This is a genomic window from Pectobacterium carotovorum (genome assembly GCA_016415585.1).
In the GTDB taxonomy this organism is placed as follows: Bacteria; Pseudomonadota; Gammaproteobacteria; order Enterobacterales; family Enterobacteriaceae; genus Pectobacterium; species Pectobacterium carotovorum_K.
The window spans coordinates 3,517,953-3,748,638 of sequence record CP066552.1 but is presented as its reverse complement, the minus strand read 5'-3'; the positions used below and the strand labels follow the sequence as shown (position 1 = coordinate 3,748,638).

Sequence of the window (230,686 nt, the reverse complement as noted above, 5' to 3'; positions counted from 1 at the left end):
TTCAGGCCGACGTATTTGAACCAGTAGTCCGCAATACCCGCTTCAATCGCTACGCGTGCCGCTACCGCTTTTGGCAGCACCGCTTCACGGTAGGCTGCATCCTGCTTGTCGAACGCATCTGTAGACGGCATGGACACCACGCGCACCTTACGGCCTGCTGCGGTCAGTTTGTCATACGCGCCGACAGCCAGTTCAACTTCAGAACCGGTGGCAATCAGGATCAGCTCAGGTTGGCCATCGCTGTCTTTCAGCACGTAACCGCCTTTCGCCACGTTCGCCAGCTGTTCAGCGGTACGGGGCTGCTGTGCCAGGTTCTGACGAGACAGGATCAGCGACGTCGGGCCGTCCTGACGCTCAATGGCATATTTCCACGCCACCGCCGTTTCCACCTGATCCGCCGGACGCCAGTTGCTCATATTCGGCGTCACACGCAGGCTTGCCAGTTGTTCAACCGGCTGGTGTGTCGGGCCGTCTTCGCCCAGACCGATGGAGTCGTGGGTGTAAACGTAGATGCTGCGGATTTTCATCAGCGCAGCCATACGCACGGCGTTACGCGCGTATTCCACAAACATCAGGAAGGTTGCGGTGTACGGTACAAAGCCCCCGTGCAGCGCAATCCCGTTGGCAATCGCCGTCATGCCGAATTCGCGCACGCCGTAGTGGATGTAGTTACCCGCGTGGTCTTTATCCAGTGAAACCGAGCCGGACCAGATGGTCAGGTTGCTCGGTGCCAGGTCAGCAGAGCCGCCCAGGAATTCCGGCAGCAGTTTGCCGTAGGCTTCCAGCGCGTTCTGTGAGGCTTTACGACTGGCGATTTTCGCCGGATTCGCCTGCAAATCGTCGATAAATTTCTGTGCGTCTGCCTGCCAGTTGGTCGGCAATTCACCGCCGGTGCGGCGTGTGAATTCGGCAGCCAGCTCAGGGTACGCGCTGGCGTAGGCGGCAAACGCCTCATCCCAGGCCGCTTCCTTACGCTGACCGGCCGGTTTCGCGTCCCAGGCCGCATAAATGTCAGCCGGGATATCAAATGGCACGTGCGTCCAGCCCAGCTGTTCGCGGGAAGCAGCCACTTCCGCCTCACCCAGCGGTGCACCGTGGGAATCGTGCGTACCGGCCTTGTTCGGAGAACCGAAACCAATCACGGTTTTGCACATCAGCAGCGATGGCTTGTCAGTGACAAGCTGGGCTTCGCCGATGGCGCGTTTGATGGCGTCCGCATCGTGACCGTCTACGCCACGCACCACGTGCCAGCCGTAGGCTTCAAAACGGGCAGCGGTATCGTCGGTAAACCAGCCTTCAACGTGACCGTCGATAGAGATGCCGTTGTCATCATAAAACGCAGTCAGTTTGCCGAGCTTCATGGTGCCTGCCAGCGAGCAGACTTCGTGAGAAATCCCTTCCATCATGCAGCCGTCACCGAGGAAGGTATAGGTGTGATGGTTAACAATCTCGTGGCCCGGACGGTTGAACTGCGCCGCCAGCGTGCGCTCGGCAATCGCCATACCCACGGCGTTGGCAACACCCTGACCCAGCGGGCCGGTGGTGGTTTCAACGCCGGCGGTGTAGCCGTATTCAGGGTGACCCGGAGTTTTGGAATGCAGCTGACGGAAGTTTTTCAGTTCTTCAATCGGCAGGTCGTAGCCGGAGAGATGCAGCAGGCTGTAAATCAGCATGGACGCGTGGCCGTTGGACAGCACGAAGCGGTCACGGTTGGCCCAGTTAGGGTTGGCCGGATTATGGTTAAGATAATCGCGCCACAGCACTTCGGCGATATCGGCCATGCCCATCGGTGCGCCCGGGTGACCGGATTTGGCTTTCTGCACCCCATCCATGCTCAGCGCACGGATAGCATTGGCAAGTTCTTTACGAGAGGACATGCTTGACTCCAGACGTTACAGCTTGGCTGCCAACAGCGCTTCCAGCTTTTGTTGATCGGCAGCGAACAGGCGAATGCCTTCCGCCAGTTTATCGACGGCCATCGCATCCTGATAGTGTTCCCAGCGGAACTCGGCTTCAGACAGCGGCGAAGGTGGATTGAACGCTTCGGTCGACGGCGTCAGCTGGCGTTCGACCGGGGCATTGCTGTTTTTCAGTTGCTCCAGCAGCGCGGGGGAAATCGTCAGGCGATCGCATCCCGCCAGCGCCAGAATCTGTTCCACTTTGCGGAAACTGGCCCCCATGATCACGGTTTGGTAGCGGTGGCGTTTGTAATAGTCATAAATATGACGCACGGAGATCACGCCAGGATCGCTTTCAGCCTGATAGTCGCGGGTGGGCTGCTTTTCCTGATACCAGTCATAAATCCGACCAACAAACGGCGAGATCAGAAAGACGCCCGCTTCGGCGCAGGCGCGCGCCTGAGCAAACGAGAACAGCAGCGTCAGGTTGCAGTTGATCCCTTCTTTTTCCAGCTCTTCAGCCGCGCGAATCCCTTCCCAGGTGGCGGCAAGCTTGATCAGAATGCGTGAACGCGGGATGTCTTTTTCCTGATACATCCCAATGAGCTTGCGCGCTTTCGCTACGCACATACCGCGATCGAACGAGAGGCGGGCATCCACTTCGGTGGAGATGCGCCCCGGAATGCTTTTCAGCACTTCTGCACCGATATTCACGGCCAGTCGGTCGCTGGCGTTGATGAGCCGCGTTTCCGGGCTACCGCCTTGCTGGTTTGCATAGGCGATCGCGTCATCAAACAGCGGTTGATACTGGGGCAGGGTGGCGGCTTTCAGAATCAGGGACGGATTTGTGGTGGCATCTTGTGGCGAAAATTGACGAATAGAGTCGATATCGCCGCTATCGGCGACCACCACGGTAAATTGCTTAAGGGCTTCTAATTGATTCATGATTGAGCTCCTTGATGTAAAAGAGAAATGGCCTGCGCAAAACAGAGCCAACACACTGCACCATGAGGACGTGGAATAACATGCGCTTTTTCCGATTGCTGCGGTTGGGCTCTCTCGACGGAACACTATTTTGCTGCACGGAAAGTCGGCTGAACGAACAGTAAGACTGACGGCCAGCCAGTCTGGGGATGACTGCGGGCCGTCAGACAGGGTTACCGATGATTTTCTTGATGTTCGTAGTAGCTGATTTTCTCGACTTTCGGTGCCGATCCGCCACCTTCAAACTCGGCATCCAGCCAGGCACCGACAATCTCTTTTGCCAGTTCAGGGCCGATAACCCGAGCGCCTAGTGCGATCACCTGCGCATCGTTACTTTTTCTGGCCCGCTGAGCGGAATAGGTGTCATGGCACTGAGCGGCACGAATGCCATTGACCTTGTTAGCCACGATACTCATGCCGATCCCGGTGCCGCACAGCAGGATCCCACGCTGGTGCTTACCGTCTTTAATTGCGTGCGCCAGCGTGTAGGCAACATCGGGGTAGATCGGATTTTCCCCGGTGGGATCGTAGCTGTAGTCGGTCACCGTCAGCCCCTTCTGCTGTAAATAATCAGTAATCGTGTTTTTCAGATCAATCGCGGCGCTGTCTGCACCAATTGCAATCGAGAGCATATCTATCTCCTGCCTGGCTGAGGGTCAAAGTGAGCCTGATATGTCGCTTTCGTTAGATTGTTTGTAAAAACATGAATAAACAGACACTAACGAGAATCTCTCTGCATGATTCCGTACATTTCCGGCCTTTTCATGGCTAAACATATACCGCTTTTTTCAAATGTTCAACGTGTGATTATTTGTTTTTTGTTTTATCAGAGAGGAAAAGGCGATTAAAAGAGTGATCTTGGTCACTTTTACGGCTTTTAAGGCGGTATTTTACCTTTTTGATACATATTTAGATCATGCTCACAATTTTTAAACAGAGAGATAGGCAAAAGATTGGGGCAAATATATCGTTCATATGTTCACAATGTGTGTTAATGATCTAAATCTTTAGAGGGCATAACAATGTGTCAGACCTGTATGCAAACGATAAAAAAGACAACAAACAACAAAGGTCACACCGGGTACCAAATGACGAAAGAGGATGAAATGCAGGAACAGCCTGGCGTAGAGGCGATGTCATGGAAGGGATTGACTATCGGTAGTAAGGGGGCTGTATGAGTAAAGTATCGGCTGCGGCAACGGCGGGGCAATCTGCCTCAAAACCGTCCACCACCACACCATCTGCTGTAGAACAATCGGCCATTCGCAAGATCTCCTGGCGTCTCGTGCCTTTCGTCGGCCTGATGTTCTTTATTAACTTCCTCGATCGTACGGCCATTTCGTTCGCGGGACCGAATGGCATGAATACCGATCTTGCGCTAACCGTCGCGCAGTTCGGGCTCGCCTCTGGGATTTTCTTTATTGGCTATATTCTGCTGGAAGTGCCGAGCAATCTGGCATTGCACCGCTTCGGCGCGCGCAAATGGCTGTCACGCATTATGGTGTCGTGGGGCATCGTGTCATTGCTGTTTACCTGGGTAAGCAGTATTGAAGGGTTGTATATCCTACGTTTCCTGTTGGGGATAGCAGAGGCGGGGTTCTTCCCCGGCGCGATCTTGTTCCTCAGCATGTGGGTGCCTGCCCGCTACCGTAGCAGAATCCTGTCACTGTTCTATCTGGCACAGCCGCTGACCGTGGTGTTAGGCGCGCCGCTGGCCGCCTGGCTGATTGAGCAGCATGGCCTGTTCGGATTGTCTGGTTGGCGGGTGATGTTCCTCGGCGTATCTGTTCCCGCCATCATCGTCGGTATCATTACCTGGTTCTATCTGGTGGATCGTCCGGCCGATGCCAAATGGCTGAATGCCGATGAAAAACGCTGGCTGGTCAGTGAACTGGAAAGCGAGCATGCCACCAAAAATCACAGCAAACACCCTAGCGTGATGACCGTGATGTTCAACAAACGCGTCTGGGTACTGTGCCTGATTTACTTCGGTTTTATTTACGGCCTCTATGCACTGGCGTTCTTCCTGCCCACGATTATCGCGGGTTTCCAACAGCAGTTCGGCACGACTTTCAATGTCATGGATAAAGGGCTGATTACCGCCATCCCTTACTTGCCTGCGGCCATCGTGATGTATTTCTGGTCACGTGATGCGACGCGTCGCGGCTGCCGTTCATGGCACATCGCCATCCCTGCGCTGACGGGGGCGATCAGCATTCCGCTGGCGCTGTTTATGGAATCTCCTACGGCGACCATTGCGGTGATCACCGTAACGGCCTGCTCCATCTTCGCCGCGCTGCCTAACTTCTGGACATTACCGACCCAGTTCCTGACGGGGGCGTCAGCGGCAGCGGCCATCGCGCTCATCAATACCATTGGCAACGTTGCCGGATTTTCAGCGGGATACATCACCGGTGCGGTGCGGGGGGTGACGGGAACCTACGTGCTGCCCATGATGATTGTCGGCGGGCTAATGCTGCTTTCCGCCGTGTTGATTGTCCTGCTCAGCCGTTCGGACCGGTTATCGAAATCCGCATCAGCAACACAGGAGCATTAATATGACGTATTTGTTCAACCAACCTTCTGCTTTCGCTCGGGAACTGACCGAAGGCTTTGTGGCGGCGCATGCTGACAAAGTACGTCAGGTGCCTGGCGGCGTGGTCAGAAGCACTCGCAGTCGTGAAGGTGGGGTCGCCATTGTGGTCGGGGGGGGCTCCGGCCACTACCCGGCGTTTGCTGGTCTGGTCGGGCAAGGGCTGGCGCACGGCGCGGCGATGGGCAACCTGTTTGCTTCGCCCTCTGCCCAGCAGATCTGCTCCGTCGCCCGAGCGGCGCACAATGGCGGTGGTGTGCTGCTGACGTTTGGTAACTATGCGGGCGATGTGCTTCATTTCGGACAAGCCAGGGCGCGTCTGAATGCGGAGGGCATTCCGTGTGAACTGCTGGCGGTTACCGATGACATTTCCAGTGCGCCACTGAACGAATCGCAAAAACGTCGTGGAGTGGCGGGCGATCTGATGGTCTTCAAAGCGGCCTCTGCGGCAGCGGAAGCGGGCTACGATTTGGCCGCTGTGCTTGAGGTTGCCGAGCGTGCCAACCAGCGCACCCGTTCACTCGGCGTAGCCTTCTCAGGCTGTACGTTGCCGGGCGCGGAACACCCGCTGTTCACCGTCCCCGAAGGAATGATGGCGGTGGGCATGGGGATCCACGGTGAACCGGGCATTCGCGATGTGCCTATTTCAACCGCCGATGAGCTGGCTGAGCTTTTGGTCAGTTCACTGCTGGAAGAGGTGCCGCAAGGTATTGCGACGCTCTCCGGGCAGCGGATCAGCGTGGTGCTCAACGGCCTCGGCGGCGTGAAATACGAAGAGCTGTTTGTGGTTTATCGCCGGGTTTCGCAACTGCTGGTCGAGCAGGGGCTGACGGTGGTCGAGCCGGAAGTGGGGGAACTTGTGACCAGCTTCGATATGGCTGGTCTGTCGCTCACGCTGTTCTGGCTGGATGAGGAACTAGAGCGTTTTTGGCGAGCGCCTGCGGATGCACCGGCATTTCGTAAAGGCAGCATGTCTCCCGCCGAACCGCTGGCTGAGCGGACATTCACCACCGAACTGGATGTGATCCCAACCGCGACGGCGGCATCGAAAGCGGCGGCACACTGTGTTGCGGCAGCGCTGAATGCCGTGCGTGACGTTGTGTTGGCGAACGTCACAGAGTTGGGCCGTATTGATGCGATTGCCGGAGATGGCGATCACGGCATTGGCATGGAGCGCGGGGTGATTGCCGCCGCGGAAAAAGCGGCTGAAATGCTGGAACAGCAGGCGGGTGCCGGTACGTTATTGCAACGTGCGGCAGATGCCTGGGCCGATCGGGCTGGGGGAACCTCTGGCGCAATCTGGGGCGTCGCGTTGAATGCGCTGGGAACTGTATTGGGTGATGAACAACGCCCTGACGGTCGCCGTGTGGCAGATGGCGTGCGTCAGGCTAAAGAAAGCGTGATGCATTTTGGCAAAGCGAAACTGGGGGATAAAACGCTGGTGGATGCTCTGATCCCCTTTAGTCTCGCGCTCACACAGCGGGTGGAAGCGGGAATGAGCTTGCCAGAAGCCTGGCAGCAGGCCGCGCAGTGCGCGCAGCAGGCGGCTGACGACACGGCACAACTGTTACCCAAAATTGGTCGCGCCCGTCCACTGGCAGAAAAAAGCCTGGGAACACCCGATGCGGGGGCGATATCGCTAGCCATGATTCTTGATGCTGTCTCGGCGGTATTGAACAGCGAGACGACGGCGCAAGCGGAGAGTGAGCGATGAGTTCTCGCAAATTAACGCTGGGCGTCAGCCTGAAAATGTATTTCGGCTACCAGCAGACGCTCGACTGGTGCCAGCACATTCAGGTGATGGTGGCACAGCATCCGTTGGCGTCACTGCCCTCAGTCAGGCTATTTGTTCTGCCCGCTTTTCCGACCTTAGCCCCCGTTATGCAACGGTTTGCCGAGTCACCCGTTCATGTCGGTGCACAAGATCTGCACTGGGCGGATAACGGTGCTTTCACCGGGGAAGTGAGCGGTACCATGCTGCATGAAATGGGGTGTCGCTATGTCGAAATCGGACACGCCGAGCGCCGCCGCTATTTTGGTGAAACGGATGAGCATTTCGCGCTGAAAACAGCGGCGGCCTGGCGTAATGGCTTGACTCCGGTGCTGTGCGTTGGCGAAGAGAAACGCGGTTCGACGCAACAGGCAATCGACACCTGTCAGGCTCAACTGGCGGCGGCGCTGGATCTGGCCCAGAAGCAACAGCTGACGGGCGAGCTGGTACTGGCCTACGAACCACAGTGGGCGATTGGCAGCACGGAACCTGCCCCGACGGCCTACATCCGCGAAGTTTGTCAGGCATTAAAACAGCACGTTCCAACACAGGCAGGCGTGCGTGAAGGGCGTGTCATTTATGGCGGTAGCGCGGGGCCGGGATTGCTTAGTCAGCTTGGCGATTCGGCTGATGGCCTGTTTCTGGGGCGTTTTGCCCACGATCCGGCGGCGTTTAACGCCATTATGGATGAAGCCTTCGCGCTCGGCTCGCAGGCGTAAGAGAGAGAGGAAATAAACATGGCAATCGGATTAAGTACTTATGCGTTCTTCTGGCGAGCTTCTTCTCGCGTGCCAAAGCCGCTGGGATTGCAAGCCATGCTGGAGCAAACGGCGGAGTCTGGTGCGGGCGTTTTCCAGATTTGTGATTACGCCGCGGTCGAAACACTCTCACCTGCCGAATTGGAAAAACTGCGGCAGCACGCCGCCGATTTAGGCATTCAGCTGGAGTTGGGGACGCGGGGATTAGACACGGTGCACCTGACGCGCTATCTCACCATGGCGCGTGCGCTGGATGTCCGTTTTATCCGCACGATGTTCAACACGGCAACACATAAGCCAACGCAAGACGAGGCGCTTACGTTACTGCGTCAGGTGCTGCCTGAGTTTGAGCGGCATGACATCCAACTGGGACTGGAAACCTACGAACAGGTAAAAACGCGCGACGTCCTGGCCGTGGTCGACGCCATCGACAGCCCGGCACTAGGGATTTGTCTCGATCCCGGCAACTGTGTTGCTGCGCTGGAGTATCCGCGCGAGGTGATTGAGCTGACGGCTCCACGTGTGGTTAACCTACATATCAAAGATTTTGCCTTTGCCCGTCAGGAAGGGTGGGTGGGCTTTACCTATTCCGGCTGTCTGCTGGGAACCGGCCTGCTGGATTACGACGTGCTTCACCAGAAAGTCCGTCCGAACGAACGAAACATTAACCAGATCGTCGAGCATTGGCTGCCGTGGCAGGCCAACGCGGAAGAAACCTGCCGTCTGGAAGACGCCTGGACGCGCCATAGCCTGAGCTACCTGTATACCCGAAACCCGTACGCAGGCCGTTCATCACCGACAACGCATTCTATTTAATCGCTTTTTACTATTGCAAACCCGAGGAGTAACAATCATGGCTGCTGAATTGAAAACCATTACCGTACTGGGCGCTGGCGGCAAAATGGGCATGCGCATCTCTGCCAATTTCCAGAAAAGTGACTATCAGGTGTTTTACTGCGAGAACTCGCCGCGCGCGCAGGAGCAAGTCGTGGCCGCAGGCAGGGAGCTCTCCGTTGCCGAGCAGGTTATTCCTGAAAGCGATGTCGTGATTTTGGCTGTGCCAGATATTGCGCTGAAGGTGGTCTCCGGGCTGGTTGTTCCGCAGATGAAAAGTAACGCCGTGCTGCTGACGCTGGACCCGGCTGCGGCCTATGCCAATCTTATCGCCAAACGTGATGATATCGATTACGCCGTCGCACACCCGTGTCATCCCTCCGTATTTCTGGATCGCTTCACGCCGGAAGAACATGCTGATGCATTTGGTGGCGTAGCTGCGCCACAGCACGTTGCGGCATCTTATGAAACGGGCAGCGACGAGCAGAAAGCGGAACTGGCTCGTGTAGTGAAAGTGATGTATGGCCCAGTACTTGATGTGCACTGGGTGACGGTAAAACAGCTGGCCTATCTGGAACCAACGCTGGTTGAAACCGTCGCCTGTATGGTTGGCACCTTGATGAAAGAAGCGTTGGATGAAACCATCAACACGATTGGCGTGCCGGAAGCCGCGGCGAAAGCCATGCTGTATGGACACATTCAGATCGCGCTGGCGGTGGCTTTCCGCAGCACCAATCCGTTCTCAGATGCGTGCATGATCGCGATTGAATACGGTAAAGAGAACATCATCAAACCGGATTGGAAGAAGATTTTCGACGAGAAAGAGCTCGATCTGGTGATTGCCAAAATGCTGAAGATTGATGCGATTCAACGGTAATGTCCTGCCGCTGTCGGAGCCAGCCTTTTGGGCTGGCTTATGGCACGGATGCTTTTGTTCGTTTGCGTCACCGTCAGGGATCATCGCGCCGGGCTTGAGCCGCTCTTCCCGGCATGCAACAATTATTCATCGCGACTGTTTTCATCTGTAGACACAGCGTCTGTATAAACCGATCCCCTTGCGTAAGGAAAATGTGACCAGATGGAAAAACAATCAGGATCTCAGGAAAGCGAACTTCTGACTGAAATCGCCGTCGCTTATTATCAGGACGAAATTACTCAGGAAGAGATCGCCAAGAAATTTGGTATTTCGCGCATCAAGGTCGGACGTTTACTGAAGCGGGCGAAGGAAGAGGGCATTGTTGAAATTACTGTGCGCTATCACCCGGTATTCAGCACGCGTCTCGAACAGCAGATGCTGGAGCGCTTTTCGATCAAGCGTGCCCTGATTGCGTTAGATCATCAAGATGAAGAGGAACAGCGGCGGCAGGTTGCGGCGCTGGTTTCTAACTATCTGGCACTGTCGTTGAAGGACGATACGGTGGTGGCGGTGGGGCAAGGGCGTAATGTGGCGGCGGTCGCAGATCATGTGAGCAATGTGACGGAACGCAATTGCCGCTTTATCTGCGGTATCGGCGGAACACACCGCCCCGGCGATGCGATTAACGCTGACCATATCAGCCGCCGTCTGGCAAAGAAATTCGGCGGCAGCAGTGAAACGCTGTACTCACCTGCTTATGTCGAAAACCGGGCGCTGAAAGAAGCATTCATGCAAAACGGTACCATTAAGGAAACGCTGGATCGGGCGCGCAAGGCCGATATCGCGCTGGTGGGCATCGGGGATATGAATGAGAACAGCTACATGGTTAAACTCGGCTGGTTCACCCCGCATGAAATTATTGATGCCAGCCTGAATCAGGGCGTGATTGGCGATATCGCCGGGTATGACTTCTTTAACGCTCAGGGCCAGCACGTCGATACGGTGATGAATGAACGGGTCATCGGCGTGAGTATTGAAGAGTTACATAAAATCCCCTGTGTGATTGCTATTGCTTCTGAAAACACCAAAGCGTTAGCCATTCTCGGTGCACTGCGCACGGGTGCCATCGATATTATCGCCACCAGTGCGGGCAATATTCGTACTATTCTGAATATGACGCAGTAAATCACTTTTCTCCGTTACGTGGTGTTTTTACATCACGTGACGCTTATTGCCTATTCGTCCCCCATTTCTCCTGAATCGCGTCTGAACGACCTGCTAGATGTCCCTGACGTTGGCGGTAAATTGAACAAAAAAACGTCAAATAAAATAACTATATTAACCAGCATTCCCCCGCAGTTTTTGCCATCCTCGGTAGTTTCGTCATTCGCAAACACTATACTGGGTACTCTTGACCCTACAGACACAACACAACAAAACCGAAAAGGTACATAAAATGGATGAACAGCTAAAGCAAAGCGCCCTTGATTTCCACCAGTATCCGATTCCCGGAAAAATTCAGGTTTCCCCGACGAAACCACTGGCGACACAGCGCGATCTGGCGCTGGCCTATTCCCCTGGTGTCGCGGCTCCCTGCCTGGAAATTGCGGCAGATCCGCTGGCCGCCTACAAATACACCGCGCGCGGCAATCTGGTTGCCGTTATCTCTAACGGGACGGCCGTTCTGGGCCTCGGTAATATCGGCGCACTGGCCGGTAAACCGGTGATGGAAGGTAAAGGCGTCCTGTTTAAAAAATTCTCCGGCATTGATGTTTTCGATATCGAAGTCGACGAGCTGGATCCAGACAAACTGATCGACGTGATCGCCGCGCTGGAGCCGACGTTCGGCGGTATCAATCTGGAAGACATCAAGGCGCCTGAGTGCTTCTACATCGAGAAGAAACTGCGTGAACGCATGAAGATTCCGGTCTTCCACGACGATCAGCACGGCACCGCGATCATCTGTACCGCCGCCGTTTTGAACGGCCTGCGTGTAGTAGAAAAAAATATCTCCGATGTGCGTCTGGTCGTGTCTGGTGCGGGCGCGGCGTCTATCGCCTGTCTTAACCTGCTGGTGGCGCTGGGTCTTCAGAAGCACAACATTGTGGTGTGTGATTCACGCGGCGTGATTTTCCACGGCCGTGACGAAAATATGGAAGAAACCAAGGCCGCTTACGCCATTGAGGATAACGGTGCTCGCAAGCTGGCTGACGTGATCCCTGATGCGGATATTTTCCTTGGTTGCTCTGGCCCCGGCGTACTGACGCCGGAGATGGTGAAAACCATGGCACCGCGTCCACTTATCATGGCGTTGGCTAACCCGGAACCAGAAATTCTGCCACCGCTGGCGAAAGAAGTGCGCCCGGATGCCATTATCTGTACCGGCCGTTCGGATTACCCGAATCAGGTGAACAACGTGCTGTGCTTCCCGTTCATCTTCCGTGGCGCGTTGGATGTCGGCGCGACTACGATTAACGAAGAGATGAAGCTGGCCTGCGTGCATGCGATTGCCGATCTGGCGCTGGCAGAGCAGAGTGAAGTGGTTGCCTCTGCCTACGGCGATCAGGAGTTGTCGTTTGGCCCGGATTATCTGATTCCAAAACCATTCGATCCGCGTCTGATTATCAAGATCGCACCGGCGGTGGCGAAGGCGGCAATGGATTCCGGCGTGGCGACGCGTCCGATCGAGGATTTCGATGCCTATATCGAAAAACTGACCCAGTTCGTCTACAAAACCAACCTGTTCATGAAGCCGATCTTCGCACAGGCGCGTCAGCAGCCTAAACGTGTCGTCTTCGCGGAAGGTGAAGATGCGCGCGTGCTGCACGCCACGCAAGAACTGGTGACGCTGGGTCTGGCGTTCCCGATTCTGATTGGTCGTCCGAGCGTCATCGAAATGCGTCTGCAAAAGCTGGGGCTGCAACTGACCATCGGTAAAGATTTCGAAGTGGTCAATAACGAATCCGATCCGCGCTTCAAAGAATACTGGAGTGAGTATTTCGAACTGATGAAGCGTCGCGGCGTGTCGCAGGAGAAAGCGCAGCGTGCGGTGATCGGCAACCCAACGCTGATTGGCTCGATCATGGTTCACCGTGGCGAAGCGGATGCGTTGATTTGCGGCACGATTGGCACCTATGAAGAGCATTTCGACGTGGTTGAGAAAGTGTTCGGCTACCGCGAAGGCGTGCAGGCTGCGGGGGCGATGAACGCGCTGATGCTGCCGAGCGGCAACACCTTTATCGCCGACACCTATGTCAACGCGGATCCAACGCCGGAACAGCTGGCGGAAATCACTCTGATGGCGGCAGAAAGCGTACGCCGTTTCGGTATCGAGCCGAAAGTCGCGCTACTGTCGCACTCCAGCTTCGGCACCTCGGATTCTCCGACGGCGCAGAAGATGCGTGCTACGCTGGCGCTGGTCAACAAGCTGGCACCGGAACTTGAGATCGACGGCGAGATGCACGGCGACGCCGCACTGGTGGAAGCCATCCGCCGCGAGCAAATGCCGGACAGCCCGCTGAAAGGCTCGGCTAACATTCTGATCATGCCGAACATGGAATCTGCGCGTATCAGCTATAACCTGCTACGCGTTTCCTCTTCAGAAGGCGTGACGGTAGGGCCGGTACTGATGGGTATTTCAAAACCGGTACACATCCTGACGCCGATTGCCTCCGTACGCCGGATCGTGAACATGGTCGCACTGGCGGTGGTAGAAGCACAAACTCAGCCGCTGTAAGTTATTTCCAGCAATACAGACAAACCCAGCCGATTGTTGGCTGGGTTTTTTATTTATCGCAATTTATTGACCAAATAGTTGCTTAGCCCATTGAATTAATAAATATGGAAGGCATGTTATTTATTAAATATACGATAGTCATAATGTAGAAATAAAGTTCTAATTCCTTGTGGTTCTTTAGTGTTGGTTTATAATCATAAATTATAAAATGATATCTATGTATTATTAATGTTAAGAGCGAGGGGGTAATGACTAATTTGATATGAGTGTTTTTTCTTTATCTTTCCATGAAAATAAATTTAATGGTAATCATTTTGTAATTAATAAAATCATGAGGTTTTTATGATGTCATTAATGTTTTTTTTTAATAAGTATAGGTTGTCATTAATTTCAATATTCTGCCTTTTTTTACTTTCTTGCTCTACCATATCACCGTTCAATCAGCGAGCCTATGAGCAGGCAGTGGCAATTAAAGTTGATGCATTGGCTTTAATGGATAAGGCTACGACAGAGTCATTTGAAGAAAATCGGCATGAGGTGGTTTTACTTAAAATCCAGGTAGAAAAAGCTTATGAATATGCAAGGGGATTGCCAAAAAATGAAATAGTCACTAAGCAATGGGAAATCATCAAAAGCCCGAATCGTAATTCGTTAGGTGGCTTTTTAGCATATTGGGAAAGGAATAACACGTTGTCAAAAACTTTTGTGACAGACATGAAGGATGTCATATCAAATGGATTTGATCAAGTGATTGAGTTGGAAAGCGGTAAAGTAAAACAATCTAATTGATTATAGAGGAGTCATTACTATGTCTAATTTCGAAGAAATCGTTGGAGCACTTGGTCAGGAAATAAGAAATTATGCACAGGATAGTTGGTTTTCATATAAAGAGGCTGCTATTAAAGACGGAATGGATTTTGTAGATAAATTAAAAAATGACTTAGAGCGATGGACAATACAGCTAGCAAATCAACAGATATCAAAAGATGAGTTCACTTTCCTTGTGAAAGCTAAAGCTGACCTTGTGACGTTGAACGCGCTAAAGCAGGAAGGTCTTGCCAAAACTCAATATGACAGGTTTATAAATGGACTGATTAGCGCGGTAATCTCTTCGGTATTTAAAATTATTTAGGGCACTTGATAGTGCACATGTTGAGTTTAAACTCTTGTTCTCTATACAACATGTTGTGTAATGGATTTTTTACTGCATATTATTCTCTTTGGTCTGACATGATGTTTTTCCCCTATCGGAAAGAGTTAAATCAATGGAATAATTTTGGTTTTATGCCATGATCCCGCCTCGTCTTTCGGGGGAGATTCCCCGGACTCGATAAAAAAACCAACGAGCGAATATTGGCTATGGCAACACGCGCAGTGAACGAAAATACAGTAGAAAAAAGCGGTACAGAAAAGCGTCTTCCTTCGCTGTTTGGCGGGTCGATGATTATTGCAGGAACGATTATTGGTGCCGGGATGTTTTCCCTGCCAGTGGTGATGTCGGGTGCCTGGTTTTTCTGGTCATTGGCCGTGTTGGTGTTTACCTGGTTTTGCATGTATCACTCGGGGTTAATGATACTGGAAGCTAACCTGAATTATCCGACGGGTGCCAGCTTCGATACGCTGACCAAAGATCTGTTAGGTAAGACCTGGAATGTGATTAACGGCATATCGATTGCCTTTGTCCTCTATATTCTGACCTACGCCTATATCTCGGCGAGTGGCTCAATTATCCATCACACGCTTGCTGAGATGTCGATCGATTTCTCCGCCCGCGTCGGCGGTTTCCTGTTTGCGCTGTTTGTCGCGTTGACCGTGTGGTGGAGCACCGCGGCGGTGAGTCGTATGACCGCCTTTTTTCTGGCGGCAAAAGTACTGACCTTTTTCATGACGTTCGGCAGTCTGCTGTGGAACGTTAAGCCGGTTGTTTTACTCAATGTTGCGGAAGAAGCGCCCAGCTATCTTCCGTATGTGCTGATGACGCTGCCATTTTGCCTGGCCTCTTTTGGCTTTCATGGCAACGTTCCCAGTCTGGTGAAGCATTACGGTCATAAGCCACAGGTCATCAAGCGTTGCCTGTTTATTGGCAGCGCTCTGGCGCTGGTGATGTACGCCATCTGGTTGATTGGTACGATGGGGAACATTGCCCGCCCTGATTTTATCGGGATTGCGGAGCGGGGCGGTAATATTGACGTGCTGGTGCAGACGCTGGGTAGCGTGTTGAACAGCCCCTATCTGGACGTGCTGCTCACCGTCTTTTCCAACTTCGCCGTCGCCTGTTCATTTCTTGGGGTAACGCTGGGGCTGTTTGATTATCTGGCGGATTTATTGAAGTTTGACGATAGCCGACTGGGAAGAGCCAAGACAGCGCTGGTGACCTTTCTGCCGCCAATCATCGGCGGTCTGCTCTATCCGAACGGCTTTATTTATGCGATTGGGTTTGCCGGATTGGCAGCCACCGTATGGGCGGTGATTACGCCTGCGTTGTTGGCCCTTGCGTCGCGTCGCCGCTTTGGTAGCCCGCTGTTCCGCGTACGGGGCGGCAATGCGATGGTTGCGCTGGTGCTGCTATTTGGCATTGGCACCGCGCTGATACATGTGCTCTCGAGTCTCGATCTGCTGCCAGTTTATCGCTAAGTCATATCGCCATCCTGCTTTGCTAAAACAGAAGGGATGAGATAGTTAATGTTGGTTGCTTGAGCCTGTTTTTAGGAAAAGCACGGGGATGAGGTTCCCGTAGGGATACCTCGCCCCACGATCGTTCCGTGTATCTCGATGTTTTGACGATCGGTGGTCTACGGAAGGGGAATCAGGCAGAGCGTTACGGCTTTTTCGACTGCTGCAACCACTTGTCCAGTTCATTAGCGAACTGCTGACGGTCCCGCTGGTTTAATGCGCTCGGGCCACCGGTTTGTATCCCGCTGGCGCGCATGGTATCCATAAAATCCCGCATGTTCAGCCGTTCCCGAATGGTATCCGGTGTATAGCGCTCTCCACGCGGATTCAACGCGATGCCGCCGTTTTCTATCACTTCCGATGCCAGCGGAATATCCGCAGTGATCACCAGATCGCCGACTTCAACGCGTTGCACAATCTCGTTGTCGGCGACGTCAAAACCCGCCGAGACGCGTAGCGTACGAATAAAGCGCGACGGCGGTACTTTTATGGTCTGGTTGGCAACCAGTGTGACCTGTGTTTGCGTGCGATCTGCCGCGCGAAATAGCACTTCTTTGATGACGTTAGGACAGGCGTCGGCATCGACCCAAATCTGCATGACTTATGCTTCCTTGTTGTGCGTGTGACTTTCTGCCAGCCAGTCTTTAGCTGGTAAAAAATCTTGATACAGCAGGGCTTCCGGGCTACCCGGTTCAGTCTGATGCTGGTATTCCCAGCGTGCTAGCGGTGGCATGGACATCAAAATTGACTCGGTGCGTCCACCGCTTTGCAGGCCAAACAGCGTCCCGCGATCCCAAATCAGGTTGAATTCTACATAGCGACCACGGCGATAGAGCTGGAATTCGCGCTCGCGTTCTCCCCACGGCAGATCTTTACGCCGTTCGACGATGGGCAGATAGCCATCGAGGAACCCGTTACCGACGGCACGGATGAAGGCGAAACTGGTAGCAAAATCTGGCTCATTGAGATCGTCGAAAAAGAGTCCGCCGATACCACGCGCTTCGTTACGGTGCTTGAGGAAGAAGTAATCGTCGCACCACTTTTTATAGCGCGGGTACACATCGTCACCGAACGGCTGGCACAGGTCGTGTGCGGTCTGATGCCAATGCACCGCGTCCTCTTTGAAACCGTAATAGGGAGTGAGATCGAATCCGCCACCAAACCACCACACCGGCTCTTCTCCCGGTTTCTCGGCGATGAACAAGCGCACATTGGCATGGCTGGTGGGAATGTAAGGGCTAAGCGGATGAATCACCAGCGACACGCCCATTGCCTGAAAACTGCGGCCCGCCAGATCGGGGCGATGCGTGCTGGCTGAAGGTGGCAATGATTTGCCGGTCACGTGGGAAAAGTTTACGCCCGCGCGTTCAAAGATGCGTCCGCCGGACAGCACGCGACTGCACCCGCCGCCGCCTTCGGCACGCAGCCATTCATCTTTGGCGAAATCGGCTCCGCCATCAAGCGCTGCAAGCTGCTGGCAGATATCTTCCTGTAAGCTAAGCAAAAAATGTTTTACCGCATTGACGTCAGACATAGTGGGCATCTCGTTTCTCTGGCGATGAGGGCACAATAATAAAGGCGGGCAGTATACCATCAATAAAATCGATCCCCGGTCACCTGTTGTGTGATTCCTGATGGCGGCGCGCAATTTGAGATTGCGTCTGATAAAAATCACGCGATAATCACGATTTACCTTATTGCAAAATGGCGACTGTGATGGAAATCCGCATATTCAGGCAGGATGACTTTGAAGCCGTGATCACCCTCTGGGAGCGCTGCGATTTGCTGCGCCCGTGGAACGATCCTGAGATGGACATCGAACGTAAGCTCAATCACGATCCCGATCTGTTTCTGGTCGCAGAGGTGAACGGCGAAATCGTGGGATCGGTGATGGGCGGTTACGACGGCCACCGCGGATCGGCATACTATCTGGGCGTGCACCCAGATTTTCGCGGGCGCGGCATTGCGAATGCGTTGATTAGCCGTCTGGAGAAAAAACTGATTGCCCGCGGCTGTCCGAAAATCCACCTGATGGTGCGCGAAGACAACGATGCCGTGATCGGCATGTATGAAAAACTCGACTATGAAATCGTTGACTGCATCACGCTAGGAAAACGCCTGATTGAAGATCGGGAGTATTGATTTATTCCGATCTTCAAGCGATACCCGTTAATATTTTATCTTCTCTAGAATCTTCCCGATGCTGAGAAAAGGTGCGCCGTTAATGGTGTATTGCTTAGCAATTGAGGATCAGTTGAACGATCCAATTGCAGTGTAAGAATCCGGAAATGTTTTTCATTTCCGGATTTTTTTGACCCCGAACTTATTGCACGCTGCCTTGCTGAGTCTGGCACGGTTACCCTGCGCAAACGCCGTCCTCCTCTGGAAATGATGGCCTAGTGCGTTGTCGGTATGCGCTTGAACGTAAAGAACCGTGTCACTAGGTTGTCAATCGACTGGATATCATGTTATCCAGTAATCGTCCCTTTGTTGCGCCTAACGCTGTTATTCTTGCCCCTATCCGCAGGTCAAAATGGTTTGCAGATGGCGCTGACAAGTCATCTGATAACCGCAGCAGCCTTCGGTACGATGAAAGGCTGCGAATATACTTTGGCTGAGCAACTGATAGACCAGACCGCAGATAACACGCTGACGCTGCTTGATAAAGGCTATTACTCATTAGGGCGATTGAAGGTTTTTTCAGCGCACTTGCCACTGTATCCTCCCATTAGCAGCAAGTTGCTATAATCACTTATCGATTAAACAGAGGCATCCGATGTAGATGAGGTTTCAGCCACTGCACAACATCATCCACATAGCTATACGCCACAGGGATGACTAGCAAGCTTAGAAAAGTGGATGTTATAAGTCCTCCGATCACGACAATCGCCATTGGTGCACGGAAGCTGGGATCTCCCCCCATACCAAGTGCTATTGGCACCATGCCAGCTCCCATGGCAATGGTTGTCATGACAATGGGCCTAACGCGTTTGCGACAGGCATCAATGACTGCATCCCAGCGGTTCTGGTGAAGATCACTGCGGGCGATAGTGATGTAGTCGACCAACAAAATCGAGTTTTTGGTCGCTATTCCCATTAACATAATCAAACCAATCATGGCTGGTAGCGACAGATCGGAACTCGTCAGATAAAGAGCCAAAAAAGCACCGGGCACAGACAAAACAAGAGCAGTAAGAATGGTAATCGGCTGGAAAAAATCTTTTAGCAACAACACAAGCACCATATAAATAAATATGACACCAGTTAACATTGCTACGGCAAATCCCGTGGCTAACTCATCCATCATTTCTGCGTCGCCGAGAGCCGTCTGCGAAATACCTGGTGGTAATGTTTGCAAGCTTGGCAGTTCAGTGACCGCTTGCTCAACAACTCCCAACGGCAGGTTATTCAGCTCAACCTCGAAGTTGATATTACGCATACGATCAAATCTGGCGATCTCCGCCGGACCGCTACCTATTTCCAATGTGGCAACGTTTTCTAACGCAACCGGGCCGCGAGCACCCGGCACAGGCAATCGTTTAAATGTTTCGAAATCCTCTCGGGCTATATCATTAAGGCGAACGACTATGGGAACCTGACGTTCGCTCAGATTCAGTTTTGGCAAATCTTGATCATAATCTCCAACTGTCGCAACGCGCAGGGTATCGGCAATCGCCGATGAGGTCACCCCAAGATCGGCAGCACGGGAAAAATCTGGTTTTATGATCAATTCAGGCCTGACAAGGCTTGCTGTTGAGGTTACTGCGCCAATACCCAGAATTGTACGTAGCTCACGCTCAACCTGAAGTGCGTGTTGCTCCAATATCCGACTGTCTTCACCAGCAAGCACGAGCACATAGTTTTCACTTGAACCACCCATACCAACTTTAATTCTTGCTCCGGGCAAACTGTGGAGTGCTTCACGGAGTTGCTGTTCAATTTGTTGTTTGTGCAAACCTGAACGTGCGTCCCGATGCGTGAGACTAAGCGTAAGTACCGCCGAGCGGACACTTGTGCCTACCCCTCCAGACTCTTCTGAATCCCCTGAACGACTGGCGCCAATAGCAGTATAGACTTTTTCAACATGCTGATTTTTTTGCACAATTTCACGAGCCTGCTCTGCGAGCAAGACTGTATCATGCAGCTTACTACCGGGCTGAAGCGTGAGGGTAACTTGTGTTTGCCGATCGTCGTTCGCTGGCATAAATGTGCCAGGCAGTCCCGCAGCCAGCAGAATACCGCCCCCAAAGAATAAGGCTGAGGTGGTGATTGTTTTGCCTTTATGCTTTAAACACCAACTGACCAGACGAAGATAATGGGTTATCCAGCGAGGTTCCGACTTAATTTGCTGCTTCGGTGCTCGCAGCAGGTAGGCAGCCATCATCGGGGTTAGCATACGAGCAACAAGCAATGAAAAAAGTACCGCTATTGCCGCTGTCCAGCCAAACTGAACGAAAAATTTACCTATGACTCCGCTCATAAATGCAGTGGGCAGGAATACCGCAACCAGAGTAAAAGTGGTTGCCACCACCGCCAGACCGATCTCATCTGCCGCCTCCATTGCAGCCTGATAGGGTGTTTTACCCATCAATAGATGTCGCTCTATGTTTTCTATTTCAACAATCGCGTCATCAACCAAAACACCAATCACCAGAGACAGGGATAACAGGGTGACCATGTTTAGGGAGAACCCCATCATATGGATTACGGCAAATGTGGGTATTATTGATAATGGCAATGCTACTGCGGCAATGAGTGTTGCTCGCCAGTTTCGCAGAAACAAAAACACAACCAATACTGCCAGCAACGCGCCTTCATAGAGTATCTGAATTGACCCCGCATAATTCTCAGCCACTGGGTCAACCAGATTGAATACTTCAGTGATGGTGATGTCTGGTCTCTGTTCTTGCAACTGTTGCAGAGCTGAACGAACACCTGCTGCAACATCTATTTCGCCATATCCTATTGCTCGTGTTATCTCAAACCCGACGACCGATTCTCCATTGAAGAATGCCGCAGAACGCTGTTCCGCGACAGTATCAGATACCGTCGCTATCTGATCGAGGCGGATACGCCGTCCATCACTCAGCGTAATTTCCATCGTGGCAAACTCTTCAGCCGATTGGACGGTTGCTATCGTCCGTACTGATTGTTCCATTCCGCCAAAGTGAGCACGTCCGCCAGCGGCTTCTTGCTGAACGAGCTGTAGCTGACGTGAAATATCAGCCGCTGTAGTATTAAAAGCCAGTAGCTTGGTAAAATCCAGATCGACCCGAATTTCACGGTTAACGCCTCCCACTCTGCTGACTGCACCGACACCTTTAACGGCCTGCAACGTTTTACTGACATCATTATCAACAAACCAGGACAAAGCTTCGTTATCCAAGCGTGATGACCCAAGGGCATAGGTCAGAATTGGGGTCTCGGATATCTCCCTTTTTTTAATCACAGGGTCGCGTAAATCTGATGGCAAGTCGGCACGAATACGCGATACCGCATCACGCACATCGTCGAGCGCCGCCTGTGTCGATCTTTCCAGTCGGAACTCTACCGAGATTAAAGCTTCACCGTCGGTCAGGCTGCTGTATATATGTTTAACCCCTTGTATTGTTGCCAGCGAACTTTCTATTTTGCGAACAACATCAGTTTCAAGTTGTGAAGGTGAAGCTCCGGGCAATGAAATGGCCACGGTAACGGTGGGTAATTCCAGGTCGGGTAAATCCTGAACTTTCATTGAGTGAAAACTCACCAGTCCAGAAAATGTTAGCAACATAAACAGTAAGATTGCCGGCGTGGGGTTGCGTATTGCCCAGGTAGATATATTGAAATTCATTTTATTCTCCGGCTTACATCACGACATATGGCTGTGTGCCAGAACCGGATACCGACGAGCTGTGTTTGGCGGGGATCTGGTTTTCAATAATCTGGACAAGATCTCCTTCACCAAGGAATCCTCCACCGGTTGCAACTACTGAGTCAGTGAGGCCAAGACCGCGTGTAATTTCTACGTGCGTCGCGGTTCGCTGACCGGTGCCGATCTTGGTTTGAATGATTCTGGAATCTGGACCAACACACATCACATAGCTATGGCCATCTCGTTGCAGCACAGCGCTATGCGGCAGGGTGATGACTTCGGTAGTGCCCAGTTCAAAACGGCCACGCGCAAATGTACCAGCACGTGCGGTGTCATCCACTGGCAGGTCGACATAGACCAGCCCGTTGCGGGTTTGTGTATCAACCATTGGTGCCACCATCCGTAGTGAACCTTGCAAGGTTTTGCCTCCGACAGGCGTTACGTATACCAATTGACCCGGCTTAAGTTTGGCCAGGCTCTCTGCGGATACCTCTGCTCGCCATTCAAGCCTGCCTCCCCTGATCAATCGAAACAACTCCTGCCCCACGGGCAGCACGGCACCAACAGTGGCGCTTCTCGCTGAAATAATGCCATTGTCTGGGGCGAGTACCTGGGTTTGTTTGAGGCGTAAATGTTGGATTTCCGCATTCGCTTGTGCCGACTTAAGCCGCGCCTTTGCTGTTTTTTCCGCAGTGATGTATTGCTGAATTTGCTGTGCAGGCAGAGCGCCAGTCGCTTGCAGTACAGTCGCGCGTTTTACGTTTAATAGGGCTTCTGCCAGTAGCGCATCTGCTTCAGCCACGGCAGCCTGACTTTGCAAAAGCTCAGCGTTAACGGTATGTGATGCAAAGCTGGCAAGCAGTTGACCACGTTGCACAGTATCGCCAACATTAACCAGCACCTCTGACAGCCTTAAGCCATCTGTTTCATTACCAATATTGGCTTCCTGCCAAGCGGTAATATTGCCATTTGCAGTGATGTTGATGGGCAATAGCGCGAGTTGCGGAGTGATTACCTTCACTGACAAGTTGGGCTTAGCCACAGTTATCTTCGTGTTATCAGCGGGTTGTTGAGCTGTATTCGCCGTGCTCATAAGAACGGTAACAATTACCACTACGATGAATGTAGAAATAGAGACAATCTGGTGTGATCTTTTCACGATCCGGTTCCTTGAATTTGGCGTGAACTTGTCAATGCTCCGGCGTTTACTCTGCCGGTTAGAAAGAGACTACTGAGGCATTTTTAACTGTGGCAAGGTGAAGGATGCCAAGCCAACCCCCCAGATAATTGTGCAATGAGTACGACCAGCCCCGTGTGTACTCGCGCGACGGAGCCTGAGTGATACCTTGTTGTATAGAGAAAATTAATTCTGAATAAGGGAAGCATTTGGATCTTCTCGTCAGTGCCTAAAACCAAACGCACTATATGGCAATGAGCCTTTCAGAAGACTTACCGACAGGGGGGGAACAAAAAATGGGGTAATTTTTCTCGCTTGTACTCAAAAAAATATAATCAAATGATTTTAAAAATAAAAAAATAATAGAATGCATTTATTTACGGGTTTGGGGCACTTCATCAACATCTCGGAAGTGCCTCCCCAAACCCATGATTATTCAATCAATATCGCAGTCATGAATCCTCTCGGATCCTGAACCAGGTAATAATAGAGGGCCGGTAAAAAGAGTAAGGTAAGTAAAGTCCCAACAATAATTCCCCCCATCATTGCATAGGACATCGGTCCCCAAAAAATTTCACGCGAAATTGGTATTAGCCCCAGTGTTGCTGCCGCCGCTGTTAACATTATTGGCCTCATTCGGTGTTCTGTTGCTTCCACAACGGCTTTCCAAGGGGACATGCCTGTTCTTCGAAGCTCCTCTATCTGAACGATAAGAATGACAGAATTACGAATAAGAATCCCCGTCAGCGCCAGTACCCCCAACAAGGCGACGAACCCTAGAGGGGTATTACTTAACAGCAAGGCGGAAACCACGCCGATAAGAGCCAGTGGAGCAATTGAAAACACCAGGAACAGCTTAGAAAAACTCTGAAGCTGAATCATTAATAGTGTTGCCATAACGAAAAGCATTACAGGAACGACCCTTGAAATAGGCTCCTGAGACTTAGCCGACTCCTCAACAGAACCTCCCACCTGGACGGAATATCCTGATGGTAATGTCTTCTGAAAAGCAGAGACCTTATCTGAGAGATCTTTGACAATGGTTGCAGCCTTTGAGGAATTTATTGAGAACGGTTACGTAGCAACCCGAGTTGAAGATATAGCCAAACGCCTTGGTATTACAAAAGGTACGATATACCTGTATTGTCCCAACAAGGATGTACTCTTCGAATCAATGATATGCCATATATCTTCACCGTTCTCAGAGCTTATAAATCAGGTAGATGCTCAGGAAGTATCATATGAAAAGAGGGTGAGTAAGATGCTGCTGGCCTATGAAAAAATAGCCAGAGACAGAAAAGTTCGCGAAATGATCCGGTTATGCCTTTCTGAGGGTAAGCGCTTCCCTCACATCGTTAACATACTGAGTACCGAGTTCATTACTCCTTTAATGCACGCCATCAAGGTGCTGGTGCTGGAAGGGGTTCGGTTGGGTGAGTTCCGGCAAGGGCCTGCCGCCGATTTACCCGATGTTCTGGTGAGTTCCGTGATTCATCTCATCGTGACAGATCTTTTGCTTCCAGGGAAAAGACCGTTCGATGAAAAAGCCTTTATTGACGCACATTTGGATCTTATCTCACATGGATTAAGTGCATCATGAATTAAGATTGAATGAAGGTCGTGCGCGAACCTGATATGCCAAAAACGTAACCATTCTTTCTGCACCAGATCGCCACGACAGCACATGCGACAATGATCTCGCCGAGTATTGTCAGACGGGTATATCATACTGAGGAAAGGAAACCAGTTAGGCATATCCTCAAAAATAGATGACAAACTCGGTAATGTGATAATTGCTATTTACGGAAATTCGCCATTTATGTGCTTGGACAATTTCTTTACAAATAGCAAGGCCTAATCCCGTTCCACCATGTTTGGCATTGGGAACACGCCAAAATCTGTCAAACAGAAAAGGGATATCCTCCGAAAGAATACCCGACCCGTTATCTTGAATATGCATAGACAATGCGTTTATTTTTATGGTAACAGTACTATGATCAGGTGAAGCGTTAATAGCATTCTCAATAATGTTTTTTAATAAAATAAACAATGCACTTTTATCGGCCTGAATAAAGGGTAACATGTGTGGTGCTTCAACGCACAGTTTAACCTGATGATGATCTGCTTTAAGCGCTAAATACTTAATGACATCATGAACTATTCCTATTCTGTCTACATTTTCATAAGTGTAATTTTGCGTCTCACTCACTTCTGCCAAATGAAGAAGTTGATGAACTTGCCTTGCCATTAGATCAATCTCTCGAAATAAAAAGTCTTTATTTTTAATGTCAGACTGCAATTCTATCTGACCTCTTAATAGCGTCAGAGGCGTTTTTAATTCATGAGCAGCACAACCGAGAAACTCCTGTTGAGCGATAAATCCTTTCTCCAGTCTTTCCAACGTGTCATTAAATGCTACAATAAGCGGTTTGATTTCACTTGGTATATCATTTTCATATAATCGCGTTATCAAATTCGTTGGCGTAATCAGCATGGCAGCATTTGATGCTGCGCTCAATGGGCGTAAAATTAAACGAATTGTAAAAGGAAACATCACACCAAAACCAATAATAGCAATTAATATTGTAATGCAAACAGCATTTGGAAGATTTTCTAATTTTATATCCACCGCCCGTTTACCGAAGGTATTGCTAGTAATTGTTTGAACATAAAAAACGTTATTGCCATGGTGTGCTTTTGTAGTAAATAAATCGAAATAACGGTTATCTAAAATTATTTGTTGATGAATGCCAACAGACTCATCTAATTTTTTGACTCCCCAAGAGTCATGAGTATCTTTTTCTGAAGAAAGTATTATCTGACCATTAGAATCAAGTACGCGATACATAATTTCAGTTGATGCGATCTCGAACAGCCACCCTGTCTGATCGTCAACAATTATAGAGACAGGCTGCCCCTCTTTGTCATACTGCAGACCAGAAGAAACACTAACAGCAGTTTGGAAGTTATCATCCATTTGCCACATTTCTAAAGGAAAGCGATTGAAGGCATAAAGAACCAAGCTTGTTATAATGCTCAGGCTGACCGTTAATACAGCAACACTTGTAAGCCATAACCTAAAAGATAAACTACGGGCAAGATAGTCAATAAAATTCCACCGGTTTTTATCATCAAGCATTTAGTTGCTCATTAAATTATTTAACATAGCTAAAGGGATTTTATTTTTCATATCATCAGATAATAAATGAATACTTTTTTTTATAAAAAGAGTAGGCTGAAATTTACTTTCTGAGATATTACCCAACCTTCGATAAACAGCGGGTGTAACATTAAAGTATCGTTTAAATACACGAGTGAATGTTGCCTGGCTACCAAATTGATACTTAATTGTAATATTAAGAATTGAATCCGTCGATTCACGGAGATCATTAGCCGCCATCGCCATACGTCTTTTTCTTATATAGGTTGCCAAAGCCTGTCCTGTGTGTTTCTTGAATAGGCGTTGTAAATACCATTTACTATAACCAGACTTTTCAGAGAGAAGCTGTAAGCTTAAAGAATCATCCAAATGCAGTTCAATCCATTCCAGTAACTCATTCACAATGTTTTCATGGTACATGATTATTTTCCCATTAACAGAATGATAAATAAAAGTACTGTTACGTATAATACCTATCTTTCATCTATGTATTTTGTTATTGCACTCTTCTTTTCAAAGCAAATCCAATGCCTCGAATATTAACGATTTGCGCATTCACCTCCACACAGGCCATCTTCTTGCGCAAACGATGGACCGTTACTTCAAGCGCATTCGAAGTAACGGCTCCTGATAATCCCCAGGCCGCATGTTCTAGCGTCGCATGGCGCACAGTCTGTTCCTTTGCTTTCAACAACGTCAGTATGATTTGCAATTCTGTCGGTGCCAAAGGCACCGACTTTGTACCGCAACGTAGTACTTGTTCTTGTGGGTCAAGCATCATGTCAGCAAAGGTTTGAATCAGGGGGGACGTTTCTACAGGACGTCTCATCAGAGTACGGACGCGTGCGACAAGTTCACTCATCGCAAAAGGTTTGGTGACATAATCATCTGCACCACTTTCGAGGCCATCAATACGGTCATGTAATGCATCACGAGCGGTCAGTATCAGACAAGGCGTCATTTGTCCTGTTGCCCGAAAATCTCTTAAAAAGCTCAGACCATCCCCATCAGGTAAGCCCCGATCAATAATAACGACCTCGTAGCTCGCCTGAGTGAGACCATACCGCGCGTGCGAAAGTTTATAGAAACAGTCTGTTTGTATTCCTGAGCCTGATAATGCTTGGCAAATCATTCCAGCCAGACGGGAGTTATCCTCAATCAGTGCAACTCGCGGCATAGTTTTTACCCAATTAAAAACGATAGAAGTAGCCCAATGTTACCTGTGGAATCGTCGTTTTATCGACTAATGGGCTGTCTGAAATTCCGCTGCCTAAACGCGATAGCGTGGCATCAAGACTTACACTTTGGCTTGGCGTAATTGAATAGTTAGTTCGTAATCCTGCAGATATTTTGTATGTTGATCTACCACTATAAATATCTCGTCCTGGCTGAACTTCCGAAGGTCTAACACCATAGTAATACCCCACATATTTATTATTAAACCATTCTATTTCAGTATGGGGAGTGAAGGTGAAACTACCGTATTCAAATTCTCTATCAAACCCCAGAGACGCTTTTTGACCTTTATTTCCGGCGAATAAATATTTAGCGGAAACGGTACCAAAATCAGTATTCCATTCGGCGGCTGGCCCAACCCAAAAACCACCGCCGCGCTTTTGCATACCGTAAAGAATGGGAGCATCAGACTCTTTATAGCCATCATCGAATGCGTATTGTCCGTGTAATGAGATTTTTATGTTTTCCCATTTCCCTATTTTTAGGTCGATACGATTGCCAAATAGCGCTATCCATTTATTATCAAAATAAACGAGAGGAAAAGGAGAGAGGTTTGAATCCGCTCCTGTGTAAGGTTTTTTTTCAAACCCTAGACCTACACCTAAACCCCAGTTATTTTCATTTGGCACACCACTTAATAAGGTAAATCCGTCTCCCTCCGTGGAGGTGGTGTTATTATTCTCAACAGAGTAAGCTAAACCAGAATATAAAAAAGTTGATGTCAGAAGTAGTCCCGCAGGAACTCTGTGCCAGAGATGTTTTTTCATGTTAATGCCTTAAAGTGTTCATAATGTAGCATGCACTTTAAAGCGTTCTGACTTACAACTTACTTACTGCCTATTCATTTTATTCTCGTTGTCTTTCCCTTTGCATTATCAATAGGTAGCCATATTATTCTGCTTCTATTTGGTACTGTTTTCAGGTGTCTCGGAATCTATTAACTAAATTTAATGTTCCACAACAATATCCGTCAGTGGTCTACGCCATTTTTCTTCAATCCTGGCATCGGTTGCACGGTATCCAAGCGCAATGACTACCGGAATAACGGTCCCACGCTTTAGCCCAAGAAGCTGGGAGAGTTTAGTTGCGGAAAATCCTTCCATCGGGCACGAGTCTAGGCCTTTTGCCGCGGCACCAAGCATCAGCGTTTGTGCAGCAAAGATTGAATTTCGCGCAGCCCAATGGCGGCTCCCCATATGTCCAACCGGAAGCAATGACAAAGCAGGCTGAAATATTGACGCTATATTGAGCAATGGCGTCCAACATGCATAAGCGCCTAACTTCAATATCCGCTCAAATTTACCAATTTGTTTTCGATAGTAATCTTTTGATTTGGGTTGTAGCGATGCTGAAGCTTCAACATAGGCAAGCTGTTTTTCTGCCGTGTGCCGGCCAATATCAGGACTCGCTACAACAATAATTAGCGCTGCGGCTGACCTTGCTGCTTTTTGTCCGTTACAGGCAAGAGCGACCTGAGATTTTAACTCCGCATTTTTCACCCAGTGAAATTGGTAGGGTTGAAGATTCCCGCTTGAGGGCGCGAAGGTAGCTTCAGTCAGTAGCGCCTTAATAAGGTCATCAGAAACCGAAGTACTATCGAATTCTCTGATAGCTCTGCGTTCACGGTTAGCAGTTTGGAAATCCGCCCACAATTGTGAGTTATCTTGTTCGTTCATTAGTGAATATCCTTGGTGAAGGTTTTAGTCGTTCAAAAAGCAATTCAGTGTTGCTTTGTTTATTGACACGGCAAATAGTAAGCTTTAACTTTAATTTAGAAAACTTATATTGCGGAATATAAAATGGCTCGTAGCTCAAGCATCACCAGACCAAGAAAACTGCCGGTTCAGGAACGCTCTCGATTAACTGTCGATGCGATAATTCAAGCCTCTGCTTACATTTTGAACGAATCTGGTTGGGAGGGACTGACTACTAATTCTATTGCTGAGCGTGCAGGGGTGAACATCAGCTCGCTCTATCAATTCTTCCCTAATAAGGAAGCCATTATTAATGAATTACAACGCCGACACGCACTAGAAATACATTCTGATCTGCATAACACATTGAAACTTTTTCGAGAAAAATCATCACTCAGGGAAGCCCTGACGCTCGTCATCGAGATGGTGGTCAACAAACACCGAGTTGCACCTGCTGTCCACAAGGCGGTAACTGAAGAAATCCCTCTCACGGTTCGTCGCGTGTTAGAGGATGACGAAGAAGAACTAAGTAAGATGTTTCTTGATGCGCTAAAACCTTTTATGAAAAACGTACCTGACCCAGAATTTGCAATTTATATTGTGGGTATCGTCACGCACGCCGTTATCCATCGCATCACGGTAGAGCGTCCGCAGCTATTAGAGGTTCCATTGCTTGTGACAGAGCTTGTCACGCTATTTGAATATTATTTATGTCGCACTAATCGTGTTGATTAGACTGTGTCCATGATTCTGTATGCATCTTCATATGTGTACAACAACCTGCATAGGTAGTGTGGTAATGAGGGGGGAATGCCTCCGCTGGTTAGTTTTTTAGTTTAATATCAAATGTTTAATGAGGTTTGTAATTATATTGCATGCAGTTTGTTAGACTTTGTGGGTAACAGTTTTCATTTGTAAAACGATTCTCATTTGTATTATTATTTATTAATGTAGTCCGTTTGGTCTTGACATGTTTTTTTGTGTTCTGATCTTGCTTACATTTTATCGCCTGGAAGATTGTGATTGCACGACTGACACCAGGAAGTTGAAGTTTAAGAGATGGAGTTGGATAGTGAGTCGTGAAAATCTTCAGGAGGCTTTGCTGGGTGCGAACCGCACTGGCCGCAGCGTATTGCTGGGCTCTCATCCTTTTGCTCATTCCTCTCCAACCGCAGCGCTGACCGCCGATGTGCCTAACTGGCGTTCGCTGGCATTCTTTGTTTTGTCCTGCGTAGCGCATGCGGCGCTGGCGCTTTTCTTTCTATTGCACTCTTCCCCGAAAGAGAGCATTGAAGACATGGCGGGAAATGCAGGCGGAAGCATTCAGGTCACGATGATGGCTGCGGCAATGACGCAGCAGGCTGACTCATCCCCTCCTACCGCAGAATCTTCCGATCCTCCCGTTGTGGCGACGCAAACCGTTTCTTTAGAACAACCTATCTCGCCTCCGTTACCAGAACACCCCAACCCGGTTATTAAACAACCCGTCATTGAGCGCAAGCCCGTCACGCCTGTCGCGGAAAAGAAGCCGCCTGTGCGTGAGAAGAAGCAGCCTGAAAAGAAGCCTGAGAGCAAACCAAAAGAACAACAGCAGCAGGCTACGCAGCAGCAGACAGAAAAAAAGAGCGAGTCTCCCGTAGCGACAAATCAGACCGGTGATGCACCTTCACCGATGCAAGCTTCTGCTGGCATGCCGGGCAGTGCGGCAACGGCCAAGGCAGGAGAAAGCGATAGCGGTCAGGCAACTCGCGGTGCAGGGAAAAGCAACAGTCAAAATTTCAGAGCACTGCATCGCCGCGTGAATTATCCCTCTCGGGCAAAAGCGCTGGGTGTGGAAGGAAAGGTGCGCGTCAAATTCGATATTACCGGTAGCGGTACGGTTACTAACGTACAGATTCTGTCTGAAACGCCAGACGGCGTATTTGGCGATGACGTGATGAAAGACATGGCGCGCTGGCGCTATCGGACGGAGGCGCCGGTTGATAATCAGGTCGTTTCCATCGTTTTCAAACTGAATGGTCATATTCAGGTTGATGATTAGCAATAAATGTTACATGCGGTAATTACAAAAATAATTTTATTTTTCAAATGATAAGGTTCACTGGGGATTTTGAATAAATGAATAAAAACGTCTATTTAATGATGATTTTGTCATTATTATCAGGGCCTGCGCTCGCACAGCAAAACGACACTTCTGCCGATGAAAATCAGCAGAAAAACAAGGCAGAAACCGAAGAAGAACAGCAGGGTGATTCCTCTTCGGAGAATAGAGAAGATACGATTTTAGTCCGCTCAACCCCGACCAGCCAATCGATGGGAACGCAGATTCTTAATGCTGAACAGATTAAAAAGATGCCGACCGGGAACGGGTCGGTAACCGAGTTATTAAAGAATAACCCGAATGTCCAGTTCGCAAATACAGCAAGTACCAGTACTGCGCCGGGGGAATTAGCTCCAGAAAACGTCTCGTTTCACGGCGAGAAATTTTACAACAATAATTTTATGATCGATGGGTTATCGAATAATAACAATATTAACCCCGGTGCTAATAAGGGCGTGTTAGATGGTGACCCAGATGGTTACAGCCCGATTGATTTACCTGCGGGTGGCACACAGTCATTCTGGATTAACTCTGAGCTGATTGAATCGCTAGAAGTGTTCGACAGCAACATCTCCGCTAAGTACGGTGATTTTACCGGCGGCGTGGTAGATGCCAGGCTGATGGACCCCAAGTTGGCTCAAGCCTCCGGCAAAGTTTCTTATCGTACCTCTCGTGATAGTTGGACCCGTTACCACGTTGATTCTAATATCAGTGATGAATTCTACTCTGGCACTAACCTCTACTACCAACCGAAATTTAAGAAGCAATTCTATTCGGCTACCTTTAACCAGCCATTAAGCGACAAGGCTGGCTTTATTTTTGCCTATAATCGCCAGCAGTCGGATATTCCCTATTATCATGACTATCTGGGTATATGGGACGATCAGGAGCGGATCAGTGAAACCTATCTGCTAAAAGGCACTTATCTGGCGGATAACGGCGATATTGTCCGCATGACGGGCATGTATTCCCCGCACGAATCTAAATATTATAAAAAGAATATCAAGAACGGCGCATTTACCAATACCGGTGGTGGCTATCGCTTCAATATGGAGTGGGAGCATAATGCTAACTGGGGGAAGATGACCAGTTTGGCGGGGTATCAGTTTGATCAAAACAAAATCGAACATGAATCTAATGAATATATTAGTTGGGTCTATGATACTCCATCATTAGGTTTTACTTCCCCATCACTTGATTGGCAAACGACAAGCAGAACATCACAGATTGGCGGTTATGGGTCATTTGCCACAGAAAAAAATACCACCACCTTCAAGCAAGACTATGAGTTAAATCCAGCCTTCTTGCTGGGGATGACTCATCAGCTTGATTTCGGCTGGCAAGCTGATTTTGCGAATGCACAGTATCGTCGTTTTCAGGATGCCTATTCAGCCAGCGTTGCATCGAATGCTACCTATGTTAATCCCAACGTTGTGTGCTTACCCGGAGATTCAATGTGTATTCCTGGTGAGCAATTTGCAGGCACCCGTACACTCTTTCCCGCTCGTTCTGTGCAAGTCAGCTATAGTCGTTATGCTGCCTATCTGCAAGACAGCATGAATTATGGGCGCTTGGAAGTAACCCCTGGGGTGCGCGTTACATACGATGATTTCCTGGAAAATCTGGATGTTGCACCTCGTTTCGCCGCTTCTTATGATGTCTTCGGCGATCGTTCGACTCGCTTGTTTGGCGGGGCCAACCGCTATTATGCAGCGAATATGCTGTCATATAAGCTACGCCAAGGGATCGGTACGAGTACTGTGCAAAGGCGAACCTCCTCTACTGCTCCGTGGACCTCTAACCCAGAAAGAACCGGCACTAATTACACTGTATCTGATTTAAAAACGCCTTACAGCGATGAAATGACGCTAGGGCTATCTCAACGCGTCATGAATACCGTATGGACTGCCAAATGGGTTAATCGTCAGGGGAAAGATCAGTTTGGTCGTGAAACGATTGCTAATAATGGTGCAAGCTACCGTGTGATGAATAATGCAGGTCGTACAGAAGGGAATTCATTGTCTCTAGAAGTAGAACCCATCAGTCCTCATCGTTTTAGCTTCGCTGAAGTAAATTGGAAATTTGGTGCTTTTATCTCTAAAAATAAAGCTAATTCAATTGCTTACTATGATGATAGTGATTCGGATGAAGTTCGAGTTATCGTTGACAATAAGCTGATGTATAAGGGCGACATGGATGCGATGGACTTCAATACGCCTTGGAATGCCTTCCTGAATGTGGATACCTACTTCCCAGCGATACGCCTCAACTGGGGGCAGCGCGTGGGCTATACCTCCGGCTATAAGGGGTATAGCACGGGGTCATTAATGACTGTTTGCCCTGGTGGGAGTCCTGCGTGCAACGCCGATCCTAGCTTCTCAGGGAGTGTGACTGAATACGTTTCAACTCAATACGACGACTTTATTTCCTACGACTGGCGTTTTTCTTACTCGCAGCCAGTCTACAAAACTCAGACGCTGGATATTACCCTGGATGTGCTGAACGTTTTGGATAATGTAGTGGAAACGAATAAAAAAGTTGGCGCGGGGACTTCCATTGTCACCTACAAACCCGGCCGCCAGTTCTGGCTTGGCGTCGCTTACACCTGGTAAATCCTATGCCCCGTCATTCGTCGCATGCTGACGAATGACGGGGCATTTTGCATCTATGCGCTAAGAAATTGCCTTGCAGGCAAAAATAAAAACGAAAAGGTTGTTATGAACTGGAAGAGATGTTGCTGGTTATCGCTAACGGCTGTCGGTCTGTTAGCGGGGAGTCTGGTGAGCCAGGCCGAAGAAGTTAAAAGCCCGTTGCCGGTTTTTAAAGAAGGGACGTTGGCAAATGGACTGCGTTACACCCTTGTGCCGCTGGAAGGGCAGAAGTCGCGGGTTGATATTCGTCTGATTGTGGATGTCGGTTCGATTGATGAGAAGGACAACGAATCTGGCGTGGCGCATATCGTGGAGCATATGGTGTTCCGCGCCAGCGAGGCGTTTCCTCAAGGTGTGAGTACGGAACTGCACAAGCAGGGATGGGTACGCGGGCAGAGCTATAACGCCGTGACCAACTACGAGCGCACCATGTACATGATGAGCCCGCCGAAAGGTAACCGCGATCTGGGGACGACCTTGCAGGCGCTGAGCCAGATGACGGGCCATGCCAAATTGCTGCAAAGCGATCTTGATGATGAGCGCAAAATTATCATGGAAGAATGGCGTGGCAAGCTGGGCGTAGCGGAACGTATGAACCAGCAGCGCGTACAGGCGATTCGCCATGACTCTCGTTATCCTTCCCGCCCAACGATTGGCACGGAAGCGTCGATTAACGACACGCCAGCCAGCGTACTACAGGATTTCTATCAACGCTGGTATCACCCGTCGAATATGCGTTTGATGATCATTGGTGATATCACGCCTGCGGATGCAGAACGCGAAATTCAACGCTATTTTGCACCGTTGCCGAATGTCGCTGTGCCAGCCCGTGATTACTATGAGCCGTTACTGAAACCGAGACTCAACGTTGCGCGTTTGCAGGATAGCCAGAGTGGCAGCAGCCAGGTGTCATTTGTCTACCGTTTCAATGACAAAGACACATTCGGCCAATCCGATTACCGTCATCGTTTGCTGACTCAAATCACACTGTCTGCGGTAACACGTCAGGTTCGTCGACAACAAGCGGAACTGCCGCAAGACGCCAGTAGTCTGGTGGTGCGTAAATCGGATATCGGTAAAACGACGGCTGCACTAGGCTTTTTCGCCAATGTGATGCCGGGTGGTCATGACGCAGCTATTTCCGCTGTACTGAAAGAAATTGAGCGTTTCAAACGTTATCCGTTAAACGAACAGGACATCACGGAGATCACATCCGACATTCGTGAAGTCGCGCAGCGTATGAGTGATACACCTGAAAAACGTGAGTTTTCAGACTGGGTTCAACAATTGACCATCGTCTGGCAGCAGGATCGCCCTTATGTCGGCAGCCAGCAGCGCGGTAAAGATGCACTGGAAGCGCTGGATACCATCACGGCGGAAGATGTGAACCGCCATTGGCAACGTTGGTTAGCGTCACCTGATACGTTGGTTCAGTTTAGCGTGCCGGGCGCGACGCCTTTCACCTTGCCTAAACCGGATGCGATTCGTAAGTTGCAGGCACAGTGGGCAGCCGCGACGCTGGCACCGCTGCAAGTAGAAAAAGAGAAAGTCATCCCTGAATTGCCTGCCGTAACGCAAAGTGGGAAACGTACGGCGGTGAAGACCTTTGCCGCGCAGAAGGTAGAGCAGTGGCAGTTGAGCAATGGTGACCGCGTGGTATGGCTGCGTGCGCCAGAAGCGGGTAAAAAAGTCTACCTGACGGCAGTGAGCGACGCAGGATATTTGTCCACGTCGACCAATCCGTGGCAGGTACAGCTGGCAAGCCAACTGGTAAACCAAAGCGGACCGGCAACATGGAACGGTGAAGCGCTTAATAACTGGAAAAAGGAAAAGACGCTGTCGCTGGGTATTGCTCAGGAAGCCGATCAACTCACCGTGAACGGAAGTGCGCCAACAGAGCAGTTGGCAAGCCTGCTGGGACTATATCGTGAGCTGAATGTGGCCCCGGGTATCGACCCTGACGTGATGAAAGAAAGCATGATGGGTCTGGCGCGTCAAAAAGCCAATGACGATCAATCTGTTTCAGGAGTACGGGCCGGTGACATTGCCAAACTGCGTTTCGGTGAGCCAGCCTGGCAGCAACCTGAAATTGCGGAACTGAAGCAAATTTCAGCGCCGGCGCTGCTTTCACAGTGGCATAAAGCGGTGTTTGCCCCGGTAACCTACTATCTGGTGGCAGATATGCCTGCTGCACAGATTTTGCCGCAGGTTGAACGCTATTTAGCGACGATCCCGCGTCAGCCTGCTGGCGAGGTGAAATCACATCTGGCTCTGCCGGGTAAACGTGAAGCGACATCGGCTATCAGTATTGAACCGCGTGCCGATATCCGCGCCTGGAGCTTCACACCGCATGCGTGGACACCACAGGCCGCTGTGCAGGTGAGCGTTGCCCGTAATCTGGCGAATAAATATCTCAAAACCAGCCTGCGTGATGATGCGTTAGGTATTTATCGCATGCGTGTCGATAGCGAACTGGAAGATAAAAGACAGCGTATTGAGACAGAAGTGAGCTTTACCAGCGCGCCTGAACGTGCGCAGGAGCTATGGACATTGGCCGAGAAAGCCTTTGCTGAACTGCCGAAAAATATCACCCAGCAGGATGTGGATGAGCAGAAAGCACAGTTCATTCGTGCGGAAAAAGGGCGTCAGAGCGATCTCATGACGATACAGCGCCGTCTGCTCCTGAGCTACCGCCATTATGACGATCCGCGTTATCTGACTAGCGTAGCCAAACTGGCGGATAGCATCACGCTGGAAGACGTACGGGCGATGTCGGCGAAGCTGTATAACCCGGATAACCGCGTGCTTTACATCACCTTGCCGCAAGAGGTGAAAGAGTGAAAAAGATAGCGGCACAGTTTGTCGATCTCTGCCGCCCTTTTTGGCGGGGAAAACAAGGCTTATTAGCCCTGTTACTTCTTGTTGCTGCCATCAGTATGGGATGGACCATCGTCTATCTCAACGTATTGCTCAATGACTGGAGTAAAACGTTTTACGATGCGCTAGGTACGTTTGATAGCAGCTTGCTGCTCTCTCTCATGAAAGAGTACGGCATCTATATCCTGATTTATATCGTGGTATTTGTGCATCAGGACTGGTTCACTCGCTGGCTGATCATTCGCTGGCGCAGTGCCATGACGGAAGAGTTAGTGAATAGCTGGTTGGCAAAGCGGGCGTTTTATCGGATGTCGATAGTGGGAAAAATCGATAACCCCGATCAACGTATCGCTGAGGATATCAGCTTATTTGTTGATAAAACGGTGAGTCTGGTGGCGTCATTTTTGGTTGTGACTGCCCAGTTGTCATCTTTCGTCATCATTCTCTGGGAACTGTCGGGAGTACAGCGTTTTACGCTATTTGGTGAGGAGTGGGTAATCAAAGGTTACCTGGTCTGGGCCGTCATTATTTATACCGTGTTCGGCACCTTGATTACGCATCTGATCGGTAAACGGCTGCACGGTATTAACTATGAGAAGCAACGTGCTGAAGCGAATTTTCGTGCGTCTTTGCTGCGTAAGCATGATAACGCGGAGCAAATTGCGCTATATGGTGGCGAACAGCAAGAAAAAAGCCATCTCAAGCGTCAATTTTCTGCGATTGTCTCTAACTGGTGGCGTTCAATGAATGCGGAACGTAATCTGGGTTTTTTCACTACGGGTTACATGCGTGTTAGCTTGATCGTCCCTATTTTTGCTGCATTACCGGCCTTTCTCAGCAAAACGGTGACGCTAGGTGGGTTGATGCAAATCCGCGGAGCGTTTGCTCAGGTGCATGGCGCGTTGAGCTGGTTTATTCGCATGTATCGGGAATTCATGGAGCTTTCCGCGAGCATGGAACGTTTGAGCCAGTTCAAACAGGAAATCAAACGCCATCAGTCTGAAGATGAAGTGGTTCCGGTCGGTGAGCGTCTGCAACTGGATCAGCTTTCTTTCACCACGCCGCAGGGCGCTCCACTGCTGCAAAAGGTGGATCTGAGCTGTGAAGCGGGTAGCTGGAGTAAGTTTTCTGGCCGTAGCGGGCTGGGGAAATCAACGCTACTGCGTACGTTAAGCGGCCTGTGGCCGTATTACGATGGCCGCTGGCAGTCGCTTGAAGGTCGCAGCTTGCTGTTACCGCAGCAAAGCTATTTGGGGCAGGGTACGTTGGCAGAGATCCTCTGCTATCCGCATCCGCCGCTGGCTGACAGTGAGATGCTGCGTCAGACGCTCGATAGCGTTGGGCTGGGCGCGTGGCGCGATCGTCTGGATGAGCAATTGAACTGGGATCGGGTGTTCTCCGGTGGCGAGCGGCAGCGTGTTGCTTTTGCCCGCGCGCTGATTGCTAAACCCGATACGCTTTATCTGGATGAAGCGACCAGCAATCTGGATCATGATGCCGCCAGACAGCTTTTGGCACTGGTCAAGCTGGCGTTGCCTGCGTGTACCGTGGTGGCGATTACGCACCAGACGGAGTTGGACGATCTGTTCACGCACCGTTATGACTTAACGGATTTTGCCTCACAGCGCAGTTGATGTTGTTCGCAGGCCTTCCGGCTCTCGGGAGGCCTGCGGTTCCGGTTTGCTTCTTTTCACATGCTTCCTATAATCCTCCGCAGGATTATCCCGTCTTTACGGCACTTTTCGTCGCTCGCAGACTCCAATCCCCATCTTACTAGGGTGGCTGATGACGAAAGCCGTTCAATCTTGAGGAGTACATGCCATGAATTTTCGCCCGCTGGGTTTATCGCTGGTGCTGGGTTTACCGCTGTTGCTGACCGGATGCAGCACGCTTTCTAATTTCTCCTGGTCCAGCCTGTCGCCGTTTAACTGGTTCGGCAGCTCGCTGGAGGTTACCGATGCAGGTGTCGGCGGCATCAATGCCGGTACGCCGCTGTCCGAAGGGGCGCTACAGAGCGCGCTGGATGGCAGTTATCAACTGCGTAGCGGAATGGGCACGTCCAACGGTCAACTGGTTGCGTTTTATCAGGCGCTGGATGGCAAAGACGTGAAGATGATCATCAGCGGGCAGCCGAAGGGCAGCGTGCGTAAAGTTGAGGTCATGGATCCGGCGGTTGGCAGCGCAGGTGGCGTAAAAATAGGGGATGTTTTTAGCAATACCTACAGTAAGGCGTTTGAATCCTGCCAGTTAGGGCAAGGTGATGATGCGCAGAGCGTGGAATGTGCCGCGCCGCAGAGTACGCATATCAGCTACGTCTATTCCGGCGAGTGGAGCGGCCCGGAAGGCTTGATGCCGCCCGATGATATCCTGAAAACCTGGAAAGTGAGCAAAATCGTGTGGCACGCGCAGGCGCGAAACTAACTTGCGTTTACGCAAGGTAAAAGTCAGGCGGCTTCCGGTATGATAGCGGCGCCGCCTGATATTTTTTCGGCGGTCGTATGCGCCATAACTATCGTAGTAAACCATAACAACAAAGAAAAAACTGACGCTTGAGGAAGCAGAAATGACACCAATTCAGAGCGGTATTTTATTGGAACACCGCCGTTTTGCCATTTTTATGGAAGCGATGATTCAGGGAGAGTTTGATGCTATCCGGCAGGGATGCAAAAAATTCTGTCAGATGTTACAAGAGTTACAGCAGCAGTATCCCGATGCGGGATTAGGCGCCGTGCTGGCGTTTGGCAGCGATGTCTGGCGGGATCTGGACTGCAACCACGGTGCAGCGGAGCTGAAGCCGTTCATGCCGCTGGGCAACGGGCTTGCTCCTGCCACGCAGCGCGACCTGTTGATCCATATCCAATCGCTGCGCCATGATGTTAATTTCACGCTGGCACAGGCGGCGCTGGCGACGTTTGGTAGCGCGATTCGTATCGAAGAAGAGACGCACGGTTTCCGTTGGGTGGAAGATCGCGATTTAAGCGGCTTTGTCGACGGCACGGAAAATCCGCAGGGCGATGCGCGTCACGCTGTGGCGATTATCCCAGAAGGTCAGCCGGATGCGGGCGGCAGCTACGTGTTTACTCAACGTTGGGAACATAATCTGAAGCAGTTGCAGCGTTTTAGCGTGGAGCAGCAAGAGCAAATGATTGGCCGCACCAAGCAGGACAATGAAGAACTGTCTTCCGATGAGCGCCCTGTGACGTCGCATCTTAGCCGCGTGGATTTAAAGGAAGACGGTAAAGGGCTGAAAATCCTGCGTCAGAGCCTGCCTTACGGCACCGCGAGCGGGAAGAACGGGCTTTACTTTGTTGCCTACTGCGCGCGTCTGCATAACATTGAGCAGCAGTTGCTGAGCATGTTCGGCGATCGTGACGGTAAACGCGATGAGATGCTGCGCTTTACACGTGCCGTCAGCGGCAGCTACTTCTTCGCGCCTTCTCTTGAGAAGCTTTTGTCGCTGTAAGATCTGACTCGTTTTCCTGATGCCTGCACTTGTGCAGGCATCAATTCTCTCAGCTTTCAATTTTCCTCTCCCTGCATTGGGCTATCTGGCCGCGCCTTTCCTTTTTCACCCTACTTTTTCTTCTCGTCTCGCTCGTTTCGGGGTTATGTCCTTTAGCGCTTAAAAATCCCGAAATGTTATATATAAAGGTTATATGTTAACCGCCACTTCCCCCTACACTGATTTGCGCTATGCAAAAAACGGCTATGTAAACGGCCCCTATAACAAGGCCTACCGAATAGGCTCTAACTCTGGCAGGATATAAGATGAATCAAGTACAGGTGAAAGGCTGGCTGGTGAAAGGTTCTCTGGCGCTGTCATTGCTGCTGGGCGGGCAGAGCATGGCCTCTGCTACCGAGCTGCTGAACAGCTCTTATGATGTATCGCGTGAGCTATTTGTTGCGCTCAATCCCGGCTTTGAAAAACAGTGGCTGTCGCAGCATCCTAACGATCCGCTGACGATCAAACAATCGCATGCCGGTTCGTCTAAACAGGCGTTGGCTATCCTACAAGGCCTTAAGGCCGATGTCGTGACCTATAATCAGGTGACGGACGTTCAGATCCTGCACGATCGCGGGCAACTGATTCCGGCTGATTGGCAGGCGCGTTTACCGAATAACAGCTCTCCGTTCTACTCCACCATGGCATTTCTGGTTCGCAAGGGCAATCCTAAAGGGATTCACGACTGGAACGATCTGGTGCGTGATGACGTTAAGCTGATTTTCCCGAATCCGAAAACCTCCGGCAATGCCCGCTATACCTACCTTGCCGCCTGGGGCGCGACCAGTAAAGCCAACGGTGGCGATGAGGCCAAAACGCGCGAGTGGGTAAAGCGTTTTCTGGCGAACGTCGAGGTATTTGATACTGGCGGCCGTGGCGCAACCACTACGTTTGTGGAACGCCAGTTGGGCGATGTGCTGATCAGCTTTGAATCCGAGGTGAATAACATTCGCAACCAGTACGGCGCTGAGAACTACGAGGTGATCGTCCCGAAGGTCAACGTGCTGGCGGAATTCCCGGTGGCGTGGATCGATAAGAATGTCGAGAAGAACGGCACGGAGCAGGCGGCAAAAGCCTATCTGAATTATCTGTATAGCCCAGAGGCGCAGAAGGTGATCACCGATTTTTACTACCGTGTGAATAACCCTGAATTGACGCAAACGCTGAAATCCCGCTTCCCGGAGACCACCTTATTCCGAGTGGAAGATCAGTTTGGGGCGTGGCCACAGGTGATGAAAACCCACTTCGACACCGGTGGTGAACTGGATAAATTGCTGGCGGCTGGTCGTCAGTAATGTCTTTGGGGTCGGGTAACGTCTTTTCTGGTTCAGGTAAACGGGTGCTGCCGGGATTCGCGCTGAGTCTGGGCAGCAGCCTGCTGTTCGTCTGTCTGATTCTGCTGCTGCCCTTAAGTGCGTTGGTCATGCAGCTCTCAGAAATGAGTCTGGCGCAGTACTGGACGGTGATCTCCAATCCGCAGGTGGTGGCTGCCTACAAAGTCACGCTCTTGGCGGCAGGGCTGGCGACGGTATTTAATGCCGGATTCGGCCTATTAATGGCGTGGATTCTGACGCGTTATCGCTTTCCTGGCCGAGCCCTGCTGGATGGATTGATGGATTTACCCTTTGCGCTCCCCACCGCCGTGGCGGGGCTGACGTTGGCCGCGTTGTTTTCAACGACAGGCTGGTACGGCGCATGGCTGGCAGAGTACGGCATTAAGGTGTCGTATACCTGGCTGGGGATTACGGTCGCGATGGCGTTCACCAGCATTCCTTTTGTGGTGCGTACCGTCCAACCCGTGTTGGAAGATCTGGGGCCGGAATACGAAGAGGCGGCACAAACGCTGGGTGCGAATCGCTGGCAGTGTTTTCGCTATGTCATCTTACCGGAGTTAACCCCGGCGTTATTAACGGGCACCGCGCTGTCGTTTGCCCGCAGTCTGGGCGAGTTTGGCGCGGTTATCTTTATTGCGGGGAACATTGCCTGGCAAACGGAAGTCGTTTCGCTGATGATTTTTATCCGTTTGCAGGAGTTTGATTTCCCTGCTGCCAGCGCGATTGCCTCCGTCGTGTTAGCCGCGTCCTTATTGATACTGTTTGCCGTCAACGTGCTGCAAAGCCGTTTTGGCCAACGGACCCGGAGCGTGTAATGGCAGAGATACCGACTGTGACGCCGCAGCGTCAATCCCATCCGGTGCGGCAGGAACGTAACTGGGCGAGAGCGGCGTTGATTGCGCTGGGCGTGATATTATCGCTCATCATGCTAGTCATCCCCTTGGTGTCAATTTTTGCCGCTGCGCTGTCGCATGGGCTGGGGGGCGTCTGGCGTAACCTGAGCGATCCTGACATGCTGCATGCCATTGGCCTCACGCTGCTGGTGGTCGCGATTGTCGTACCGGTGAATCTGGTGTTTGGCACGCTGCTGGCGTGGCTGGTCACGCGCTTTCAGTTTCCGGGGCGGCAACTGCTGCTCACGCTGATCGACATTCCTTTTGCTGTTTCTCCTGTGGTGGCGGGTTTGCTGTATCTGCTCTTTTACAGCACCAACGGCCCGGTTGGCGGCTGGCTGGATGAGCAGGGGATACAACTGATGTTTGCCTGGCCGGGCATTGCGCTGGTGACGATATTCGTGACCTGTCCGTTTATGGTCAGGGAACTGGTTCCGGTGATGATGAGTCAGGGCAGCCAGGAAGAAGAAGCGGCAGTGCTGCTCGGTGCGTCAGGCTGGCAGGTGTTCTATCGGGTAACGCTACCGAATATTCGCTGGGCGCTGCTGTATGGCGTGGTGCTGACCAATGCCAGAGCGATAGGTGAGTTTGGCGCCGTGTCTGTGGTGTCAGGTGCGATTCGCGGTGAAACCTACACGCTGCCGCTACAGGTCGAATTGTTGCATCAGGATTATAACAGCGTGGGGGCGTTTACCGCGGCGGCGTTGTTAACCGTGATGGCGATATTGACGCTGTTCATCAAAAGCGCTTTGCAGTGGCGTGTGAAGCGGCAAATGGCGCAAGGGCGGGAACAGAATCCGCCTGAAAAGCAGTAAATTGAGATTGCTGACAAAATCAGATTTTAGGGGAAACACAGGGATGAGGTTCCCGTAGGGATACCTCGCTCTGTGGTCGCCCGTGTATCTCGAATTAACCATCATGGGTTTGTCAGCAACGTTAATTTTATCGTTCACTCCGTAAGTAGGTGAGACTTTTTAGGACTCAACTTGTGACAACGCTTGAGCATTGTATTGGTAATACCCCGCTGGTGAAATTGCAGCGCATAACACAGGGGCTGAACAGTGAAATCTGGCTGAAGCTGGAAGGGAATAACCCCGCCGGATCGGTAAAAGATCGGGCCGCGCTCTCTATGATTCAGCAGGCGGAGAATCGCGGTGACATCGTCCCCGGCGATCGGCTCATTGAGGCGACCAGCGGGAACACCGGCATTGCGTTGGCGATGATTGCGGCGGTAAAAGGCTACCGGCTGCGTCTGCTGATGCCGGACAACATGAGCTATGAACGCCAGACCGCGATGCGCGCGTATGGCGCGGAGCTGGTGTTGGTGAATCGCAAGCTGGGGATGGAAGGGGCGCGGGATCGGGCGAAACAGATGGTGCTGGCGGGAGAAGGGAAAACGCTCGATCAGTTCAATAACCCAGATAATTCGCTGGCACACTTTCTGACTACTGGCCCAGAAATCTGGCAGCAGACGGCGGGAAAGTTGACTCATTTTATTTCCAGTATGGGAACGACGGGCACAATTTCTGGCGTCAGCCGTTATCTGAAACAGCAGAACCCGGCAATTTGTACGGTGGGATTACAACCTGCGGAAGGGAGCCACATTCCCGGTATTCGCCGCTGGACGCCAGACTATATGCCAGGGATTTTTCGTGCCGATCTGGTCGATCGCATTCTGGATATGACGCAGGTGGACGCCGAGAATACGCTACGACAGTTGGCGCGTCAGGAAGGCATCTTTTGTGGTGTCAGTTCCGGCGGTGCGGTAGCTGGTGCGTTGCGGATTGCGGCAGAAAACCCCGGCAGCGTCATTGTGGCAATCGCCTGCGATCGCGGTGACCGCTATCTGTCCACCGGGGTATTTGACTAACGTTACTCGTCATACTTCGAGTTGCATGTGCGTTGGCTATTCCCGCTCCAGCGCGTGAATCGGTTCCATCCGCGCGGCACGACGGGCGGGGAAGAAGCCGAAGATAATACCGATCAGGCTGGAGCACAGGAACGCGGCAATAATCGAGGAGCTGGAATACATCATCGCGAAATTGCTGCTGAACTGTGCAAACAGCACGCCGATAGCCAGCGACAGCGCCACGCCGATGATGCCGCCGAACAGGCAAACCAGCACCGCTTCGATAAGAAATTGCTGCATGATATCGCTGGTGCGTGCGCCAACCGCCATACGGACGCCGATCTCTCGGGTTCGCTCGGTGACGGATACCAGCATGATGTTCATTACACCGATACCGCCGACCAGCAGCGAAATCAGCGCGATCATCGACACCAGCAGCGTGAGCGTAGTGGTGGTTTTCTCGATCATCTGACGGATGCTGTCCGTGTTCATGATAAAGAAATCTTTCGTCCCGTGCCGCTGCGTCAGCAGTGCAGTGATACTTTTCTCGGCGACGTTCATATCAATATTGTCTTTCACCCGCACCGTGATGCTTTTCAGGTAGGACTGCCCGACCATGCGCTTCATCACCGTCGTGTACGGCACCCATACGTTCAGGTTTTCATCGCTGCCGAAGCCACCCTGATTCTTGCTGACGACGCCGATAATTCTTACAGGCAGTGAGCCCAGCAGAATCACTTGCCCAATGGGATCTTCGCCGTGGGGAAAGAGCTTATTACGTGTGTTTTTGTCAATCACTGCGTCCTGCTTCAGTTCATCGACGCTGCTGCGAGGGAAAAGTACGCCGCGTTGTAGAGTGTAGCCACGCACGGTGAAGAACTGCTCGCCAACGCCGGAAATGCTGGCGGAAACGGCAATGTTACCGTAGCGCATCGTTACGCTGGTTGAGATCGAAGGCGTAACGCTATGCACGTAGGGCTGCTGCGTTAGCGGCTGAATATCGCTGGCCCGCAGCGTTTGTATGGCGCTGGCATCCATGTCGCCGAAGTCTTTGCCGGGGAAAATTTCCAGCGTACTGGTGCCCATCGAGTTGATGTCGGCCAGCACTTGTTCCTGGGAGCCTTTTCCCAGCGCGACGACCGAGACGACAGACGCAATGCCGATGATGATGCCGAGCATGGTCAGAAAGGTGCGCATCCGCTGGGCGTTCATCGCCAGCAGCGCCATTTTAAACGCGTCGATAAAGCGATCTTTGAACTGATTCAAGGCGGACGTCGCTGGAGAGCTGGCGGCTTTCGGTGGCGGCTCTGTGGCCTCTTCGGGGCGCGTTTGTCGGTCGGCAATCACTTCGCCATCGCGCAGTTCGATGATGCGCTGAGCGTGTTCGGCAATCGTCATATCGTGGGTCACGATCACGACGGTATTGCCTTGTCTGTGCAGATCGCGAAGTATGCTCAGAACTTCGTTGCCGCTGTGGGTGTCCAGCGCACCAGTTGGTTCATCCGCCAGAATGATGCCGCCGCCGTTCATCAGCGCCCGCGCGATACTCACGCGCTGCTGCTGGCCGCCAGAAAGTTGGCTAGGCCGATAGTGGAGACGATTTTCCAGTCCTAGCCGAGTTAGCAGCTCTGCTGCCCGTTGACGGCGTGCCAGCCGACTCTTTCCTGCATAAATGGCCGGAACTTCAACATTTCCCAGCGCGCTGAGGTCGCCGAGCAGATGATAGCGCTGGAAAATAAAGCCGAAATGCTCGCGGCGCAGTTCCGCGAGCTGGTCGTTGTCCAGTTTGCCAACGGCGCGTCCTGCCACCTGATAATCACCGGAGGACGGTTTATCCAGACAGCCGAGAATATTCATCAGCGTGGATTTTCCCGACCCGGACGCACCGACAATCGCCACCATCTCTCCCTGATTGATGGTCAGGTTGATGTCCTTGAGGACGGTGACGTCCTGTTCGCCGTTGGAAAAGCGGCGGGTAATGCCGGTTAGTTTAAGTAAGGATGTGGACATGTGTTACATCCCCATCGGCGGGCCGGGATGCGTAGACGCGGCATCACCGGACGATGGGCTGACAACCACCTGTTCCCCAACGCTGAGCCCCGAACGGATCTGAGTGCGCACGTTATCATTGAGACCGAGCGTGACTAGACGCGATTCGATCTTCTTGTTCGCATTCACGACCTGCACGTACCACATGCCATCGCGTGAGGTTAACGCCGTCGCTGGAACGACAATGGCATTTTTCACCGAAGACAACAGAATATACACCTGTGCCGTCATGGAAATGCGCAATACGCCGTCAGGGTTCTTCACATCGAACAGGCCGTTGTAATAGATCGCGGTGCTGGACGATGAGCTGGTGCTGCTGCTCGAACTGGATGATGTTGTGGTCGAGTCCGTGTTGATGGAGTCTGGCGCGGGTTCAATCGAGCTCAGCGTGGCTTCGTAACGGTTATTAGGTTCGCCCAGAATACTGAACCACACCGGCATACCGGTTTTTACCTTGACGACGTCGGCCTCTGAGATTTTCACCTTGATGGTCATGGTGTCCAGATTGGCGACTTTGGCGATGGTCGGCGTTGTCTGAATCGCGTTGACCGTTTGCCCTGCTTCAACAGGAATGGCTACCACGGTGCCATCCATCGGTGAACGAATTTGGGTGTATCCCAGATTAACCTTGGCGGTGTTGACGGTAATCTGTGCCTGAATGATTTGGGCGTCCAGCGCGTCGATGTTGGCTCGGGTGGCATCCAGCGTCGCTTTCGCGCTATCGTAGTCGGCCTGTGCGCCAACGCCACGTTTCATCAACATTTGCTGACGTTGCCAGCTTAATTCGTTATTACGCAATTCGGCCAATTTGGCTGCTCGCTGCGCCTGAATATTTTTTAACGCCGCTTCACCGTTTTTTAGCGTGTCCTGCTGGGTGAGGTCATCAATCTCGGCGATCAATTGCCCCTTTTTCACCTTATCGCCGAGTTCGACGTGCAGCGCTTTGATTTGCCCTGAGGCCTGTGCACCGACGCTGACCAGCTTCTGTGCCTCAATTTTGCCGTCAGCAAGCACCGTTTGTTCGAGATCCGCAATCTCGGCGGCAGCGGTGAGCGTATTGGGCGTAGGCGATGGCTTGTTGAAAAACAGATGAAGCAGCACGGCAGCGGCGATAAGACCAAGCGCGATCGTCATACGGCGTCGTGTAAAAAATCGTGATTGCATCAGGGGAAGTCGTCCTTAATTCATGCATCTGAACGGGAATAAATAACGCAGGTGAGTAATTTACCCCGAGTCCGTAAAGGTAGCGGTAATCTTTGCTGAAAGAAATGGTAAGGATTAAGTAAATCTGGCTGCGAATATTCACGCGAGGCCTGAGAATACATCATCTATACCTATCATACTTCAAGCTGCATGTGCGTTTCCTTCCCGCAACTCGAATACGTAGGGTATACCCGATTAATGAGGACAGGATATGAATATTTTACTGGTCGATGACGACGTAGAGCTGGGCGATATGCTCTGTGAGTATCTGAATGCGGAAGGGTTTTCGACCTCGCGGGTGCTGACGGGCAAAGAGGGCGTCGATGGCGCGATATCAGGGGATTACACCGCGATGATTTTGGATGTCATGCTGCCCGATATGAGCGGGATTGACGTGCTGCGCCAGATTAGAAAAACCCAGCAGTTGCCCGTCATTATGCTGACAGCGAGGGGCGACAACATCGACAGAGTTATCGGTCTTGAAATGGGCGCGGATGATTATATGCCTAAACCTTGTTACCCGCGTGAGCTGGTGGCGAGACTGCGAGCGGTGCTACGCCGCTATGACGATCAGCCGAGTACAAAACGGGATGAGAGTCTGGCCGCCAGTGGCGATTTGGTGTTGAACCCTGCCACGCGCATCAGTGAATGGCGTGGGAAGCCGTTTGATCTAACGGCGTCTGAGTTTAATTTGCTGGAGCTGCTGTTGCGTTCCCCTGAACGGGTGGTGTCAAAGGATGAGCTGTCCGAAAAATGCCTGGGGCGTCGCCGCGAGGCTTATGACCGCAGCGTGGACGTGCACATCAGCAATATTCGTCAGAAGCTCGGCGTCTTGCCGGGCAACACCATGACGATTGAAACCGTGCGCAGCGTGGGATACCGGATTCGCTGATGATGATTCGTGGACGACTTTTCTGGAAGATCTTGCTCGGGTTTTGGCTGACGTTCCTCGTCATGTCCCAACTGCTGTGGCTGGCTTTTTCTTTTTACGGCGAGCGCCATAAGCCGCTGGAAGAAATCGTGGTGTCGCGCATTGCGACGATGCAAACGGAGATGGTGGCTGCGGCGCTGCAACATGGCGGCTTGGGTGAACTGAACGATGTGATGTCGCTGCTGCCGCAGCAAGAGCAGCAATACATTTCCGTCACGGAATCGCCGTTGCCGCTGTCCGATCAGGAGTTGGTTTCCGCTCCGCAGAACGTGTTGCTCGATGAGGCTTTTGCGCCGGATAAACGTGGCGCGCCGCGTGCCACGCATATAATCAAGCAGGTCAGCGGCCCTGCCGGAAAGTGGTATCAGATTCGTTATGACGCTGAGCTGCTGCGTAGCGAATTTCGTCCTCCTCGCCCAGTCGAATTTCTCAACGTGCCTGTGCCGTTTGTGATCATTGCGGGGTTTGGTGGCCTGTTGTTCAGCTCGGTATTGGCATGGAGTCTGGCACGCCCGCTAAGCCAGATCCGCGCAGGGTTTGATCAGGTTGCGCAGGGCGATCTGAACGTGCGTTTGCTGCCAGTGATGCATAAACGTCATGATGAAATCAGCGATGTTGCGCGTGATTTCGATTCAATGGTCGAACGGCTGGACAGTCTGGCCAGCGCGCGTGAACAGTTACTTCATGATGTCTCGCACGAGCTGCGCTCTCCGCTGGCGCGTTTGCAGCTTGCCATCGGGTTGATAAGGCAGAACCCGGACAATATAGAGAGTTCCTTGCAGCGAATTGAGCGTGAAGCCTTGCTGATGGATAAGATGATTGGCGAACTGCTGACGCTATCGCGCACGGAGCATTCCGGCATTGAGGAAGCCTATTTCGATTTACTGGGGCTGGTGACGGCGGTGGTCAACGATACGCGCTATGAAGCGCAGGTCACCGGCGTTGAAATCCTGCTGGCAGCGGATGAAGACGAAGACTACACGATTAAAGGCAACGCGGAGCTGATGCGCAGGGCGGTCGATAATGTGATGCGCAACGCGCTACGTTTTTCTGCTCCCACGCAGCAGGTTTCCGTGTCACTCATTGGCAATGAACATGAGTGGATGATTCAGGTCGCCGATCAGGGGCCTGGCGTGGAGAAAAGTAAGCTCTCCAGTATCTTCGATCCTTTCATTCGTGTTGATTCGCCGCTGTCTGGCAAAGGCTATGGGCTGGGGCTGGCGATTACCCGTAAAGTCGTGCTGGCGCACGGCGGGCATATTGAGGCGGATAATGGTGAGCTGTGCGGGTTAGTGATTCGCCTGTGCGTGCCGCGCTGGAAAGCCTGAAACGAAAACGGCACCATCCGGGTGCCGTTTCGTGCAAACGTAGTAAACCATCCGTAGAAGGCGGCTTACTTTTTGATACGGATAACCGGCGTTTCACCGACAACAACCGTACCACTCAGTTTGGTCAATTCCTTGATTTCATCCATGTTGGAAATAACCACTGGTGTCAGAGTAGACTTCGCTTTTTCTTCCAGCAGAGCCAGGTCAAACTCAATAATGAGATCGCCTTTCTTCACTCGCTGGCCTTCTTCGGCGATGCGCTTGAAGCCTTCGCCTTTCAATTCAACGGTATCAATACCAAAGTGCACAAACAGCTCAATGCCGCTGTCAGACTCGATGGAAAACGCATGGTTGGTTTCAAAAATCTTACCGATGGTGCCGTCTACCGGTGCGACAATCTTGTTGCCAGTTGGCTTGATGGCAATACCGTCACCGACGATTTTCTCTGCGAATACGACATCAGGAACGTCTTCAATATTGACGATTTCACCGGACAGCGGGGCAATGATTTCGATGCTGCCAGTGTCTTTTTTGTCGTCAGAAACCAGAGACTTCAATTTATCGAACAAACCCATGATTCTCTCCTAAGCATTAATATTGGGCCAGCGTATACCCTAATCTTTCAAGTTGGTGTGGCATTGGTTTTCTTCGCTACCCCGACTGCGAACCTATCGCCTGTCGGGGTGCTGATTGCCACCTTGAAACCTATTAGGTAAAGCAGAATCAGCAGAGCGTTTTTTCTTTAATAAAGCGGCTCACCAGATTGCTTAACTCTTGTGCTGTCGGTTGAGCGAGTGCTTGCTCCGCCAGCGCCTTCGCATCTTCGTAATTCGCATTACGGATGATTTTCTTGATGCTCGGGATAGAGATTGCACTCATGCTGAATTCGTTCAGACCCATTCCCAATAACAGTAGTGTAGCACGTTCGTCACCGGCGAGCTCACCACACATCCCTGTCCACTTGCCTTCGGCATGAGACGCGTCGATAACCTGTTTGATCAGGGTAAGGACAGCTGGGGACATCGGGTTATAGAGATGAGAAATCAGCTCATTACCGCGATCAACTGCCAGAGTATACTGGGTTAAGTCATTTGTCCCAATACTAAAGAAGTCGACTTCTTTGGCTAAATGTGGCGCGATAGCGGCGGCGGCAGGTGTTTCAACCATCACGCCGACTTCAATGCTTTCGTCGAAAGCTTTACCTTCTTCTCTCAGCTGTGCTTTCAGCATTTCCAGTTCGGCTTTCAGCTCACGCACTTCTTCCACGGAAATAATCATCGGGAACATGATACGCAGCTTGCCAAATTTTGATGCGCGCAGAATGGCACGCAGCTGGGCATGCAGGATTTCTTTACGATCCAGACAGATACGGATAGCACGCCAGCCAAGGAACGGGTTCTCTTCCTTCGGCAGGTTCATGTATGGCAGATCTTTGTCGCCACCGATATCCATGGTACGGACGATAACGGCCTGAGCGCCAACGGCTTCGGCAACAGCCTTATACGCTTGGAACTGCTCTTCTTCGGTAGGCAGTGAGTCACGATCCATGAACAGGAATTCAGTACGATACAGGCCGACACCTTCTGCGCCGTTACGCTCAGCACCCGCGACATCACGCACGGTACCGATGTTGGCACAGACTTCAACCTGATGACCGTCCAGCGTAATGGCTGGCAGATCTTTCAGCTTAGCCAGCTCATACTTTTCAGCGTGGTATTGCTGCTGAACCGCTTTTAATTCTTCAATTTTATCCGCGGTCGGATTCTGATAAATCTGGTTGTTTACGGCATCCAGAATCAGATAGTCGCCGTTTTTAACCTGCTGGGTCACATTTGTCGTGCCGACGATCGCAGGCAGTTCCAGCGAACGGGCCATAATGGACGTGTGAGACGTGCGGCCACCGAGGTCGGTGATGAAGCCCAGCACTTTGTCCAGATTCAGCTGCGCGGTTTCTGACGGCGTCAGATCCGTGGCAACCAGGATGACTTCATCCTGAATATCGCCCAGATCGACGATAGGCATATTGAGAATGTTTCTGAGCAAACGCTTCCCGATATCACGCATGTCTGCGGCGCGTTCTTTCAGATATTCATCATCAAGCTCTTCCAGTGCTTTAGCCTGGTTTTCGATGACGGAAAACGCAGCGGCGTCGGCGGAAGCATGTTCATCTTTAATCAGGGCTATGATTTCCTGCTCGAACTCTTCATCTTCCAGCAACATGATGTGGCCTTCGAAGATGGCTTCTTTCTCTGCACCCAGCGTCTCGCCCGCTTTCTTCTTGATAGCTTCCAACTGTGCGGATGCTTTGGAACGGCCAGTCAGAAAACGTTCAATTTCCTGCTCCACCTGATCCGCAGAGATTTTTTTCCGGTTGATGAGAATTTCATCTTCTTTCAGTAACAGTGCCTTACCAAAAGCAATACCCGGTGATACTAATATGCCTGAAATCATAACCCTACCTTACTCGATTCTGGTGTTCACTAAAAAACTCGTCGGTTACTCGAGCTCAGCCATCAGCTTGACCAGGTGTTCAACCGCTTTTTGTTCGTCTTCGCCTTCCGCAGCGATAGTAACCACAGTTCCTTGTGTTAAGCCGAGTGTTTGTAATTTGAACAGGCTCTTGGCGCTAGCGCTCTTGCCGTTGGACGTCACGGTGATTTCAGAAGTGAAGCCTTTGGCTTCTTTGACGAACTGAGCAGCAGGACGAGTGTGCAGGCCATTTGGTGCGGTGATAGTCACTTCTTGCTGGAACATGCTTTTTTCCCCAACTTATGGATTAGATTAATGTTGTGGAACTAAAGTTTAGTCGATTCACTGAACTTTAGCCTGTTTGGTTAGCGCCTGATTTATGTTACAGGGGCGGGCCACGATGCGACAAGAAAACCGTCAAACGTATTTCCTGAATAAAATACCATCAAACACCGCAGCTTCCGCTACCCATTATCTTAACCTCGGTCGCAAAACGGCGATGTGGGCTATTGTGCGCAGGGGAAAAGCATGTGACGGGGCGTGGTATTTGTCGGATATTAATTTCACGCATCAAAATAATTGTTCGGTTAAATACTAAACCTGATGTAGAAAAGCAATCCACATGTGGTGGAAAGTTTGAACTGTGCCACAAAAAAGCACCTAAATAGGTGCTTTTTTAACACATTGGTCACTTGTTGTTCGAGTGTGACCGGGGGGTTATTGTTGCAGTTCCTGCTCGGTGAACAGGTCGGCAAAGAGTGCTGTGCTGAGGTAGCGTTCGCCGGAAGAAGGCAGAATAACGACGATAGTTTTATCTTCAAATTCTTTTTCTTTGAGCAAGTTCAGCGCTGCCGCAACGGCTGCACCGGAAGAAATACCGGCCAGAATGCCTTCTTCTTCCATCAAACGGCGCGCGGTGCTGATCGCTTCTTCGTTCGTCACTTTCTCTACACGGTCAATCAGTTTCAGGTCCAGGTTACCTGGAATGAAACCCGCGCCGATGCCCTGAATCTTGTGCGGGCCTGGTTTCAGCTCTTGGCCTGCCAGCGCCTGAGTGATCACCGGTGAATCGGTAGGTTCAACTGCCACGCTGATGATGGCCTTGCCTTTGGTGTTCTTGATGTAACGGCTCACGCCTGTCAGCGTACCGCCTGTACCGACGCCAGAGATAAAGACATCAACCTGACCGTCAGTATCTTCCCAGATTTCAGGGCCGGTGGTCTTTTCGTGAATTTCTGGGTTCGCTGGGTTGCTGAACTGCTGCAACAGCAGATAACGGCTTGGATCGCTAGCGACAATCTCTTCTGCTTTGGCGATGGCACCTTTCATGCCTTTTGCGCCTTCGGTCAGCACCAGATTAGCACCCAGCGCTTTCAGCAGCTTACGACGCTCGATGCTCATGGTTTCTGGCATGGTGAGCGTAAGTTTGTAACCGCGAGCCGCCGCGACGTAGGCCAGCGCAATCCCTGTGTTTCCGCTGGTAGGTTCAACCAGTTCGATGCCGGGTTTGAGAACGCCACGCTTTTCTGCATCCCAAATCAGGTTGGAGCCGATACGGCATTTTACGCTGAAGCTGGGGTTGCGGGATTCCACTTTAGCGAGAATGCGTCCGTTGCCGATACGGTTCAGGCGAACCAGCGGCGTATGGCCGATTGTGAAAGAATTGTCTTCGTAGATCTTGCTCATAGCCTGTCCTTATAACTGTATGAAATTTTTGCGAACGTAGAGAGAATACCCGTTCACACTTTTCAGTGAAGTAAAGAATTGCTATATCGTTATGTTCTTAAGAAATATCTTTTCATTACAATAGAAAACACTGGCCGTTATCAGCCAGTGTTTACTGTCTTTTTATGGCGCTTTTTTCGGCAGGGTTGCTGACAGATCGCGATAACGATCCACCCACAGCTGCGTTGCACCACATACCGCGACGGGCATGATGACCAGATTCAAAAAAGGCACCAGCGTAAACAGGCTGACCAAGGCGCCAAACTGCATATTGGCGACTTTATGGCGACGTAATGCCTGACGCATCGTGGCAAAGCCCACTTTGTGGTTATCAAAAGGATAATCGCAGTACTGAATCGCTAGCATCCACGCGCTGAACAGGAACCACAGCACCGGAGCGACAGTTTGTCCAATGCCGGGAATGAAATAGAGAAGCAGTAGCACAATCGCGCGTGGCAGGTAATACGCCAGCTTTTGGACTTCACGCTTCATGATGCGTGGGACGTCTTTGGCGATGCCGAGTATGCCGCTGTCCGGCAACGTTTGGCCGGTGAGTTTTGCTTCCAACTGTTCCGCCAACAAACCGTTAAACGGTGCGGCAATAAAATTGGCGATCGTACTGAATAGGTAGCTGAATACCAGCAAAATGGAGAGGACGGCAAGTGGCCAAATGAGGTAGCTGAGCCATTGCAGCCAGCTCGGAATGTGGCTCATGATCTGCGGAATCCAGTCATTCAACTGGGTGAAAAGCCACCAGAAAGCCCCGCCCATCAGGACGATGTTCATCAATAAGGGCAAAATAACGAAACGTCGGATGCCCGGCAGTGAGATCAGGCGCCATCCGGCAAGAAAATAGTGTATGCCGCTGCGAACCTGGCCTGCGGTATTGCCGTAAGACAATTTTCCGGAAGATGATGGTTTTTCTGAAGACGATGGTTTTTCTGAAGACATAGTGCCGATAGACTCAGTCATTTGTTTGTTGAGGCATCATATCGGGATGATCTTATGCTGACTAGCCCGTATTTGGATGAAAAAACAGCAAAAAAGTGCGTTGTATCTATCTTTATTGTCATAAAGTACCGTGCAGGCTTGCACTTGTGTACTCAGGCAAATAGAGTTAGTAGTATAGGTATTTGCCGTGGTGGCAATGTTTTGTTAGAACAATTGGGATAGCAATGATGCAGGACTTGCGTCTGATATTAATCGTTGTTGGCGCGATCGCTATAATAGCGCTGTTACTGCACGGCTTGTGGACTAGCCGTAAAGAGCGCTCGTCCCTTTTTCGTGACCGCCCGGTTAAACGTGCAAAAAAAGCGCGTGATGAAACGCCGCTTGACGATCTGGATGAAGGCGTTGGCGAAGTTCGCGTGAAGGGCGCCCGCCCGCAGCAGAGTGAGCCTTCATTTGGCAGCGCTTCACTTGATAACTCATCATTTGATAACGCGTCATTTGATAACCCCTCATTCAATAACCACAGTGCACGTGAAGACGCTCGTTCAGAGGCGAAATCGCCGTTCGAGCACCTGTCTCCCGTGTCTTCTTACGATCCGCTACTGGATGAAGCGACGCCAGTGGATTCTCCGCGTGCGCAAGTACGTGGTGAGACTCATCCGCAGGTTGTCGTCCCTAGAGAAACCGCTATTCCTGAGCCGAGCATTAACGCTCCGCGTGAGCCGTTTGCGTATGACGCGCCAGCATCTGCTCCACAGCAGCCTGTTGCACATTCGCTGCATGAGAAAGTTCAGCCTGAGCCAGTTGAACCCGCAGCGGCAAAAGAAGCGGTTTTGGTGCTGCATGTTGTGGCGCATCAGGGCGGTGTCATTGGCGGCGAACTGCTGTTGCAAAGTCTGCTTCAGGCCGGTTTCCAGTTTGGTGAAATGAACATTTTCCATCGCCATGTGAACCCCGCTGGCGCAGGCCCGGTGTTGTTCAGTCTGGCGAATATGGTTAAACCCGGTTCGTTTAATGTCGATGCGATGTCCGAATTCTCGACGCCCGGCGTGTCCATTTTCATGATGGTGCCGTCTTATGGCGATGCCAGCCAAAACTTTAAACTGATGTTACAGTCTGCACAGCGTATTGCTGACGATGTTGGCGGTGTGGTGCAGGATGACGAACGTCGTATGATGACGCCGCAAAAGGTTGAATCCTACAAAGCCCGCATTCGCGATGTGCTGAAAGCCAACGCCTGATAGCACTATCTATGTGAAAGCATAAGTTTGCGAATGCAGTGGGTGAGAGAAGCCTCCGTTAGTGGAGGCTTTTTTTATTCTTCGACCCGGCCGTGGTGTGGTGTAAAAGCAAGAAAAGGTGAAACGTAGTGAGTGAAGTAAAAGGATTAAAACAAGAGCTTGGCCTGATTCAGGGCGTGGGATTGCTGTCTACTTCTCTGCTGGGGACCGGGGTGTTTGCGGTTCCTGCGCTGGTCGCACAACTGGCACAGCAAGACAGCCTATGGGCGTGGCCGATCTTGATCCTGTTTGTTTTTCCTATCGCCATTGGCTTTGCCGCGCTGGGGCAACATTTTCCTAATGCGGGCGGGGCCGCGCACTTTGTTAACCTCGCTTTTGGGCCGCGCATGGCGCGGGTGACCGGCTGGCTATTTCTGTCCGTTATTCCGCTGGGGCTACCTGCTGCCTTGCAGATTGCCGCCGGATTTTGGCAGGCGGCATTTGGCTGGAGCGATCTGGGGTTACTCTGCGTACAGCTGCTGACGCTGGGCGGTATCTGGCTGCTTGGTCTGCGCAGTGCGGGATCCAGCGCCAATATTCAGATCGTTATCGCGATGCTGGTGGTGGGGCTGGTTGCCGCGATCTGGTGGCAAGGCGATATCACGCCCGCACACATTCCCTGGCCGTCGGTGAGTGAGCTGTCATGGTCTAACACCTTCGGCGCACTGGCTGTGATGTTCTGGTGCTTCGTTGGTCTTGAAGCCTTTGCCCATATGGCAACGGAGTTTCGGGTGCCGGAGCGGGATTTCCCACGGGCTTTACTCATCGGCATGCTGGTCGCAGGGGCGGTGTATTGGGGATGTACGGTAGCCGTGCTGCACTTTAAGGCTTATGGAGAAGGCATTGCTGCCACGGCCTCACTGCCGGGCATCGTTGTGCAATTGTTTGGTCAACATGCGCTGTGGATTGCCTGCTTTGTCGGGTATCTGGCCTGCTTTGCCAGTGTGAATATCTACACGCAGGGCTTTGCCCGTTTAGTCTGGTCGCAGGCACCCAAAGGGAGTGCGCTGGCGAAGCTGTCCGCAGGGCAAGCGCCGGTGAATGCACTGTCGGTTGTGGTGGCCTGCTGTCTGGTGTGCTGCCTGTTAATTTACTGGCTCAGACTGCCACTGGACATGTTGATTGTGTACGCGAACGGCATCTTCGTTCTGATTTATCTGCTGTGTATGCTGGCGGGGTGGCGCTTGCTGAAAGGGCGTGCCAAAGTGATGGCGGCAATCGGCGGCCTGCTCTGCTGTGCGCTGTTGCTGATGATCGGCTGGAAATCGCTGTATGCGTTAATCATGCTGGCTGTGCTGTGGCTGTTCCTGCCGCATAAGCAGGTCGAACTGGTTTCCCACTGAGCCGTTGATTCTGAATGCTGCGACGTGAAATCTGTGTTTCTGAGGGTTGCCGCTGGCGCAGAGTAGGGAATCGAGCAACGCCCTGATTAGGGCGTTGTATCGCGATGATGACGAGCTGTTGTGATGAGACGAGTGTTATGACGATTGGTCGTTTTCTGGCGCTGCGGCGGGCTTTTCTTCCGTAGACAGTTTCGCTTCCAGCTCGGTCATACGCTGTTCCAGGCGAGCAATCTTCTCGCGCGTGCGGAGCAGAACCTGCGTCTGAATATCGAACTCTTCACGGTTCACCAAATCCAACCGGGTCAGCTGTGCCTGCAAGACCTGACGAATCTTTTTCTCCACATCATCACCCAATTCCCGGATACCTTTTGGCATAGATTCATGCACTTGACGGGCGATTTGCTCAATCTTCTTTGGGTCAATCATGTCGCTTTCCTGATTAGGTTATGTAAGTTATTACTATAGCAAGTGTAATGGGTATAAATAAAATCTGACATCGGCTTTGCACATATTCAGCATGGTTTTACTGTAATTCAGAATAGTTTTACTGTAATCCAGCAGACGTTTTGCCCTATTTCCTGTGGCGGATCAATTGCCCTATCGAGGTATTAGCGTTATAGTAAACCCGCTTATTCTCAGGGCGGGGTGTAATTCCCCACCGGCGGTAAACCAGTGAACGCAGTCTCTGCGCACTGGAAGCCCGCGAGCGCTCTCGCTGTGTTTTCCGGTTTTTTATTATCGGTTTCGCAACGTGGGGTCAGCAGATCCGGTGTAATTCCGGAGCCGACGGTTAAAGTCCGGATGGGAGAGAGTAACGGTATCTGTCGAGCTATATGCTCGCTCGCGTTATTTTTGTTAGCTATTACTATGCAACCAGTAGTAATGGTTACTCCTCAAGCTCGCCCTGATTCTGGTAATCCATAATAACATTGAGGTTTTTTACCATGAATCAGACATTACTTTCTGAATTTGGCAATCCTACTGAACGCGTAGAACGCGCACTTGATGCATTGCGTCATGGCCGCGGCGTGCTGGTGTTGGATGATGAAGATCGTGAAAACGAAGGTGACATGATCTTTTCCGCTGAAAATATGACCGTTGAACAAATGGCGCTGACGATTCGTCACGGTAGTGGCATCGTATGCCTGTGCCTGACGGAAGAACGTCGCCAGCAGTTGGAATTGCCGATGATGGTGGAGAAGAACTCCAGCCATTACCAAACGGCGTTCACCGTGACGATCGAAGCCGCCGAAGGCGTGACAACGGGCGTTTCCGCTGCCGACCGCTTGACTACCATTCGTGCCGCGATTGCGGATAACGCTAAGCCAAGCGATCTGAATCGCCCTGGCCACGTATTCCCGCTGCGCGCCCAGCCGGGTGGCGTGTTAACGCGCGGTGGTCATACTGAAGCGACGGTTGACCTGATGACGCTGGCGGGCCTGAAGCCGTCTGGTGTTCTGTGTGAACTGACGAACGATGATGGTTCAATGGCGCACGCGCCGGAAGTGATCGAGTTTGCCAAACAGCACGACATGCCAGTGCTGACGATTGAAGATCTGGTCGCTTACCGCATCGCGACAGAGCGCAAAGCCAGCTGATTCACGCAGCGTATAGAGAAATAAAAAGGGCCGAGTAATCGGCCCTTTTGTATTTTATGTCTTATTTTTTAATTGATTAGGTTTTCTGACGGCTAACCTGTGCTTACGGCTTTCTTGCCAGCAGCGTGGCGAAGCGCAGTTTGATGCGGTTACCCTGCGCGTCGGTCTTGTGTAGTTCGCCCATATCCTCGTTATATTTGAGGATCTCCCAATCGGCGTAATAGTTCTTCAGTTCGCCTTCTTTAAAGGTAAACGAGAAGGGCATTGGGCACGGGCAATCTTCCGTCGACATCGCAGCGATAATCAGGTTATAGCCGCCGTTAACGGTGCTGTCCTGCATATTGCTGATGATGTGCGGAATACGATCGCGTTCCAGGAACATCAGCACGACGGTCGACAGGATAAAGTCGTACTGTTCTTTGATTTCCGCCAGATTGATGTTGTAAACGCCAGCCCGGATGTTTTCCAGCGCTTCGCTCTTGATGATGTTATTCAGCGAATCAATGCTTTGCTCATGCTTGTCACAGGCCGTGACGTCAAAACCACGCAGATTCAGATACAGCGCGTTGCGCCCGCCGCCGCAGCCTAAATCCAGCGTTTTGCTCGGTTTGATGTGCTGCACTGCGTTGATCACTTCGGAATGGGTGCGCGTCAGACCGTATTTTTTATGATAGAAATCTTCCGCCGAACAGAAAAAGCTGAGCTGACATTCCAGATCGTCAGAGAACGAGACGATGCGATGCCACGCCTGCGGCTCAACAAACGGCGGCTGGTTCTGCTCGGAGAACTGGAATGTCTCCAGCGTATCGCCGTCTTCGGTCAGCATGGAGAAGGTCATTTCCCCTTTCAACACGGTCAGTTTCGCCCAGGTGCCTTCCTGCGTGTTGTGCTTTTCCTGAAACGCGGCAGGCAGCGTCTGGCTGTTCCACTGCGGCATCTTCTTATAACAAATGAGATCTTGCATCGTTACCTCGGTCTGTAAATTCTAAAAGCAATAGCCGTATTCTATTAATCCGCACGCAGGCTGACCAGAAAATATGTATTTTAAATGCATTATTTATTTTGCTGTGTCAGGCCGTGATTGAACTCACGGTGGAAAGCTGCCGCAGCAGCGGAAATGCCTCTTTCATCCGCTCGCCACCGACCACAAAGGCGCGCAGTATTTGCTGACCATCCAGCGCTTTAGCCACCATCCCCTGTTCGTTCCATTCCTGCTGCCAGTGTAAGTCACTGCCAGTGGTATCGCCTGCCATCTGTAACGGAAACAGTGGCGTCTTGATTTTAACCAGCATCGGCGGCAGCGTTAGCGTCTCGCTGGCACCCAGCAGGTTTTTCGCCAGCGTAATCGCGCTGAGCTGAATCGGTTGCAGGAAGGGCAGGAGCTTACCGCTAATCTCTGCGCAGTCGCCCAGCGCATAAATCTGTGGATCGGTGGTCTGTAACTGCACATTGGTCTGAATGCCTTTCTGTACCGTTAACCCCGCCGCTTTCGCCAATTGTGTGTTGGCCTGCAAACCGATAGCGGAGAGTATTTCGTCCACTTCGACAGCGCGGCCATCGGTAAATGTAGCCTGTACGCCGGTTTCGGTTTTCTCCAACTGTTGCAGGGTCGTGTTTAGTTGCAGCGAAACGCCCTGCTGCGTTAGCGTGAATTGCAGGCGCGCGCTGATTTCGGGCGGCATCAACGCGGGCAGAATGCTGTTAGCGCAGTCCACCAGCGTGACCTGTTTTCCAGCGCGTCCCAAATCCATTGCCAGCTCGGTTCCGATAAGTCCGGCACCGAGCACCAGCACACGTTCGGCCTGCCAGAGTCGGCCTTCATGGGTGCGGTATTCTTGCTGACTATTGAGCGTCAGCATATGTTCGCGTCCCGAAATCTGCGGCACGATGGCGCTGGCCCCAGTTGCGAACACCAGTTTGTGGTAATCGTAACGAGCCGTGCCGCAGACGACCTGTTGTGCATGGCGGTCGATGGCGGTGACACGCGTATTGGCCAGCAGCGTGATACGGTTTTCTTCGGCAAACGCGGCTGCCGACAGTTTGGTCAGATCGTCGGCGTGCTGTTGCAGGCTCATCACATGGCTTAAATCCGGCTTGTTGTACTCATCGCCACTGTCGGCGGTAATCAGGCGGATAGGGCAGTGCGCATCCTGCTTGCGCAACTGTCGGATGAGCTGGCGGGCGGCAAAGCCCGCGCCAATAATCACGATATCTTTCATCATCCTCTCCCTAGCGAATCGGATTGAAAACGTCTTTACCCAGCCCACATTCCGGGCAGAGGAAGCTGTCTGGTACGTCCGACCACATGGTGCCAGGGGTGACATCCTGCATCGGTTCGCCGAGCGCCGGATCGTAGATCCACTGGCAGACGCTGCACACCATACAACCGTTTTCTGACTGTACCGCTGGCTGTGCGGTTGACTGTGCCGCAGCGACTTCATTGCATCCGCAGGCGCTCTCGGCTGGGGCGCTCACATTCTGCGGGGCGGTGGTGGTTTGCGGTGCCGCAGCGGTCTGCTTTACGGGCGAGATGACGCGACGGGCTGGCGTATCATCCAGCGGATGTAATGCCCACTGACGAGCGATTTCACGGCCGTGATTGCGACAAATTTCCAGCGCGGAACCGTCAGGACGCCATTTGGTTTTCAGCGCCAGCGTCGTTTCAAAACCGGCATCCATCAGACGGGTTTGAACGCGGTCTACTGCACCGCCGTTCCAGCCGTAGCTACCGAACGCCGAGGCTTTCTTGTTTTGGAAACGCAGGCCGGTGATCTCTTCCAGCATGGCGGCGACCTTCGGCATCATCACGTTATTCATGGTGGATGAACCGACTAACACGCCTTTCGAGCGGAAGACCTGCGTCAGAATTTCGTTCTTGTCGTGACGGGCGACGTTATAGATTTTCACCGCGACGCCGGGGTCGACATCGTTGATGCCTTGCGCAATGGCGTCGGCCATCATGCGGGTGTTATTGGACATGGTGTCGTAAAACAGCGTGATACGATCTTCCTGATAGCTGTCCGCCCACTTCAGATACAGGTGGATGATCTGAGCAGGATCGTCACGCCATACCACGCCGTGTGAGGTCGCAACCATCGACAGCGGCAGGTTAAAGCCCAGCACTTCGTGGATCTTGGCGGTGACTAAGCGGCTGAACGGCGTCAGAATATTGGCGAAATAGCGCTGGCACTGTTCGAACAGTTCGGTTTGATCCACCTCGTCATTGAACAGGTGCTCATCGCAGTAGTGCTGACCGAACGCATCGTTACTGAACAGTACGGCATCTTCGGTCATGTAGGTCATCATACTGTCTGGCCAGTGCAACATCGGTGTTTCAATAAAGATCAGCTGTTTGCCGTTACCGATATCCAGCGTGTCGCCGGTTTTGACCGTGTGGAAATTCCACTCGGGGTGGTGATGGTGACCGGTAATGGAATCGATCGCGTTGTAGGTACAGTAAATCGGCGTGTTGGGAATACGCGCCATCAGCTCGCTCAGCGCCCCGGCGTGATCCTCTTCGGCGTGGTTGATCACGATGTAGTCAATCGTGTTCAGATCCACTTCCGCCATCAGGTTTTGTACAAACTCACGGCTGAATTTGTGATCGACGGTATCGATCAGCACGGTTTTCTCTTCGCGGATCAGGTAGCTGTTGTAGCTGCTGCCTTGCAGCGTTTTGTATTCGGTGCCGTGAAAGTCACGGACTTCCCAGTCGCGTTGTCCAACCCAGTGGATATTGTTCTTAACGTGAATTGTCATGTTCTGAAACCTCAGTAGTCATAGTCGGGGATATGCTGTAGAGATTGCAGGAAGTGTGCCAGTTTTTAATTTGTTGATTTGTATGGTTTTAATAAATAATCATTGTCAAAATGACATTGTCTCTCTATTGTCTTAATGACACAGTATCTGTCATTAGGACACACCATGACGCTCTCTATTAACGCCCTTGCCCGTATTGCTATCGAGCTGCAAATGGGGCTATCAAATCAGGACCGTTTCCAGCGCTTAATCAACAGCCTGCGCCAGCTGCTGCGCTGCGATGCCTCGGCGCTGCTGCGTTACGAGAATCAGCTGTTCCGTCCCTTGGCGATCGACGGTCTGGCGCCGGACGTGCTGGGGCGACGCTTTCGTCTGTCCGATCATCCCCGTTTGGAGGCGATTGCCCGCGCGGGTGACGTGGTGCGCTTTCCGGCGGACAGCCAGCTTCCCGATCCGTATGACGGTCTGATCCCCAGTCAGGAGGATCTTAAGGTACATGCCTGCGTTGGCTTGCCGCTGTTTGCCAATCAGAACCTGATCGGCGCGCTGACCGTGGACGGTATGGATCCGTGTCAGTTCGACCATTTTAGCGATGAAGAACTGCGGCTGGTGGGGGCGATGGCGGCGGCGGCGCTGAGTAACGCGCTGCTGATGGAACGTCTTGAGCGGCAGTTGCCCGCGCCGGTGCGGGCCGAAAGTCCGGCGGCGGAAAGCGTGGATGAAATGGTTGGGCTGTCAGAACCGATGCAGCGGCTAAAGAAAGAGGTTGATATCGTCGCGGGTTCCGACCTGAACGTGCTGATCATGGGAGAAACCGGCGTCGGTAAAGAGCTGGTGGCGCGGGCGATTCATCGCGGTTCCAGCCGGGCAAGTCATCCTCTGGTGTACCTGAACTGCGCCGCGCTGCCGGAGTCGGTAGCGGAGAGTGAGCTGTTTGGTCATGTTAAGGGCGCGTTTACCGGAGCGATCCATCATCGAACCGGCAAGTTTGAGATGGCGGATAACGGCACGCTGTTTCTGGATGAGATTGGCGAACTGTCTCTGACACTACAGGCGAAGCTGCTGCGCGTATTGCAGTATGGCGATCTCCAGCGCGTGGGTGATGACAGCAGCCTTAAAGTGAACGTGCGCGTGCTGGCGGCAACCAACCGCGATCTGCGGCAGGCGGTGCTGGATGGCGCTTTCCGTGCCGACTTGTTCCACCGTCTGAGCGTGTTCCCGCTTTCCGTACCGCCGCTGCGCGAGCGTCGTCAGGATGTGGCGCTGTTAGCGGGGTTCTTCTGTGAACGCAGTCGCGTGCAGCTGGGGCTGGCGCGTCTGGCGTTGACGGCCGACGCGGGGGCGCTACTGGAACAATATGACTGGCCGGGAAATGTGCGCGAGCTGGAACACGCCATTTATCGTGCCACTGTGCTGGCGAGAGCAGGGCAGGAGTCGGGCGAGGTGCTGTTGGGGCGTGAGCATTTCAATCTTGAACTTCCCGCTCAACCTGCTCATTCCGCCACGGGATCGTCGAATGCTATCGAGATAGAGCCAGCGTCTTTCATCAGCGGCGGGCTGCGAGAAGCAACGGACGACTATCAGCGTCGGGTCATCCAACAAACGCTGACGCGCCATGAGGGCAACTGGTCATCCTGCGCCAGAGAACTGGAAATGGACAGCGGCAACCTGCACCGTCTGGCGAAGCGGTTAGGCATTAAATAAAAAAACGCCCAGACGAACGGTCAGGGCGTTGTAGGTCGTAGACAAACCTATTTACCGAACGAAAACGGGAGTAACGGAATAGAAGAGTAAAGCGTTTGCGCCAGGGATGGCGCAAGCCGAGCGCACAGGGATGTGTTTACAGCGACTTTACGATCTATCCGTTACTCTCGCTCGGTGAGCGTTGGCGGTTAATCTCTAACCGCCGTAGGACTTAGTTAACCGCATTTCACGCACTTGGCGCTCTGAATCACCTGGAAGAAATCGTTGCCTTTATCATCGACCAGAATAAAGGCAGGGAAATCTTCGACTTCGATTTTCCAGATAGCTTCCATACCCAGTTCAGGGTATTCCACGCAGGTCAGGCTCTTGATGCTGTTCTGCGCCAGAATCGCTGCTGGGCCGCCAATGCTGCCGAGGTAGAAGCCGCCGTGTTTATGGCACGCGTCGGTGACCTGCTGACTGCGGTTGCCTTTCGCCAGCATGATCATGCTGCCGCCGTTGGCTTGCAGTAAATCGACGTAGGAATCCATGCGGCCAGCGGTGGTCGGGCCTAACGAGCCGGACGGGTAGCCTTCTGGCGTTTTCGCCGGGCCTGCGTAGTAAATCGGGTGATCTTTGATGTACTGCGGCAGGCCTTCGCCGTTATCCAGACGTTCCTTCAGCTTGGCGTGAGCAATGTCACGGCCCACGATGATGGTGCCGGTCAGAGAAAGACGGGTGGATACCGGATACTGCGACAGCGTTTTCAGGATCTCGGCCATCGGACGGTTCAGGTCGATTTTAACCGCATCGCCTTCGCCCGTTTCGCGCAGGTGCTCAGGGATATATTTGCCCGGATTCTGCTCTAACTGTTCCAGCCAGACGCCTTTGCGGTTGATCTTGCCTTTGATGTTACGGTCAGCGGAACAGGACACGCCCATACCGACGGGGCAAGAGGCACCGTGGCGCGGCAGGCGGATAATCCGCACGTCGTGTGCAAAGTATTTCCCGCCAAACTGTGCGCCCAGACCCAGATCGCGCGCGGCTTCCAGAATCTCCTGCTCCAGCGTGACATCGCGGAACGCCTGACCGTGCTCGTTGCCCTCGGTCGGCAGTTCGTCGTAGTACTTGGTCGACGCCAGCTTAACGGTTTTCAGCGTGGTTTCTGCCGAGGTGCCGCCAATGACAAACGCGATATGGTACGGCGGGCAGGCCGCGGTACCCAGCGAGCGCATTTTCTCGATCAGGAAGCTTTTCAGTTTACCCGGCGTCAACAGCGCTTTGGTTTCCTGATACAGGTAGGTTTTATTGGCTGAACCGCCGCCTTTGGTGACGAACAGGAACTTATAGTCTTCGCCTTCGGTACTGTAGAGGTCAATCTGCGCGGGCAGGTTAGTGCCAGTGTTGACCTCTTTGTACATATCCAGCGCGGCGTTTTGCGAATAACGCAGATTGTCTTCAACGAACGTATTGTACACGCCCTTGGACAGCGCTTCGGCGTCGTTACCGCCGGTCCAGACGTTTTGGCCTTTTTTACCGACGATGATCGCTGTACCCGTGTCCTGACAGGTCGGCAGGATGCCCTTGGCGGAAATTTCTGAGTTGCGCAGGAATTGCAGGGCAACGTATTTGTCGTTTTCGCTGGCTTCCGGGTCGTGAAGAATATCGGCAACTTGCTGCTGGTGAGCGGGGCGGAGCATGAAAGAAGCATCGTGGAAGGCTTGCTGGGCCAGAAGTGTCAACGCGGCTGGCTCGATCTTCAGGATGTCCTGACCTTCAAACTGTGCGACAGAGACAAAGTCACTGCTCAACAGGCGATATTCGGTATCATCTTTACTGAGTGGAAAAGGATCTTGGTAATAGAAGGGTTTATTCGACATTTTTTTCTCACTTGCAATTGCATCAATTAGTAAATTTTCACCTTATAGGATTCAGCATCTTATTATTAAGGCGTATTACCGCAGCACTACAGGGGTGTCTCGAATACAAAAGTAGTAATCACCATAATAGTATGGTTTTTTGTCGGGAAGTACTACTTTGGTACATCACAATAATAATGATGTCGTGCATTACTTTCTCTGTGACAGACTTGCGAAAGCGCCGCGCGGCTCGGGTTTCCGTGTGCAGACAACACAGGAAAATGCGCATGGTTTAGCGTGAAAATATTTCTCTTTTAATTAGCTTAATTAAGTAAAGTAAATGGTGAAATTAAAAACAATAACCATTTCATCTTTAATGTTATTCATTGGCGATATAAAGAAACCGTTATTGGTTTTTTATCGCTTCATGAAAAAACAGGCCGATCACAAAAGCCACGGAGCGGTGGCCGATGTGATGACGGATGTGGTTTTTCCAATGCAGTGACGGAGTTATGGTGGCGTACTTTCTTGTTGGGCAAGGAGATTATCGATCATCCACAGCCCTGCCGGGCCGGGTGGATGGGGTTTGGACCAGACAACGTCCACGTCAATCCACTGCGGCCAGCCCGCGACAGGCAGCTCCACCAGTTTCCGCTGGTCATATTGCGCCACCAGCCAGCGTGGCAGAATGCTCCAGCCATGCCCCTGCTGTGCCATTTCCAACAGCATAAGATAAGACGGCGCAGACCAGACGATCCCTTCCGGTTGCAGCCGGTCGCTGCGTTTATAGGTATTGAGATAGAGTTGACGGACTGTCGCCAACTGGCTGCGCGTCACGGTTTTTTCCGTTGTCAGCGGGTGCGCTGCCGACACGAAGATGGCCATGTCGGTCTTAATCTGCAAACGCGCGGCGGCAATATCGGGCGGGTAATCCGTCTGGGCGCGTAGTAGCCCGACATGCGCACGGTTCATTTGCAGCAGATCGATCACGTCATCACCTTCCGCAATCAGGCATTCAAACTCAATATCGGGAAAATGCTGAGCGAAACGTTGAAGCACGGGTTCGTAGTGGGGGGCTTGCCAGATATCGGACAGCACAAACGTCAGACGGGGTTCGATATGGTCGGCCAGACGGATCGCCAGCCCATCCAGCTCTTCGCTGGCGGATAAGATCGCCTGTACATGGGAAAGCACTTTTCTGCCCGCCAGTGTGAGAACAGGCTGGTGACCGGATCGATCAAACAGCGTCAGCCCCAGATCGGCTTCCAGATTAGCGATGGCCGCGCTGATGGTGGACTGGCTTTTATGCAAGCGTCGTGCGGCGGCGGAAAACGAACCCGCATCAACGGTGGTAACAAAAGCCAGCAGGGATTCTGGTGAATATCGCATTGTTATCTATACCCTAAATAATTCGAATTCAGGACAATATGACAGATGTATCGATTTTATCGATGGAATCTAACTGTACTCTACCACCTTATACGATGAAAATAAGACCGTAATACGATGCCATCCATGGTCATGGCGAAAATTGACCCGTAACTCGCAATAAATAAAGTGAATGTGCTATGCAGAACAAAACCAGTAAAACCTTACGTGAGCGTGTGTACCATGCGGTGGGCTTTGAGCTCATTGCGTTGACGATCTGTGCGCCAGCGGGTGCCTGGCTGCTGAATAAGCCGCTCTTCGATATGGGCGCACTGGCAATTATGCTCTCCAGCGTCGCGATGATCTGGAATATGATCTACAACTCAATATTTGATCGCCTATGGCCGGTAGATCGCGTTAAGCGCCGACTGCCGGTTCGTATTGCTCACGCGCTGGGGTTTGAAGGCGGCTTTATATTGATTGGTCTGCCGCTGGCGGCGTGGATGCTGAACGTTACGCTGTGGCAGGCGCTGATGGTGGAGATCGGCTTCTTCCTGTTCTTCCTGCCGTACACCGTGGTGTATAACTGGGCCTACGATACGCTGCGGGAACGCATTGTTAATCGTCGTCGCCACGTTCGTCAGGTGTCGGCCAATTCCCGCCTGCGCTAATCCCGATGTTTACCGGTGTGTCAGTTGGACGCTCTGATTCGCCGGTAGCTCAAGCAATCGCCACAAATACCATGAGGTAAGCATAGGGTAATGGCGCTGTCTGATGGCGACAATCGCCGATCTTTTCGAACTGGCTGGCTCAGCGGGTATGATATACTGTTGCCATCACAATGAGTTTTTTGTTTTTTACTCATTTATTTTGCTCCCTCTTCGATTGTGCACAAAGCGTTGTTCCCATACAGGCAGCGGTAATTGCCAGTATGCCGCTACATTGAGCAAGGCTGAGTTTTTCGCCTAATATAAAAAATCCAGACAACGCACTGACTGCGGGCGATGCGCTCATCAGAATTCCAAAGGTGTTGCTGGATAAGCGGTGCAGCGCATAAATATCCAGTAAAAACGGTAGTGCACTCGACATAATGGCAATTAAAAAACCGAGCATGAAAATATCGGGAATTAAAAGTGCAAAACCTCCCTGATAAATACCGATGGGTACGATAAACAGCGACGCAAAGACTGTGCCAGCTGCAACGCCACGACTACCAAATTCTGCCGCCTTGCCACCAACCCGGACATAAATTCCCCAGCAAAAAGCAGCGGCGATGACGTAGGCGATTCCGCGTGGATCGAGGGGGCCATTCTGACTGCCTAGCGGCAGTAGTAGAAGTCCAAGAAGAGCAAAGCCGATCCATGCCAAATCTGATTTTTGGCGTGAGGCTAGCACTGCGACGGTGAGTGGCCCCAATACTTCAATTGAAATGGCAATGCCCACGGGAATGTATTGGAATGACATATAGATGAGGATGTTCATTGCCCCCATCATCACGCCGTAGGTGGCGAGGGTACTCCACCCCTTTTTGTCAGTCCGTAATGTCCAAGGCTTAAATACAACAGCGAGCAACAGCATGGCGATACCCACTCTTAGTGCCGACATGCCAAGTGGCCCCACCACGGAAAAGGCGCTTTTAGCAAAAGCCGCGCCAGTCTGGATCGAAATAAGCGAAACAAAAACCGCCAGTAGCGGCAGGTGAGTAGATTTATTCATTATGGTGTCGCTATTTTTAGCTAAAAAAGAAATAAAGCGGCAAATATGCAAAAAAACGTCTATCGCTTTTGCCGCCATCATAGGGATCGTTGACGCGTAAATTTTACCAATGACAGGGTGAGGAATGTGTGCAAACATCTTCATAGAAACCATTAAAATTGGCGTAAAGCGGCAAATTAGATTTTTTTTTGAAGGAAACGGCCAAGCATGAAATTAGACGCTATCGACCGCCGTATCCTTGCGGCCTTGGTCAACAATGGCAGAATGACGACGGCAGAGGTGGCAGAACGCATCGGGCTTTCGCCTACGCCCTGTGGAAGACGTATACGGCAGATGGAAATGGCTGGGGTGATTGAGGGGTATTCCGTAAAGCTGAATCCCGGCGCACTGGGTCTGGGGATTTGCGTTCTCATTTCGGTTAAACTGTCACGCCCAAATCCCGAAGCGCATCGCGAGTTTGTGAGCGCGGTATCAGGCATGAAGGAAGTAACCGAATGCATGCTTGTGACTGGAGAGAGTGATTACATGCTGAGGGTATGGGTAAAGGATATGGACACGCTGGCGGACTTTGTCCCTACCGTGCTTCAGGGGATACCCTGTGTCGCAGAAACCTCCACGACCCTCGTGATGAAACATATTGGCGGAACGCCGCTGATACCCTAGTGATATGAGCGAAAACCCAACAAGACGCACGCGGTAGGCATAAATTTATAAGGGGATACTTTCAGGTATCCTCTCCACTGTGGAGACTAACGATGCACGGCTTCAGGTTGCGTATTCACCCAAGGATTCGCCAGTGTGAATTTTGATTTATTTGCCGATGAAGCGCCGCGTCGCTGGACGGAAATGCTGGCACCGGGCGCAGTTATCCTGCGCGGTCGCGTCTATGACGATGCCTCGGCGTTGCTTGCGGCACTGAACGCCGTCACTGCGCGTGCGCCGTTGCGGAATATGGTCACACCGGGCGGCTTTGTGATGTCGGTGGCGATGAGCAACTGCGGGCCGCTTGGCTGGGTAACAGATGAACGCGGCTATCGCTACACCGCGCAGGATCCATTAAGCGGAGAGCCGTGGCCTGCCATGCCTGAGGCTTTTTCCCGACTGGCGAAGCAGGCGGCGAGCGAAGCCGGTTTTGCTGATTTTGAACCGGATGTCTGCCTGATCAACCGCTATGATGTCGGCACGCGCATGTCTCTGCATCAGGATAAAAACGAACGGGATTTCCGTCAGCCGATCGTGTCTGTCTCGCTGGGGCTTAGCGCGACGTTCCTGTTTGGCGGCATGGCGCGTAGCGATAAAGCACAGCGTGTTCCGCTGACGCATGGCGATGTGGTGGTCTGGGGCGGGGAATCGCGGCTCTATTTCCACGGCATTCTGCCGTTGAAAAGCGGCAGCGTGCCGGAAGGGATGTCCGACGAATGCCGTTTTAATCTGACATTTCGTAAAGCGGAATAAGAGGAATGAGCAGCCTGTATGGATCAATACAGGCTGGTTTTGGGTTGGACGCTTATTTCTTGCTGAACTTCATATAATCAAGCGCACTTTCTGCCGCGATACGGCCCGAGTTGAGTGCAAAGCCAAACGTACCGCCGCCTAACAGCAGGTCATAGGTGTCGCCATACATGCCAGCAGCATCATTACCCGTGACGTACAGACCTGGAATGACCTCGCCGGATTTATCTATCGCCTGCATTTTCTCGTCAATCTTCACGCCGCCGAGCGTACCCAGCGCGGCGGGCTGCATTCTCACCGCATAGAACGGGCCGGTTTTTACCGGACGCAGGTAATCCATGTTTTTGTTGAACACCTCATCCCGTTTTTGCGTCGCAAATTTGTTATTTTCTTCCAGCGTATTCTTCAGCACGCTGGCATCAACGCCCATCTCTTTCGCCAGCCCGTCAATGGTGGCAGATTTGAAGACGAAGCCGCGATTTTTCTGACTTTCCTTGGTAAATTCGCTATCAAATTTAGTCAGCTTGGTATTGGCGATCACCCATTCGCCAATCGGCACATCAATGCCGTCTTCGACGTAATGCTTACGGGAGGTTTCGTCAAAAATGGAATACATGATGCCGCCCGCTTTGGACAGCGCATTGCCGGAATGTGGCCAGATGATGACGTTGGATTCATCGGTAAAGCGACGGCCGTGTTGGTCAACCCACAGATAAGGCTGACGCGCGGCAGCCAACAGGTGAGAGTTGGGCGCGTAGTCCGGCAGGCCGGGGCGATAGGCTTGCAGGAGACCCAAGCCGTCCGGTTTGGCACCGGCTTTCCAGGCCATATTAATGCCGTCGCCGTCTTTACCGACGTTACCCACCATAATGGTATCGGGGAAGGCGGCGTATTTTTGCAGCATCTCTTTGTTGTTGGCATAGCCACCGGTCGCGATGATGACGGCCTTGGCGTTTATCTGGACGGTGTTGCCTTCGCTATCTTGTGCGATGATGCCTGTGACTTTGCCGTCTTTCACGACCAGATCTTTACCCGCCGTCTTCACCAGTGTGGTGACATCCATGGTTTTAAACTGCTCGTGGAATGTCTTGATCAGGTGGCGTCCGTGGCCGGGGCCGTCGATCACATGCCAGGTCAGCATGCCGCCAGGGCCGCCGGGGCCGATGTATTCAAACTTGATGCCTTTCGATTTCACCCATTCAATCGTGTCCGCCGAGCGGTTGACGAAGGCTCGCACCACGAAGGGATTGGCCATCCAGTGGCTGTACTCCATGATGGTCTTAAAGGCCATATCCGGCGTGACCACAATCCCCTGACGTTTCTGCATGCTGCTGTTGGCGGCGAAGATGCCTTCGGCAAAGTTACCCGTACCGCCAACTATCGGTTGTTTTTCCAATAAGACGATTTTCGCCCCTTTTTCTGCGGCGGCCATCGTGGCCGACGTGCCTGCCGCACCCGCGCCGATAATAACGATATCCGTGCTTTTCGGGATTTCCGGTTTTGCTGCGTCCGCCGCCTGTGCGGTAGACCAGCTCATCATCGAGAGGCAGAGCGTCGCGAGTACACTTTTTCTGAAGCGTTTCATGATGTTTTCCTTAATGTTATTCGTATTCTTACAATGCAGTCGTGCTGCGTGTGGAGAACCTACGGGATTAATTCGCCTTAGCCTGCGAGTACGCGTCTTCTGCGGCTTCTTGCACCGCGCCACTGGTCATCGTGGCACCGGACACCCCATCAACCTGGATGCTCTGCTTTTCGGTCATGGCTTTTGCGAGTTCTATTGCTGCTTCCCCACCGACTTCTGGTGTCTCTTCCGGGGCATCAATCGTCGATTTGAGGACTTTCCCCTGCGCATCGATATCAAGCGTAACGGTGACATCGCCGCCGATACCCTGCCTAGCGGCAGAATAGGTGCCAGCTTTAAAACTCCCTTCTTGTGCGGCCGCGGTTCCCATTGTGAATAACAGGCAGAGTGGAAGGATTCCTAAGCAGATTTTCATATCAATAGTTCCAGTAGTTTTTGAATGAATACGGTGAATAGCCACGTTATTTCCCATAAATAATGTTATCTCCCATAAATAAAGTGATAACCGTCGTCGTTATTGAGGGGCCTGAATATCAGGCAGCAAAGGGGTAAGCCAATGCCGAGTAATAAAAACAACAGGCTGAAAGGGTTAAGGTTGAAGAGGATTTCAAACTGAGAAAGAAAACGTAATATCGGAAATGTCAGCGTCATACTGAGCATCACGGAAAGTAATTGGCTAATGGTTAGCAGATTATTACCGCTGTGGTACGTGCTGTTATTTAGGTTGCTAAACGCCAGCGTGCTTTCTGCTGAATATAAGGTCGAAATCAGTACGCCTAACATCATGGCGATGATGCCGATGAGCAGCATCGATTTCTCTTGCACGGCAAGACTCAAGGCGAGGATACACAGCGACGTGACGCTGGTTGTCAGCATCAATAATCGACGGTAGCCAATACACTTGACCAATGGCTCGAACAGCAGTTTTGACAGCAGCGCACCGCTGGAAAAAAGCAGCAGAATCAGGCTGGTTTCCGCAGGTTTACAGGCCAGCGTCGTTTGCAACATTAATGAAAGTACGACGGGCGTTGACGCCAGTAGCGTTCGCGTCGCGATGCCGCCAATAACGCCGACAGAAAAGGTTCTGATGCCAAATAGAGCGCGAGGAAATAATGCGGTTTCTGCAATGAGATGTTGTCGGTAGTAAATAAACACCAAGCCCAGCGTGCTGCAAGACAGGAATAACATGACGAACGTTGGCAATATATTTTTCGTGGCGGTGGTTAATATGAAGGCCACGAGAAATAACATTAAAATGGGAAAGGCAACTTCATAGGCACCCGTTCGAGCTGTCTCTTTTATGGCAGCAACAGGAATATATCGAGTTGCCAGAAAAAAGCAGAGTAAAGCCAGCGGGATATTCACGAGGAAAATAGCCTGCCACGAGAGAAAACTAACCAGAATATTGCCGAAAACGGGGCCGATTAGGGTACCGAGTAATCCCAATAAGGTCACCCGATTCAGGAAGCGTAATTTCAGCTTCTGCGGCGTGGTGCGCAAGATGACGGTTCTGATGATGGGCAGCATGAGCGCACCGCCGATGCCTTGAATAAAGCGGAAAACGCTTAAGCTACCGAGTGTGGTTGCCGTCATGCACAGCAGCGAGCCGAGCGTGAAAATGGCGATCGCGATCTGGTAGGTTTTCCGTTCCCCTAGCCGTTCCGCCAGCCAGCTATTGGCCGGCGTAAACGCGACGACCGTGACAATGTAGGAGATCACGATCGTTTCCATATGCAACACCGGCTGGTGCAGCGACTGCGCGATGGCGGGAATGGCGACATACACCATGGTGGTATCCAGGGATTGCATGAAAAAAGTGGCAGAGGCAATCCAGAATAAGACCCATGACGTGTTCATTCAGGCCACCGTCATTTGTCCGGCATAAAGCACGAACAGTCGTAGCAGGAACACGCCGAACAGGCTCATGGCAGCTAACGTAATCAACTGGCCTTTGCCGGAGTGGGCAGAGGGCTTACGTACCCCGTTGGCAATGGCGGGAATCACAATGCCGATGCCGATAATGCCGATCCAGAATACGCCGCCCCAGAAACCCGACAGTGCGGTTTGTGCGGCAACAACCTTTTGCCCGCCGCCAAGCAGCAGCCCGATAAAGAATGCGAACAGCAGGAACAGTTCGGCATACACCACCGGGGTCTCCACGCGGTGGATGAAATGCAGGGAGCGTGAATTCCCCGTCGTATCACGACCCCATGCGCTGGCCAGCAGCATGACAGCAATGCCGGAGGTGGTGCCGGATACCAGAAACAGCACGGGCAGGACGGGGTTATTCAACAGCGGGAACGATTTCAGCGCGGACAGTAGAAAGCCGGTATAGCAACCGAGCAGGACTGCCAGCACCAGCAGCAAGTTTTCAATCACCGCCGCTTTTTTGACGATCATCGCCGTTAACTTACGCGCTCGCGCAGCCAGTGCGGGCCGGTGCCAGACGGTCTCAAGATGCGTCAGCCACTCATCATGATAAAGCGTGATGAGCCATAACAGCATCACGACGAAATACACCTGAAAGAGCATCACACCAAGCGACATGATGGAGGTCGGGTTGTAAAAGACCATCAAATACCAAAAGGTAAAGGGTTTGGTCAGGTGTAAAATCAGAATTCCCAGCCCGAGGATCACGGCGAGTGGTGCGACGATAGCCGTGGCTTTGATGACGCGATTACTGCCGTGATATTCGGTAGGAACGTAGTGCCTGATGAGCAGAGACAGCGACACCATTCCCGCGGAAATGCCAACCAGAAGAAGATAAACGGCGATGGGCCAATCCCATACCAGCGTGTCGAACGTGAAGGCATTATGCATTGTCGATGGCTCCTCGTTTCCCAGGAATACGATAGAGTTGGGGTTCGGTGCCCAGATAAACCTTGGAGCGGTAGGTCGCGTTGCTCTCGATCATCTTGGCAATGTTGCTTTCAGGGTCGTTGAGATCGCCAAATACCAACGCTTTGGTGGGGCAGATTTCGACGCAGGCAGGCTGTTTCCCGGCGGCCAGATTGGTTTCCCGGCAAAAATTGCATTTGTCCGCCGTTTTCGTGACGGGATTGATGAAACGCACATGGTAAGGACACGCGGCAATACAGTAGCGGCAGCCCACGCAGCGTTTATCGTTCACATCAACAATGCCGGTGAGCGCGTCTTTGAAGGAGGCTCCGGTTGGGCAGACGGCAACACAGGGCGGATTCTCACAGTGCTGGCAGGACTTACGGAAAAATTGCTTGATGGCGCGTGTTTTCTCGACGGCAGGAATGTCGACGGTTTGCAGTATATCCAGCCGGGTTACGTCATCAGGAACGCTATTCGTCTCTTTGCAGGCCTTGATACAGGCTTTGCATCCAATACAACGCATTTCGTTATGCAATAAGCCATATTTAATAGCTACTTTACCCGGCGTTTTTTCTGGCTCATTTTGCGCTTGTGCGAGACCGATATTTCCACTAACGGCAATCGCACTTCCCATATAGGCAATAAAACGACGGCGAGATAATTCTTCCATATCATAAATCTTCACATTGAGGTGATAGCCATGCGAATACCATAAGATGTCATAGACATTATTAATGTCGTCATCGTGTTAATATTTCGCAGTGTGGCGCTAATAGAAAATAGCGGTCCATCATTACGATGGAAATAATAAATAAGCCACGTTGTTATTATGGTTTTATTGGAGCATGAGAATAAAAAGCCAAGTGTGCGCTTGGTCACGTTTATTTTTTTGTAGATCCGTATATAACAAATACCGATTTGTTATAAATACAATGTCAATTCTTTATTCTTTTTGTATGTTTAAGAAATAGCGTTTCCGCTATAGATGTGTGCGTTGTTATTTTTTCATTATGTGATAAACGTGAATAATTGATGTGCATCATATTGCACGTTTTTTTATGCGGCGGCAGGGAAGTTTATAAACGGCTAGAGCGATTTCTCGCAACAAATAAAAACGTTAGTGCTTATTTCACACTAACGTTTATGCAACATAAATAATAAGAAATCTATTCTATAGATTTTAAACTAGCATCAGGGTTTTAGGTGCTTATCAAGAAAGCGCACGGTAATTTGCATGATGTCCGGTTGCAGCCAATGCGGCCCACCGTGCTCTGCGCCTTTAACGCTGTAGTAGGTCGATTCGATATTTTTCGCCGTCAGAGCCTGATGCAGTCTCTCAGTCTGACGTGGAGAAACCGAGGTATCGTTTGTGCCGTGCATAATCAGGAACGGCGGCGTGGTGCCGCTAATAAAGTTAATCGGGTTGGCCGCAGCCGCTTTTTCGGGATAGCGGGTAATCGCGCCGCCTTCATTAAATACTGCGGTGCCGTTGACCCAGATAGCTTCTGTCGCGGAAGGCGAGGCGTGTTTCTGAACGACATCATCAGGGAATCCTTCACCGACGAGCGTCAGGTCGGATAAGCCATAGAAATCAATAACGGCCTGAACATCGCTGCTTTGATCGAGATTATCACCTTTATCGTAGGCTTTTGAGCCATTGGTCACCCCGGAAAATGCCGCCAGATACCCTCCCGCCGATGAACCGAAAACCGCGGCATGCTGGCCGTCAATGCCGAACTTTTTCGCATTAGCGCGCAGATAGCGAATGGCGGATTTGACATCTTCCAGCGGAGAAGGGAAAAGCACGATGGGAGCGACACGATATTCCATACTGGCAACCACATACCCGGCTTCGGCAAGGTTAAGGCGCTGTTGCAGGTAATTATCTTTATTGGCATTAACGAATCCACCACCGGTAATGAATAGTACGACGGGAAGCGCTTTTTTCGCTTCGGGCTGAAGAATATCCATTTTTAATGCGACGTTAGGATAGCCTTGCACCGATACCTGAGAGTAAACGACATCGGAGATTAACTTCACTGACGTCGTTTCTTGCTTGACGGTGATTTCATGTTGGTTCTGTGACGCATTGATGGCGGTTGAACCTATCAGCGTCAGCGATGCTAATACTATTTTTGCTGTTTTCGGATAGTGCATACTTTCAGTCCTTTGTTAGAAGTATGTAAATTAGTGAGGTTTGTGAAGAACGATGTTGAGTTTGTAAAAATAATATTAATAAATCTTTATTAATATGGAGTGCTCTGTCTTAAACTAATGAATTGTTTCCTCATTGATAATAAGTTGACTATATCTACTATTAACGCTATTTCTCATTAATTAAATGTGCATCTAATCACATTTGATTATTTGCAAATTACTATAATTGTTATTGTGGGTGATTATAACCGAGAATGTTGATGTGTAATATAAAACAATGTTTAGCATAAAGCGTGTGATTTATTATCAGGAACTCATCCGTGTCGGGAGTTTCACTAAAGCGGCGAAGGCGCTGAATATCTCTCAGGCTTTTTTGTCGCAGGAGATCGCACGGCTGGAACTTGAAACGGAAAGAAAACTGATTAACCGAACCACCCGGCAGTTTTCTCTGACGCCGTTTGGGGAGATCTTTGCTGACAAAATTCAGGGGATGATTAAAGAGCATTATGAGCTGGAACAGTTCGTCAGCAGCTATGAGGAAAGCACGGATGGCGCGTTACTGGTTGGCGTGATCCCGATTTTTAACCGTCTGGCTCACTACAACATGTTTAACCTGTTTCAGAAGGCCTATCCCAATATCGATATCTCTTTCATTGACGGCGTCAGCACCGATTTACTGGAAAGGGTGCGCAATGGCGAGATCCACCTGTCTTTCTCGACGCCTTTTGATGAGTACCTGAACGATCCGTTATTTCATCACACCATTTGCCAGATCGATGACATTGTTGCGGTGATAGCAAGGTCACACCCGCTTGCCGACAGTAAGATGCTCAGCTTGCCACAGCTGGTAAAAGAAAAGCTGATCGTGCCGCAGAAAGGGACGGGGGAACATGCCGCCGTTTCGGAATCCTTCACTCGACAGGGCATCAACCCCAGCTACTTTCGCGAATGCAGCAATATGGACATCATTATGGATCTGGTGATCAACCTGTCCGGCGTGGTCTTCCTCTGTTCGTCTGTCGCCAAAAGCCTGACCGCTTACGACGTCGCGGTGATTCCGCTGGAAGAGCAACTGAAAAGGACATTTGCTATTAGCTACCTGAAGCGCAGCAATAACATTCCCATGGTGCGCCTGTTTCTGGATTTCCTGCAAGATTACAACAGCAAGTCCGTTCGGTAGGCATTTTCCTTGTTCAAAAGGCGCGGATATCCAAGGCATGTACCGTAACGGGAACATGCTACGCGTTCATAACAATCCTCATGCACTGGCTGTCCGGCCTCCGTCTTTTCTTATCTTATCTCCCCACGTTCTGCTTCCCCGACGCACTCCTGTTCTCCTTCCCGCTCTTCATGAATTTTAGATAAATGTTGCAGATGTGAATAAATGTGAGGCGATTCAAATTATCTCGATTAATATACTTGTATGGTAGTCAGCATAAACGAATGGCTACATGCACAGAAGGATAAGTAACGTGAAGATTGTCAGCGCTGAAGTGTTTGTCACCTGCCCGGGACGGAACTTTGTCACCCTGAAAATTACGACAGATAGCGGATTAACTGGCCTCGGCGATGCGACGCTCAACGGGCGTGAGCTGCCGGTCGCCTCTTACCTCAAAGATCATGTGTGTCCGCAGCTAATTGGCCGCGATGCGCACCAGATCGAAGATATTTGGCAGTATTTCTACAAAGGCGCGTACTGGCGTCGTGGTCCGGTGACGATGTCCGCGATCTCGGCAGTTGACACCGCGCTGTGGGATATCAAGGCCAAAGCCGCCAACATGCCGCTTTATCAACTGCTGGGCGGCGCATCGCGTACGGGCGTCATGGTGTATTGCCACACCACGGGCCACTCGATTGATGAAGTGCTGGATGATTACGCCAAGCATCGCGATGAGGGCTTCAAGGCGATTCGCGTGCAGTGCGGCGTGCCCGGTATGAAAACCACCTACGGCATGGCGAAAGGCAAAGGGCTGGCGTATGAGCCGGCGACGAAAGGCAACTTGCCGGAAGAGCAACTGTGGTCGACGGAAAAATACCTCGATTTCACGCCTAAGCTGTTTGAAGCGGTGCGCGACAAATTTGGCTTCAACGAGCACATGCTGCACGACATGCACCACCGTCTGACGCCGATTGAAGCGGCGCGCTTTGGTAAAAGCATTGAAGACTATCGTCTGTTCTGGATGGAAGACCCGACGCCTGCGGAAAATCAGGAGTGCTTCCGTTTAATCCGTCAGCACACGGTTACGCCGATTGCAGTGGGTGAAGTCTTTAACAGCATCTGGGATTGCAAACAGCTGATCGAAGAACAGCTTATCGACTACATCCGCACCACGATTACCCACGCGGGCGGGATTACCGGCATGCGTCGCATCGCCGACTTTGCCTCGCTCTATCAGGTGCGTACCGGTTCGCACGGGCCGTCGGACCTGTCGCCTATCTGCATGGCGGCGGCGCTGCATTTTGACCTCTGGGTGCCAAACTTCGGCGTGCAGGAATACATGGGTTACTCGGAGCAAATGCTGGAAGTATTCCCGCATAACTGGACATTCGATAACGGCTACATGCACCCAGGCGAAAAACCGGGGTTAGGCATTGAGTTCGATGAAAAGCTGGCGGCCAAATACCCCTATGACCCCGCTTATCTCCCGGTTGCCCGTCTGGAAGACGGCACGTTGTGGAATTGGTAAGAGTGGAATAGGTAATCAGAGGCCAAAACATGAAAAGCATTGTGATACAGCAGCCAAATGAACTGGTGATTGAAGAACGTCCTATTCCGCAGCCCGCGGCAGGTGAAGTTCGGGTGAAGGTAAAGCTTGCGGGTATCTGTGGCTCGGATAGCCACATCTATCGCGGGCATAACCCCTTTGCCAAATATCCGCGCGTGATCGGGCATGAATTCTTCGGCGTGATTGAGGCGGTAGGTGAGGGCGTGGAGGCATCACGTCTGGGCGAACGTGTCTCGGTCGACCCGGTAGTGAGCTGCGGCCACTGCTACCCATGTTCAATCGGCAAGCCGAACGTCTGTACCTCGCTGGTGGTGCTGGGTGTGCACCGTGACGGCGGGTTCAGCGAGTACGCTGCCGTACCGGCGAAGAACGCGCACACCATCCCGGACGAGATTCCTGATGAGTTCGCGGTAATGGTGGAACCCTTCACGATTTCAGCCAACGTGACCGCACAGGTGAAGCCGACGGAGCAGGATATCGCCCTGATTTATGGCGCGGGACCGATGGGGTTGACCTCGGTTCAGGTGCTGAAAGGCGTGTTCAACGTGAAGGAAGTCATTGTCGTCGATCGCATTCCTGAACGTCTGGATATGGCATTACGCAGCGGAGCGGACAGGGTCATCAACAACGCATCGCTGTCATTAAAAGACGAGCTGGAAGCGCTGAATATCAAGCCTACGCTGATTGTTGATGCTGCCTGCCATCCGTCTATTTTGCAGGAAGCGATTACGATTGCGTCTCCTGCGGCACGCATCGCCATCATGGGTTTTTCCAGCGAGCCTTGTCAGGTCAGCCAACAGGGAATAACCAGCAAAGAGATCTCCATTTTCTCATCGCGCTTGAATGCCAATAAATTCCCCATCGTGATTGAGTGGCTGAAAGCGAAACGTATCGACCCAGCAAAACTGATTACCCATCGGTTTGATTATCAGCAGGTGGTACAGGCGATTGAGGTCTTTGAAAAAGATCAAAAACGCTGCTGTAAAGTCCTGCTGACGTTTAATGAAGCATGACACGTAATTAACAACAGGGGATATATACCCTAAATAATTCGAGTTGCATGAAGGCGGCAACCGCGCGAGTCCCCAGGAGCTTACATAAGTAAGTGACTGGGGTGAGTAAGGGCAGCCAACGCACAAGCAACGTGAAGTATGACGGGTATAAAAGGAAAAACTATATCGGCTACAGAATAATATAATGATTCCTTTGAAGTAATTATTTCTCTCTTAATCACTCCAGATCGTCAATAACGAACTGGAGTGGATTGCGACACCATGATGAACGGTAATTTTACTTACTGTGCTCTACCATAATTACAAATCGTCGAGAGTATATATGAATACGCAAATAGCATCTGGACAAGATAAGCCTGTAAGAAGTACCAAGGATTTAGTCAAGGCAGCAGTATCCGGCTGGCTGGGCACCGCATTAGAATTCATGGATTTCCAACTGTATTCGCTCGGTGCGGCATTGGTTTTCCATGAAATATTCTTCCCTGAACAATCGGCGGCAATGGCGCTGATTCTGGCAATGGGAACCTACGGTGCAGGCTATGTCGCACGTATCGTTGGTGCCTTTATTTTCGGCCGTATGGGGGACTCCATCGGCAGAAAGAGAGTGCTCTTTATCACCATTACCATGATGGGGATCTGTACCACGTTAATTGGCGTGTTACCGACCTATGCACAGATTGGTATTTTCGCGCCCATCTTGCTGGTGACCTTGCGTATCGTGCAGGGGTTAGGAGCGGGAGCCGAGATTTCCGGTGCCGGTACCATGCTGGCTGAATACGCGCCGAAAGGGAAACGCGGGATTATTTCCTCTCTGGTGGCAATGGGTACCAACTGTGGCACGCTCAGTGCTACGGCTATCTGGGCCGTCATGTTTTTTGCCCTCTCGAGAGAAGAGTTACTGGCGTGGGGCTGGCGTGTACCGTTCCTGGCCAGCGTCGTCGTGATGATCTTCGCGATCTGGCTGCGTATGAACCTGAAAGAAAGCCCGGTCTTTGAAAAAGTGAGTAATGATGTCTCTGGTACTGAAGAGTCGTCACCGGCTCTGGTGGTTGAGCAAAGCGAGCAAAAATCAGTACTGTCCATGTTCAAAAGCAAGGCGTTTTGGCTGGCAACAGGATTACGCTTCGGACAGGCGGGAAATTCAGGGTTAATTCAGACCTTCCTCGCGGGATATTTAGTCCAAACGCTCTTATTCAATAAATCTATTCCTACTGATGCATTGATGATCAGCTCCATTATTGGTTTTATCACGATTCCATTATTAGGCTGGCTCTCGGATAAAATTGGTCGCCGCGTACCGTATATTATTCTGAATATCTCGGCGATATTGTTAGCCTACCCAATGCTCTCTCTTATCGTCGATAAAGAGAATAGCGTTAACGTGATTGTCGTCAGTATTATCATTATTCATAACTTTGCGGTGCTGGGGTTATTTGCGCTGGAAAACATCACCATGGCGGAAATATTCGGTGGGCGCAGCCGCTTTACGCAAATGGCGATTGCCAAAGAAACGGGCGGCCTGGTTGCCGTTGGTTTTGGTCCGGTGTTAGCGGGTATTTTCTGCAACATGACCGGTTCCTGGTGGCCGATTGTCGTGATGATGATTGCTTACTCGGTGATTGGTTTATTCGCGGCTATCTGTATGCCGGAAGTGAAAGACCGTGACTTGGATGCATTAGACGACGCGGTATAACGTTCAGATTGTCATTATTCGAGTTGCAGATGAGTTGGCTTGTCTGCAACTCGAATCATTTAGGGCGCAGACATATTTTTTGAATCACCTATCAGGGATAACGATGAGTATCAGTGAATTTTCCACTCTTAAACCGCAGGTTGTGGTGCCGCGTTACGACCGACGCCTGCTAAAAACACGTATTGCGCATATTGGCTTTGGCGCATTCCACCGGGCGCATCAGGCGGTCTGTGCCGATAAACTGGCGGCGGAGCACGGTAGCGACTGGGGCTATTGCGAAATCAACCTGATTGGCGGTGAGCAGCAGATTGAAGCCATTCGCCAGCAGGATTTGCTGTGGTCGGTGTCCGAAATGGCGGACAGCGGCTGGAATAGCCGAGTCATTGGCGTAGCAACCCGCGCGCTGCATGCGGAAGTCGAAGGTATCGAGGCTGTACTGGAAGCGCTAAGCGCGCCGGATATCGCCATTGTGTCGATTACCGTCACGGAGAAAGGCTATTGCCACCATCCGGCGACGGGGCAGTTGAATAGTGAACATCCGCTGATTTGCCACGATCTGGGGTTACCCACAGAACCACGCTCCCTGCCCGGTGTGATTCTGGCTGCCATCAAACGCAGACGGGAGCGTCAGCTACCGGCATTCAGCGTGATGTCCTGCGACAATATGCCGGAAAATGGGCACGTCACGCGCAACGTGATTGTGCAACTGGCCGAGCTGCAGGATGTCGAACTGGCGCGCTGGATTGAACAGCACGTCACCTTTCCGTCCACGATGGTGGACAGGATTGTTCCGGCTATCACCGAGGAAACGTTGAAGACGATTCAGGGGCAGCTCGGTGTCGTCGATCCTGCGGGGATCGCCTGTGAACCGTTCTTCCAGTGGGTGGTTGAAGATAACTTCGTCAACGGCCGTCCTGCGTGGGAAAAAGCGGGCGCGGAGCTGGTGCAGGATGTCCTGCCGTTTGAGGAAATGAAGCTGCGTATGCTGAACGGCAGCCACTCGTTTCTGGCGTATCTTGGCTACCTTGCTGGCTACCAGCATATCAGTGAGTGCATGCAGGACAGCGAACTGGTCGCGGCGGCGCATCATCTGATGTTGCGTGAACAGGCACCGACGCTGCGTACACAGGGTGTCGATCTCGCCGCCTATGCGGATGCGCTGTTGGATCGCTATCGCAACCGGGCGCTAAAACACCGTACCTGGCAGATTGCGATGGACGGTTCGCAGAAATTGCCACAGCGGATGTTGGATTCAATCCGCTGGCATCTGGCTCGCGGCAGCCGTTTTGATGCGTTGGCGCTTGGCGTGGCAGGGTGGATGCGCTATGTCGGCGGCGTGGATGAACAAGGACAACCGATTGAAATTAGCGATCCGCTGAAAGATTTGATCGCGGAAACGGTGCAATGCAGCTCGGAAGGCGAAAGCCGAGTCGTGGCACTGCTGACGCTGACGGCGATTTTTGGTGAGGACTTGCCGAAGAATCCTGTCTTTGTCGATGTGGTGACGCAGCACTACCTGTCGCTGTTAGCGAAGGGTGTGAAGGGAACATTGCAGGATACCGACTGGTAGGATGAAAGCGCAGCGGCGACGGCCGTCGCGTGACTGCATTAGATAGCCGTAATCATAAAGCAACACAGGATGAGGCGAGTGCCGACAATGCCTTGTCCTGTGTCTTCCGATCTCACCACGACAGGCGTTGTAACACTGACACTCGCTGCGCTAAGCGTGTATCATAAGCGGTAAATTTCTCGGGCAAGCACAGCGGCATGGATACCTCTTTTCAGATCAACAACAACGAACCAGTCAATCAGCAAATTTATCGCGTACTGCGCAAAGACATTGTGGAATGCAATATTCCGCCGGGTAAACTGCTGTCTGAAAAAGAAATTTCCGTGCGTTTTGATGTGTCCCGCCAGCCGGTCAGAGAGGCTTTTATCAAGCTGGCAGAGGCCGGACTGGTGCAAATTATGCCGCAGCGCGGCACGTTTGTGATGAAAATCTCCGAGCAGCGTGTGGCAGATGCCCGCTTTATTCGTCAGGCGCTGGAATGCGCGATTGTACGCCGGGCGGCAGAAATGGTGACGGAAGAGCAACTGCTGACGCTGGAGCACAACTTACGCCGTCAGGAACTGGCCGCGCAGAATGAGCAGGTGCGTGAGTTTCTCAGCCTTGACGACAGCTTCCATCAGCTTCTGACGCAGATTGCCAACTGTCCACTGGCGTGGGAAACCATCGAGTCGATTAAAGCGACGATGGACCGCGTGCGTTTTCTCAGCCTGAGCCAGGTTTCACCGCCGACCAGCCTGATCCAGCAGCACTACCTGATTTTTAGCGCCCTAAAAGCGCGCGATCCTGATGCCGCCGAAAAAGCGATTCGTGAGCATTTGCAGGAAATGATCTATTCGATCACGCCGATTGCGCAACAGAATAGCGACTGGTTCGAGCACGCCTGAGCGTGTTACCTGAGTGCGTTGAACAGTGGCTTCCCCGTCTCCGGTGGAAGCCATTTCACAGAAGACTACTTGAGCGGCTGTGGCAGGGTAATCACCCACAGTTCATTATCGGCTTCTGGCTTCTCCAACGGTTTGATGGCTAACGTCGTCTCGACCGCCTTGCCATCTCGCGTCAGTTTTCCATCGGCAGTAACCTGATAGTCGTCCGCTTTATCTTTTGCTTTCACTGGGGATTGCAGTACAGATTGCAGGCCAAAGTCGTTGTCGTTAATGACGGCCAGCGTTTGCTTATCGACCAGCGCCAGACCTTCCACTTTCTCCTGCTGCCAGCCAAGCTTACGCAGATCCACCAGCTCCTGCTTATGCGCCAGCGTAATACCGCGTTTTTCCAACTGGGCAAGATCGTCAAATTCCGGCGATTTGCCATCGGCATCGAACGGTGTCAGATCGCTCGCCTTGCTGAGATCGACCAGATAGATGCGGTTCTGCATCTGCTTGTCTTTGTCCGCGCCTTGCTCGACCAGCAGAATGCGCTGATTATCCAGCGCCACGATATCGCCGATCTTGGCATCCTTCGCTTTCTTATAGCTGTCGATGTTGATGGGGTAGCCCACCATGCGGCTGGTTTTGGTTTCCGGGTTAAACATCACCAGACGCGTAAACTGCGCTTTGTTTTTGCTTTTGCCGTCGATATCCAGCGTGCTTTGCACGGCCATGACGATCGTGCCATCCGGCAGGCGGGTCAGCCCTTCAAAACCCCGATTCGGCTGACGCCATTTGATGATATTCGGTAAACCGCTGGCAACCGAGTGCTCATTGCCCGCAGGCGTCGGCCCGAATTTTTGCAGGATCTTCCCGCTGGCATCAACGTGAATCAGGAACGGGCCGTATTCGTCACACAGCCAGAAGCCGCCTTTGCCATCCGGCGTAACGCCTTCGGTGTCCAGCCCACGCTCGCTGGTACTGAGCGGTTGTAGGGCGTCGTTCAGCGCCACTTCATTGGTGGTGCCAATAAAGTCTGCTGGCAGCGGCAGGCCGGTAATTTTACCCTCGGTATCGTGCAGCGGGCGGGCGTTGATCGCCTCGGCGGCTTTCGCGCTGACCCGAATATCCATCATTAGCGGCGCGTAGTCGGGGCTGGCAAAGATCTTGGCCTCTTTCTCGCCGACCAGCGGCGCATCGGCATTCGGGCCGCGATCGGTGACGGTGGTGAACATCAGGTCGTCACCCTGTTTGCCGGTAAAATAGAGGCCGGAGCCAATGCCGACAGGCAAACCGTTGGGGAAGTTCTTGGCGAATTTGCCCTGATACGCAACATGATCGCTGGCCGGGAAGGTAACGACATAGCGCGTCACTTTTTCTCCTTCGGCCTGCGCGCTGAACGGCAGAAATCCGGCAACCAGCAGTGCTAACAATGTGTGTTTCATGCTATTCCCCATCAAATGTCATTCGGGTTGTGGCTACGGTGCGGTGACCGTGCCGCCTGTCGTGGATGAAGTGATACCACCCGGATTGAGCTGAGGATAATCATAATCAATGCGCAAAGGATGCGCGTACTCGCTGTTCCACAGTTGTGTATAGAGCATGTCTACCCGCTGCGCCATCGCTGGGTTCTGAATCACCATCTCCAAATTGCGCGAGTTATCCAGATAGCCGCCGCTCCAGTTGCTGGTGCCTATCCAGGCTTTTTGGCCGTCGATGGTCATGATCTTACTGTGGATCACGCGGGCAAACGGGATGAAGCCGCTGCTGGCTTGCGGTATTGAGACCGTTTTTATCTGAATGTTGGGTAGCACGGCCAGACTTTTCAGGTAAGCGATATTCGGCATTTTGGTGCTCCATTCGGACACCATCAGCTCGATCTGGACGCCGCGTGCGGCGGCGGTGCGAATCGCGTTATCGATCACCGCGTAGTAGGGGCGCGTTTTATCCGGGCCGTAAGAGAGCGGGACGTAATCCATCACCTGAATGCGAACCTGCTGTTGGGCTTCGGCCAGCAAACGAGGGAGTTCTTCTTCGGAATCTATCACGCCAGCGGGGTTGAATGCTTTGGGGCTGGCAACCAGATAGTTGCCCGAACGGTCAGCGGGTTGCGTTGCTGCGGGCAGCGGCGCAACGGTTTCGCCGTGGGTCAGTCGCGCTTGCGCCAGCCAGTCTTGTTCAAAAATGGCGCTAATCTGAGTCACCACGCGGGGATCGTCGATTAATAACCCCGTTTCGTGAATGTGCTCCAGCGCCCGCCAGTCAAGATTCTGGCTGCCCATGTAGGCCTGTTTGCCATCAACCAGCAGATATTTAGCGTGCACAATACCGCCGCTCAGGCGTTCAAAGGGGATTACGCGCAGCTCCAGATTCGGAATCGTTTTGAGCTGTTCCAGCGTGTCCTGCGTGGAAATTTTTAGCCCTTTTTCTTCAAGCAGCAGGCGGATTCGCACGCCGCGTTCTCCGGCGGCACGCAGATGCTGTAAGACGTTATCGAAGCGTGTTCCAGCCTGATTAGCGACATAGAATTGGCCCAGTTCAATGGTGTGCTGTGCGTTATCAAACAGCGATATCCACACCGCGTCGCTGGGGCGTAAATCGGGGGCGGTCAGCGTGGTTTCCACCGGGGCGTCATACACTAATTCATAGCCGGGAATGCTATAGCCGCTAGTGTCGGCATGAGCTGACGCACTCACAATAAACAATACGCCTCCTGCCAGTAGTGTGTTGATGCAATGCTTCCAGCGCTGCCCCGGATGGGTGAAACCACAACGATTAAGCATAGCGCTTCTCCGCTATCGCTTTGTCTGTCATGGCATTGTCCGTAACAGCACTGTGCGTTACAGCGGAGCCCGCTTTCTGTTGACGAGTATGCGGCATTCCGGCGCGAATCAGCAGGACTTTCAGCATTTCGCTGATGTGTTCCATTCGGCTTTGCAGGAAATTGTTCCCCAGCAGGCAAACCAGCGCGATGGCGATGCCCAGCCCTGTCGCGTACAGCGCGGTTCCCATGCCGGCGGAAACCTGGCTTGGGTCGGAGATTCCCGCAGCGGACAGGGCTTTGAAGGTTTCAATGATCCCCATGATGGTGCCGAGTAGCCCCAGTAACGGTGCTGCGGTGACGACGGTTTCCAGAACCCACAATCCGCGCGACAGCTGCGGCTTACTTTGCAGATACTGTGCGTCGATCAGGTCGTTAAGCGCATCGCGGTTTTCTGCCTGATGTGACTGCGTCAGAACGGGCGTGACGACGGTGATAGGCAGGCTGGGGCGCTGGGTTAGTGCGTCCGGCAGATCGTGAACGTGGCGAATATCCGCCGTCAGCGCGCGTTCCAAACGTTTGGCCTGTCGGTGCGTATAGGAAAAGTAGAGACTGCGTTCGATGATGATCATCAGGGCGATCACCAGTGAGGCGTACATGACGTAGAAAATAATCTCGTGCAGCATATCGGCGTTCATGGCCTGATCCTTCTGTTGCCTTGTTGGGCGTTGTTGGTGATGAGCGCCAGCACGGTGCTCCGTGCTGGCGTATTACGTTATCGAATTAGAACGTGGCTTCCAGTGAGGCGTTGAAGGTGCGCTCTTCCCCGACGTTGTAAAACGGTGTGCCTGCCGATACGCCGTTATACGATCTTGAGTTGAAGCTCACTGAGCGCGCGGAGTCGAGATACTCTTTGTCGAACAGGTTGCTGACGCCAAAGCGTAAGGTGGCGCTTTTCACGATCTTCTTATCCACTGGCAGATAGACACCGGCGCTGAGATCGAAAACGGTACGTCCACCGATCTTCTCGTCATTGGTCATGTCGCCGTAGAACGATCCGACGTAGCGGCTATTCACACCGGCGTAGTAGAGGCCGTCGTCATAGCCCAGCCCGAGGTTGAGCATATTTTTCGGCGCGTTGGCAACCTGCTTGCCCGTGGTGGGGAGCTGGCTGCCGCCGGTGGCGAGATTGTTTTTCTGTGTGGTATCGGTATAGGTATAAGCCGCGAAGTAGTTGAAGTTATGAGGCAGCTTGCCGCTCCACTCCAGTTCCAGCCCTTTATTTTCCACTTTCCCAGCGTTGATCATTTCGTAATCGCCGGCGGCGTTACGGCTGGAGATCTGGCGATCGGTAAAGCGGATAAAGAACAGCGAGGCGCTCAGCAGCATGTCCTCATCCTGGAAGCGCCAGCCGAGTTCCTGATTCCAGCTCAATTCAGGCTTGGTATTGATGGAATCGCCAACGTTATACAACACGTAGTTGGGCGGGGTACGCATGTTGCGTGTGATGTTATAGAACACCTGATTTTCGGTATTGATACGGTAAGCCGCGTTAAAGCTAGGCAGGAACTCGTGGTATTTCTTGTTCTTTTTCTCTGCGACGTTATACAAGCTGCCGAGATTAGTCCCGTCACGTTCTACGTGCTGATAGGCCAGACCGCCGGTGAACGTCCATTCTGGGGAGAAGAACCAAGTGTCCTGAACCCAGATTTTATGTGCTGGCGTGACAGTAAACTGGTTACGGCCTTGAACCACGTTCCCGTTCGCGTCGGTGACCTGATTCGCATCGCCGGGTTTGCCGGAGACATTAACTGGGTTGCCGTCGCTCTGGATCGGGATGAACGGCTGCGTTTGGCGCTGGCGGGCACGCTCGAACCAGTAGCCGATATCCAGACTATGCTCGTCGCTAATATCCCATTTCAGCTTGGTGGTGATACCCGGCCGCCAGGTTTCCGTCCACGACGGGCGATAATAAGTGTTGGAGGTCAGGTTGCTGAGATCGTAGTTACCTGCGCGGTCCGACGTCGCGGATAACACGCTGGCGCTTCCGCTGCCAAAACTGCCGCCGTTCGTCGAGAAATAGTAGGGCTGTAACGTCAGCGCCAGATTATCGCGCAACTGCAACTTCTGGGTGAACGTGACATTCAGGGTTTCAAAGTTATTGCGATTGAGTTTGTAGTATTGGGATATTTGTCCACGGCTGTTGTAGATAGGCGTCGTGGCGTAATCCATCTTGCGTCCATTTTGCTCGAACTGTCGTTTGCTCAGCGTCATGTAGTTGATAGTGTCTTGCTGATTGTATTTCACAATCAAGCTACTGCTGTGGCCATTTTCATGTTCATACAGTCCGTTCCACTCGACTTTATCGGCGCGGGAATAGCCTGCGCCACGCCATTTGTCGGAATCGGTATACGAATAAGAGAGCCAACTGCTGAAACCGTTGTGTTTACCGGTTTCCAGACGTGCAAAGGTCTTGCTGAGGTTGTTGCTGCCGAATGTTTGCTTAACGAAACCACCAAACTCTTTCACCGGACGGTGGGAAACCAGCCCGATGTTGCCGCCGCTGGCACCGATGTGCGGGCCATCCATTTCTGATGAGCCTTGGGTAACGAAGATCTGCTCCAGGTTTTCCGGGTCGCCCATGCCGTTCGGGTACACGGCGTAGTCGCCAGAGTCATTGACGGGAATACCGTCTGATGACAGGCCGACCTGATCCGCACTCATGCCGCGCATGGTATAGCTGACGCCGCTTAAGCCGCTGGCGTCGTTGCTGCTGACGTTCAGGCCCGCAGTGTATTTCAGTTTATCAATGGCATTGCCTGCGGCGGGCATCTTATCCAGCGCGTCTTTTGTCACGGTCGAGCGCGATTTGGCGCTGTCTTCCTGAACCATTAATCCTGCGCCGAGCGGTTGTCCCTGTACGTTGATCGTGCCGACATCTGTCGCTTCCTCCGCCAGCGCGGAGCCTGCCAGTAATGCGCCGACGACGGACAAACATACCCCAGAAAGTTTGAACGGTTTCATTTAGTCATCCTAGTATTATCAGTAATTTGTTTATATCCGTCATACTTCAAGCTGCAGGTGTGTTGGCTGCGCTTACTCACCCGAATCACTTACTTGAGTAAGCTCATCGGGATTCCCTCACTTGCCGCCGTCCTGCAACTCGAATTATTTAGGCTATATCAACGTGTTGTTGACGTTATTTTTGCTGATTCGCTCTCTTGCTCAGGTGCGAAACGCTACTGCGCCTGATAATCGAACGTGGCTAAAAAGCGTTTTGTGCTTTGTCCTGCAAAGGCGTCGGCGGGGAAGGCCCGAACCTGTTTGATGCTCTGTAAGCTGGCTTGTGCTGCTCGGTTAAGCAGCATGCTGCGTGTTTTGCTGCTGATGCCTGAATCGATAACTCGTCCTGTGCGATCGACTTCCAGCCAGACTTCAACGCGACCTTCGGGACGCTCAAGCGATGCCTGTCGCCCGGTTGGGTAGCGTTTGGTTTGTTCAAGCTGCGCGCGCAGCGCCTGCACATAGCTGTTTTCCAGCGCGGCGACATTCACCGACGGCGCGGAAGGAGCAGCCGGTGCTGGGCGCTTGGCCGGGGCTTCCGGGCGTGGCGTAGTCGGCTTGGCGGGTGTGGGCGTCGGTTTAGGTTTGGTTTCCGCCTTGGGCTTAACCTCGGGTTTAGGCTTTGGCTTCACTTCCGGCTTAGGGGGCGTAACCGGCGGCGCTTCTATAATCGGATCGGGTTCATTAACCGGAATCGGCTCAGGCTCGGGTTCCGGTTGTGGCACAGGGATCGGTTCTGACTCAGGGATCGGTTCGGGCTGGGGAATCGGCTCCGGTTCAGCCAGCGTGAGCGCCATGACTGTTTCGTCGTAGTGCTGCTGAACTTTCAGCGGCGGCTGTTGGCTGGCGAAGAACAGGCAGGTGGCAAACACCGGCAATGGTAACCAACTGATGGCGTGGCGTGAGCGATAGAGCTGGTACATGTCACAATTTCCGGGTAGCGATAGAAATGGACGAGAACCCACCCTGACGCAGGGTATCCATGACGGCTACCAGACGCTCAACCTCGACGCTTTTATCGCTGTTGATAATGATGGTGGTTTGCTGGTCTTGCTGCTGCTGTTGCAGCGTCGTCACGAGATCGCTCAGTGCCATCGGCTGTCCGTCCAGCTCAAGATGATCCTGTGCGCCAAGCGTGATGATCGCTTTTTTCTGCGGCTTAAGTTGTTGTGCGCTGCCTGCGGCGGGGAGCTGCGTTTTCAGACCTAGCGCGGGAATGACGTTCATGCTGATCAACACAAAGAAGACCAGTAGGAACATCATCACATCGATCATGGGAACCAAATCGATGTGGGCTTTTTGCTTCTTTGGTTCGTTCCAGTTTCTCATTACTCACTTCCCTACAGGCGCGAATGTCTGCATTTCTGAACAGGGCAATTCGCGTGGCGCCGAAACAAAGCAGCCAATATAGGTAGGGTTTGTTTAATTTTTTTTACATTTATGTGATTAATTTTTCATTTGGATACGCATTGGTGGTAATTTTTTGTCAAAAAATAAGTTTTTTTGATGTTTTTACATCATTTATAACAAAGGGGGGGGAATACCCTGAGAAAGGGGAGGGCACATGTGGTGGGCGCTAACTGAGAAAAATGAATGGCCAGTGGAATCACTGGCCGGAGAATTGTCTTTTAGCTGGAGCGTTATCCTTTTCCGCGCGGTTTCCTGAAGGCGAAAAAGAGTTGGATTGTGTTGCACAGCACCAGACAGGCGGTGATGACGAATACCCAGCGGAAGCCCATCAGGGCGGAGACGCCGGAACCCACCAGCGGCCCGAGGACGTTGCCCAGATACATGAATGACTGGTTATAGCCGAAGATACGGCCCGTCACCTGCTGACTGCTGTATTTGACCAGCAGTGCCTGCACGGTTGGCATCAGTGCGCCATCGGCAAAGCCCAGCAGAAAGCGCAGTATGCCGAGCTGTGTAGGGCTTTGTACCATCGCCATGACCAGGAACAGCAGTACGCTGATCGCCAGTGCGGCGATCAGGACGCGATGTGCGCCGATTCGGTCACCTAAACGGCCAAGTCGCGGTGCGGATAGCAGGGCGGATACGCCGGGAATGGCCGCAATCACGCCGCTGATAAAGGCAATGTTGTCCGTGCCGGGAGCCAGATCGCGGATGAACAGCGTCAGGATCGGGCTGATGGAGCCGTTCGCCATCTGGATCATCATTGTCGTAATGAACAGGCAGATGATGAGTGCCGGATACGGCAGCGAAGCGAAGACGGCTTTTCCGCTGAGTCGATTCTCTTTGGTGACCTTAACCACGCTCTCTTTAATGGCGAAAAGCGTAATCAGGAAGCTGATAAACAACAGGCCACCGGTGATGAAAAAGACGATGCGTAGCCCGATATAGTCGGCCATAAAGCCGCCGAATAAGGGGCCGAGAATAACGCCAGCAATCTGCCCGGTCGATAGCATACCTAGTGCCCAGCCGCTTTTTTCACGCGGAACCTGTGAGGCAATCAGCGCCATCGCGTTGGGAATGTACCCGGAGGTCAGCCCCATGAGTGACCGTAGGATGAACAGTTGCCATACGTTGGTCGCCAGCCCCTGCAATGACATCACGATCGCCATGCCAAGTGCGGCGCGTAGCAGCATGAGCTTTCGCCCTTTACGATCGGCGAGGCTTCCCCACAGTGGCGCAACGGCGGCTGAGATGAGAAAAGACGAACTGAAGATCAAACCGGACCACAGACTCAGCGACTCGTGCGAGTGAACGCCAAGCTGCTCAATGTACAGCGGCAAGAAGGGTAATATCTGGCTCATGGCCAGCCCGGTGAAAAAACATCCCAGCCAGGCAGAGAAGAGGTTAAGTTTCCAGGTTTCCATGGGGGTAGGAATGGGCCTTCATCAGCGAATAACCAATGGCGAAACCGTGGTGACTGCGCGTAAAAAAGTGTGCTAACCGACAGTGAATGGCGCTCAATTAATAACGGACAGTGACTAAAATTTCGTCTTTCATCATGAGCATAGCATAGCCAGCGGCGTATTGGTCGCTGATGGTAATGATTCGCAACAAAAGAAAATAATCGTGGGTAAGTGCGGACTGGGGAAAGTATCGGTGAATTTCATTGTGTGACTTGCGTCACAAAAAATGTGCTTTTTCTCAACAAGCATGTACAATTCATCCCCATAAAGCGGGGCACTGCGCCATTAAGACAAGTCATCGCTAAAAAGTCATTCCATCGCTTAATTAAACAATACGTTAAGTAAAACCAAGGTGAAAAAAGTGCGTAACTTCTTTAAAAAAATGCTGGCGGCTTACCTGAATACCTATAAAGACGTGCCGCCCGGCGCACTGTTCTAAGAGTCTGTGCTATGCATCGTATGAAACAGGCCGCCAATAGGGCGGCCTGTTTATTTATGGGGCCGACTTATTTTGAGAATCAACATAACGTGGTTCTGAGTCAGTTCCCCTTTCTGTCGTGATATTACTTCGTGCTGTAAACCGGAACGGCCGTCACTTCTGGCACGGCATCGGTCAGGTAAGCACCGGCTGCGCTGCTTCTGACTTCCTCATCATCAATAAAGCCATAGAACACGCCTTGTGATGCAGAAGCGCCGCGAATTTCCGCATCTCCACGCATTTGCGCATTGCCTGACAGCACAATACCGCGCTCAAACGCACCCGGCCCCATGAAGACCGTATGCAGCCGCGCGTTATCGCGTACCACGGTATTACCCTGTAGCACCGTCAGGCCGCCAACAACAGCGCGACCTTCCACCGTTCCGCTCAGAATCGTTGCACGATCTTCAATTCTGGCGTTATCTCTCACCGTCCCGCCGATAACGCGAGCATAAGGCCCGACGTACGCGGTAGGGGCAACATTGGCTGAGTTCGATACCCAGCCGCCGCCGTTTGCGTGACGAGAACCGTTAGCGGTTGGATTCGGCGCACCAGGCTGGCTACCTTCCGGCCAGACGCCGGTGAAATCAGCCATCCACGGGTAGCGATAAAGGGAGTAGTAAGCCTGATCCCACTTGATCTTCTGCATTTGCGACGGTGTACCCATGACCACCATGTAAATGCCGCGATCGTCCTGACGAATAGTGAAATTTTTCACCGTGGCAGACGCGCCGCGCTGCAATTCACTGTAGCGAGAAACGCCGTCCGACCCGATAGCGACAATACCCCAGCGCCAGTCGGAATTCGGCTGTGGCATGGTCGCCGGATCGTTCTTCAACCCAGGGAAGCGGGTAATGGCCGATTTACTCTGCACCATGCCACGGAATTTAACGGTGATTTTCGTCGCACCGCTTTCTGGGATAAGTTTGACGATGTTATAGCCTAACTGCTGCGGAGCCTGATCGAACGGTACGGAGAAGCGGCGAAGGCTGGCGCTGGCACCGACAACCGGCTCAAGTGCGGTGGTTCTCAGCAAACGGTCAGCGTTATTCTGGTTGGGTTGCACCGCACCATAGCTGCCATAGGTTGAGCGGTAAAAACGGCCACGGTCGAAACCGTCTGGATCGATGTAATCCCAGTTGACGTTGTGCATCGCCCAGTCGCCGAAGACATCGTTGAATTCAGACTGGCTCCAGCCCATGTTGGTGCGCAGAATAGACAGCGGATCGGCGGTAGACTGACCGCTTTCGCCCCATTTCGGTGCTTTTGCCCACATATCGTTGATGGCACCATAGCCAAAGCGGTTCTTCACATATTCCATAAACTGCCAGTTGCAGTAACGGTTACGTGTTGAACCCAGATAAATATGCGAATAGTTGACCTGCATTTCTGAGCAGTGTGCCGACGTACCGCGGAATTCATCCATCTGGTGCGTCATCCAGTTCGCGTGGGATTCCCAAATCCAGCCAACGTAGTTATCGCCCGCACTCTGGAAGCCGCCAGTTTGCCCTTGCAGCGCATGGGTAAATTCGTGCGCCAGCCCCCAGTTATCCTTGAGTGACGCAGGGCCGATCCACATTCCCATGCTGCCACCACCTGCAATCCCGCCGCTAAGCCCAAAGGTCGGGTCGATGTGAATATTGGCTTTATATTTCACGGTCTGTTTGCAATAAGGCTCAGGGAACTGAATTTGGTTAATGAACTTATCCCAAATTTGCTCCAGTTTCTGCCCTGCGGCAACGGCATCATTGCGGTTAACGTCGTTATTATTCCAGCGGAAGGCAAAGTGCTCAGTCTGGTATTTCACGGAAGGCATATCGGTGATGGAACTATCCACCTGCCAGTTACCCGCGACACAGGCTTCAGCGGCGTTTGCCGTATTGACCATTAATGCGCCACTTAAAACGAGTAGACAGTTTAGCGGCGTGAGACATGTTTTTATCTTTGGCATAAATCCTTTTCCTAGCATATACCCGCTATCTTTCCAGTTGCAGGCACGTTGTTCAATACGACAACGTTTGGCTCTGCCCCTCGAAAGCTATTGGGATAACCATAGCTATTTTGCCTTTTTGCATACTGATGATGTATGGAAAAAAGTCCCATCATCGCCAGTATTCAACGGCAATCCTCAGGCCATCATGGCCTATTTTTACTTAAGTAGTACTTGTATGCCCCAAATAAGGACCCATTGATTATATTACAATTTTAAGACGATGGCATATCTGAATTTCTGGCCTCTGGTGAGGCGTGCAATACTTAACGCAAACTCTGTTGTGAATCATTGGCAGGGTAAGTCAGTGATCGCTAGCCATTGTTAAAAAATAAATAAAGGGATTGTCTCGTAGAGGAAGAGAAATAAATGTGACAGTGATGGTGATTAAATAAAGATAAGATAGTTTATAGCGCCACATGGTTTTTATAAAGAATAACTGTTTCTTTGCATTGATTTTATCTTGATTAAATCATGATTTTTATGTGTAAGTCAGTATAAAAATATTATTTTTTGATTAATGTAAGTTTTTTATTTTACCTGTCGATATAACATTACTTTCATGTTGTTTTTTGGTGCTTTGATGAGTATAAAATTTAGGCTTATATCAGTTATGCTACTGATGGCGGTTTTATTATTAGTCGTTTCTATTATTGGTCTTTCGGGGATAAATAGTTCAAATCAATCTTTAAAAACGATGTATAACGATCGGCTTATCGCATTGGGGTATCTTGATAATGTGACTCGCCAGACGAGTAGCGTGATGTTTGAAATTGCCAGTGCAGATATTGCCAACATTGAGCGAACAAAAAAGGCACTAGAAAATATATCAAAAGCAAGAAAAGTGGCTGATGCACAATGGTTATTGTATAGCAAAACCTATTTAACGGGTGATGAGCAAACGCTGGAAAAAGAGTACGATGTATTGCGAAAAAACTATGATGAAAATGTGCTGGGTGCCGCCGTTAAATCGATTGAAAATAAAGATAAAAATACGCTTGAACGTATTATTAACGCCTCGTTAAAAGATGATTATATTCCTCTTCAAAAGTTGATGGATGATTTGATCCGGATTCAATCAGAGGTGGGTAATGAGCTTTATGTTTCCTCTCAGCATGATTTCACCAAAATATTGATAGCCGTAGTGGTTACATTTCTTGCCGGTGTCGTTGTTGTGATCCTGCTGGGATGGCGGTTAATTATGTCGATTGCTGTTCCAGTACAGAACGCCGTTGGGTTAGCACGTAAAGTTGCAGAAGGCGATCTGACCCATCCTATTGAAGTAACTTCAAAAGATGAAATGGGGCAGCTTCAACAGGCGATGAAAGATATGGTGTCGAACCTGACTAATATTGTGGATCGCGTGCACAGTAATGTGGATGTGATTGCCACGGCATCGGGCCAGATCAGCAGCGGGAATATTGATTTGTCTTCGCGTACAGAGCAGCAGGCTAGCTCGCTCGAGGAGACGGCGGCGTCGATGGAGCAGATGACCTCTTCGGTTAAGCAAAATGCGATTAATGCCAAAAATGCCAATGGACTAGCAACTACGGCGTCTAAACGTGCAGTGGATGGCGGGAAAATGATGACGAACGTCATTACCACCATGGAGGATATCGTGACATCTGCTGAAAAAATTACCAATATCATCAGCGTGATTGATGGTATCGCTTTCCAAACCAATATCCTGGCATTGAACGCGGCGGTGGAAGCCGCGCGGGCAGGGGAACAGGGTCGTGGTTTTGCCGTGGTGGCTGGCGAAGTTCGCAGTCTGGCTCAACGCAGTGCCAGCGCTGCTAAAGAGATCAACGATCTGATCGGTAACTCCGTCAATCAGGTGACGAAAGGCCGTAGCTTCGTGCGGGAAGCGGGCGATACCATGCACGTTGTGGTTGAAGATATTCAGCGTGTTGCATTACTGGTTGCTGAAATCTCAGAGGCAAGCAATGAGCAAAGTATTGGCATTGAGCAGATCAATACGGCGATCAACCAGATGGAAGTGGTAACACAGCAGAACGCGGCGCTGGTCAATGAGGCTGCTTCTGCCGCAGAATCATTATTTGAACGTACCGAAGAGCTGAGTAAAGCGGTGGCAGTGTTCCGTACTGCCTAACCATTCGTGCATAATCCTTCGTGGTAAACCAGCCCATTGGACATTCATCCCATGGGCTGACTTTCTCGCTATGCAGGTTGGCGTAGCGGGTGAGGGATGCTTTTCATTGCCCAGTACAATATGCTGGCCACGATCAGCGAATTAAACGCCGGTACGCCCCACTCAAAGGCTAATCCGACGATGGCGCCGACAATGCTGGCAATAATAGCCGGCCAGCCAATCAGCGGCGTTTGTGCGCTGTCGGGTAATTGGCCTTCGGCACGGCTGGTTTCGAGCAATGTCTTGTGGGTGCGCAAAATATAATAATCAACCAGCATCACCCCGATAATCGGTGGGAACAGCACGCCTAATAGCGTCAGGAAATCAATAAAGCGGTCCAGAATACCCGCTACCGAAAGCAGTGTGCCGATGACGCCAATGACCAGCGTGATCGAGACATAGCGTAATTTCTTCCCCGTGACGCCTTCTATCGCATTGGCGATTCCCAAAGAGGAGGAATAAAGATTGATATCGTTCACCCTCAGTGTTGAAAATATCACGGCAATCAGCCCGATGCCGCCCGCTGCCTGAGACATGATCGTCACAACGTCTGCGGTATTGAGCGCACGGGCAATAATGATGGCGAGGCCATTCACCATAAATTCCCCGACGATAATCGACAGCATCGTCATCCAGAAAACGTGTTTTCCTTTTTGGGAATAGCGCGTCATATCGGGCGTAATCAAACTCGCGACGATACAGCCGCCTACGACCATCGTCGCGCCAGCGCTAATGGAAATGGCTTCACCGTTAGGTGCGGAGGCGATCAGTTCAGCAATATTGTGGCCGGAGAGCGTCATGATCGAGATATAGCCGACGACGATGACAAACATCGGCACGGCGATTTTGGCCGTAAAGCGTAACGCCCTGAAACCAAAGGCAACCAGCAGCGTTAGCGCAATACCGGACAGCGCAGCAGACCAGCCAAAACCGAGCTTATCCGCCATCGCAAAGTTAAGCGCCTTGGCGAATACGGCGTTCTGGACGCCGAACCAGCCGATGAGGCTAACGGCGATCACCAGCCCAATCAGGACGGAACCAATACGGCCAAAGCCGCACCAGCGTGCGAGCAGGCTGCCCGACATGCCTTCTTTCATTCCTGCGTAGCCCAGCCCCACGGTCACCACGCCAAAAATGGCGCTGCCAATAAAGATGGCGAGAAATGCCTGGCTCAGCGTCATTGAGTGGCCGAGCACCGCACCTAACATAAACTGGTCTAGCGCGGTTAACATGCCGATGTGCACTAATGCCACATTTAAAAAAGGCAGCCGGACACTCAGCGGAACGCGGCTGACTGGGTAGTCATCTATTTTTTCCATGTGGATAGGTTCTCTTATATAAATTGAATGCCTTTCTCGATGAGAGAGTTAGGAATATAACCATCGATTCCAAGATGGCGACAAAATTCCTCAAATTGAGGTAAAGAATGCGCCTCTGCTTTTTGATACATATTATATATTCTGTTCTCGATTGTTTTTGGTGATATGTTCATTTTTCTGGCTATTTCTTTATTTGATAAACGTTGTAGTATCAAGAAGATAATATCCAGTTCTGATTGGGTGAAAATACTGGTTGTTAATTCGGTTTGTAACGTGGTCGGCTTCTTTTGGTCTATATAGATGAGCGGAGACCGCGTATCCAGAGGCCTGGCATTCCACATCGTACCAATGCAAAGCTTATTTTCATCAAAGATGGGGATCTTTTCACTGACGAAGGGCGTCAGTGTTTTCTTTCCATACCAATAGTGTGTTTCTATAACAGTGACTCTCTGTTCACTATTTTCTGTTAGCCTATCGTGTTCTTTTAAATCGTCAGAAAGTTCCGCCCAACTGGCAGGAAATTCATCATCTAGTCGTCCTTCAATATCAAAACGCATTGGCGTATTGGTATAAAGGTAAGCGGCTTTATTCATGTAAACATGGCGTGATGATAAATCTTTAATACCCCATGGTTCATTTAAACATTCCATCATAATAATCAAATTACGAATATAATCAGTCATGTTTGCTTGTGATGATGGCATCCTGCCCTCCTTAATAGGCTGGAATTAATTCAGCGGATCAATTTAGCTAAGTAATGTCGAGTATGCTTGTGCGCATATCCCGGCAGGTTCCCATATTCTTTGTAGCCCAATTTTTCGTAAAATCCCTTCGCCTGAAATCCGAATGTATCCACATAAGCCAGATGGCAACCACGCTTTAATGCTTCTTTTTCAGCAGCCTGCATAAGTTGGCGGCCAAGTCCACTTTTACGATATTTCTCGCTGACCCAAAGATATTGAACTTCTAATGCACCCCACCAGGTTCTGGAGATTAACCCTGCGATAATATTGTTTTCATCGTCTTTGAAATTTAAAAAGAGAGGGGAAATATCAACAGCTTCGTACTGTTCATTGTGTTTCCAAAGGCTTGCTATTACAAATTCTTCTTCATCCGAATCTGGTGTGTTAGTAATATGTAGATTCATTACAATAAAACCTCATTATTAGCACGCTAAATTATACTTCCAATGTGAATGCTTCTTATCATATCAAATATATTTAGGCAAGAGTGAATTTCACTCGTTTTTAGGTGGCTATATTACTCTATGATAAACAGCATAATCTGATAAGCATTGATTGTATTTTGATGATAATCAGAAAGTAAGCACGTATTTGCCTCACCAGGGAAAATACCAGATCATTTATAATGAAAATGTATGTTTTGTCGAAAAATGTGTTTTTTATGAGGGGGGGTAATTACTTGCTGATCTTCTTGAAAACCGATGCTGGCTAAACACAATATGCTGACTAAAAACAAGGTGGAGGCCATGATAAATCCGACCTCCTTTATCCTGCATATCTTTAACTTATTTCTGCCTCAATTTCCGCCAGAGAAACAATGCGACGTTCTGCCGCGGCACGCGTTGCGGCTTCTGCCATCATTTGAGCGCGCAGTCCATCATAAACGCCGGGAACGGAAATGGCTTCTGGCGTACCAGCATTGCGCACAAATACCGTAAAAGTCTGAATCGCGGCCGCATAGCTTGGTGCCATGCGGATCATAGGATCTTTCGGCAGCCCTTCCGTCAGGACTTTGTCATCAAAAATACGCATGACGCTGCCCTCGGTAATGCGTGATGATTCAGCCAGCCCGCCAGTACCAAACACTTCAATACGATCGTCATAGCCATATACGGCGCGACGGGCGTTATCGATTTGGCAAAGCGCCCCGCTGGCGGTGCGCAGTGTCACCATCGCAGTATCGACGTCGTTAGCTTCAAGAAACAGCGGGTCGGCAATCACTGAACCGAAGGCCGCGATATCCGTAACTTCTTCACCGGTTAACCAGCGCACCAGATCAAAGAAGTGGATCATCTTGTCATAAAACAGGCCGCCGGAAACGCGCAGATATTCCAGAGAGGGAATTCCGTTAGGGCCGCGTGACGTGATTTGCACGGTCTGTAATCGGCCCAGACGCCCCTGTGTAATGTCTGTTTGTATTGCTGCATGGTTACGATCGAAACGGCGATTAAAGCCGACCATCACCTGCTGCTGCTGTTCACCTAGTTCAATCAGCGTGCGGTGAGCTTCTGCCAGCGTTGAGGCCAGCGGCTTTTCGCAATACACCTTTTTTCCTGCTCGCACGGCCGCCAGCATTAGCGGGCAATGGGTTTCCGTTGATGACGCGATGATGGCGGCATCAATGTCATGAGCCGCAATGATGGCCTCCGCGTCAGGGAATACACGCGCACCGTGCTCGGCGGCAATCGCTTCTGCCCGCGCCGCTACGGGGTCGGTGACAGCAACCAGGCGTGCAAATGGGTGGTTTTTCAGGTGCTGAGCGTGTACCGAGGCAATGCGCCCGGCACCAATAAGTCCGATAGAAATCAAAATGGTTCTCCAGTAATTATTCGGTAATCATGAGCTATTGCAGGCCATTAACCGACGGTCATGGGGAGTTCGTCCGCGTCTGCCCATTCGGACAGCGAGGCATCGTAAAGGGCGACATTAGGATGGCCGAGTAACGTCAGGACAAAAACGTCGGCACTGGCAGCTACGCCGTGTCCGCAATAGGCAATGACTTTTTTATTATCGAGATCGAGCGCGGCAGCGGCCTCACGCAGCCGAACCAGCGGAAGATAGGTTCCACTGTCGGCATCGAACAGGCTGGCGGCAGGCAAATTATGGCTACCAGTGATGCGTCCGGCACGACCGTAATTGTTCCCCTCTGCGCCGGAGAACTGCGCGGGCTGGCGTGCGCTAAGGATACAAATATGTTGGTTACCGATGGCGGCCTGCACTTCAGTTTTCTCGGCAATCAGGTGCGGACGCAGCGAAGCGATGAACTCACCTGCTGGACGATGGCGGCCTTCGCCACTTTCCAGCGGCAGACATTCACGCTGCCATTTTTGTAATCCGCCATCCAGCACGGCGACGTTATCAAAGCCAAAAACGCGTAACAGCCACCAGACGCGAGTCGCCCACCACGGATCGGCGCTGGAATAAACCACAACGCGAGTGTCGGGACGAACGCCAAAGCGCGTCATGGCGGCAGCGAAGTTTTCTGGCGTGGGGAGCATGTATTTATAGCGGTGGGTGTTATCAGACAGGTCGGTTTGTACATCAATAAACTGCGCGCCGGGGATATGACCAGCATGAAAATCAGCCCGTGCCGGCTCTGCGCGGTATAGCGTTTTTTCATCAGGAACTAAACGGGTGGTACAGTCAAAAATCAATATATCGGGGTCGGTCAGGTGGGCGGCGAGCCATTCGGTACTCACCAGCCCGTCAGCATGTGACGTCTTCATCGTGTTTTGTCCGTTACTCTCACAGCACCTTGTCCAGAAAGGCTTGTGTCCGAGGGTCCTGTGGATGATCAAAGAATGCCTGCGGTGTGTTGCTTTCGACGATTTTTCCTTTGTCGGTAAAGTAAATTCGGTCGGCAACCTCGCGGGCAAAGCGCATTTCGTGGGTGACCAAAATGCAAGTCATGCCATCACGCGCCACATCCTGAATGGTGGTCAGCACTTCTTTGACCATTTCAGGGTCTAGCGCTGCTGTTACTTCATCAAACATCATCACTTCTGGGTTCATACATAGCGCCCGCGCAATGGCTACGCGCTGCTGTTGCCCGCCGGACAGTTCGCCCGGATAGGCGCTGGCCTTGGCTTCCAGATGCACTTTTGCCAACAGCTCACGGGCGCGCGCTTCCACGTCTCGCGCTGGCTGTTTTAACACCTGTATAGGGGCCATCATGATGTTTTCCAGCACGGTACGATGCGGAAAGAGGTTGTAGCTCTGGAAAACCATTCCTACCTTACGTCGCAGTGCCAGCGCATCCAGCTTGGGATCGTTCACCTCAATGCCACCGACGGTGATCGAGCCTGCATTGATGGGAGCCAGTGCATTGATGCAGCGCAGCAACGTGGATTTGCCGGAGCCGGAAGGGCCGATGATGCAAACAATTTCCGAACGGGCGACGGACAGGGAAATACCGCTCAGCACGTTTGTTTTGCCAAAGGATTTATGAACATCAGTCAGGATTACCTGTGCAGGTGGCGTATGCGTATCAGTCATCAGCGGGTTCCAAATTGCCACGTCCGTTCTAAACGGCGTGAAAATAGCGAGATCGGAAAAACAAAGGCAAAAAAGAGGATCAGCGTAATGCCATAGGCTGGCAGAATCAGGCCGGGGCGTGTTTCCGTGGTTAGAATCGTTTGGGTGATCGTCATAACTTCCTGCACGCCGACCACATTGGCCAACGATGTTGCCATGACCACTGAACAATAGAGGTTCATGGTGGGCGGTACCATCTGGCGTATCGCCTGCGGTAAAATGATCGTGAGCGTGGTGCGAACGCTACCAAAGGCAAGGGCGGCAGCGGCTTCCCACTGTGTCGTGGGGATGGATTTCAGCCCACCGCGCACAATCTCCGAGGTATAGCCACTGACGGGGATAGCCAGTGCCACAACGGCTTTCACCCAGTCGGGAAAGCTGAACCACGTACCTGCAATCTTGATCTCAAACGGCAGCAGGAACATCACGTAAAACATGATGACCAGCCAAGGGCTGTTGCGAAAGAATAAGGTCAGAATGCGAGCGGGCAGCCGGATAATCGCAACATTGGCCATCTGGGCTGCGCCCAGCAGCGTACCGGCCAGCATGCCAATCGCCATACTCAGAATCGAAATGAGTAAATTGAGTCCGAACCCTTTTAGAATCAGCGGCAGCCAGGGAAGTAGTACCGCGGAAGCGCTACCCGCGGGGAAAATTGCGTCTATGATCGTCATCGTCCTAGCCCCGGTACTTTTAGCCAATGCTCCAGCAGTTTCACCAGCAGGGTGAATATGCCCATTAATCCCAAATAGCTGAGCAGCACCACATTCATCATTTCGAGCACATTGAAGTGTTCCGTCCAGATTTCATGTGCCACATACAGGGCTTCAGGCACCGCGATGGCATAGGCAAGCGCGGTGCTTTTGACGATCTGAGCCATGTTATTACCCAGCGCAGGCAGGCTGGTGCGAAAGGCCAGCGGCAAAATGATATGAACCATGGCGCGGGTGCGGTTGTAACCGAGGGATTCTGCCGCTTCGACGGTCGTTCTCGGCACAGCTTCAATACCCGCCCGCAGGATCTCTGCAACAAAGGCGCCGTATTGCAATGACAGGGCGATAACTACGAATTGAAACGGCGAGACCAGCGGCAGTTCGCCGTTTTGTCCGTAGGTGGAAAGATGGAAGTAGGAGCCGATACCAAAGAATAAAAAGTAGAGCTGGGCGAGCCCCGGTGTATTCCTAAATAGTTCGACATAGGCAGTGACCAGCCAGCGCAAAGGCCGCAGGCTGGACTGTCTGGCAAACACGCAGAGAAAGCCAATGAGCATTGAGCCGAGGAGCGACCAGACTGCCAGCTCAACGGCAAGGGTAAGCCCCGTAAAGTATTTACGGGCTTCCCATGCGTTGTAAAACACCGAAAAGTTCCAGCCTGTTTGCTCGTAGAGCGCTTTAAACCCATCGGCGATAAATAACATCATTGTTACAGCTTAATCGCTTCTTCGTGGGCTTTTACGGCAAACGGTGCCGGTTTCAGTCCCCATTTTTTGGCCAATTCAATGATGGTGCCTTGCTTGTTCCAGTCTTTGATCACATCGGAAATGAAGTGGGTAAACTGCGGCTCGTTAAAGCGAACGGCCAGACCCCACGGGCCTTCGGTAAACGGTGTCAGGTTCTGGATGATGTAATCTTTCCAGATGCCTTCTTTGTCGTTAAGAAAACGAGCCTGAAGATAACTGTCATCGGATACCAGCGCGGCACAGCGACCGTCACGTAAGGACTGATCGACTTCCTGCTGAGTCTGGAAAGCAACGATGTTCGCGCCAAGCTTCTGTTCTAACGGGACGTTCCAGCTCGATCCCTGATTGCTACAAATCGCTTTGCCTTTCACCTCTTCCCAGTTCGAGAAAGTCACGCCTTTTTTCGTCAGCAGCGCTGGGCCTGCGGCATAATAGTAAGGTTTGACAAACTGAACCAGTTTCTTACGCTCTTCGCTAACCGTCAGTGAGGTAAACAGGATGTCGCATTTGCCCTGTTGCAAGAATTGCACGCGGTTTGCGGGCAGAACAGGCACCAGATCGACTTTGACCGTTTTACCCAGTTGCGTGGACAGGCGTTGAGTAAAGTCGTTCAGCAGATCGATGTGCAGGCCTTTGGTTTCCCCCGATGACTCGAGAAAGGCCAGTGGCGGGTTGTTGACGTTAGTACAGACTGAAATCACACCGCGATCGGCGATTTTTTCCAGTACGTCAGCGTGGGCAATCGTGGGAATGAATGATGCGGTAAGCGCAACACCACTCAAGGTCATCAGAGAACTCAGCATTGTTTTTGACATATGATCAATTTACCTTAGTTAAGATAAGAGCCTCTGATATATTTTGCTAACGAGGCAGCCCACAGATAGAGGGGAATGTAGGGGGAACTGCCATTTTGTGTCAATAAAATCAACATTCGATTAAGTTGTATATATATCAACTTTTTGTATATGCCCGTTAAATGGAGAGAATGGAAACGTGAAAACCCGCAACGTCCAGCTTGTGGCGAACATAGCTGAAGAGGCGACTCGAACTGAAAATGTAAAAGGGGAGCTTAAGACGCTGACAAAAGGTCTGGCGGCACTGGATTTGCTGATGCACAACCAAACGGTGCGAACTAGCGATGTCGCTGATGTGCTCGCAATCGATAAAAGCAGCGCGTCACGTATTCTGCAAACGCTGGCTCAGGCGGGCTATGCGCAATCCGGCGAGCGCCGCAGCTTTGTGCTGGGGCCAAAATTGGCCGATAGACCGAATACCGTGCGCCCAAAGAAAAGCCTGCGCGTGTGCGCTCGTCCGGTTCTGGAACGTCTATCTGCCCGTACCGGAGAAGCGGTACATTTATCGATTCTGGCAGATGAACAGGTTTTATATCTGGATACGATCGAATCCAGCTACTCTTTGCGGGTTGATAGCCGTCCTGGCACTCTGGCACCTCTGGCGTATACCGCGATTGGCCGGATTTTTCTGGCGCTGGCGGGAGCACCCTTACCCGATCAATTGCAGGTGCAAACGGAGCACACCATCACCGACCCACGTCTCTTTCAGATGGCGCTACAGACTATCGCACAGCAGGGTTATGCACTGCATGATGAAGAGTTTCATTTGGGTATTCGCGGTGCGGCTGCGCCCTTGTTCGATCGCAACGGTTACGTTATTGGCGCCGTTGGCGTTTCTGGCCCAACCGTACGTATTCACACCGAAGACCTCGATGCGTTGGGTGTGCTGGTGCGTGAAGAAGCGAATAAATTTATCATGGAATAATCGGATGAGACTGCGCGTTCCGGCGTGTCTCTCACCGTGTGACATCAGGTTAAGGTCAATTCGGAATATGATGTAATATTGCTGTATATGCAAAATTGAAGATAGTTGTTGATTTAGGGATGGGTTGCGGCAGACTGGTAAAAAGAGAGGAATCGGGGCCAGCCCATCAACGAGAACACGATTTATCATGAAACCTGAAACGAAGGTTATCCATGCCGGACGCCATCCAGATGATTTTCTTGGTGCGGTTAATACACCGGTCTACCGTACATCCACGGTAATTTGTAGTTCGATGGCGGAGTGGGACAGTAAACAGCGCCAGCAAACCTCTTTCGATGAGCCAGAACTCTTCTACGGCCGCCACGGCACTCCAACCACGAAGTCGTTGCAAGAGGCCATCGCAGAGCTGGAAGGCGGCTATAAATCCTTTGTTTATCCCTCCGGCGTGTCCGCGTGCGCGACAGCCATTTTAGCGTTTACCTCGGCAGATGATCATGTGCTGGTGCCTGACAGCGTCTATGGCCCGGTTCGCCAGATTGCTGGCACGCTGCTGAAAAGATTTCGTATCAACGTCGAGTTTTACGATCCGGCGCTGGGGGCGGATATTGAAAAATTATTCCGACCTGAAACCCGCGTGGTATACACAGAAGCGCCAGGTTCAATGACGTTTGAAATGCAGGATATACCGGCCATTGCTGAGGCCGCTCATCGTCATGGTGCCATTGTCGTGATGGATAACACTTGGGCTAGCCCGCTGTATTTTCAACCCTTTACTAAAGGCGTAGATATCTCTGTGCAGGCGGCGACAAAATACATTGTCGGGCATTCTGATGTCATGATGGGGATTGTGACTGCCACCGAAGCAACCTACCAACGTCTGAAAGCGACCACGCATGAGCTGGGTTTGCTTGCCAGCCCTGACGATTGTTATCTGGCGCAGCGCGGTTTGCGCACGTTGCATGTCCGCTTGGAACGTCATTATCAAACGGGGCTTCGGCTTGCCGAATTTATTGCCCGCCAGCCAGAAGTTGCCCGCGTCATTCACCCTGCGTTACCCGGCGATCCGGGACATGCCCTGTGGAAACGTGATTTCACGGGGGCATCGGGGCTCTTTGCGTTTGCGCTCCACCCTGCGTTAAGCCACAAACGCACTGCGTTTGTTGAAGCACTCACCTTGTTTGGTATTGGCGGTTCCTGGGGAGGCTACGAAAGCCTAATCCTGCCGTTGAACCCGATCCGATCGGTTCACCCTGATGCGCATCCTGGGACGTTGCTGCGTATTCATGCGGGATTAGAGAGTGTGGACGATCTGTTGGCCGATCTGGAACGGGCTTTTGCCCTTATTCGCCAATCTTAGCCTGCCATTCGAGGCATTTCATCGAACGACAAATCATTCTAAAAGAGAGTCATGCTATGCGAATTATTGCCTGTGGGGATTTACTGTTTTCCAGTCGCAATCTGGCCGCGCGAGTAGATAAAAATATCGTTGATCAGCTTGCGGCGGCGGATGCGGTTTTCGCCAATGCCGAATTTTGTTGCCCAAAACCCACCACGCCACCTGCGGCGGGTCGTGGCTATATCACGGCGGTGAAGCAGGCAACGCTGGACGAGTTTGTTGATTTAAATATCAAGCTGGTTTCTTTTGCCAACAACCACACGGGGGATTTTGGCTGGGAAGGCGTCGTTGATACCATTGATGCAGCAGAAGAACGCGGGCTGGTTCACTGTGGCGTAGGGCGTAACCTTGATGATGCCCGTGCGGCGCGGTTCCTCGATACGCCAAAAGGGCGAGTCGGTGTCGTTGCCGTCAGCAGCACCCGTTCGGAAATCTTTGCCGCGAGTGTCGCAGGGGGCAGTGTGGTCGCACGCCCTGGTCTTAACCCGCTACGTTGGGGGCGAGCTTACGTATTACCGGACAAGGAATTCGAGCAACTACAGGGGATCACTGAACTGCTTGGCGTCGCTGCCAGCAATCGTGAAGGTGCCCGAATTGAAGTGATGGCAGATCAGGGCCCCGATCGTTTTAAATTCGGTTCGCTGTTTGAAAGTTCGATACAGATAGAGCGCGGCGAACAGGCTCACGTTCGCACGTTTATGAATGAAGAAGACTGCGCCGCGATTCTGAAAAGCGTACGCGATGCGGCAAACCGTTCTGATGTCGCCATCGTCAGCCTTCATACGCATGAAGGGGAAGGCGATGGCTGGTATGCCCCACACCCGCCAGCATTTATCGAAGATTTTGCCCGCCGGGCCATTGATGCGGGGGCATCAGCGGTGGTGGGGCATGGCGCGCATTTCCTGCGTGGGGTGGAAATTTATAATAAACGCCCGATTTTTTACAATCTGGGCAGCCTGCTGATGGAGTTTGAAGCGGGTGAATCGATTATCGCGCCAGAAATGTATACCGCTTATGGCTACGAGCACGATGCGCGTCCTTCCGATTTGCACCGGGCGCGCGCAAAAGATCGGGAGGAGAATTTCATTGGCTTCAATGCTGAATCCCGTTTCTCCAAAAACTGTGCCGCGCTGCTGGATTACGCCGACGGGGCGCTACAGTTCACATTATTGCCTCTCGATCTGGGGATGAACCGTGAACGCCCGCTCGATCGCGGCTTACCCGTTACGGTGTCTGCGGCTCTCGGGCATGAAATTGCGGCCGATCTGACGCGCATGAGTGCACGCTATGGCACGGTATTACGCTATGACGAGGCGCTCGGAACGATCGCGATTGAAGCAGCCTAAACGGCAATTCTCTGTCAGCCTATGCCTCATGAAAGAGGCATAGGTGAATATTTTCCCGCTCGTTTTTCCTCTATGCTTCTCTTTTCTCACTTTACCGGGCTGTTATACCCGTCATACTTCACGCTGCTTTGGGTTGGCTGCGTTTAGCGATCTTTGGTTTTTCTGTGCAAATGTTGGCAAGAAACGCCCCTTTTTACCCTGTTTTCCTCTATCGGAGAGCCGATCGAATGTCGTTAAAAGCCTTACGCACGTTGGTTGCGATTGCTCAGTATGGATCGTTTGCCCGCGCGGCTGAAGCCGTATGCCTGACGCAATCTGCCGTCAGCCTGCATGTCCGCAGCCTGGAAGAAGACTTCAAGGTGTCGCTTTTCGATCGCTCACGTCGCATCCCAGTACTCACCGAAGCCGGACATCGTGCGGTGGAGCAGGCGCGGGATATCCTTGCGCAGTATGACGGCATTGCCGCCGAGTTAGGCGAGGGTGGGGAACTGGCCGGACGCCTGCGAATTGGTGCAATCCAGACCGCACTGGCTGGCGTTTTGCCCGCTGCGCTGGCCGCATTGCGTCGCGCTCATCCACGCTTGCGTGTTCTGGTGAATTCGGGGATGTCGGCGGAGCTGGCAATTCGCATTGATGCTGGCGAACTGGACGCCGCTGTGACCACCGAGCCGGTAAAACCCTATCCAACCGGTCTGGTGAGCACGCCGCTGTATCAGGAAGGATTCTGGATCGTTGCCCCACCGACGCTGGCATCTCTGGATGCCAGACAGCTCTTGCAAGATCGTCCTTTCATTCGTTTCGATCGTCGTGCCTGGGCTGGGCGAACTATCGATCGCGAGCTGCGCCGCCAGCGGCTGCGGGTACAAACCGATATGGAGCTGGACAGTCAGGACGCGATTATTCAGATGGTCGCTAGTGGGCTTGGCGTAGCGGTGATTCCACTGTCCGAGCGGGAGAAGAACCGTTTGGATAATCTGGTCTGTATCCCATTCGGCGAACCTCAGCAGCAGCGTCGTGTTGTGCTGTTGGAGCGTGAAGACCGACCAGCAGCACGCCTTGCTGCGGCGCTGGCGGAAGCGATTCGAACACAGTCTGGTGATGATGTCATCCATGAGAAATAATTGAGTTAACGTCGATTTAATCTCGTTTTTTTCTCATCAGAAGTTCCGCTATGGTAGTGCCAGTTTCTTCACTTTCAGGTACTGACTCATGGTGTCTAACCCGCAATCCTTCTTTCTTTCATTTTCTGCGCCGTGGTGTTTCAGCCTATGATCGCCTCGCTCCTGCTGGCGCTGTTGCCTATCGCGCTACTGATCGTGTTGGGCTCGTGGTTACGTCAGCGTGCTTTTCTGACGGCGGCATTTTGGCCACAGGCTGAAAGGCTGGGCTATTACCTTCTGCTTCCCGCACTATTTCTACATGGGCTGGCGACAGCGCGTCTGGATGGCGTGCCGGTAGTGGCGATGATCCTGACGCTGGTGGGCTCGACGCTGGCTGTCGCTGTCGGGCTGGTCGCAGTACGCCGCTGCTTTCCCGTTGATGATGCGGCGTTTACCTCGATATTTCAGGGCGGCGTCCGTTTTAATAACTACGTTGGCGTGTCTGCCGCTGCCGGGCTATTTGGTGCACACGGTGTGGCGCTTGCCGCCGTCGCGAACGCGGCGATTGTGCCGACGGTCAATATTCTCTGTGTCTTGATTTTCGCCCGCTACGGCAATGCCGGAACGCCGTCATTCAAGAATATCGTGCGGCTGCTGGCGCTAAACCCGCTGGTGGTGGCCTGTGCCATCGGCATTACTTTGCAGATTACCGGGTTAGGGTTGCCGCCGGGGATTGAGCCGGTAATGAAATCATTGGGACAGGCGTCGCTGCCGCTCGGGCTGCTATGCGTGGGCGCGGCGCTGGATTTCTCTGCCGCGCGTAGCTGGCTGCGCCCTGTAGTGATTGCATCATGCGCGAAATTTATTGCGATGCCGCTGGTGACGATCGTCGCCTGCCACCTCTTTGGTCTGTCTGGCCCCGCGGCGATTGCCGCACTGCTGTTTCAGGCGCTGCCGACGGCATCGTCGTCTTACATTATGGCTCGTCAACTGGGGGGCGATGCGCCATTGATGGCGGGAATCATTGCGGTTCAGACACTGGTGGCGGGCATTGCGCTGCCGATTGCCGTCCTTGCGCTGAGCGGACTGTTATAAATTCCTCGAATGTTCTTTTTGTAACAATGCCTTGCTAACGATGTGGTGATTTGTTCTTTTCTATCTATTTGTATTTTAAATGAATTAATCCTTACGTTGAAATGACAATAATAATGCGTATAGTTATCATTTACCTTTCTGTGCAAATGTTGACAAGAAACGCCTCAGCATCTCGCCAAAATCACCATCAGTTAACCGAGGATATACCATGTCTTTTAGAGTTACTCGCGCCGAAAAAACGCGCGTTTGTGATTCTTCGCTGGCCGGAGTAAAACCATTCGGAGTCTCTCTTCTTGCCCTGTTGATCTCAGCCTCTTTCCTGCCCGCTCAGGCCGTTGCCGAAGAAAATCCCGCTTCAGGCGATACGCTTGTCGTTAGCGCTAATGCCAATGCCAGCGCGGAAGCCAGCGATCCGCAGGATTACAGCGTGAAAGTGACTAACGCCGGAACGAAGATGACGCTGACACCGCGTGATATCCCACAGTCGGTGAGCGTCATCAGCCAGCAGCGTATCGAAGATCAGGGCTTGCAAACGATTGGTGAGGTGATGGCGAACACGACGGGTGTGTCCTCCAAAATTATCGACTCCGAACGTGTGACGTATTTTGCGCGTGGCTTCCGCATCACTAACTACCTGTTCGATGATATTCCGACGGTGGTTAACGAAATTTGGGATTTTGGTGATTCAGGCTCAGACACGGCGATTTACGATCGTATCGAGGTGGTGCGTGGGGCGACTGGGTTAATGACCGGAACGGGCAACCCTTCTGCCGCGGTAAACATGGTGCGCAAGCATGCCGATAGTCGTGAATTTAAAGGCTCGGTATCCGGCAGCTACGGGTCGTGGGATAAGCAGCGGATGGTGGCCGATCTGTCTGCGCCGCTGACGGAGTCCGGTAATGTGCGTGGACGCGTCATTGCGGGCTATCAGGATAACGACACCTGGCTCGACCGTTACCACAGCCGCAAAAAATTCCTCTACGGCGTGATCGATGCCGATGTGACCGATTCGACGACGCTCTCCCTCGGTTATGATTATCAGGAAGCCAATACCGATAGCCCAACGTGGGGCGGATTGCCGACGTGGTTCACTGACGGCAGCCGTACGAATTTCGGCCGTAGTTTTAACTCCGCACCTAACTGGAGCTACTCCGATAAAACATCGAGAAAAGTCTTCGCCGATCTGACTCAGCGTTTTGATAACGGTTGGCAAGTGCGTGTGAACGGGACGCATGGCGAAACCAACTTTGATTCCAAGCTGATGTATGCCAATGGCTTCCCGGATAAAGATACCGGAATACTGGTTGATCCGTATGGCTACAATGTCGGTGCTTACGGTGGATGGAATAAGGGAACCCGTAAGGTTGATGCGATTGATACCTATGCTTCCGGCCCGTTCGAGCTACTGGGACGCCAACATGAGCTGGTGATAGGCGGCAGCTACAATCGACAGCGCAGCCAGTTCTATAACTCGCAATCGACGATCAGCTCGGCAGACATGGGTAATTACTATAACTGGAATGGCAATATTGCCGATCCAGCCTGGGGTGCTTGGGCAGATTATGAACACTCAACCACGCGTCAAAAATCACTCTATACCTCGGCGCGTTTCTCTCTGGCCGATCCGCTGCATCTGATTGCAGGCGCGCGTTATACCGACTGGAGCATCATTGGTTCGACGGGTGATACCAGCAATAATCGCGTTACGCCTTATGTGGGTCTGGTGTATGACATCAACGATACCTGGTCGACGTACGCTAGCTATACCGATATCTTCCAGCCGCAAACGCAAAAAGATATTAATAAAAAATACCTGTCTCCTACGACAGGCAAAAACTACGAAACCGGTGTTAAAGGAGACTGGTATAACAGCCGCTTGACCGCGTCGGTATCCGTTTTCCGTATCGAACAGGATAATGTGGGACAGTCAACGGGAATCGTAATTCCCGGCGGCGGTGGCGAATTTGCCTACCGTTCAGTTGATGGTGTCGTCAGCAAGGGTATTGAGTTTGAAGTGAACGGTGCGGTGACGGACAACCTGCAAATGACGTTTGGCGGTTCGCGCTATGTTGTTGACGATCAGGACGGTCAGTCGGTTAACCCAGAACAGCCGCGCACGTCGTTCAAGCTGTTTACCCGCTACCAGTTGCCAATGGTGCCGGGCTTAACCGTTGGCGGCGGCGTGAACTGGCAAAATGGCATCTGGCAGGAAGGCTCTGGCCCGCAAAACACCACGCTGCGTGCCGAGCAGGGCAGCTATGCGCTGGTTAACCTGTTTGGTCGCTATCAGGTGACCAAGCAGTTAGCGGTACAGGCGAATATCAACAATCTGTTTGATAAAGAGTATAGCGACTACCTTGCGCCTTATGCCGTGTATGGCACGCCGCGCAGCGTCTCAATGACGGTTAACTATGCGTTCTAGCTTGTATTGATGTGAGTGGCTTTCCCGACGGTGAGATGGCCTGTCGTTGGGAATCATCATGGCGCTGCTGTTTAATCGCTTTGGCAAAGAAGAGGCTACCTACTCGACGAAAATTTAGCGCAGGTAAGATCAATTTGGCATGCAAAGCAAGATTGTAATCCGGCGATAAAGTGGCTGTATGAGAAAATTGTGGAGGTGCCTGCGGAGCAGGAGGCGGAACTGCCCCCTGCTTGGGTGACGGCAAGGAGATTATTGCGATAATCCTGCCACACTGTAATTCACTGGAAGCCAGCGATAGCCGTTGGTGGTGCCGTTACGTTCCAGACGCGTACCCACGTGGCCGATGCCGGGGAAGGGCAGGTGAGCACCTGCAACCCAGTAACCCTGGCTGGCGGCGTCGGCCAGCGCCTTATTACGGGATTCCGTCGCCTGATCCATATTTGAGTCAAAGCTGATGGTGGTAGCCGGTAAGCTCATTTGCACCGCTTCCGCATGAATGATGTCTCCCCAGGCCAGCAGTTTTTTGCCTTCGCTCTCGATCAGAAAAGACGTGTGCCCCGGCGTATGACCCGGACTTGGGATCGCGGTGATGCCGGGTAACAATGTTGCCTGCTGAGCTGGGAACGTTTTCAGCTTGTTCTCTTTGCGAATAGCATCAAAGGTACTTTGCACGCGTTGGAACGCAGATTTTCTGTTCTCTGGGGCGTTCTTCAGATTATCCGGGCTGAGCCAGAAGTCGGTTTCTGGCTGGCTGACATACACGGTAGCATTTGGGTAGCTGAGTTTCTTGTCCTGCACCAGACCGCCAAAATGGTCGCCGTGCAGGTGAGTCATCAATACGGTATCGACCTGTTCAGGTTTGTAGCCCGCCGCAATCAGATTCGGCATTACTTTTCCCACCGTAGGGTTGCTCTGCTTGCCGTTGCCCGTATCTATTAAAATCAGGTGTTTCCCAGTATTGACCAAATAGGCGTTGATAGAGGTTTCCACCTGCGGCGTCAGCGATTTCTCTGCCAGCAGTTCGGTGATTTTTTCCGGTGGGGTGCGCTGCAACAACTTATCCATCGGCATGGTGTTGGTGCCGTCAGACAGCGCGGTAATTTCAAACTGGCCCAGCATCATGCGGTAATAGCCCGGCTGAGTTTTAATCTGAGCGATATCCTGTGCCTGAACAAATGCAGGCACAAAGGCGCTCGAGATGAGTAATAGGGCTAGAGGTTTCAATAACTTCATTGATTCTTATCCTTGTTAATAATGAAACGTATGAAAGCAGGTGAAGTTGTAACAACAGATTGATTATTGACGCGCGGGGCGAATTACTCAACTGCCCCTGATGCAGTGTGTTCCAGCTAAATTTGCCAGCGCGTAGCTGGCGTCCTGCAACGCGAATGATTTAGGGTATACTGCATTTTTAAGTGAACGAGACAGTGAAAACCATGCAGTACCCGATTAATGAAATGTTCCAGACGTTACAGGGCGAAGGCTATTTTACCGGTGTGCCGGCGGTGTTTGTTCGCCTGCAAGGGTGTCCGGTAGGCTGTAGCTGGTGCGATACCAAACATACCTGGGACAAACTGGCAGAGCGGGAAACCTCATTGGATCAGGTGCTGGTAAAAACGGAAGAAAGCGATGCCTGGGGCGCGGCGAGTGCGGACGACATTCTGGCGCTGATGGCACAGGAAGGCTACACGGCACGCCACATTGTGATCACCGGCGGTGAACCCTGCATCCACGATTTGGCACCGCTAACGCTACAGTTGGAAAAGCAGGGTTTCAGCTGCCAGATCGAAACCAGCGGCACGCATGAGGTGCGCTGTTCGCCCAAAACCTGGGTGACGGTATCGCCGAAGGTGAATATGCGTGGCGGTATGAAAGTGCTCGATCAGGCGCTGCAACGGGCGGATGAGATCAAACATCCGGTGGCGCGTGAGCGTGACATTGAGGCGTTGGATGCATTACTGGCGCGGCTTGATGATGATAAGCCGCGGATTGTGGCGCTACAGCCGATCAGCCAGAAAGACGATGCGACCAAACTGTGTATTGAGACCTGCATCGCCCGCAACTGGCGGCTGTCTATGCAGACACATAAATACCTGAATATTGCCTGATATTCATCTACTGATAATAGCGACCGATCGTAGCGGCGTGAGAGAAGGATGCTCACGCCAGACTACAGCACCACCACTTCTTTATTACTCGCCTTTATAGACGCAGCCGGCGGTACAGGTTTCTTTCACCATCACAGCGCTGAGCAGCGGTAATGTCGGCTTCAACTGGTGCCAGATCCAGTGCGCCAGCACTTCACTGGTTGGGTTTTCCAGACCGGGGATCTCATTCAGATAGTGGTGATCCAACCGTTCCCACGTAGGTTTGAACGCGGCTTTCAGCTCGGAGAAATCCATCACCCAGCCGGTATGCGGATCCACTTCACCGGTAATTTCCAGTCTCACCATGAAAGAGTGCCCATGCAGCCGCCCGCATTTGTGGCCGTCTGGTACGTGGGGCAGATGATGCGCGGCTTCAAACTGAAAATCTTTAAATAGCGTAGTGACCATAGCGATGTTCCCGGTTTCGTTCTGAAAAAGGGGCTTTCAGAACATAGTATGCAAAAAACCGTCGCATACTACCCGAAAGTGTCGGATGAATCACTTATAGCCTACTCCATTAGGCTATTTCATTTGCCATTTTGAACCTGGGCAGTGCTCAAAACCCTCACGTACTACGTGTACGCTCCGATTTTTGCGCGCTGTCCGTGTCCAAACTGGCGGCACCAATAACGCCTACTGGATAGACTACTATTCTTCCAACTGCACGATCTCGGCATGATGCCAGCCTGATGGCAGCGGATCGGGGCGGTGGATCGTCATGTGGCTGGTGGTCAGGTTCACAACGCCACGGGCAAAGAGCGCGGGCATGCCGCCTGGGTAATGGTCGACACCGAAGGCACGGCCTGTCGCCGGATCGACCCGATACGCATTGTCCAGCCCCATACCCGTCGGGCGCTCTGGGTTACAAGGGGGACGCACATCGTACATGCCCTGTTCCGGTGAGTCGCTCTGCCGCTGTTCGAGATGCACGGCATGGAAATGGATATCCCGAATGTAGCCTGCGGGCGTGCTGTGCAGGTTAATCGCTCCCTCGCTGATCCCTGCGATCTGAGAAAATTGCACTGCCTCGATCCGGCCTGGTTCGATGGCGGGATCGCGATAGCGCACGGAGATAAAGATCGGATCGGCTTTGCCCCAATGGCAGGGATGTGCAGCAACGCACTGGAACGTGATGTTGCTGAACTGCAGGCGTCGGAACGCGCCACCATCGCGCGAGATCAGGCCGATCGCGCGGTTAGTATCGTAAATGGCGCAGTTGCTGACGGAAATATCTTCGATGTCGGCAAAGGTTTCGGTACCGATCTTCAGAGCGCAGCTCTTGGATCGCAGTAGGCAATTGCTGATGACGACCTGCTGCACCTTACGCTGTAGATGGGGCGGCTTATGGGTGGTTTTGATGCACAGCGCATCGTCGGCGGCGCTCAGCGAGCAGTTGCTGATTTGCACCTGCTGGCAGCTATCAAGATCCAGCGCGTCGGTATTCGCCATGCTCAGATCGTTATCAATCGTCAGCCGTTCGACGATGATTTGGCGACAGCTGACCAGATGCACGGTCCACATCGGAGCATGTTCAATCGTAAAATCGCACAGGCGGACGTGTTCGCAATCCTCAAAGACCACAATGCGCGGGCGATGCTGTGCAGGCAGGCGATAGCCTTGATCGTCGGGTTCCGCAGAGAAATAGGCGTCGGCATTTCCCATGATCTTACCCTGACCGCAGATCGTGATATTGCGTTGTTGGTAGGCATAAAGAAATGCACGGTGCGACAGCTCTGCCATGCTGATCGTCGTGGCCTGCGCAAACTGTTCATAGTCACCGCTGACGATGAGCTCAGCGCCCGCCTCCAATTGCAGACAAAAATTGGAAGGTAGCAGCAATCCCCCTAACAGATAGCGCCCCGGTTCCACCGTCAGGGTGCCGCCACCCTGTGCCGCAATCCGATCGATTGCCTGCTGAAAGATGGCAGTATCCGGCGTGATACCGTCGGCGGCGGGGGAGTATGATTGAATAGAGTGCTTCATCGCTTTATCCTATCTGATCGAGCCTGCTCCGATTGCAGCACGTTTGCTGGCCTTTGGCTGTGGCTGTCGTGATCAAATCTGCGCAGGTTGGAGCGGGCTTCACAGCGCACGGTGCGTGGCGTAAGAGAATGTGAAAGGCATAACGAAGAGGACGATGTGGCGCGTTATGCCGTGTGTGTTTCATCACGCTTTTGCGCCGTTTTCCCGCTTTTGCCGCGCGCGCGGCGTGATTTTGTTGTTTTTGTGTGTCTTATTTGTGAATCAAATCTCTTTTTGGTGTGGTGCGGCGGTTAATGATGTGAGGCACCTCCCTGCCACATCACATAGGGCTCACACCACGTGGTTGAAACGCCCGCTAACGCGGTGCAGTCATCAGCATTTCTTCCGTCAGCCCCGCAAATCACGCGTTTTCCCGTCGTGATGACTAGCGCGATAAAACGGGTTCTGCCTATCTTGTCAGGGTCAGGGATAGCTTGATTCCCAAGACAATAGGCGGTTGTGTACCCGACCTGCTTTCTCATCCATACGCCACACCAGTACGCCAAACACACACAATAATAATGTCGTTGGGGGAAAAATGAGATTACCTGGACTGATTGTCATCGCCTTCTCTGCGCTCTGTTCGTTCGCGCAGGCTGCTGAACCCGTGGAATTACGCCTCTCCTGGTGGGGAGGAAACAGCCGTCATCAGGCGACTTTGACGGCGCTGGAAGCGTTTCAGAAAAAGTATCCGAACATCAGCGTGAGACCAGAATATACCGGTTGGGACGGGCACTTATCCCGTCTGACAACGCAGATTGCCAGCGGTGAAGAACCGGATGTGCTTCAGGTAAACTGGAACTGGCTGCCGATTTTTTCCAAGGCGGGCACCGGATTTTATGACCTGAATAAGCTGACCGATACGCTGAAAGTACAGGATTTCCCCGAAGATGCGCTGAAACCCGCGACAATTGACGGTAAGGTGAACGCGATTTCCACCTCGCTGAATGCGCTGGTGATGTACTACAACACGGAAACCTGGAAGAAGGCCGGGCTGCCGTATCCCACCACCTGGGATGAGCTGTTCCATGCGGGTAAGGTGTTTAAAGAGAAACTGGGCGATAACTATTTCCCTATCGCCTCGCCTGCGCAGGACAGCGGTGAAGGCGTGCTGGAGTTGATCAATTATTACATGACGCAGAAATACCAGATCGGCATGATCGATGAAAAGAACAAGCGCTTTAACTACAGTGAGGCGCAGTGGATCGAGGCGTTTCGCTTCTATAAACGTTTGATCGACGAACATGTGATGCCATCTTCGAAGTATTACAACGCGTTTGGCAAAGTCGGGATGTATGAAACACGCCCCTGGATTAACGGGGAATACGGTGGGGCACACCTGTGGATTTCGGTCGTGAAGAAGTACGCCGATCCGCTGGCAGCACCGGGTAAGCTCGAATTAGGGCCCTACATCATGACGCCGGGATCGGATAACTCCGGGCAGTTCTTCAAACCGTCGATGCTGTTTGCCATCAGTAAGAATACCAAGCACCCAAAAGAAGCGGCGCTGTTGTTGAATTATCTGATGAACGATCCTGAAGGTGCGCTGCTGATGGGTACCGAGCGCGGCATTCCGCTCAGCCGTATCGCCAGACAAGCGCTGGAAGAAAAGCAGAAGCTGGATACAAACGATCTGTCGGTTGCTGGGCTTTCGATGGCGCTGCAAAAACCGATGCAAACGCCGGTGTCCTCGTATCTTGAAGATCCGCAGCTTGCCAGCCTGATCCTGCAAACCATCGAACAGCTCGACTATGGCAAGAAGAGCGTGGAAGAATCGGCGAAAAACTTCAGCAGTTCAGGTGAGCGCATTCTGAAACGAGTGATTCGCTAGATCGTTACTGATTAAGATCGTTATTCATTAAGGTAGGGACTGCTGGTGCGTTACGTGAGTTCAGTCAACTGCTGTTGCAGGCTATCGGCTAACGCGCGTGGACGCCCGGCATCAAACATCACATGCAGGCTCACCGGATAATCCTGGTGTTGCAGGCAGAAATCCTCCATTTCATGCCCAATCCCGTACAGCGCCTGAATATTGGTTTTGGCGATTTCCCGCAGCGTCCAGTTGTTCTCCACCTGCTTGCAATAGTGCAGCGTAAAGAAGGCTTTCTGTGCGTGAACAAAGGCGCGGCAATACAGCGTCAGGCCGCGCCATTCCTGCTGCCAGCGCACTCTCAGCGCTTCCGGCATCGTGTGTTCGCGGGAGAATTGCAGTGCGGCTTGCTGGCACTGTTCGGCCAACTGCCACGCGGCATCTTTCTCTTTCGCGATGTGATAGAGATTCTGCGAAGCCAGCTCCGCATGCTGCGGATCGAACGTAATATCCTGACCGGAACCCGGTAGCCAGTGGTTACGGTTGAGCTGGCCGTACAGGCTCCAGATCGCCTGACCAAAGCTGGTCGGCAGCAGACTGTGGCGATGGAAAACGTGGTGGCGCGCATACAGCGACAGGGAAATGGCCTGATGAGCCTGATCCAACAAGGCGAGCATCGCATGCAGCACGGTATCGTCCGGCTGCCATTGGTAGCGCGTCATTAGCCACTGTGCAAACAGCATGCTTTCGTTTGCCGCTGCGGTCTGGTTAGTCAGCAGCCGCGAACAGGCAAACAGTGTGAATTCGCTCAGCGTGCCGATCACGCTGTGATTATCCACCCCTTCCCAACTGATGCGGCACAGGGCGCTAATAATCGCGGGATTTTTCTCCCGGCACCACAACAGCCTTCCTTGAACTTCGGTATAGCGCAGGAAGGGGAGATTGCCCCAGCCGACCTCTTCGCCAGCCAGATCCAGCTCAACCCAGACTTCACGCCCGTTGATGTCCAGCAGCGCCGGATTATTGGGGAACTCAGGCCAGAAGCGTTCCGGTGTGACTTTGATGGCGACAGAGACGGATTCCGGCAGCGTGCGAATGGCGTTCAGGACATTACCGATATCCTGATGGCTGGCGGGAAACGCGCGCAATACCAGATGGCGCTGGTGATAGTGCATTACGCGTGCGACGGCGGAGAATAAGCGGTGATAGATCTGCTCGCTGTCGGCGTTGGTCGGCCAGTGCGTGGTAACGGGAACGACGCCGTTGATCTCATCGCCGGAAGGGGCGGAAAAGCGCAGCAGGCTATCGCTGTTGGAGATCGCCAGCAGCAGGCCGCTCAGCCGTGGAATTTGCTGCATCAACAGTTCGACTTTGGCGGCAAGGTAATCGCACCAAAAATCGGTATCCATGCGGAGGCTATGTGTGTCGTCCAGCAATTCCGGGTGATGAAGCAGTAGATCCGTGGGAAACGACAGCTCTTTGCATTGCAGATACAGCGCCAGCCCTTGTTCACGGCAGTGCGCCGCGACCTGATTCAGGTAAACACAGCGGGAGCGCTGTTGGCTGCTGATGCGATCGTCAAAACGCGCGTTATTGTAGGCTTCCGGCGTCACTAGTTTATCCAGCAAATCCGCCGCGCCTAGCACCAGCGTAGTAAAGCCGTGTTCACGGGCGTAATCGACGACCGAGATGACCTGTTGCCAGTGCCAAATATCCTGCGTATTGAGTTCCAGCGCGCGTCGTTGCCACATCATTTTTCTCCTGTTGCCACTGGCGTGAGTATCGCATTGATGTGTTATCGCAAAGGATAAATTCCTGCGGCGAACGCCAGAAATGTGAGCCTGTTCGCTTCTTTATAGAAGAGCGGTCAATACTGGATAATTTCAAAAATAGGCTCTCCAGAGGCGTCCAGTCAGCTATAACACTTTAAGCAATAAGGATTATCAGAAAAACCATTTAGTCATTTTGGTTATTTAATATTTCCATCATTTCTTTAATTGTTAAGATGCAGATCGTTACCCTTATCCTCCACCCATCTTTTTATTGCCTATTTTTGTATTAGCGTCGTTGGCTAATAGCACAGGCACAAGGAAACAGAAATCACAATGACTACTCCGGTTTCCCCCACTTCATTGCTTCCGCTGAGTGTGGAGCAATTAACGCGTTTACAGGCGGCAACCGGTGATTTCTCATCGACGCAGCTAGCCTGGTTATCCGGCTATTTCTGGGGTTTAGTTCAGCAGCCAGGGAATGTGCAGCCGGGGGCGATCGCTGCCACGGCAACGACAGCATCCGCAGTCACGGTGCCGGTACAAACGATTACGCTGATTTCCGCCTCACAGACCGGCAATGCACGTCGGGTGGCGGAACAGCTGCGTGACGATCTGCTGGCATCCAAGCTGTCCGTCAATCTGGTCAATGCGGGTGATTACAAATTCAAGCAAATCGGGCAGGAAAAACTGCTGCTGATCGTCGCCTCGACGCAGGGGGAGGGGGAGCCGCCGGAAGAAGCCGTCGCGCTGCACAAGTTCCTGCTGTCCAAAAAAGCCCCGGAGATGAAAGACACCGCGTTTGCCGTGTTTGGTCTGGGTGATACTTCTTACGAATTCTTCAGCAAGGCGGGTAAGGATTTCGATAGCCGTCTGGCTGAGTTAGGTGCGGAACGTCTGCTGGATCGTGTTGATGCTGATGTCGATTATCAGGGGCTTGCCGAACAGTGGCGACGCCAGCTGGTTGATATTTTGCAGGCGCGGGTGCCGGTTCAGGGAACGGCGGTAGCACAGATTGCCGCTCAGGGCGCACTGGATGAAATTACCAGCAGCCCGTACAGCAAATCCTCACCGCTGCATGCTACGTTTGCCGTCAATCAGAAAGTGACCGGGCGTAACTCCGAAAAAGATGTTCGCCATATTGAGATCGATCTGGGCGATTCTGGTTTGCGCTACCAGCCGGGAGATGCGCTGGGCGTGTGGTTCGATAACGATCCCGCGCTGGTGCAGGAATTGCTGGAACTGCTGTGGCTGAAAGGCGATGAGTCCATCAGCGTTGACGGCAAGACGCTGCCATTATCGCAGGCGTTGAAAAGCCACTTCGAGCTGACGCAGAACACGGCACCGATTGTCGAGAAGTATGCGGCACTGTCGCGTAATGAAACTCTGCTATCGCTGCTGGCCGATAAGCCTGCGCTTCAACAGTTTGCACAGCGCACACCGCTGGTCGATATGGTGCGACAAGCGCCGACTGAACTGACGGCGGAGCAACTGCTGGGTCTGCTGCGTCCGTTGACGCCGCGTCTTTACTCTATTGCCTCCTCACAGGCGGAAGTCGAAAGCGAAGTGCACATCACCGTTGGCGTGGTGCGCTACGAATACGAAGGCCGCGAGCGCGCTGGTGGCGCTTCCAGCTATCTGGCCGACAGACTGAGTGAAGACGATGAAATCCGCGTCTTCATCGAACACAACGATAACTTCCGTCTGCCTGCGAATTCCGACGCGCCGGTCATCATGATTGGGCCGGGCACAGGAATTGCGCCATTCCGCGCGTTTATGCAGCAGCGTGATGCCGATGGGGCTGAAGGGAAAAACTGGCTGTTCTTCGGTAATCCACACTTTACGGAAGATTTTCTGTATCAGGTTGAATGGCAGCGCTACGTCAAAGATGGCCTGCTGACCAACATCGATCTGGCCTGGTCACGCGATCAGGCGCATAAAGTTTACGTGCAGGACAAACTGCGGGAAAAAGGCGCGGAAGTCTGGCGCTGGATTCAGGACGGTGCACACTTGTACGTGTGTGGTGATGCCAACCGTATGGCAAAAGACGTCGAGCGAGCACTGCTGGATGTGATAGTTGAGCATGGCGGCATGGACAGTGAACAGGCCGATGAGTTTTTAAGCGATCTGCGCCTTGAGCGCCGTTATCAGCGAGATGTGTACTAATGAGTGAAAAATACGTTTTCAGTGAAAAACACCCCGGTCCCTTGGTGGTAGAAGGGAAACTCGCTGACGCAGAGCGCATGAAGACAGAAAGTAACTTTCTGCGCGGCACGATTGCTGAAGACCTGAACGATGGTCTGACCGGTGGCTTTAGGGGCGATAACTTTCTGCTAATCCGTTTCCACGGTATGTATCAGCAGGATGATCGCGATATTCGCGCCGAACGTGCGGAGCAGAAGCTGGAGCCGCGCCATGCGATGCTGCTGCGCTGCCGTTTGCCCGGTGGCGTGATGACGCCAGAGCAGTGGCTGCGGATCGACAAATTTGCGACTGAAAATACGATCTACGGCAGCATTCGTATCACGAACCGCCAGACGTTCCAGTATCACGGTATTCTCAAATCGAACGTGAAACCGGTACACCAGATGCTGAATAGCATCGGGCTGGATGCGCTGGCGACGGCGAATGACATGAACCGTAACGTGCTGTGTACGTCTAACCCGATCGAATCCGAACTGCATCAGCAGGCGTATGAATGGGCGAAAAAGATTTCTGAGCATTTGCTGCCGCGCACGCGCGCCTATGCTGAGATCTGGATGGATCAGGAAAAAGTGGCAACGACGGATGAAGAGCCGATTTTAGGTTCAACGTATCTGCCGCGTAAGTTCAAAACCACGGTCGTGATCCCGCCGCAGAATGATATCGATCTGCATGCGAACGATCTCAACTTCGTTGCGATTGCCGATAACGGCCGTCTGGTGGGCTTCAACGTGCTGGTGGGCGGCGGGCTCTCTATCGCGCACGGCGATAAAGAAACTTACCCGCGTACCGCCAGTGAGCTGGGCTACATTTCCATTGAGCATACGCTGGCCATCGCGGAAGCGGTGGTGACCACGCAGCGCGATTGGGGTAACCGGACCAACCGTAAAAACGCGAAAACCAAATACACGCTGGAGCGTGTGGGTGTAGACAACTTCAAGCAGGAAGTGGAAGCGCGTGCCGGTGTCAAATTTGAAGCGGTGCGCCCTTATGAATTCACCGGACGTGGCGATCGCATTGGCTGGGTAAAAGGCATCGACAATAAATGGCATCTGACGCTGTTTATCGAAAACGGTCGTGTTCTGGATTATCCGGGTCGTCCGCTGAAAACCGGTTTGGCGGAAATTGCCAAGATCCACAAAGGGGATTTCCGGTTAACGGCGAACCAGAATTTGATCATCGCGGGCGTTCCTGCGCGTAGCAAAGCGAAGATTGATGCGCTGGCGCGTGAGCACGGCCTGATTGATGACGGCGTCAGCGAGCAGCGTAAGAATTCGATGGCCTGTGTGTCGTTCCCTACCTGTCCACTGGCGATGGCGGAAGCCGAACGCTTCCTGCCGGAGTTCGTCACGAAAGTGGAAGGCATCATGCAGCAGCACGGCGTGGGCGATGAACATATCGTTCTGCGTGTGACGGGCTGCCCGAACGGCTGCGGCCGTGCGATGCTGGCAGAAATCGGCCTGGTGGGTAAAGCGATGGGGCGTTATAACGTGCACCTTGGCGGGAATCGCGAGGGGACACGTATTCCTCGTATGTATCGTGAAAATATTAATGAAACCGAGATCCTCACGGAAATCGATCGGCTTATCGGGCTGTGGGCGCAAGATCGCCAGCCGAATGAAGGCTTCGGTGATTTCGTGATTCGTACCAACATTATTAAAGCGGTGTTGGATCCTGCCCGCGATTTTTATGACTGACAGGAGAGCCTGATGGCCGAATTTAACCTTGAGGCGCTCAATGCGTTACCGAAAGCAGAACAGGCGGCAGCGCTGGCTGTCGTAAATGGTCAGCTTGAACAGCTGTCGGCGCAGGAAAGAGTGAGCTGGGCGCTGGAGAATCTGCCGGGTGACTATGTTTTGTCGTCCAGTTTCGGCATTCAGGCGGCGGTATCGCTGCATCTGGTGACGCAACAGCGGCCAGATATTCCGGTTATCCTCACGGATACCGGCTATCTGTTTCCTGAAACCTATCAGTTTATTGATGCGCTGACGGAACAGTTGACGCTGAATCTGCAAGTGTATCGCGCTGCTGAATCTCCAGCCTGGCAAGAGGCGCGCTACGGCAAGCTGTGGGAGCAGGGGGTGGAGGGCATTGAACGCTACAACCTGCTGAATAAAGTCGAGCCGATGAATCGGGCGCTGAGCGAGTTAAAGGCGAAAACCTGGTTTGCTGGCCTGCGCCGTGAGCAGTCTGGCAGCCGGGGGGAATTACCCGTGTTGGCGATTCAGCGCGGTGTCTTCAAATTCCTGCCGATTATCGACTGGGATAACCGGACGGTGTATCAATACCTGAAAGGAAATGGCCTGAGTTACCATCCGCTGTGGGATCAGGGCTATCTATCCGTCGGCGATACACACACCACCCGCAAATGGGAACCGGGTATGGCCGAAGAAGAAACGCGCTTCTTTGGCCTGAAACGCGAGTGCGGTCTGCACGAAGGGTAAAAGAGAAACCGGGCATCGCCAGCTTCAGACTACTGGCAAATCTATTTGCAGAACGCAAACGGGAGTGACGGAATAGAAGAGTAAAGCGTTTGCGCCAGGGATGGCGCAATCCGAGCTTATATGGACGTACTTGCAGCGTCTTTACGATCTATCCGTTACTCCCGCTTTATGGACTTTGTCAGCAACTTCAACCGGGCACAGCCCGGTTTTTTATCGCCTGAATAACACTTGTGAACAGGGTGTTATTCCATTACGGAACTTGTCATTCCAATTCGGCATTTCATAAGTGTTCTGTCCGCACCGTATAGTCGCATTATCTCTTTTTTTGCTTAGTTAAGGCGACTGTGAACTATCTCCCTTTATTTGCCGATGTTCGTCAGCGTCCGGTACTGGTTGTGGGCGGCGGCGAGGTTGCTACGCGCAAAATCGATCTGCTGCAACGCGCGGGTGCGGAGATAAAAATTGTCGCACAAGCGCTGGCGGAACCGTTGGCGGCGCAGCATCAGGCCGGGCAGGTTGAATGGCTGGCGCATACTTTTACGCCAGAGCTACTATCCGGCGTGTTTCTGGTGATTGCCGCAACGGATGATGCCGAGCTGAATGCGGCAGTGTTTGAAGCGGCGAACCAACGTCATTTGCTGGTAAACGTGGTGGACGATCAGCCAAAGTGCTCGTTTATTTTCCCCTCGATTGTTGATCGCTCTCCGCTGGTGGTGGCGATTTCCTCGGGTGGACAGGCGCCGGTGCTGGCGCGTCTACTGCGTGAAAAGCTGGAATCATTACTGCCTGCCAGTTTGGGTACGATGGCGGACATCGCCGGAAGCTGGCGCGACAGAATTAAAACTCGGTTGCATTCGATGCCAGCACGTCGTCGCTTTTGGGAGCGGCTGTTTGTCGGACGCTTTGCGTCGCTGGTTTCCGCCGGGCAGTTGGCGCAGGCCGAAGACGAATTGCAACAGCAACTGGTGCATCAGCAAGAGGAACAGCAGCAACCAGCGGCCGCACGCGGTGAAGTCGCACTGGTTGGCGCAGGCCCCGGCGATGCCGGACTGCTGACACTGCGTGGATTACAGGTGATGCAGCAGGCGGATGTGGTGCTGTATGACCATCTGGTCAGCGCCGACGTGCTGGATCTGGTGCGCCGCGACGCCGAACGCATCTGCGTTGGAAAACGCGCCAGCGCGCATTCGTTGCCGCAGGATGAAATTAATCAACTACTGGTGAAGCTGGCGCAGGAAGGGAAGCGGGTCGTGCGCCTGAAAGGCGGCGATCCCTTCATTTTCGGCCGCGGCGGCGAAGAATTACAAGCGGTCGCGCAGGCGGGTATCACATTTCAGGTCGTGCCCGGCGTGACGGCGGCGGCAGGCGTCACGGCGTATGCGGGGATCCCGTTAACGCACCGTGACTACGCGCAGAGCGTACTTTTTATTACCGGACACTGTCGCCCGGATGGCGACGAGCTGGACTGGTCGACGCTGGCACGTGGACGGCAGACGCTGGCGATTTACATGGGAACGATGAAGGCTGCGGAGATTTCGCAGCAGCTCATCGCGCATGGTCGTTCATCGCAGACGCCCGTTGCCGTGATCAGTCGCGGCACCCGACACGATCAGCAGGTGCAAATTGGCACGCTGCAACAGTTAGAACATTTGGCACGGCAAGCGCCGACACCGGCGCTGCTGGTGATTGGCGAGGTGGTGGATTTACATCATCAGATTGCCTGGTTTGGTCAGACAACGCCGACGGTGCCGCAAGACAGCCGCCCAGCGGTAGTAAACTTGGCTTAAGGAAAGGGTATGGACGAGAAACGACTCACGCATTTACGGCAGCTTGAAGCCGAAAGCATTCACATCATCCGCGAAGTGGCGGCCGAGTTCAGTAATCCGGTGATGATGTACTCCATCGGCAAAGACTCTTCGGTGATGCTGCATCTGGCGCGCAAGGCGTTCTATCCGGGATCGCTGCCTTTCCCGCTGCTGCACGTTGATACCGGCTGGAAATTTCGTGAAATGTACGAATTCCGCGACCAGACGGCAAAGGCCTACGGCTGTGAACTGCTGGTGCACCGCAACCCGCAGGGTGAAGCGCTGGGGATTAACCCCTTTGTGCACGGCAGCGCCAAGCACACCGACATCATGAAAACGGAAGGGCTGAAGCAGGCGCTGGATAAATACGGTTTTGATGCCGCGTTTGGCGGGGCGCGCCGCGACGAAGAGAAGTCGCGTGCCAAAGAGCGTATTTACTCCTTCCGCGACCGCTTCCACCGCTGGGATCCGAAGAACCAGCGCCCAGAGCTGTGGCATAACTACAACGGCCAGATTAACAAAGGCGAGAGCATCCGCGTTTTCCCGCTTTCCAACTGGACCGAGTTGGATATCTGGCAATACATCTATCTGGAAAACATCGATATTGTTCCGCTGTATCTGGCCGCGCCGCGTCCGGTGGTGGAACGCGACGGCATGCTGCTGATGGTGGATGACGATCGCATCGATCTGCAACCGGGCGAAGTGATCGAACAACGCATGGTGCGATTCCGCACGCTGGGCTGCTGGCCGCTGACAGGGGCGGTAGCATCGGAGGCGCAGACGCTGCCGGAAATCATCGAAGAGATGCTGGTTTCCACGACCAGTGAGCGTCAGGGAAGGGTAATTGACCGCGATCAGGCCGGTTCAATGGAGCTGAAAAAGCGTCAAGGGTATTTCTGAGGAATCGTCAAATGAGCCAAATTTCGTTAAAAGACACAGCGGCAGAAAATGCGGCTGAGAAAGATGCCGTCGTCATCAACAATGCGATTGCACAGCAGATCGCCGAGCAGGGCGGTGTGGAAGCTTATTTACACGCGCAGCAGGATAAAACGCTGCTGCGTTTCCTGACCTGCGGTAGCGTCGACGACGGAAAAAGTACGCTGATTGGGCGGTTGCTGCACGATACGCGCCAAATTTATGAAGATCAGCTCAGTACGCTGCACAATGACAGCAAGCGTATTGGAACACAGGGCGAAAAGCTGGATCTGGCGCTGTTGGTCGATGGGCTTCAGGCCGAGCGCGAGCAGGGCATCACGATTGACGTGGCTTACCGCTATTTTTCTACGGAAAAGCGCAAATTCATCATCGCCGATACGCCGGGACACGAGCAGTACACCCGCAACATGGCGACCGGTGCATCAACCTGCGAGCTGGCGATTCTGCTGATTGACGCTCGCAAAGGCGTATTGGATCAAACTCGTCGTCACAGCTTTATTGCGACCCTGCTGGGGATTCGCGATCTGGTGGTGGCGGTGAACAAAATGGACTTAGTGGATTATCAGCAAACGGTGTTTGAGCAATTTAAGCAGGATTATCTGGATTTTGCTCAGCAACTGCCTGCCGACCTGAATATCACCTTTGTGCCGATTTCCGCGCTAGATGGCGACAATGTCGCGACGCCGAGTACGACGATGGGCTGGTATACCGGGCCGACGCTGCTGGATGTGCTGGAAACGGTCAATGTGGCACAGCGCACGCTGGAACAGCCGATGCGCTTCCCGGTGCAATATGTGAACCGCCCGAATCTGGATTTCCGTGGCTACGCAGGAACGCTGGCATCCGGCATCATCCGCGTTGGGCAACGGGTTAAAGTGCTGCCGTCCGGCGTAGAATCCACCGTCAGCCGTATTGTGACCTTTGATGGTGATTTACCGCAGGCGCAGGCGGGTGAAGCGATTACGTTGGTGCTGGCGGATGAGGTGGATATCAGCCGCGGTGACCTGCTAGTCGACAGCGGCGAATCGCTGAAAGCGGTGCAACATGCGCTTGTGGATGTTGTCTGGATGGCGGAGCAGCCGCTGGTGCCGGGACAAAGCTACGACATCAAGATTGGCGGTAAGAAAACGCGCGCTCGGGTCGAGAATATTCAGTATCAGGTTGAGATCAATACGCTCACGCAGCGTGTAGCGGAGAACTTGCCGCTGAATGGCATCGGTTCGGTTGAACTGATTTTTGATGAGCCTCTGGTGCTGGACAACTATCAGTACAACGCGGTGACGGGCGGGATGATCTTCATCGATCGTCTGAGCAACGTCACGGTGGGCGCGGGTCTGGTACGGGAACCTATCGAGCAGGTGTATCAGGAGCCGGGCGCGTACAGCGCGTTTGAGCTGGAACTGAATGCGCTGGTACGTCGCCACTTCCCACATTGGGGTGCGCGCGATCTGCTGGGAGGCAAATAACGTGTCTTTACGCGATGAACCGACTGACGATAACGTCGTCTGGCATGCGCACGATGTCACCCGAGAGTCGCGCGAAACGCTGCATGGTCATCAGGGCGTCGTGATCTGGTTTACCGGGTTGTCTGGATCCGGTAAATCTACGCTGGCGGGGGCGCTGGAACAGGCGCTACATCAGCGTGGCGTTAGCACCTACCTGCTGGATGGCGATAACGTGCGCCACGGTTTGTGCCGTGATTTAGGCTTCACCGATGACGATCGGCGCGAAAATATTCGCCGCGTGGGTGAAGTCGCCAAACTGATGGTGGATGCCGGTCTGGTGGTCCTGACCGCGTTTATCTCGCCGCACCGCGCCGAGCGTAAAATGGTGCAGGATTTACTGGGCGAAGGGCAGTTCATCGAGGTCTTCGTGGATACGCCGTTAGCGACCTGTGAAGCGCGCGATCCCAAGGGATTGTATAAAAAAGCACGTGCGGGAGAGTTGCGTAATTTCACCGGGATCGACTCGGCATATGAAGCACCGGAAGCGCCGGATAGTCATCTGGATGGTGAACAATTAGTAACAAATTTGACAGACCAATTGTTAGATCTGCTTGGCAAGCGAGCTATTATCAAGCTCTGATGTCCCCGCTTTTTTCACCGCGCCGTTGGGTGATGCAGGGAGGAATGGGAAAGATTATGCAAAATGCCACGCAGTTAACGATTAGCAAGACTCGGCCAGCGCAACAAGAAGAGGATGACGGCGTTTCTTACCTGTTTATGGGGGCGGTCACGGGGTTCTCTTTTTATTGGTTGGCCTTTACTATCCCTTTTCTGGTATACGGCTCCAATACCACGTTTTTCTTCATGCTCTACACTTGGCCGTTTTTTCTGGCGCTGATGCCGTTTTCAGTGCTGGTTGGCGTCGGGTTTAGCTTTTTGCTGAGAGGCTATCTTTTTTATACGCTTTTTGCGACAGGGCTGACGGTGGTCTGCCTGTTCTGGTTGGTATTTTCTTTTCTGACGGGGTGGTAAAAGAAAAAGGCTGCCAGCGCGGAAGACGCCGACAGCCTGCGGTTTACCGGTTTACCGGTTTACCGTTTTACCGTATTTACAGTATTTTGCTCAGGAAAGCCTGCGTGCGCGGGTTACTCGGATGCGTAAAGATCGCCTCTGGCGTTCCCTCTTCCTGAATAATTCCCTGATCGATAAAGATCACTCTATCGGCGACTTCTCTCGCAAATGCCATTTCATGGGTCACGATGACCATCGTCATGCCTTCGTTAGCCAGCGTTTTCATGACTGCCAACACTTCACCAACCAGCTCCGGGTCCAGCGCGGATGTCGGTTCATCAAACAGCATGATCGCTGGTTCCATCGCTAACGCGCGGGCAATTGCGACACGCTGCTGTTGTCCACCGGACAGGCTGTTCGGCCAGGCATCGATTTTATCCAGCAGGCCGACCTTGCTGAGCAACGCTTTAGCCCGCTCAACGGCCTGCGCGCGGGATAATTTTTTCACATCCATCGGCGCCATAATCACGTTTTCCAACACCGTCATGTGCGGAAATAGATTAAAGCGCTGGAAGACCATCCCCACGCTTTCACGCATGCGATTGATATTGGTTTTCTGATCGTGAATGGCAAAACCGTTGACCGTAATCTCGCCTGCTGACAGTGTCTCCAGTGCGTTGATGCAGCGCAGAAAGGTACTTTTTCCTGAACCGGATGGGCCAATCAGACAGAGCACTTCCTGAGGTGCGATGTCACAGGAAATACCACGCAGGACATGCGTATCGCCAAACTGTTTTTGCAGGTTTTTAACGTGAATCACTTTTGCCAAACCTCATTTCCATGTGCCGCACCAGCAGCGAGAGCAGGAAAGTAATAACCCAGTAGACGATAGAGATCGTCAGGTAGGGTTCCCAGTATGTGGCGTAAGCCCCTGACACCGTACGAGCGGCATAAGCGAGATCCGCCAACCCGATTGCCGAAGCCAGCGATGAATCTTTCACAATTGCGATGGCGTTGTTACCCAACGGCGGCAGCATGCGGCGAAAAGCCTGCGGCAGAATGACTTTTCGCATGGTGCGGCCATAGCTCATTCCGAGAGAGCGTGACGCTTCCATCTGGCCGCGATCGATCGACTGAATGCCAGCGCGGAATATCTCGGAGACATAGGCACCTGCATTCAGCGTAATCGCCACGACGCAAGAGAGGAACGCGCCATAATCTGAGCGAAGCGTACGAGCAAAATCGACCGACATAATATTGCTGGTCACCAGCAATCCATCACGCGGATTGATAAACAGCGGAACCAGCGCGAAGTGTACCACCATGATTTGTACAAACAGCGGCGTGCCCCGGAAGGCGCTGATGTAGATGCGTACTGGCCATTGAACGCCGTAGTGCAGAATATATTTCCACGGCCCGTGCGGCGCTTGCGCTAAGCGGCCTAATCCGAGCGTTAATCCCCAGCAGGTGCCAAGAATGACACAGATAATGGTGCATTTGATGGTCATCCAGGTGCCTTCCATAAATAGCGGGGCATATTCCTGAATGATCTCCCAACGAAATCCCGTCAAGATCGTTTCCTTTTTTGAATAGGCTAACGTAATGATTATTCTAAATTAAACCGGACAGGCTGGCTGTCCGGTTGATGCGACGTCTCGTATGAGGCGATGGAGACCTGGAGAGGCGCGCAGTGTCTTGCAGGCGTTATTCTGCGGGTAAGGTCGGAACGTTGTTATCAAACCAGGTTTGATAGATCTTGGCGTAGGTGCCATCAGCAACGATTTTTTTCAGCCCTGAGTTAATCTTCGCACGCAACTGATCGTTGCCTTTCGCGACGGCGATCCCGAAATACTGGCGTTCGAATTTGGCGTCGGAAACCAGATTGAACTGTTTTTCAGGGTGAGTCTTAATGTAAAACTTCACCACGCCCACGTCGCCAACCGCTGCGCCCACACCATCTTCATACAGCTCTTGTAACATTAACGGAGTGTTATCAAAGCGCTTAATCGATGTACTGTTTTTGCCTAATACGTCGGACACCACGATATCGGCGGTGCTGGAGTTCACGACACCGACTTTGTGATCTTTCAGCGCAGCAATCGAGTCGATCGTCGAGCCTTTAGGCACCACAATGGACTGCTCCGCAGGGAAATAAGGTGTGGAGAAATCGACCATTTGCTTACGTTTGTCGGTAATCGTGATACCGGAAATGATAATATCGCGGTCGCCGGAGTTAAGGGTCGCGAAGATCCCTTCCCACGGCGTATTGATCAGTTTGATATTAAAATTCTCCGCCTTGGCGATCGCTTTAATAATATCAATATCAAAGCCTTCCAGCTCTTTCTGCGCGTTTTCAAACTCAAAGGGACGATAGGTTCCGCCAGAGCCGACAACGTAAGTGGGTTCAGCGGCGAAGGTGCTAGTAGAGAGTGCGGTTGCGAAGAGCGCACTAACGAATAACAGTTTTTTGAACATGGTTTTCTCCTGGTTTAAATGTAACATTTTCTTTTTTTATGCACTTTGTATGCATAAAAATACACAGATAGCATTAATGGTTCAACTGACGTTTTTCCTATGAGCGGTTTTATTCACGTGGCACCTGCGCACTTGCGTCTTCTAATGAATAGAAAGTACGAGAGGTTGAGTGGATGAAATGAGTGTGACGTAGGCGTGCGTTTGGTGTGCTCTTTTACCCGAAATATCCCTATTTGGGCATGTGGCAGGGTGAATATTGCCTCCCACTACTGGACACAGTGGAGTCGAAACAAAAGTTATGGGATGATTAGGCGGTTTTTCAGGGGGCGGGATGGGAAAGCTTACGCTGTTATTATTGATATTGCTTGGCTGGCTTCAGTACTCACTGTGGCTGGGCAAGAATGGCATTCATGATTATGTTCGGGTGAAGGATGATGTTGTTGTCCAGCAGGGAAACAATGCCAAATTAAAAGACCGTAACGAACAGCTGTTTGCTGAAATTGATGACCTCAATGGCGGCCAGGAAGCGATTGAAGAGCGCGCACGCAATGAGCTGGGTATGATCAAACCCGGTGAAAGCTTCTATCGTCTGGTGCCAGAATCGAGCCACCGTAACGCGAATACGACGTCATCTAATAACGCTTCATCCAACAATACACAACGTTGACGCATGCAGATACCACGCCTTTCCCCGCCTGAAATTGTTGCTGTTTTGCCCGCTGCGGGTAACGGCAGCCGGATGCAAAACGATCGTCCTAAGCAGTATCTGACGATTGGCAATGATGCTACCGGACATAAAACCATTCTCGAACATACCATCGACGCGCTTTTACGCCATTCACGTGTACAGCGTGTCGTCGTCGTTATCAGTCCAGATGACGTATTCTTTCATACTCTGGCGATTGCCAACGATCTCCGTATTTGTGCCGTGACGGGCGGGAAGCAGCGTGCGGATTCCGTACTGGCTGGGCTGGCTGCCGTTGACGATAGTGCGTGGGCGTTGGTGCATGACGCGGCGCGTCCGTGTCTGCATCAGGACGATCTGACGCGCCTGCTGGCGATTGTCGAGCAGAGTGACGTTGGTGGAATTCTGGCCGCGCCGGTTCGTGATACCATGAAGCGCGGCACGGACGGGTTTATCGATCGCACGGTAGAACGTAACGATTTATGGCATGCGCTGACGCCGCAACTTTTTCCTGCTGCATTGCTGAAACAGTGTCTGCAACGGGCGCTTCAGGATGGTGTTGCCGTCACAGATGAAGCCTCCGCGCTAGAATATTGTGGCTATCGCCCGCAAATTATCAGCGGACGTTCGGATAATATCAAAGTCACGCGTCCAGAGGATTTGGCATTAGCCGAATTCTATTTAACCAGTTTGCAGTAACCTCATTTTATTCGTTAAATTTATTTGTTAAATACATATAAGGAGAACGCGCGATGCGTATCGGTCACGGTTTTGATGTCCATAAGTTCGGTGGAGAAGGTCCGCTGGTGATCGGTGGCGTGCGAATTCCTTATACTCAAGGCCTGCTGGCGCATTCCGATGGGGATGTGGTGCTGCATGCCGTGACCGATGCCCTGTTGGGTGCCGCTGCGCTGGGCGATATTGGCAAGCTGTTTCCTGATACCGATCCGGCCTTTAAAGGGGCGGACAGCCGTGGCCTGCTGCGTGAAGCCTGGCGTCGTATCAACGATAAAGGTTATCAGTTGGGAAACTTGGACGTCACGATTATTGCGCAGGCGCCAAAAATGGCACCGCACATCCCGCAAATGCGTGTGAATCTGGCGGAAGATTTGCAGTGTCACATGGACGACGTCAATGTGAAAGCGACCACGACAGAACAGCTGGGCTTTACTGGTCGCGGCGAAGGTATTGCCTGCGAAGCCGTTGCCCTGCTGGTGAAAAAAGAAACGGGCGAAATTGTCGCGTGGTAAGCCGTTGGTTTATCGACAATACTTTATTAAGAATAGAAAGTTAACAGTATAAAAAACAATGTCATGACCGTGCTTCGCCCGATATGCACTTTGTAGGATAACGATGGAAAATAGCGAACAACTCGTCTGGCTGCACGGTGAACCACAGGCTACTGGCTCATTGAAATCCACTGCTGAAGATTTTCTGGTGGTGGAAGATCTGGGGTTTCAGCCAGATGGTGACGGTGAACAGGTATTGGTGCGCATACGCAAGCGCGGCTGCAATACGCAATTTGTGGCCGAAATGCTGGCGAAGTTTGTTCGTCTACCGCTGCGTGCCGTCAGCTATGCGGGCCTGAAAGATCGTCATGCTGTCACCGAACAGTGGTTTTGCCTGCATATGCCGGGAAAAGAGACGCCCGATTTCTCCTCGCTGGAAGTGGAAGGCTGTGATGTGCTTGAGGTGATTCGCCATCGTCGCAAGCTGCGGATCGGTACGCTGCGGGGTAACCATTTTACGCTGGTGCTGCGTCAGGTCAGCGACCGAAACGAGGTTGACGCTCGTTTGGCGCTGATTGCCGCGAAAGGCGCGCCTAATTATTTCGGCAGCCAGCGTTTCGGGCGCAACGGAAATAATCTTGAGCAGGCTCGTCTTTGGGCAAATAACGAAATTCGGGTAAAAGAACGCAGTAAGCGGAGTTTTTATCTTTCTGCCAGCCGCAGTGCGATGTTTAATCAGGTTGCCAGTGCACGACTCGCGGGGCAGCAGGCAAAAACCGTCTTGTGTGGTGATGCATTGCAGCTGACAGGGCGCGGCAGTTGGTTTGTTGCTAAGCCTGACGAATTGGATGCTTTACAGACGCGCCTTGATGCGGGTGAACTCCAGATTACCGCACCGCTGCCCGGAGATGGCGAACTGGGCACGCAGGATGACGCGCAGCTATTTGAAAAGCAGGCTTTGGTCGGACAAGATGCGCTGTGGTCTTTGGTTAAGCGTGAGCGAGTCGAACCTGCCCGGCGTGCGGTGCTGCTGTATCCGCAGCAGATGCACTGGGAATGGCAGGATGACGCAACCGTGAAAGTGACATTCTGGCTACCTGCGGGCAGTTTTGCGACCAGCGTGGTGCGTGAATTGCTGCATTCACAGCAGGATACCGATCTCGGTGCCTGATGTGCTGCGATACGTTTTTGCAGAACATAGTTGAAAAGAATAATGCTGGTAACCGTACGATAGCGGCGGCTGGCTTACCCCTGTGCGGGAAAATTGCTGTATTGGTGACGAGGTTAACCGGAGCTGAGGTCGGCGGGGAATGGTAAACAAGCGTATAGAAACGTTGTTGGCGCAGCTGCGCCTGCAGGGCATTCAGGACGAGCGTCTGCTGAAGGCGATAGAAGCCGTACCCAGAGAACGTTTTGTTGATGAGGCTTTCGAGCATAAAGCGTATGAAAATACCGCTCTGCCTATTGGTTCCGGCCAGACGATTTCGCAGCCCTATATCGTTGCGAAGATGACGGAACTGCTCAGCCTGACGCCCGAATCCCGCGTGCTGGAGATTGGCACTGGGTCGGGTTATCAAACGGCAATTCTAGCGCATTTGGTGCGGCACGTTTGCTCGGTTGAACGCATCAAAGGGCTACAATGGCAGGCTAAACGTCGCTTAAAGCAGCTTGATCTGCATAATGTTTCTACCCGTCATGGCGATGGGTGGCAGGGCTGGGCGTCGCGCGGGCCGTTTGATGCCATCATCGTGACTGCTGCACCGCCGGAAATTCCCCGAGCGCTGATGGAGCAGCTTGATGAAGGTGGCGTGATGGTGTTACCCGTCGGTGAACAGTCACAATACTTACAAGTTGTGCAACGCCATGCTGGCGAATTTATTATTCAAACGGTTGAAGCTGTTCGGTTTGTTCCGCTGGTCAAAGGGGAATTAGCCTGATACCGTGGCGTTGGCATGCATTTGTTGTTAAGTCTTTAAAATTTCAACATAACTGTTTTATAGTGCGAACTTGTTGATATTGTTAGCATCTAATCATCGCGGTGCCTTTCCCGTTTTGCTTATGCGCCAGCGATGGTGAAGTAGCGATCTTTCTCGTTCCAACTAACGAATAAATCACCGGATACCGGTTACGCTACAATCATTTACGCTATGGGCAGTTGAGCTACGATTAGTTAAGCTACAGCGGATGCGAGGCACTTGTGCCCGAATTGAGTTCTGGATACTACTGTTTTTTGAACGTTATATAGCCTAAATAGTTCTAGTTGCAGGCAGGCGGCAAGCGCACGAATCCTCAGGAGCTTACATCAGTAAGTGACTGGGTGAGTAAGAGAAGCCAACGTACATGCAGCTTGAAATATGACGGATATAGTTACTTTTTTGAACGCTATAGTTATAGGGGAGTAAGGCGCATGGGAAGCCGAATGATGAATTTGCGTCACATTGCTGCTTGTACGGTGATTGTCTTAGGATTGGCGGGATGTACCAACAATAATTCCAAATCCGCACCGATCAGCAGCGTTGACGGAAATACGGGCAACCGAGGGGGAATGTTATCTGCGCCACCATCACGCATTTCAACCGCGGGTGAAAGCGTGGCAACAACGTCCGACGGACGAATTGTTTACAACCGCAGCTACGGCAATATTCCGAAAGGCAGCTATAGCGGCGGCAGTTCTTACACGGTTAAACGGGGCGATACCCTGTTTTATATCGCGTGGATTACCGGTAATGACTACCGGGATCTGGCGCAGCGCAACAATATTCCTGAGCCGTACAGCCTGAATGTGGGGCAATCACTGAGCTTAGGGAGCGGTTCCGGCAACAACGCATCGGGCGGCGGCCTGACGAGCGGTGGTGGAATGCTGGCAACAACCGATGCCACACGCGGTGGTGTACCAACGCCGCCATCAAGTGCGCAAATACAAACTACATCGGTTGATTCTCAGTCAACTAATGCGTATTCTGGTAATCAGGGTAAACAGAATGTAGGTAAGATGTTACCTACGACAGGGGCACCAACAACCGCTCCTGTTTCCGCCCCAGCGGCTGTTGCCAGCAGCAATACGGCTGCTGTCGGCAGTTGGCGTTGGCCTACCGATGGGAAAGTCATAGATAGTTTCTCCGATTCCGAAGGGGGAAATAAAGGGATTGATATCGCCGGCTCACGTGGGCAATCGATCACCGCAACCGCCAGTGGGCGCGTGGTGTATGCGGGTAATGCGCTACGTGGTTACGGAAATCTGATAATCATCAAACATAATGATGACTACCTCAGTGCCTATGCCCATAACGATACGATGCTAGTCCGTGAGCAACAAGATGTCACGGCAGGACAAAAAATCGCTACGATGGGCAGTACGGGCACCAGCTCAGTTCGCTTGCACTTTGAAATTCGTTACAAGGGGAAATCCGTAAACCCGCTGCGTTTTCTGCCGCAGCGATAAATCGGGCAGAGTATTTCGGTATTCTGCCAAGGGATCACGGGTAGGAGCCACTTATGAGCCAAAGTACGCTGAAAGTTAACGAGTTACATGAAGATACCGATTTCGAAGAAAATGGACTTGACGTTTTTGACGATAAGGCGCTGGCAGAGGAAGATACCAATGATAATGACTCGGCGGAAGACGAGCTGTTATCGCAAGGGGTCCCACAGCGTGTTCTGGACGCAACACAGCTCTATTTGGGAGAGATCGGCTATTCGCCGCTTTTAACCGCAGAAGAAGAAGTTTATTTTGCCCGACGCGCGTTGCGTGGCGATGTCCCATCGCGCCGCCGGATGATCGAGAGTAACCTGCGGCTGGTGGTGAAAATTGCCCGCCGTTACAATAATCGTGGTCTGGCGTTGCTGGATCTGATTGAAGAGGGGAACCTCGGCCTGATCCGTGCGGTTGAAAAATTCGATCCTGAAAGAGGATTTCGTTTTTCAACCTACGCAACCTGGTGGATTCGACAGACGATAGAACGGGCGATCATGAATCAAACCCGAACCATCCGCTTGCCGATTCACATTGTCAAAGAACTCAACGTTTATCTGCGTACCGCGCGTGAACTGTCTCATAAACTGGATCACGAGCCGAGTGCGGAAGAAATCGCCGAACAGCTTGATAAGCCCGTTGATGACGTCAACCGCATGCTTCGCCTGAATGAACGTATTACTTCCGTCGATACCCCGCTGGGTGGTGATTCGGAAAAAGCGCTGCTGGATATTCTGGCAGACGAAAAAGATAACGGACCTGAAGGCACCACTCAAGATAACGATATGAAGCAGAATATCGTTAAATGGTTGTTTGAGCTTAACGCCAAGCAGCGTGAGGTGTTGGCGCGTCGTTTCGGCCTGTTAGGGTATGAAGCGGCTACGCTGGAAGATGTCGGTTGTGAAATTGGCCTGACGCGTGAACGTGTTCGTCAGATTCAGGTTGAAGGCTTACGCCGCCTGCGTGAAATTTTGCAGGTTCAGGGGTTGAGCATTGAAGAGTTGTTTCGTGAATAATTCGTGGCGAGTTACTGATGTTTTGAAATAAACGTCTTGAAATAAAAAATGGTGGGGAAACCCACCATTTTTTTATGCCTGTATTCGCCCTTTCACACGAAAGGGCGGTCCGACGGCGATTAGCGTACGATATTCGCCAGCAGGAAATCGATGATTTCGCTGGTTTTAATCATTTGCTTTTCACCGCCCCGGCGGTTCTTATATTCAATCTCTTCGCTATCCAGATTGCGATCGCCAATCACGATGGTATGCGGTACGCCAATCAACTCCATATCGGCGAACATCACGCCCGGACGCTCTTTACGATCATCAAGCAGAACTTCAATGCCTTTAGCGCGCAGTTGCTGGTAGATATCTTCAGCCACTTCCTTCACGCGGAAAGACTTGTGCATGTTCATTGGCAGAATGGCAACGTGGAAAGGTGCAATCGCGTCTGGCCAGATGATGCCGCGTTCGTCATGATTTTGCTCAATCGCTGCTGCGACAACGCGCGTCACGCCAATACCGTAGCAACCCATCGTCAGCGTCTGGTTGCGGCCGTCTTCACCTTGAACTGTGGCTTTCAGCGCTTCAGAATACTTACTGCCCAGTTGGAAGATATGGCCTACTTCGATACCGCGTTTAATTTGCAGTGTGCCTTTACCGTCTGGACTGATATCGCCTTCAACCACATTACGGATATCTGCAACCTGCGGCAGCGTAACGTCACGTTCCCAGTTGATGCCAAAATAGTGTTTGCCATCGATGTTCGCGCCAGCGCTGAAGTTGCTCATGGCCGCTACGGTACGATCGACAACGACAGGAATTGACAGCTTGACCGGACCCAGTGAGCCTGGGCCTGCGCCGATAGTTGCACGAATCTCTTCTTCCGTTGCGAACGTCAGCGGGCTGGCTACCTGAGCAATTTTCTCCGCTTTGATTTCGTTCAGTTCGTGATCGCCGCGAACCAGTAATGCAACCAGTTTATGACCGCTTTCTTCCGTTGCCTTAACCAGCAGCGTCTTCACGGTTTTTTCTACTGGCAGTGTGAACTGCTCAACCAGCTCGGCGATGGTTTTGGCGTTTGGCGTATCAACCAGACGCAGCTCTTCCGTCGCTTCGGCGCGGCCCAACTTCGGTGCCACCGCTTCTGCCAGTTCAATGTTTGCCGCGTAGTCGGATTCCGTTGAGAAAACGATATCGTCTTCACCGCTGGTCGCCAGTACCTGAAATTCATGGGATGCATTGCCACCAATAGAACCGGTGTCTGCCTGAACAGCTCTGAAATCCAGATCCATACGGCTGAAAATCTTGCTGTAAGCGGCGTACATGGCGTCGTAAGTGACCTGCAACGATTCCTGTGAAGTGTGGAAAGAGTAGGCGTCTTTCATCAGGAATTCACGCGAACGCATTACGCCGAAACGCGGGCGCACTTCATCGCGGAATTTAGTTTGAATCTGGAAGAAATTCAGCGGCAGCTGCTTGTAAGAGCTGACTTCATTACGAATCAGGTCAGTAATGACTTCTTCGTGTGTTGGGCCGAGCACAAATGGGCGCTCGCCACGATCGACAAAGCGCAGCAGTTCTGGGCCATATTGATCCCAACGTCCACTTTCCACCCATAAATCGGCAGGCTGAACAACTGGCATGGAAACTTCAATCGCGCCAGCGTTGTTCATCTCTTCGCGCACGATATTTTCAACTTTTCTCAAAACACGTAAACCGGTCGGCAACCAGGTGTAAAGGCCGGAGGCCAGTTTACGAATCATTCCTGCCCGGAGCATCAACTGATGGCTGATGACTTCTGCATCGGCTGGCGTCTCCTTGAGTGTGGAGAGCATGTATTGGCTAGTACGCATGGGGTTTTAGTTCCGTTAGAACGACAAGTAGCATAGGGCTGCCGCGCAGCCGAAGGCACATAAAAAGTGGCTTAGTTTACCAGCGTGGGCGACGTGTCAAAAGAGAGCAGGGACAATTTTAGAATATATTGCTGTGGTTCGTGTATTAACACGTGTGTGACGGGTCGAGACTCAACACTTCGGTTTGTTCTTCGCAGACACGCCAGCGCACATTGAATTCTAATAGCAAAACGGCGTATTCCCGCGTGGTACTTTCCCCTTTACGGTAGGCGGGGCGCGGATCCTGTGCCAATACCTGCGAGATAAAGCGTTTCAAATGGGGATATTTCTTGTGGTGTTCTGCGATCTGGCTTTCTGCGAGGGCGGAAAAAACTACCGGCATCGCGGCATCGGGGGCCATTTGGGCAAAACCCGCTCGCGCCTGAGGATGGCTTTCTGCAAAGGGTAGATAAGGTTTGATATCGACGACCGGTGTACCATCAACCAGATCAAGGCTGCCTAATTCGAGCGTAATGGCATCGCCTTTTGCACGGATCCCTTTTAGCTCAACCAGCGACATGCCAACAGGGTTAGGGCGGAAGGTAGAACGCGTAGCGAAAACGCCCGTACGGGTGTTTCCTCCCAGACGCGGGGGGCGAACCGTCGGACGCCAGCCGCCGTCCATCGTTTGATGAAAGATGAACAGGATCCAAATATGGCTGAAATCTTCCAGCCCCCGCACACATTCTGCCTGATTGTACGGTGGTAATAGCTGAAGCTCTCCGCCTCCATCTTCAATCAGACCCGGCTGCCGCGGAATGGCAAATTTTTCTTTATACGGTGAGCGGATAATCCCGATCTGATTGAAAACAAATTGACTCATTGTGCAGAGACTTTCAGCGCAGTGCCTTGGCAAACGACCTGACTATAGCAACCCGCTACGCCGCTGACGGTTTGGCATTCATGCAGTAAAACTGCATTGGCTTTCATTGCGGTTGCGCGGTTTTGCATTCTTTTACGCGCATTTGCCGCGTTAGGGGGAGAATCCTGAGCGCTGACCTGACATGAGGACCCTGAAACTTCGCCCATATCACGGAAAGGTTTACCGACTAATTCTTCTGCACTTTTATATAACACCGCTGGCGTCGGGCGAGCCGCTGGCTTCGGTTTAGGCGCAGGTTCTACGGTTTTGGTTTCAATAGCGGGTTGAGGTGCCGGTGCCGGTGGCTTCTGAAATAAAGAACAGCCTGTCAGCGACATGGCCAACAATATAAAGGGAACAGCACGCATTAAGGATTCCTCTGCTTTTTCTCAAAGAGCGGGTATTGAAGCAAGCAATTGCACAAATAACAAGACGGGCCGTAGCCCGTCTTAACAATATCTTTTAATTAAACGCGTATACTCGTCATACTTCAAGTTGCATGTGCGTTGGCTACGTTCAAATACTCGGCCCGTCGTGGGCCTCGCCCTAAAGGGCCGCTGCACGCAGCGTTCAAATCTGCACCAGGCAGATTTGTCACCCGAATCACTTACTTGGGTAAGCTCATCGGGATTCCTTCTCTTGCCGCGTTATTCGGCCTTATGGCCTCCCCCTTCGGGGTCAGCGCAAGCGCTGTTCAAAAACGCCTTGCCGTTTTTGTCCTGAAACTTGAATTATTTAGCGTATAATCGCTGGATTACCAGCCTTTCACTGCGCCGCCATTAAAGATTTTATTTGCTGCGTCGTTTACTTCGTCAGACTGATAAGCCTGAACGAATTTCTTCACGTTTTCAGCGTCTTTGTTGTCTTCGCGTGAAACCAGCAGGTTTACATACGGAGAGTCTTTCTCTTCAACAAACAGGCCATCTTTGGTCGGCGTCAGGTTAATCTGGCTGGCGTAAGTGGTGTTGATTACCGCCAGCGCGATTTGTGCGTCATCTAAAGAACGTGGCAACTGTGGCGCTTCTAGTTCAACCAGTTTGATGTTTTTCGGGTTTTCGGTCACATCCAGTACGGTTGGCAGCAGGCCAACGTTGTCTTTCAGCTTAATCAAACCGACTTTTTGCAGCAGCAGCAGGGAACGGCCCAGATTAGTCGGGTCGTTTGGCAGTGCGACTTGATCACCATCTTGTAGCTCATTCAACGATTTTATTTTCTTGGAGTAACCTGCAATTGGGTAGACAAAACTGTTACCGACAGAAACCAGTTTGTAGCCACGATCTTTGATCTGCTGATCCAGATAAGGCTTGTGCTGGAAGGCATTCAGATCGATGTCACCTTTGCTCAGCGCTTCGTTTGGCAAAACGTAGTCGTTAAATGTGACTAATTCAACGTCCAGACCGTACTTGTCTTTTGCTACTTTCTGCGCAATTTCTGCAACTTGTTGTTCTGCGCCAACGATAACGCCAACTTTAATATGATTAGGATTCTTTTCTTCCTGACCACATCCCGCGAGTGCCAGAGCACCAATGAGTGCGCCAATGGTCGCAATAGATTTCAGTTTAATCGCCATATCCTTACCCCTAATTAACTATTTTCTTGGCAGATGCTTTCAGGCAAATGCCTATTGTGGTGAGATTACTTGTGTGTGACAGCTTTTACTGCTCTGTCGCCGCAGAATTGAATCAGGTAAACCAAAACAACCAGTAATATTAATACCGTATTCATGACCGTCGCGTTATAACCAATATAACCATACTGATAACCAATTTGACCTAAGCCGCCTGCGCCCACGGCTCCACCCATAGCAGAATAGCCTACGAGAGTAATTAGCGTGATGGTTGCAGCATTAATTAGCCCCGGTAATGCTTCCGGCAGCAATATCTTTCTGATGATCTGCATCGGCGTCGCACCCATCGCACGGGCGGCTTCGATCAGGCCAGTAGGAATTTCAAGCAGCGCATTTTCCACCATGCGGGCAATAAACGGCGCTGCACCTATGGTAAGAGGAACGATCGCCGCTTGCAGGCCAATCGAGGTTCCGACAATGATGCGGGTAAAAGGAATCATCCACACCAGCAAAATAATGAACGGAATCGAACGGAAAATATTTACCAGTGCAGAAACGGTCCGATAGATCTTGGGATTGGCGATGATTTGCCCCGGACGCGTGGTATACAACAAAACGCCTACAGGTAAGCCAAGCACAAAGCCAAAGAAACCAGAAACGAACGTCATCGCGACGGTTTCCCATACTCCCTTAGCCATTAACCACATCATTGCTTCAGACATAACCCAGAACCTCAATTGTAACGTGACTTTCCTGCAGGAATTGGATTGCGGCTTTGATATCCGCATCGTTGCCGTGCATTTCTGCCAGCATGATGCCGAACTTGACGCCACCGGCGTAATCCATCTGGGCACTGATAATGTTGTTGTTGATGTTAAAGCGTCGTGCAACCTCGGACAGCAGAGGAGCATCCACCGACTTACCCGTAAATTCCATCCGTAATAATGGCGTGGTATCTGGGCGATAGTCAGGGGACAGACGGGCGAGGTAATCGTCAGGGATGTCCAGGTGCAACGTTGACTGAATGAATTTCTGCGCCAGCGGCGTTTTCGGGTGTGAGAAGACTTCGCTTACGGTGTCTTGCTCAATGAGTCGTCCGTCGCTGATCACCGCAACCTGATCGCAAATGCGTTTCACTACATCCATCTCATGGGTAATAAGAAGGATGGTTAGGCCGAGACGGCGATTGATGTCTTTCAGTAATTCGAGAATTGAGCGCGTTGTTGCAGGATCTAATGCACTGGTTGCTTCGTCACACAGCAGAACTTTAGGATTGCTCGCCAACGCACGGGCAATAGCGACGCGCTGTTTTTGCCCGCCGGACAAATTGGCTGGATAGACATCGTGCTTATCTGCCAGACCAACCAGCTCCAACAACTCGTTGACTCGTTTGGTGATGTCGGCTTTCGGCGTGTTATCCAATTCCAGCGGTAGCGAAATGTTGCCAAAAACGGTGCGTGAAGCGAGCAGGTTGAAATGTTGGAAAATCATGCCAATTTGACGGCGTGCGCGCGTCAATTGGCTATCAGACAGTTGAGTCAATTCTTGCCCATCTACCAGAACTTTCCCTTCTGTCGGTCGCTCCAATAAATTGACGCAGCGGATCAATGTACTTTTACCTGCGCCCGATGCGCCGATAACGCCATAAATTTGTCCAGTGGGAACATGAAGGCTGACATCAGCAAGCGCGGTAATTGTCCGCCCGTTCTGCTGGAAAACCTTAGTAATATTAGAAAGTTCAATCATATTTTTTTATCGTGAGTGCCTATGGCTGGATAAATCAGTTTCTGAATTAACAGAATATGAAATGGATGTTAGGGCGTCTAGACGTCTAAGTCAATCGGGATTGTCATGGCTCTGCATTCTCCCTCTCGGCGAAAACATGCGATACTACCGCGTAATTTAGGCATTCAGGAGCAAAGTCAGTGGCACAAAGCGTTCCAGCAGTTTTTCTTGATCGTGACGGCACGATCAATGTCGATCACGGTTATGTTCATGACATTGACCATTTTCAATTTATTGACGGCGTCATTGATGCCATGCGTGAGTTGAAAAGCATGGGGTTCGCGCTGGTTGTTGTGACGAATCAGTCCGGCATCGCCCGCGGTAAGTTTACAGAAGATCAGTTTATGCAACTGACGGAGTGGATGGACTGGTCGCTGGCCGATCGTGGTGTTGATCTGGATGGCATCTATTTTTGTCCGCATCACCCTGAAGCTGGGGAAGGTGAGTATCGCCAGAGTTGTGATTGCCGTAAGCCTGAGCCGGGCATGCTGCTTTCTGCACAGCGTGAGTTGAACATTGATATGGCAGCTTCTTATATGGTGGGAGACAAATTAGAGGATATTCAGGCTGCAATGGGTGCTGGTATAGGAAAAAAACTGCTGGTTCGTACTGGTAAACCCGTCACTGAGCAAGGCGAAGCACTGGCTGATGGTGTGCTGGAAAGCCTCGCAGACCTGCCAAAATGGATAAAAACGCGCAGTTAACAAGCGGAACGAATGAAAGATGCGCAAACAGAAAAAAAGTTTACGAGATTTGCTTGCGCTTCTGAATCGGATCCCTATAATGCGCCTCCATTGACACGGTGCTGTGAACACACAACCGGGTCGATAAAGAAAGAGAAAACACTTTAAAATAAGCGTTGACTCTGAAGGTGAAAAGCGTAATATACGCCACCTCGCGAAGTGGTTAAGGCCGCAACGCACTGCTCTTTAACAATTTAATCAGACAATCTGTGTGGGCACTCACAAGACCGTATCTTAACGATATAAAAAAGTCTTGAAGAGTGAACAACAGTAAAATTCATTACGAATGAACAGTGACTAATTCTTTGAGCATCGCTGACAAGTTCAGCAAATCAAACAAATCTTAAATTGAAGAGTTTGATCATGGCTCAGATTGAACGCTGGCGGCAGGCCTAACACATGCAAGTCGAGCGGTAGCACAGGAGAGCTTGCTCTCTGGGTGACGAGCGGCGGACGGGTGAGTAATGTCTGGGAAACTGCCTGATGGAGGGGGATAACTACTGGAAACGGTAGCTAATACCGCATAACGTCTTCGGACCAAAGAGGGGGACCTTAGGGCCTCTCGCCATCGGATGTGCCCAGATGGGATTAGCTAGTAGGTGAGGTAATGGCTCACCTAGGCGACGATCCCTAGCTGGTCTGAGAGGATGATCAGCCACACTGGAACTGAGACACGGTCCAGACTCCTACGGGAGGCAGCAGTGGGGAATATTGCACAATGGGCGCAAGCCTGATGCAGCCATGCCGCGTGTGTGAAGAAGGCCTTCGGGTTGTAAAGCACTTTCAGCGAGGAGGAAGGCGGTAAGGTTAATAACCTTATCGATTGACGTTACTCGCAGAAGAAGCACCGGCTAACTCCGTGCCAGCAGCCGCGGTAATACGGAGGGTGCAAGCGTTAATCGGAATGACTGGGCGTAAAGCGCACGCAGGCGGTCTGTTAAGTTGGATGTGAAATCCCCGGGCTTAACCTGGGAACTGCATTCAAAACTGACAGGCTAGAGTCTTGTAGAGGGGGGTAGAATTCCAGGTGTAGCGGTGAAATGCGTAGAGATCTGGAGGAATACCGGTGGCGAAGGCGGCCCCCTGGACAAAGACTGACGCTCAGGTGCGAAAGCGTGGGGAGCAAACAGGATTAGATACCCTGGTAGTCCACGCTGTAAACGATGTCGATTTGGAGGTTGTGCCCTTGAGGCGTGGCTTCCGGAGCTAACGCGTTAAATCGACCGCCTGGGGAGTACGGCCGCAAGGTTAAAACTCAAATGAATTGACGGGGGCCCGCACAAGCGGTGGAGCATGTGGTTTAATTCGATGCAACGCGAAGAACCTTACCTACTCTTGACATCCACAGAATTCGGTAGAGATACCTTAGTGCCTTCGGGAACTGTGAGACAGGTGCTGCATGGCTGTCGTCAGCTCGTGTTGTGAAATGTTGGGTTAAGTCCCGCAACGAGCGCAACCCTTATCCTTTGTTGCCAGCGATTCGGTCGGGAACTCAAAGGAGACTGCCGGTGATAAACCGGAGGAAGGTGGGGATGACGTCAAGTCATCATGGCCCTTACGAGTAGGGCTACACACGTGCTACAATGGCGTATACAAAGAGAAGCGACCTCGCGAGAGCAAGCGGACCTCATAAAGTACGTCGTAGTCCGGATTGGAGTCTGCAACTCGACTCCATGAAGTCGGAATCGCTAGTAATCGTAGATCAGAATGCTACGGTGAATACGTTCCCGGGCCTTGTACACACCGCCCGTCACACCATGGGAGTGGGTTGCAAAAGAAGTAGGTAGCTTAACCTTCGGGAGGGCGCTTACCACTTTGTGATTCATGACTGGGGTGAAGTCGTAACAAGGTAACCGTAGGGGAACCTGCGGTTGGATCACCTCCTTACCAAGAAGATGTGTGTTAAGTGAAGTGCTCACACAGATTGTCTGATGAAAATAACGAGCAGAAATACCTTAATAGGCTTGTAGCTCAGGTGGTTAGAGCGCACCCCTGATAAGGGTGAGGTCGGTGGTTCAAGTCCACTCAGGCCTACCAACTCTTCCGTGAGTGGTATCTAAGGTATCTGTAAGCAACGATGGGGTTATAGCTCAGCTGGGAGAGCGCCTGCCTTGCACGCAGGAGGTCTGCGGTTCGATCCCGCATAGCTCCACCATCACTACTCGCTGCATAGAAAACTTCAGAGTGTACCTGCTTGGGTGCACTGCGACGTTTTGCTCTTTAACAATCTGGAACAAGCTGAAAATTGAAACATGACAGCTGAACATACTGACACAACAGTAATGTGGTGTGAGTGATGCATCAGTCTGTCAATGAGTCTCTCAAATAATCACAGCGCGATGTTGGCTTTATTTATTAAAGACACCTTCGGGTTGTGAGGTTAAGCGACTAAGCGTACACGGTGGATGCCTAGGCAGTCAGAGGCGATGAAGGGCGTGCTAATCTGCGATAAGCGTCGGTAAGCTGATATGAAGCGTTATACCCGACGATACCCGAATGGGGAAACCCAGTGTGTTTCGACACACTATCATTACGTGAATACATAGCGTAATGAGGCGAACCGGGGGAACTGAAACATCTCAGTACCCCGAGGAAAAGAAATCAACCGAGATTCCCCTAGTAGCGGCGAGCGAACGGGGAGGAGCCCAGAACCTGAATCAGTTTGTGTGTTAGTGGAAGCGTCTGGAAAGTCGCACAGTAAAGGGTGATAGTCCCGTACACAAAAATGCACAAATTGTGAGTTCGATGAGTAGGGCGGGACACGTGACATCCTGTCTGAATATGGGGGGACCATCCTCCAAGGCTAAATACTCCTGACTGACCGATAGTGAACCAGTACCGTGAGGGAAAGGCGAAAAGAACCCCGGCGAGGGGAGTGAAATAGAACCTGAAACCGTGTACGTACAAGCAGTGGGAGCCTTGATTAATCAGGGTGACTGCGTACCTTTTGTATAATGGGTCAGCGACTTATATTCTGTAGCAAGGTTAACCGTATAGGGGAGCCGTAGGGAAACCGAGTCTTAACTGGGCGTTAAGTTGCAGGGTATAGACCCGAAACCCGGTGATCTAGCCATGGGCAGGTTGAAGGTTGGGTAACACTAACTGGAGGACCGAACCGACTAATGTTGAAAAATTAGCGGATGACTTGTGGCTGGGGGTGAAAGGCCAATCAAACCGGGAGATAGCTGGTTCTCCCCGAAAGCTATTTAGGTAGCGCCTCGTGAATTCATCTTCGGGGGTAGAGCACTGTTTCGGCTAGGGGGTCATCCCGACTTACCAACCCGATGCAAACTACGAATACCGAAGAATGTTATCACGGGAGACACACGGCGGGTGCTAACGTTCGTCGTGAAGAGGGAAACAACCCAGACCGCCAGCTAAGGTCCCAAAGTCATGGTTAAGTGGGAAACGATGTGGGAAGGCACAGACAGCCAGGATGTTGGCTTAGAAGCAGCCATCATTTAAAGAAAGCGTAATAGCTCACTGGTCGAGTCGGCCTGCGCGGAAGATGTAACGGGGCTAAACCATGCACCGAAGCTGCGGCAGCGACACTCAGGTGTTGTTGGGTAGGGGAGCGTTCTGTAAGCCGTCGAAGGTGGCCTGTGAGGGTTGCTGGAGGTATCAGAAGTGCGAATGCTGACATAAGTAACGATAATGCGGGTGAAAAACCCGCACGCCGGAAGACCAAGGGTTCCTGTCCAACGTTAATCGGGGCAGGGTGAGTCGACCCCTAAGGCGAGGCTGAAAAGCGTAGTCGATGGGAAACAGGTTAATATTCCTGTACTCGGTGTTACTGCGAAGGGGGGACGGAGAAAGCTAGGTTATCCGGGCGACGGTTGTCCCGGTTTAAGCGTGAAGGTGGATGACTTTGGTAAATCCGGGTCATTATTAACACTGAGGCGTGATGACGAGTCACTACGGTGATGAAGTAACCAATGCTACGCTTCCAGGAAAAGCCTCTAAGCTCCAGGTAACATCAAATCGTACCCCAAACCGACACAGGTGGTCAGGTAGAGAATACTCAGGCGCTTGAGAGAACTCGGGTGAAGGAACTAGGCAAAATGGTGCCGTAACTTCGGGAGAAGGCACGCTGATGGTAGGTGAAGTGACTTGCTCATGGAGCTGAAATCAGTCGAAGATACCAGCTGGCTGCAACTGTTTAATAAAAACACAGCACTGTGCAAACACGAAAGTGGACGTATACGGTGTGACGCCTGCCCGGTGCCGGAAGGTTAATTGATGGGGTCAGCCGCAAGGCGAAGCTCTTGATCGAAGCCCCGGTAAACGGCGGCCGTAACTATAACGGTCCTAAGGTAGCGAAATTCCTTGTCGGGTAAGTTCCGACCTGCACGAATGGCGTAATGATGGCCAGGCTGTCTCCACCCGAGACTCAGTGAAATTGAACTCGCTGTGAAGATGCAGTGTACCCGCGGCAAGACGGAAAGACCCCGTGAACCTTTACTATAGCTTGACACTGAACCTTGAGCCTTGATGTGTAGGATAGGTGGGAGGCTTTGAAGCGTGGACGCCAGTCTGCGTGGAGCCAACCTTGAAATACCACCCTTTAATGTTTGATGTTCTAACGTAGACCCGTAATCCGGGTTGCGGACAGTGTCTGGTGGGTAGTTTGACTGGGGCGGTCTCCTCCCAAAGCGTAACGGAGGAGCACGAAGGTTAGCTAATCCTGGTCGGACATCAGGAGGTTAGTGCAAAGGCATAAGCTAGCTTGACTGCGAGAGTGACAGCTCGAGCAGGTGCGAAAGCAGGTCTTAGTGATCCGGTGGTTCTGAATGGAAGGGCCATCGCTCAACGGATAAAAGGTACTCCGGGGATAACAGGCTGATACCGCCCAAGAGTTCATATCGACGGCGGTGTTTGGCACCTCGATGTCGGCTCATCACATCCTGGGGCTGAAGTAGGTCCCAAGGGTATGGCTGTTCGCCATTTAAAGTGGTACGCGAGCTGGGTTTAGAACGTCGTGAGACAGTTCGGTCCCTATCTGCCGTGGGCGTTGGAAGATTGAGAGGGGTTGCTCCTAGTACGAGAGGACCGGAGTGAACGCACCACTGGTGTACGGGTTGTGATGCCAATTGCATTGCCCGGTAGCTAAGTGCGGAAGAGATAACCGCTGAAAGCATCTAAGCGGGAAACTTGCCTCGAGATGAGTCTTCCCTGGGCACTAGATGCCCCTGAAGGGCCGTTGAAGACGACGACGTAGATAGGCTGGGTGTGTAAGCGTAGCGATACGTTGAGCTAACCAGTACTAATGACCCGAGAGGCTTAACCTTACAACACCGAAGGTGTTTTGAGATGGACTCAAAGAGATTTTGATAATCAGCTTGTTTTAGGATTGGTTCTGATGGTTATGCGAGAGCGAGAGCAAAGCATGGCGGTTGGAATGAAACAGAATTTGCCTGGCGGCGATAGCGCGGTGGTCCCACCTGACCCCATGCCGAACTCAGAAGTGAAACGCCGTAGCGCCGATGGTAGTGTGGGGCTTCCCCATGTGAGAGTAGGGAACTGCCAGGCATCAAATTAAGCAGTAAGCCGGAGCGATCTGGTGGTTGTAGAGAAATTCGGTGGAGCGGTAGTTCAGTTGGTTAGAATACCTGCCTGTCACGCAGGGGGTCGCGGGTTCGAGCCCCGTCCGTTCCGCCACTTATCATGCAGAAAGCCCTAAGTTAACGCTTAGGGCTTTCTGCATATGTAGCTATTAGAATTTCTAGATGAGTTCCTCATTTCTCTCTTCCTCTTGCGTTTTGTTTTTACCAGTCATTTCATTTTTATTCCCCTATCATCAAGCATACATCGCAAGTCTGCGATAAAATTTTTATAACGGAAGAGTGCTCTTTTTTGATAGGGTGTTTGGGTATTGAAACTGATAGTGGATGAGGCGTGCGGAAAAGAACCTATGCAATGAGGTATGTTGCTGGTCAGCCAGTTGAACGTATCTTCCCTCCCGGGGAAATACATTATCCAGAGCAAGTGCTACCGACAGGCTCATTGTTGCTGAAGGGAGATGTTTTGCGCGTAATGGTGTGGAATATTTTTAAGCAGCAACGAATGAACTGGCTTTCCGTGTTGCAAAATTTCGGTAACGGTACCCAGCTAGTCCTGTTGCAGGAAGCGCAAAGTACGCCAGAGCTCATCCATTTTGCAACCACCAACTATCTCTCAGCCGATCAGGTCCCCGCCATTATCCTCCCGCAACATCCATCCGGTGTAATGACGCTATCAGCAGCCCAGCCAGTATATTGCTGCCCCTTACGTGAAAGGGAACCCCTGTTGCGTTTGGCTAAGTCTTCTTTGGTGACGGTCTACGCGCTTCAGAATGGCCAAAGACTGATGGTTATCAATATCCATGCGGTTAACTTTAGCTTTGGTGTTGAGATTTATACCAAGCAATTGGCTGCGATTGGGGAGCAACTCGTACATCATCAGGGGCCGGCTATTATGGCTGGAGATTTTAATGCATGGAGCCAGCAGCGTATCAACGCACTTAATCGGTTTGCGGCAAGGATGGGGCTGCAGGAGGTATATTTCGTTGATGACCACCGGCGTAAGGCGTTTGGCCGACCGCTCGATTTCGTCTTTTACCGTGAGCTGACCGTTAACCAGTCTTCTGTATTGGTGACTCAGGCCTCAGACCACAACCCACTACTCGTTGAATTTAGCCTGAGTTAATCGCTATAAAAAAACAGCCCTCTACATCTGTGGAAGGCTGTTTCTCGTTACTGATTCTGATATCACGTTAAGAATCAGGTTTTATGTTGCTGCTAACATAAAGCGTCAGACGATCACCTGGCTGAATGTTGGCATTCTTGTTGATAACTGTATTCCAGCGCATTACATCAGCGATATTTACGCCATGGCGTTTAGCAATGCTTGCCAGCGAATCACCTTTCCGAACTTGATAGGTGATTGAGCTACTATTGCCTGACGCTTTGGCAACTTGCAACGTTTGACCAACCTTGAGCGCACCAGCGCTACGCAGATTGTTCCAACTCTGCAAATCTTTCGTGCTGACATTAAGCCGTGCCGCAATGGCTGATAAGGTATCACCTGAGCGTACCTTATACTGCAGTGATGCTGGCATTGGCTGCGTTTCCGCTAACCGTGTCGGTTGAATCGCTGCGATGTCACCATCAGCCAGTGAATCTTTCAACTGCTCAACGTGAGCTTTAGGAACCATGATGTAATGTGGCCCATTTGGTGCGGTAACATTACGCTTATAGCCCGAGTTATAGCTCTTCAGCTTATTCAACGACAGTCCAGCCATCTCAGCCGCTTGTGTCAATTCTATCTGCTGACCCAGTTCAACCTTTGCTAATGCACGGCTTTCATTGGGCTGCGATAGACTTACGCCATACTTCTTGCTGTTTTTAAGAATATCGCTCAAGGCCAGCATTTTGGGGACATAGATTGACGTTTCTCGCGGTAACGCCAGTGCCCAGAAGCTGGTTGATTTCCCTTTCGCTTTATTTGCTTTTATCGCCTGCATGACGCGACCTTCTCCACTGTTATATGCAGCAACCGTCAATAACCAGTCACCATCAAACATTGTGTTGAGCCGTTGCATCATATCCAGCGCAGCCGTCGTAGACGCAATCACATCGCGACGTCCGTCGTACCACTGGTTTTGTTTCAAACCATAATTGCGTCCTGTGCCAGGGATAATCTGCCATAGCCCAGCGGCATTGGCGGATGATGTGGCACTTGGATCAAAAGCGCTCTCCACTATGGGTAGCAGTACCAGTTCCATCGGCATTTTACGTTGCTTAATCTGCTCGACTATCCAGTACATGTACGGCTCTGCCCGTAATGTTACATCGTGGAGATAGCTCTTATTTTTCAAATAACGCGTTTTTTGCTCGCGGATCCGGGCGTTTTCCGGAACCTCCATCTTCAGCTCGTCGCCAATGAAGTTCCACAGATCTCGTTGCGCGAGGCTATCGTCATCTAACCATCGCGCGGAGGCCTCTCGGCCATCTGTGTACTTTCCTGCTTCACTTTGACTTGCCGAAGACAAACTCTGTGCATGCTGTTTAGGTTGCGAGGTGTCATGTGGTGAGACCTGACAACCCGCCAGCAAGACTGAGGCGATAATCATCGCTTTAGCCTTCATATGTTGGTCAATAGTTGCTTAAAAGACGAGCAAGGATACTTTGATTAGACGAATAGCACAACCTAAACCTTCAGAAGCAGTCTTTCTTGCTACGTAGCATCTCAAAAACTTGCCAATTCTCTATATTTTCAGGTTCCTTTGATAATTTCCTTTTTAAATCAATTTCATGACAGCGGAGAAATAGGTTGATTCTTCTCTCCAGCCCTAATGTAGTAGGTAAGCTAGACTGAGATTTTTCTCGTATCTGACTGATTTTATGGAGATAAGATTCAATTTCTGGATCTTCAGGCCAAATAGCATTAGAAAATTTTAAGTTTGAGAGTGTGTATTCATGAGCACAGCACACCACTGTGTTATCAGGAAATTGTGATATTTTTTGAATGGATTCATACATTTGTTTTGGTGTACCTTCAAAAATACGTCCGCATCCCGCTGAAAAAAGTGTGTCGCCACAGAATAAAAATGGCACATTATAGTAGGCAATATGACCAGATGTGTGCCCCGGCACCTCAATTACAGAAAATTCCGAATTTAACAAAGAGACGGTATTTCCTTCTTCCACCAGGTAGGTTGCGCCGCATTTAGCGGTTTCTTTTGGACCAAAAACAGGCAGATTAGGGTAATGTCTGAGGAGCTCACCTACACCTCCTATATGGTCGTTATGATGGTGAGTGAGCAAGATTGCTTCGGGAAAAAGTGCGTGTTGATCGAGCGCATTAAGCACTGGGGGCGCTTCACCAGGATCGACGATCACACAGCGATTTTCTTTATTGCTCAATAGCCAAATGTAGTTGTCCTGAAGTGCGGGGATACTGATAAGATTCATTCATCACCTCTTTTTTCTAGCAGCCTGAGGACGAGAACAGAAGATGAAATTGGCACGAACCCCTCAGACCATTGTTGCACCTGATTCGTGGGATGATATCACCTGCGGGCAATTTTATCGCGAGTCGATTGAACTGGCTTTGTTGCCATGGTGGCCAAAACTCTTTGGTTTTCATCTTATCAAGGTAGGAGCGCTAAGCGCGGAAATCCATGTAACAGAGTGTGCGATTGCGCATCAGGTTAATGTTGCTCCACACGGTGATAACCTTCAGATTATAGCAGATGCTCATCAATTACCGTTCTCTGAAAAGTCGATCGATGCCTGCTTGCTCGCTCAAACACTGTCTTATTCATCGGACCCGCATCGTATTCTGCGGGAGGTTGATCGTGTCTTGATCGATGATGGTTGGCTAATTCTGAGCACGTTTAACCCGATCAGTCTGGTTGGTCTGGGTAAATTGATCCCCAGACTCAATAAAAAACACCCTTATTGCAGCCGCATGTTTACTCAAATGCGTATTACGGACTGGCTGGGGCTATTGAACTATGAGGTTATCGATCAGACCCATTTTCACGTTACACCATGGCGAAGAAACAAAGGGAAGTTGAATAAACATATTCCGATGCTGGGATGCCTGACGCTGATTATTGCCCGGAAGCGCACCATTCCGCTGACGTTTACGCCGATGAGGGCGAGGTTGCGCAAAGCATCAGTGCGCCGCACGGTGGGCGCAACAAAGATATATCGGAGATGAGGCGGAGGCCTACGGTGATTTACTCAGCCTGATAACCGGTGTCATCAAGCGTTGGTGCACTTGCGGCTGCGCGAGCGAGTTCATCGCAGCGCTCGTTTTCCGGATGCCCAGCGTGTCCTTTTACCCATTCCCATTGCACGGAGTGGTGTTGAATCGCGGCATCCAGTTTTTGCCAGAGATCGACGTTTTTGACGGGCTTTTTGTCGGCGGTTTTCCAGCCACGTTTTTTCCAGTTATGAATCCAACTGGTTATCCCCTGCCGAACATATTGGCTGTCAGTGCAGAGCACCACATCGCACGCGGTAGTCAGTGTTTCAAGTGCTGCAATTGCAGCCATCAGCTCCATTCTGTTATTCGTCGTAAGACGATAACCTGCACTTAACGCTTTTTCGTGCTGCTTGTAGCGCAGCAGGGCGCCATAGCCACCGGGGCCGGGATTACCGAGGCAAGATCCGTCGGTGAAAATTTCTACCTGTTTGCGCATCTCTGGTAGACTCTTCCTTATGGTAAAAACGGCAAGTCTGACATAAAACGAAAACGATGAGCACTGAAATTACGCGACAAATCGTCCTGGATACAGAAACCACCGGTATGAATAAGCTGGGGGTTCACTACGAAGGGCATAAAATTATCGAGATCGGTGCGGTCGAAGTGATTAACCGGCGCCTGACTGGTCGTCATTTCCATGTCTACATCAAACCCGATCGTTTAGTGGATCCAGAAGCCTATAATATACATGGTATCAGCGATGAGTTTCTGGCTGATAAACCGACGTATGCGGATGTCGTGGATGACTTCCTCGATTTTATCCGTGGCGCGGAGTTAGTCATTCATAACGCGACGTTTGACATCGGCTTTATGGATTACGAATTCCGATTGCTGAATCGTGATATACCCAAGACCGAAACGTTCTGTAAGATCACTGATAGCCTGTTTATGGCGCGGAAGATCTTTCCCGGCAAGCGTAACAGTTTGGATGCACTCTGCGATCGCTACCTGATAGATAACAGTAAGCGTACGCTGCACGGCGCATTGCTCGATGCCGAGATTTTGGCAGAAGTTTATCTGGCGATGACTGGCGGTCAAACTTCTCTGGCTTTTTCGATGGAAGGTGAAGCGCAGCAGAAGAGTGATAATACCGAAACGATCCAGAGAATCGTCCGTCCTCAATCGGCGTTAAAGGTGCTTTACGCTGATGAGGCAGAGCTGTTAGCGCATGAACAACGTCTGGATCTGATTGCTAAAAAAGGCGGTAGTTGCCTGTGGCGGGCTGAATAGCACCGCCGTAATATCGTCCTTTGCGCAGTAAAAAGAATCGGTTGATCGCACTGCGGGTGAGAGAATAGTCAGTAAGATGAAATTATAAGCAAACAGAAACGGTTAGTTATAAAAAGCATTGACGTAATAGTGCCATCATCTTAGTATTCATCCCGCTCAGTGAGCACGAGTGGAGCGGTAGTTCAGTTGGTTAGAATACCTGCCTGTCACGCAGGGGGTCGCGGGTTCGAGCCCCGTCCGTTCCGCCACTTATATGAAAGCCCTGAATCAGCAATGGTTCAGGGTTTTTTCATTTCTTGCCCTGTAGAAAAAGGGCTGTAGAAAAAAAATATGGCCACCCAGAACTCGATGGCCGTTTTTTTAGAAGTCCCAGTCTTCGTCTTCGGTGTTGACGGCTTTACCGATCACATAAGATGAGCCTGAGCCAGAGAAGAAGTCGTGGTTCTCATCCGCGTTTGGCGATAGCGCCGAGAGAATTGCGGGATTCACATCCGTCATGCTGGCGGGGAACAGCGCTTCATAACCCAAATTCATCAGCGCTTTGTTCGCGTTGTAGTGGAGGAATTTCTTCACGTCTTCCGTCCAACCGACGCCGTCATAGAGTTCCTGCGTATACAACACCTCATTGTCATACAAATCCTGTAGCAGATCGTAGGCGAAATTTTTCACCTGCTGCTGATGAGCGGGATCGGCCTTCGCTAACCCGCGCTGGAATTTGTAGCCAATATAGTAGCCGTGTACCGCTTCGTCGCGGATGATCAGTCGGATCAAATCCGCTGTGTTGGTCAGTTTGGCGCGGCTTGACCAGTACATTGGCAGATAGAATCCAGAGTAGAACAGGAATGATTCCAGAAACACGCTGGCGACTTTCTTCATCAGCGGATCGTCACTGCGGTAGTGCGACAGAATAATGTCGGACTTCTTCTGTAGCGCCGTATTCTCTTCGCTCCAGCGATACGCATCATCAACTTCGCTGGTCAGACACAGCGTCGAGAAAATAGAGCTGTATGAGCGGGCATGTACCGCTTCCATAAAGCTGATGTTAGACAGTACGGCTTCTTCATGTGGCGTCACTGCATCGGGCATGAGCGTCGGTGCGCCAAGCGTATTTTGGATGGTATCTAACAGTGTTAGGCCGGTGAACACACGGATCGTCAACTGACGCTCGCGGGCATTCAGTGTACCCCATGACGGAATATCGTTAGAAAGCGGCACTTTTTCCGGCAGCCAGAAGTTAGACGTCAGCCGGTTCCAGACTTCCAAATCTTTGTCATCTTCAATTTTGTTCCAGTTAATCGCCTGGACGCGAGTGAGTGCGGTCATGCTTCGATTTCCTTCCGCGATGGCTTATAGCGCACAGGACACACAGCCCTGAACTTCGGTGCCTTCCAGCGCCATCTGCCGTATGCGAATGTAATAAATAGTCTTAATGCCTTTGGTCCAGGCGTAGATCTGCGCTTTATTAATGTCGCGCGTGGTGGCGGTATCGCGGAAAAACAGCGTCAGCGACAGCCCCTGATCGACATGCTGCGTTGCGGCGGCATAGGTGTCGATAATCTTCTGTGGCCCGATTTCATAGGCATCCTGGTAATACTCCAGATTGTCATTGTTCATATAAGGGGCAGGGTAGTAGACGCGACCGATCTTGCCCTCTTTGCGAATTTCGATACGTGACACAATCGGGTGAATGCTGGATGTCGAGTGGTTGATATATGAAATCGAACCGGTTGGCGGAACCGCCTGCAGATTCTGGTTGTAAATGCCGTGCGCAATAACAGATTCGCGCAGTGCCGCCCAGTCCTGCTGAGTGGGAATGTGGATGCCAGATTGTTCAAACAGCTCACGTGCGCGTGCTGTTGTGGGTTCCCAGCGTTGCTCAATGTATTTATCAAAATACTCGCCCGTGGCGTATTTGGAGAGTTCAAAGCCTGAGAAGCGCTGATTCCGCTCTATTGCCAGCGCATTCGATGCCCGAATTGCGTGGAAGGCGACGGTGTAGAAATAGATATTGGTGAAATCAACAGCTTCTTCTGTGCCGTAAAAAATACGCTCTTTCGCCAGATAGCCGTGCAGGTTCATCTGGCCTAAGCCAATCGCATGCGATTGGTCATTGCCTTTTTCGATGGATGGCACGGAGCTGATGTGGCTCATATCGGAAACGGCGGTCAGCGCGCGGATCGCCATTTCAACTGTCTGACCGAAATCGGGCGAGGCCATCGCGTTGGCGATATTCATTGAACCGAGGTTACAGGAGATGTCTTTGCCAATGTGGCTGTAGCCAAGATCGTCGTCGTACAGGCTGGCCTCGTTGACCTGCAAAATCTCAGAGCACAGGTTACTCATATTGATACGGCCGTGAATCGGGTTCGCACGATTCACCGTATCCTCAAACATCATGTAGGGATAACCGGACTCGAACTGGATTTCAGCGAGGATCTGGAAGAATTCGCGCGCCTTAATTTGGGATTTACGGATGCGCTTGTCGTTTACCATCTCATGGTATTTTTCGGTGACACTAATTTCCGACAGCGGCACGCCATAAACCTGTTCGACATCATAAGGTGAGAACAGGTACATCACCTGATTATTCTTCGCCAACTGGAATGTGATATCGGGGATGACCACACCTAAAGACAGCGTTTTGATGCGGATTTTTTCATCGGCATTTTCCCGCTTGGTATCCAGAAAACGCAGAATATCCGGGTGATGCGCATTGAGGTAGACCGCCCCTGCGCCCTGACGCGCACCAAGCTGGTTAGCGTAGGAGAACGCATCCTCCAGCATTTTCATGATCGGGATGATGCCGGACGACTGGTTTTCGATACGTTTGATCGGCGCACCGGTTTCGCGGATGTTGCTGAGCATGAAGGCCACGCCGCCGCCGCGTTTTGAGAGCTGAAGCGCGGAATTAATCGCGCGACCAATCGATTCCATATTGTCTTCAATGCGCAGCAGGAAGCAGGAGACCAGCTCGCCGCGCTGCTTTTTACCGCAATTGAGGAATGTGGGAGTGGCGGGTTGGAAGCGTCCGCTAATGATCTCATCGACCAGTGCGCTAGCGAGTGCGGTATCCCCTTTAGCGAGGGTCAGCGCCACAAGGCAGACACGATCTTCGTAGCGCTCCAGATAGCGTTTGCCATCAAAGGTTTTCAGCGTATAGCCAGTGTAGTATTTGAACGCACCCAGAAAGGTTTGAAAGCGGAACTTGTGAGCGTAAGCCTGCTGGAAAAGGCTTTTGATGAAATCGAAATGATACTGATCCAGCACGTCCGCTTCGTAGTAGCCTTCTTCCACCAGATAACGCAGCTTTTCTTCCAGATTGTGGAAGAACACGGTGTTCTGGTTCACATGCTGCAGGAAATAACGGCGTGCCGCGAGTTTATCCATCTCGAACTGGATATTCCCCTCTGCGTCGTAGAGGTTGAGCATCGCGTTCAGCGCATGGTAGTCGAGTGTATGGTAATCGAGCGAGTGGGCATCCGCTTCGGCTTTGGTTGCCTTTGCACTCACATGGTCTGTTGTTGCCAAAATTCAGTTACTCCCTTACGCACATTTGCAACGTCTTCTGCCGTGCCGAGCAATTCAAAGCGGTACAGGTAAGGCACCTGACATTTCTGCGCAATGATGTCGCCAGCGATGCAGTACGCTGCACCGAAATTGGTATTGCCTGCGGCAATCACGCCGCGCAAGTAAGCGCGATTGTGCGGATCGTTGAGAAAGATGATGACCTGACGCGGCACAGCCCCTTTCGTGCTGCCTCCGCCGTAGCTGGGGACAACCAGAATATAGGGGCGATCAACTTTCAATGCAGGCTGTTCTGTCGCTATCGGGATTCTCAGGGCTGGCAAGCCAACCCGAGAAATGAAGCGATGCGTGTTTTCCGACTGGCTGGAGAAATAGACCAGCGGGTTCATATTGCCCCCCTTACTGCAATTGCAGGGCGGCGTTCAGAGTACTGATCTTATCTGGGCGGAAGCCGCTCCAATGATCGTCGGCGGTCATCACGACGGGCACCTGTTGATAGCCCAACGCTCTTACCTGCTGTAACGCCTGTTCATCTTCAGTTAAGTCCACCAGTTGATAGTTAATTCCTTGCTTGTCCAGCGCACGGCATGTGGCGTTGCATTGAACACAATCTGGCTTAGTGAAAATAGTAATACGCATGATTCGTATTTACCCTTTGGCGTGAAAGAAGTATGTTGGAGCGGCTATCTTCAGGGCATGTTTGCCCGAACCGATCCGCTGGGTAGCGACCTGTTACGCGAGGGCTACACAAGAAATACTAGATGTAGGTATTTTAAATTTCAACCACACAAGATATATGATTTTTAGTTGGACTTATACCAATTGACACAAACCCAGATGCAGCAAGGCTGGGAAGAGAATGCAAGTAAAAAATGCAGAAATAAATAAATGTGACGCACATCATTTTTGACGAAATAGTGTGCGACGAAATGAAAAATATATGAGCGCGCTACACCTCAACCCTCCTCAGGCGCTGTGCCTTATACATTAATACAGGGAGTCATCATGGGCTTTGTCCTTATCCGGCGTAAAAATTATGCAGCGGTGAACGTGAACACCGAGTGAGCGGCATGGATGCCGCGAAAGCCAGTGCCGCGTTGGCGGCTCGAAGGGGGCATGAACACCGATGGCACCGCGTAGCGGCATAATTTAGCCGGAAGCCTAGGTTCGCAGGGCGGCGGCGACTGAGCGCCCTGCGTCGGGCGCGTGCTACGGGGTTGCATGAAAATGACGGCATCATCGCGCACGAAACCGTCTCTTAGTCGGCATAAAAAATGTGACTAAGAGACAACCCTGTGAAGGGATATGTATTGATTACAGAACTGGCAGGTTTCTGCCGTAATAGATTTCCTGCATTTCGTGATACAGCAGATCGGTGATTCTTTTCCGTTCAGCTGCGCTGAGTGCTTCAGGGCTGACGTTGAACAGGTAGTGTTTCAGGTCGAAATCCTTCAATAACATCTTGGTATGAAAAATATTTTCCTGATACACGTTCACGTCCATCATGTGATAGAGCGCTTTCATGTCCTCGGACATGAAGTTCTGAACTGAATTGATCTGATGATCGATGAAATGTTTTATGCCGTTGACATCACGGGTAAATCCCCGCACGCGATAGTCGATGGTCACAATATCGGATTCAAGCTGGTGGATCAGGTAGTTCAGCGCCTTCAGCGGTGAAATTACGCCACAGGTAGACACTTCGATATCCGCACGGAAGGTGCACAGCCCGCCTTCTGGGTGGCTTTCTGGGTAGGTATGAACGCAGATATGGCTTTTATCCAGATGCGCGACGACAGAATTGGGCAGTGGTCCGGGATGTTCTGAGGTATCGACATCTCGTGGATCGATGGGCTCTTCGCTGACCAGAATGGTCACGCTGGCACCTTGTGGGTCATAGTCCTGACGCGCGATGTTAAGGACGTTGGCACCGATAATGGAGCAGGTTTCAGTGAGGATTTCTGTTAAACGGTTAGCGTTATATTGTTCGTCGATATAGGCGATATAACCATCGCGATCGTCGGCCGTTTTGGTGTAACAGATATCGTAGATACAAAAACTCAGGCTTTTCGTCAGGTTGTTAAAGCCGTGTAGTTTCAGCTTGTGCAATTTACGTCACCCCCTTGTGGTTGTGTGGTTACCCTAAGTGATGGGCTATTGCGCATTCTGTAACGCGCTCAGCAGATACTGTGGCAGGGCAAAACTGCCGATGTGAACATTTGGTGTGTAATAGCGACAGGTGATACCAGAGTGCGCAAAACGCTGGCGCAGCGTGGCGGTGTCTATCTGACGCAGCGCCGGGTTATTGCTGGCCCAGGCGAACGTCATAATGCCGCCGTAATACGTCGGGATCGCCGCCTGATAAAAGCTGACATCGTTGAAATAGTGGCTGAGTTTTTTATGGCTGCCGACGGCTTCATCCTGTTGCAGGAAACACACGCCATTCTGAGCGACGAAAATCCCGCCTTCGTTCAGGCAACGGGCGCAGCCCTGATAGAAATCGGAGGTGAACAAGCTTTCGCCGGGGCCGATGGGGTCGGTGCAATCGGAAATAATGACGTCAAACTTGTCGCTGCACTGTCTGACGAAGTTAACGCCGTCATCAATCACCAGATTAAAACGCGGGTCGTCATAGCTACCGGCGCTGTGATTGGGCAGATACTGGCGACAAAATTCCACCACGCCCGCATCAATTTCTACCATCGTGATATGTTCGACGCCGCGGTGTCGGCTGACTTCCCGCAGCATACCGCCATCGCCGCCACCGATAATCAGGACGCGTTTAGCATTGCCGTGTGACAGAAGAGGAACGTGGGTGAGCATTTCGTGATAGATGAATTCATCGCGCTCGGTGGTTTGCACCACGCCGTCAAGCGCCATCACGCGGCCTAATGCGTCGTTTTCAAAGATGATGAGATCTTGATGATCGGTCTTCTCGTGATACAGCACACGATCAACCGAAAAGTACTGGCCAAAGTTGGCATGTAGGGTTTCATACCAAATTTCTTTCTGGGACATGTTAGGGCTTCCTCCGCGATAACAGCCATGAAAATTGGCGCGCCATCATAGCCGACTCTTTTGCCGCTTGCACGGTCAAATTTCAGTCAGCGCGGAGGTGGAAGAGAACTACTGTGCGTAGGAGAGCAAACCGAGCGAATTACGCGCCAGAGACTGGCATTTCTTTGGCGTCGGGATAGCGATTTTACTCAGATCGCGATAGCTGTCTTCACCCATCGCTGTCATATCGTAAGCGCTGTAATTGCTGAGATCCCAGCGGTTTTGCTGAGCAAATGCGACCAGTGTCCGACGAATCTGTTCATTCGGCAGATCTTGATAGCCACAGTGGTTTTTCAGATAAACAAAGATCGCGGTCAGATCGGCCAGATCTTCCGCTTCAAATTCATTCAGCGCCTTGCTGGCGGAAGAGAAGCTCATCAGGCTTAGCAGGAGCAGAGCCAGCGCAGAGTTTTTCATGGTTGAACCTGTTCCAAATGTTGTCAGATGACGTTATCACAGATATCCCATGAGGTTCCAAGTTTTCTTACGGGAAACATCTGATATCCCCGTCATTCTTCAAGCTGCATGTGCGTTGGCTTTCCTCGCTTACCCCAGTCACTTACTGATGTAAGCTCCTGAGGATTCGCTGTGTCGCCGCCTGCCTGCAACTCGAATTATTTAGGGGTTGCGATAAAAAACGAATGGTGAAAAGGTGGAAAACCAATAAATGCAATCTATTGAAATGGTTGATTTTTATTTTAGTGACGGTCGGTGATGGCAATCGCCTCAGGTTAATCGCAAGATTAGAGCCTATTTATCGCTGTTTGATACGATGACGCCGCCGTCAGCCTCTGTTATTAATAACAGCGATCTCATCTAATACAGTTTTTATTCTATGATCTCCGGTGTCTGGCGCGTCAGTAGTTGGTTGTTGGCGGGACTGTTGCTGCTTCCTTTAGCAACGGTTTTTTATCAGGCTTTTTTTGCCGATGGGATGGGATTTACCCAACTGTGGCAAATTGGGTTACCCACCTACCTGATACATTCAGCGGTCATCGTGGTTGGCACGCTGTTCTTCAGCCTACTGTTTGGATTGCCTTCCGCCTGGTTTATCGCTATGTACCGTTTTCCCGGTCATCGCGTACTGCAATGGGCGCTTTGCCTGCCGCTCGCGATGCCCGCGTTCCTGCTCGCCTACCTTTATACTGATGTGTTACGGCATCTGTCCCAGTTGTTGCAGGAAGGCGGGTGGCAGATAGCCCCATCGTGGGGAAAATCCCACGTTGTTGGGCTACCCGTTGCGCTGGGCTGCATAAGTTTGGTGCTGGCGCTGGTGCTCTATCCCTATATTTACCTGTTAGTGCGCGAAGCGCTGGTGAAACAGCCAGCCAGCCTTATCCATTCGGCACGTTTACTGAATCAGACGCGCGCTCAGGTATTCCGCCGCTTATGTTTACCTATTGCACGGCCTGCGATTGCCTGCGGCGGTGCGCTAGTGGTGGTCGAGACTCTGGGCGATTATGGTGCGGCGTCTTATCTTGATACCCCAACCCTGACAACACAGGTGCTGGATATTTGGCAGAAGCAGGGCGATCTCGGCGCGGCAGCACGCGTTGGCGTGTTGATTTTACCTGCGATCTTCCTCTTGATGTTTCTGGTTAATTTCTGGCGTCGCAAGCAGAGAATTTATCAAGCTCAAGCGAATCCTTCTCAGGTGGTTCCGCCTGTGTTGAGCGGGTGGCGCAGCAAGGTGGTTCGCAGTTACTGCTGGGGAATCGTTTGTCTGTCTTTTCTGTTCCCGCTGCTGTATCTACTCTTTTTGGCCCTCCGACACATGCTGTCGGTGTGGGATATGGCGTTCCTCCACGCGGTAACGAATAGCCTGTTGGCGTCGGCCATTGCGACAGCCATCATTACGCTGATGGCGCTGTCGTTTATCTTCTACACGCGCACGGCCGGGGTATTTGCCAATCAGACGCCGGTTAGGTTAGTCAGCCTGAGTTTTGCTTTGCCCGGCGCGGTGCTGGCTGTCGGACTGTTTACCCTGCTGTCGCTAGTGGACAGCGGAATTAATCTGTTTGCCAGCGCGGCGGGGTTACCTCCCGCGGAGGCTTTGCTGGCGGGATCGCTGTTTATTCTCATCCTCGCCTATAGCGTTAAATTTGGGCGTCTGATGCTGGACAGCCTTGAGCGCAGTATGGAAGCCATCCCGCGTTCGCTGGACAGCGCGAGCCTTGTACTGGGCGCGTCTCCCCTCAGCCGCTGGTCACGCGTGCATATTCCTCTGTTGCGCCGCAGCCTGTTTATCGGGGCGCTGCTGATTTTCACGGAAAGCATGAAAGAGCTGAATGTTTCGCTGCTGCTGCGCCCTTTCGGGATTGATACGTTGGCAACGTATGTTTTTCGCTTTACGGCGAGTGAGCAGATTGCGTCATTTGCCTTTCCTGCGCTGGTGCTGGTGGCGGTAGGGCTAATCCCTGTTTTCTGGCTGAATCGCGCACTGAATATAAAAGGATAATGACATGGCCGCGTCGATAGATATTCTGAGCGTTCAGGCGGTAAGTTGTACGCTACAGCAGTCCCCCGTGTTGGAGAACATCTCATTTGCCGTGCGCGATGATGAAACGATTTGCCTACTAGGTAAAAACGGCTGCGGTAAAACGGCGCTATTACAGGTGATCGCTGGCCTGCTGCCGATTACTCAGGGCAAGATCTTGCTGGAGGGTGAACCCGTCAGCTCACCGCAAGAGTACGTCCTGCCTGAGCCGCGTCAGGTTGGCCTGATTTTTCAGGACTATGCGCTCTTTCCGCATCTCACGGTGGAAGGCAACATTGCGTTTGGCTTATATGGCCGCCCGGAAAGCGAGGTGAAGCCAATCTGTGCGGAGATGCTGACGCTCTTGCAACTGGATGATGTCGCCGCACGCTATCCACACGAGCTATCGAATGAACAGCAACAGTGTTTGGCGATTGCCCGCGCGCTAGCCTGTGAGCCGAAACTGCTGTTGCTGGATGAACCCTTCCCAGGTCTGGACAGCCAGACCCGTTACCGCTTGATCACCGAATTACGGCAGGTTCTCAAACAGCGCCATGTCGCGGCGGTTTTCGCTACGCACAGCAGAGAGGAAGCCTTTGCCTGCGCCGATCACCTGATTCTGCTGGATGAAGGGAAAATTATGCAGCAGGGCTACCCATCCGAGCTGTACCATCGCCCGAATAGCCGCTTTGTGGCTGATTTTATGGGGAATACGAACTATTTGCCTGTGAAAATTATGAGTGACCATCAGTGGCAAAGCCCATTGGGCGATCATCAGGCGACACATCCACTCAATCAGCCGATGGATTCACAATGCGACTGGATGGTGCGCCCGGCAGACGTGGCGCTGGCGCTCGATCCCGATGGTCCGGCGTCGATCGAAGATAGGCTATTTATGGGCACATCAAACTTGTATCGGGTGAAGATGGGAGAACTGATGCTGCTGGTGCAGACTGGCAACTGGTTTGAACCGGGACAGCAGGTGCGTTTAAGCATTAAGACGGATCCGCCAGTCTTGTATCCTGCTTTACCCGCCGCCAGCGGTCCGGCTGACGGCCCTGAAACGAAATGATTATGCCTCGTGCAGGTCTGCCGCTGGCATGAGCCACGTGCTGTTGTGTTTTTCAAACCCTAATTTCGGGTAGTAATCCACCGCCAGCGGCGCGGCCAGCAAAATGATTTTGCAGCCTTTTTCAAGCTGCTGAGCGGTTTGTTGAATCAGTTTCTTGCCTATTCCCGCATGCTGACAGTCCTCTGATACCGCCAGATCGGACAGATAACAGCAAAAATGAAAATCCGTCACGCTGCGCGCGATCCCAACCAGTGTCTCCCCTTGCCAGGCGGAAACCAGCAGGTTGGCGTGCTTAAGCATACCGGCAATTGCCACTTCGTCGTCCAGCGGGCGGCGCGGCCCCAATGAGGTTTTCGCCAACAGCTCAATGAACTGCTGACTGGAAAGCGGGGCATTCACTTTGTAGCAAACATCCACTGGTGGTGTGCTCATGGTGTCTCCTTCATGGTGTGGTTTCTGATATACTTCGCGCGCTTGGGCATTGCCCGGGCTGATTCAAACGTCAGCATTGGCGCATCATCGATAATGAATCTGTCATTTTGCCGATGGTGCTGAATACCTTACTTCAAAGAGTTATCAGTATGATGAAACATACCGTGGAAGTCATGATTTCTGAGCAGGAAGTGATGGCGCGGGTTACCGAACTGGGGCAACAGATCAGCGAACACTACCGTGATAGCGGCAGCGATATGGTGCTGGTGGGGTTATTGCGCGGATCGTTTATCTTTATGGCCGATTTATGCCGGGCGATTGATGTCCCTCACGAAGTGGATTTCATGACGGCATCCAGCTATGGCAGCGGTATGAACAGTACGCGCGATGTTAAGATCCTGAAAGATCTGGATGAAGATATTCGCGGCAAAGACGTGTTGATCGTGGAAGATATTATCGACTCGGGCAATACGCTGAGCAAAGTGCGGGAAATTCTGCAACTGCGTGCGCCGAAATCGCTGGCGATCTGTACGCTGCTGGACAAACCGGAGCGCCGTGAAGTGGCGGTGAAAGTCGAGTGGGTTGGGTTCTCGATCCCCGATGAGTTCGTTGTGGGTTACGGCATCGACTATGCCCAACACTATCGCCACTTACCTTACGTCGGCAAGGTTGTTCCACAGGAATAGCGTATCAGATAAGGCCGATGCCGTGAGCGACGCCCAGCGAGTGGGCGTCAGGCAGCGAATCAAGACAGGGTAGAAATCGCGCGGCGATAACGCTGTTCCAGCGTCTCCCGGTTGGTCGCAGTCACTTCCAGATCGCGCAGACGGCCATCCTGAATACCGTAAACCCAACCGTGGATCGTGACTTTCTGCCCACGCTTCCAGGCGGACTGCATGATGGTGGAGTGGCCGAGATTATAAACCTGCTCGACAACGTTGATTTCACAGAGCGTATTCAGCCGCTGTTCGGGAGGCAATTCCCCCAGCAGCGAACTATGCTTGTACCACAAATCACGGATATGCAGCAGCCAGTTGTTAATCAAACCCAATTCCGGGTTTTCCACCGCAGCCTGAACACCACCGCAGCCGTAGTGGCCGCAGATAATGATATGTTCGACTTCGAGAACTTCGACGGCATATTGCACGACAGACAGGCAATTGAGGTCGGTGTGAATAACCAGATTGGCGACGTTACGGTGAACAAACAGTTCACCAGGCTCAAGGCTGGTCAGACTTTCCGCAGGTACGCGACTGTCCGAGCATCCAATCCATAGAAAACGGGGTCGTTGTGCCTGCGCCAGACGTTCAAAATAGCCAGGATCCTCTTCCACCATCGTTTTAGACCAAAGCTGGTTGTTCGCGATGAGCGTTTCAATTTCTTTCATGAAAGTAAATGACCTGTAACAAACAAGGGGCAGTGAGGAGTAATATAAGGCAACATGCGTCGTTTGAAAAACGATAGTTTATACTCGTCATACTTCAAGTTGCATGTGCGTTGGCTGCGTTCACTCACCCGAATCACTTACTTGAGTAAGCTCATCGGGATGAAATGAGAGACATCCTGTCTCTCACCGGAGGCCAGCCGTTGGCTGGTCAAATTCGTTCCCGACGAATTTGTCCTTCTCTTGCCGCGTTACGATGCTCATGGTTGAGCATCGCCCTAAAGGGCTAACGCTTCGCGTTGTTCAAAACGTTAACGTTTTGTCCTGAAACTTGAATTATTTAGAGTATATATTTGTCACACTTTGAATCTGTAGAACTCACTGATAATAAGGCAATCCATTTCTTATGACATATGCACTGGAACTGGCGCAACTAACCAAAACCTATTCGGGAGGCGTCAAAGCGCTACGGGGGATCGACCTGAACGTGGAAGCGGGGGATTTCTATGCGCTTCTGGGGCCAAATGGCGCGGGAAAATCGACCACGATTGGGATTATCAGCTCGCTGGTGAATAAAACGGCCGGTAAAGTTCGCGTCTTCGGCTATGACCTTGAGCTGGACAAAGTGAATGCGAAACGCCAACTGGGGTTGGTCCCGCAGGAATTTAACTTCAATCCCTTTGAAACGGTATTACAGATTGTGGTTAATCAGGCTGGCTATTATGGCGTGAAACGTCAGGACGCGTTGCAGCGTGCCGAAAAATACCTGAAACAGCTGGATCTGTGGGAGAAACGTAACGAAAAAGCGATGATGTTGTCCGGCGGGATGAAGCGCCGCCTGATGATTGCGCGTGCGTTAATGCATGAGCCTAAGCTGCTGATTCTTGATGAACCGACTGCGGGCGTGGATATCGAATTACGTCGTTCCATGTGGGGTTTTTTGAAAGAACTGAACGCGCAGGGTACCACGATTATCCTGACGACGCACTATCTGGAAGAAGCGGAAATGCTGTGTCGCAACATTGGGATCATTCAGCGGGGTGAGCTGGTGGAGAACACCTCGATGAAGCAGCTTCTTGCTCAGCTTAAGTCAGAAACGTTTATTTTCGATCTGGCGGCGAAAAGCCCGCTGCCACAGCTTGAAGGCTATGCGTTCCGCCTGATGGATACGTCAACGCTGGAAGTTGATGTGATGCGCGAGCAAGGTCTGAACGCGTTATTCAGCCAGCTAAGCGCACAGGGGATAACGATATTAAGTATGCGTAATAAAGCGAACCGGTTGGAAGAGCTGTTTGTCACGTTGGTTAATGGGGACGGGACGAACGGTAAGGGAGAAAAGGCATGATGCACTTGTATTGGGTAGCACTACAGAGTATCTGGGTGAAAGAAGTCACTCGATTTGGGCGTATCTGGATTCAGACGCTGGTGCCGCCTGTGATCACCATGACGCTGTATTTCATTATTTTTGGCAACCTGATCGGCTCACGTATTGGGGAAATGCATGGTTTTACCTACATGCAGTTTATCGTGCCGGGTCTGATCATGATGGCGGTGATTACCAACGCCTATGCCAACGTGGCTTCTTCCTTTTTCAGCGCCAAATTTCAACGCAATATTGAAGAACTACTGGTCGCGCCTGTTCCGACCCATGTGATTATTGCGGGTTACATTGGCGGCGGGATCGCGCGTGGCCTGTGTGTTGGGGTTTTGGTGACGGCGGTGTCGCTGTTTTTCGTCCCGCTGCATGTTCATGCCTGGTGGATCATCGTTCTGACGCTGTTGCTGACGGCGACGCTGTTCTCGCTGGCGGGCTTATTGAATGCGGTCTTTGCGAAAACGTTTGATGATATCAGCCTGATTCCGACATTTGTGTTAACGCCGCTGACCTATCTGGGTGGGGTGTTTTACTCGCTGACGCTGCTGCCGTCGTTCTGGCAGGCCGTTTCCAAGCTGAACCCGGTGGTGTACATGATCAGCGGCTTCCGCTACGGTTTCCTCGGGATTCAGGATGTACCGTTGCTGTTCACAATGTCGGTGCTGATTGCCTTTATCGTGGTGTTTTATCTGCTGGTCTGGTGGCTGATTGAGCGCGGTCGCGGGTTACGGACGTAGTGTGTACACTCTGTAAATGAAAAGGCGGTGGTAACACCGCCTTTTGCTTAGCGATCAGGCGACCTGAACCGGAATCGCTTTTGCCTGACGTTGCAGCTCGTTATCGCCAGAGAAATAGGCGACCTTCGGGCTGTGGCTTCTGGCCTGCTCGTCGGACATCTGCACATAGGAGCAGATAATCAGTTTGTCGCCCACGCAGGCAAGGCGAGCAGCGGCACCGTTCACGGAGATAATACGTGAGCCTCTTTCGCCCGCAATGGCGTAGGTCGAGAAACGCTGACCGTTATCAACGTTGTAGATATCAATCGCTTCGTATTCCAGAATGCCAGCGGCATCCATAAAATCCTGATCGATGGCGCAAGAGCCTTCATAATGCAAGTCGGCCTGAGTCACTTTGACCCGGTGCAGCTTGCCTTGCAGCATGGTACGTATCATCGCTTTGTTACCTCGGTTCATACAGTCAAATCGACCTGGTGGTTATCAATCAATCTGGCCTTGCCTAACCAGGCAGCCATCAAAATCACTGCTCGTGTGCTGGCCGCGTTCAGCGGTTGCAATGTATCAGCATCGCGGATAAACAGTTCATCAGGCGTAAAGCCCGCTTCACGCAGCTTGTCTGCCGCCTGTTCCAGCAATGTGTCTATCTGACGATCGCCGTTGTCCAACTGTGTCGCCATGTCCATCATCACCTGATAAACATGCGGTGCCCGCTGGCGTTCTTCCGCACTGAGATACCCATTACGTGAACTCAATGCCAAACCGTCTTTTGCACGCACGATTGGGACACCAATAATATCAATGTCATAGCCCATATCGCGGACAAGCTGCCGAATCAGCGCTAGCTGCTGGTAATCTTTCTCGCCGAAGCAGGCGACATCCGGCTGTACCAGATTGAACAACTTGCTGACGATGGTCGCAACGCCCCGGAAATGACCGGGACGGCTGGCACCTTCCAATAGGGAAGACAGGCCGGGCACATCGACAAACGTTTGCGACTCTAGTCCATTTGGGTATATCACATCTGGGCTTGGTGCGAAAACCAGATCGGCACCGCGGCGATTCAATTTCTCGCAGTCTTCCTGCAACGTCCGGGGGTAGCGGGCTAAATCATCTGGCCGCTCAAACTGCATAGGATTGACAAAAACGCTGACAATAACGATATCGGCACGCGCTCTGGCTTCATCGACCAGCGTCATGTGCCCGTCATGCAAATTACCCATGGTAGGAACTAAAGCAATGCGTTTCCCTTCCTGACGCCAGCGACGGATTTCGCGGCGCAGCAGCAGAGGGGTTTCGATTATTAACACACTCGTACTCCTAAAAATATACCCGTCATCCTTCAAGCTGCATGTGCGTTGGCTACGATACTCGGCCCACTTACGTGGACCTCGCCCCGTAGGGGCCGCTGCAAGCAGCGTTCAAATCTGCCTCTGGCAGATTTGTCAGTCACCCGAATCACTTACTCAAGTAAGCTCATCGGGATTCTTTCTCTTGCCGCGTTATTCGGCCTTATGGCCTCACCCCTGCGGGGTCAGCGCAAACGCTGTTCAAAAACGCTTTGCCGTTTTTGTCCTGCAACTCGAATTATTTAGGGTATAAGCCCGATTAACGGAATGCCCGTTTTTTAATGAAATGACTGTTCTTAATGAAACGAGTGCTCTTCGGCCGGGTAAATACCCTGTTCGACTTCTTGTGTATACAAACGCACTGCCGCGCGGATATCACCCCCGCTGGGTGCCAGGAAGTTCTTGGCAAACTTAGGCGTGTTGTCGCCGGTAATGCCGAAGGCATCATGCATGACCAGAATTTGTCCGTCGGTAACGTTGCCTGCGCCAATACCGATCACCGGAATCGACAGCGCTTCCGTTACGCGTTTCGCCAGCGCGACAGGCACGCATTCCAGCACAAGCAGTTGCGCTCCGGCTTCTTCAAGCGCAAGGGCATCGGCCAGCAGTTGATTGGCATCGCTTTCGCTCCGGCCCTGAATTTTATAGCCGCCGAAGATGTTAACGGACTGCGGCGTCAGACCCAGATGACCGCACACCGGCACGGCACGTTCGGTCAGCATTTTTACCGTCGGGGCAAGCCAGCTTCCTCCTTCCAGCTTCACCATATTCGCACCGGCACGCATCAGTTCTGCGGCCTGGCTGAATGTTTGTTCTGGCGTGGCATAGGTCATAAAAGGCATGTCGGAGAGAACCAGCGCCAGCGGTGCGCCACGGCGGACGCACCGCGTGTGGTAAACAATATCGTTTGTGGTCACGGGCAAGGTGGAATCGTGACCCTGTACGGTCATTCCCAGTGAGTCACCTACCAGCATCATGCGGATCCCTTGCTCGAAAAATAGGCGAGAGAAACTGGCGTCGTAAGCAGTAATCGTAGCGAATTTTCGCTGCTCTTGTTTCCATTGGCGCAAGTGGGAGATAGTCGTTGGTTTCATGACGGTCTTCCTATGTCAATAGGGCGAAGAATTGAGGGGGATATTCTAATGTAAGCCGACGTGTAGCGATATACCCGTCGCGCTTCAAGTTGCAGATGGGGAGAATTATTAGTGGTCAGCTGTTCCGGTCAGCTTTTCGTCATCTCAGCGTTGATTATCCCACTTTCTATTATCCCATAAGGTCAGACCGTTGCGGTCGACATGAGTTAACCGCTGGGCGAGTGTTTCGCCGTCGGGGAACGTCAGTTCAGGGGCGATTTCCGCGAGCGGATAGAGCATGAATTCACGGTTCTTCATGTCGTAATGCGGCACGGCCAGTCGTTCAGTCTGAATGACGTCATCACCGAACAGCAGAATATCCAGATCTAACGTGCGTGGCCCCCAGCGATGTTCCTTACGCTCTCGGCCTTGTTCCAGCTCGATGGCCTGTGTGCGATCGAGCAGCGGCTCGGCGGCGAGCTCGGTTTCCAGTTCAACGACGGCGTTGAGATAGTCTGGTTGATCCTGCGGGCCAAGCGGGCGGCTACGATAAAATGAGGAGCAGCAAACGACGCGCGTATGTGGAATCGCATCTAGCGCAGACAATGCCGCGCGCACCTGTTGCAAAGGCTGGGCAAGATTGCTGCCCAGCGCCAGATACACGCGCGTCATTATGCTGGATCCCTACGTGCTGTTGTCGGTTTACGCGGTCGACGAGGGCGGGAACGGCGATGTGGCGTCGGGCCGTCATCCAGCGATTTCAGCATGTTTTGCTGACGTGGCGGTGCGGCAACCTGGAATTCACCCCACCACTGAGCCAGGCGCAGCAGCTCCTGATGGTTTTCGATTTCGGCACGCAGGCAAAGCAGGTCATACGCGGCGCGGAATTTAGGATGTTCCATCAGCTTATAAGCGCGTTTACCTTGACGGCGAGACAGTCGCGTTTGTAACTGCCAGATATCACGAACTAAAGAAGTAATGCGTTTAGGGATCGCCAGAGAACGGCACTGTTCATCCAGTACATCGTTCATCGCTAGCGAGAAGGCATCGAAGTAAGCCAGCCCGCTTTCTTGAGCCAATTTTTGCGCATGTTCAATCAGCGGATACCACAGCATGGCGGAAAACAAAAACGCCGGATTGACCCGCATGTCATTTTGCAGACGCTGATCGGTATTTTTCAGCACCTGTGCAACCATGCGTTCCAGCGTGGAATCGCCGTTTGGTGTGAAATAGCGACTCAGCATCGGGAAAAGCGGCTGGAACAGCTGGTATTCACACAGCATTTTATAGGTCGGGTAGCCATAGCCTGACTGAAGCAGCTTCAGCGACTCTTCAAACATGCGTGCCGCAGGGATATCGTGCAGCAATGAGGCCAGACGAGGAATCGGCTCAGCGGTTTCCGGGCTGACCGTCATGTTCAGCTTAGCGGCAAAACGGACGGCACGCAGCATGCGCACTGGGTCTTCACGGTAGCGTGTTTCAGGGTCGCCAATCATGCGAATGATACCCTGACGCAGATCGTTCAGGCCATCGGTGTAGTCACGTACGCTGAAATCAGAAATGCTGTAATAGAGGCTATTGATCGAGAAATCGCGGCGTTGGGCGTCTTCTTCAACTGAGCCAAAAATATTGTCGCGTAACAGCATGCCGCTTTGAGCCTGCTGAGAGGAATTCTTGGTTTCCTGCTGTTCTTGATGCTGCTCGTGGTGACCACGGAACGTGGCAACTTCAATCACCTCTGGCCCGAACATGATATGGGCGAGACGGAAACGACGCCCAACCAAACGGCAGTTGCGGAATAGCTTGCGCACCTGATCGGGCGTAGCGTTAGTGGTGATATCAAAATCCTTCGGCTTTTTGCCCAGTAGCAGATCGCGTACGCCGCCGCCAACCAGATAAGCCTCGTAGCCCGCTTTGTTCAGGCGATAAAGTACTTTCAGCGCGTTATCGCTGATGTCGCTGCGTGAAATAGTATGTTGGTCACGCGGGATGACGGTCAGATGCTGACGCGGTTCCTCTGATTCGACCATTTCGTTCTCACGATTCAGTACTTTACGACAAAAATTAGCAACTCGGGAAAAGATAATACACCTCGATAGTGATGGATAAATCAACGGCACAGCAAAAAATTTCTGGGAAACGTTTTTGACGTCGCCCCAGTGACGACCTGCAAATGTGACGGCCAAAGAGAGTGCGTCACTAAAAATAGCGGCTAATCATAGCTCACCAATGCCCCTTTGAGAATGCCGATGTGATCGTGGATGGGTTTATTGCCGCCTGTAGCGGGACAATATCAAGGGACCAGTGCGCGACAGACCAGGCCAGAAGGGTGGAAAGCGTCATATCCTGACCGTTCTCCGGCAGCGGTTGGTTCAAGAATTGCAGTGCAGCCAGCAGCACGGGACGCGGATCGCTATTCGGTAGCGCGGGTGCATGATTCTGCTTGGAAAGCTTATTTCCCTCGGTATTCAGCACCAGCGGCAGATGAACGTAGGTAGGAATCGCGTAGCTCAACTGCTGATAGAGCGAAATTTGCCGCACTGTCGGTTCGATCAGATCGGCACCGCGCACGATCTCCGTAATACCCTGATCGTTATCGTCGATCACGACGGCCAGATTATAGGCAAACAGCCCATCGCGGCGGTGGATAATAAAATCTTCCTGCGCGAGTGCCGTGTCGGCATACAGCTCGCCACGCAATTTATCGTGAAAGCGAAATACTGGCGTTGTCTGGCGCAGGCGTAGTGCGGCGTTATCGGGCGGCAGATTACGCGTCCAACAATAGCCGTCATAGTGCCCACCCAACTGTTGAATACGGCTACGCGTACAGGTGCAGTAGTAGCTCATGCCCTGTTGTTGAAGCTGCTGAATAATTTCGCGGTAACGCGCATGCCGCTTTGACTGGTACATCACGTCACCGTCCCAGTGAAGGCCGTAATGGTCTAATTGTGCAAGGATACGGGAGGCGGCGCCGGGAATTTCCCGTGGCGGATCGATGTCTTCAATACGTACCAGCCAGCGCCCTTGTTGGGAACGAGCTTGCAGATAACTACCCAGTGCGGCGATCAGTGAGCCAAAATGCAGGTCACCAGAGGGAGAGGGGGCAAAACGCCCGACATAGCGAACGGTGTCAGTAGTGTGATTAGCTTCAGGAAAGTTATTAGTTTCAATAAAACTATTGGTTCCGGGAAAGCGATTGGTTTCAGTAAAACAAACAGTTCCAAACATAGATGGTGGATGCTATCTCGTCAGTATTTTATCCAGACAAAAGACAGAGTGATGAACATAACTTATCAGCGGTAAATGAACCGCAATCAGCCCCTGCGAGTAGCAGGAGCCGATTCTGAGCGGGAAGACTATCCTGCCATCTGCTTTTCGCGTATCTCTGCCAGTGTTTTGCAGTCGATACACAGATCGGCGGTCGGACGTGCTTCCAGACGGCGGATGCCAATCTCTACGCCACAGGATTCGCAGAACCCGAAATCCTCATCTTCGATTTTCACCAGAGTTTTGGCGATTTTCTTGATCAGTTTGCGCTCACGGTCACGGTTACGTAGTTCGAGACTGAACTCTTCTTCCTGCGCAGCACGATCCACGGGATCGGGGAAATTAGCGGCTTCATCGCGCATATGCGATACAGTTCGATCCACTTCATCCATGAGTTGGTTGCGCCATGCTTCAAGAATACGCTTGAAATGAGCCAACTGAGCGTCGTTCATATACTCTTCGCCCGGCTTCTCCTGGTACGGCTCTACTCCGGCAATTGCGAGAATGCTCAGAGAAGATGTCTTACGGTTTTGCCCTTCTTGCATGTTGCTTCTCCTACATAAACACGACACGCATAATACCCTTTTATGCAGTGAAGTTGCGGCGCTGTTAGCCATAACTTCAGCTATCTGGGTATATCGACCCCCAAAGGGGGAAAAAACAGGCCGCTATAAATAGCAGATGGAGATGGGGTTGGCAATGCTTCCTGACACCGGCCTGATATAAGTGTGAGGAGTAATCTGCTTACACAAGCATAAGTATTAAATGCTAAACAGTGCCTTAATAACCCCATAAGAATAAATGATTCCTTTCATCTTTGAGTTGGCATGTTATGACATGCTTTTACTTCATTCCAACAACGGTAGCTTGTGTGTCAATTTAATACCGTCAGGGCATAATGTGGAGCCGTAACATAAAATTTCAACCCCTGTCTGTTGTGCTTCAATAAATAATTCCGCATAGCGTGAATCAATATGCTGGGCGGGAGAAACCTGCTGGATGCCTGAATGGAGCACGGCGAAAAAGAGCACTGCTCGCTTTCCATTGGAAACCATCTGTTGCAGTTCACGCAGATGCTTCTGCCCTCTGAGGGTAACCGCATCGGGAAAGTAACCACATTCATGTTGCAATAATGTGACAGATTTCACCTCAATATAGCAGTCAATCTTGCCCTGCGCCTGTAAAAGCAGGTCAACTCGGCTATTTTCCATACCGTATTTCACTTCTGTTTTTACGACTGGGTAGCCCGCCAGCTCCTCTATACGATTTTCCAATAAGGCTTCGTACAATAATGTGTTGGCACGCAGAGTATTGACACAAATCCAGTGATTTTGTTGTGTTTCAGTCAGTTCCCAGCTGTGTGGATACTTACGCTTAGGGTTATCGGACGTTGAGTACCAGACGGTATCGCCGGGCGTGGCACAACCTGTCATCGCACCGGTATTGGCACAGTGCAGCGTGAGTTCCTCGCCTTCTGGGGTTACGACATCGGCCAAAAAACGTTTGTAACGTTTAATCAACCGGGCGGGTTGTAAGCGTGGGGTATAGTCCATGTGTATCCTGTTTTTTGTTTATCCACTCGACTACTTATTTAATAAATGACCAGCTTTCCAACTGCTGATAGCGGGTTTTACCATTATCGAAAAGTGACTCGTAAAGTGAAAAGTGCGTCATGTCGACCTGCCAGCTAAAGGTGGCGGGGGGAATCGCAACGGGGCGGGTCGCGCCACGTAATAGCGTAATGTGTGGGTGAAACGGCAAGGCCGTTTGATAGCAGCCGTTGCGCGCGGCCTGAGAACGCAGCAGTTCCGCCAACTGTAACAGCCCACGCGGTGCACGACGGCAGCCCAGCCAGACCACGCCGGGACGCGGCCAGTGTCCAGCGTCATTCAGCGTAAGGGAAAAGGCGGGCTGATGGATGCGGCCCGCCAATGTCTGCAAGACCTGCGCTTTTTGCTCGCTGACATCGCCCAAAAATGCCAGCGTTAGATGAAGATTCGCGGAGGCGACCGGACGACCCGCTTCCAGAGGGAAGTGTTCGGCACGCCAGCGGATAATCTCTTGCTGTGTGGCTTCTGGCAGTGATAAGGCAAAAAACAGGCGGCGGGTGGCTGACATGGCGATCTCTCTGTTCTGATTCCATCAGATGCTGCATTCATCCAGATGCTACAATGCTCGCCGCTGAAAGTTAACCTTATACGGAGATGTCTGTGATTTTACCGCCCGTCAGCGCCGTGCTGGATGATGTGATAACGGCGCTACATACCGCGCCTCAGGTGCTGCTTAATGCGCCAACGGGGGCAGGGAAATCGACCTGGCTGCCGTTGCAGTTGCTACAACAGGGCAATGTGAACGGGCGCATCATCATGCTGGAGCCACGCCGTCTGGCGGCAAAGAGCGTGGCTTGGAGGCTGGCGCAGCAGCTAGGGGAAGAACCGGGGAAAACCATAGGCTATCGCATGCGGTCGGAAAGCTGCGTGAGTGACGCAACGAGGCTGGAAGTCGTCACCGAAGGCATGCTGACTCGTTTACTGCAACAGGATGCGGAACTGCAAGGCGTGGCGCTAATCATCCTTGATGAATTTCACGAGCGCAGCGTGCAGGCCGATTTAGCATTGGCGCTGTTGCTCGATGTGCAACAAGGGCTACGTGAAGACTTAAAGCTGCTGATTATGTCCGCGACGCTCGACAATGCACGGCTGGCGGCGCTGTTGCCGGACGCCGTCTGCGTGGTTTCCGAAGGTCGCAGCTATCCGGTAGAGCGGTGTTATGCGCCATTGAACAATCAGGAGCGTTTTGAAGAAGGCGTTGCGCGACAGGTGCGGCGTTTGCTCAGCGAAGAAGCCGGTTCGCTGTTGCTGTTTTTGCCCGGCGTCGCGGAAATTCGCCGTGTGCAGGCGCTGCTGGAAAATAGCGTGTCAAGCGAGACAGATCTTTGTCCTTTATATGGTGCATTGACGCTGGCGGAGCAGCAAAAGGCGATTCTGCCTGCGGAATCGGGTCGTCGTAAGGTGGTGTTAGCCACCAATATTGCCGAAACCAGCCTGACGATTGAAGGGATCCGGCTGGTGATGGATAGCGGCCTTGAGCGCGTAGCCAGCTTTGATGTGAAAAGCGGTGTCACCCGACTAGTGACGCAGCGAACCAGCCAAGCGTCGATGGTGCAGCGCGCCGGGCGTGCTGGACGTTTAAGCTCCGGCATATGCTGGCATCTGTGCTCGCGTGAACAAGCAGAGCGCGCGGCGGCGCAGAGTGAAGCTGAGATATTGAACAGTGATTTAAGCAGCATTTGGCTGGATTTATTACAGTGGGGCTGCACTGATGTGGCGCAGTTAACCTGGCTGGATACGCCGCCAGCCTCTGCGCTTTATGCTGCACGTCAACTGCTGTGCCAGCTTGGTATTACCGATGAGCAGGATAGGTTAACCGCCGAGGGGCGGAAGATCGCCGCGTTAGGCTGCGATGCCCGATTGGCGACGATGCTGTATGCCGCATCACAGCAAAGTTCAGATGCGTTGGCCACGGCTGGATGTCTGGCAGCGATACTCGAAGAGCCGCCGCGTAGCGGGTCGATCAATCTGGCTGATTGGCTACATCGCCCATTGCCACACTGGTTGCGGCGGGCAAAACAGCTGACGCGTCGTTTATCGACGACCTCGGGACGCATTGACGGCGGGGAAGCCGACTGGCTGTTGGCGCAGGCTTTCCCCGACCGCATCGCCCGGCGGCGTAGTCAGGATGGGCGCTACCAGCTTGCTAACGGCAGCGGCGCGATGATGTCGCCTGATGAGGCGCTGTCAGGTACGGAGTGGCTGCTGACCCCAGCGTTGCTACAGAACGATCGATTAGTGCAAAACAAGCAAAGCGCAGAGGCACGGATCCTGCTGGCGTTGCCGCTGGATATTGAACGTCTGGAACGGCGGCTACCTGGATTAATAAATGAACGTAACGTGGTGCACTGGGACGAAGAAAAGGGTACTCTGCGCGCCAGCCAGCGCGACCAGATAGGTTGTCTGACTCTGCGAACGCGTCCGCTGAATAAGCCTTCCGATGAAGCACTACAGCAGGCGATGTTATCCTGGATTCGGGAGCAGGGGATGGATGCATTAAACTGGGATGCAGCAGCGTTGCAGCTACGCGCCCGGCTACAGTGTGCGCACCAGTGGTTGCCTGAGCTTGACTGGCCGCGAGTGGACGATGAAGCGCTGCTGGCAACGCTGGAAGTCTGGTTACTGCCGTCACTTGCTGGCGTGCGTGATTTACGTGCGCTGCACCAGATCAATTCGAGTGATGCGCTGTTGCGACTGTTGGACTGGTCGCTGCGCCAGCGGCTGGATAGCGCATTGCCCACGCACTATACTGCCCCCGGCGGCAGTCGCTTGCCTATCGCCTATTATGACGATAAGCCACCGGTGCTGTCGGTGCGGATGCAAGAAATGTTCGGTGAGCAGCAGAGCCCGCTGCTGGCGGAAGGGCGTGTGGCGTTGGTATTGGAACTTTTGTCACCCGCACAGCGTCCACTACAGATTACGCGAGATTTAGCGGCATTCTGGCAAGGCACCTACCGCGACGTGCAAAAAGAGATGAAGGGACGTTACCCCAAGCATGTCTGGCCGGACGATCCGGCAAATACGGCTCCGACGAGACGTACCAAGAAATATCAGAATCACTAATTTCAGACGTTTCCGCTTTCCCAAAAAAGGGGCTGGAAACAGAGTAGGCGGCTTGAGCGCAGAGCAGATAGCCGTGAACAACCTGATGGAGAAGTTATTGTAATGTCTCGGGATGACCGCGAACCTATCGGGCGCAAAGGGAGAGCGCCAAAACGTAAGCCTGAACGCAAGCAGGCCATACGCCGTCGCAGGGATGACGACTATGATGATGAAGACTATGACGATTATCAGGACGACTATGACGATGATGACGACGACGGCGATGACTCTATGACGCGTAAATCGCAGAGAAGACGGCGCTGGCTGGGGCTGGCGATCAAGCTGTTCCTGATCTTTGCCGTGGCGATGGCGATCTATGGTGTGTATCTCGACAGCCAGATTCGTAGCCGTATTGAAGGCAAAGTCTGGCAGTTGCCTGCTGCCGTCTATGGCCGCATGGTTAACCTTGAGCCGGGCATGGCCTATAGCCAGAAAGAGATGATCAGTCTGCTGGAAGGCATGCAATACCGTCAGGTGAGCCGCATTACCCGTCCGGGTGAATTCAGCGTGCGTGGCAACAGCATTGATATGCTGCGCCGTCCGTTTGACTTCCCTGATGGAAAAGAAGGGCAGATTCAGGCGCGCCTAATGTTTGCCAACGATCGTCTGTCGCAGATCCAGAATCTGGACAACCAGCGTAACTTCGGCTTTTTCCGTCTCGATCCGAAACTGATCACCATGATGCAGTCGCCGAATGGCGAACAGCGTTTGTTCGTGCCGCGTGCCGGTTTCCCCGATCTGCTGGTTGATACGCTGGTCGCGACCGAAGACCGTCATTTTTATGAGCACGATGGTATCAGCCTGTACTCCATTGGCCGTGCGTTCTTAGCGAACATCACGGCGGGGCGCGCGGTACAGGGCGGCAGTACGCTGACGCAGCAGTTGGTTAAGAACCTGTTCCTGACCAACGAGCGTTCGCTGTGGCGTAAAGCTAACGAAGCCTATATGGCGCTGATCATGGATTATCGCTACAGCAAGGATCGTATCCTTGAGCTGTATCTGAACGAAGTGTATCTCGGTCAGAGCGGTAACGATCAGATCCGCGGTTTTCCGCTTGCCAGCCTGTATTACTTTGGTCGTCCGGTAAATGAACTGAGCCTCGATCAGCAGGCGCTGCTGGTGGGTATGGTGAAAGGGGCGTCGCTGTATAACCCGTGGCGTAACCCACAGATTACGTTAGAGCGACGCAATCTGGTGCTGCGTCTGTTGCAGAATCAGCAAGTTATTGATGCCGATCTGTACAACATGCTGAGCGCGCGCCCATTGGGCGTACAGCCGAAAGGCGGCGTCATCAGCCCTCAGCCGGCGTTTATGCAACTGGTGCGTCAGGAACTGCAACAGCGGCTTGGCGACAAGGTTAACGATCTCTCCGGCGTGAAGATCTTTACCACGCTCGATCCGGTCTCGCAGGATGCGGCGGAAAAAGCGGTGGAAGTCGGGGTTCCGGCACTGCGTGCTGGTCGTAACGTCAGCGATCTGGAAGCGGCGATGGTGATTGTCGATCGCTTCAGCGGCGAAGTTCGCGCAGTGGTTGGCGGTGCTCAAACGCAGTATGCCGGGTTTAACCGTGCGCTACAGGCGCGTCGTCCTGTCGGATCGCTGGCGAAGCCGCCGACCTACCTGACCGCGCTGAGCCAGCCGGACACCTATCGTCTGAATACCCTGCTGGCGGATGAACCGCTGTCGATCAAGCAGTCTAACGGACAGCTATGGCAGCCGAAGAACTACGATCGTGAGTTCCGTGGCCGCGTCATGCTGGTCGATGCGCTGGCGAACTCGCTGAACGTGCCGACCGTCAATCTGGGGATGGCCGTGGGGCTGAATCAGATCACGGAAACGTTGAAGCGTTTAGGGATTCCTGAAAACGTGATCCAGCCTGTACCGGCGATGCTGCTGGGGGCGATCAGTCTGACGCCGATGGAAGTCGCGCAGGAGTATCAGACGATCGCCAGCGGCGGTAATCGCGCACCGCTTTCCTCACTGCGTTCGGTGATTGCGGAAGATGGCACGGTGCTGTATCAGAGCTTCCCGCAGGCGGAACGCGCGGTTCCGGCGCAGGCGGCTTATCTGACGCTGTATGGCATGCAGCAGGTTGTTGAACGCGGTACGTCGCGTTCGCTGGCGGTGAAATTCCCGAATTATCATCTGGCAGCGAAAACCGGTACGACTAACGACCTGCGTGACAGCTGGTTTGCTGGGATCGACGGTAAAGAAGTGGCGATTAGCTGGGTAGGGCGCGATAACAACGGCCCGGCCAAGCTGACGGGGGCGAACGGTGCGCTGACAATTTATCGTCGCTATCTGGAGAACCAAACGCCGCTGCCGTTGATGCTGACGCCGCCGGAAGGCATTACGACCATGACGGTAGATGCCAGCGGTAACTTTATCTGCAACGGCAGCAGTGCTGGGCGCGTATTGCCAGTCTGGACGGATAATCCGCAGGCGCTGTGTCAGGCTAGCCAGCCGCAGCCTTCAGCGCAGCAGGACCAGCAAAATGGAGAAGGCGTCGCTGACTGGATCAAAGAAATGTTTGGTCAATAAATGCTTATCACTACCCCGGTTAATCTATTGTCTCTTATAGACAAAGACTGGGGGATCACGGGTTTTGTCGTTATCCGGCGTAAAAAATTATGCTGAGGAGATAGCAGGCTTAGGATGAGCCGCATGGACGCGGTGAAAGCTTGCGCCACGTCGGACAAAAACGTCAAAGACGTTTTTGAACAGCACTTGTGCTGGCCCGAAGAGTGAGCTCCATTTATGGGGCGAGTAAACGTGTCGCAAGCGGTCCGTTAAGCCTGATACCGACGAAGGAACCGCGTCAGCGGCATAATTTCCGCCAAAAGCCTCGGGGTCACGGGGCGAGCGGCGCTTAAGCCGCCCCGTGTCGGGCGCGTGCTACGAGGTAGCATGAAAATGACGGTATTATCGCGCACGAAACCGCCTCAACAGTGGCATAAAAATGTGACTAAGAGGCTGAGTTAATCTGGGGGCATTTGTTGCCCCTGCTATTTTGGGACGATCACCACGCCCTGTCAGAGACCACTTTTCCTGCCGGAACACTCTAGCGCTGACAGGTAAAAGTCTTGCGATTGGCATTCCGTTGCGCCTATCATGCTGCCTTTATCGTAATCATTATCGTTCTCTTTTAGACCGACGATTACGGAAATAGTGAATTCTGCTCACCCCTTTCCTTCGGTGACATTAAAAAACCAAAAGCGCTATGCAAAATCAAACAGTACTGCCTGACACTACCTTCAGACTGGACGACGTCAGCTTTTCCGTCGCCGGGCGCACGCTGCTACATCCGTTATCGATCACGTTTCCCGTGGGGAAAGTGTGTGGGCTGATCGGGCACAATGGCTCAGGCAAATCGACATTGCTGAAAATTCTGGGTCGCCATCAGTCCGCCAGCAGCGGAACCGCATTGTTGGGTGAACAGGCGACCGGAAGCTGGGACAGTAAATTGTTCGCCCGTCAGGTGGCTTATTTACCGCAGCAGCTTCCCGCTGCCGAAGGGATGACCGTGCGTGAGCTGGTTGCTGTGGGGCGCTACCCGTGGCACGGCGCATTAGGCCGTTTCGGCAGCGCCGATCGGGAAAAGGTCGAAGAAGCCATCACGCTGGTGGGATTAAAGCCGTTTGCTAACCGTCTGGTGGATAGCCTGTCCGGCGGGGAACGGCAGCGAGCCTGGCTGGCGATGACGGTGGCACAGGACAGCCGCTGCCTGCTGTTGGATGAACCGACCTCCGCACTGGATATTGCGCATCAGGTTGAGGTGCTGTCGCTGATTCAGCGTATGGGCCGCGAGCGCGGCATCACCGTCATTGCGGTGTTGCATGATATCAACATGGCTGCGCGCTACTGCGATCATCTGGTGGCGTTGCGCGGCGGGAAAATGATTGCGCAGGGTGAGCCTGTCGCGCTCATGCAAGGGGACGTGCTGGAAAATATCTACGGCATTCCCATGGGCATTCTGCCTCATCCGGCGGGTGGCGCGCCGGTCAGCTTTGTTTGTTAACTCGGTTTTCCTGCTCATGATGCCTGAATTTTCTTCTTCTCCATCCTCTCCCGATCCGCTACGCCGTCGTTTGCTGACGGCGCTGCTATTGTCCCCGCTGGTTTATTCTGCGGCGAGCCGGGGAGCCACTGCCACATTTCCCGATTTAAATCGCATTGTGGCGCTGGAGTGGTTGCCTGTTGAACTGCTTCTGGCGTTGGGCATCACGCCCTTCGCGATTGCGGATAAACATAACTACAACCTATGGGTGAAAGAGCCCGCGCTGCCTGAATCGGTGATTGATGTGGGGCTGCGTACCGAGCCCAATCTGGAATTGCTGACGCAGATTCGCCCGTCTCTGATTCTTTACTCTGAAGGCTACGGCCCTTCGGTCGCGAAAATGTCCCGTATTTCTCCGCTGCTGGGCTTTGGTTTCAGCAACGAACAGGGAAAACCGCTGACGTCGGCACAGGCCTCGGTCATGAAACTGGCCGAGGCGCTCAATATGAAAGCGACTGGCGAGCAGCACCTGACGGAGCTGGCGCAGTTTCTCCAGCAGGAAAAAATCACACTCCAGCCTTACACCCAGCGGCCTCTGTTGCTCATCACGCTGGTCGACAGCCGCCATGTGTTGGTGATCGGCAAGAACAGCCTTTTTCAGGAAGTGATGGATCATATCGGAATCGAGAATGCCTGGCGCAGCGAAACCAGCTTCTGGGGCAGTACGATTGTCGGCATTGAGAGCCTGGCAGAAATCGGCGATGCCAACGTACTCTGCTTCGAACACGGCGATAGCGCCACACTTGACCAGCTTGAAAATAATCCGCTCTGGCAGGCCATGCCGTTTGTGCGTAATCAGCGTTTGCAACGTGTGCCAGCCGTCTGGCTGTATGGCGGAACGCTCTCGGCGATGCGCTTCTGTCGCGTATTGAATCAGGCACTGGAGGCGAGAACGCATGCCTAATTCTCTGTCTGCCGTGCACAAGCGTGCTGTGCATCCGCTGGTGCTTCCTGTTGTTTTAATCGGTTTTCTGCTGTTCGTGATTCTGGGGATGGGCAGCTACAATTTGCAGCAGCAATTGCCTGTATCGCAGTGGCTTCAGGGGCTGACACAGCCCGCCTTGAACAATATGCAGCAGCTTCTGTTTCATTACAGTTTGTTGCCACGCATGGTACTGGCGCTGCTGATTGGTGCGGGACTGGGGTTGTGTGGCGTGCTGTTCCAACAGGTCTTGCGTAATCCGCTAGCTGAGCCATCAACGCTAGGGATTGCCACGGGTGCACAGCTCGGCATCACGGTGGTAACGCTATTGGCGCTGCCCGGTGGCGTATGGATCCAACAGGCTGCTGCGATGATTGGGGCGCTGGTGGTTGGCGCGCTGGTGTTTGGCGTCGCCTGGGGCAAGCGGTTATCGCCGGTGACGCTGATACTGGCGGGGCTGGTGCTGAGTTTCTACTGTAGCGCGGTCAATCAGCTGCTGGTGCTTTTCCATCATGAGCAGCTTCAGGGCTTGTTCCTGTGGAGCAGCGGCGTGTTGAACCAACAGGACTGGAGCAATGTGCAGTTTGTTCTCCCGCGTCTTCTGGTGTGTTTCTGTCTGGCGCTGTTGTTGATTCGCCCGTTAACCCTGCTGGGACTGGATGACGGTGTTGCACGTAATCTGGGGCTTGGGCTGTCACTGGCACGTCTGAGTGCGCTTGGGTTGGGAATTTTTCTGTGTGCCCAGTTGGTGAATGCGGCGGGCATTATCGGTTTTATCGGCCTGTTTGCGCCGCTGCTGGCGAAAATGCTTGGCGCACGGCGGTTACTTCATCGTCTTTTATTCGCGCCGTTGCTCGGGGCGTTGCTGCTCGGCGTTGCCGATCAGGGCGTTATCTGGCTGAGCCGCGTGTGGCTTGACGTCCCAACGGGGGCCGCGACGGCGCTGATTGGCGCGCCGCTGTTACTGTGGCTGCTGCCGCGCCTGCGTAATAGCGGTCAGCCCGCTCTGGTCGACAGCAATACCACGCCGACGGCTGAGCGTCGCCTGTGGGGAACGTGGCTGGTACTTGGCGTCATGCTGCTGGGAATGGTGGTGATTACGGCGCTGATGTTAGGGAAAGATGCGGAGGGCTGGCAGTGGGGCGGTGGCGATGTGTTAACGCAGTTGCTCTCATGGCGCTGGCCTCGGGTGCTGGCGGCGCTAACTGCCGGGGTGATGCTGGCGGTGGCGGGAACGCTAATACAGAAGCTGACGGGCAACCCGATGGGGAGCCCGGAAGTGCTGGGGATTAGCTCCGGTGCCTCGTTTGGCGTCATTATTTTGCTGTTCTTCATTCCCGGCAATGCCTTGGTGTGGCTGCTTCCGGCCGGTAGCGCGGGTGCGGCGTTAACGCTGCTGGTCATGGTGATTATCGCCGGTCGCGGTGGGTTCTCCACGCAGCGTATGTTGTTGGCGGGGATTGCGCTCAGTATGGCGTTCTCCACCGTGATTGCGCTTCTGTTAGCCAGTGGCGATCCGCGTATGGGAACGGTGCTGACCTGGCTGTCGGGCTCAACCTATGCGGTCGAACCGACTGACGCGATACGCACGGCGGTGATTGCGGTTCTGCTGCTGTTGATCGTCCCGCTCTGTCAGCGCTGGCTGCGTATTTTGCCACTGGGTACGACAACGGCCAGATCGCTTGGCGTGGCTGTCACGCCAGTCCGTTTGCTGGTGTTGCTGCTGGCATCGGTACTGACCGCGATGGCAACCCTGATGGTTGGGCCGATGAGCTTTGTGGGCTTAATGGCACCGCATATGGCGAGGATGCTAGGTTTTAACCGCGTGTTGCCGCAAATTGCCAGCTCTGCGCTGATTGGTGGGGCACTGATGGTGGTTGCTGACTGGTTTGGCCGGATGATCCTCTTTCCGGCGCAGATCCCGGCAGGTCTGCTCGCGACGTTTATCGGTGCGCCTTACTTTGTTTATCTATTGCGTAAGCAGGTGAGATAACGCGGGCGTCGGCGGGGAGGGAAGCCCGCCGAAGTCGTATGATTAACCCGTGACGTTGATGGCTTCGACCAGCATCCAGAAGGTGGTGAGCACCAGAGAAAGCGCCATGATGCCGTTGAAGGCTTTCAGTTTCCACGGCTCCTGAAGATGTTTACCGATGCGATCGCCGAGTAGTGCCCAGACTAAAATACAGGGCAGATTGAGCGCCATAAAGGCGACTACCGTGGTGAAAAGGCCGCCGCTGGCGGCATAAAGCAGCGCGATGTTGCTGGACATCAGCCAGGCTTTCGGATTCACCGCCTGAAATAGCGTCCCTTGCAGTACGGTCATCGGCTGTACTCGCCCTTGTAATTCCGGTGCAGATGAGCGCACGATTTTCCACGATAGCCAAAGTAGATAAACACACCCCAGCACCGTGAGCGGGAGGCGAATCATGCTCATCCAGCTCAGTAGAAGCTCCAATGCCACCCCCATCAGCGCCGTTTGTATCCCACAGCCAACGGAAATGCCCATCATCATTGGCAAGGTTCGACGCAGGCCAAAATTGACGCCTGACGTCGCCAGCAGCAGATTATTGGGCCCCGGCGTGATCGACATGACGGTGACGTAGCTGAAAAAAGAAGGGTCGAGCATGGTGTTATCCTGATGATGGGGTGAGAACACTATGGTAGGCAGAAAAAAGAAATGGTTACAGATACACAAAATGATTATTGTTATGGGTACAAAGTGCATTAATCGTTAACTGTACTCATTGGCTGGCGGGGGAACTGTGTCCATCATCATCGACTCACAAGAAAGTACGCTGTATCAACAGCTCGCGGAAACCTTCGCCACGGCTATTCATCAAGGAACGTTAGCGCCGGGAAGTCGCCTGCCTTCTATTCGTCGCGTTGCCGGATCGCATCAGGTAAGTGTGAACACGGTATTAAATGCCTGGCGTATTCTCGAAGATCGCGGGTTGATCGAAGCACGACCGCAGTCCGGCTACTTTGTGCGAGGACGTCTGCCGTCGCTGACGGAAAGTAAGCCCCACCGTGCGCAGGTGATTGTGCCGGGCAGTGAGCAACTGGATCTGATTGATACCGTTTTTGCTGCTCAGACGCACCCGGATTACATCAACATTTCTCTGGCGTGCCCGCAGCATGCCGATTTCTATCCGACCGAAAAGATCAGCCGTATTGCTGCTTCTTTGCTGCGGCGGCAGCCTGAACTGATTGGTCGCTATGCGTTGCCGCCAGGCAGTGAACGGTTGCGGCGTGAAGTGGCGCGGCGAGCGATGGATTTGGGTATGTCATTGACCCGCGAGGACATCACGATCACCCACGGCTGTATGGAAGCGCTACAGCTGGCGCTACGCACGGTCACGCAGCCGGGCGACTGTGTGGGCTTGGAAACGCCAACCTATTTTTATCTCTTTCCCCTGCTAGCCAGTCTGGGACTGAAAACGGTGGAGATTCCCACCGACCCGCAACGTGGCCTCGCGCTGGATGCGCTGGAGCTGCTGCTGTCAGAACAGCGATTACAGGCGATTATCGCCATGCCGAACGCGCAGAATCCGTTAGGGTGCAGCATGACGCTGGCGGATAAAAAGCGGCTGGCAAAGCTGGTGAACGATTATCAGGTGCCGCTGATCGAGGATGGCTTATACAGCGAGCTTCAGTTTACCTGGCCGCTGTCGCCGACGGTGAAAGCCTTCGATCGCGATGGCTGGGTGATCTACTGCTCCAGCTTCACGAAAACACTGGCGCCCGATTTCCGCATTGGCTGGATGGCATCGGGTCGTTTCCGTGCCAAAGTGGCGCGGCTGAAAGCGGTATCGTCAATGGCGGAATCGGCGCTGCTATCGGAAACACTGGCGCAGTTTCTGGAGTCCGGCGGTTACGATCACCATCTGCGCACGCTGCGCCGCCGCTATGCCGCGCAGATGGATGAGGCGCGCGGGCTGATTGCCCGGCATTTTCCGCAGGGGACACGCGCGACGCAGCCGCAGGGCGGTTTTGTCTTCTGGCTGGAGTTACCGGGCGGCGTGGATGGCGTTGAGCTATTTCATCGTCTGCTGCAAGAGAAGATTTGCGTCACGCCCGGCGAGCTCTATACGCTGAGCGGCCGCTGTAAGCACGCGCTTCGGCTATCGTGCTGCTACCCGTTTGATGAACGCTACACGTATGCGCTTAAGCGCGCGGGGGCGCTGGCCTGTGAGATGAGCGGTATCGATCCGGGTAGCGCAGAGTAGTGTTATGAGTAGCTTTATGGCGTGCCGTTGCGTCCCCAGGTCAGGTAGCCTGCGCGTGCGCTTAAGCGCTCATAGTAGGTGCGGACGGCGGGATAGTCCGTGTGTTCCAGCGGCGTTTCATACCAGCGGTTCACCGATAGCCCGATGGGAATATCGGCCAGCGTAAACGCGTTTCCTGCGATGTAGTGGCCGGTTCGCTCCAACTGCTGATTCAAAATGCCCATGGTGCGTGACCAAAGCGTGCAGGATGCTGCCAAGAGCGTCGGATCCTGATGCGCGGGAGACTGGCGTACCAGCGACATAAAGGCGTAACGCCATGAAGGATTGAGTTCGGAGGCCTGCCAGTCGATCCATTGGTCGATCGAAGCACGGCTACGCGGATCTTGCGGGTAGAGCCAGGCTCCGTCCTTCGCGTTGGCGAGGTAACGTATAATTGCGTTCGATTCCCACATGACAAAATCGTCGTCTTGAATCACCGGTATCATGGCATTAGGATTGAGCGCCAAAAACTCCGGTGACTGCGGTGATTTATAGCCTTCGCCCCAGTCTTCGCGGTGAAAGGGAATCGCCAACTCATCGCACAGCCACAGCACTTTCCGAACGTTGATCGACGACGTGCGCCCTAGAACCTTTAACATGACCTCTCCGCTATTTTCAGGAACATAGACTTACTCATAACCAATTTAAGAGGGCTTGTCATTCTCGAATGATAGCTTCGGTGAAAAAAGTAGGGGCGGGGGAGAAGGAGGAACGCGACGGCGTCAGTGTCAGTGAATGACGCCGTCGAGATACGCTTTTACAGGCGTGAGAAGCAGAGCTGTGCGGCTTCGATGGTGCGATCGATGTCCTGTGGCGTGTGTGCCAACGACATAAAGCCCGCTTCAAACGCGGACGGCGCGAGGTAAATTCCTTCTTCCAGCATCATATGGAAGAACAGCTTAAAGCGCTCGACGTCGCACTTCATCACATCCTGATAGCAGGTGACGCTCTCGGCATCCGTGAAGAACAGGCCGAACATGCCGCCCGCTTGATTCACCACCAGCGGGATATTTTCGGCTTGCGCGGCAGCTAGCAGGCCGTCAGCCAACTGATTGGTCAACGCGGTGAGCTTTTCGTGTACGCCGGGTTTCGCCACTTCGGTTAAACAGGCAAAGCCTGCGGCCATGGCAATCGGGTTGCCGGACAGCGTTCCCGCCTGATAAACCGGGCCGGTCGGTGCCAGCGCCTGCATGACTTCGCGTTTACCGCCGAATGCGCCGACTGGCATGCCGCCGCCGATGATTTTCCCCAGACAGGTCAGATCCGGCACCACGCCGTAGTGCGACTGCGCCCCCGCCAGTGCGACACGGAAGCCGGTCATCACTTCATCGATGATAAACAGGGCGCCAAACTCATCGCACAGGGCACGCAGGCCGGGCAGGAAATCTGGCAGCGGTGGAATACAGTTCATGTTGCCCGCGACAGGTTCAACAATGATCGCGGCGATCTCGTCAGGATATTGTTCAAATGCAGCGCGAACGGATGACAGATCGTTATAGACGCAGGTCAGCGTGTGACGGGCGAAATCGGCTGGAACGCCGGGAGAATTAGGCTGGCCCAATGTCAGTGCGCCGGAACCGGCTTTCACCAGCAGGCAGTCGGCGTGGCCGTGGTAGCAGCCTTCAAATTTGATGATTTTGTCGCGGTCCGTGTAACCACGCGCCAGTCGGATCGCGCTCATGGTCGCTTCCGTGCCGGAGTTGACCATCCGCACCATATCCATACTGGGCACCAACGAGGTGACCAGACGGGCCATCTGCACTTCCATTTCTGTCGGCGCGCCAAAGCTCAGGCCGCGTTCCGCTGCCGCGATTACCGCATCACGGATTGCCGGATGATTGTGACCCAGCACCATCGGACCCCACGAACCCACGTAATCAATGTACGCTTGATCGTCAGCATCGTAGAGATAAGCGCCATCAGCCCGTTCGATGAACAGCGGAGTACCGCCGACGCCGTTAAAAGCACGAACGGGTGAGTTCACTCCGCCGGGAATAAGTTGCTGTGCCGCAGCATACAGGCTTTCAGATTTGTTCATTACGCGGTCCTGACTGGTCTTGATCGTAAAATGTAGGGGTATTCTAATGAACTGACCGCCGTTATGAAATCGCTGTGCGGGTTTTCACTTGAAAACACATCGCATCATACCCACAGAGAGTACTGGCTGTGTGGTGTATGAGACGGCATAATGCGGCGATTATTTCAACAATCTACCCGTCATACTTCAAGTTGCATGTGTGTTGGCTTCCCTTACTCACCCCAGTCACTTACTTGAGTAAGCTCCAGGGGATTCGTGCGGTTGCCGCCTTCCTGAAACTCGAATTATTTAGGGTAGGGCTGTCAAATCTTGAACGTTTTCGCATACTGCCGGATAATAAGCGTATGAATATGGGTCTATCACCTGATAAGCCCTGAGTTGGGAGTAAAATATGAGCGATGATATAGCAGCACTGCCTCTGCAATTTACCGATGCGGCGGCAAGCAAGGTGAAAAACCTGATTGCTGATGAAGAAAACCCAGAGCTGAAACTGCGCGTGTATATCACGGGCGGCGGCTGTAGCGGTTTCCAGTATGGTTTTACCTTTGATGATCAAATCAACGACGGCGATATGACCATTGAGAAACAAGGTGTGGCGCTGGTGGTTGATCCGATGAGCCTGCAATATCTGGTTGGCGGTGCGGTGGACTATACCGAAGGGCTGGAAGGTTCTCGCTTTATCGTGACGAATCCGAATGCGAAATCCACCTGCGGCTGTGGTTCCTCTTTCAGCGTCTGATCCTGCATTGCGGTTATTCACCGACTAAAAAAATAAAAACCGTGTCTTGTTGCCGAGACACGGTTTTTTTATAGCAGACATTTTTTATCGCAGACAATAAGCCAATGATAGGAAGCGTTAAAAAAACACGCCCCCTGTTTTTACTGTGATTACCATTCGACCGTAATCAAACGCATTTCCGTACCCTGTGCGGTTTTTGCCGCAGAAGTCGAAAATTTTGTCTGATCGACCTGAATACGTGACTCAGTAATTTTAGGTTGTGGTACAGAGGCTACGTTACAATTCATTTGATATTGACCGGATTGAGGCGTTACGCCGCACGCCGGTAGTATCGTCAGTTGAGCGTTAATTTGCCCGCCCTGATTTCCTGCATATGCCGTGCTACAGGCCGCCATAAGTAAGCCCGCGTAAAGCAACGCATTTTTCATATTTAAAGCTACCTGGTGTCAAAGGAACCGATATCGGTTCAAAGTTTTCTCATTTCGTCTTGCTTTGGCTTTATCGCCAGATGGTAATCAAAACCATGAATGCTGTTTATGATTCCACCGTTGCGTTCAGATTATCGGCAACTATTGGCGAAATAAAAGCCTGTTAATGTTACAACTTGTATACTAATGAAGCTATTGTTAGCGGAATGGTTTCACTCTGTTAATTAACAATCACTTCGCTGACGAAAGCGTGGGTTTTAACTCTGCTAACTGAGAACAAATTTGCTGGGCTGCCAATAGTAAACGAGGGCCGCTGCGGCTAAACCAGTCTTCATTGACGGTAATTACCGGAACCGCTAATTGCGGCTGCCAAAACGCCTGCACACTGGAAATCCTTTCTGGCGCACCGCCGACAATAATGGCCTGCGGTTGGCGTCTTAACACCTGTTCACGACTGACCTGCGGCCAGGGCACCGGACTGTCGCTAAAGACATTTTCGGCACCACACAGTGAAACGATCTGGCTTTGCAGCGTTGCTTTCGAAGAAGTAAACAGCGGCTGAGTGCCAAATTGAAGGAATACCCGCAATGGCGCGGCGTTATGCCTCTCGCCAGCGTGCTGGAGTTTGTCTATTTCCTGCTGAAAATTTGTTGCTGCTTGTTCGGCTTGTTCAGGGTGGCGGCTATAGGTCGCCAACTGTCGTAGTGACGCCGTGATATCGTCTACTGTCTTCGCATCCAGATAAACGATAGGAATCGAGAAGTTGGCGAGCTGTTCCAGCGGACGCTGCGGGTTACCCTCACGCCACGCCAGAATCAGATCGGGCTTGAGGGCGAGGATCCGCTCCAGATTGATTCCCTGCCAGGAAGCCACCTGTTCAAGCTTTTTCGCTTCTGGTGGATAATCTGACCAGGCGCTAACCGCAATCAGCTGTTCACCCATGCCTGCCGCATAGGCCATTTCCGTCGCGTGTGGTGCGAGACTGATCACACGCTGCGGAATGGCATAAGCGGCGGTGCAGAGCAGTAGCCCGATCAGCCAGCAGAGGAACCTGAAAATCACGATTAGCGTGCGGCCAGCTTGGCCAGAATCGCTTCTACCATCCGCGTTGATTGCTGTGCCGCAACGCTCAGGAACTCATCGAAACTCAGGTGTGAGGCTTTATCGGCCACATCAGAAATCGCGCGCACAACTACAAACGGGACGGCGAACTGGTGGCAGACATGGGCGATCGCAGTCGCTTCCATTTCTACGGCAATCGCCTTCGGGAACGTGGTGCGGATACGGGCTAACGGCTCTGCGCCGTTAATGAAGGCATCACCGCTGACAACCAGACCGCGCACGGCGTTCAGCTGTAACTCGGCAATCGCTTCCTGCGCCAGCGCGATGAGTTTTTCATCGGCAGGGAAAGCGGCAGGGCAGCCTGCCATCTGGCCAGGTTCATAGCCAAAGGCCGTGACGTCAGCATCGTGGTAGCGCACTTCATCGGAAACCACGATATCACCGACGTTTAATGTGGGCGCCAGTCCGCCAGCGGAACCGGTGTTAATCACCACGTCTGGCTTGCTGTGTTCCAGCAGCAGCGTGGTACCCAGCGCGGCGGAGACTTTACCGATACCCGATTTCAGCAGCGCGACTTCTACGCCGTTGATTTGTCCGGTGTAGATTTCGCAACCCGCACGCTGGAAGGTCTGACGGTTTTCAATCCGATCGCGCAGCAGCGTTACTTCTTGTTCCATCGCACCGATAATACCGACTTTCATAAGGTTCCCCGCAAATTCTGTTATAAATGGAAGGCGTATACCTAATGCTGGTCACTGAAGTCCCATTTTAGGGGAAACACAGGGGGAGGTTCCCGCAGGGATGCCTCACTCCTGTGGTCGCACCGTGTATCTCGATCGTTAAATGACCACCATTAGGTGTATATCGCGGACGTTAGTCTATCATGGCTAGCGGGATGAGATGGAGTGTCCATCATTGTGCTGTAGCGGGATGACATGGAGAACCGTATGTCTGATATCGATTTCGCCAAAAAAATGAGCTTTCAGCGCCATTTCAGTCGGACTAAAACGGCTGAGGATGAATATACGATAGTGCGCCAGTTTGAGAGCGATCGGGGTCGTATTATTAACTCCGCTGCCATCCGCCGCTTACAGCAAAAAACTCAGGTCTTTCCGCTAGAACGTAATGCGGCCGTCCGCTCCCGTCTGACCCATTCGATGGAAGTTCAGCAGGTTGGCCGCTATATCGCCAAAGAGATTTTGCACCGCCTGCAAGTCGACGGGCGGCTGGCATCGCTAGGGCTGAACGACAGAGAAACGCCGTTTGAAAGCCTAGTTGAAATGGCGTGTCTGATGCATGACATCGGCAATCCGCCGTTTGGGCATTTTGGCGAATCCGCGATTAATCAATGGTTCAGAAAATTGTTGGATAGCCACTATCTGGACAGTGAATCCCCGGAACGCGTCGATGACTGTAGAGTCCCTACGCTGCGGATGCAGCAAGATGGACTGGACGAGTTGCGCGGGCAGATCCGGCAGGATCTGAGCCATTTTGAAGGCAACGCACAGGCGATCCGTCTGGTGCATACGTTGCTGAAGCTCAACCTGACCTACGGGCAGGTGGCCTGCATTTTGAAATACACCCGCCCCGCGTACTGGCACGGCGAGCTTCCGGCGGATTACCATTATTTGATGAAGAAGCCGGGCTACTATCTGGCAGAGGAAGCGTTTGTCGCCACACTGCGTGAAGAGCTGGATATGGGCGAATTTCACCGTCATCCGCTGAGCTACATTATGGAAGCGGCTGATGATGTGTCCTACTGCATCGCGGATCTTGAGGATGCGGTCGAGAAAGATATCCTCACGATCGAAGAACTTTACGATCGTCTGCGCGAGAATTGGGGCATAGGAACAGAGAAAGACATTTTCGCTAAAACAATTGAACGCGCTTACAAAGAACGTGAGCGCTTTCAATGGCGTAGCCACGACGATCAGTTCTTCATGAATCTCCGTGTTCATACCGTGGGGCAGATGGTGCCGCATGCCGCGCAGCGTTTTATCGACAACCTGCCGGAGGTCTATGCCGGATCGTTCAATCAGGCGTTGCTTGAGGATGACAGCCCGCAGAACCGTCTGTTAGGCATTTTCAAACGCGTCGCCTTAAAGCACGTTTTTAACCATCATGAAGTTGAACAGTTGGAGCTACAGGGGGATCGCGTGATTCGCGGCCTGCTGGATATTTATAGCCCGCTGCTCGAGATGCCCTATCAGGATTTCAGCCAGCTTGTTAGTGACGATACGCACAAGCGTTATCCGATTGAAACGCGGCTTTACCACAAGCTATCCAGCAAGCACTGTCTGGCCTATTGCGAAGCGGTTACCGGGTTGGAAGGGTTACCCGAAACCGAGCGTGTCATCCGTGAATATTATTATCGGGCGCGCCTGATTCAGGATTACATCAGCGGTATGACGGATTTATACGCCTACGATGAATACCGCAAGCTGATGGCGGCAGATTAGCGATGAACAGGCAGCAACGGAAATCACGACTTTTGTAAAGCCGTTCAATATTTCCTTACGCTTCACGATCTTCCCCTTTGGAACCTTGTTGGTCCATATTTATCTCATACAGCACGACCACTGAGTGTACCCGGTGTCGGGTACACGGGCCGTAAGACTCGCGTGTTGATTACTATGAGATAACCTCCTATGAAAAGAAAATCACTGGTTCTGAGTGCGCTGGCGTTAAGTCTGGCGATGGCGATGGGTTCTACCACGGCGAATGCCGCAGAGTCAGCGGCGTCTGCCGCGTCATCGGGTCAATTACCCAGCCTGGCCCCTATGCTGGAAAACGTCATGCCTTCTGTGGTGAGCATCTACGTGGAAGGGCATACCACCCATGCGGGCAATGAGGGAAAAGAAGGGATCCCACCGCAGCTTCAGCCGTTTTTTGGTGAAAACTCGCCTTTCTGTCAGGAGGGATCGCCGTTCCAGTCATCGCCAATGTGTCAGGGAGAAGGTGACGACGGCCAGCCAGCGCAGCAGGAAAATTTCCAGGCGCTGGGCGCGGGCGCCGTGATTAATGCAGAGAAAGGCTATGTGGTGACCAACAGCCATGTGGTGGATAACGCTGACAAGATTCAGGTTCGACTCAGCGATGGCCGCAAGTATGACGGCAAAGTGTTAGGCAAAGACACACGTTCCGATATCGCGCTGGTGCAGTTGAAAGATTTTAAAAATCTGACGGCGATTAAGGTCGCGGATTCCGACCAGCTGCGGGTCGGTGATTATACGGTAGCGATTGGTAACCCGTATGGTCTGGGCGAGACGGCGACCTCGGGCATTGTGTCCGCGCTGGGGCGTAGCGGGTTGAATATTGAAAACTACGAGAACTTTATTCAGACCGATGCAGCGATCAACCGAGGGAATTCTGGTGGTGCGCTGGTCAACCTGAACGGAGAGTTGGTTGGGTTGAATACCGCGATTCTTGCTCCAGATGGCGGCAATATCGGGATTGGTTTCGCTATCCCCAGCAATATGGTGAAAAGCGTCGTTGCACAGATTGTCGAATTTGGCGAAGTGAAGCGCGGCGAGCTGGGGATCACCGGGACGGAGCTGAATTCCGAACTGGCACAGGCGATGAAGGTTGATGCCCAGCGCGGTGCGTTTGTGAGCCAGGTGCGGCCGAAGTCGGCGGCAGGTGAAGCGGGCATCAAGGCGGGCGATGTGATCGTCACGCTGAATGGTAAGGCGATCAGCAGCTTCTCTGCACTGCGTGCGCAGGTTGGGTCGCTGCCGGTGGGCAGTAAAGTGGCGCTGGGGCTGTTGCGTGAGGGTAAACCGCTGACGGTTGAGGTGACGCTGCAACAGAGCAATCAGGCTCAGGTGGCTTCCGGTAATCTCTACTCTGGCATTGAAGGTGCCGAGCTAAGCAATACTCAGGTGGACGATAAAAAAGGCGTCAAGGTGGATAACGTTAAACTCGGTTCTGCGGCGGCTAAAATTGGCCTGAAGAAAGATGACATTATTCTGGGGGTTAACCAACAGACGGTACAGAATATTGGCGAGTTGCGTAAAATTCTGGACAGCAAACCGGCCGTATTGGCCTTGAATGTGCGTCGCGGTGACAGCACGATTTATCTGCTGGCTCAGTAATCGATCTGTTTAGCGCATAAGTTAATAATTACCTTTTAAGACAATTTGTTACGTTAGTCTTTTGGCCGGGCACGCGGGTGCCCGGCTACCTCTAGCTTCTTCCTGAAAGTGCTTTTGTGAGTTCTTCCACAGATTTAACCTAATTCCCGTTTCTTTGTTAATTTGCACAATGTGTGGCGCACCGTGTGGCGGTATGCTGGTGCAATTGTCAATGTTCCTCTCAGAGGTAAAAATGGCGTCGTATCATCTCAATGCCAAGATGGCACAGGATATTGTCGCGCGGACCATGCAGATCATTGATAGCAATATCAACGTGATGGATGCTCGCGGTAAGATTATCGGCAGTGGCGATCAGGAACGATTGGGGGAACTGCACGAAGGCGCGCTGCTGGCGCTTTCGCAGGGGCGAGTCGTCGATATTGATGATGCCGTCGCGCGTCACCTGCACGGCGTGCGTCCGGGTATCAATTTACCCCTGCGTATTGATGGCGAAATTGTTGGTGTCATCGGTCTGACGGGGAACCCAAGCCAGCTACGGCAATACGGCGAGCTTGTCTGCATGACGGCGGAAATGATGCTGGAGCAGGCGAGGCTGCTGCATATGTTGGCGCAGGATAGCCGCCTGCGTGAAGAGCTGGTTCTGAACCTGATTCGCACCGACGATCTGTCTCCCGCTCTCATGGAGTGGGCGCAGCGCTTAGGCATCGATCTGAATAAGCCCCGCGTCGCTGCGGTGATCGAAGTCGACAGCGGGCAGCTCGGTGTCGACTCCGCTATGGCAGAGCTACAGCAGTTGCAGACGTTGCTGACCACGCCGGAGCGCGACAATCTGATCGCTATCGTTTCCCTGACTGAAATGGTGGTGCTAAAACCGGCGCTGAACAGCCACGGGCGCTGGGATGCAGAGGAACACCGGCGTCGCGTGGATACGCTGATGTCGCGTATGGCGGAAAGCAGTCGGCTGCGGGTACGGCTGGCGCTGGGGAACTATTTTGCGGGTCCCGGAAGTATCGCGCGCTCTTACCGCACGGCGCGAACGACCATGAGTGTAGGCAAACAGCGTATGCCCGCCCAGCGCTGTTATTACTATCAGGATTTGATGTTGCCCGTGCTGCTGGACAGCCTGCGCGGTGGCTGGCAGGCGAACGAGCTGGTGCGCCCGCTTTCGAAGCTTAAAGCAATGGACGGCAATGGTCTGCTGCGTCGGACGCTGGGTGCCTGGTTTCGTAACAACGTCCAGCCCGGCGCGACGGCGAAAGCGCTATTTATTCACCGCAATACGCTGGAATATCGCCTTAATCGCATCTCTGAACTGACGGGGTTAGATCTGGGGAATTTCGACGACCGTCTGCTGCTGTACGTGGCTTTACAGCTGGATGAAGAAGAGTAGGGCAGAAAGGTGCTACCTACTTAAGCCTATACTTCTAAGCCTAGCTTCCACCGTATTCACCTGATGCCGCACGGCATCAGGGTTACCTCATATCCAGTCGTAAAAAGATTGCCGCTGCAACAAAATTGCTTAGATTGAAAACTATTACATAACCATTAACAATATAACGCGATAGCATAAATTATCGCGAAACAATATTTTTGCCCCTTACTTATATCCACTATTGTCACTCCCATATTGTCGTTGTCAGTTCGATAACCGCATAAACGGCCTAACCAGCCACATTCATCATTATTTTATCTAAATACTTTCAAGCATTAAGGTTAGGGAGTGATAAGAATGTCAATACGTCGTCTGGGGTTATCTGTTGCTACGGCAGCGCTGTTATTTTCTGGTGTGGCCTCGGCGGCTACCGAATTATTAAACGTGTCTTACGATCCGACGCGTGAACTGTATCAGCAATACAATGCGGCGTTTATCAAGCATTGGAAAGCGACTACGGGTGAAGATATCACCATCAAAAATTCGCACGGCGGTTCTGGAAAGCAGGCGCGTTCGGTGATTGACGGCTTGCAGGCCGACGTGGTGACGCTGGCGCTGGCCGGTGATATTGATGCATTAAACCTGAACCAACAGCTGATCGACCCTAAGTGGCAGGCGCGTTTGCCTGACAACAGCACCCCTTACACCTCCACCATCGTTTTTCTGGTGCGTAAAGGGAATCCGAAGCAAATCAAAGACTGGAACGACCTGGTGAAACCGGGCGTTGAAGTGATCACGCCAAACCCGAAAACCTCCGGCGGCGCGCGTTGGAACTTCCTGGCTGCATGGGCTTATGCCAAAGCGCAACCGGGCGGCAATGATGAAACCGCACTGAAATTTGTTACGGAACTGTATCGCCATGCGCCAGTACTGGATACCGGTGCACGTGGGGCAACGATTAGCTTTGTACAACGTCAGCTAGGCGATGTGCTGCTGGCATGGGAAAACGAAGCGTACCTGTCTCTGCAAGAGCAGGGGGGCGATCAGCTTGAGATTGTTACTCCATCTCTGTCGATTCTGGCTGAACCGCCGGTTGCCGTTGTCGACAAAGTCGTTGAGCGCAAGGGAACGCAGAAACAGGCTGAAGCTTATCTGCAATATCTCTACAGCGATGAAGCACAGCGCATCATCGGTAAAAATTTCTACCGTCCACGCAACGCCAAGATTGCCGAAGAGTTTAAAGATCAGTTTGCCCCTGTGAATCTGGTGACGATCGATAAGGATTTCGGCGGCTGGAAAGCGGCACAGGACAAATTCTTTAACGATGGCGGCGTGTTTGACGCCATCTTTAAAGAGATTAATAAGTAAGTTTTTAATGTCTGACGGATTAAGGCCGCTATTACCATAGCGGCTTTTTTCAGGTTAAGAAGGCAGAGGATCTGCCGACTTAACCTTTCTGTCAGGTAGCGCGCGTCGGCAAGCAGTTGTTGGCTGGGTAGTGAGTATGAAAATTAAAGGCACGGTATGTCACAACGTTCTTCCTCAGTGATTCCCGGTTTCGGGCTAACGTTAGGGTTTAGCCTGAGCTATTTAGGATTAATTGTCCTCATTCCGTTGGCGGGGATGTTTTTGTATGCCAGCCAACTAACTTTTGGTCAGTTTTGGGATCTGATCACCAGCCGTCAGGTGCTTTTCTCCCTGCGGCTTTCGTTTGGTACGGCGCTGGCTGCGGCGTTTATTAACGGTATTCTCGGGACGCTGCTGGCCTGGGTACTCGTGCGTTATACCTTTCCCGGCCGTAAAGTGATCGATGCCATGATCGACATGCCCTTTGCGCTGCCAACCGCCGTGGCGGGGATTGCGCTGACGGCGTTGTATGCGCCGAATGGCCTGATTGGCTCACTGTTTCCATTCAAAATAGCCTATAGCAGCATTGGTATCACGTTGGCGCTCATTTTCGTCACGCTGCCTTTCGTGGTCAGAACGCTGCAACCCGTGCTGGCAGATATTCCGAAAGAAGTGGAAGAGGCCGCCGCCTGCCTTGGCGCGCGTCCGCTTCAGGTTTTCCGCCATGTCTTGCTTCCCGCGCTGTTACCCGCGTGGCTGACGGGCTTTGCGCTGGCCTTTGCCCGCGGCGTTGGCGAATACGGTTCCGTGGTGTTTATCGCGGGGAATATTCCGTTTAAGACCGAAATCCTGCCGCTGTTGATCGTTTCCAAGCTGGATCAGTATGACTACAAGGGAGCAACCGGGATCGGCGTGTTCATGCTGCTGGTGTCTTTCATTATGCTGCTGCTGATTAACGTGTTGCAGCGCCGCATTCAACCGAAACTGTAAGGGCCGGTCTTCATGGAACAGGTTATTTCCGCTCAGGCCAGCGCGGCTAAAAGAAAAAAACAGCCCGCAGCCTATTACATTCTGGTGTCATTAGCGTGGGTCGTCTTTTTCCTGATTCTGGTGCTGCCGCTGATGATGGTGGTGACTCAGGGGCTGGATAAAGGTGTCGGCGCATTTTGGGATGCGATCACCGAACCGGATGCAATCTCTGCGCTTAAGCTGACGCTGCTGGCGACCGTCATTTCTGTGCCGTTAAACGTGGTGTTTGGGCTGGCGACGGCTTGGTGCGTGACGAAATTCGAATTTCGTGGCAAGAGCTTTCTGCTGGCGCTGATCGATTTGCCATTTTCCGTTTCACCCGTGGTTGCGGGGCTGGTGTATGTGCTGCTGTTTGGGGCACAAAGCAAGATCTATCCCTTCCTGCTTGAACACGATCTGCAAATTGTTTACGCCGTGCCTGGCATCGTACTGGCGACAATTTTCGTCACGTTGCCTTATGTTGCGCGTGAGCTGATTCCGCTGATGGAGGAGCAGGGCTCGCAGGAAGAAGAAGCGGCGCGATTGCTGGGGGCGAACGGCTGGCAAATGTTCTGGCATATCACGCTGCCGAATGTGAAATGGGCGTTGATCTACGGCGTGGTGCTGTGTACCGCGCGTGCGATGGGGGAATTCGGCGCTGTTTCCGTTATTTCCGGCCATATTCGTGGCCTGACTAACACGCTGCCGCTGCATATCGAAATCCTTTATAACGAGTACAACATCGTTGCGGCTTTCAGCGTGGCGATCCTGCTGCTAATTATGTCACTGGTCGTACTGCTGCTGCGCCAGTGGAGTGAGAGCCGATTGACGAAGCAAATAGAGAAACAACAGGAGTTGGCCAAAAATGAGCATTGAGATTCGCAATATTAATAAACAATTTGGTCAGTTCCGGGCGCTGAACGAGATTAATTTGTCGATCCACAGCGGCGAGCTGGTGGCGCTGCTGGGGCCATCGGGCTGCGGTAAGACTACGCTTCTGCGTATTATCGCCGGGCTGGAACAGCCGGATAGCGGCAGCATTATCTTTCACGGCCAGGATGTGTCCGTCCACGATGTGCGTAAGCGTAACGTAGGATTCGTATTCCAGCACTACGCGCTGTTCCGCCACATGACGGTGTTCGACAACGTCGCGTTTGGGCTGCGAATGAAGCCGAAAAACAGCCGATTATCAAAGAGTGACATCGAAAAGAAAGTGCATGAATTGCTGAATCTGGTGCAGTTGGACTGGCTGGGGGATCGCTATCCTGAACAGCTTTCCGGCGGTCAGCGTCAGCGTATTGCGCTAGCGCGTGCGTTGATCGTTGAACCGAGCATTTTGCTGCTGGATGAACCTTTTGGCGCACTGGATGCCAAGGTACGTAAAGAGCTGCGTCGCTGGCTGTCTCAGTTGCATGAAGATATCGATCTGACGTCGGTATTTGTGACGCACGATCAGGAAGAAGCGATGGAAGTCGCTGACCGCATCGTGCTGATGAACAAAGGCGTGATTGAACAAATCGGCACGCCAGCGGAAGTGTATAACAACCCAGCCAGCGAATTTGTTTACCATTTCCTTGGCGACAGTAACCGACTGAAAGTGGCGCAGACGGAAGAGACGATTCTGTTTCGTCCGCATGAAGTGTCGTTATCCGTTCAGGCGCAGGAAGGCTATCAGGCAGTGACAGTGCGAGATATTCGCCCACTCGGTGCCTTGACTCGTCTGTCGTTGAAGCTGGGCGAGCAGTCAGAGCTGATTGAAGCGGAAGTTGCAAAAGACGATGCAAGCCTGCACGGGCTACAGAAAGGCGATGTGATTCAGTTCAAACCCAAGCGTTATAGTCACGATTGGGAAATTTGAACGATAGGGCATCGAAATAAAAAACCCGCGAATCCGCGGGTTTTTTGCTTTTGTCGTGAATACCTGCTGGGTGGCAAGGATTAGCGATAAGCGGGGTTAGAGGCAACAGAATAGCGACCACTACCGACTAGCATGATGATAATGCCCGCGAAGAAATAGAGTGCTTCCAATTCCAGCGCCCAGGCACCCACTTTGGTCAGAGTGAAGAATTTACCCATTCCCACCATCAGCGTAGCAACAACCAGCGTCAGCGCGGCAATCAGGCCTGAAACGCGGGTAAATACGCCCAGAATAATCAGAATCGGGGCAACAACCTCACCGATATAAACGCCATAAGCGATAAAACCAGGCAGGCCTGCACCTTGCAGCATCTGTACTATCCAGCCTACACCGTGCTCAACTTTTGCTACGCCGTGAAACAGCAGCAGAATACCCACGGTTAAACGCAGTAAAAGTTTACCTGCATCAGGATGATCGGTTAAACGCGTGAACCACTGATTCAACTGAGCAATCATAATAGACAACCTCATAAGTGAGCAAAAATGCTGATTGGTAATGCTTGTTTATATAGTGCGGCAGTGTCGTCGATTTAGGGACAGAATAGAAAACCAATAAATTTGATATTTTCTGTCAAAAAATTACGTGAACAGTAAACGCAGATAAGCATAGCACCGCGATTGCGGCGGTCTAATGATGGATGGGAATAATGCAATAACAAGATGTTATGAAAAAGAAACACAGTCTGAATGGCTGAAGGCAAGAGGAATGGATTGCATAAAGGGAATCGTTTTAGAGGGGATAGAATTTGGAACCTATCTTGGATGTGACAGGTCCCTTTTTCATAACCTGTTTATGCGTCGCCAAGCAGCGCTTTTTTGGCGGCGATAAGAAAGTCGTCTGACAAAGGATCGCCAGCCGTTGCTCGCGCTAACGTGAGCGCGCCGGATAACAGGGCGAATTGCGCCAGAGCATGCAGTCGGCGCTGTTCTTTATCTTCTATCGTCGATAGAGACTCCAGCCTGTCCAGCATGGCTCTGACACCACTGAGATAAACCTCACGTATCGGTTTGTCTTCACTTTCTCTGGCTATGTCGCTGGCTAGCGCAGTGAGCGCACAGCCGTCCTTAGCGCCGTCACGATGGGCGGGGGAAAGATAGTGTTCCACCATCGTTTGCAGGTCATGTTGACCTGCGTGCTGAGTTATTTCCTGCCAACGCGAGCGAGAGTCCTCAAGCGCTTTTCGGCTAGCGATGGCAGCGAGCTCATCCTTAGAAGCAAAATGACCATAAAAGCCACCGTGAGTTAAGCCGGCCGCGGCCATCAAGTCGTTCACGCTGACGCCGTTCAGGCCCCGTTCACGAAAGAGTTGTGAAGAAACCTGAATGATTTCCTCTCGGTTACGCTCCATCTGCTGTTTTGATACACGGGCCATGCTGTTCTCCTCTTTCTGTCAGGCATCATCTTAGGGTATGAAAAAGTCAGACTCAATAGATGATGCCTTTCATCAATAGCCAGATCAGGCCCGTGGCGGCCACGGTGTAATAATATGAGCACTGTTGCCCCCTTGAGCCCGAGGCAATGACCCTGCGATCTGATCGTGCGGCGTCCCCAGTGAAATAGCACTGACGTCGTCCAGTCGTGCGACCTGATCGTCGCTTAGCGTCACACCTAATGCAACCAGTGTATCGTCCAACTGCGCCAGTGTGCGGGAGCCCAGAATGGGGATCAGGCTGGTGCTAGCGCGGGCGGATTTATGTCGCAGCCAGGCGATGGCAATCTGTATTGGCATGACGTTTAAGTCGTTTGCCACGCGAAAGACCTCGTCCAACAAGGTTGTGTCTTGCTCTGTGTGTACTAGTCTTCCGCCAAAACCGATCAGACGGCCTTCTTTACTTTTACGGTATTTTCCCGTCAGCAGGCCGCCACCCAGTGGAGACCAAAGCGTTGCTGCCAGCCCCATTGCTTCAGCCATCGGCAGTAGCTCTCGTTCTGCGGTGCGCTGCACCAGACTGTATTCCACCTGAATACCGGCAATTCGCGACCAGCCGCGCAGTTCCGCGATGGTGTCCGCTCTGGCAATGCGCCAGGCGGGGAAATTAGAGAAGCCTGCGTACTGGATTTTTCCTGATCGAATGAGATCGTCGAAAGCGCGAACAATCTCTTCCAGTGGCGTTAATTGGTCATCAAAGTGCGCCCACAGTACATCGATACGATCGGTGTTTAGCCGTTTTAGGCTGTTTTCGACTGATGAGATCATGTTCTTGCGGCTATTGCCGGTTTGGGAAATTCCGGCATCTGGCATGGCACTTAAGGTGTACTTCGTCGCAACGACAAAATGGTCGCGATCTGCGGCAATGAATTCTCCGACCATTTGCTCAGATTGGCCTAACTGGTAAGCATCCGCTGTATCGATGAAGTTGCCGCCCGTGTTGGCATAACGATCAAATACCTGTTTAGCCTGTTCTTTTTCAGAACCATAGCCCCAACCGGTGCCAAAATTTCCTGTTCCGAGAGCAAGTTCGGAAACGCGTAAGCCCGTATTACGTCCAAAAGTCGTGTATTTCATGCTGCTACCTTTATTTTTAGATGTTGTGTGACATTTATTATATATGTCATATATCATCTATATTGCAAGTGGAGCGGTATTATTTTTACGGGATGTCGAGTTAACTGGGGTTGCTTAACCGCATGAATTGAGTTTCTAATCGATATTCAACGCCGCGATAGCGTTAAACCATAAAAGGAAATATTTATGTCTGATGATGTTCTGTTTAGTCCCTTCACGTTGAAAGGGTTAACCCTTCCTAACCGCATTGTTATGGCACCGATGACGCGAGGTATGGCTGAAAACGGCATTCCTGGCCCAGCGCAGGCGGAATATTATCGCCGCCGTGCCGAAGGGGGAGTTGGGCTGATTCTGACAGAGGGAACGGTAGTCGATCGTCCCGCTTCGCGTAATATGCCCGGAATCCCGCTGTTTCATGGCGAAGCGGCGTTGGCCGGTTGGGAGGCGGTGGCGAAAGCGGTTCATGCTGCTGGTGGCCGTATTGGGCCGCAAATTTGGCATACGGGATCAACGCATGGTCGCGGCTGGGAGCCTGATGCGCCTGTTGAGAGCCCGTCGGGGTTGGTTGGCCCAGATGAGGCTCGCGGTGTGGTGATGACGGAAGAAGATATCGCGGATACCGTGGCGGCTTTCGCCCGTGCGGCGGCGGATGCGAAACGACTGGGATTCGACACGCTGGAACTGCACGGTGCACATGGCTACCTGATCGACCAATTCTTCTGGCCGGGGACGAATAAGCGTGAAGATGCCTTTGGTGGCGCAACGATCCGCGAACGCTCTCGCTTTGCCGCAGATATTATCCGTGCTGTCCGAGCCGCTGTTGGCGAGGATTTCCCGTTGATCTTGCGTGTGAGTCAGTGGAAGCAGCAGGACTACAGCGCACGGCTTGCCGCCTCCCCACAGGAGATGACGGACTGGTTGGCACCGCTGGTTGAGGCGGGTGTGGATATTCTCCACTGTTCCCAGCGACGTTTCTGGGAGCCGGAGTTCCCGGAGGTTGATGGGGCGGAAGGGCTGAACTTCGCCGGTTGGGCGAAAAAACTGACAGGTGCGGCGACCATCAGCGTTGGCTCGGTGGGGCTGACCTCGGATTTCTTTGCCGCGTTTGGTGGTGAAGGTTCTGGCACGGCGGCATTGGACAATCTGCACGCTCGGATGGAGCGAGAGGAGTTTGACCTGATCGCGGTAGGCCGAGTCCTGCTTTCTGATGCGCAATGGGTACAAAAAGTGCGTTCTGGGCAGACTGATAAATTACGCGGTTTTGACGCTGCGGATTTAGCCGTACTGGCGTGATATTTAGGTGCCGTAGCTGAGTAGGGCTGCGGTACTTCATTGAATATTGGGAAAGCTAACGCGGAATCATTGAGCAGGTTCTCACCTACACGACATGCACAATATATAACATTGGATGGATTTACTTCAGATAGGAATAACTTTGCGGAAGTGGTGGGTCGTGCAGGATGACTCGGCCTTTGGCCTCGCCCCTTCGGGGTCAACGCTAACGCATTGCTGTCTCGCTTCGCTCGGCTCGAACCTGAACGCAGGTTCTCATCTACACGACATGTGCAAATAGATAATTTTTGGTGGATTTACTTCAGAGAGTAATCACTTTGCGGAAGTGGTGGGTCGTGCAGGATTCGAACCTGCGACCAATTGATTAAAAGTCAACTGCTCTACCGACTGAGCTAACGACCCGCAGAAGTGGTGGGTGATGACGGGCTCGAACCGCCGACCCCCTCCTTGTAAGGGAGGTGCTCTCCCAGCTGAGCTAATCACCCACTTCTGAACTACCTTTACTTCAACTTCTAGCAAGAAGACCAGCTGGTATGAGATTGGTGGGTGATGACGGGATCGAACCGCCGACCCCCTCCTTGTAAGGGAGGTGCTCTCCCAGCTGAGCTAATCACCCAATCTCAAATCTTCTTACTCTACACAGCGAGACACTTTTACTTTCGTAAATAGTGGTGGGTGATGACGGGATCGAACCGCCGACCCCCTCCTTGTAAGGGAGGTGCTCTCCCAGCTGAGCTAATCACCCCCGCTGTGTGGAGTCGCATTATAGGGATCCTTGAATGTGAGTCAACGCTTTTTAAAACTAAAATGATTGTTCGTTGCAAAATTAGTCAAGGCGTCGTATTTATCGCCGTTGGTGCTGCATCCTTGCGCAATTCGGCCTGTTATCTTGCTATCGCTAGCAGAATAAAAGCACGCGCGGCATGTTACGGCGTTGAGGAATCGAAGCAGAGTGATAGAATGTTGCCCACTTTTGTTCTCTGAGCTTATGTCGGTCTGTGCCGACAGCCGTTGCGTAATAAGGCTGTAATCCCAAATGAAAATCAAAACCCGTTTCGCCCCTAGTCCTACTGGCTATCTTCACGTCGGCGGCGCTCGCACCGCACTGTACTCTTGGTTGTTTGCCCGTCATCATGACGGCGAGTTCGTGCTGCGTATTGAAGATACCGATCTGGAGCGTTCAACTCAGGACGCGATTGATGCCATTATGGATGGTATGAACTGGCTGAGCCTGAACTGGGATGAAGGCCCGTACTACCAGACTAAACGCTTTGACCGTTACAACGCGGTTATTGACCAGATGCTGGAAAACGGCACCGCCTATAAGTGCTACTGTTCTAAAGAGCGTCTGGAAGCGCTGCGTGAGCAGCAGATGGAAAAGGGTGATAAGCCACGTTACGACGGCTGTTGCCGTGGTTCTCACGAACATCATGCCGATAATGAGCCACATGTTGTGCGTTTCCTCAACCCGCAGGAAGGCTCGGTCATCTTCAATGACCGCATTCGCGGGCCGATCGAATTCAGCAATCAGGAACTCGATGATCTGATTATTCGCCGTACTGACGGTTCACCGACCTACAATTTCTGTGTCGTTATCGATGACTGGGATATGGAAATCACGCACGTTATCCGTGGTGAAGACCATATCAACAACACGCCGCGCCAGATCAACATCCTGAAAGCGCTGGGCGCACCCGTGCCAGAATATGCGCATGTGTCGATGATTCTGGGCGATGACGGTAAGAAATTGTCCAAACGTCACGGCGCTGTCGGTGTGATGCAATACCGTGATGACGGCTATCTGCCTGAAGCACTGCTGAACTATCTGGTGCGTTTAGGTTGGTCTTCTGGCGATCAGGAAATCTTCTCTATTGATGAAATGAAATCGCTGTTCTCGCTGGATGCCGTCAACAAATCGGCGAGTGCTTTCAATACCGAGAAGCTGCAATGGTTGAACCATCACTATATTAACCATCTACCAGCAGAATACGTGGCGACGCATCTGTCATGGCATATCGAGCAGGCAGGGATTGATACCCGTACCGGGCCGCAGTTGAGCGAGCTGGTTGGTTTACTGGGCGAGCGTTGCAAGACGCTGAAAGAAATGGCGGATTCTTGCCGTTATTTCTATGAAGATTTTGCTGAGTTTGACGCCGATGCTGCGAAGAAACACTTGCGTCCGGTTGCGCGTCAGCCGCTTGAACTGGTTCGCGAGAAATTGGCCGCGATTACGAGCTGGACGCCGGAGAACATCCACCACGCCATTCAGGGCACGGCCGATGAGCTGGGTCAGGGTATGGGGAAAGTCGGTATGCCGCTGCGTGTTGCGGTAACGGGCGCGGGTCAGTCTCCAGGTGTTGACGCTACGGTGCACGCGATTGGTCAACAGCGTTCGCTGGCGCGTATTGATAAAGCGTTGGCGTTCATTGCTGAGCGTGAAGCGCAGCAGTAATCCCTACTGCATGAATACACAAGAAGCCCCAGCCAAATGCTGGGGCTTCTTATTTTATGACTTAGGGGATTATTGACCGGCGATAGCAACTGCTTTACCGATGGCATCGGGGATCACGTCGCCGTGCCCTTTACCGGGGAACAGAATAAAGTCGGCTTTTGTGCCTTGTTCGTTGAGCTGTGCGACCAGTGCCGTTGCTCTTTCCACCATTTTTCTTTGGCTGATCCGTTCTGCCCGCTTTTCATCAACGGGTTTACCCGCCTGCGTTTTGGTTGGCTCATCTTCATTTGCCCCTGCCGTGACGGTTATTGATAGCGGTGGTGTAGCGAGCAGCGGCGTTCTTGCCGGAATCACAACGCCATTTCCCCACCAGATAGACGGGCTTGCGGCAACATAACGCTGGAAAGATTCGGTGTGGTTAAACAGCGTATAGAGCGTAAACAGACCGCCGAAAGAGTGCCCGGCCAGCGTTTGTTTTTGCTTATTTACTGCGTAGTTCGCTTCAACCCAGGGCTTTACCGTGGATTGCAGGAATTGATAAAACGCTTCGGCTTCGCCGCCTGCGGCAAAATCTGGATCGGTGAGCGTTGTCGGCGGCGTGTAGTCGCGCGTTCTGGCGGGAACATCATAAGGTTTATCGATTGGATAACCGATGGCGATAATCAGCGGTGCTGCGCCACTTTTTGCCTTGTAGCTGTTTACGGCAACGGGAAACTGAGCGTTGCCATCCAGCATGTACAGAACCGGATAACCGCCTTCAGGTGCGGGTTGGCGGGGAAGCGCGATGAAAAGCCGATAGACATGCTGTGCATCGCTTTTCATTTCAACGAGCTTGATCTCAAATTGAGCTTTTGCTTGTTCGGTCATATCAGGAATGGTTGGCTGCGCCCGAACAGGCAACATGCCAGAGGCAGATACCATCAGAGAAAATACAATCATAGGAAAATAGCGCATGTGGTGAGGCTTATATAAGAGGCAGAAGCGTAACGTGAAATGATGATAATAAATCGCGTTATCGTTAGCAGCTTTTTTATTGAGACTGCAATTTAAATTGTGCTTATGACGAGATGACATCGAAATTGCCGCCTGTTTTTTCTTACCTTTGGCGTCTTTTTCAGCGGTTAATCGGATAACCGGATTTAGCCGTTGACACTGCGAATCGGGTTTCATATTATGCGACGCGTTCACACAGTACTCGCCTTCGCGGTGATGCTGTAAGATACGGGGCTATAGCTCAGCTGGGAGAGCGCTTGCATGGCATGCAAGAGGTCAGCGGTTCGATCCCGCTTAGCTCCACCAAACACTCCCTCTGTTTGGTTGATTATCACGAACATTCCACACGCTGTGGGGCTATAGCTCAGCTGGGAGAGCGCTTGCATGGCATGCAAGAGGTCAGCGGTTCGATCCCGCTTAGCTCCACCAAATCATCAAATTCATTCTTATTTATCCCTTTTTCGATATATCTGCATTCAATCAACGTTTTTTATTTGCTCAATACGTTAGTGAGCGATTTTTTGTAAACCATCCCTTGTAAACGATTCTTTGTAAACGACAGTTGGCCGCCTTCGTTTTTTGAAGACAACCAACCCGTTATCGCTTAAGCCTCTTCCGGGAGCCTTGGCGTCCAGTCTATTGGCGACAGCCCTTGCTGTTCCAAAAGCTGATTAGCCTGAGAAAAATGCTTACAGCCCAAGAAACCACGGTGTGCAGACAGTGGGGAAGGGTGCGGCGATTTCAGAATATGGTGGCGCTGCTGGTCAATGATGTTGCCTTTTTTCTGTGCATGAGAGCCCCACAGAAGAAAGACCAGACCTTCCCGTTGTTCATTCAATGCCACGATGACGCGGTCAGTAAACGTTTCCCAGCCCAAATTAGCATGCGAGTGCGCTTGTCCAGCTTCAACGGTTAATACCGTGTTGAGCAGTAAAACGCCTTGCTCTGCCCAGCTTTGCAGAAAACCGTGTCGTGGAATTTCAAATCCAGGGATGTCGCTCGCCAATTCTTTATAAATATTACCCAGAGAAGGCGGAGCGGGTACGCCCGGACGTACAGAAAATGACAGCCCGTGCGCCTGATTCGGGCCGTGATAGGGATCTTGTCCGAGAATGATGACTTTGACCTGATGCAGTTCAGTAAAGCGGAACGCGTTGAAAACATCCTTCTGCGGGGGATAGATAGTTTTACCCGCTGCACGTTCTTTCCCAACGAATTCAAGGGTGTTAATGAAGTAAGGCTGCTGCTTTTCTTGTGCCAGCACGTCATGCCAGGTGAGAGAGGTCGCCATCATGCACTCTTTTTTTACAGGTTGAATGGTGTTGTCGGTAGCTTACCGATCTATCGTCCCGAGGTAAAACCGTAACCGCTGTTGTCGGGATGAAAGGCCCTTTTTTTGAAAAAAAATTGAAAATTTACAAAAATATTTGTAATTCGGTGTGTTGGTAAAATTGATATAAAACAATATATTGCCATCGGGCCGCCAAATTGTGGGCTTTTAAAATTGATTTAAGTCAAGGATGTCTGGTTATCAGGCTGGTATATAAGAGGCAGATACAAACGGTTTTATACGATCGTTACGAAATTTAGCAGTTTTTTGCTGATAGCGATTTTTACTCAGTTAGTTTTTAACTAAGACAATAACACGCCGTTTTACGGAGGCAATTATGGTTACTGGTATTCAAATCACCAAGGCTAACGACAGCGCGCTGATCAATTCTTTCTGGTTGCTGGATGAAGAAAAATCACAGGCGCGTTGCGTGTGTGCTAAATCGGGTTATAGCGAAGATCAAATCGTTCCGGTGAGCGATCTGGGTCAGATCGAGTATCGTGAAATCCCGCTGGAAATCAAACCTGAAGTGCGTGTGGAAGGTGGTCAACACCTGAACGTAAACGTTCTGCGCCGTGAGACGCTGGAAGATGCGGTTAAGCATCCGGAAAATTATCCGCAGTTGACCATTCGCGTATCTGGCTACGCTGTGCGTTTCAACTCACTGACGCCAGAACAGCAGCGCGACGTTATCGCTCGTACTTTTACCGCAAGCCTGTAATTCAAGCCTTAACAAAAAGGGAGCTGAGGCTCCCTTTTTTATATATCTATTTTATATAAATTTTATTCGGCAGAGGGTTTGTCGGTTTTCTGCGTTGGTTGACGACGCTTACCCACATTTTTAGCATCGCGCTGGCGAACTTTTACCTTAACCTTTTCTTTTTCCTTCTCTTTTTTCTCTTGTCGCTTAGCCAGTACTTTTTTCGACGGTTTCCCCGTCGTTTTGGCGCTTGGTGCTTTTGTCTCTGGGCGGAGTTCTTCAATGACGCGCGGTTTTAGCGGTTCATTCAAGTAGCGACTAATTTTTCCCAGCAGCAGATGGTCGTGTGCTTCGACAAAAGAGATGGCACAGCCTTTACGACCGGCGCGACCGGTACGGCCGATACGGTGAAGATAGGTGTCCGAGGTGCGCGGCAAATCGAAGTTAAATACGTGGCTGACATCGTTAATATCAATACCACGCGCTGCGATATCCGTTGCTACCAGCACGTTGACACGCCCGTCACTGAGACGTTTGATCGCCTCATTACGTTTGGCTTGCACCATTTCGCCTTCGAGATAGCAGGAGTTAATGCCCGCTTCACGCAGCCAAGCAACCAGCTCATGCACACGCTCACGCTTGCGTACAAAGACGATAGAACGCGTTACGTCAGGCTGTTTTAACTGGTGGCAGAGCAGCGCCGTTTTGTGTTTGAGATCGTCGGCGCGGTAATACCATTGCAGAATTTTTTTACGTTCCCGACGCGATGGGTCGGATTCGATTTCAACAGGTTCATTGAGCAGGCGCTCGGCGAAATCTTTGATCGCGTCCCCTTCCAGCGTCGCAGAAAACAGCAGCGTTTGCTTGCGCCAGCGGGTTTCTCCGGCGATGTGTTCAATATCCTGAGCGAAGCCCATATCCAGCATTCTGTCCGCTTCATCCAGAATTAGCGTTTCTACCGCGCGGCAATCGAAGTTTTCTTCTTTAATGTATTGCAGCAGACGGCCCGTCGTCGCGACGACGATATCCTGATTTTCACTGAAGACTTCTGCGTGGTTCATGTAGGCCACGCCGCCAGTGATCGTGGCGATATCCAGGTGCGTATGTGCAGCAAACGCTCGTGCCTGATCGGCGACCTGCATGGCGAGTTCACGGGTTGGCGTGAGGATCAGAATACGAGGTGGACCCGATTTTTTACGAGGGAAATCGATAAGATGCTGCAAAACCGGCAGCAGATAGGCGGCGGTTTTACCTGTACCTGTTGGCGCGGAGCCTAAGACGTCGCGGCCTTCCATCGCCGGAGGGATCGCCTCTGCCTGAATCACGGTCGGGCGCTCGTAGCCCATGTCACGCAGGGCGTCTAACAGGCTTTCATCAAGATCGAGCTCGGAAAAATTGGTTACAGTCATGGTCTACCTCTATTTGGGGCGCCGATTATAGACGGATTGGCCGGTTTCTTCACCTGTTTAAGCAGACATCGGCACTTTTCCTGCATTGATGTTTCACCTATGCTACTGCGGTTTGCGTTTGGAATCTTATTTTCATGAGTCATCAGGCTGATAATAAACTGACATTGCGTCGGGATGGTTTTACCTTCAAGCAATTCTTTGTGGCGCACGATCGTTGTGCCATGAAGGTGGGGACCGACGGCATTTTGCTGGGAGCCTGGACACCGGTGTCCTCAGGTGCGCGAATTTTGGATATCGGTAGCGGTTCCGGTCTTCTCGCGTTGATGCTAGCGCAACGTTCTGAATCGCATGTTCAGATTGATGCCGTCGAGCTGGATAGCGTCGCGAGTCAACAGGCGAAAGAAAATGTAGCTGCTTCACCATGGGCTGACAGAATCACGGTGTATGCGGAAGATATCGTCGGTTTTGCTGAGACGCGAGCCGCCGACTATTCGTTGATTATCAGTAACCCGCCTTACTTCCCGCCGGGGATCGCATGCGGCTCGGCTCAGCGCGATCAGGCTCGCTATACCACCCTGTTAACCCATGAAGCGCTGTTACGCTGTGCTCATCAACTGCTGATGCCTGAAGGTCTTTTCAGCGTGGTGCTGCCGGTTCAGGTTGCTGAGCATTTTATTCCGCTGGCGCAGCAGCACAATTGGTATGTTCACCAGCAGCTTCGCGTATCGGAACAGGAAGAGAAACCTGCACATCGCGTTTTGCTGGCGCTGTCTCGTCAGGAAAGAGAATGTGTGAATTCCTCATTGGTAATTCGTGATGCAGAAAGGTGTTATTCGACGGATTTCCAGCAGCTGACAAAAGATTTTTATCTCTTTATGTAGATGGCAGACGCCTTGTTGCTGCGCCTGCCTTTGCTAAATGAACTATTTTTTATGAACTACGGCACCAGAATGGTTGGTGTTGGGGCGTCGAACTGTTCTGGGTAGTCCAGAGTGTAATGCAGCCCGCGGCTTTCTTTTCTTTCCAATGCGCAGCGGACGATGAGTTCGGCAACCTGCACCAGATTACGCAGTTCCAGCAAATTGTTGGAAATACGGAAGTGGGAGTAGTATTCATTGATTTCCTGCTGAAGCAGTTGGATGCGGCGTTGTGCCCGCTCCAGTCGCTTAGTCGTCCGCACGATCCCAACGTAATCCCACATAAACAGGCGCAGCTCGTGCCAGTTATGCTGAATCACCACTTGTTCATCTGAGTTATCGACCTGGCTTTCATCCCAATCTGGTAGCTTTTTCACCGCTTTGATTTGCGGTAAACGTTGCAAAATATCCTCAGCGGCTGACCAGCCGTAAACCAGACACTCGAGTAATGAGTTGGATGCCATGCGGTTTGCGCCATGCAAACCGGTATAGCTGACTTCGCCAATCGCATACAGGCCGTCAAGATCGGTACGACCATGCTGATCGACCAGCACGCCGCCGCACGTGTAGTGTGCCGCGGGTACGATCGGTATCGGCTCACGCGTCAGATCGATGCCGAGAGACTGTAGCTTTTCATCGATAGTGGGGAAGTGCTGTTTGATGAATGCTTCGGGCTTGTGGCTGATATCCAGATACATGCAGTCTGCGCCAAGCCGTTTCATCTCATGGTCAATCGCACGAGCGACCACGTCACGCGGGGCCAATTCGCCTCTGGCATCGAAATCGGGCATAAAGCGTGTGCCGTCAGGACGTTTAAGGTATGCGCCTTCACCGCGCAGCGCTTCCGTTAGCAGGAAGTTTCGCGCCTGCGGGTGGAACAGGCAGGTCGGGTGAAACTGATTGAACTCCAGATTTGCCACGCGGCAACCCGCGCGCCAGGCCATGGCGATGCCATCACCAGAGGAAATATCGGGATTCGTGGTGTATTGATAAACTTTGGATGCGCCACCGGTCGCTAAAACAACCGTTTTCGCTCGGCAGGATTCTACGCGCTCCCGTTCACGGTTCCATATGTAAGCACCGACAATGCGGCGTGTGCCGGGTAAACCCAGCTTATTCGAGGTAATCAAATCGACGGCGTTGCAGCGCTCCATAATCCGAATATTCGGATGAGATAGCGCTTTCTGCACCAGCGTGTTTTCCACTTCTTTTCCGGTTGCATCCGCCGCGTGCAGAATTCGACGATGGCTGTGCCCGCCTTCGCGCGTGAGATGGTAACGTTCTTCGCCGCTGGTGCTGGTTTCGGTATCGAACAGCACGCCTTGTTCGATAAGCCATTGCACGCAGTGTTTGGCATTGCTGGCGATAAACTCAACGGCTTCCCGTTCACACAGGCCATCGCCGGCGATCAGGGTATCTTCGATATGGGAGTCAATCGTGTCGGTTTCATCGAAAACCGCGGCGATGCCACCTTGAGCATAAAACGTCGCGCCTTCGTTGAGCGGGCCTTTGCTTAATACCGTCACGTTGGCTTGTGAAGCCAGACGCAGCGCCAGTGAAAGCCCGGCAGCACCGCTGCCAATGATTAAAACATCACAGACGTATTCAGTGGTCGTTTGCATGGTCGTGTCGTGGATGCAAAAAGAAGAGGAAATCCGATGGTAGCACCCAACGGCTGATTGCTGTATTGGTTTTTATCCCCATCTCTACGCTATAAATAAGCGAAGGAAGGGGCATGCTGAATCGTGCGAAGACCCCGGATTTATCGTATCATCCCCGGAAGAGCGTAGAGCCTCAGATGAAGAGAATGCGTCATAGGTACGCATCGCAAAGACGAGTAACGGCGCTAAGCAAAAGAAAAATGATGACCCGGAACTTTATTGGATGTCTTGGTTCTAATGAGGAGCTTGCTCTAAATATGACTTATATAGCTGGCAGTACTATTTTACGTTTACGCGTGGAGAACGGTTTGAGTAGAGATTACCTCGGATGAGCGAGCAACTGGCAGATCAGGTTCTGGTCGAGCGAGTCCAAAAAGGCGATCAAAAATCGTTTAACTTGTTGGTCGTTCGTTATCAGCATAAGGTAGCGAGCCTGGTATCGCGGTATGTTCCCCAAGGGGATGTGCCGGACGTGGTACAGGAATCGTTTATTAAAGCCTATCGCGCGTTAGAGTCATTCCGCGGCGATAGTGCGTTTTATACGTGGCTGTATCGTATCGCAGTGAATACGGCCAAGAATTATCTGGTAGCTCAGGGACGCCGCCCGCCTTCCAGCGACATTGATGCTAATGACGCGGAAAACTATGAAAATGTGGGCGCACTGAAAGAAATATCGAACCCTGAGAATTTAATGTTGTCAGAGGAATTACGAAGCATCGTTTTCCGAACTATTGAGTCTTTACCGGAAGATTTGCGTTTAGCGATTACGCTGCGTGAGTTGGACGGTTTAAGCTACGAAGAGATCGCCGTTATTATGGATTGTCCCGTCGGCACTGTTCGTTCTCGTATTTTCCGGGCGCGGGAAGCGATTGATAATAAAGTACAACCGCTTATTCAGCGCTAGCGAGCGTTTTCAGCTATCCGCATGACTAATGATGGATTTGACAAGGTAAGGGTGTCGGTATGCAGAAAGAGAAACTTTCCGCTTTAATGGATGGCGAAGCAGTAGATTCCGAACTGTTAGGCGCACTGTCACGGGATGACGCGTTGCAGCAAAGTTGGCAAAGTTATCATCTGATTCGTGATGTAATGCGTGGTGATGTGAGTGAAAACGTGATTCATCTGGACATCGCTTCTCGTGTTGCCGCTGCAATCGAAAAAGAACCTGTTCGTCTGGTTCCACAAGCGCAGCCTGAATCTCAGCCACAACCTGTTGAGTGGACGAAGATGCCTTTCTGGCAAAAAATCCGCCCGTGGGGCAGCCAACTGACGCAAGTCGGTGTCGCAGCCTGCGTATCTTTAGCGGTGATTGTCGGCGTACAAAATTACCAGCAGGGTAATGCTTCTGAACATGTTGTGGAATCCGGCGTGTTCAGCACCTTACCTGCTATGGGCACCGCCTCTCCAGTGAGTCTGGGCGTGCCGTCAGAAAATGTTGCCCCTAACAGCGGTCAACAAAAATCCGATATGCAGCGCAATCGCCTTAACGCCATTTTGCAGGACTACGAATTACAGCGTCGGCTGCATGCCGAGCACGCTCTGCCGCAGGACGATCAACAAGCGGCAATTCAGGTTCCCGGTACTCAATCATTAGGAACACAGCCCCGGTAATGAAGCGTGTTTGGTCCGCCGCCTGTTTTCTGATTGGCAGTCTGTTTTATTCTACTTTCACCCCGGCTCAGAATGTTGAGCCGGGCGCGCTGCTGCAACAGATGAATGGCGCTATTCGCTCTCAGAATTACGAAATTTCCTTTATTAACATTACTCTGCAAGGGTTCGAGTCGGTACGGTATCGCCATGCTGTGGTGAATAACCGTGCCTTAGCGCAGTTGCTATTTATGGACGGGCCGCGACGCGAGATCGTGCAGCGTGGTAATGAAATCAGCTATTTCGATCCTGGTTTTGAGCCGTTTACGCTCACCAGCGATCATATCGTTGACTCTCTCCCTTCTCTGGTCTTCGCTGATTTTCAGAAACTATCGCCCTATTATGATTTTGTTCCCGCTGATGGACGGGTACGCATTGCCGATCGTCTGGCATCAGGCATTCGGATCATCTCACGCGATGGCACACGCTACAGCTATACGGTGTGGATTGATGCGGACTCGAAACTTCCACTGCGCATTGATTTACAGGATCGCAATGGCGACAAACGGTTGGAGCAATTCTTAACGACATCATTGATTGTTGACGATGATCTGGTGAGCGTTATGCGTCCGCTGGAAGGAATCAAACTTCCTCCTGCGCTACCCGCGCCTGCTGCGGAAAAAGGTGATTTTACCTGGGTACCGGAATGGCTACCTGCTGGGATGAAAGAGCTGTCGCACAACAAAAAGGTATTGCCCGGTTCGTCCATCCCGATTGAAACACGTCTGTATAGCGATGGCTTATTCAGCTTTTCGATTAACATTAGCCCGTCTTCTGACGTGAGCGAGGAACAATCTGTGCTCACGGGGAGACGCTCTATTCACACTGTCATGAAAGGCAACCGAGAGATTACCGTTGTCGGCGATATTCCTCCTTCTACGGCTAAACGCGTGGCTGACAGTATTATTTTGAAGGCGCAACCGTGATTAAAGAGTGGGCAACGGTAGTGTCATGGCAGGATGGAATTGCAGAACTGCGGTGTGAGCCAAGTTCGGGCTGCGGCACCTGTAAATCCCGCTCGTCGTGTGGAACCGGTTTATTAAGTCAGCTTGGGCTCTCTGCCGAAAATACGCTGTATGTTCCTTACGATCGGCCTTTAGAAGTGGGACAAAAGGTGGAGTTGGGCATTTCTGAGGGGCGGCTGCTGTTTTCCGCTGCTCTGGTTTATTTCGTTCCGCTGGTTGGGCTACTGCTCGGCGCGGCGATCTGCCAAACGTTATTCGGCACCGATCTGGCCGCTGTTATTGGTGCACTGCTGGGCGGTGGCGTGGCGTTTATCGGCGTGAAGCGCTGGGCTAAACAGTTGGGTAAAAATAAGCGTTATGAGCCCGTTATCCTGCAAATAGCACTGCCGGGCACTCTGTTACAAAATTGACCTGTTTACCTGAGCGTAAACGGCGCGCGGTGCGGAAACATTGCTTACTTGTTTGTTATCTTTCGACACGATGTTTGCCACGTAATGACACTTTACTTCCTGCTTTCCTCTTGTTGTTCTGCTATTCCAAATAAAACCGTCATAATCAAGGGGAATGCACCGGACATGACTAGGTTTTCACGCCTCTCGCATGTAGAATGCTGCGATTCAGGTGGAATAACATCGCTGCTGTTTTCACCTATGCGCATGCCCATCGGCAAGAATTTCAGGAATATCAAGGTAGAAAAATTTTTATAATGAAGCATATACGAAATTTCTCCATTATTGCCCATATCGACCACGGTAAATCGACGTTATCTGACCGTATTATCCAGATTTGCGGCGGTTTAACCGAGCGTGAAATGGCTGCGCAGGTTCTGGATTCCATGGATCTGGAACGTGAACGTGGAATAACGATTAAAGCGCAAAGCGTCACGCTGGATTATAAAGCGCAGGACGGTCAAACCTACCAGTTAAACTTCATCGATACGCCTGGGCACGTTGACTTCTCTTATGAGGTTTCCCGTTCGCTCGCCGCCTGTGAAGGTGCGCTGCTTGTCGTTGATGCTGGGCAGGGCGTTGAAGCTCAAACGCTGGCTAACTGCTATACCGCGCTGGATATGAATCTGGAAGTGGTGCCGGTTCTGAATAAGATCGACCTGCCTGCTGCCGATCCGGATCGTGTTGCTCAGGAAATTGAAGATATCGTCGGCATTGATGCTACCGATGCGGTGCGTTGCTCCGCAAAAACGGGGATTGGCGTGCCCGATGTTCTGGATCGCTTAGTGCGTGATATCCCGCCGCCGGCAGGCAGCCCAGATGAACCGCTGCAGGCGCTGATTATCGATTCCTGGTTTGATAACTATCTTGGCGTTGTGTCATTGGTGCGTATTAAAAACGGCACGATGCGCAAAGGCGACAAAATTAAGGTGATGAGTACGGGTCAGGTTTATAACGCCGACCGTCTCGGGATTTTTACACCGAAGCAGATCGACCGCGATGTATTGAACTGCGGCGAAGTAGGCTGGTTGGTGTGCGCTATTAAAGATATTTTGGGTGCTCCAGTCGGAGATACCCTGACGCTGGCGCGTCATCCGGCTGAAAAAGCGTTACCGGGCTTCAAGAAAGTCAAACCTCAGGTCTACGCGGGCCTGTTCCCGATTAGCTCCGACGACTATGAAGCATTCCGCGATGCGTTAGGCAAGCTGAGCCTCAATGATGCCTCCCTGTTCTATGAGCCAGAAAGCTCGACCGCACTGGGCTTTGGTTTCCGCTGTGGATTCCTGGGTCTGCTGCACATGGAGATCATTCAGGAACGTCTGGAGCGTGAGTACGATCTGGAGCTGATCACCACGGCACCGACGGTAGTGTATGAAGTAGAAACGACGGCTAAAGAAACCATCTATGTTGATAGCCCGTCTAAACTGCCGCCGCTGAACAATATTCAGGAACTGCGCGAACCGATCGCCGAATGTCACATGCTGATGCCTCAAGAATATTTGGGCAACGTAATTACGCTTTGTATTGAGAAGCGCGGTGTGCAGACGAACATGGTGTACCACGGTAATCAGGTTGCGTTGACGTATGAAATCCCGATGGCCGAAGTGGTACTCGATTTCTTCGATCGCCTGAAATCAACGTCTCGTGGTTATGCCTCGCTGGATTATGGCTTCAAGCGTTTCCAGGCATCAGACATGGTGCGCGTTGATGTATTAATCAACAACGAGCGTGTTGATGCACTGGCCCTGATTACTCACCGTGATAATTCACAATATCGTGGCCGTGAATTCGTCGAAAAGATGAAAGAACTGATTCCACGTCAGCAGTTTGATATCGCGATTCAGGCCGCTATTGGTAACCACATTATTGCGCGCTCTACGGTTAAGCAATTGCGTAAAAACGTACTGGCCAAGTGTTATGGTGGCGACGTCAGCCGTAAGAAGAAACTGTTGCAGAAACAGAAAGACGGTAAGAAACGTATGAAGCAGGTCGGCAACGTCGAACTGCCGCAAGAAGCGTTTCTGGCAATTCTGCACGTCGGCAAAGACAGTAAATAAATTCTGAGGAGTTGGCATGGCCAATATGTTTGCCGTAATTCTGGCATTGGTGACGCTGGTCACGGGGATTGTCTGGTGTTTAGAACGTTTCGTCTGGGCACCCGCTCGCCAGAAGAAATTTGCTGCGATGAGCGGCGCCGATCTGGCTGATGGCGCGGTTTCATCGAAAGCGATTCAACAACCAGGCTGGATTGAGACGATAGCGTCCGTCTTCCCGGTTGTCGCTTTGGTATTGGTTGTGCGCTCCTTCATTTATGAGCCGTTTCAAATTCCATCGGGTTCGATGATGCCGACGCTGTTGATCGGTGATTTTATTTTGGTGGAGAAATTTGCCTACGGTATTAAAGAACCCTTCACGCAAAAAACGCTGATTGAAACCGGTCACCCGAAGCGTGGCGACGTTGTGGTGTTTAAATACCCGTCCGATCCTAAAGTGGACTTCATCAAGCGTGTGGTTGGCGTACCGGGCGATCGCGTTAGCTATAACCCGATAACCAAGCAGGTGACGATTCGTCCATCCTGTCAGGGACAGCAGGCGTGCGATACGGCACTGGCCGTCACATACAGTAACGTACAGCCTAGCGATTTTGTTCAGACCTTCAACCAACCAGGACTGGAATCGCGCAGCGGATTTTATGAGGTGCCTGCTAATGACAACAGCGTGGAAGGGACTCGTATGGGCGCACGCAAAGAGTCATTAGGCAATGTCACGCATAATATTCTGTTGGTGCCGGGTCAGCAGGATCAGCTCGGTGGTTATTACCAGCAATCGCAGCAGCAGCTTGCGACATGGGTTGTTCCAGCAGGGCACTACTTCATGATGGGAGATAACCGCGACAACAGTCTGGATAGCCGCTATTGGGGCTTTGTTCCAGAGAGAAATCTGGTCGGTAAAGCCACCGCTATCTGGATGAGCTTCGAGAAGCAGGAAGGTGAATGGCCTACCGGCGTACGTTTGAGTCGCATCGGTGGTATCCATTAACCAAAGTAAGCATTAATCAAAAGTAAGCATTAACCGAAATAAGATACAGGCAGCATTCTGATGCTGTCCGATGTAGAATATTTTCCGTAACGCTCTTTTTGAAAGAACATGCCCTAAATAGTACGAGTTGCAGGACAACACGTTAGCGTTTTCACCACGCTAACGTACAGGCAACGCGAAGTATGACGGGCAAAAAGGCAGGCTCCCTATGGGAGCCAATGCAAACGAAACAGTTTTGACCGAATTGGTAAGCAGGGCTGTTCCGTATGCTGCTGTTTTTGACGCATCGTTGATCTATTGGTAACACATGAATCCCATCCTGATAAATCGTTTACAAAGAAAGCTGGGCTATACTTTTCAGCAGTACGATCTTTTGTTACAGGCGTTGACGCACCGTAGCGCTAGCAGCAAACATAATGAAAGACTCGAGTTCCTGGGTGACTCCATCCTGAGTTTTGTGATCGCCAATGCGCTGTATCACCGTTTCCCCAAGGTTGATGAAGGGGACATGAGTCGGATGCGAGCGACGCTGGTGCGAGGAAATACGCTGGCGGAAATCGCGCGTGAATTCGAATTGGGAGAGTGCTTACGCCTCGGTCCCGGTGAATTAAAAAGCGGTGGTTTCCGTCGTGAATCGATCCTGGCTGATACGGTCGAAGCGCTGATTGGCGGAATTTTCCTCGACAGCGACATTCAGACCATCGAACGTTTGATCCTGAACTGGTATCAGACGCGTCTGGATGAAATCAGTCCCGGCGATAAGCAAAAAGATCCGAAAACGCGGTTGCAGGAATTTCTGCAAGGGCGTCACTTACCTTTGCCAACGTATTTGGTGGTGCAGGTTCGTGGGGAAGCACACGATCAGGAATTTACTATCCACTGTCAGGTGAGCGGCTTTAGTGAGTCGGTCATTGGTACAGGATCGAGCCGTCGTAAAGCCGAACAGGCTGCGGCTGAACAAGCGTTGAAAAAACTGGAGCTTGAATGAGCGAAGTACAGACACACTGCGGTTTTGTCGCGATTGTTGGTCGACCAAACGTCGGTAAATCGACGTTACTGAATCAATTACTGGGGCAGAAGATTTCTATTACGTCACGTAAGCCCCAGACGACGCGGCACCGCATCATGGGTATTCACACTGAAGGGCCTTATCAGGCTATTTATGTGGATACGCCGGGATTGCACATTGAAGAAAAGCGGGCGATTAACCGCCTGATGAACCGTGCCGCCAGCAGCTCAATTGGTGACGTTGAGCTGATCATTTTCGTTGTTGAAGGGACACACTGGAACGACGACGACGAGATGGTATTGAATAAGCTGCGCGATCAGAAACTCCCTGTGCTATTGGCGATCAATAAAGTCGATAACGTCACGGATAAAACTAAGCTGCTGCCGCATATCCAGTTCCTCAGCCAACAGATGGACTTCCTTGACGTCGTTCCAATCTCGGCTGAGAAGGGCACGAATGTCGATACGATTGCCAGCATTGTGCGTAAACACTTACCGCAGGCAACGCACCACTTCCCGGAAGATTACATCACCGATCGCTCACAGCGTTTTATGGCATCGGAAATTATCCGTGAAAAATTGATGCGCTTCCTGGGTGAAGAATTGCCGTATTCCGTGACGGTCGAAATTGAGCGTTTCGTGACGAACGAGCGCGGCGGTTATGACATCAACGGCCTGATTCTGGTTGAGCGTGAAGGCCAGAAGAAGATGGTCATTGGCAACAAAGGTGCCAAAATTAAAACTATTGGTATCGAATCTCGTCAAGATATGGAAGAGATGTTCGAAGCCAAGGTGCACCTTGAGCTGTGGGTTAAAGTGAAATCCGGTTGGGCAGATGACGAACGTGCCCTGCGCAGCCTGGGTTATAGCGAAGACCTGTAAGGTTCACGCCGATGGAAGGCTGGCAGCGCGCATTTGTCTTGCATGGGCGACCTTATAGCGAAACCAGCTTATTGCTGGATCTGTTTAGTGAAAGCGATGGTCGAGTTCGCGTGCTTGCCAAAGGCGCGCGAGCCCGACGCTCTAGCCTGAAAGGCTGTTTACAGCCTTTCACTCCGCTGCTGGTGCGCTGGAGTGGGCGGGGAGAAGTGAAAACATTACGCAGCGCCGAGCCTGTCTCGCTCGCGCTACCACTGACTGGCTCGATGCTTTATAGCGGTTTATACGTTAACGAACTGCTGTCTCGCGTGCTGGAACATGAAACCAATTACTCCGCTCTTTTCTTCGATTATCTCCACTGTTTACAACATCTTGCTGCACAGGATGCCTCTCCCGAGCCCGCATTAAGACGCTTTGAATTAGCGTTACTGGGCTATCTGGGATACGGCGTTGATTTCCTGCATTGTGCTGGTAGCGGCGAACCAGTGGCCGATACCATGACTTATCAGTATCGAGAGGAAAGGGGATTTATTGCCAGTCTGGTTGTCGATAACAAAAGTTTTACCGGGCATGAATTACGTTCGCTGGCGTCGCGTGAATTTCCAGATGTCGGCACACTGAAGGCGGCAAAGCGTTTCACCCGCATTGCGTTAAAGCCGTATCTGGGGGGAAAACCGCTGAAAAGTCGTGAACTATTCCGCCAGTTCGTTCCTGCTGCTAATTTGTCCAAACCCATACCTTCTGATAAATAATCCCGTCTCCTCAGTACCCTGACGCTGTGACATCGGTGTAAACTGCCACGTATCGTGCATGACTTTACCGAGGATTTATCATGGCTGAATTACTGCTTGGCGTTAACATCGATCACATTGCAACGTTGCGTAATGCGCGTGGAACGGCGTATCCCGATCCCGTTCAGGCTGCTTTTATCGCTGAGCAGGCGGGAGCGGACGGCATCACGGTGCACTTACGTGAAGATCGTCGCCATATCACGGATCGTGATGTGCGGATCCTGAGAGACACGCTCCAAACCCGCATGAATCTGGAAATGGCTGTCACGGAAGAGATGCTGAACATCGCCTGTGAGGTGAAGCCGCATTTTTGCTGTCTGGTTCCGGAAAAACGTCAGGAAGTGACAACCGAAGGCGGGCTGGATGTCGCGGGGCAGCAGGAAAAAATCAATAACGCGGTTGCCAAACTCAGCCAGGCTAGCATATTGGTTTCACTCTTTATTGATGCGGATAAGCGGCAAATTGATGCCGCCGCTGCCAGCGGCGCGCCTTATATCGAAATTCATACCGGGGCATATGCCGATGCGCCAGATGATGAAGCGCGCCAGCATGAATTCGAGCGCATTCGTGATGCGGCGACTTATGCTGCGGCGAAGGGGCTGAAAGTCAATGCTGGCCACGGTTTGACGTACCATAACGTTCAGCCGATTGCGGTGCTGCCGGAAATGCATGAATTAAATATCGGGCATGCGATTATCGGACGTGCGGTGATGAGCGGACTGAAGGATGCCGTTGCTGAAATGAAGAGCCTAATGCGGGAAGCGCGTCGCTGATGGCGATTCTTGGGCTCGGAACGGATATTGTCGAAATCAGCCGTATTGAAGCGGTGATTGAACGTTCAGGCGAGCGATTAGCTCGCCGCATTCTGACGGATGCTGAATGGACGCATTATCAGCAGCATCAGCAGCCTGTCCGTTTCCTCGCCAAGCGCTTTGCCGTGAAAGAGGCGGCAGCAAAAGCCTTCGGTACCGGAATCCGTAATGGGCTCGCGTTCAACCAGTTTGAAGTTTTTAATGATGAGCTGGGTAAACCTTGCCTGCGGTTTTTTGCTAAAGCGGCAGAGCTAGCTGAACAGATGGGCGTCAGACACGTCCATGTGACGCTGGCTGACGAAAGACGCTATGCCTGTGCGACGGTAATTATCGAAAGCTGATCGTTCGTAAACGGATGTTTAAATCCTGTCGGCATGGTGCATAAGCACGTACTTTTCCCACAACTGCTCATTGCCTTCAACATGGTTTGGATCTTTGACGATCGTATTGTCGATCGGACAGACTTTCTGACACGTAGGCGTGTCGTAGTGGCCAACGCACTCAGTACAGAGAGTGGTATCAATTTCATAAATGTCCATGCCCATGGAGATGGCCTGATTAGGACACTCGGGTTCACACATGTCACAGTTGATGCATTTATGGGTGATGAGTAACGCCATGATCTTCTTCTACCTTACAAACAGGGCGCAGATTATACCCGTTGATGCTCGTTTAGACACGCGCAACTGCCATTGATACAAAATATACTGGCGGACAGTCTCCCCTTAGTCTTCGACG

Annotated in this window: 201 protein-coding genes, 10 tRNA genes, 3 rRNA genes, 1 other RNA gene, 1 pseudogene and 1 riboswitch (1 of these 217 running past the window's edge); of the genes and pseudogenes, 112 read left to right on the top strand and 104 right to left on the bottom strand. The window is 52.1% G+C overall.

What is annotated here, in order from left to right; genetic code table 11:
* The 3 genes from tkt to rpiB all read right to left on the bottom strand — a co-directional run.
* On the bottom strand, window positions 1-1,877 hold the 5' portion of the coding sequence (tkt, locus tag JFY74_16730) for a transketolase (GenBank protein QQG27702.1). Its footprint begins 118 nt before the window's first position; the window shows 1,877 of its 1,995 coding nt (coding positions 1-1,877); its start codon is at window positions 1,875-1,877; its stop codon lies off the left edge, out of view.
* A 15-nt stretch (window positions 1,878-1,892) separates the two neighbouring features.
* Window positions 1,893-2,843: a transaldolase gene (gene tal, locus JFY74_16725; protein ID QQG27701.1), complete on the bottom strand. Its 951-nt coding sequence runs from the start codon at window positions 2,841-2,843 to the stop codon at window positions 1,893-1,895.
* A gap of 212 nt (window positions 2,844-3,055) precedes the next feature.
* Window positions 3,056-3,514 (bottom strand): ribose 5-phosphate isomerase B, encoded by a 459-nt coding sequence (gene rpiB / locus JFY74_16720; protein ID QQG27700.1) that lies wholly within the window; start codon window positions 3,512-3,514, stop codon window positions 3,056-3,058.
* A 542-nt stretch (window positions 3,515-4,056) separates the two neighbouring features.
* Between rpiB and JFY74_16715 the strand changes: the two genes are divergently transcribed.
* The 10 genes from JFY74_16715 to mtr all read left to right on the top strand — a co-directional run bounded on the left by JFY74_16715 (window position 4,057) and on the right by mtr (window position 16,064).
* Window positions 4,057-5,439, top strand: a complete 1,383-nt coding sequence (locus tag JFY74_16715) for an MFS transporter (GenBank protein ID QQG27699.1) — start codon at window positions 4,057-4,059, stop codon at window positions 5,437-5,439.
* Window position 5,440: 1 nt separating this feature from the next.
* Window positions 5,441-7,189 (top strand): dihydroxyacetone kinase family protein, encoded by a 1,749-nt coding sequence (locus JFY74_16710; GenBank protein QQG27698.1) that lies wholly within the window; start codon window positions 5,441-5,443, stop codon window positions 7,187-7,189.
* The gene (locus JFY74_16705; GenBank protein QQG27697.1) at window positions 7,186-7,965 is read left to right on the top strand and encodes a triosephosphate isomerase; all 780 of its coding nucleotides are present in this window, start codon (window positions 7,186-7,188) and stop codon (window positions 7,963-7,965) included. Before JFY74_16710 ends, JFY74_16705 begins: the two co-directional genes overlap by 4 nt.
* Window positions 7,966-7,983: 18 nt before the next feature.
* Window positions 7,984-8,820 (top strand): sugar phosphate isomerase/epimerase, encoded by an 837-nt coding sequence (locus JFY74_16700; GenBank protein ID QQG27696.1) that lies wholly within the window; start codon window positions 7,984-7,986, stop codon window positions 8,818-8,820.
* A 37-nt stretch (window positions 8,821-8,857) separates the two neighbouring features.
* Window positions 8,858-9,715, top strand: a complete 858-nt coding sequence (locus JFY74_16695) for an oxidoreductase (protein QQG27695.1) — start codon at window positions 8,858-8,860, stop codon at window positions 9,713-9,715.
* Between the two features lie 201 nt (window positions 9,716-9,916).
* Window positions 9,917-10,879 carry a sugar-binding transcriptional regulator gene (locus tag JFY74_16690; GenBank protein QQG27694.1) on the top strand — a complete coding sequence of 321 codons (963 nt, stop codon included), beginning with the start codon at window positions 9,917-9,919 and terminating at the stop codon, window positions 10,877-10,879.
* Between the two features lie 271 nt (window positions 10,880-11,150).
* Complete coding sequence (gene maeB, locus JFY74_16685) at window positions 11,151-13,430, top strand: NADP-dependent oxaloacetate-decarboxylating malate dehydrogenase (protein QQG27693.1); 2,280 nt, start codon at window positions 11,151-11,153, stop codon at window positions 13,428-13,430.
* 462 nt (window positions 13,431-13,892) lie between these two features.
* Window positions 13,893-14,219, top strand: coding sequence for a hypothetical protein (locus tag JFY74_16680; protein QQG27692.1), 327 nt, complete (start codon window positions 13,893-13,895; stop codon window positions 14,217-14,219).
* A 19-nt stretch (window positions 14,220-14,238) separates the two neighbouring features.
* Window positions 14,239-14,562 (top strand): hypothetical protein, encoded by a 324-nt coding sequence (locus JFY74_16675; protein QQG27691.1) that lies wholly within the window; start codon window positions 14,239-14,241, stop codon window positions 14,560-14,562.
* 227 nt (window positions 14,563-14,789) lie between these two features.
* Complete coding sequence (mtr, locus tag JFY74_16670) at window positions 14,790-16,064, top strand: tryptophan permease (GenBank protein QQG27690.1); 1,275 nt, start codon at window positions 14,790-14,792, stop codon at window positions 16,062-16,064.
* Window positions 16,065-16,248: 184 nt separating this feature from the next.
* On the opposite strand, the gene JFY74_16665 is transcribed toward mtr, so the two are convergent.
* Window positions 16,249-16,701 (bottom strand): YaiI/YqxD family protein, encoded by a 453-nt coding sequence (locus JFY74_16665; protein ID QQG27689.1) that lies wholly within the window; start codon window positions 16,699-16,701, stop codon window positions 16,249-16,251.
* Window positions 16,702-16,704: 3 nt separating this feature from the next.
* Window positions 16,705-17,637 (bottom strand): oxygen-dependent coproporphyrinogen oxidase, encoded by a 933-nt coding sequence (gene hemF, locus JFY74_16660; protein ID QQG27688.1) that lies wholly within the window; start codon window positions 17,635-17,637, stop codon window positions 16,705-16,707.
* A gap of 182 nt (window positions 17,638-17,819) precedes the next feature.
* Here hemF and JFY74_16655 point away from each other — a divergent pair, with 182 nt between their 5' ends.
* Both JFY74_16655 and JFY74_16650 read left to right on the top strand, forming a co-directional pair.
* Window positions 17,820-18,245: a GNAT family acetyltransferase gene (locus tag JFY74_16655; GenBank protein QQG27687.1), complete on the top strand. Its 426-nt coding sequence runs from the start codon at window positions 17,820-17,822 to the stop codon at window positions 18,243-18,245.
* A 162-nt stretch (window positions 18,246-18,407) separates the two neighbouring features.
* Window positions 18,408-18,806: pseudogene (locus JFY74_16650) on the top strand (transposase domain-containing protein).
* Between the two features lie 49 nt (window positions 18,807-18,855).
* Here JFY74_16650 and JFY74_16645 read toward each other — a convergent pair.
* From JFY74_16645 to JFY74_16635, 3 genes are all read right to left on the bottom strand, one after another.
* Window positions 18,856-21,936: an efflux RND transporter permease subunit gene (locus tag JFY74_16645; protein ID QQG27686.1), complete on the bottom strand. Its 3,081-nt coding sequence runs from the start codon at window positions 21,934-21,936 to the stop codon at window positions 18,856-18,858.
* A 13-nt stretch (window positions 21,937-21,949) separates the two neighbouring features.
* Window positions 21,950-23,116, bottom strand: coding sequence for an efflux RND transporter periplasmic adaptor subunit (locus JFY74_16640; GenBank protein ID QQG27685.1), 1,167 nt, complete (start codon window positions 23,114-23,116; stop codon window positions 21,950-21,952).
* A 450-nt stretch (window positions 23,117-23,566) separates the two neighbouring features.
* A complete protein-coding gene (locus JFY74_16635; GenBank protein ID QQG30572.1) occupies window positions 23,567-24,199 on the bottom strand; it encodes an efflux RND transporter permease subunit in 633 nt (210 codons plus the stop codon).
* Between JFY74_16635 and JFY74_16630 the strand changes: the two genes are divergently transcribed.
* On the top strand, window positions 24,168-24,734 hold the full coding sequence (locus JFY74_16630) for a TetR/AcrR family transcriptional regulator (GenBank protein QQG27684.1): 567 nt from the start codon (window positions 24,168-24,170) through the stop codon (window positions 24,732-24,734). The two genes, JFY74_16635 and JFY74_16630, sit on opposite strands and share 32 nt — an antisense overlap.
* Window positions 24,735-24,893: 159 nt before the next feature.
* Here the strand turns inward: JFY74_16630 and JFY74_16625 are convergent, their stop codons facing one another.
* The 5 genes from JFY74_16625 to JFY74_16605 all read right to left on the bottom strand — a co-directional run bounded on the left by JFY74_16625 (window position 24,894) and on the right by JFY74_16605 (window position 29,206).
* Window positions 24,894-26,273: a HAMP domain-containing histidine kinase gene (locus tag JFY74_16625; protein ID QQG27683.1), complete on the bottom strand. Its 1,380-nt coding sequence runs from the start codon at window positions 26,271-26,273 to the stop codon at window positions 24,894-24,896.
* Window positions 26,274-26,714 (bottom strand): helix-turn-helix domain-containing protein, encoded by a 441-nt coding sequence (locus JFY74_16620; protein QQG27682.1) that lies wholly within the window; start codon window positions 26,712-26,714, stop codon window positions 26,274-26,276.
* Window positions 26,715-26,790: 76 nt separating this feature from the next.
* Entirely contained in the window at window positions 26,791-27,471 is a 681-nt protein-coding gene (locus tag JFY74_16615) for a response regulator transcription factor (GenBank protein ID QQG27681.1), read from the bottom strand.
* A gap of 13 nt (window positions 27,472-27,484) precedes the next feature.
* Complete coding sequence (locus JFY74_16610) at window positions 27,485-28,297, bottom strand: MipA/OmpV family protein (GenBank protein ID QQG27680.1); 813 nt, start codon at window positions 28,295-28,297, stop codon at window positions 27,485-27,487.
* A 180-nt stretch (window positions 28,298-28,477) separates the two neighbouring features.
* Window positions 28,478-29,206, bottom strand: a complete 729-nt coding sequence (locus tag JFY74_16605) for a nitroreductase family protein (protein ID QQG27679.1) — start codon at window positions 29,204-29,206, stop codon at window positions 28,478-28,480.
* Window positions 29,207-29,329: 123 nt separating this feature from the next.
* Between JFY74_16605 and JFY74_16600 the strand changes: the two genes are divergently transcribed.
* The 11 genes from JFY74_16600 (at window position 29,330) to cysM (ending at window position 44,452) form a co-directional block, all read left to right on the top strand.
* The gene (locus JFY74_16600; protein ID QQG27678.1) at window positions 29,330-29,959 is read left to right on the top strand and encodes a TetR/AcrR family transcriptional regulator; all 630 of its coding nucleotides are present in this window, start codon (window positions 29,330-29,332) and stop codon (window positions 29,957-29,959) included.
* 337 nt (window positions 29,960-30,296) lie between these two features.
* Window positions 30,297-31,265 carry a TonB family protein gene (locus JFY74_16595; protein ID QQG27677.1) on the top strand — a complete coding sequence of 323 codons (969 nt, stop codon included), beginning with the start codon at window positions 30,297-30,299 and terminating at the stop codon, window positions 31,263-31,265.
* Window positions 31,266-31,342: 77 nt separating this feature from the next.
* The gene (locus tag JFY74_16590) at window positions 31,343-33,937 is read left to right on the top strand and encodes a TonB-dependent receptor (GenBank protein ID QQG27676.1); all 2,595 of its coding nucleotides are present in this window, start codon (window positions 31,343-31,345) and stop codon (window positions 33,935-33,937) included.
* Window positions 33,938-34,042: 105 nt separating this feature from the next.
* Window positions 34,043-36,817: an insulinase family protein gene (locus JFY74_16585; GenBank protein ID QQG27675.1), complete on the top strand. Its 2,775-nt coding sequence runs from the start codon at window positions 34,043-34,045 to the stop codon at window positions 36,815-36,817.
* Window positions 36,814-38,487 (top strand): ABC transporter ATP-binding protein/permease, encoded by a 1,674-nt coding sequence (locus JFY74_16580; protein QQG27674.1) that lies wholly within the window; start codon window positions 36,814-36,816, stop codon window positions 38,485-38,487. The genes JFY74_16585 and JFY74_16580 overlap by 4 nt, the downstream gene beginning before the upstream one ends.
* 187 nt (window positions 38,488-38,674) lie before the next feature.
* Window positions 38,675-39,274: an RpoE-regulated lipoprotein gene (locus JFY74_16575; GenBank protein QQG27673.1), complete on the top strand. Its 600-nt coding sequence runs from the start codon at window positions 38,675-38,677 to the stop codon at window positions 39,272-39,274.
* Window positions 39,275-39,416: 142 nt separating this feature from the next.
* Complete coding sequence (locus JFY74_16570; GenBank protein QQG27672.1) at window positions 39,417-40,316, top strand: Dyp-type peroxidase; 900 nt, start codon at window positions 39,417-39,419, stop codon at window positions 40,314-40,316.
* 305 nt (window positions 40,317-40,621) lie between these two features.
* Window positions 40,622-41,650, top strand: coding sequence for a sulfate ABC transporter substrate-binding protein (locus JFY74_16565; GenBank protein ID QQG27671.1), 1,029 nt, complete (start codon window positions 40,622-40,624; stop codon window positions 41,648-41,650).
* A complete protein-coding gene (gene cysT, locus JFY74_16560; protein ID QQG27670.1) occupies window positions 41,650-42,504 on the top strand; it encodes a sulfate/thiosulfate ABC transporter permease CysT in 855 nt (284 codons plus the stop codon). Before JFY74_16565 ends, cysT (JFY74_16560) begins: the two co-directional genes overlap by 1 nt.
* Complete coding sequence (gene cysW / locus JFY74_16555; protein ID QQG27669.1) at window positions 42,504-43,397, top strand: sulfate/thiosulfate ABC transporter permease CysW; 894 nt, start codon at window positions 42,504-42,506, stop codon at window positions 43,395-43,397. Before cysT (JFY74_16560) ends, cysW (JFY74_16555) begins: the two co-directional genes overlap by 1 nt.
* 173 nt (window positions 43,398-43,570) lie before the next feature.
* On the top strand, window positions 43,571-44,452 hold the full coding sequence (gene cysM / locus JFY74_16550) for a cysteine synthase CysM (GenBank protein QQG27668.1): 882 nt from the start codon (window positions 43,571-43,573) through the stop codon (window positions 44,450-44,452).
* Window positions 44,453-44,488: 36 nt separating this feature from the next.
* Here the strand turns inward: cysM and JFY74_16545 are convergent, their stop codons facing one another.
* Window positions 44,489-46,441, bottom strand: a complete 1,953-nt coding sequence (locus tag JFY74_16545) for a MacB family efflux pump subunit (GenBank protein ID QQG27667.1) — start codon at window positions 46,439-46,441, stop codon at window positions 44,489-44,491.
* Between the two features lie 3 nt (window positions 46,442-46,444).
* Window positions 46,445-47,644 carry an efflux RND transporter periplasmic adaptor subunit gene (locus JFY74_16540; GenBank protein QQG27666.1) on the bottom strand — a complete coding sequence of 400 codons (1,200 nt, stop codon included), beginning with the start codon at window positions 47,642-47,644 and terminating at the stop codon, window positions 46,445-46,447.
* Window positions 47,645-47,894: 250 nt separating this feature from the next.
* Between JFY74_16540 and JFY74_16535 the strand changes: the two genes are divergently transcribed.
* Complete coding sequence (locus JFY74_16535) at window positions 47,895-48,575, top strand: response regulator transcription factor (GenBank protein ID QQG27665.1); 681 nt, start codon at window positions 47,895-47,897, stop codon at window positions 48,573-48,575.
* Window positions 48,575-49,942 carry a HAMP domain-containing protein gene (locus tag JFY74_16530; GenBank protein QQG27664.1) on the top strand — a complete coding sequence of 456 codons (1,368 nt, stop codon included), beginning with the start codon at window positions 48,575-48,577 and terminating at the stop codon, window positions 49,940-49,942. The genes JFY74_16535 and JFY74_16530 overlap by 1 nt, the downstream gene beginning before the upstream one ends.
* A gap of 65 nt (window positions 49,943-50,007) precedes the next feature.
* On the opposite strand, the gene crr is transcribed toward JFY74_16530, so the two are convergent.
* The 5 genes from crr to cysZ all read right to left on the bottom strand — a co-directional run bounded on the left by crr (window position 50,008) and on the right by cysZ (window position 55,087).
* Window positions 50,008-50,517 (bottom strand): PTS glucose transporter subunit IIA, encoded by a 510-nt coding sequence (gene crr, locus JFY74_16525; protein ID QQG27663.1) that lies wholly within the window; start codon window positions 50,515-50,517, stop codon window positions 50,008-50,010.
* A gap of 148 nt (window positions 50,518-50,665) precedes the next feature.
* Complete coding sequence (gene ptsI, locus JFY74_16520) at window positions 50,666-52,393, bottom strand: phosphoenolpyruvate-protein phosphotransferase PtsI (GenBank protein QQG27662.1); 1,728 nt, start codon at window positions 52,391-52,393, stop codon at window positions 50,666-50,668.
* Between the two features lie 45 nt (window positions 52,394-52,438).
* Window positions 52,439-52,696 (bottom strand): phosphocarrier protein Hpr, encoded by a 258-nt coding sequence (gene ptsH / locus JFY74_16515; GenBank protein QQG27661.1) that lies wholly within the window; start codon window positions 52,694-52,696, stop codon window positions 52,439-52,441.
* A gap of 432 nt (window positions 52,697-53,128) precedes the next feature.
* Window positions 53,129-54,097 (bottom strand): cysteine synthase A, encoded by a 969-nt coding sequence (gene cysK / locus JFY74_16510; protein ID QQG27660.1) that lies wholly within the window; start codon window positions 54,095-54,097, stop codon window positions 53,129-53,131.
* Window positions 54,098-54,259: 162 nt separating this feature from the next.
* Window positions 54,260-55,087: a sulfate transporter CysZ gene (gene cysZ / locus JFY74_16505; GenBank protein ID QQG27659.1), complete on the bottom strand. Its 828-nt coding sequence runs from the start codon at window positions 55,085-55,087 to the stop codon at window positions 54,260-54,262.
* A gap of 224 nt (window positions 55,088-55,311) precedes the next feature.
* Between cysZ and zipA the strand changes: the two genes are divergently transcribed.
* Both zipA and yjeH read left to right on the top strand, forming a co-directional pair.
* The gene (gene zipA, locus JFY74_16500) at window positions 55,312-56,328 is read left to right on the top strand and encodes a cell division protein ZipA (protein ID QQG27658.1); all 1,017 of its coding nucleotides are present in this window, start codon (window positions 55,312-55,314) and stop codon (window positions 56,326-56,328) included.
* Window positions 56,329-56,456: 128 nt separating this feature from the next.
* Window positions 56,457-57,710 carry an L-methionine/branched-chain amino acid transporter gene (gene yjeH, locus JFY74_16495; protein ID QQG27657.1) on the top strand — a complete coding sequence of 418 codons (1,254 nt, stop codon included), beginning with the start codon at window positions 56,457-56,459 and terminating at the stop codon, window positions 57,708-57,710.
* 135 nt (window positions 57,711-57,845) lie between these two features.
* On the opposite strand, the gene ubiK is transcribed toward yjeH, so the two are convergent.
* Window positions 57,846-58,136: a ubiquinone biosynthesis accessory factor UbiK gene (ubiK, locus tag JFY74_16490; GenBank protein QQG27656.1), complete on the bottom strand. Its 291-nt coding sequence runs from the start codon at window positions 58,134-58,136 to the stop codon at window positions 57,846-57,848.
* A gap of 201 nt (window positions 58,137-58,337) precedes the next feature.
* Window positions 58,338-58,527, top strand: a riboswitch (FMN riboswitch).
* A 127-nt stretch (window positions 58,528-58,654) separates the two neighbouring features.
* Between ubiK and ribB the strand changes: the two genes are divergently transcribed.
* Window positions 58,655-59,308 carry a 3,4-dihydroxy-2-butanone-4-phosphate synthase gene (gene ribB, locus JFY74_16485; protein ID QQG27655.1) on the top strand — a complete coding sequence of 218 codons (654 nt, stop codon included), beginning with the start codon at window positions 58,655-58,657 and terminating at the stop codon, window positions 59,306-59,308.
* A 103-nt stretch (window positions 59,309-59,411) separates the two neighbouring features.
* Here the strand turns inward: ribB and tehB are convergent, their stop codons facing one another.
* The 3 genes from tehB to norV form a co-directional block, all read right to left on the bottom strand.
* Window positions 59,412-60,272 (bottom strand): SAM-dependent methyltransferase TehB, encoded by an 861-nt coding sequence (gene tehB, locus JFY74_16480; GenBank protein ID QQG27654.1) that lies wholly within the window; start codon window positions 60,270-60,272, stop codon window positions 59,412-59,414.
* 106 nt (window positions 60,273-60,378) lie between these two features.
* Window positions 60,379-61,527 carry an NADH:flavorubredoxin reductase NorW gene (gene norW / locus JFY74_16475; protein ID QQG27653.1) on the bottom strand — a complete coding sequence of 383 codons (1,149 nt, stop codon included), beginning with the start codon at window positions 61,525-61,527 and terminating at the stop codon, window positions 60,379-60,381.
* A 10-nt stretch (window positions 61,528-61,537) separates the two neighbouring features.
* Entirely contained in the window at window positions 61,538-63,067 is a 1,530-nt protein-coding gene (gene norV, locus JFY74_16470) for an anaerobic nitric oxide reductase flavorubredoxin (GenBank protein ID QQG27652.1), read from the bottom strand.
* 165 nt (window positions 63,068-63,232) lie between these two features.
* On the opposite strand from norV, the gene norR reads away from it, so the two are divergent.
* Window positions 63,233-64,771 (top strand): nitric oxide reductase transcriptional regulator NorR, encoded by a 1,539-nt coding sequence (gene norR, locus JFY74_16465; GenBank protein ID QQG27651.1) that lies wholly within the window; start codon window positions 63,233-63,235, stop codon window positions 64,769-64,771.
* Between the two features lie 215 nt (window positions 64,772-64,986).
* Here norR and JFY74_16460 read toward each other — a convergent pair whose 3' ends face one another.
* Entirely contained in the window at window positions 64,987-66,630 is a 1,644-nt protein-coding gene (locus JFY74_16460) for a fumarate hydratase (GenBank protein ID QQG27650.1), read from the bottom strand.
* Window positions 66,631-66,949: 319 nt separating this feature from the next.
* Here JFY74_16460 and JFY74_16455 point away from each other — a divergent pair, with 319 nt between their 5' ends.
* Complete coding sequence (locus JFY74_16455) at window positions 66,950-67,114, top strand: hypothetical protein (protein ID QQG27649.1); 165 nt, start codon at window positions 66,950-66,952, stop codon at window positions 67,112-67,114.
* Window positions 67,115-67,119: 5 nt separating this feature from the next.
* Here JFY74_16455 and JFY74_16450 read toward each other — a convergent pair whose 3' ends face one another.
* Window positions 67,120-67,998, bottom strand: coding sequence for a LysR family transcriptional regulator (locus JFY74_16450; protein QQG27648.1), 879 nt, complete (start codon window positions 67,996-67,998; stop codon window positions 67,120-67,122).
* A gap of 179 nt (window positions 67,999-68,177) precedes the next feature.
* Between JFY74_16450 and JFY74_16445 the strand changes: the two genes are divergently transcribed.
* Window positions 68,178-68,648, top strand: coding sequence for a multidrug/biocide efflux PACE transporter (locus tag JFY74_16445; protein QQG27647.1), 471 nt, complete (start codon window positions 68,178-68,180; stop codon window positions 68,646-68,648).
* A gap of 190 nt (window positions 68,649-68,838) precedes the next feature.
* On the opposite strand, the gene JFY74_16440 is transcribed toward JFY74_16445, so the two are convergent.
* A complete protein-coding gene (locus JFY74_16440; protein QQG30571.1) occupies window positions 68,839-69,693 on the bottom strand; it encodes an EamA family transporter in 855 nt (284 codons plus the stop codon).
* A 207-nt stretch (window positions 69,694-69,900) separates the two neighbouring features.
* Between JFY74_16440 and JFY74_16435 the strand changes: the two genes are divergently transcribed.
* Together JFY74_16435 and alkB are read left to right on the top strand one after the other, a co-directional pair.
* On the top strand, window positions 69,901-70,356 hold the full coding sequence (locus JFY74_16435) for an Lrp/AsnC family transcriptional regulator (GenBank protein QQG27646.1): 456 nt from the start codon (window positions 69,901-69,903) through the stop codon (window positions 70,354-70,356).
* A gap of 135 nt (window positions 70,357-70,491) precedes the next feature.
* Window positions 70,492-71,148, top strand: a complete 657-nt coding sequence (gene alkB / locus JFY74_16430) for a DNA oxidative demethylase AlkB (protein QQG27645.1) — start codon at window positions 70,492-70,494, stop codon at window positions 71,146-71,148.
* A gap of 52 nt (window positions 71,149-71,200) precedes the next feature.
* Here alkB and JFY74_16425 read toward each other — a convergent pair whose 3' ends face one another.
* From JFY74_16425 to JFY74_16400, 6 genes are all read right to left on the bottom strand, one after another.
* Window positions 71,201-72,730 (bottom strand): FAD-dependent oxidoreductase, encoded by a 1,530-nt coding sequence (locus JFY74_16425; GenBank protein QQG27644.1) that lies wholly within the window; start codon window positions 72,728-72,730, stop codon window positions 71,201-71,203.
* 67 nt (window positions 72,731-72,797) lie between these two features.
* Window positions 72,798-73,145: an FMN-binding protein gene (locus tag JFY74_16420; GenBank protein QQG27643.1), complete on the bottom strand. Its 348-nt coding sequence runs from the start codon at window positions 73,143-73,145 to the stop codon at window positions 72,798-72,800.
* Window positions 73,146-73,210: 65 nt separating this feature from the next.
* Complete coding sequence (locus tag JFY74_16415; GenBank protein QQG27642.1) at window positions 73,211-74,587, bottom strand: MFS transporter; 1,377 nt, start codon at window positions 74,585-74,587, stop codon at window positions 73,211-73,213.
* A complete protein-coding gene (gene nrfD, locus JFY74_16410) occupies window positions 74,588-75,550 on the bottom strand; it encodes a cytochrome c nitrite reductase subunit NrfD (protein QQG27641.1) in 963 nt (320 codons plus the stop codon).
* Complete coding sequence (locus JFY74_16405; protein QQG27640.1) at window positions 75,543-76,241, bottom strand: 4Fe-4S dicluster domain-containing protein; 699 nt, start codon at window positions 76,239-76,241, stop codon at window positions 75,543-75,545. Before JFY74_16405 ends, nrfD begins: the two co-directional genes overlap by 8 nt.
* 521 nt (window positions 76,242-76,762) lie before the next feature.
* Entirely contained in the window at window positions 76,763-77,728 is a 966-nt protein-coding gene (locus tag JFY74_16400) for an alpha/beta hydrolase (protein ID QQG27639.1), read from the bottom strand.
* A 277-nt stretch (window positions 77,729-78,005) separates the two neighbouring features.
* Here JFY74_16400 and JFY74_16395 point away from each other — a divergent pair, with 277 nt between their 5' ends.
* The 6 genes from JFY74_16395 to JFY74_16370 all read left to right on the top strand — a co-directional run bounded on the left by JFY74_16395 (window position 78,006) and on the right by JFY74_16370 (window position 85,614).
* Window positions 78,006-78,908: a LysR family transcriptional regulator gene (locus JFY74_16395; protein QQG27638.1), complete on the top strand. Its 903-nt coding sequence runs from the start codon at window positions 78,006-78,008 to the stop codon at window positions 78,906-78,908.
* A 292-nt stretch (window positions 78,909-79,200) separates the two neighbouring features.
* On the top strand, window positions 79,201-80,415 hold the full coding sequence (locus tag JFY74_16390; GenBank protein ID QQG27637.1) for a D-galactonate dehydratase family protein: 1,215 nt from the start codon (window positions 79,201-79,203) through the stop codon (window positions 80,413-80,415).
* 29 nt (window positions 80,416-80,444) lie between these two features.
* The gene (locus tag JFY74_16385; protein QQG27636.1) at window positions 80,445-81,467 is read left to right on the top strand and encodes a Zn-dependent oxidoreductase; all 1,023 of its coding nucleotides are present in this window, start codon (window positions 80,445-80,447) and stop codon (window positions 81,465-81,467) included.
* 322 nt (window positions 81,468-81,789) lie between these two features.
* Window positions 81,790-83,160 carry an MHS family MFS transporter gene (locus JFY74_16380; GenBank protein ID QQG27635.1) on the top strand — a complete coding sequence of 457 codons (1,371 nt, stop codon included), beginning with the start codon at window positions 81,790-81,792 and terminating at the stop codon, window positions 83,158-83,160.
* Between the two features lie 103 nt (window positions 83,161-83,263).
* Entirely contained in the window at window positions 83,264-84,730 is a 1,467-nt protein-coding gene (locus tag JFY74_16375; GenBank protein ID QQG27634.1) for a mannitol dehydrogenase family protein, read from the top strand.
* A 197-nt stretch (window positions 84,731-84,927) separates the two neighbouring features.
* The gene (locus JFY74_16370) at window positions 84,928-85,614 is read left to right on the top strand and encodes a GntR family transcriptional regulator (protein ID QQG27633.1); all 687 of its coding nucleotides are present in this window, start codon (window positions 84,928-84,930) and stop codon (window positions 85,612-85,614) included.
* A 65-nt stretch (window positions 85,615-85,679) separates the two neighbouring features.
* Here the strand turns inward: JFY74_16370 and JFY74_16365 are convergent, their stop codons facing one another.
* The 7 genes from JFY74_16365 to JFY74_16335 form a co-directional block, all read right to left on the bottom strand.
* The gene (locus tag JFY74_16365; GenBank protein QQG27632.1) at window positions 85,680-87,041 is read right to left on the bottom strand and encodes an esterase-like activity of phytase family protein; all 1,362 of its coding nucleotides are present in this window, start codon (window positions 87,039-87,041) and stop codon (window positions 85,680-85,682) included.
* A 33-nt stretch (window positions 87,042-87,074) separates the two neighbouring features.
* Window positions 87,075-88,379 carry a phospholipase gene (locus tag JFY74_16360; GenBank protein ID QQG27631.1) on the bottom strand — a complete coding sequence of 435 codons (1,305 nt, stop codon included), beginning with the start codon at window positions 88,377-88,379 and terminating at the stop codon, window positions 87,075-87,077.
* Window positions 88,372-89,055 carry a MotA/TolQ/ExbB proton channel family protein gene (locus JFY74_16355; GenBank protein ID QQG27630.1) on the bottom strand — a complete coding sequence of 228 codons (684 nt, stop codon included), beginning with the start codon at window positions 89,053-89,055 and terminating at the stop codon, window positions 88,372-88,374. Before JFY74_16355 ends, JFY74_16360 begins: the two co-directional genes overlap by 8 nt.
* Before the next feature lie 85 nt (window positions 89,056-89,140).
* A complete protein-coding gene (locus JFY74_16350; GenBank protein ID QQG27629.1) occupies window positions 89,141-91,381 on the bottom strand; it encodes a TonB-dependent receptor in 2,241 nt (746 codons plus the stop codon).
* Between the two features lie 215 nt (window positions 91,382-91,596).
* Window positions 91,597-92,343, bottom strand: a complete 747-nt coding sequence (locus JFY74_16345; protein ID QQG27628.1) for an energy transducer TonB — start codon at window positions 92,341-92,343, stop codon at window positions 91,597-91,599.
* A 1-nt stretch (window position 92,344) separates the two neighbouring features.
* On the bottom strand, window positions 92,345-92,749 hold the full coding sequence (locus JFY74_16340; protein ID QQG27627.1) for a biopolymer transporter ExbD: 405 nt from the start codon (window positions 92,747-92,749) through the stop codon (window positions 92,345-92,347).
* Between the two features lie 311 nt (window positions 92,750-93,060).
* On the bottom strand, window positions 93,061-94,254 hold the full coding sequence (locus tag JFY74_16335; GenBank protein ID QQG27626.1) for a multidrug efflux MFS transporter: 1,194 nt from the start codon (window positions 94,252-94,254) through the stop codon (window positions 93,061-93,063).
* A 421-nt stretch (window positions 94,255-94,675) separates the two neighbouring features.
* Here JFY74_16335 and azuC point away from each other — a divergent pair, with 421 nt between their 5' ends.
* Window positions 94,676-94,732, top strand: coding sequence for a stress response protein AzuC (azuC, locus tag JFY74_16330; protein ID QQG30570.1), 57 nt, complete (start codon window positions 94,676-94,678; stop codon window positions 94,730-94,732).
* A gap of 124 nt (window positions 94,733-94,856) precedes the next feature.
* On the opposite strand, the gene JFY74_16325 is transcribed toward azuC, so the two are convergent.
* Window positions 94,857-96,722: an avirulence protein gene (locus JFY74_16325; GenBank protein ID QQG27625.1), complete on the bottom strand. Its 1,866-nt coding sequence runs from the start codon at window positions 96,720-96,722 to the stop codon at window positions 94,857-94,859.
* A 622-nt stretch (window positions 96,723-97,344) separates the two neighbouring features.
* Here JFY74_16325 and JFY74_16320 point away from each other — a divergent pair.
* Entirely contained in the window at window positions 97,345-98,874 is a 1,530-nt protein-coding gene (locus tag JFY74_16320; protein ID QQG27624.1) for an MCP four helix bundle domain-containing protein, read from the top strand.
* Between the two features lie 68 nt (window positions 98,875-98,942).
* Here JFY74_16320 and JFY74_16315 read toward each other — a convergent pair whose 3' ends face one another.
* The 9 genes from JFY74_16315 to JFY74_16275 all read right to left on the bottom strand — a co-directional run bounded on the left by JFY74_16315 (window position 98,943) and on the right by JFY74_16275 (window position 106,756).
* A complete protein-coding gene (locus JFY74_16315; protein ID QQG27623.1) occupies window positions 98,943-100,232 on the bottom strand; it encodes a cytosine permease in 1,290 nt (429 codons plus the stop codon).
* A gap of 14 nt (window positions 100,233-100,246) precedes the next feature.
* Window positions 100,247-100,936, bottom strand: coding sequence for a helix-turn-helix transcriptional regulator (locus tag JFY74_16310; protein ID QQG27622.1), 690 nt, complete (start codon window positions 100,934-100,936; stop codon window positions 100,247-100,249).
* A gap of 29 nt (window positions 100,937-100,965) precedes the next feature.
* Window positions 100,966-101,379, bottom strand: coding sequence for a GNAT family N-acetyltransferase (locus tag JFY74_16305; GenBank protein ID QQG27621.1), 414 nt, complete (start codon window positions 101,377-101,379; stop codon window positions 100,966-100,968).
* A gap of 376 nt (window positions 101,380-101,755) precedes the next feature.
* A complete protein-coding gene (locus JFY74_16300) occupies window positions 101,756-102,784 on the bottom strand; it encodes a Gfo/Idh/MocA family oxidoreductase (protein QQG27620.1) in 1,029 nt (342 codons plus the stop codon).
* Between the two features lie 47 nt (window positions 102,785-102,831).
* Entirely contained in the window at window positions 102,832-103,701 is an 870-nt protein-coding gene (locus tag JFY74_16295) for a sulfurtransferase (protein ID QQG27619.1), read from the bottom strand.
* Window positions 103,702-103,720: 19 nt separating this feature from the next.
* Window positions 103,721-104,470 carry an amino acid ABC transporter ATP-binding protein gene (locus tag JFY74_16290; GenBank protein ID QQG27618.1) on the bottom strand — a complete coding sequence of 250 codons (750 nt, stop codon included), beginning with the start codon at window positions 104,468-104,470 and terminating at the stop codon, window positions 103,721-103,723.
* The gene (locus JFY74_16285; GenBank protein QQG27617.1) at window positions 104,470-105,183 is read right to left on the bottom strand and encodes an amino acid ABC transporter permease; all 714 of its coding nucleotides are present in this window, start codon (window positions 105,181-105,183) and stop codon (window positions 104,470-104,472) included. The genes JFY74_16290 and JFY74_16285 overlap by 1 nt, the downstream gene beginning before the upstream one ends.
* Window positions 105,180-105,929 carry an amino acid ABC transporter permease gene (locus JFY74_16280; protein ID QQG27616.1) on the bottom strand — a complete coding sequence of 250 codons (750 nt, stop codon included), beginning with the start codon at window positions 105,927-105,929 and terminating at the stop codon, window positions 105,180-105,182. Before JFY74_16280 ends, JFY74_16285 begins: the two co-directional genes overlap by 4 nt.
* 2 nt (window positions 105,930-105,931) lie before the next feature.
* The gene (locus tag JFY74_16275; protein ID QQG30569.1) at window positions 105,932-106,756 is read right to left on the bottom strand and encodes a transporter substrate-binding domain-containing protein; all 825 of its coding nucleotides are present in this window, start codon (window positions 106,754-106,756) and stop codon (window positions 105,932-105,934) included.
* A 205-nt stretch (window positions 106,757-106,961) separates the two neighbouring features.
* On the opposite strand from JFY74_16275, the gene JFY74_16270 reads away from it, so the two are divergent.
* From JFY74_16270 to fhuE, 6 genes are all read left to right on the top strand, one after another.
* Complete coding sequence (locus JFY74_16270) at window positions 106,962-107,747, top strand: IclR family transcriptional regulator (protein ID QQG27615.1); 786 nt, start codon at window positions 106,962-106,964, stop codon at window positions 107,745-107,747.
* A gap of 187 nt (window positions 107,748-107,934) precedes the next feature.
* Window positions 107,935-109,104 carry a cystathionine beta-lyase gene (gene metC, locus JFY74_16265; GenBank protein ID QQG27614.1) on the top strand — a complete coding sequence of 390 codons (1,170 nt, stop codon included), beginning with the start codon at window positions 107,935-107,937 and terminating at the stop codon, window positions 109,102-109,104.
* A gap of 56 nt (window positions 109,105-109,160) precedes the next feature.
* Window positions 109,161-110,489 carry a CapA family protein gene (locus tag JFY74_16260; protein ID QQG27613.1) on the top strand — a complete coding sequence of 443 codons (1,329 nt, stop codon included), beginning with the start codon at window positions 109,161-109,163 and terminating at the stop codon, window positions 110,487-110,489.
* A 227-nt stretch (window positions 110,490-110,716) separates the two neighbouring features.
* A complete protein-coding gene (locus JFY74_16255; protein ID QQG27612.1) occupies window positions 110,717-111,610 on the top strand; it encodes a LysR family transcriptional regulator in 894 nt (297 codons plus the stop codon).
* 147 nt (window positions 111,611-111,757) lie between these two features.
* On the top strand, window positions 111,758-112,684 hold the full coding sequence (locus JFY74_16250; protein ID QQG27611.1) for an AEC family transporter: 927 nt from the start codon (window positions 111,758-111,760) through the stop codon (window positions 112,682-112,684).
* Between the two features lie 208 nt (window positions 112,685-112,892).
* Entirely contained in the window at window positions 112,893-115,106 is a 2,214-nt protein-coding gene (gene fhuE, locus JFY74_16245) for a ferric-rhodotorulic acid/ferric-coprogen receptor FhuE (protein ID QQG27610.1), read from the top strand.
* A gap of 249 nt (window positions 115,107-115,355) precedes the next feature.
* Here the strand turns inward: fhuE and JFY74_16240 are convergent, their stop codons facing one another.
* The gene (locus JFY74_16240) at window positions 115,356-116,339 is read right to left on the bottom strand and encodes an MBL fold metallo-hydrolase (GenBank protein ID QQG27609.1); all 984 of its coding nucleotides are present in this window, start codon (window positions 116,337-116,339) and stop codon (window positions 115,356-115,358) included.
* A 203-nt stretch (window positions 116,340-116,542) separates the two neighbouring features.
* Here JFY74_16240 and queE point away from each other — a divergent pair, with 203 nt between their 5' ends.
* Window positions 116,543-117,214 (top strand): 7-carboxy-7-deazaguanine synthase QueE, encoded by a 672-nt coding sequence (gene queE / locus JFY74_16235; GenBank protein ID QQG30568.1) that lies wholly within the window; start codon window positions 116,543-116,545, stop codon window positions 117,212-117,214.
* An 84-nt stretch (window positions 117,215-117,298) separates the two neighbouring features.
* On the opposite strand, the gene queD is transcribed toward queE, so the two are convergent.
* Both queD and JFY74_16225 read right to left on the bottom strand, forming a co-directional pair.
* Window positions 117,299-117,661: a 6-carboxytetrahydropterin synthase QueD gene (queD, locus tag JFY74_16230; protein QQG27608.1), complete on the bottom strand. Its 363-nt coding sequence runs from the start codon at window positions 117,659-117,661 to the stop codon at window positions 117,299-117,301.
* Between the two features lie 240 nt (window positions 117,662-117,901).
* Window positions 117,902-119,236: a glycoside hydrolase family 28 protein gene (locus JFY74_16225; protein QQG27607.1), complete on the bottom strand. Its 1,335-nt coding sequence runs from the start codon at window positions 119,234-119,236 to the stop codon at window positions 117,902-117,904.
* 577 nt (window positions 119,237-119,813) lie between these two features.
* Here JFY74_16225 and JFY74_16220 point away from each other — a divergent pair.
* Window positions 119,814-121,106, top strand: a complete 1,293-nt coding sequence (locus JFY74_16220) for a carbohydrate ABC transporter substrate-binding protein (protein QQG27606.1) — start codon at window positions 119,814-119,816, stop codon at window positions 121,104-121,106.
* A gap of 50 nt (window positions 121,107-121,156) precedes the next feature.
* Here JFY74_16220 and JFY74_16215 read toward each other — a convergent pair whose 3' ends face one another.
* A complete protein-coding gene (locus JFY74_16215) occupies window positions 121,157-122,836 on the bottom strand; it encodes a hypothetical protein (protein QQG30567.1) in 1,680 nt (559 codons plus the stop codon).
* 354 nt (window positions 122,837-123,190) lie between these two features.
* On the opposite strand from JFY74_16215, the gene cysJ reads away from it, so the two are divergent.
* The 8 genes from cysJ (at window position 123,191) to JFY74_16175 (ending at window position 132,718) form a co-directional block, all read left to right on the top strand.
* The gene (cysJ, locus tag JFY74_16210; protein QQG27605.1) at window positions 123,191-125,020 is read left to right on the top strand and encodes an NADPH-dependent assimilatory sulfite reductase flavoprotein subunit; all 1,830 of its coding nucleotides are present in this window, start codon (window positions 123,191-123,193) and stop codon (window positions 125,018-125,020) included.
* Window positions 125,020-126,753 (top strand): assimilatory sulfite reductase (NADPH) hemoprotein subunit, encoded by a 1,734-nt coding sequence (gene cysI, locus JFY74_16205; GenBank protein ID QQG27604.1) that lies wholly within the window; start codon window positions 125,020-125,022, stop codon window positions 126,751-126,753. The genes cysJ and cysI overlap by 1 nt, the downstream gene beginning before the upstream one ends.
* Before the next feature lie 12 nt (window positions 126,754-126,765).
* Window positions 126,766-127,500: a phosphoadenylyl-sulfate reductase gene (locus tag JFY74_16200; GenBank protein QQG27603.1), complete on the top strand. Its 735-nt coding sequence runs from the start codon at window positions 126,766-126,768 to the stop codon at window positions 127,498-127,500.
* 344 nt (window positions 127,501-127,844) lie between these two features.
* Entirely contained in the window at window positions 127,845-129,287 is a 1,443-nt protein-coding gene (gene cobA / locus JFY74_16195) for a uroporphyrinogen-III C-methyltransferase (GenBank protein QQG27602.1), read from the top strand.
* Window positions 129,288-129,296: 9 nt separating this feature from the next.
* Window positions 129,297-130,205 (top strand): sulfate adenylyltransferase subunit CysD, encoded by a 909-nt coding sequence (gene cysD / locus JFY74_16190; protein ID QQG27601.1) that lies wholly within the window; start codon window positions 129,297-129,299, stop codon window positions 130,203-130,205.
* Between the two features lie 74 nt (window positions 130,206-130,279).
* Complete coding sequence (gene cysN / locus JFY74_16185) at window positions 130,280-131,707, top strand: sulfate adenylyltransferase subunit CysN (protein QQG30566.1); 1,428 nt, start codon at window positions 130,280-130,282, stop codon at window positions 131,705-131,707.
* Window positions 131,646-132,326 (top strand): adenylyl-sulfate kinase, encoded by a 681-nt coding sequence (cysC, locus tag JFY74_16180; protein ID QQG27600.1) that lies wholly within the window; start codon window positions 131,646-131,648, stop codon window positions 132,324-132,326. The genes cysN and cysC overlap by 62 nt, the downstream gene beginning before the upstream one ends.
* A gap of 56 nt (window positions 132,327-132,382) precedes the next feature.
* Complete coding sequence (locus JFY74_16175; GenBank protein ID QQG27599.1) at window positions 132,383-132,718, top strand: DUF3561 family protein; 336 nt, start codon at window positions 132,383-132,385, stop codon at window positions 132,716-132,718.
* A gap of 76 nt (window positions 132,719-132,794) precedes the next feature.
* Here JFY74_16175 and JFY74_16170 read toward each other — a convergent pair whose 3' ends face one another.
* The 3 genes from JFY74_16170 to JFY74_16160 form a co-directional block, all read right to left on the bottom strand.
* Window positions 132,795-133,517 carry an amino acid ABC transporter ATP-binding protein gene (locus tag JFY74_16170; GenBank protein ID QQG30565.1) on the bottom strand — a complete coding sequence of 241 codons (723 nt, stop codon included), beginning with the start codon at window positions 133,515-133,517 and terminating at the stop codon, window positions 132,795-132,797.
* Entirely contained in the window at window positions 133,504-134,268 is a 765-nt protein-coding gene (locus JFY74_16165) for an amino acid ABC transporter permease (protein QQG27598.1), read from the bottom strand. The genes JFY74_16170 and JFY74_16165 overlap by 14 nt, the downstream gene beginning before the upstream one ends.
* 133 nt (window positions 134,269-134,401) lie before the next feature.
* Complete coding sequence (locus JFY74_16160; protein ID QQG27597.1) at window positions 134,402-135,172, bottom strand: basic amino acid ABC transporter substrate-binding protein; 771 nt, start codon at window positions 135,170-135,172, stop codon at window positions 134,402-134,404.
* A 331-nt stretch (window positions 135,173-135,503) separates the two neighbouring features.
* On the opposite strand from JFY74_16160, the gene ftsB reads away from it, so the two are divergent.
* The 7 genes from ftsB to rpoS all read left to right on the top strand — a co-directional run bounded on the left by ftsB (window position 135,504) and on the right by rpoS (window position 141,574).
* Window positions 135,504-135,839, top strand: coding sequence for a cell division protein FtsB (ftsB, locus tag JFY74_16155; GenBank protein ID QQG27596.1), 336 nt, complete (start codon window positions 135,504-135,506; stop codon window positions 135,837-135,839).
* Between the two features lie 3 nt (window positions 135,840-135,842).
* Window positions 135,843-136,556 carry a 2-C-methyl-D-erythritol 4-phosphate cytidylyltransferase gene (gene ispD, locus JFY74_16150; protein ID QQG27595.1) on the top strand — a complete coding sequence of 238 codons (714 nt, stop codon included), beginning with the start codon at window positions 135,843-135,845 and terminating at the stop codon, window positions 136,554-136,556.
* A 53-nt stretch (window positions 136,557-136,609) separates the two neighbouring features.
* Window positions 136,610-137,107: a 2-C-methyl-D-erythritol 2,4-cyclodiphosphate synthase gene (gene ispF / locus JFY74_16145; protein QQG27594.1), complete on the top strand. Its 498-nt coding sequence runs from the start codon at window positions 136,610-136,612 to the stop codon at window positions 137,105-137,107.
* A 103-nt stretch (window positions 137,108-137,210) separates the two neighbouring features.
* Window positions 137,211-138,257 (top strand): tRNA pseudouridine(13) synthase TruD, encoded by a 1,047-nt coding sequence (gene truD, locus JFY74_16140; protein ID QQG27593.1) that lies wholly within the window; start codon window positions 137,211-137,213, stop codon window positions 138,255-138,257.
* A 139-nt stretch (window positions 138,258-138,396) separates the two neighbouring features.
* Window positions 138,397-139,023 carry a protein-L-isoaspartate(D-aspartate) O-methyltransferase gene (locus tag JFY74_16135; GenBank protein ID QQG27592.1) on the top strand — a complete coding sequence of 209 codons (627 nt, stop codon included), beginning with the start codon at window positions 138,397-138,399 and terminating at the stop codon, window positions 139,021-139,023.
* A gap of 482 nt (window positions 139,024-139,505) precedes the next feature.
* Complete coding sequence (gene nlpD / locus JFY74_16130) at window positions 139,506-140,528, top strand: murein hydrolase activator NlpD (protein ID QQG27591.1); 1,023 nt, start codon at window positions 139,506-139,508, stop codon at window positions 140,526-140,528.
* Between the two features lie 53 nt (window positions 140,529-140,581).
* A complete protein-coding gene (rpoS, locus tag JFY74_16125) occupies window positions 140,582-141,574 on the top strand; it encodes an RNA polymerase sigma factor RpoS (GenBank protein QQG27590.1) in 993 nt (330 codons plus the stop codon).
* A gap of 119 nt (window positions 141,575-141,693) precedes the next feature.
* Here the strand turns inward: rpoS and proS are convergent, their stop codons facing one another.
* From proS to metN, 6 genes are all read right to left on the bottom strand, one after another.
* Window positions 141,694-143,412: a proline--tRNA ligase gene (gene proS, locus JFY74_16120; GenBank protein ID QQG27589.1), complete on the bottom strand. Its 1,719-nt coding sequence runs from the start codon at window positions 143,410-143,412 to the stop codon at window positions 141,694-141,696.
* A gap of 145 nt (window positions 143,413-143,557) precedes the next feature.
* Complete coding sequence (gene tsaA / locus JFY74_16115; protein ID QQG27588.1) at window positions 143,558-144,274, bottom strand: tRNA (N6-threonylcarbamoyladenosine(37)-N6)-methyltransferase TrmO; 717 nt, start codon at window positions 144,272-144,274, stop codon at window positions 143,558-143,560.
* The gene (gene rcsF, locus JFY74_16110; GenBank protein ID QQG27587.1) at window positions 144,271-144,681 is read right to left on the bottom strand and encodes an Rcs stress response system protein RcsF; all 411 of its coding nucleotides are present in this window, start codon (window positions 144,679-144,681) and stop codon (window positions 144,271-144,273) included. The genes tsaA and rcsF overlap by 4 nt, the downstream gene beginning before the upstream one ends.
* Before the next feature lie 386 nt (window positions 144,682-145,067).
* Window positions 145,068-145,883, bottom strand: coding sequence for a MetQ/NlpA family lipoprotein (locus JFY74_16105; GenBank protein ID QQG27586.1), 816 nt, complete (start codon window positions 145,881-145,883; stop codon window positions 145,068-145,070).
* Between the two features lie 65 nt (window positions 145,884-145,948).
* Window positions 145,949-146,602, bottom strand: a complete 654-nt coding sequence (gene metI / locus JFY74_16100) for a methionine ABC transporter permease MetI (protein ID QQG27585.1) — start codon at window positions 146,600-146,602, stop codon at window positions 145,949-145,951.
* A complete protein-coding gene (metN, locus tag JFY74_16095; GenBank protein QQG27584.1) occupies window positions 146,595-147,626 on the bottom strand; it encodes a methionine ABC transporter ATP-binding protein MetN in 1,032 nt (343 codons plus the stop codon). Before metN ends, metI begins: the two co-directional genes overlap by 8 nt.
* Before the next feature lie 179 nt (window positions 147,627-147,805).
* On the opposite strand from metN, the gene gmhB reads away from it, so the two are divergent.
* The 8 genes from gmhB to JFY74_16055 all read left to right on the top strand — a co-directional run bounded on the left by gmhB (window position 147,806) and on the right by JFY74_16055 (window position 155,092).
* The gene (gene gmhB, locus JFY74_16090; protein QQG27583.1) at window positions 147,806-148,369 is read left to right on the top strand and encodes a D-glycero-beta-D-manno-heptose 1,7-bisphosphate 7-phosphatase; all 564 of its coding nucleotides are present in this window, start codon (window positions 147,806-147,808) and stop codon (window positions 148,367-148,369) included.
* Between the two features lie 384 nt (window positions 148,370-148,753).
* A 16S ribosomal RNA gene (locus JFY74_16085) occupies window positions 148,754-150,295 on the top strand.
* Window positions 150,296-150,368: 73 nt separating this feature from the next.
* Window positions 150,369-150,445: transfer RNA gene (locus JFY74_16080), tRNA-Ile, on the top strand.
* Between the two features lie 42 nt (window positions 150,446-150,487).
* Window positions 150,488-150,563, top strand: a tRNA-Ala gene (locus tag JFY74_16075).
* A gap of 223 nt (window positions 150,564-150,786) precedes the next feature.
* A 23S ribosomal RNA gene (locus JFY74_16070) occupies window positions 150,787-153,696 on the top strand.
* A 125-nt stretch (window positions 153,697-153,821) separates the two neighbouring features.
* A 5S ribosomal RNA gene (gene rrf / locus JFY74_16065) occupies window positions 153,822-153,937 on the top strand.
* The 16S, 23S and 5S rRNA genes sit together here with 3 tRNA genes alongside, the layout of an rRNA operon.
* Before the next feature lie 52 nt (window positions 153,938-153,989).
* Window positions 153,990-154,066, top strand: a tRNA-Asp gene (locus JFY74_16060).
* Between the two features lie 237 nt (window positions 154,067-154,303).
* On the top strand, window positions 154,304-155,092 hold the full coding sequence (locus tag JFY74_16055; protein ID QQG27582.1) for an endonuclease/exonuclease/phosphatase family protein: 789 nt from the start codon (window positions 154,304-154,306) through the stop codon (window positions 155,090-155,092).
* A gap of 67 nt (window positions 155,093-155,159) precedes the next feature.
* Here JFY74_16055 and mltD read toward each other — a convergent pair whose 3' ends face one another.
* Both mltD and gloB read right to left on the bottom strand, forming a co-directional pair.
* Entirely contained in the window at window positions 155,160-156,533 is a 1,374-nt protein-coding gene (mltD, locus tag JFY74_16050; GenBank protein ID QQG27581.1) for a murein transglycosylase D, read from the bottom strand.
* A 70-nt stretch (window positions 156,534-156,603) separates the two neighbouring features.
* Window positions 156,604-157,359 carry a hydroxyacylglutathione hydrolase gene (gene gloB / locus JFY74_16045; protein QQG27580.1) on the bottom strand — a complete coding sequence of 252 codons (756 nt, stop codon included), beginning with the start codon at window positions 157,357-157,359 and terminating at the stop codon, window positions 156,604-156,606.
* Between the two features lie 43 nt (window positions 157,360-157,402).
* Between gloB and JFY74_16040 the strand changes: the two genes are divergently transcribed.
* Window positions 157,403-158,113, top strand: a complete 711-nt coding sequence (locus JFY74_16040) for a class I SAM-dependent methyltransferase (GenBank protein QQG27579.1) — start codon at window positions 157,403-157,405, stop codon at window positions 158,111-158,113.
* A 19-nt stretch (window positions 158,114-158,132) separates the two neighbouring features.
* Here JFY74_16040 and rnhA read toward each other — a convergent pair whose 3' ends face one another.
* Window positions 158,133-158,597: a ribonuclease HI gene (gene rnhA / locus JFY74_16035; GenBank protein ID QQG27578.1), complete on the bottom strand. Its 465-nt coding sequence runs from the start codon at window positions 158,595-158,597 to the stop codon at window positions 158,133-158,135.
* Window positions 158,598-158,653: 56 nt separating this feature from the next.
* On the opposite strand from rnhA, the gene dnaQ reads away from it, so the two are divergent.
* Both dnaQ and JFY74_16025 read left to right on the top strand, forming a co-directional pair.
* A complete protein-coding gene (gene dnaQ, locus JFY74_16030; GenBank protein ID QQG27577.1) occupies window positions 158,654-159,391 on the top strand; it encodes a DNA polymerase III subunit epsilon in 738 nt (245 codons plus the stop codon).
* A 171-nt stretch (window positions 159,392-159,562) separates the two neighbouring features.
* Window positions 159,563-159,639 (top strand) — tRNA-Asp (locus JFY74_16025).
* A gap of 112 nt (window positions 159,640-159,751) precedes the next feature.
* On the opposite strand, the gene nrdF is transcribed toward JFY74_16025, so the two are convergent.
* The 7 genes from nrdF to JFY74_15990 all read right to left on the bottom strand — a co-directional run bounded on the left by nrdF (window position 159,752) and on the right by JFY74_15990 (window position 166,390).
* The gene (gene nrdF, locus JFY74_16020; protein QQG27576.1) at window positions 159,752-160,714 is read right to left on the bottom strand and encodes a class 1b ribonucleoside-diphosphate reductase subunit beta; all 963 of its coding nucleotides are present in this window, start codon (window positions 160,712-160,714) and stop codon (window positions 159,752-159,754) included.
* Between the two features lie 24 nt (window positions 160,715-160,738).
* A complete protein-coding gene (nrdE, locus tag JFY74_16015) occupies window positions 160,739-162,901 on the bottom strand; it encodes a class 1b ribonucleoside-diphosphate reductase subunit alpha (GenBank protein ID QQG30564.1) in 2,163 nt (720 codons plus the stop codon).
* A complete protein-coding gene (gene nrdI / locus JFY74_16010; GenBank protein QQG27575.1) occupies window positions 162,898-163,305 on the bottom strand; it encodes a class Ib ribonucleoside-diphosphate reductase assembly flavoprotein NrdI in 408 nt (135 codons plus the stop codon). The genes nrdE and nrdI overlap by 4 nt, the downstream gene beginning before the upstream one ends.
* Before the next feature lie 10 nt (window positions 163,306-163,315).
* Window positions 163,316-163,555 (bottom strand): glutaredoxin-like protein NrdH, encoded by a 240-nt coding sequence (gene nrdH / locus JFY74_16005; protein ID QQG27574.1) that lies wholly within the window; start codon window positions 163,553-163,555, stop codon window positions 163,316-163,318.
* 675 nt (window positions 163,556-164,230) lie between these two features.
* Window positions 164,231-165,025: an adenosylmethionine decarboxylase gene (speD, locus tag JFY74_16000; GenBank protein QQG27573.1), complete on the bottom strand. Its 795-nt coding sequence runs from the start codon at window positions 165,023-165,025 to the stop codon at window positions 164,231-164,233.
* A gap of 45 nt (window positions 165,026-165,070) precedes the next feature.
* On the bottom strand, window positions 165,071-165,934 hold the full coding sequence (gene speE, locus JFY74_15995) for a polyamine aminopropyltransferase (protein QQG27572.1): 864 nt from the start codon (window positions 165,932-165,934) through the stop codon (window positions 165,071-165,073).
* 108 nt (window positions 165,935-166,042) lie between these two features.
* Window positions 166,043-166,390: a YacC family pilotin-like protein gene (locus JFY74_15990; GenBank protein ID QQG27571.1), complete on the bottom strand. Its 348-nt coding sequence runs from the start codon at window positions 166,388-166,390 to the stop codon at window positions 166,043-166,045.
* 418 nt (window positions 166,391-166,808) lie between these two features.
* Between JFY74_15990 and JFY74_15985 the strand changes: the two genes are divergently transcribed.
* Together JFY74_15985 and JFY74_15980 are read left to right on the top strand one after the other, a co-directional pair.
* Window positions 166,809-168,431: an iron ABC transporter permease gene (locus tag JFY74_15985; protein QQG27570.1), complete on the top strand. Its 1,623-nt coding sequence runs from the start codon at window positions 166,809-166,811 to the stop codon at window positions 168,429-168,431.
* A gap of 4 nt (window positions 168,432-168,435) precedes the next feature.
* A complete protein-coding gene (locus JFY74_15980) occupies window positions 168,436-169,521 on the top strand; it encodes an ABC transporter ATP-binding protein (protein ID QQG27569.1) in 1,086 nt (361 codons plus the stop codon).
* On the opposite strand, the gene JFY74_15975 is transcribed toward JFY74_15980, so the two are convergent.
* Window positions 169,522-169,953: a GNAT family N-acetyltransferase gene (locus JFY74_15975; protein ID QQG27568.1), complete on the bottom strand. Its 432-nt coding sequence runs from the start codon at window positions 169,951-169,953 to the stop codon at window positions 169,522-169,524.
* Between the two features lie 152 nt (window positions 169,954-170,105).
* Between JFY74_15975 and hpt the strand changes: the two genes are divergently transcribed.
* Window positions 170,106-170,639, top strand: a complete 534-nt coding sequence (gene hpt / locus JFY74_15970; GenBank protein ID QQG30563.1) for a hypoxanthine phosphoribosyltransferase — start codon at window positions 170,106-170,108, stop codon at window positions 170,637-170,639.
* Window positions 170,640-170,698: 59 nt separating this feature from the next.
* Here the strand turns inward: hpt and can are convergent, their stop codons facing one another.
* Window positions 170,699-171,340, bottom strand: coding sequence for a carbonate dehydratase (gene can, locus JFY74_15965; protein ID QQG27567.1), 642 nt, complete (start codon window positions 171,338-171,340; stop codon window positions 170,699-170,701).
* A 403-nt stretch (window positions 171,341-171,743) separates the two neighbouring features.
* Between can and JFY74_15960 the strand changes: the two genes are divergently transcribed.
* Both JFY74_15960 and JFY74_15955 read left to right on the top strand, forming a co-directional pair.
* Window positions 171,744-172,682, top strand: a complete 939-nt coding sequence (locus JFY74_15960) for an ABC transporter ATP-binding protein (protein ID QQG27566.1) — start codon at window positions 171,744-171,746, stop codon at window positions 172,680-172,682.
* The gene (locus tag JFY74_15955; protein QQG27565.1) at window positions 172,679-173,449 is read left to right on the top strand and encodes an ABC transporter permease; all 771 of its coding nucleotides are present in this window, start codon (window positions 172,679-172,681) and stop codon (window positions 173,447-173,449) included. The genes JFY74_15960 and JFY74_15955 overlap by 4 nt, the downstream gene beginning before the upstream one ends.
* A gap of 54 nt (window positions 173,450-173,503) precedes the next feature.
* On the opposite strand, the gene panD is transcribed toward JFY74_15955, so the two are convergent.
* The 9 genes from panD to thpR all read right to left on the bottom strand — a co-directional run bounded on the left by panD (window position 173,504) and on the right by thpR (window position 181,253).
* Window positions 173,504-173,884, bottom strand: a complete 381-nt coding sequence (gene panD / locus JFY74_15950; protein QQG27564.1) for an aspartate 1-decarboxylase — start codon at window positions 173,882-173,884, stop codon at window positions 173,504-173,506.
* Window positions 173,885-173,901: 17 nt separating this feature from the next.
* Window positions 173,902-174,756 (bottom strand): pantoate--beta-alanine ligase, encoded by an 855-nt coding sequence (gene panC / locus JFY74_15945; protein ID QQG27563.1) that lies wholly within the window; start codon window positions 174,754-174,756, stop codon window positions 173,902-173,904.
* Window positions 174,757-175,091: 335 nt separating this feature from the next.
* Window positions 175,092-175,889: a 3-methyl-2-oxobutanoate hydroxymethyltransferase gene (gene panB, locus JFY74_15940; GenBank protein ID QQG27562.1), complete on the bottom strand. Its 798-nt coding sequence runs from the start codon at window positions 175,887-175,889 to the stop codon at window positions 175,092-175,094.
* A gap of 144 nt (window positions 175,890-176,033) precedes the next feature.
* Window positions 176,034-176,540, bottom strand: coding sequence for a 2-amino-4-hydroxy-6-hydroxymethyldihydropteridine diphosphokinase (gene folK, locus JFY74_15935; GenBank protein QQG27561.1), 507 nt, complete (start codon window positions 176,538-176,540; stop codon window positions 176,034-176,036).
* Window positions 176,540-177,979, bottom strand: a complete 1,440-nt coding sequence (pcnB, locus tag JFY74_15930; protein QQG30562.1) for a polynucleotide adenylyltransferase PcnB — start codon at window positions 177,977-177,979, stop codon at window positions 176,540-176,542. The genes folK and pcnB overlap by 1 nt, the downstream gene beginning before the upstream one ends.
* A 112-nt stretch (window positions 177,980-178,091) precedes the next feature.
* Complete coding sequence (gene gluQRS, locus JFY74_15925) at window positions 178,092-179,039, bottom strand: tRNA glutamyl-Q(34) synthetase GluQRS (protein ID QQG30561.1); 948 nt, start codon at window positions 179,037-179,039, stop codon at window positions 178,092-178,094.
* A 185-nt stretch (window positions 179,040-179,224) separates the two neighbouring features.
* Window positions 179,225-179,680 carry an RNA polymerase-binding protein DksA gene (dksA, locus tag JFY74_15920; GenBank protein QQG27560.1) on the bottom strand — a complete coding sequence of 152 codons (456 nt, stop codon included), beginning with the start codon at window positions 179,678-179,680 and terminating at the stop codon, window positions 179,225-179,227.
* A gap of 303 nt (window positions 179,681-179,983) precedes the next feature.
* Window positions 179,984-180,688, bottom strand: coding sequence for a DNA/RNA nuclease SfsA (gene sfsA, locus JFY74_15915; protein QQG27559.1), 705 nt, complete (start codon window positions 180,686-180,688; stop codon window positions 179,984-179,986).
* 34 nt (window positions 180,689-180,722) lie between these two features.
* Entirely contained in the window at window positions 180,723-181,253 is a 531-nt protein-coding gene (gene thpR / locus JFY74_15910; protein QQG27558.1) for an RNA 2',3'-cyclic phosphodiesterase, read from the bottom strand.
* A gap of 92 nt (window positions 181,254-181,345) precedes the next feature.
* On the opposite strand from thpR, the gene hrpB reads away from it, so the two are divergent.
* The 5 genes from hrpB to fhuB all read left to right on the top strand — a co-directional run bounded on the left by hrpB (window position 181,346) and on the right by fhuB (window position 190,819).
* Window positions 181,346-183,808: an ATP-dependent helicase HrpB gene (gene hrpB, locus JFY74_15905; GenBank protein QQG27557.1), complete on the top strand. Its 2,463-nt coding sequence runs from the start codon at window positions 181,346-181,348 to the stop codon at window positions 183,806-183,808.
* Between the two features lie 102 nt (window positions 183,809-183,910).
* Complete coding sequence (gene mrcB, locus JFY74_15900) at window positions 183,911-186,388, top strand: bifunctional glycosyl transferase/transpeptidase (protein QQG27556.1); 2,478 nt, start codon at window positions 183,911-183,913, stop codon at window positions 186,386-186,388.
* A 679-nt stretch (window positions 186,389-187,067) separates the two neighbouring features.
* On the top strand, window positions 187,068-187,865 hold the full coding sequence (gene fhuC / locus JFY74_15895; protein QQG27555.1) for a Fe3+-hydroxamate ABC transporter ATP-binding protein FhuC: 798 nt from the start codon (window positions 187,068-187,070) through the stop codon (window positions 187,863-187,865).
* Window positions 187,866-187,881: 16 nt separating this feature from the next.
* Window positions 187,882-188,808: a Fe(3+)-hydroxamate ABC transporter substrate-binding protein FhuD gene (fhuD, locus tag JFY74_15890; GenBank protein ID QQG27554.1), complete on the top strand. Its 927-nt coding sequence runs from the start codon at window positions 187,882-187,884 to the stop codon at window positions 188,806-188,808.
* A complete protein-coding gene (gene fhuB, locus JFY74_15885) occupies window positions 188,801-190,819 on the top strand; it encodes a Fe(3+)-hydroxamate ABC transporter permease FhuB (protein QQG27553.1) in 2,019 nt (672 codons plus the stop codon). Before fhuD ends, fhuB begins: the two co-directional genes overlap by 8 nt.
* Window positions 190,820-190,861: 42 nt before the next feature.
* On the opposite strand, the gene JFY74_15880 is transcribed toward fhuB, so the two are convergent.
* Window positions 190,862-191,452 carry a LysE family translocator gene (locus JFY74_15880; GenBank protein ID QQG27552.1) on the bottom strand — a complete coding sequence of 197 codons (591 nt, stop codon included), beginning with the start codon at window positions 191,450-191,452 and terminating at the stop codon, window positions 190,862-190,864.
* A 136-nt stretch (window positions 191,453-191,588) separates the two neighbouring features.
* Here JFY74_15880 and JFY74_15875 point away from each other — a divergent pair, with 136 nt between their 5' ends.
* The gene (locus JFY74_15875) at window positions 191,589-193,052 is read left to right on the top strand and encodes a PLP-dependent aminotransferase family protein (protein QQG27551.1); all 1,464 of its coding nucleotides are present in this window, start codon (window positions 191,589-191,591) and stop codon (window positions 193,050-193,052) included.
* Between the two features lie 14 nt (window positions 193,053-193,066).
* Here the strand turns inward: JFY74_15875 and JFY74_15870 are convergent, their stop codons facing one another.
* Window positions 193,067-193,690 (bottom strand): glutathione S-transferase, encoded by a 624-nt coding sequence (locus JFY74_15870; GenBank protein QQG27550.1) that lies wholly within the window; start codon window positions 193,688-193,690, stop codon window positions 193,067-193,069.
* A gap of 158 nt (window positions 193,691-193,848) precedes the next feature.
* The gene (hemL, locus tag JFY74_15865) at window positions 193,849-195,129 is read right to left on the bottom strand and encodes a glutamate-1-semialdehyde 2,1-aminomutase (GenBank protein ID QQG27549.1); all 1,281 of its coding nucleotides are present in this window, start codon (window positions 195,127-195,129) and stop codon (window positions 193,849-193,851) included.
* Between the two features lie 391 nt (window positions 195,130-195,520).
* Here hemL and erpA point away from each other — a divergent pair, with 391 nt between their 5' ends.
* Window positions 195,521-195,868 carry an iron-sulfur cluster insertion protein ErpA gene (gene erpA, locus JFY74_15860; GenBank protein ID QQG27548.1) on the top strand — a complete coding sequence of 116 codons (348 nt, stop codon included), beginning with the start codon at window positions 195,521-195,523 and terminating at the stop codon, window positions 195,866-195,868.
* 149 nt (window positions 195,869-196,017) lie between these two features.
* Here the strand turns inward: erpA and JFY74_15855 are convergent, their stop codons facing one another.
* From JFY74_15855 to mtnN, 3 genes are all read right to left on the bottom strand, one after another.
* Window positions 196,018-196,296 (bottom strand): hypothetical protein, encoded by a 279-nt coding sequence (locus JFY74_15855; protein ID QQG27547.1) that lies wholly within the window; start codon window positions 196,294-196,296, stop codon window positions 196,018-196,020.
* Window positions 196,297-196,527: 231 nt separating this feature from the next.
* A complete protein-coding gene (btuF, locus tag JFY74_15850; GenBank protein QQG27546.1) occupies window positions 196,528-197,358 on the bottom strand; it encodes a vitamin B12 ABC transporter substrate-binding protein BtuF in 831 nt (276 codons plus the stop codon).
* A gap of 2 nt (window positions 197,359-197,360) precedes the next feature.
* On the bottom strand, window positions 197,361-198,059 hold the full coding sequence (gene mtnN, locus JFY74_15845) for a 5'-methylthioadenosine/S-adenosylhomocysteine nucleosidase (protein QQG27545.1): 699 nt from the start codon (window positions 198,057-198,059) through the stop codon (window positions 197,361-197,363).
* A 246-nt stretch (window positions 198,060-198,305) separates the two neighbouring features.
* Here mtnN and dgt point away from each other — a divergent pair, with 246 nt between their 5' ends.
* The 7 genes from dgt to JFY74_15810 all read left to right on the top strand — a co-directional run bounded on the left by dgt (window position 198,306) and on the right by JFY74_15810 (window position 207,037).
* A complete protein-coding gene (gene dgt, locus JFY74_15840) occupies window positions 198,306-199,817 on the top strand; it encodes a dGTPase (protein QQG27544.1) in 1,512 nt (503 codons plus the stop codon).
* Window positions 199,818-200,006: 189 nt separating this feature from the next.
* Window positions 200,007-201,452, top strand: coding sequence for a serine endoprotease DegP (gene degP / locus JFY74_15835; protein ID QQG27543.1), 1,446 nt, complete (start codon window positions 200,007-200,009; stop codon window positions 201,450-201,452).
* Window positions 201,453-201,684: 232 nt separating this feature from the next.
* A complete protein-coding gene (locus JFY74_15830) occupies window positions 201,685-202,842 on the top strand; it encodes a CdaR family transcriptional regulator (protein ID QQG27542.1) in 1,158 nt (385 codons plus the stop codon).
* Window positions 202,843-203,181: 339 nt separating this feature from the next.
* Entirely contained in the window at window positions 203,182-204,192 is a 1,011-nt protein-coding gene (locus tag JFY74_15825) for a sulfate ABC transporter substrate-binding protein (protein QQG27541.1), read from the top strand.
* A 156-nt stretch (window positions 204,193-204,348) separates the two neighbouring features.
* Window positions 204,349-205,161 carry a sulfate ABC transporter permease subunit CysT gene (gene cysT / locus JFY74_15820; GenBank protein QQG27540.1) on the top strand — a complete coding sequence of 271 codons (813 nt, stop codon included), beginning with the start codon at window positions 204,349-204,351 and terminating at the stop codon, window positions 205,159-205,161.
* A 12-nt stretch (window positions 205,162-205,173) separates the two neighbouring features.
* Complete coding sequence (gene cysW, locus JFY74_15815; protein QQG27539.1) at window positions 205,174-206,055, top strand: sulfate ABC transporter permease subunit CysW; 882 nt, start codon at window positions 205,174-205,176, stop codon at window positions 206,053-206,055.
* Window positions 206,045-207,037: a sulfate ABC transporter ATP-binding protein gene (locus tag JFY74_15810; protein QQG27538.1), complete on the top strand. Its 993-nt coding sequence runs from the start codon at window positions 206,045-206,047 to the stop codon at window positions 207,035-207,037. Before cysW (JFY74_15815) ends, JFY74_15810 begins: the two co-directional genes overlap by 11 nt.
* 80 nt (window positions 207,038-207,117) lie before the next feature.
* Here JFY74_15810 and JFY74_15805 read toward each other — a convergent pair whose 3' ends face one another.
* From JFY74_15805 to JFY74_15795, 3 genes are all read right to left on the bottom strand, one after another.
* Entirely contained in the window at window positions 207,118-207,552 is a 435-nt protein-coding gene (locus JFY74_15805; GenBank protein ID QQG27537.1) for a DoxX family protein, read from the bottom strand.
* Between the two features lie 335 nt (window positions 207,553-207,887).
* Window positions 207,888-208,469 carry a TetR family transcriptional regulator gene (locus JFY74_15800; GenBank protein QQG27536.1) on the bottom strand — a complete coding sequence of 194 codons (582 nt, stop codon included), beginning with the start codon at window positions 208,467-208,469 and terminating at the stop codon, window positions 207,888-207,890.
* Between the two features lie 84 nt (window positions 208,470-208,553).
* Window positions 208,554-209,603: an aldo/keto reductase gene (locus JFY74_15795; GenBank protein ID QQG27535.1), complete on the bottom strand. Its 1,050-nt coding sequence runs from the start codon at window positions 209,601-209,603 to the stop codon at window positions 208,554-208,556.
* 186 nt (window positions 209,604-209,789) lie between these two features.
* Here JFY74_15795 and JFY74_15790 point away from each other — a divergent pair, with 186 nt between their 5' ends.
* Window positions 209,790-210,896 carry an NADH:flavin oxidoreductase gene (locus tag JFY74_15790; GenBank protein QQG27534.1) on the top strand — a complete coding sequence of 369 codons (1,107 nt, stop codon included), beginning with the start codon at window positions 209,790-209,792 and terminating at the stop codon, window positions 210,894-210,896.
* Between the two features lie 151 nt (window positions 210,897-211,047).
* On the opposite strand, the gene JFY74_15785 is transcribed toward JFY74_15790, so the two are convergent.
* The 5 genes from JFY74_15785 to JFY74_15765 form a co-directional block, all read right to left on the bottom strand.
* Window positions 211,048-211,175: non-coding RNA, RtT sRNA (locus JFY74_15785), on the bottom strand.
* Between the two features lie 47 nt (window positions 211,176-211,222).
* Window positions 211,223-211,298, bottom strand: a tRNA-Lys gene (locus tag JFY74_15780).
* A gap of 7 nt (window positions 211,299-211,305) precedes the next feature.
* Window positions 211,306-211,381, bottom strand: a tRNA-Val gene (locus JFY74_15775).
* Between the two features lie 55 nt (window positions 211,382-211,436).
* Window positions 211,437-211,512: transfer RNA gene (locus JFY74_15770), tRNA-Val, on the bottom strand.
* A gap of 53 nt (window positions 211,513-211,565) precedes the next feature.
* Window positions 211,566-211,641 (bottom strand) — tRNA-Val (locus tag JFY74_15765).
* 291 nt (window positions 211,642-211,932) lie between these two features.
* Here JFY74_15765 and gltX point away from each other — a divergent pair.
* Window positions 211,933-213,348, top strand: coding sequence for a glutamate--tRNA ligase (gene gltX / locus JFY74_15760; GenBank protein ID QQG27533.1), 1,416 nt, complete (start codon window positions 211,933-211,935; stop codon window positions 213,346-213,348).
* A gap of 69 nt (window positions 213,349-213,417) precedes the next feature.
* On the opposite strand, the gene JFY74_15755 is transcribed toward gltX, so the two are convergent.
* Complete coding sequence (locus JFY74_15755; protein ID QQG27532.1) at window positions 213,418-214,302, bottom strand: alpha/beta hydrolase; 885 nt, start codon at window positions 214,300-214,302, stop codon at window positions 213,418-213,420.
* Between the two features lie 269 nt (window positions 214,303-214,571).
* On the opposite strand from JFY74_15755, the gene JFY74_15750 reads away from it, so the two are divergent.
* Together JFY74_15750 and JFY74_15745 are read left to right on the top strand one after the other, a co-directional pair.
* Window positions 214,572-214,647, top strand: a tRNA-Ala gene (locus JFY74_15750).
* 47 nt (window positions 214,648-214,694) lie between these two features.
* Window positions 214,695-214,770 (top strand) — tRNA-Ala (locus JFY74_15745).
* Between the two features lie 175 nt (window positions 214,771-214,945).
* Here JFY74_15745 and ung read toward each other — a convergent pair.
* Window positions 214,946-215,632 (bottom strand): uracil-DNA glycosylase, encoded by a 687-nt coding sequence (gene ung, locus JFY74_15740; protein QQG27531.1) that lies wholly within the window; start codon window positions 215,630-215,632, stop codon window positions 214,946-214,948.
* 376 nt (window positions 215,633-216,008) lie between these two features.
* Between ung and grcA the strand changes: the two genes are divergently transcribed.
* Entirely contained in the window at window positions 216,009-216,392 is a 384-nt protein-coding gene (grcA, locus tag JFY74_15735) for an autonomous glycyl radical cofactor GrcA (protein ID QQG27530.1), read from the top strand.
* Between the two features lie 62 nt (window positions 216,393-216,454).
* Here grcA and srmB read toward each other — a convergent pair whose 3' ends face one another.
* Entirely contained in the window at window positions 216,455-217,780 is a 1,326-nt protein-coding gene (srmB, locus tag JFY74_15730; protein QQG27529.1) for an ATP-dependent RNA helicase SrmB, read from the bottom strand.
* Window positions 217,781-217,914: 134 nt separating this feature from the next.
* Here srmB and JFY74_15725 point away from each other — a divergent pair, with 134 nt between their 5' ends.
* Window positions 217,915-218,661, top strand: a complete 747-nt coding sequence (locus JFY74_15725) for a tRNA1(Val) (adenine(37)-N6)-methyltransferase (GenBank protein ID QQG27528.1) — start codon at window positions 217,915-217,917, stop codon at window positions 218,659-218,661.
* Between the two features lie 56 nt (window positions 218,662-218,717).
* Here JFY74_15725 and nadB read toward each other — a convergent pair whose 3' ends face one another.
* Window positions 218,718-220,319: an L-aspartate oxidase gene (nadB, locus tag JFY74_15720; protein QQG27527.1), complete on the bottom strand. Its 1,602-nt coding sequence runs from the start codon at window positions 220,317-220,319 to the stop codon at window positions 218,718-218,720.
* Window positions 220,320-220,686: 367 nt separating this feature from the next.
* On the opposite strand from nadB, the gene rpoE reads away from it, so the two are divergent.
* From rpoE to rseC, 4 genes are read left to right on the top strand one after another with little or no spacing between them, the layout of a single operon-like run.
* A complete protein-coding gene (gene rpoE, locus JFY74_15715) occupies window positions 220,687-221,262 on the top strand; it encodes an RNA polymerase sigma factor RpoE (protein QQG27526.1) in 576 nt (191 codons plus the stop codon).
* A 59-nt stretch (window positions 221,263-221,321) separates the two neighbouring features.
* Window positions 221,322-221,969: an anti-sigma-E factor RseA gene (gene rseA, locus JFY74_15710; GenBank protein ID QQG27525.1), complete on the top strand. Its 648-nt coding sequence runs from the start codon at window positions 221,322-221,324 to the stop codon at window positions 221,967-221,969.
* The gene (rseB, locus tag JFY74_15705; protein ID QQG27524.1) at window positions 221,969-222,931 is read left to right on the top strand and encodes a sigma-E factor regulatory protein RseB; all 963 of its coding nucleotides are present in this window, start codon (window positions 221,969-221,971) and stop codon (window positions 222,929-222,931) included. The genes rseA and rseB overlap by 1 nt, the downstream gene beginning before the upstream one ends.
* Complete coding sequence (rseC, locus tag JFY74_15700; GenBank protein QQG27523.1) at window positions 222,928-223,380, top strand: SoxR-reducing system protein RseC; 453 nt, start codon at window positions 222,928-222,930, stop codon at window positions 223,378-223,380. The genes rseB and rseC overlap by 4 nt, the downstream gene beginning before the upstream one ends.
* 92 nt (window positions 223,381-223,472) lie before the next feature.
* Here rseC and JFY74_15695 read toward each other — a convergent pair whose 3' ends face one another.
* On the bottom strand, window positions 223,473-223,685 hold the full coding sequence (locus tag JFY74_15695; GenBank protein ID QQG27522.1) for a hypothetical protein: 213 nt from the start codon (window positions 223,683-223,685) through the stop codon (window positions 223,473-223,475).
* Between JFY74_15695 and lepA the strand changes: the two genes are divergently transcribed.
* The 7 genes from lepA (at window position 223,677) to JFY74_15660 (ending at window position 230,289) form a co-directional block, all read left to right on the top strand.
* On the top strand, window positions 223,677-225,476 hold the full coding sequence (gene lepA / locus JFY74_15690) for an elongation factor 4 (protein QQG27521.1): 1,800 nt from the start codon (window positions 223,677-223,679) through the stop codon (window positions 225,474-225,476). The two genes, JFY74_15695 and lepA, sit on opposite strands and share 9 nt — an antisense overlap.
* A 16-nt stretch (window positions 225,477-225,492) precedes the next feature.
* Window positions 225,493-226,458 carry a signal peptidase I gene (gene lepB, locus JFY74_15685; GenBank protein QQG27520.1) on the top strand — a complete coding sequence of 322 codons (966 nt, stop codon included), beginning with the start codon at window positions 225,493-225,495 and terminating at the stop codon, window positions 226,456-226,458.
* Between the two features lie 307 nt (window positions 226,459-226,765).
* The gene (rnc, locus tag JFY74_15680) at window positions 226,766-227,446 is read left to right on the top strand and encodes a ribonuclease III (protein ID QQG27519.1); all 681 of its coding nucleotides are present in this window, start codon (window positions 226,766-226,768) and stop codon (window positions 227,444-227,446) included.
* The gene (era, locus tag JFY74_15675) at window positions 227,443-228,348 is read left to right on the top strand and encodes a GTPase Era (GenBank protein ID QQG27518.1); all 906 of its coding nucleotides are present in this window, start codon (window positions 227,443-227,445) and stop codon (window positions 228,346-228,348) included. Before rnc ends, era begins: the two co-directional genes overlap by 4 nt.
* Window positions 228,349-228,359: 11 nt before the next feature.
* Window positions 228,360-229,097, top strand: coding sequence for a DNA repair protein RecO (gene recO / locus JFY74_15670; GenBank protein QQG27517.1), 738 nt, complete (start codon window positions 228,360-228,362; stop codon window positions 229,095-229,097).
* A gap of 80 nt (window positions 229,098-229,177) precedes the next feature.
* Window positions 229,178-229,909: a pyridoxine 5'-phosphate synthase gene (gene pdxJ / locus JFY74_15665; protein ID QQG27516.1), complete on the top strand. Its 732-nt coding sequence runs from the start codon at window positions 229,178-229,180 to the stop codon at window positions 229,907-229,909.
* Window positions 229,909-230,289, top strand: coding sequence for a holo-ACP synthase (locus JFY74_15660; GenBank protein ID QQG27515.1), 381 nt, complete (start codon window positions 229,909-229,911; stop codon window positions 230,287-230,289). Before pdxJ ends, JFY74_15660 begins: the two co-directional genes overlap by 1 nt.
* Window positions 230,290-230,307: 18 nt before the next feature.
* Here the strand turns inward: JFY74_15660 and JFY74_15655 are convergent, their stop codons facing one another.
* Complete coding sequence (locus JFY74_15655; GenBank protein ID QQG27514.1) at window positions 230,308-230,568, bottom strand: YfhL family 4Fe-4S dicluster ferredoxin; 261 nt, start codon at window positions 230,566-230,568, stop codon at window positions 230,308-230,310.
* Between the last annotated feature and the right edge of the window lie 118 nt (window positions 230,569-230,686).

Bases quoted from the DNA above. Each gene is read 5' to 3' on its own strand.
- cysW (QQG27669.1), top strand. From the start codon at position 42,504: ATGGCAGAGATACCGACTGTGACGCCGCAGCGTCAATCCCATCCGGTG.
- JFY74_15725 (QQG27528.1), top strand. From the start codon at position 217,915: ATGAGTCATCAGGCTGATAATAAACTGACATTGCGTCGGGATGGTTTT.
- gltX (QQG27533.1), top strand. From the start codon at position 211,933: ATGAAAATCAAAACCCGTTTCGCCCCTAGTCCTACTGGCTATCTTCAC.
- srmB (QQG27529.1), bottom strand. From the start codon at position 217,780: ATGACTGTAACCAATTTTTCCGAGCTCGATCTTGATGAAAGCCTGTTA.
- queE (QQG30568.1), top strand. From the start codon at position 116,543: ATGCAGTACCCGATTAATGAAATGTTCCAGACGTTACAGGGCGAAGGC.
- gloB (QQG27580.1), bottom strand. From the start codon at position 157,359: ATGAATCTTATCAGTATCCCCGCACTTCAGGACAACTACATTTGGCTA.
- fhuE (QQG27610.1), top strand. From the start codon at position 112,893: ATGTCTTTTAGAGTTACTCGCGCCGAAAAAACGCGCGTTTGTGATTCT.
- dgt (QQG27544.1), top strand. From the start codon at position 198,306: ATGTCTGATATCGATTTCGCCAAAAAAATGAGCTTTCAGCGCCATTTC.
- cysJ (QQG27605.1), top strand. From the start codon at position 123,191: ATGACTACTCCGGTTTCCCCCACTTCATTGCTTCCGCTGAGTGTGGAG.
- JFY74_16350 (QQG27629.1), bottom strand. From the start codon at position 91,381: ATGAAACCGTTCAAACTTTCTGGGGTATGTTTGTCCGTCGTCGGCGCA.
- tsaA (QQG27588.1), bottom strand. From the start codon at position 144,274: ATGAGTCAATTTGTTTTCAATCAGATCGGGATTATCCGCTCACCGTAT.
- mltD (QQG27581.1), bottom strand. From the start codon at position 156,533: ATGAAGGCTAAAGCGATGATTATCGCCTCAGTCTTGCTGGCGGGTTGT.
- JFY74_16310 (QQG27622.1), bottom strand. From the start codon at position 100,936: ATGCCATCATCACAAGCAAACATGACTGATTATATTCGTAATTTGATT.
- sfsA (QQG27559.1), bottom strand. From the start codon at position 180,688: ATGGACTATACCCCACGCTTACAACCCGCCCGGTTGATTAAACGTTAC.
- JFY74_16440 (QQG30571.1), bottom strand. From the start codon at position 69,693: ATGAATAAATCTACTCACCTGCCGCTACTGGCGGTTTTTGTTTCGCTT.
- ptsI (QQG27662.1), bottom strand. From the start codon at position 52,393: ATGATTTCAGGCATATTAGTATCACCGGGTATTGCTTTTGGTAAGGCA.
- JFY74_16575 (QQG27673.1), top strand. From the start codon at position 38,675: ATGAATTTTCGCCCGCTGGGTTTATCGCTGGTGCTGGGTTTACCGCTG.
- JFY74_16700 (QQG27696.1), top strand. From the start codon at position 7,984: ATGGCAATCGGATTAAGTACTTATGCGTTCTTCTGGCGAGCTTCTTCT.
- rpiB (QQG27700.1), bottom strand. From the start codon at position 3,514: ATGCTCTCGATTGCAATTGGTGCAGACAGCGCCGCGATTGATCTGAAA.
- JFY74_16250 (QQG27611.1), top strand. From the start codon at position 111,758: ATGATCGCCTCGCTCCTGCTGGCGCTGTTGCCTATCGCGCTACTGATC.
- nrdH (QQG27574.1), bottom strand. From the start codon at position 163,555: ATGCGTATTACTATTTTCACTAAGCCAGATTGTGTTCAATGCAACGCC.
- JFY74_16400 (QQG27639.1), bottom strand. From the start codon at position 77,728: ATGCACTATCCGAAAACAGCAAAAATAGTATTAGCATCGCTGACGCTG.
- JFY74_15870 (QQG27550.1), bottom strand. From the start codon at position 193,690: ATGTTAAAGGTTCTAGGGCGCACGTCGTCGATCAACGTTCGGAAAGTG.
- JFY74_15660 (QQG27515.1), top strand. From the start codon at position 229,909: ATGGCGATTCTTGGGCTCGGAACGGATATTGTCGAAATCAGCCGTATT.
- speE (QQG27572.1), bottom strand. From the start codon at position 165,934: ATGTCCCAGAAAGAAATTTGGTATGAAACCCTACATGCCAACTTTGGC.
- metI (QQG27585.1), bottom strand. From the start codon at position 146,602: ATGTCTGAAGCAATGATGTGGTTAATGGCTAAGGGAGTATGGGAAACC.
- JFY74_15990 (QQG27571.1), bottom strand. From the start codon at position 166,390: ATGAAAAACTCTGCGCTGGCTCTGCTCCTGCTAAGCCTGATGAGCTTC.
- JFY74_16305 (QQG27621.1), bottom strand. From the start codon at position 101,379: ATGAATCTACATATTACTAACACACCAGATTCGGATGAAGAAGAATTT.
- JFY74_16160 (QQG27597.1), bottom strand. From the start codon at position 135,172: ATGTTCAAAAAACTGTTATTCGTTAGTGCGCTCTTCGCAACCGCACTC.
- JFY74_16040 (QQG27579.1), top strand. From the start codon at position 157,403: ATGAAATTGGCACGAACCCCTCAGACCATTGTTGCACCTGATTCGTGG.
- rpoE (QQG27526.1), top strand. From the start codon at position 220,687: ATGAGCGAGCAACTGGCAGATCAGGTTCTGGTCGAGCGAGTCCAAAAA.
- JFY74_16175 (QQG27599.1), top strand. From the start codon at position 132,383: ATGCAAAATGCCACGCAGTTAACGATTAGCAAGACTCGGCCAGCGCAA.
- fhuB (QQG27553.1), top strand. From the start codon at position 188,801: ATGCCTAATTCTCTGTCTGCCGTGCACAAGCGTGCTGTGCATCCGCTG.
- JFY74_16460 (QQG27650.1), bottom strand. From the start codon at position 66,630: ATGTCGAATAAACCCTTCTATTACCAAGATCCTTTTCCACTCAGTAAA.
- JFY74_16600 (QQG27678.1), top strand. From the start codon at position 29,330: ATGGCTCGTAGCTCAAGCATCACCAGACCAAGAAAACTGCCGGTTCAG.
- JFY74_16385 (QQG27636.1), top strand. From the start codon at position 80,445: ATGAAAAGCATTGTGATACAGCAGCCAAATGAACTGGTGATTGAAGAA.
- JFY74_15830 (QQG27542.1), top strand. From the start codon at position 201,685: ATGGCGTCGTATCATCTCAATGCCAAGATGGCACAGGATATTGTCGCG.
- lepB (QQG27520.1), top strand. From the start codon at position 225,493: ATGGCCAATATGTTTGCCGTAATTCTGGCATTGGTGACGCTGGTCACG.
- norR (QQG27651.1), top strand. From the start codon at position 63,233: ATGACGCTCTCTATTAACGCCCTTGCCCGTATTGCTATCGAGCTGCAA.
- cysW (QQG27539.1), top strand. From the start codon at position 205,174: ATGGAACAGGTTATTTCCGCTCAGGCCAGCGCGGCTAAAAGAAAAAAA.
- JFY74_15755 (QQG27532.1), bottom strand. From the start codon at position 214,302: ATGCGCTATTTTCCTATGATTGTATTTTCTCTGATGGTATCTGCCTCT.
- JFY74_16290 (QQG27618.1), bottom strand. From the start codon at position 104,470: ATGACTGATACGCATACGCCACCTGCACAGGTAATCCTGACTGATGTT.
- hpt (QQG30563.1), top strand. From the start codon at position 170,106: ATGAAACATACCGTGGAAGTCATGATTTCTGAGCAGGAAGTGATGGCG.
- JFY74_16655 (QQG27687.1), top strand. From the start codon at position 17,820: ATGGAAATCCGCATATTCAGGCAGGATGACTTTGAAGCCGTGATCACC.
- cysT (QQG27540.1), top strand. From the start codon at position 204,349: ATGTCACAACGTTCTTCCTCAGTGATTCCCGGTTTCGGGCTAACGTTA.
- JFY74_15795 (QQG27535.1), bottom strand. From the start codon at position 209,603: ATGAAATACACGACTTTTGGACGTAATACGGGCTTACGCGTTTCCGAA.
- rnc (QQG27519.1), top strand. From the start codon at position 226,766: ATGAATCCCATCCTGATAAATCGTTTACAAAGAAAGCTGGGCTATACT.
- erpA (QQG27548.1), top strand. From the start codon at position 195,521: ATGAGCGATGATATAGCAGCACTGCCTCTGCAATTTACCGATGCGGCG.
- cysT (QQG27670.1), top strand. From the start codon at position 41,650: ATGTCTTTGGGGTCGGGTAACGTCTTTTCTGGTTCAGGTAAACGGGTG.
- JFY74_16380 (QQG27635.1), top strand. From the start codon at position 81,790: ATGAATACGCAAATAGCATCTGGACAAGATAAGCCTGTAAGAAGTACC.
- thpR (QQG27558.1), bottom strand. From the start codon at position 181,253: ATGTCAGCCACCCGCCGCCTGTTTTTTGCCTTATCACTGCCAGAAGCC.
- JFY74_16370 (QQG27633.1), top strand. From the start codon at position 84,928: ATGGATACCTCTTTTCAGATCAACAACAACGAACCAGTCAATCAGCAA.
- JFY74_16335 (QQG27626.1), bottom strand. From the start codon at position 94,254: ATGGAAACCTGGAAACTTAACCTCTTCTCTGCCTGGCTGGGATGTTTT.
- folK (QQG27561.1), bottom strand. From the start codon at position 176,540: ATGACGCGCGTGTATCTGGCGCTGGGCAGCAATCTTGCCCAGCCTTTG.
- JFY74_15825 (QQG27541.1), top strand. From the start codon at position 203,182: ATGTCAATACGTCGTCTGGGGTTATCTGTTGCTACGGCAGCGCTGTTA.
- JFY74_16320 (QQG27624.1), top strand. From the start codon at position 97,345: ATGAGTATAAAATTTAGGCTTATATCAGTTATGCTACTGATGGCGGTT.
- tal (QQG27701.1), bottom strand. From the start codon at position 2,843: ATGAATCAATTAGAAGCCCTTAAGCAATTTACCGTGGTGGTCGCCGAT.
- JFY74_15955 (QQG27565.1), top strand. From the start codon at position 172,679: ATGATGCACTTGTATTGGGTAGCACTACAGAGTATCTGGGTGAAAGAA.
- cysK (QQG27660.1), bottom strand. From the start codon at position 54,097: ATGAGCAAGATCTACGAAGACAATTCTTTCACAATCGGCCATACGCCG.
- JFY74_16215 (QQG30567.1), bottom strand. From the start codon at position 122,836: ATGTGGCAACGACGCGCGCTGGAACTCAATACGCAGGATATTTGGCAC.
- fhuD (QQG27554.1), top strand. From the start codon at position 187,882: ATGATGCCTGAATTTTCTTCTTCTCCATCCTCTCCCGATCCGCTACGC.
- lepA (QQG27521.1), top strand. From the start codon at position 223,677: ATGAAGCATATACGAAATTTCTCCATTATTGCCCATATCGACCACGGT.
- rpoS (QQG27590.1), top strand. From the start codon at position 140,582: ATGAGCCAAAGTACGCTGAAAGTTAACGAGTTACATGAAGATACCGAT.
- recO (QQG27517.1), top strand. From the start codon at position 228,360: ATGGAAGGCTGGCAGCGCGCATTTGTCTTGCATGGGCGACCTTATAGC.
- JFY74_15790 (QQG27534.1), top strand. From the start codon at position 209,790: ATGTCTGATGATGTTCTGTTTAGTCCCTTCACGTTGAAAGGGTTAACC.
- rseB (QQG27524.1), top strand. From the start codon at position 221,969: ATGAAGCGTGTTTGGTCCGCCGCCTGTTTTCTGATTGGCAGTCTGTTT.
- JFY74_16675 (QQG27691.1), top strand. From the start codon at position 14,239: ATGTCTAATTTCGAAGAAATCGTTGGAGCACTTGGTCAGGAAATAAGA.
- ptsH (QQG27661.1), bottom strand. From the start codon at position 52,696: ATGTTCCAGCAAGAAGTGACTATCACCGCACCAAATGGCCTGCACACT.
- rnhA (QQG27578.1), bottom strand. From the start codon at position 158,597: ATGCGCAAACAGGTAGAAATTTTCACCGACGGATCTTGCCTCGGTAAT.
- JFY74_16360 (QQG27631.1), bottom strand. From the start codon at position 88,379: ATGCTTAATCGTTGTGGTTTCACCCATCCGGGGCAGCGCTGGAAGCAT.
- JFY74_15960 (QQG27566.1), top strand. From the start codon at position 171,744: ATGACATATGCACTGGAACTGGCGCAACTAACCAAAACCTATTCGGGA.
- JFY74_16535 (QQG27665.1), top strand. From the start codon at position 47,895: ATGAATATTTTACTGGTCGATGACGACGTAGAGCTGGGCGATATGCTC.
- JFY74_15985 (QQG27570.1), top strand. From the start codon at position 166,809: ATGATCTCCGGTGTCTGGCGCGTCAGTAGTTGGTTGTTGGCGGGACTG.
- JFY74_16585 (QQG27675.1), top strand. From the start codon at position 34,043: ATGAACTGGAAGAGATGTTGCTGGTTATCGCTAACGGCTGTCGGTCTG.
- JFY74_16280 (QQG27616.1), bottom strand. From the start codon at position 105,929: ATGATGTTATTTATCGCCGATGGGTTTAAAGCGCTCTACGAGCAAACA.
- JFY74_15655 (QQG27514.1), bottom strand. From the start codon at position 230,568: ATGGCGTTACTCATCACCCATAAATGCATCAACTGTGACATGTGTGAA.
- JFY74_16420 (QQG27643.1), bottom strand. From the start codon at position 73,145: ATGAAAATCTGCTTAGGAATCCTTCCACTCTGCCTGTTATTCACAATG.
- JFY74_16690 (QQG27694.1), top strand. From the start codon at position 9,917: ATGGAAAAACAATCAGGATCTCAGGAAAGCGAACTTCTGACTGAAATC.
- JFY74_16435 (QQG27646.1), top strand. From the start codon at position 69,901: ATGAAATTAGACGCTATCGACCGCCGTATCCTTGCGGCCTTGGTCAAC.
- ispF (QQG27594.1), top strand. From the start codon at position 136,610: ATGCGTATCGGTCACGGTTTTGATGTCCATAAGTTCGGTGGAGAAGGT.
- JFY74_16665 (QQG27689.1), bottom strand. From the start codon at position 16,701: ATGCAGATTTGGGTCGATGCCGACGCCTGTCCTAACGTCATCAAAGAA.
- JFY74_16255 (QQG27612.1), top strand. From the start codon at position 110,717: ATGTCGTTAAAAGCCTTACGCACGTTGGTTGCGATTGCTCAGTATGGA.
- norW (QQG27653.1), bottom strand. From the start codon at position 61,527: ATGAAAGATATCGTGATTATTGGCGCGGGCTTTGCCGCCCGCCAGCTC.
- crr (QQG27663.1), bottom strand. From the start codon at position 50,517: ATGGGTTTGTTCGATAAATTGAAGTCTCTGGTTTCTGACGACAAAAAA.
- JFY74_15805 (QQG27537.1), bottom strand. From the start codon at position 207,552: ATGATTGCTCAGTTGAATCAGTGGTTCACGCGTTTAACCGATCATCCT.
- JFY74_16355 (QQG27630.1), bottom strand. From the start codon at position 89,055: ATGAACGCCGATATGCTGCACGAGATTATTTTCTACGTCATGTACGCC.
- JFY74_16590 (QQG27676.1), top strand. From the start codon at position 31,343: ATGAATAAAAACGTCTATTTAATGATGATTTTGTCATTATTATCAGGG.
- metC (QQG27614.1), top strand. From the start codon at position 107,935: ATGAAACCTGAAACGAAGGTTATCCATGCCGGACGCCATCCAGATGAT.
- proS (QQG27589.1), bottom strand. From the start codon at position 143,412: ATGCGTACTAGCCAATACATGCTCTCCACACTCAAGGAGACGCCAGCC.
- grcA (QQG27530.1), top strand. From the start codon at position 216,009: ATGGTTACTGGTATTCAAATCACCAAGGCTAACGACAGCGCGCTGATC.
- JFY74_16225 (QQG27607.1), bottom strand. From the start codon at position 119,236: ATGAAGCACTCTATTCAATCATACTCCCCCGCCGCCGACGGTATCACG.
- JFY74_16105 (QQG27586.1), bottom strand. From the start codon at position 145,883: ATGGCGATTAAACTGAAATCTATTGCGACCATTGGCGCACTCATTGGT.
- JFY74_16395 (QQG27638.1), top strand. From the start codon at position 78,006: ATGTTTAGCATAAAGCGTGTGATTTATTATCAGGAACTCATCCGTGTC.
- rcsF (QQG27587.1), bottom strand. From the start codon at position 144,681: ATGCGTGCTGTTCCCTTTATATTGTTGGCCATGTCGCTGACAGGCTGT.
- JFY74_16715 (QQG27699.1), top strand. From the start codon at position 4,057: ATGAGTAAAGTATCGGCTGCGGCAACGGCGGGGCAATCTGCCTCAAAA.
- nrfD (QQG27641.1), bottom strand. From the start codon at position 75,550: ATGCATAATGCCTTCACGTTCGACACGCTGGTATGGGATTGGCCCATC.
- hemF (QQG27688.1), bottom strand. From the start codon at position 17,637: ATGTCTGACGTCAATGCGGTAAAACATTTTTTGCTTAGCTTACAGGAA.
- JFY74_15695 (QQG27522.1), bottom strand. From the start codon at position 223,685: ATGCTTCATTATAAAAATTTTTCTACCTTGATATTCCTGAAATTCTTG.
- mtnN (QQG27545.1), bottom strand. From the start codon at position 198,059: ATGAAAGTCGGTATTATCGGTGCGATGGAACAAGAAGTAACGCTGCTG.
- JFY74_16610 (QQG27680.1), bottom strand. From the start codon at position 28,297: ATGAAAAAACATCTCTGGCACAGAGTTCCTGCGGGACTACTTCTGACA.
- zipA (QQG27658.1), top strand. From the start codon at position 55,312: ATGATGCAGGACTTGCGTCTGATATTAATCGTTGTTGGCGCGATCGCT.
- JFY74_16710 (QQG27698.1), top strand. From the start codon at position 5,441: ATGACGTATTTGTTCAACCAACCTTCTGCTTTCGCTCGGGAACTGACC.
- dnaQ (QQG27577.1), top strand. From the start codon at position 158,654: ATGAGCACTGAAATTACGCGACAAATCGTCCTGGATACAGAAACCACC.
- nlpD (QQG27591.1), top strand. From the start codon at position 139,506: ATGATGAATTTGCGTCACATTGCTGCTTGTACGGTGATTGTCTTAGGA.
- ubiK (QQG27656.1), bottom strand. From the start codon at position 58,136: ATGATTGACCCAAAGAAGATTGAGCAAATCGCCCGTCAAGTGCATGAA.
- cysZ (QQG27659.1), bottom strand. From the start codon at position 55,087: ATGTCTTCAGAAAAACCATCGTCTTCAGAAAAACCATCATCTTCCGGA.
- cysI (QQG27604.1), top strand. From the start codon at position 125,020: ATGAGTGAAAAATACGTTTTCAGTGAAAAACACCCCGGTCCCTTGGTG.
- JFY74_16365 (QQG27632.1), bottom strand. From the start codon at position 87,041: ATGAAACACACATTGTTAGCACTGCTGGTTGCCGGATTTCTGCCGTTC.
- degP (QQG27543.1), top strand. From the start codon at position 200,007: ATGAAAAGAAAATCACTGGTTCTGAGTGCGCTGGCGTTAAGTCTGGCG.
- JFY74_16625 (QQG27683.1), bottom strand. From the start codon at position 26,273: ATGCTTGATGATAAAAACCGGTGGAATTTTATTGACTATCTTGCCCGT.
- mrcB (QQG27556.1), top strand. From the start codon at position 183,911: ATGTCTCGGGATGACCGCGAACCTATCGGGCGCAAAGGGAGAGCGCCA.
- JFY74_16570 (QQG27672.1), top strand. From the start codon at position 39,417: ATGACACCAATTCAGAGCGGTATTTTATTGGAACACCGCCGTTTTGCC.
- panB (QQG27562.1), bottom strand. From the start codon at position 175,889: ATGAAACCAACGACTATCTCCCACTTGCGCCAATGGAAACAAGAGCAG.
- JFY74_16285 (QQG27617.1), bottom strand. From the start codon at position 105,183: ATGACGATCATAGACGCAATTTTCCCCGCGGGTAGCGCTTCCGCGGTA.
- tehB (QQG27654.1), bottom strand. From the start codon at position 60,272: ATGCAAGATCTCATTTGTTATAAGAAGATGCCGCAGTGGAACAGCCAG.
- cysD (QQG27601.1), top strand. From the start codon at position 129,297: ATGGACGAGAAACGACTCACGCATTTACGGCAGCTTGAAGCCGAAAGC.
- JFY74_16295 (QQG27619.1), bottom strand. From the start codon at position 103,701: ATGAAGACGTCACATGCTGACGGGCTGGTGAGTACCGAATGGCTCGCC.
- JFY74_16450 (QQG27648.1), bottom strand. From the start codon at position 67,998: ATGCGATATTCACCAGAATCCCTGCTGGCTTTTGTTACCACCGTTGAT.
- nrdF (QQG27576.1), bottom strand. From the start codon at position 160,714: ATGACCGCACTCACTCGCGTCCAGGCGATTAACTGGAACAAAATTGAA.
- JFY74_16695 (QQG27695.1), top strand. From the start codon at position 8,858: ATGGCTGCTGAATTGAAAACCATTACCGTACTGGGCGCTGGCGGCAAA.
- pdxJ (QQG27516.1), top strand. From the start codon at position 229,178: ATGGCTGAATTACTGCTTGGCGTTAACATCGATCACATTGCAACGTTG.
- JFY74_16445 (QQG27647.1), top strand. From the start codon at position 68,178: ATGCAGAACAAAACCAGTAAAACCTTACGTGAGCGTGTGTACCATGCG.
- nrdI (QQG27575.1), bottom strand. From the start codon at position 163,305: ATGAACCCGCTGGTCTATTTCTCCAGCCAGTCGGAAAACACGCATCGC.
- nadB (QQG27527.1), bottom strand. From the start codon at position 220,319: ATGCAAACGACCACTGAATACGTCTGTGATGTTTTAATCATTGGCAGC.
- truD (QQG27593.1), top strand. From the start codon at position 137,211: ATGGAAAATAGCGAACAACTCGTCTGGCTGCACGGTGAACCACAGGCT.
- JFY74_16315 (QQG27623.1), bottom strand. From the start codon at position 100,232: ATGGAAAAAATAGATGACTACCCAGTCAGCCGCGTTCCGCTGAGTGTC.
- can (QQG27567.1), bottom strand. From the start codon at position 171,340: ATGAAAGAAATTGAAACGCTCATCGCGAACAACCAGCTTTGGTCTAAA.
- ung (QQG27531.1), bottom strand. From the start codon at position 215,632: ATGGCGACCTCTCTCACCTGGCATGACGTGCTGGCACAAGAAAAGCAG.
- JFY74_15980 (QQG27569.1), top strand. From the start codon at position 168,436: ATGGCCGCGTCGATAGATATTCTGAGCGTTCAGGCGGTAAGTTGTACG.
- JFY74_16340 (QQG27627.1), bottom strand. From the start codon at position 92,749: ATGAGAAACTGGAACGAACCAAAGAAGCAAAAAGCCCACATCGATTTG.
- JFY74_16325 (QQG27625.1), bottom strand. From the start codon at position 96,722: ATGCCAAAGATAAAAACATGTCTCACGCCGCTAAACTGTCTACTCGTT.
- JFY74_16540 (QQG27666.1), bottom strand. From the start codon at position 47,644: ATGCAATCACGATTTTTTACACGACGCCGTATGACGATCGCGCTTGGT.
- JFY74_16345 (QQG27628.1), bottom strand. From the start codon at position 92,343: ATGTACCAGCTCTATCGCTCACGCCACGCCATCAGTTGGTTACCATTG.
- JFY74_15855 (QQG27547.1), bottom strand. From the start codon at position 196,296: ATGAAAAATGCGTTGCTTTACGCGGGCTTACTTATGGCGGCCTGTAGC.
- cysC (QQG27600.1), top strand. From the start codon at position 131,646: ATGCGCTGGTACGTCGCCACTTCCCACATTGGGGTGCGCGCGATCTGC.
- rseA (QQG27525.1), top strand. From the start codon at position 221,322: ATGCAGAAAGAGAAACTTTCCGCTTTAATGGATGGCGAAGCAGTAGAT.
- norV (QQG27652.1), bottom strand. From the start codon at position 63,067: ATGACAATTCACGTTAAGAACAATATCCACTGGGTTGGACAACGCGAC.
- metN (QQG27584.1), bottom strand. From the start codon at position 147,626: ATGATTGAACTTTCTAATATTACTAAGGTTTTCCAGCAGAACGGGCGG.
- ftsB (QQG27596.1), top strand. From the start codon at position 135,504: ATGGGAAAGCTTACGCTGTTATTATTGATATTGCTTGGCTGGCTTCAG.
- hemL (QQG27549.1), bottom strand. From the start codon at position 195,129: ATGAACAAATCTGAAAGCCTGTATGCTGCGGCACAGCAACTTATTCCC.
- maeB (QQG27693.1), top strand. From the start codon at position 11,151: ATGGATGAACAGCTAAAGCAAAGCGCCCTTGATTTCCACCAGTATCCG.
- JFY74_16275 (QQG30569.1), bottom strand. From the start codon at position 106,756: ATGACCTTGAGTGGTGTTGCGCTTACCGCATCATTCATTCCCACGATT.
- JFY74_16240 (QQG27609.1), bottom strand. From the start codon at position 116,339: ATGAAGTTATTGAAACCTCTAGCCCTATTACTCATCTCGAGCGCCTTT.
- JFY74_15810 (QQG27538.1), top strand. From the start codon at position 206,045: ATGAGCATTGAGATTCGCAATATTAATAAACAATTTGGTCAGTTCCGG.
- JFY74_16705 (QQG27697.1), top strand. From the start codon at position 7,186: ATGAGTTCTCGCAAATTAACGCTGGGCGTCAGCCTGAAAATGTATTTC.
- ribB (QQG27655.1), top strand. From the start codon at position 58,655: ATGAATCAGACATTACTTTCTGAATTTGGCAATCCTACTGAACGCGTA.
- era (QQG27518.1), top strand. From the start codon at position 227,443: ATGAGCGAAGTACAGACACACTGCGGTTTTGTCGCGATTGTTGGTCGA.
- JFY74_16620 (QQG27682.1), bottom strand. From the start codon at position 26,714: ATGTACCATGAAAACATTGTGAATGAGTTACTGGAATGGATTGAACTG.
- fhuC (QQG27555.1), top strand. From the start codon at position 187,068: ATGCAAAATCAAACAGTACTGCCTGACACTACCTTCAGACTGGACGAC.
- JFY74_16545 (QQG27667.1), bottom strand. From the start codon at position 46,441: ATGTCCACATCCTTACTTAAACTAACCGGCATTACCCGCCGCTTTTCC.
- JFY74_16530 (QQG27664.1), top strand. From the start codon at position 48,575: ATGATGATTCGTGGACGACTTTTCTGGAAGATCTTGCTCGGGTTTTGG.
- JFY74_16415 (QQG27642.1), bottom strand. From the start codon at position 74,587: ATGAACACGTCATGGGTCTTATTCTGGATTGCCTCTGCCACTTTTTTC.
- JFY74_16220 (QQG27606.1), top strand. From the start codon at position 119,814: ATGAGATTACCTGGACTGATTGTCATCGCCTTCTCTGCGCTCTGTTCG.
- JFY74_15975 (QQG27568.1), bottom strand. From the start codon at position 169,953: ATGAGCACACCACCAGTGGATGTTTGCTACAAAGTGAATGCCCCGCTT.
- JFY74_16565 (QQG27671.1), top strand. From the start codon at position 40,622: ATGAATCAAGTACAGGTGAAAGGCTGGCTGGTGAAAGGTTCTCTGGCG.
- JFY74_16135 (QQG27592.1), top strand. From the start codon at position 138,397: ATGGTAAACAAGCGTATAGAAACGTTGTTGGCGCAGCTGCGCCTGCAG.
- dksA (QQG27560.1), bottom strand. From the start codon at position 179,680: ATGCAAGAAGGGCAAAACCGTAAGACATCTTCTCTGAGCATTCTCGCA.
- ispD (QQG27595.1), top strand. From the start codon at position 135,843: ATGCAGATACCACGCCTTTCCCCGCCTGAAATTGTTGCTGTTTTGCCC.
- JFY74_15800 (QQG27536.1), bottom strand. From the start codon at position 208,469: ATGGCCCGTGTATCAAAACAGCAGATGGAGCGTAACCGAGAGGAAATC.
- panD (QQG27564.1), bottom strand. From the start codon at position 173,884: ATGATACGTACCATGCTGCAAGGCAAGCTGCACCGGGTCAAAGTGACT.
- queD (QQG27608.1), bottom strand. From the start codon at position 117,661: ATGGTCACTACGCTATTTAAAGATTTTCAGTTTGAAGCCGCGCATCAT.
- JFY74_16605 (QQG27679.1), bottom strand. From the start codon at position 29,206: ATGAACGAACAAGATAACTCACAATTGTGGGCGGATTTCCAAACTGCT.
- mtr (QQG27690.1), top strand. From the start codon at position 14,790: ATGGCAACACGCGCAGTGAACGAAAATACAGTAGAAAAAAGCGGTACA.
- JFY74_16200 (QQG27603.1), top strand. From the start codon at position 126,766: ATGGCCGAATTTAACCTTGAGGCGCTCAATGCGTTACCGAAAGCAGAA.
- JFY74_15880 (QQG27552.1), bottom strand. From the start codon at position 191,452: ATGCTCGACCCTTCTTTTTTCAGCTACGTCACCGTCATGTCGATCACG.
- JFY74_16405 (QQG27640.1), bottom strand. From the start codon at position 76,241: ATGGAAGAATTATCTCGCCGTCGTTTTATTGCCTATATGGGAAGTGCG.
- JFY74_16455 (QQG27649.1), top strand. From the start codon at position 66,950: ATGGTGAAATTAAAAACAATAACCATTTCATCTTTAATGTTATTCATT.
- JFY74_16645 (QQG27686.1), bottom strand. From the start codon at position 21,936: ATGAATTTCAATATATCTACCTGGGCAATACGCAACCCCACGCCGGCA.
- JFY74_16375 (QQG27634.1), top strand. From the start codon at position 83,264: ATGAGTATCAGTGAATTTTCCACTCTTAAACCGCAGGTTGTGGTGCCG.
- JFY74_16260 (QQG27613.1), top strand. From the start codon at position 109,161: ATGCGAATTATTGCCTGTGGGGATTTACTGTTTTCCAGTCGCAATCTG.
- JFY74_16425 (QQG27644.1), bottom strand. From the start codon at position 72,730: ATGAAACGCTTCAGAAAAAGTGTACTCGCGACGCTCTGCCTCTCGATG.
- JFY74_16615 (QQG27681.1), bottom strand. From the start codon at position 27,471: ATGCCGCGAGTTGCACTGATTGAGGATAACTCCCGTCTGGCTGGAATG.